209 protein-coding genes, 1 tRNA gene and 3 pseudogenes (2 of these 213 only partly in view) are annotated in these 230,686 nt (G+C 63.6%); 88 read left to right on the top strand and 125 right to left on the bottom strand.

Annotated elements, in window-relative coordinates; genetic code table 11:
* The 3 genes from hydA to WHT83_RS20145 all read right to left on the bottom strand — a co-directional run.
* On the bottom strand, positions 1–836 hold the 5' portion of the coding sequence (gene hydA / locus WHT83_RS20135; protein ID WP_406872195.1) for a dihydropyrimidinase. It extends 616 nt beyond the left edge of the window; the window shows 836 of its 1,452 coding nt (coding positions 1–836); the start codon lies at positions 834–836; its stop codon lies beyond the left edge, outside the window.
* A gap of 153 nt (positions 837–989) precedes the next feature.
* Positions 990–2,240 (bottom strand): Zn-dependent hydrolase, encoded by a 1,251-nt coding sequence (locus tag WHT83_RS20140; protein WP_406872196.1) that lies wholly within the window; start codon positions 2,238–2,240, stop codon positions 990–992.
* A gap of 170 nt (positions 2,241–2,410) precedes the next feature.
* A complete protein-coding gene (locus WHT83_RS20145) occupies positions 2,411–3,739 on the bottom strand; it encodes an aspartate aminotransferase family protein (RefSeq protein ID WP_108607582.1) in 1,329 nt (442 codons plus the stop codon).
* A 239-nt stretch (positions 3,740–3,978) separates the two neighbouring features.
* On the opposite strand from WHT83_RS20145, the gene WHT83_RS20150 reads away from it, so the two are divergent.
* Positions 3,979–4,611, top strand: coding sequence for a TetR family transcriptional regulator C-terminal domain-containing protein (locus WHT83_RS20150; RefSeq protein ID WP_183262328.1), 633 nt, complete (start codon positions 3,979–3,981; stop codon positions 4,609–4,611).
* A gap of 25 nt (positions 4,612–4,636) precedes the next feature.
* Here WHT83_RS20150 and WHT83_RS20155 read toward each other — a convergent pair whose 3' ends face one another.
* The 12 genes from WHT83_RS20155 to WHT83_RS20210 all read right to left on the bottom strand — a co-directional run bounded on the left by WHT83_RS20155 (position 4,637) and on the right by WHT83_RS20210 (position 22,873).
* On the bottom strand, positions 4,637–5,008 hold the full coding sequence (locus tag WHT83_RS20155; RefSeq protein ID WP_406872197.1) for a DoxX family protein: 372 nt from the start codon (positions 5,006–5,008) through the stop codon (positions 4,637–4,639).
* Positions 5,009–5,073: 65 nt separating this feature from the next.
* Positions 5,074–5,532, bottom strand: a complete 459-nt coding sequence (locus WHT83_RS20160) for a carboxymuconolactone decarboxylase family protein (protein ID WP_406872198.1) — start codon at positions 5,530–5,532, stop codon at positions 5,074–5,076.
* The gene (locus WHT83_RS20165; protein WP_406872199.1) at positions 5,529–6,062 is read right to left on the bottom strand and encodes an RrF2 family transcriptional regulator; all 534 of its coding nucleotides are present in this window, start codon (positions 6,060–6,062) and stop codon (positions 5,529–5,531) included. The genes WHT83_RS20160 and WHT83_RS20165 overlap by 4 nt, the downstream gene beginning before the upstream one ends.
* A 94-nt stretch (positions 6,063–6,156) precedes the next feature.
* The gene (locus tag WHT83_RS20170; protein ID WP_406872200.1) at positions 6,157–6,549 is read right to left on the bottom strand and encodes a nuclear transport factor 2 family protein; all 393 of its coding nucleotides are present in this window, start codon (positions 6,547–6,549) and stop codon (positions 6,157–6,159) included.
* A gap of 12 nt (positions 6,550–6,561) precedes the next feature.
* Positions 6,562–7,875, bottom strand: coding sequence for an NAD-dependent dihydropyrimidine dehydrogenase subunit PreA (preA, locus tag WHT83_RS20175; RefSeq protein WP_406872201.1), 1,314 nt, complete (start codon positions 7,873–7,875; stop codon positions 6,562–6,564).
* 11 nt (positions 7,876–7,886) lie between these two features.
* Entirely contained in the window at positions 7,887–9,239 is a 1,353-nt protein-coding gene (locus WHT83_RS20180) for an NAD(P)-dependent oxidoreductase (RefSeq protein ID WP_406872202.1), read from the bottom strand.
* Positions 9,240–10,364: 1,125 nt separating this feature from the next.
* A complete protein-coding gene (locus tag WHT83_RS20185) occupies positions 10,365–12,497 on the bottom strand; it encodes a dipeptide ABC transporter ATP-binding protein (protein ID WP_406872203.1) in 2,133 nt (710 codons plus the stop codon).
* A gap of 11 nt (positions 12,498–12,508) precedes the next feature.
* Positions 12,509–13,666, bottom strand: a complete 1,158-nt coding sequence (locus tag WHT83_RS20190; RefSeq protein ID WP_108607575.1) for an ABC transporter permease — start codon at positions 13,664–13,666, stop codon at positions 12,509–12,511.
* 12 nt (positions 13,667–13,678) lie between these two features.
* Positions 13,679–14,716: an ABC transporter permease gene (locus tag WHT83_RS20195; RefSeq protein ID WP_108607574.1), complete on the bottom strand. Its 1,038-nt coding sequence runs from the start codon at positions 14,714–14,716 to the stop codon at positions 13,679–13,681.
* Positions 14,717–14,834: 118 nt separating this feature from the next.
* Positions 14,835–16,490: an ABC transporter substrate-binding protein gene (locus WHT83_RS20200; protein WP_406872204.1), complete on the bottom strand. Its 1,656-nt coding sequence runs from the start codon at positions 16,488–16,490 to the stop codon at positions 14,835–14,837.
* Between the two features lie 267 nt (positions 16,491–16,757).
* Positions 16,758–20,933 (bottom strand): translocation/assembly module TamB domain-containing protein, encoded by a 4,176-nt coding sequence (locus tag WHT83_RS20205; RefSeq protein WP_406872205.1) that lies wholly within the window; start codon positions 20,931–20,933, stop codon positions 16,758–16,760.
* Positions 20,934–20,938: 5 nt separating this feature from the next.
* Positions 20,939–22,873: an autotransporter assembly complex protein TamA gene (locus tag WHT83_RS20210; RefSeq protein WP_406872206.1), complete on the bottom strand. Its 1,935-nt coding sequence runs from the start codon at positions 22,871–22,873 to the stop codon at positions 20,939–20,941.
* A 283-nt stretch (positions 22,874–23,156) separates the two neighbouring features.
* Between WHT83_RS20210 and WHT83_RS20215 the strand changes: the two genes are divergently transcribed.
* From WHT83_RS20215 to WHT83_RS20245, 7 genes are all read left to right on the top strand, one after another.
* Positions 23,157–28,628 carry an MG2 domain-containing protein gene (locus WHT83_RS20215; protein WP_406872207.1) on the top strand — a complete coding sequence of 1,824 codons (5,472 nt, stop codon included), beginning with the start codon at positions 23,157–23,159 and terminating at the stop codon, positions 28,626–28,628.
* A 167-nt stretch (positions 28,629–28,795) separates the two neighbouring features.
* Positions 28,796–30,895, top strand: a complete 2,100-nt coding sequence (gene pbpC, locus WHT83_RS20220) for a penicillin-binding protein 1C (RefSeq protein WP_406872208.1) — start codon at positions 28,796–28,798, stop codon at positions 30,893–30,895.
* Positions 30,896–30,900: 5 nt separating this feature from the next.
* Complete coding sequence (locus WHT83_RS20225; protein ID WP_406872209.1) at positions 30,901–31,293, top strand: hypothetical protein; 393 nt, start codon at positions 30,901–30,903, stop codon at positions 31,291–31,293.
* 218 nt (positions 31,294–31,511) lie between these two features.
* Complete coding sequence (locus WHT83_RS20230) at positions 31,512–32,540, top strand: sulfate ABC transporter substrate-binding protein (RefSeq protein WP_406872210.1); 1,029 nt, start codon at positions 31,512–31,514, stop codon at positions 32,538–32,540.
* An 18-nt stretch (positions 32,541–32,558) separates the two neighbouring features.
* Entirely contained in the window at positions 32,559–33,410 is an 852-nt protein-coding gene (gene cysT, locus WHT83_RS20235; RefSeq protein ID WP_108607566.1) for a sulfate ABC transporter permease subunit CysT, read from the top strand.
* Positions 33,403–34,287: a sulfate ABC transporter permease subunit CysW gene (gene cysW, locus WHT83_RS20240; protein ID WP_108607565.1), complete on the top strand. Its 885-nt coding sequence runs from the start codon at positions 33,403–33,405 to the stop codon at positions 34,285–34,287. Before cysT ends, cysW begins: the two co-directional genes overlap by 8 nt.
* Before the next feature lie 13 nt (positions 34,288–34,300).
* The gene (locus WHT83_RS20245; protein ID WP_108607564.1) at positions 34,301–35,347 is read left to right on the top strand and encodes a sulfate/molybdate ABC transporter ATP-binding protein; all 1,047 of its coding nucleotides are present in this window, start codon (positions 34,301–34,303) and stop codon (positions 35,345–35,347) included.
* 105 nt (positions 35,348–35,452) lie between these two features.
* Here the strand turns inward: WHT83_RS20245 and WHT83_RS20250 are convergent, their stop codons facing one another.
* From WHT83_RS20250 to WHT83_RS20260, 3 genes are all read right to left on the bottom strand, one after another.
* Entirely contained in the window at positions 35,453–35,932 is a 480-nt protein-coding gene (locus WHT83_RS20250; protein ID WP_108607563.1) for a pyridoxamine 5'-phosphate oxidase family protein, read from the bottom strand.
* Between the two features lie 57 nt (positions 35,933–35,989).
* A complete protein-coding gene (locus WHT83_RS20255; RefSeq protein ID WP_108607562.1) occupies positions 35,990–36,184 on the bottom strand; it encodes a hypothetical protein in 195 nt (64 codons plus the stop codon).
* Between the two features lie 204 nt (positions 36,185–36,388).
* The gene (locus tag WHT83_RS20260) at positions 36,389–36,682 is read right to left on the bottom strand and encodes a DUF1236 domain-containing protein (RefSeq protein WP_108607561.1); all 294 of its coding nucleotides are present in this window, start codon (positions 36,680–36,682) and stop codon (positions 36,389–36,391) included.
* 243 nt (positions 36,683–36,925) lie between these two features.
* Between WHT83_RS20260 and WHT83_RS20265 the strand changes: the two genes are divergently transcribed.
* Positions 36,926–37,099, top strand: a complete 174-nt coding sequence (locus WHT83_RS20265) for a hypothetical protein (protein ID WP_159091637.1) — start codon at positions 36,926–36,928, stop codon at positions 37,097–37,099.
* A 169-nt stretch (positions 37,100–37,268) separates the two neighbouring features.
* Here WHT83_RS20265 and WHT83_RS20270 read toward each other — a convergent pair whose 3' ends face one another.
* From WHT83_RS20270 to WHT83_RS20320, 11 genes are all read right to left on the bottom strand, one after another.
* Positions 37,269–38,363, bottom strand: coding sequence for an amino acid ABC transporter permease (locus WHT83_RS20270; RefSeq protein ID WP_406872211.1), 1,095 nt, complete (start codon positions 38,361–38,363; stop codon positions 37,269–37,271).
* Position 38,364: 1 nt separating this feature from the next.
* Complete coding sequence (locus tag WHT83_RS20275) at positions 38,365–39,513, bottom strand: amino acid ABC transporter permease (protein ID WP_183260255.1); 1,149 nt, start codon at positions 39,511–39,513, stop codon at positions 38,365–38,367.
* 68 nt (positions 39,514–39,581) lie between these two features.
* Positions 39,582–40,601, bottom strand: a complete 1,020-nt coding sequence (locus tag WHT83_RS20280; RefSeq protein WP_108607557.1) for an amino acid ABC transporter substrate-binding protein — start codon at positions 40,599–40,601, stop codon at positions 39,582–39,584.
* Positions 40,602–40,914: 313 nt separating this feature from the next.
* A complete protein-coding gene (locus tag WHT83_RS20285; RefSeq protein ID WP_406872212.1) occupies positions 40,915–41,385 on the bottom strand; it encodes a hypothetical protein in 471 nt (156 codons plus the stop codon).
* Between the two features lie 1,966 nt (positions 41,386–43,351).
* Positions 43,352–43,549, bottom strand: a complete 198-nt coding sequence (locus WHT83_RS20290; protein ID WP_183260246.1) for a hypothetical protein — start codon at positions 43,547–43,549, stop codon at positions 43,352–43,354.
* 221 nt (positions 43,550–43,770) lie between these two features.
* On the bottom strand, positions 43,771–44,040 hold the full coding sequence (locus WHT83_RS20295) for a hypothetical protein (RefSeq protein ID WP_183260244.1): 270 nt from the start codon (positions 44,038–44,040) through the stop codon (positions 43,771–43,773).
* 359 nt (positions 44,041–44,399) lie between these two features.
* Positions 44,400–44,645 carry a hypothetical protein gene (locus WHT83_RS20300; RefSeq protein WP_406872213.1) on the bottom strand — a complete coding sequence of 82 codons (246 nt, stop codon included), beginning with the start codon at positions 44,643–44,645 and terminating at the stop codon, positions 44,400–44,402.
* A 72-nt stretch (positions 44,646–44,717) separates the two neighbouring features.
* Positions 44,718–45,038, bottom strand: coding sequence for a hypothetical protein (locus WHT83_RS20305; RefSeq protein WP_183260240.1), 321 nt, complete (start codon positions 45,036–45,038; stop codon positions 44,718–44,720).
* Between the two features lie 160 nt (positions 45,039–45,198).
* Positions 45,199–46,371 (bottom strand): Gfo/Idh/MocA family protein, encoded by a 1,173-nt coding sequence (locus tag WHT83_RS20310; RefSeq protein ID WP_406872214.1) that lies wholly within the window; start codon positions 46,369–46,371, stop codon positions 45,199–45,201.
* Between the two features lie 140 nt (positions 46,372–46,511).
* Positions 46,512–47,570: a sugar phosphate isomerase/epimerase family protein gene (locus WHT83_RS20315; protein WP_406872215.1), complete on the bottom strand. Its 1,059-nt coding sequence runs from the start codon at positions 47,568–47,570 to the stop codon at positions 46,512–46,514.
* Positions 47,571–47,729: 159 nt separating this feature from the next.
* Positions 47,730–49,022, bottom strand: coding sequence for an amidase (locus tag WHT83_RS20320; RefSeq protein WP_406872216.1), 1,293 nt, complete (start codon positions 49,020–49,022; stop codon positions 47,730–47,732).
* A 125-nt stretch (positions 49,023–49,147) separates the two neighbouring features.
* Between WHT83_RS20320 and WHT83_RS20325 the strand changes: the two genes are divergently transcribed.
* Together WHT83_RS20325 and WHT83_RS20330 are read left to right on the top strand one after the other, a co-directional pair.
* A complete protein-coding gene (locus WHT83_RS20325; protein ID WP_406872217.1) occupies positions 49,148–50,251 on the top strand; it encodes an NADH:flavin oxidoreductase/NADH oxidase in 1,104 nt (367 codons plus the stop codon).
* 99 nt (positions 50,252–50,350) lie between these two features.
* Complete coding sequence (locus tag WHT83_RS20330; RefSeq protein WP_406872218.1) at positions 50,351–51,409, top strand: succinylglutamate desuccinylase/aspartoacylase family protein; 1,059 nt, start codon at positions 50,351–50,353, stop codon at positions 51,407–51,409.
* A 69-nt stretch (positions 51,410–51,478) separates the two neighbouring features.
* On the opposite strand, the gene WHT83_RS20335 is transcribed toward WHT83_RS20330, so the two are convergent.
* Positions 51,479–52,348, bottom strand: coding sequence for a LysR family transcriptional regulator (locus WHT83_RS20335; RefSeq protein ID WP_406872219.1), 870 nt, complete (start codon positions 52,346–52,348; stop codon positions 51,479–51,481).
* Positions 52,349–52,505: 157 nt separating this feature from the next.
* Here WHT83_RS20335 and WHT83_RS20340 point away from each other — a divergent pair, with 157 nt between their 5' ends.
* Complete coding sequence (locus WHT83_RS20340; protein WP_108607550.1) at positions 52,506–52,718, top strand: hypothetical protein; 213 nt, start codon at positions 52,506–52,508, stop codon at positions 52,716–52,718.
* Between the two features lie 106 nt (positions 52,719–52,824).
* Here the strand turns inward: WHT83_RS20340 and WHT83_RS20345 are convergent, their stop codons facing one another.
* From WHT83_RS20345 to WHT83_RS20355, 3 genes are all read right to left on the bottom strand, one after another.
* Entirely contained in the window at positions 52,825–54,213 is a 1,389-nt protein-coding gene (locus tag WHT83_RS20345) for an amidohydrolase family protein (protein WP_406872220.1), read from the bottom strand.
* Between the two features lie 281 nt (positions 54,214–54,494).
* The gene (locus tag WHT83_RS20350; RefSeq protein WP_108607548.1) at positions 54,495–55,112 is read right to left on the bottom strand and encodes a LysE family translocator; all 618 of its coding nucleotides are present in this window, start codon (positions 55,110–55,112) and stop codon (positions 54,495–54,497) included.
* A gap of 145 nt (positions 55,113–55,257) precedes the next feature.
* Positions 55,258–55,911, bottom strand: a complete 654-nt coding sequence (locus tag WHT83_RS20355) for a response regulator transcription factor (protein ID WP_108607547.1) — start codon at positions 55,909–55,911, stop codon at positions 55,258–55,260.
* Between the two features lie 121 nt (positions 55,912–56,032).
* Here WHT83_RS20355 and WHT83_RS20360 point away from each other — a divergent pair, with 121 nt between their 5' ends.
* Entirely contained in the window at positions 56,033–57,778 is a 1,746-nt protein-coding gene (locus WHT83_RS20360; protein WP_406872221.1) for an ATP-binding protein, read from the top strand.
* A gap of 70 nt (positions 57,779–57,848) precedes the next feature.
* Here WHT83_RS20360 and WHT83_RS20365 read toward each other — a convergent pair whose 3' ends face one another.
* Positions 57,849–59,549: an amidohydrolase family protein gene (locus WHT83_RS20365; protein ID WP_406872222.1), complete on the bottom strand. Its 1,701-nt coding sequence runs from the start codon at positions 59,547–59,549 to the stop codon at positions 57,849–57,851.
* A 120-nt stretch (positions 59,550–59,669) separates the two neighbouring features.
* On the bottom strand, positions 59,670–60,995 hold the full coding sequence (locus tag WHT83_RS20370; RefSeq protein WP_406872223.1) for an NAD(P)H-dependent oxidoreductase: 1,326 nt from the start codon (positions 60,993–60,995) through the stop codon (positions 59,670–59,672).
* Between the two features lie 321 nt (positions 60,996–61,316).
* Between WHT83_RS20370 and WHT83_RS20375 the strand changes: the two genes are divergently transcribed.
* The 3 genes from WHT83_RS20375 to WHT83_RS20385 all read left to right on the top strand — a co-directional run bounded on the left by WHT83_RS20375 (position 61,317) and on the right by WHT83_RS20385 (position 63,473).
* Positions 61,317–62,396 (top strand): WD40/YVTN/BNR-like repeat-containing protein, encoded by a 1,080-nt coding sequence (locus WHT83_RS20375; protein WP_406872224.1) that lies wholly within the window; start codon positions 61,317–61,319, stop codon positions 62,394–62,396.
* Between the two features lie 13 nt (positions 62,397–62,409).
* A complete protein-coding gene (locus WHT83_RS20380; protein WP_183260217.1) occupies positions 62,410–62,724 on the top strand; it encodes a MoaD/ThiS family protein in 315 nt (104 codons plus the stop codon).
* 101 nt (positions 62,725–62,825) lie between these two features.
* The gene (locus WHT83_RS20385) at positions 62,826–63,473 is read left to right on the top strand and encodes an SH3 domain-containing protein (RefSeq protein WP_108607541.1); all 648 of its coding nucleotides are present in this window, start codon (positions 62,826–62,828) and stop codon (positions 63,471–63,473) included.
* A 63-nt stretch (positions 63,474–63,536) separates the two neighbouring features.
* On the opposite strand, the gene WHT83_RS20390 is transcribed toward WHT83_RS20385, so the two are convergent.
* On the bottom strand, positions 63,537–63,818 hold the full coding sequence (locus WHT83_RS20390) for a hypothetical protein (RefSeq protein ID WP_406872225.1): 282 nt from the start codon (positions 63,816–63,818) through the stop codon (positions 63,537–63,539).
* Between the two features lie 862 nt (positions 63,819–64,680).
* Between WHT83_RS20390 and WHT83_RS20395 the strand changes: the two genes are divergently transcribed.
* Genes WHT83_RS20395 through WHT83_RS20405 form a run of 3 tightly spaced genes read left to right on the top strand, consistent with a single transcriptional unit; the run spans position 64,681 to position 68,466 of the window.
* Positions 64,681–65,427: a glycosyltransferase family 2 protein gene (locus tag WHT83_RS20395; protein ID WP_199914631.1), complete on the top strand. Its 747-nt coding sequence runs from the start codon at positions 64,681–64,683 to the stop codon at positions 65,425–65,427.
* 10 nt (positions 65,428–65,437) lie between these two features.
* Positions 65,438–66,382: a glycosyltransferase family 2 protein gene (locus WHT83_RS20400; protein ID WP_406872226.1), complete on the top strand. Its 945-nt coding sequence runs from the start codon at positions 65,438–65,440 to the stop codon at positions 66,380–66,382.
* Complete coding sequence (locus tag WHT83_RS20405) at positions 66,379–68,466, top strand: glycosyltransferase (RefSeq protein ID WP_406872227.1); 2,088 nt, start codon at positions 66,379–66,381, stop codon at positions 68,464–68,466. Before WHT83_RS20400 ends, WHT83_RS20405 begins: the two co-directional genes overlap by 4 nt.
* A 57-nt stretch (positions 68,467–68,523) precedes the next feature.
* On the opposite strand, the gene WHT83_RS20410 is transcribed toward WHT83_RS20405, so the two are convergent.
* The 9 genes from WHT83_RS20410 to WHT83_RS20450 form a co-directional block, all read right to left on the bottom strand.
* Entirely contained in the window at positions 68,524–71,196 is a 2,673-nt protein-coding gene (locus WHT83_RS20410; protein WP_406872228.1) for a molybdopterin-dependent oxidoreductase, read from the bottom strand.
* 2 nt (positions 71,197–71,198) lie between these two features.
* Positions 71,199–71,528, bottom strand: a complete 330-nt coding sequence (gene nirD / locus WHT83_RS20415; protein WP_108607535.1) for a nitrite reductase small subunit NirD — start codon at positions 71,526–71,528, stop codon at positions 71,199–71,201.
* A gap of 5 nt (positions 71,529–71,533) precedes the next feature.
* Positions 71,534–73,984 carry a nitrite reductase large subunit NirB gene (nirB, locus tag WHT83_RS20420; protein WP_406872229.1) on the bottom strand — a complete coding sequence of 817 codons (2,451 nt, stop codon included), beginning with the start codon at positions 73,982–73,984 and terminating at the stop codon, positions 71,534–71,536.
* 20 nt (positions 73,985–74,004) lie between these two features.
* Positions 74,005–75,297 carry a nitrate/nitrite transporter gene (locus WHT83_RS20425; RefSeq protein ID WP_406872230.1) on the bottom strand — a complete coding sequence of 431 codons (1,293 nt, stop codon included), beginning with the start codon at positions 75,295–75,297 and terminating at the stop codon, positions 74,005–74,007.
* A 338-nt stretch (positions 75,298–75,635) separates the two neighbouring features.
* Positions 75,636–76,874, bottom strand: coding sequence for a CmpA/NrtA family ABC transporter substrate-binding protein (locus tag WHT83_RS20430; protein WP_406872231.1), 1,239 nt, complete (start codon positions 76,872–76,874; stop codon positions 75,636–75,638).
* Positions 76,871–77,467, bottom strand: coding sequence for an ANTAR domain-containing response regulator (locus tag WHT83_RS20435; protein WP_108607531.1), 597 nt, complete (start codon positions 77,465–77,467; stop codon positions 76,871–76,873). Before WHT83_RS20435 ends, WHT83_RS20430 begins: the two co-directional genes overlap by 4 nt.
* Positions 77,468–77,530: 63 nt before the next feature.
* Entirely contained in the window at positions 77,531–78,223 is a 693-nt protein-coding gene (locus WHT83_RS20440) for a glutathione S-transferase family protein (protein ID WP_183260201.1), read from the bottom strand.
* A gap of 22 nt (positions 78,224–78,245) precedes the next feature.
* Positions 78,246–78,836 (bottom strand): VOC family protein, encoded by a 591-nt coding sequence (locus tag WHT83_RS20445; RefSeq protein ID WP_183260199.1) that lies wholly within the window; start codon positions 78,834–78,836, stop codon positions 78,246–78,248.
* Positions 78,837–79,003: 167 nt separating this feature from the next.
* Positions 79,004–79,285: a DUF2249 domain-containing protein gene (locus tag WHT83_RS20450; RefSeq protein ID WP_406872232.1), complete on the bottom strand. Its 282-nt coding sequence runs from the start codon at positions 79,283–79,285 to the stop codon at positions 79,004–79,006.
* Positions 79,286–79,497: 212 nt separating this feature from the next.
* Between WHT83_RS20450 and hemN the strand changes: the two genes are divergently transcribed.
* Positions 79,498–80,850: an oxygen-independent coproporphyrinogen III oxidase gene (hemN, locus tag WHT83_RS20455; protein WP_406872233.1), complete on the top strand. Its 1,353-nt coding sequence runs from the start codon at positions 79,498–79,500 to the stop codon at positions 80,848–80,850.
* A gap of 113 nt (positions 80,851–80,963) precedes the next feature.
* On the opposite strand, the gene WHT83_RS20460 is transcribed toward hemN, so the two are convergent.
* The 6 genes from WHT83_RS20460 to WHT83_RS20485 all read right to left on the bottom strand — a co-directional run bounded on the left by WHT83_RS20460 (position 80,964) and on the right by WHT83_RS20485 (position 86,580).
* A complete protein-coding gene (locus WHT83_RS20460; RefSeq protein WP_406872234.1) occupies positions 80,964–82,862 on the bottom strand; it encodes a nitric oxide reductase activation protein NorD in 1,899 nt (632 codons plus the stop codon).
* 8 nt (positions 82,863–82,870) lie between these two features.
* On the bottom strand, positions 82,871–83,683 hold the full coding sequence (locus WHT83_RS20465) for a CbbQ/NirQ/NorQ/GpvN family protein (protein ID WP_406874019.1): 813 nt from the start codon (positions 83,681–83,683) through the stop codon (positions 82,871–82,873).
* Between the two features lie 89 nt (positions 83,684–83,772).
* Positions 83,773–85,119, bottom strand: a complete 1,347-nt coding sequence (locus WHT83_RS20470; RefSeq protein ID WP_183260191.1) for a cbb3-type cytochrome c oxidase subunit I — start codon at positions 85,117–85,119, stop codon at positions 83,773–83,775.
* 18 nt (positions 85,120–85,137) lie between these two features.
* Positions 85,138–85,590, bottom strand: a complete 453-nt coding sequence (locus WHT83_RS20475) for a cytochrome c (RefSeq protein ID WP_055970023.1) — start codon at positions 85,588–85,590, stop codon at positions 85,138–85,140.
* Positions 85,591–85,750: 160 nt separating this feature from the next.
* The gene (locus WHT83_RS20480; RefSeq protein WP_406872235.1) at positions 85,751–86,023 is read right to left on the bottom strand and encodes a cytochrome C oxidase subunit IV family protein; all 273 of its coding nucleotides are present in this window, start codon (positions 86,021–86,023) and stop codon (positions 85,751–85,753) included.
* Between the two features lie 5 nt (positions 86,024–86,028).
* The gene (locus WHT83_RS20485; protein WP_406874020.1) at positions 86,029–86,580 is read right to left on the bottom strand and encodes a cytochrome c oxidase subunit 3; all 552 of its coding nucleotides are present in this window, start codon (positions 86,578–86,580) and stop codon (positions 86,029–86,031) included.
* Positions 86,581–86,690: 110 nt separating this feature from the next.
* Between WHT83_RS20485 and WHT83_RS20490 the strand changes: the two genes are divergently transcribed.
* The 4 genes from WHT83_RS20490 (at position 86,691) to WHT83_RS20505 (ending at position 89,587) form a co-directional block, all read left to right on the top strand.
* Complete coding sequence (locus WHT83_RS20490; protein ID WP_406872236.1) at positions 86,691–86,846, top strand: hypothetical protein; 156 nt, start codon at positions 86,691–86,693, stop codon at positions 86,844–86,846.
* 20 nt (positions 86,847–86,866) lie between these two features.
* Positions 86,867–87,316, top strand: a complete 450-nt coding sequence (locus tag WHT83_RS20495) for a hemerythrin domain-containing protein (RefSeq protein ID WP_406874021.1) — start codon at positions 86,867–86,869, stop codon at positions 87,314–87,316.
* 205 nt (positions 87,317–87,521) lie between these two features.
* Positions 87,522–88,640: a copper-containing nitrite reductase gene (nirK, locus tag WHT83_RS20500; protein ID WP_406872237.1), complete on the top strand. Its 1,119-nt coding sequence runs from the start codon at positions 87,522–87,524 to the stop codon at positions 88,638–88,640.
* Positions 88,641–88,714: 74 nt separating this feature from the next.
* Positions 88,715–89,587, top strand: coding sequence for an SUMF1/EgtB/PvdO family nonheme iron enzyme (locus WHT83_RS20505; protein ID WP_406872238.1), 873 nt, complete (start codon positions 88,715–88,717; stop codon positions 89,585–89,587).
* 77 nt (positions 89,588–89,664) lie between these two features.
* On the opposite strand, the gene WHT83_RS20510 is transcribed toward WHT83_RS20505, so the two are convergent.
* Positions 89,665–90,870, bottom strand: a complete 1,206-nt coding sequence (locus tag WHT83_RS20510) for an NnrS family protein (protein WP_406872239.1) — start codon at positions 90,868–90,870, stop codon at positions 89,665–89,667.
* 78 nt (positions 90,871–90,948) lie between these two features.
* On the bottom strand, positions 90,949–91,392 hold the full coding sequence (locus WHT83_RS20515) for a pseudoazurin (protein ID WP_406872240.1): 444 nt from the start codon (positions 91,390–91,392) through the stop codon (positions 90,949–90,951).
* Positions 91,393–91,538: 146 nt separating this feature from the next.
* On the opposite strand from WHT83_RS20515, the gene WHT83_RS20520 reads away from it, so the two are divergent.
* A complete protein-coding gene (locus tag WHT83_RS20520) occupies positions 91,539–92,243 on the top strand; it encodes a Crp/Fnr family transcriptional regulator (RefSeq protein WP_108607517.1) in 705 nt (234 codons plus the stop codon).
* 16 nt (positions 92,244–92,259) lie between these two features.
* On the opposite strand, the gene WHT83_RS20525 is transcribed toward WHT83_RS20520, so the two are convergent.
* From WHT83_RS20525 to napE, 7 genes are all read right to left on the bottom strand, one after another.
* Positions 92,260–92,460 (bottom strand): DUF1858 domain-containing protein, encoded by a 201-nt coding sequence (locus WHT83_RS20525; protein WP_108607516.1) that lies wholly within the window; start codon positions 92,458–92,460, stop codon positions 92,260–92,262.
* Between the two features lie 91 nt (positions 92,461–92,551).
* The gene (locus WHT83_RS20530) at positions 92,552–93,268 is read right to left on the bottom strand and encodes a cytochrome c3 family protein (protein ID WP_108607515.1); all 717 of its coding nucleotides are present in this window, start codon (positions 93,266–93,268) and stop codon (positions 92,552–92,554) included.
* Between the two features lie 4 nt (positions 93,269–93,272).
* Positions 93,273–93,749, bottom strand: a complete 477-nt coding sequence (locus tag WHT83_RS20535; protein ID WP_406872241.1) for a nitrate reductase cytochrome c-type subunit — start codon at positions 93,747–93,749, stop codon at positions 93,273–93,275.
* On the bottom strand, positions 93,746–96,250 hold the full coding sequence (gene napA / locus WHT83_RS20540; RefSeq protein ID WP_406872242.1) for a periplasmic nitrate reductase subunit alpha: 2,505 nt from the start codon (positions 96,248–96,250) through the stop codon (positions 93,746–93,748). Before napA ends, WHT83_RS20535 begins: the two co-directional genes overlap by 4 nt.
* Positions 96,247–96,513 carry a chaperone NapD gene (locus WHT83_RS20545; protein WP_183260163.1) on the bottom strand — a complete coding sequence of 89 codons (267 nt, stop codon included), beginning with the start codon at positions 96,511–96,513 and terminating at the stop codon, positions 96,247–96,249. The genes napA and WHT83_RS20545 overlap by 4 nt, the downstream gene beginning before the upstream one ends.
* A complete protein-coding gene (locus tag WHT83_RS20550; RefSeq protein ID WP_406872243.1) occupies positions 96,506–97,009 on the bottom strand; it encodes a ferredoxin-type protein NapF in 504 nt (167 codons plus the stop codon). The genes WHT83_RS20545 and WHT83_RS20550 overlap by 8 nt, the downstream gene beginning before the upstream one ends.
* A gap of 4 nt (positions 97,010–97,013) precedes the next feature.
* A complete protein-coding gene (napE, locus tag WHT83_RS20555; RefSeq protein ID WP_108607510.1) occupies positions 97,014–97,205 on the bottom strand; it encodes a periplasmic nitrate reductase, NapE protein in 192 nt (63 codons plus the stop codon).
* A gap of 305 nt (positions 97,206–97,510) precedes the next feature.
* On the opposite strand from napE, the gene WHT83_RS20560 reads away from it, so the two are divergent.
* The 15 genes from WHT83_RS20560 to WHT83_RS20630 all read left to right on the top strand — a co-directional run bounded on the left by WHT83_RS20560 (position 97,511) and on the right by WHT83_RS20630 (position 115,680).
* Positions 97,511–99,178 (top strand): flagellin, encoded by a 1,668-nt coding sequence (locus WHT83_RS20560; protein ID WP_406872244.1) that lies wholly within the window; start codon positions 97,511–97,513, stop codon positions 99,176–99,178.
* Positions 99,179–99,330: 152 nt separating this feature from the next.
* Positions 99,331–101,229 (top strand): sigma-54-dependent Fis family transcriptional regulator, encoded by a 1,899-nt coding sequence (locus WHT83_RS20565; RefSeq protein WP_406872245.1) that lies wholly within the window; start codon positions 99,331–99,333, stop codon positions 101,227–101,229.
* Between the two features lie 302 nt (positions 101,230–101,531).
* Positions 101,532–103,334: an NAD(P)/FAD-dependent oxidoreductase gene (locus tag WHT83_RS20570; protein WP_406872246.1), complete on the top strand. Its 1,803-nt coding sequence runs from the start codon at positions 101,532–101,534 to the stop codon at positions 103,332–103,334.
* 143 nt (positions 103,335–103,477) lie between these two features.
* Positions 103,478–104,443, top strand: a complete 966-nt coding sequence (locus tag WHT83_RS20575; RefSeq protein ID WP_406872247.1) for a helix-turn-helix domain-containing protein — start codon at positions 103,478–103,480, stop codon at positions 104,441–104,443.
* A 140-nt stretch (positions 104,444–104,583) separates the two neighbouring features.
* Entirely contained in the window at positions 104,584–106,101 is a 1,518-nt protein-coding gene (adh, locus tag WHT83_RS20580) for an aldehyde dehydrogenase (protein ID WP_406872248.1), read from the top strand.
* Positions 106,102–106,169: 68 nt separating this feature from the next.
* On the top strand, positions 106,170–106,523 hold the full coding sequence (locus tag WHT83_RS20585; protein ID WP_406872249.1) for a DUF779 domain-containing protein: 354 nt from the start codon (positions 106,170–106,172) through the stop codon (positions 106,521–106,523).
* 166 nt (positions 106,524–106,689) lie between these two features.
* Positions 106,690–107,574: a MurR/RpiR family transcriptional regulator gene (locus WHT83_RS20590; protein WP_108607503.1), complete on the top strand. Its 885-nt coding sequence runs from the start codon at positions 106,690–106,692 to the stop codon at positions 107,572–107,574.
* Positions 107,575–107,807: 233 nt separating this feature from the next.
* A complete protein-coding gene (locus WHT83_RS20595; protein WP_406872250.1) occupies positions 107,808–108,956 on the top strand; it encodes a mandelate racemase/muconate lactonizing enzyme family protein in 1,149 nt (382 codons plus the stop codon).
* A 10-nt stretch (positions 108,957–108,966) separates the two neighbouring features.
* On the top strand, positions 108,967–109,728 hold the full coding sequence (locus WHT83_RS20600; RefSeq protein ID WP_183260146.1) for a creatininase family protein: 762 nt from the start codon (positions 108,967–108,969) through the stop codon (positions 109,726–109,728).
* Between the two features lie 43 nt (positions 109,729–109,771).
* Positions 109,772–111,295 (top strand): ABC transporter substrate-binding protein, encoded by a 1,524-nt coding sequence (locus WHT83_RS20605; RefSeq protein WP_406874022.1) that lies wholly within the window; start codon positions 109,772–109,774, stop codon positions 111,293–111,295.
* A gap of 60 nt (positions 111,296–111,355) precedes the next feature.
* Positions 111,356–112,297: an ABC transporter permease gene (locus WHT83_RS20610; protein ID WP_183260142.1), complete on the top strand. Its 942-nt coding sequence runs from the start codon at positions 111,356–111,358 to the stop codon at positions 112,295–112,297.
* Positions 112,297–113,160 (top strand): ABC transporter permease, encoded by an 864-nt coding sequence (locus WHT83_RS20615; protein WP_318764115.1) that lies wholly within the window; start codon positions 112,297–112,299, stop codon positions 113,158–113,160. The genes WHT83_RS20610 and WHT83_RS20615 overlap by 1 nt, the downstream gene beginning before the upstream one ends.
* Before the next feature lies 1 nt (position 113,161).
* Entirely contained in the window at positions 113,162–114,211 is a 1,050-nt protein-coding gene (locus tag WHT83_RS20620) for an ABC transporter ATP-binding protein (RefSeq protein ID WP_406872251.1), read from the top strand.
* Positions 114,208–115,215 carry an ABC transporter ATP-binding protein gene (locus WHT83_RS20625; protein ID WP_406872252.1) on the top strand — a complete coding sequence of 336 codons (1,008 nt, stop codon included), beginning with the start codon at positions 114,208–114,210 and terminating at the stop codon, positions 115,213–115,215. The genes WHT83_RS20620 and WHT83_RS20625 overlap by 4 nt, the downstream gene beginning before the upstream one ends.
* 3 nt (positions 115,216–115,218) lie before the next feature.
* Positions 115,219–115,680 (top strand): RidA family protein, encoded by a 462-nt coding sequence (locus tag WHT83_RS20630; protein ID WP_108607498.1) that lies wholly within the window; start codon positions 115,219–115,221, stop codon positions 115,678–115,680.
* Between the two features lie 87 nt (positions 115,681–115,767).
* On the opposite strand, the gene WHT83_RS20635 is transcribed toward WHT83_RS20630, so the two are convergent.
* The 3 genes from WHT83_RS20635 to WHT83_RS20645 form a co-directional block, all read right to left on the bottom strand.
* Entirely contained in the window at positions 115,768–116,244 is a 477-nt protein-coding gene (locus WHT83_RS20635) for a nucleoside deaminase (RefSeq protein WP_406872253.1), read from the bottom strand.
* Positions 116,241–116,876: an ankyrin repeat domain-containing protein gene (locus tag WHT83_RS20640; RefSeq protein ID WP_406874023.1), complete on the bottom strand. Its 636-nt coding sequence runs from the start codon at positions 116,874–116,876 to the stop codon at positions 116,241–116,243. Before WHT83_RS20640 ends, WHT83_RS20635 begins: the two co-directional genes overlap by 4 nt.
* A 239-nt stretch (positions 116,877–117,115) precedes the next feature.
* Positions 117,116–118,540, bottom strand: a complete 1,425-nt coding sequence (locus tag WHT83_RS20645; RefSeq protein WP_406872254.1) for an MFS transporter — start codon at positions 118,538–118,540, stop codon at positions 117,116–117,118.
* A gap of 157 nt (positions 118,541–118,697) precedes the next feature.
* Here WHT83_RS20645 and WHT83_RS20650 point away from each other — a divergent pair, with 157 nt between their 5' ends.
* Positions 118,698–119,546, top strand: a complete 849-nt coding sequence (locus WHT83_RS20650; protein WP_406872255.1) for a LysR family transcriptional regulator — start codon at positions 118,698–118,700, stop codon at positions 119,544–119,546.
* Between the two features lie 101 nt (positions 119,547–119,647).
* Here WHT83_RS20650 and WHT83_RS20655 read toward each other — a convergent pair whose 3' ends face one another.
* From WHT83_RS20655 to WHT83_RS20690, 8 genes are all read right to left on the bottom strand, one after another.
* Positions 119,648–119,947, bottom strand: a complete 300-nt coding sequence (locus tag WHT83_RS20655) for a DUF982 domain-containing protein (RefSeq protein ID WP_406872256.1) — start codon at positions 119,945–119,947, stop codon at positions 119,648–119,650.
* 122 nt (positions 119,948–120,069) lie between these two features.
* Positions 120,070–120,318, bottom strand: a complete 249-nt coding sequence (locus WHT83_RS20660) for a DUF982 domain-containing protein (RefSeq protein WP_406872257.1) — start codon at positions 120,316–120,318, stop codon at positions 120,070–120,072.
* 95 nt (positions 120,319–120,413) lie between these two features.
* Complete coding sequence (locus WHT83_RS20665; protein WP_318764108.1) at positions 120,414–121,157, bottom strand: amino acid ABC transporter ATP-binding protein; 744 nt, start codon at positions 121,155–121,157, stop codon at positions 120,414–120,416.
* On the bottom strand, positions 121,154–122,275 hold the full coding sequence (locus tag WHT83_RS20670) for an amino acid ABC transporter permease (protein WP_108607490.1): 1,122 nt from the start codon (positions 122,273–122,275) through the stop codon (positions 121,154–121,156). The genes WHT83_RS20665 and WHT83_RS20670 overlap by 4 nt, the downstream gene beginning before the upstream one ends.
* 3 nt (positions 122,276–122,278) lie before the next feature.
* On the bottom strand, positions 122,279–123,499 hold the full coding sequence (locus tag WHT83_RS20675) for an amino acid ABC transporter permease (protein WP_406872258.1): 1,221 nt from the start codon (positions 123,497–123,499) through the stop codon (positions 122,279–122,281).
* Positions 123,500–123,507: 8 nt separating this feature from the next.
* Positions 123,508–124,533: an amino acid ABC transporter substrate-binding protein gene (locus WHT83_RS20680; RefSeq protein WP_108607488.1), complete on the bottom strand. Its 1,026-nt coding sequence runs from the start codon at positions 124,531–124,533 to the stop codon at positions 123,508–123,510.
* Between the two features lie 72 nt (positions 124,534–124,605).
* A complete protein-coding gene (gene metC, locus WHT83_RS20685; RefSeq protein WP_406872259.1) occupies positions 124,606–125,787 on the bottom strand; it encodes a cystathionine beta-lyase in 1,182 nt (393 codons plus the stop codon).
* A 149-nt stretch (positions 125,788–125,936) separates the two neighbouring features.
* On the bottom strand, positions 125,937–126,188 hold the full coding sequence (locus tag WHT83_RS20690) for a heavy-metal-associated domain-containing protein (RefSeq protein ID WP_108607486.1): 252 nt from the start codon (positions 126,186–126,188) through the stop codon (positions 125,937–125,939).
* Between the two features lie 476 nt (positions 126,189–126,664).
* Between WHT83_RS20690 and WHT83_RS20695 the strand changes: the two genes are divergently transcribed.
* The 9 genes from WHT83_RS20695 (at position 126,665) to WHT83_RS20735 (ending at position 136,060) form a co-directional block, all read left to right on the top strand.
* Positions 126,665–127,777 carry a M20 family metallopeptidase gene (locus WHT83_RS20695; protein ID WP_406872260.1) on the top strand — a complete coding sequence of 371 codons (1,113 nt, stop codon included), beginning with the start codon at positions 126,665–126,667 and terminating at the stop codon, positions 127,775–127,777.
* Positions 127,778–127,877: 100 nt separating this feature from the next.
* Positions 127,878–129,449, top strand: coding sequence for an ABC transporter substrate-binding protein (locus WHT83_RS20700; RefSeq protein WP_108607484.1), 1,572 nt, complete (start codon positions 127,878–127,880; stop codon positions 129,447–129,449).
* Positions 129,450–129,522: 73 nt separating this feature from the next.
* The gene (locus WHT83_RS20705) at positions 129,523–130,494 is read left to right on the top strand and encodes an ABC transporter permease (RefSeq protein ID WP_183260111.1); all 972 of its coding nucleotides are present in this window, start codon (positions 129,523–129,525) and stop codon (positions 130,492–130,494) included.
* A 23-nt stretch (positions 130,495–130,517) separates the two neighbouring features.
* Positions 130,518–131,330: an ABC transporter permease gene (locus WHT83_RS20710; protein ID WP_108609819.1), complete on the top strand. Its 813-nt coding sequence runs from the start codon at positions 130,518–130,520 to the stop codon at positions 131,328–131,330.
* A gap of 5 nt (positions 131,331–131,335) precedes the next feature.
* Positions 131,336–132,964, top strand: a complete 1,629-nt coding sequence (locus tag WHT83_RS20715) for a dipeptide ABC transporter ATP-binding protein (RefSeq protein WP_406872261.1) — start codon at positions 131,336–131,338, stop codon at positions 132,962–132,964.
* 1 nt (position 132,965) lies between these two features.
* Positions 132,966–133,253 carry a UxaA family hydrolase gene (locus WHT83_RS20720; protein WP_108607482.1) on the top strand — a complete coding sequence of 96 codons (288 nt, stop codon included), beginning with the start codon at positions 132,966–132,968 and terminating at the stop codon, positions 133,251–133,253.
* 18 nt (positions 133,254–133,271) lie between these two features.
* Positions 133,272–134,480 carry a UxaA family hydrolase gene (locus tag WHT83_RS20725; protein ID WP_108607481.1) on the top strand — a complete coding sequence of 403 codons (1,209 nt, stop codon included), beginning with the start codon at positions 133,272–133,274 and terminating at the stop codon, positions 134,478–134,480.
* Positions 134,477–135,289, top strand: a complete 813-nt coding sequence (locus WHT83_RS20730; protein ID WP_108607480.1) for a sugar phosphate isomerase/epimerase — start codon at positions 134,477–134,479, stop codon at positions 135,287–135,289. Before WHT83_RS20725 ends, WHT83_RS20730 begins: the two co-directional genes overlap by 4 nt.
* An 18-nt stretch (positions 135,290–135,307) precedes the next feature.
* The gene (locus WHT83_RS20735) at positions 135,308–136,060 is read left to right on the top strand and encodes a fumarylacetoacetate hydrolase family protein (protein WP_406872262.1); all 753 of its coding nucleotides are present in this window, start codon (positions 135,308–135,310) and stop codon (positions 136,058–136,060) included.
* A gap of 35 nt (positions 136,061–136,095) precedes the next feature.
* On the opposite strand, the gene WHT83_RS20740 is transcribed toward WHT83_RS20735, so the two are convergent.
* Positions 136,096–137,694 carry a PucR family transcriptional regulator gene (locus WHT83_RS20740; protein ID WP_406872263.1) on the bottom strand — a complete coding sequence of 533 codons (1,599 nt, stop codon included), beginning with the start codon at positions 137,692–137,694 and terminating at the stop codon, positions 136,096–136,098.
* A gap of 109 nt (positions 137,695–137,803) precedes the next feature.
* Between WHT83_RS20740 and uxuA the strand changes: the two genes are divergently transcribed.
* Positions 137,804–139,018, top strand: coding sequence for a mannonate dehydratase (gene uxuA / locus WHT83_RS20745; RefSeq protein WP_406872264.1), 1,215 nt, complete (start codon positions 137,804–137,806; stop codon positions 139,016–139,018).
* 249 nt (positions 139,019–139,267) lie between these two features.
* On the opposite strand, the gene WHT83_RS20750 is transcribed toward uxuA, so the two are convergent.
* The 11 genes from WHT83_RS20750 to WHT83_RS20800 form a co-directional block, all read right to left on the bottom strand.
* Positions 139,268–140,251 (bottom strand): PDR/VanB family oxidoreductase, encoded by a 984-nt coding sequence (locus tag WHT83_RS20750; protein WP_406872265.1) that lies wholly within the window; start codon positions 140,249–140,251, stop codon positions 139,268–139,270.
* Between the two features lie 10 nt (positions 140,252–140,261).
* Complete coding sequence (locus tag WHT83_RS20755) at positions 140,262–141,548, bottom strand: cytochrome P450 (RefSeq protein WP_406872266.1); 1,287 nt, start codon at positions 141,546–141,548, stop codon at positions 140,262–140,264.
* Positions 141,549–141,597: 49 nt separating this feature from the next.
* Entirely contained in the window at positions 141,598–143,025 is a 1,428-nt protein-coding gene (locus WHT83_RS20760; RefSeq protein ID WP_406874024.1) for an NAD-dependent succinate-semialdehyde dehydrogenase, read from the bottom strand.
* Positions 143,026–143,534: 509 nt separating this feature from the next.
* On the bottom strand, positions 143,535–144,341 hold the full coding sequence (locus WHT83_RS20765; protein WP_406872267.1) for an aspartate dehydrogenase: 807 nt from the start codon (positions 144,339–144,341) through the stop codon (positions 143,535–143,537).
* Positions 144,328–145,029 (bottom strand): ABC transporter ATP-binding protein, encoded by a 702-nt coding sequence (locus WHT83_RS20770; protein WP_406872268.1) that lies wholly within the window; start codon positions 145,027–145,029, stop codon positions 144,328–144,330. Before WHT83_RS20770 ends, WHT83_RS20765 begins: the two co-directional genes overlap by 14 nt.
* Complete coding sequence (locus tag WHT83_RS20775; protein WP_108607472.1) at positions 145,023–145,778, bottom strand: ABC transporter ATP-binding protein; 756 nt, start codon at positions 145,776–145,778, stop codon at positions 145,023–145,025. Before WHT83_RS20775 ends, WHT83_RS20770 begins: the two co-directional genes overlap by 7 nt.
* On the bottom strand, positions 145,775–146,761 hold the full coding sequence (locus tag WHT83_RS20780; RefSeq protein ID WP_406872269.1) for a branched-chain amino acid ABC transporter permease: 987 nt from the start codon (positions 146,759–146,761) through the stop codon (positions 145,775–145,777). The genes WHT83_RS20775 and WHT83_RS20780 overlap by 4 nt, the downstream gene beginning before the upstream one ends.
* A 2-nt stretch (positions 146,762–146,763) precedes the next feature.
* Positions 146,764–147,678, bottom strand: a complete 915-nt coding sequence (locus tag WHT83_RS20785; protein WP_108607470.1) for a branched-chain amino acid ABC transporter permease — start codon at positions 147,676–147,678, stop codon at positions 146,764–146,766.
* 84 nt (positions 147,679–147,762) lie between these two features.
* Entirely contained in the window at positions 147,763–148,926 is a 1,164-nt protein-coding gene (locus WHT83_RS20790) for an ABC transporter substrate-binding protein (protein ID WP_406872270.1), read from the bottom strand.
* 81 nt (positions 148,927–149,007) lie between these two features.
* A complete protein-coding gene (locus tag WHT83_RS20795) occupies positions 149,008–149,556 on the bottom strand; it encodes a 3-hydroxyanthranilate 3,4-dioxygenase (protein WP_108607468.1) in 549 nt (182 codons plus the stop codon).
* 19 nt (positions 149,557–149,575) lie between these two features.
* Positions 149,576–150,532, bottom strand: a complete 957-nt coding sequence (locus WHT83_RS20800) for a dihydrodipicolinate synthase family protein (protein ID WP_406872271.1) — start codon at positions 150,530–150,532, stop codon at positions 149,576–149,578.
* 222 nt (positions 150,533–150,754) lie between these two features.
* On the opposite strand from WHT83_RS20800, the gene WHT83_RS20805 reads away from it, so the two are divergent.
* Entirely contained in the window at positions 150,755–151,675 is a 921-nt protein-coding gene (locus tag WHT83_RS20805) for a LysR substrate-binding domain-containing protein (protein ID WP_406872272.1), read from the top strand.
* Positions 151,676–151,832: 157 nt separating this feature from the next.
* Here the strand turns inward: WHT83_RS20805 and WHT83_RS20810 are convergent, their stop codons facing one another.
* On the bottom strand, positions 151,833–152,186 hold the full coding sequence (locus WHT83_RS20810) for a DUF2200 domain-containing protein (protein WP_183260090.1): 354 nt from the start codon (positions 152,184–152,186) through the stop codon (positions 151,833–151,835).
* Between the two features lie 257 nt (positions 152,187–152,443).
* Between WHT83_RS20810 and greA the strand changes: the two genes are divergently transcribed.
* The 3 genes from greA to WHT83_RS20825 all read left to right on the top strand — a co-directional run bounded on the left by greA (position 152,444) and on the right by WHT83_RS20825 (position 155,707).
* Positions 152,444–152,926 (top strand): transcription elongation factor GreA, encoded by a 483-nt coding sequence (gene greA / locus WHT83_RS20815; protein WP_183262319.1) that lies wholly within the window; start codon positions 152,444–152,446, stop codon positions 152,924–152,926.
* Between the two features lie 352 nt (positions 152,927–153,278).
* Positions 153,279–154,337 carry a helix-turn-helix domain-containing protein gene (locus WHT83_RS20820; RefSeq protein WP_406872273.1) on the top strand — a complete coding sequence of 353 codons (1,059 nt, stop codon included), beginning with the start codon at positions 153,279–153,281 and terminating at the stop codon, positions 154,335–154,337.
* A 200-nt stretch (positions 154,338–154,537) separates the two neighbouring features.
* Positions 154,538–155,707, top strand: a complete 1,170-nt coding sequence (locus WHT83_RS20825; protein WP_406872274.1) for an MFS transporter — start codon at positions 154,538–154,540, stop codon at positions 155,705–155,707.
* On the opposite strand, the gene WHT83_RS20830 is transcribed toward WHT83_RS20825, so the two are convergent.
* The 10 genes from WHT83_RS20830 to WHT83_RS20875 form a co-directional block, all read right to left on the bottom strand.
* Positions 155,704–156,804: an AraC family transcriptional regulator gene (locus WHT83_RS20830; protein ID WP_318764091.1), complete on the bottom strand. Its 1,101-nt coding sequence runs from the start codon at positions 156,802–156,804 to the stop codon at positions 155,704–155,706. The two genes, WHT83_RS20825 and WHT83_RS20830, sit on opposite strands and share 4 nt — an antisense overlap.
* A gap of 225 nt (positions 156,805–157,029) precedes the next feature.
* Complete coding sequence (locus tag WHT83_RS20835; RefSeq protein WP_108607461.1) at positions 157,030–158,061, bottom strand: AI-2E family transporter; 1,032 nt, start codon at positions 158,059–158,061, stop codon at positions 157,030–157,032.
* Positions 158,062–158,136: 75 nt separating this feature from the next.
* A complete protein-coding gene (locus WHT83_RS20840; RefSeq protein ID WP_183260082.1) occupies positions 158,137–158,511 on the bottom strand; it encodes a Kazal-type serine protease inhibitor domain-containing protein in 375 nt (124 codons plus the stop codon).
* A 108-nt stretch (positions 158,512–158,619) separates the two neighbouring features.
* Positions 158,620–159,123 carry a DUF1269 domain-containing protein gene (locus tag WHT83_RS20845; protein WP_183260080.1) on the bottom strand — a complete coding sequence of 168 codons (504 nt, stop codon included), beginning with the start codon at positions 159,121–159,123 and terminating at the stop codon, positions 158,620–158,622.
* A 111-nt stretch (positions 159,124–159,234) separates the two neighbouring features.
* The gene (locus WHT83_RS20850; RefSeq protein ID WP_406872275.1) at positions 159,235–159,840 is read right to left on the bottom strand and encodes a hypothetical protein; all 606 of its coding nucleotides are present in this window, start codon (positions 159,838–159,840) and stop codon (positions 159,235–159,237) included.
* Positions 159,841–159,848: 8 nt separating this feature from the next.
* Positions 159,849–162,941, bottom strand: a complete 3,093-nt coding sequence (locus tag WHT83_RS20855; protein WP_406872276.1) for an efflux RND transporter permease subunit — start codon at positions 162,939–162,941, stop codon at positions 159,849–159,851.
* On the bottom strand, positions 162,938–164,038 hold the full coding sequence (locus WHT83_RS20860; protein ID WP_406872277.1) for an efflux RND transporter periplasmic adaptor subunit: 1,101 nt from the start codon (positions 164,036–164,038) through the stop codon (positions 162,938–162,940). Before WHT83_RS20860 ends, WHT83_RS20855 begins: the two co-directional genes overlap by 4 nt.
* 75 nt (positions 164,039–164,113) lie before the next feature.
* Complete coding sequence (arcA, locus tag WHT83_RS20865; protein WP_108607456.1) at positions 164,114–165,358, bottom strand: arginine deiminase; 1,245 nt, start codon at positions 165,356–165,358, stop codon at positions 164,114–164,116.
* A 19-nt stretch (positions 165,359–165,377) separates the two neighbouring features.
* On the bottom strand, positions 165,378–166,811 hold the full coding sequence (locus WHT83_RS20870; protein ID WP_406872278.1) for a basic amino acid/polyamine antiporter: 1,434 nt from the start codon (positions 166,809–166,811) through the stop codon (positions 165,378–165,380).
* Between the two features lie 320 nt (positions 166,812–167,131).
* Positions 167,132–168,562, bottom strand: coding sequence for a basic amino acid/polyamine antiporter (locus WHT83_RS20875; RefSeq protein ID WP_406872279.1), 1,431 nt, complete (start codon positions 168,560–168,562; stop codon positions 167,132–167,134).
* 214 nt (positions 168,563–168,776) lie between these two features.
* Here WHT83_RS20875 and WHT83_RS20880 point away from each other — a divergent pair, with 214 nt between their 5' ends.
* From WHT83_RS20880 to WHT83_RS20915, 8 genes are read left to right on the top strand one after another with little or no spacing between them, the layout of a single operon-like run.
* Positions 168,777–169,922, top strand: coding sequence for an alpha/beta hydrolase (locus WHT83_RS20880; protein ID WP_108607453.1), 1,146 nt, complete (start codon positions 168,777–168,779; stop codon positions 169,920–169,922).
* A 44-nt stretch (positions 169,923–169,966) separates the two neighbouring features.
* Entirely contained in the window at positions 169,967–170,437 is a 471-nt protein-coding gene (locus WHT83_RS20885) for a Na+/H+ antiporter subunit E (protein WP_406872280.1), read from the top strand.
* Position 170,438: 1 nt separating this feature from the next.
* The gene (locus tag WHT83_RS20890) at positions 170,439–170,690 is read left to right on the top strand and encodes a monovalent cation/H+ antiporter complex subunit F (RefSeq protein ID WP_245439860.1); all 252 of its coding nucleotides are present in this window, start codon (positions 170,439–170,441) and stop codon (positions 170,688–170,690) included.
* Between the two features lie 2 nt (positions 170,691–170,692).
* A complete protein-coding gene (locus tag WHT83_RS20895; protein ID WP_406872281.1) occupies positions 170,693–170,935 on the top strand; it encodes a hydrogenase subunit MbhD domain-containing protein in 243 nt (80 codons plus the stop codon).
* Positions 170,936–170,937: 2 nt separating this feature from the next.
* On the top strand, positions 170,938–171,279 hold the full coding sequence (gene mnhG / locus WHT83_RS20900; protein WP_318764085.1) for a monovalent cation/H(+) antiporter subunit G: 342 nt from the start codon (positions 170,938–170,940) through the stop codon (positions 171,277–171,279).
* Positions 171,276–171,965 carry a hydrogen gas-evolving membrane-bound hydrogenase subunit E gene (gene mbhE / locus WHT83_RS20905; protein ID WP_406872282.1) on the top strand — a complete coding sequence of 230 codons (690 nt, stop codon included), beginning with the start codon at positions 171,276–171,278 and terminating at the stop codon, positions 171,963–171,965. Before mnhG ends, mbhE begins: the two co-directional genes overlap by 4 nt.
* A gap of 15 nt (positions 171,966–171,980) precedes the next feature.
* Positions 171,981–172,349: a sodium:proton antiporter gene (locus tag WHT83_RS20910; protein ID WP_406872283.1), complete on the top strand. Its 369-nt coding sequence runs from the start codon at positions 171,981–171,983 to the stop codon at positions 172,347–172,349.
* Positions 172,343–175,438, top strand: a complete 3,096-nt coding sequence (locus WHT83_RS20915; RefSeq protein ID WP_406872284.1) for a complex I subunit 5 family protein — start codon at positions 172,343–172,345, stop codon at positions 175,436–175,438. The genes WHT83_RS20910 and WHT83_RS20915 overlap by 7 nt, the downstream gene beginning before the upstream one ends.
* Before the next feature lie 83 nt (positions 175,439–175,521).
* Here WHT83_RS20915 and WHT83_RS20920 read toward each other — a convergent pair whose 3' ends face one another.
* Together WHT83_RS20920 and WHT83_RS20925 are read right to left on the bottom strand one after the other, a co-directional pair.
* Positions 175,522–176,808 carry an alpha/beta hydrolase gene (locus WHT83_RS20920; protein WP_406872285.1) on the bottom strand — a complete coding sequence of 429 codons (1,287 nt, stop codon included), beginning with the start codon at positions 176,806–176,808 and terminating at the stop codon, positions 175,522–175,524.
* 22 nt (positions 176,809–176,830) lie between these two features.
* Positions 176,831–177,493, bottom strand: coding sequence for an esterase/lipase family protein (locus tag WHT83_RS20925; RefSeq protein WP_406872286.1), 663 nt, complete (start codon positions 177,491–177,493; stop codon positions 176,831–176,833).
* 786 nt (positions 177,494–178,279) lie between these two features.
* On the opposite strand from WHT83_RS20925, the gene WHT83_RS20930 reads away from it, so the two are divergent.
* Positions 178,280–178,579, top strand: a complete 300-nt coding sequence (locus WHT83_RS20930; protein WP_108607442.1) for a hypothetical protein — start codon at positions 178,280–178,282, stop codon at positions 178,577–178,579.
* Between the two features lie 77 nt (positions 178,580–178,656).
* Positions 178,657–179,853 carry a succinylglutamate desuccinylase/aspartoacylase family protein gene (locus tag WHT83_RS20935; RefSeq protein WP_406872287.1) on the top strand — a complete coding sequence of 399 codons (1,197 nt, stop codon included), beginning with the start codon at positions 178,657–178,659 and terminating at the stop codon, positions 179,851–179,853.
* Positions 179,854–180,129: 276 nt separating this feature from the next.
* Here WHT83_RS20935 and WHT83_RS20940 read toward each other — a convergent pair whose 3' ends face one another.
* The 5 genes from WHT83_RS20940 to WHT83_RS20960 form a co-directional block, all read right to left on the bottom strand.
* Positions 180,130–181,479: an ammonium transporter gene (locus tag WHT83_RS20940; RefSeq protein WP_406872288.1), complete on the bottom strand. Its 1,350-nt coding sequence runs from the start codon at positions 181,477–181,479 to the stop codon at positions 180,130–180,132.
* A gap of 793 nt (positions 181,480–182,272) precedes the next feature.
* Positions 182,273–183,061: a hypothetical protein gene (locus WHT83_RS20945; protein ID WP_406872289.1), complete on the bottom strand. Its 789-nt coding sequence runs from the start codon at positions 183,059–183,061 to the stop codon at positions 182,273–182,275.
* A 29-nt stretch (positions 183,062–183,090) separates the two neighbouring features.
* Positions 183,091–183,882: a hypothetical protein gene (locus WHT83_RS20950; protein WP_406872290.1), complete on the bottom strand. Its 792-nt coding sequence runs from the start codon at positions 183,880–183,882 to the stop codon at positions 183,091–183,093.
* 52 nt (positions 183,883–183,934) lie between these two features.
* Positions 183,935–184,318, bottom strand: a complete 384-nt coding sequence (locus WHT83_RS20955) for a hypothetical protein (protein WP_406872291.1) — start codon at positions 184,316–184,318, stop codon at positions 183,935–183,937.
* 567 nt (positions 184,319–184,885) lie between these two features.
* Positions 184,886–184,961, bottom strand: a tRNA-Ile gene (locus WHT83_RS20960).
* A gap of 134 nt (positions 184,962–185,095) precedes the next feature.
* Between WHT83_RS20960 and WHT83_RS20965 the strand changes: the two genes are divergently transcribed.
* Positions 185,096–185,815 carry an SIMPL domain-containing protein gene (locus tag WHT83_RS20965; protein ID WP_108607428.1) on the top strand — a complete coding sequence of 240 codons (720 nt, stop codon included), beginning with the start codon at positions 185,096–185,098 and terminating at the stop codon, positions 185,813–185,815.
* A 185-nt stretch (positions 185,816–186,000) separates the two neighbouring features.
* Here the strand turns inward: WHT83_RS20965 and WHT83_RS20970 are convergent, their stop codons facing one another.
* Together WHT83_RS20970 and WHT83_RS20975 are read right to left on the bottom strand one after the other, a co-directional pair.
* Positions 186,001–186,414 carry a hypothetical protein gene (locus tag WHT83_RS20970; RefSeq protein ID WP_183260051.1) on the bottom strand — a complete coding sequence of 138 codons (414 nt, stop codon included), beginning with the start codon at positions 186,412–186,414 and terminating at the stop codon, positions 186,001–186,003.
* 217 nt (positions 186,415–186,631) lie between these two features.
* The gene (locus WHT83_RS20975; protein WP_318764078.1) at positions 186,632–187,078 is read right to left on the bottom strand and encodes a YcgN family cysteine cluster protein; all 447 of its coding nucleotides are present in this window, start codon (positions 187,076–187,078) and stop codon (positions 186,632–186,634) included.
* Between the two features lie 206 nt (positions 187,079–187,284).
* Between WHT83_RS20975 and WHT83_RS20980 the strand changes: the two genes are divergently transcribed.
* From WHT83_RS20980 to WHT83_RS20995, 4 genes are all read left to right on the top strand, one after another.
* The gene (locus WHT83_RS20980) at positions 187,285–189,351 is read left to right on the top strand and encodes an OmpA family protein (RefSeq protein ID WP_406872292.1); all 2,067 of its coding nucleotides are present in this window, start codon (positions 187,285–187,287) and stop codon (positions 189,349–189,351) included.
* 342 nt (positions 189,352–189,693) lie between these two features.
* Positions 189,694–190,230 (top strand): TIGR00645 family protein, encoded by a 537-nt coding sequence (locus tag WHT83_RS20985; protein WP_108607425.1) that lies wholly within the window; start codon positions 189,694–189,696, stop codon positions 190,228–190,230.
* A gap of 127 nt (positions 190,231–190,357) precedes the next feature.
* Entirely contained in the window at positions 190,358–190,585 is a 228-nt protein-coding gene (locus tag WHT83_RS20990) for a hypothetical protein (RefSeq protein WP_318764075.1), read from the top strand.
* A 102-nt stretch (positions 190,586–190,687) separates the two neighbouring features.
* Positions 190,688–190,882, top strand: coding sequence for a hypothetical protein (locus WHT83_RS20995; protein WP_406874025.1), 195 nt, complete (start codon positions 190,688–190,690; stop codon positions 190,880–190,882).
* A gap of 115 nt (positions 190,883–190,997) precedes the next feature.
* On the opposite strand, the gene WHT83_RS21000 is transcribed toward WHT83_RS20995, so the two are convergent.
* Positions 190,998–191,492: a ferritin-like domain-containing protein gene (locus WHT83_RS21000; protein ID WP_108607423.1), complete on the bottom strand. Its 495-nt coding sequence runs from the start codon at positions 191,490–191,492 to the stop codon at positions 190,998–191,000.
* 200 nt (positions 191,493–191,692) lie between these two features.
* On the opposite strand from WHT83_RS21000, the gene WHT83_RS21005 reads away from it, so the two are divergent.
* From WHT83_RS21005 to WHT83_RS21030, 6 genes are all read left to right on the top strand, one after another.
* Complete coding sequence (locus WHT83_RS21005; protein WP_108607422.1) at positions 191,693–191,959, top strand: hypothetical protein; 267 nt, start codon at positions 191,693–191,695, stop codon at positions 191,957–191,959.
* 97 nt (positions 191,960–192,056) lie between these two features.
* Positions 192,057–192,362 carry a hypothetical protein gene (locus WHT83_RS21010; RefSeq protein WP_183260044.1) on the top strand — a complete coding sequence of 102 codons (306 nt, stop codon included), beginning with the start codon at positions 192,057–192,059 and terminating at the stop codon, positions 192,360–192,362.
* A gap of 100 nt (positions 192,363–192,462) precedes the next feature.
* A complete protein-coding gene (locus WHT83_RS21015) occupies positions 192,463–192,693 on the top strand; it encodes a hypothetical protein (RefSeq protein WP_108607420.1) in 231 nt (76 codons plus the stop codon).
* A gap of 95 nt (positions 192,694–192,788) precedes the next feature.
* Entirely contained in the window at positions 192,789–193,028 is a 240-nt protein-coding gene (locus tag WHT83_RS21020) for a YdcH family protein (RefSeq protein WP_406874026.1), read from the top strand.
* Positions 193,029–193,099: 71 nt separating this feature from the next.
* The gene (locus WHT83_RS21025; RefSeq protein ID WP_406872293.1) at positions 193,100–193,519 is read left to right on the top strand and encodes a universal stress protein; all 420 of its coding nucleotides are present in this window, start codon (positions 193,100–193,102) and stop codon (positions 193,517–193,519) included.
* A gap of 340 nt (positions 193,520–193,859) precedes the next feature.
* A complete protein-coding gene (locus tag WHT83_RS21030) occupies positions 193,860–195,755 on the top strand; it encodes an autotransporter outer membrane beta-barrel domain-containing protein (RefSeq protein ID WP_406872294.1) in 1,896 nt (631 codons plus the stop codon).
* Positions 195,756–195,811: 56 nt separating this feature from the next.
* Here the strand turns inward: WHT83_RS21030 and WHT83_RS21035 are convergent, their stop codons facing one another.
* The gene (locus WHT83_RS21035; RefSeq protein ID WP_406872295.1) at positions 195,812–196,237 is read right to left on the bottom strand and encodes a VOC family protein; all 426 of its coding nucleotides are present in this window, start codon (positions 196,235–196,237) and stop codon (positions 195,812–195,814) included.
* A gap of 69 nt (positions 196,238–196,306) precedes the next feature.
* On the opposite strand from WHT83_RS21035, the gene WHT83_RS21040 reads away from it, so the two are divergent.
* A complete protein-coding gene (locus WHT83_RS21040) occupies positions 196,307–196,909 on the top strand; it encodes a TetR/AcrR family transcriptional regulator (protein ID WP_108607417.1) in 603 nt (200 codons plus the stop codon).
* A gap of 58 nt (positions 196,910–196,967) precedes the next feature.
* Here WHT83_RS21040 and WHT83_RS21045 read toward each other — a convergent pair whose 3' ends face one another.
* The 4 genes and pseudogenes from WHT83_RS21045 to WHT83_RS21060 form a co-directional block, all read right to left on the bottom strand.
* Positions 196,968–197,258, bottom strand: a complete 291-nt coding sequence (locus WHT83_RS21045; RefSeq protein WP_108607416.1) for an HlyU family transcriptional regulator — start codon at positions 197,256–197,258, stop codon at positions 196,968–196,970.
* Between the two features lie 124 nt (positions 197,259–197,382).
* Entirely contained in the window at positions 197,383–197,676 is a 294-nt protein-coding gene (locus WHT83_RS21050) for a GYD domain-containing protein (protein WP_108607415.1), read from the bottom strand.
* A 155-nt stretch (positions 197,677–197,831) separates the two neighbouring features.
* Positions 197,832–198,309 (bottom strand): annotated as a pseudogene (locus tag WHT83_RS21055) (GNAT family N-acetyltransferase).
* A gap of 11 nt (positions 198,310–198,320) precedes the next feature.
* Positions 198,321–198,932 carry a LysE family translocator gene (locus WHT83_RS21060; RefSeq protein WP_406872296.1) on the bottom strand — a complete coding sequence of 204 codons (612 nt, stop codon included), beginning with the start codon at positions 198,930–198,932 and terminating at the stop codon, positions 198,321–198,323.
* A gap of 227 nt (positions 198,933–199,159) precedes the next feature.
* Here WHT83_RS21060 and WHT83_RS21065 point away from each other — a divergent pair, with 227 nt between their 5' ends.
* Together WHT83_RS21065 and WHT83_RS21070 are read left to right on the top strand one after the other, a co-directional pair.
* The gene (locus tag WHT83_RS21065; protein ID WP_108607413.1) at positions 199,160–199,423 is read left to right on the top strand and encodes a DUF2798 domain-containing protein; all 264 of its coding nucleotides are present in this window, start codon (positions 199,160–199,162) and stop codon (positions 199,421–199,423) included.
* 166 nt (positions 199,424–199,589) lie between these two features.
* On the top strand, positions 199,590–200,060 hold the full coding sequence (locus tag WHT83_RS21070) for a DUF305 domain-containing protein (RefSeq protein WP_406872297.1): 471 nt from the start codon (positions 199,590–199,592) through the stop codon (positions 200,058–200,060).
* A gap of 107 nt (positions 200,061–200,167) precedes the next feature.
* Here WHT83_RS21070 and WHT83_RS21075 read toward each other — a convergent pair whose 3' ends face one another.
* The 3 genes from WHT83_RS21075 to dnaG form a co-directional block, all read right to left on the bottom strand.
* Positions 200,168–201,457 carry a glycosyltransferase family 4 protein gene (locus WHT83_RS21075; RefSeq protein WP_406872298.1) on the bottom strand — a complete coding sequence of 430 codons (1,290 nt, stop codon included), beginning with the start codon at positions 201,455–201,457 and terminating at the stop codon, positions 200,168–200,170.
* A 72-nt stretch (positions 201,458–201,529) separates the two neighbouring features.
* Positions 201,530–203,551: an RNA polymerase sigma factor RpoD gene (gene rpoD / locus WHT83_RS21080; protein WP_108607411.1), complete on the bottom strand. Its 2,022-nt coding sequence runs from the start codon at positions 203,549–203,551 to the stop codon at positions 201,530–201,532.
* A gap of 325 nt (positions 203,552–203,876) precedes the next feature.
* Positions 203,877–205,820: a DNA primase gene (gene dnaG / locus WHT83_RS21085; protein WP_406872299.1), complete on the bottom strand. Its 1,944-nt coding sequence runs from the start codon at positions 205,818–205,820 to the stop codon at positions 203,877–203,879.
* A 313-nt stretch (positions 205,821–206,133) separates the two neighbouring features.
* On the opposite strand from dnaG, the gene WHT83_RS21090 reads away from it, so the two are divergent.
* The 3 genes from WHT83_RS21090 to WHT83_RS21100 all read left to right on the top strand — a co-directional run bounded on the left by WHT83_RS21090 (position 206,134) and on the right by WHT83_RS21100 (position 210,053).
* Positions 206,134–207,798 carry a Na/Pi cotransporter family protein gene (locus tag WHT83_RS21090; RefSeq protein WP_183260032.1) on the top strand — a complete coding sequence of 555 codons (1,665 nt, stop codon included), beginning with the start codon at positions 206,134–206,136 and terminating at the stop codon, positions 207,796–207,798.
* Between the two features lie 131 nt (positions 207,799–207,929).
* A complete protein-coding gene (locus WHT83_RS21095; RefSeq protein ID WP_406872300.1) occupies positions 207,930–209,093 on the top strand; it encodes an amidohydrolase in 1,164 nt (387 codons plus the stop codon).
* A 375-nt stretch (positions 209,094–209,468) separates the two neighbouring features.
* The gene (locus WHT83_RS21100; protein ID WP_406872301.1) at positions 209,469–210,053 is read left to right on the top strand and encodes a glyoxalase superfamily protein; all 585 of its coding nucleotides are present in this window, start codon (positions 209,469–209,471) and stop codon (positions 210,051–210,053) included.
* Positions 210,054–210,121: 68 nt separating this feature from the next.
* On the opposite strand, the gene WHT83_RS21105 is transcribed toward WHT83_RS21100, so the two are convergent.
* Positions 210,122–210,571 carry a GatB/YqeY domain-containing protein gene (locus WHT83_RS21105; RefSeq protein ID WP_108609809.1) on the bottom strand — a complete coding sequence of 150 codons (450 nt, stop codon included), beginning with the start codon at positions 210,569–210,571 and terminating at the stop codon, positions 210,122–210,124.
* A 289-nt stretch (positions 210,572–210,860) separates the two neighbouring features.
* Between WHT83_RS21105 and carA the strand changes: the two genes are divergently transcribed.
* Positions 210,861–212,063 carry a glutamine-hydrolyzing carbamoyl-phosphate synthase small subunit gene (carA, locus tag WHT83_RS21110; protein WP_406872302.1) on the top strand — a complete coding sequence of 401 codons (1,203 nt, stop codon included), beginning with the start codon at positions 210,861–210,863 and terminating at the stop codon, positions 212,061–212,063.
* A 320-nt stretch (positions 212,064–212,383) separates the two neighbouring features.
* Complete coding sequence (locus WHT83_RS21115; protein ID WP_406872303.1) at positions 212,384–212,668, top strand: hypothetical protein; 285 nt, start codon at positions 212,384–212,386, stop codon at positions 212,666–212,668.
* Positions 212,669–212,729: 61 nt separating this feature from the next.
* Here the strand turns inward: WHT83_RS21115 and WHT83_RS21120 are convergent.
* The 9 genes and pseudogenes from WHT83_RS21120 to WHT83_RS21160 all read right to left on the bottom strand — a co-directional run bounded on the left by WHT83_RS21120 (position 212,730) and on the right by WHT83_RS21160 (position 223,025).
* A pseudogene (locus WHT83_RS21120) lies at positions 212,730–213,981 on the bottom strand (TCR/Tet family MFS transporter).
* Positions 213,982–214,196: 215 nt separating this feature from the next.
* Positions 214,197–215,117: an aldo/keto reductase family oxidoreductase gene (locus WHT83_RS21125; RefSeq protein WP_406872304.1), complete on the bottom strand. Its 921-nt coding sequence runs from the start codon at positions 215,115–215,117 to the stop codon at positions 214,197–214,199.
* On the bottom strand, positions 215,117–216,022 hold the full coding sequence (locus WHT83_RS21130) for a neutral zinc metallopeptidase (protein ID WP_108607403.1): 906 nt from the start codon (positions 216,020–216,022) through the stop codon (positions 215,117–215,119). Before WHT83_RS21130 ends, WHT83_RS21125 begins: the two co-directional genes overlap by 1 nt.
* A 122-nt stretch (positions 216,023–216,144) precedes the next feature.
* Complete coding sequence (locus tag WHT83_RS21135; protein WP_108607402.1) at positions 216,145–216,333, bottom strand: hypothetical protein; 189 nt, start codon at positions 216,331–216,333, stop codon at positions 216,145–216,147.
* Positions 216,334–216,412: 79 nt separating this feature from the next.
* Positions 216,413–217,612, bottom strand: a complete 1,200-nt coding sequence (locus tag WHT83_RS21140; RefSeq protein WP_406872305.1) for a DUF418 domain-containing protein — start codon at positions 217,610–217,612, stop codon at positions 216,413–216,415.
* Between the two features lie 5 nt (positions 217,613–217,617).
* On the bottom strand, positions 217,618–218,244 hold the full coding sequence (locus WHT83_RS21145; RefSeq protein ID WP_406872306.1) for a TetR/AcrR family transcriptional regulator: 627 nt from the start codon (positions 218,242–218,244) through the stop codon (positions 217,618–217,620).
* Between the two features lie 103 nt (positions 218,245–218,347).
* A complete protein-coding gene (locus tag WHT83_RS21150) occupies positions 218,348–220,909 on the bottom strand; it encodes an AMP-binding protein (RefSeq protein ID WP_406872307.1) in 2,562 nt (853 codons plus the stop codon).
* 151 nt (positions 220,910–221,060) lie between these two features.
* A complete protein-coding gene (locus WHT83_RS21155; RefSeq protein WP_406872308.1) occupies positions 221,061–221,777 on the bottom strand; it encodes a methyltransferase domain-containing protein in 717 nt (238 codons plus the stop codon).
* A gap of 75 nt (positions 221,778–221,852) precedes the next feature.
* The gene (locus tag WHT83_RS21160; RefSeq protein ID WP_406872309.1) at positions 221,853–223,025 is read right to left on the bottom strand and encodes an MFS transporter; all 1,173 of its coding nucleotides are present in this window, start codon (positions 223,023–223,025) and stop codon (positions 221,853–221,855) included.
* A gap of 145 nt (positions 223,026–223,170) precedes the next feature.
* Between WHT83_RS21160 and WHT83_RS21165 the strand changes: the two genes are divergently transcribed.
* From WHT83_RS21165 to WHT83_RS21175, 3 genes are all read left to right on the top strand, one after another.
* On the top strand, positions 223,171–223,512 hold the full coding sequence (locus WHT83_RS21165) for a helix-turn-helix transcriptional regulator (protein ID WP_108609807.1): 342 nt from the start codon (positions 223,171–223,173) through the stop codon (positions 223,510–223,512).
* Positions 223,513–223,755: 243 nt separating this feature from the next.
* On the top strand, positions 223,756–227,241 hold the full coding sequence (gene carB / locus WHT83_RS21170) for a carbamoyl-phosphate synthase large subunit (protein ID WP_183260005.1): 3,486 nt from the start codon (positions 223,756–223,758) through the stop codon (positions 227,239–227,241).
* 353 nt (positions 227,242–227,594) lie between these two features.
* The gene (locus WHT83_RS21175) at positions 227,595–227,969 is read left to right on the top strand and encodes a hypothetical protein (protein ID WP_406872310.1); all 375 of its coding nucleotides are present in this window, start codon (positions 227,595–227,597) and stop codon (positions 227,967–227,969) included.
* A 296-nt stretch (positions 227,970–228,265) separates the two neighbouring features.
* Here WHT83_RS21175 and WHT83_RS21180 read toward each other — a convergent pair whose 3' ends face one another.
* Positions 228,266–228,775, bottom strand: a complete 510-nt coding sequence (locus WHT83_RS21180; protein WP_406872311.1) for a GrpB family protein — start codon at positions 228,773–228,775, stop codon at positions 228,266–228,268.
* Positions 228,776–229,102: 327 nt separating this feature from the next.
* On the opposite strand from WHT83_RS21180, the gene WHT83_RS21185 reads away from it, so the two are divergent.
* Entirely contained in the window at positions 229,103–229,468 is a 366-nt protein-coding gene (locus WHT83_RS21185) for a hypothetical protein (protein ID WP_245439763.1), read from the top strand.
* A gap of 19 nt (positions 229,469–229,487) precedes the next feature.
* Here the strand turns inward: WHT83_RS21185 and WHT83_RS21190 are convergent.
* Positions 229,488–230,686, bottom strand: a pseudogene (locus tag WHT83_RS21190) (branched-chain amino acid ABC transporter substrate-binding protein).
* On the bottom strand, positions 230,683–230,686 hold the final stretch of the coding sequence (locus WHT83_RS21195) for a type I restriction enzyme HsdR N-terminal domain-containing protein (RefSeq protein WP_159091629.1). It continues 782 nt past the right edge of the window; 4 of the gene's 786 nt are visible here — the last part of the coding sequence; its start codon lies beyond the right edge, outside the window; the stop codon is at positions 230,683–230,685. The pseudogene WHT83_RS21190 and the gene WHT83_RS21195 overlap by 4 nt, the downstream one beginning before the upstream one ends.

Below are 230,686 nucleotides of genomic sequence, written 5' to 3' on the forward strand. Positions count from 1 at the left end.
GCATGGTCCCAGTCCTTGTTGAAATATTCGGTCTCGTCGAGCACCAGATGCTGGATCAGCGGCTCGCCATAGACGCGCATGCCCTTCTGCCGGGCCCGGCGGATCGCCTCATGCGCCTGCTCGCAGGAGGTGTGCACGACATAGAGCGGGCTGCCCACCATGTCGGCGATCATGATGGCGCGGTTGGTCGCCTCGCCCTCCACTTCGGGCGGGCGCGAATAGGCATGCGCCTCGGGTCCGTTATTGCCCTCGGCCAGAAGCTTCGCCGACAGCTGGGCGACGACGTCGCCGTTCTCGGCATGCACCAGCGGCAGCGCGCCGAGCTCGGCGCAGCGCTTGAAAGACGAGTACATCTCGTCGTCGTCCACCATCAGCGCGCCCTTGTAGGCCATGAAGTGCTTGAACGAGGTGATGCCCTTGTCGACGACTTGGGCCATCTCGTTGAACACCTGCTCGCCCCACCAGGTGATCGCCATGTGGAAGGAGTAATCGGAACAGGCCTTCGACGTCTTGTTGTCCCACATCTGCAGCGCTTCGAGCAGCGACTGGCCGGGCGCCGGCAGGCAGAAATCGACGACCATTGTCGTGCCGCCGGAAAGCGCCGCACGTGTGCCGCTTTCGAAGTCGTCGGCCGAATAGGTGCCCATGAACGGCATTTCGAGATGGGTGTGCGGGTCGATGCCACCGGGCATGATGTAGCAGCCGGTGGCATCGAACTCGTGGTCGGCATGCAAGTTCTCGCCAATGGCGACGATCTTGCCATGCTGGATCAGCACGTCGGCCTTCCACGTCCGGTCGGCCGTGACGATGGTGCCGTTTCTGATGACTTTGGTCATTATGAAGTTCCCCTATTCGTGCCGCGCCTCTTTGCGAGCGTTTCGGCAAAGTTTCATATCATCTAAGGACGCCAACTCCGCGCAGGCCAAGCGCAAGCCACCCTTCCCCGATCGGAAAAAGGGCTGCCTGGGCAGCAATGTCGGTCCGAAGGCTCACTCCACGATCTCCGCCGTCTCGACCACGGCATGGAACAGCACGTCGCAGCCGGCGGCGGCCCATTCCGGATAGATTTCCTCGGCCTCGTTGTGGCTCAGGCCGTCGACGCATGGACAAAAGACCATCGCCGTCGGCGCCACGCGATTGATCCAGCAGGCGTCGTGGCCGGCACCCGAGACGATGTCGCGATGGCTGTAGCCGAGCCGGTCGGCGGCGTCGCGCACGGCCTTGACGCAATCCTTGTCAAAGGCGACGGGATCGAAATGGCCGACCTGCTCGATCTCGAACGAGATGTCGAGCGCCTCGCAGATGGTGGCGATGCCCTCGCGCACACGCGCATCCATCGTGTCCAGCACCTCCTTTTCCGGCGAGCGGATGTCGATGGTGAACACCGTGCGCCCGGCAATGATGTTGCGCGAGTTGGGATAGACCTCCATGTGGCCGACGGCACCGACGGCGTCTGGCTGGTAGTCCATCGCCACTTCATGCACCAGCTCGGTCACCCGCGCCATGCCGAGCCCGGCATTGCGGCGCTTGTACATCGGCGTCGAGCCGGTGTGCGCCTCCGTTCCGGTCAGCGTCACCTGCAGCCACTTCAGGCCCTGGCCGTGGGTGACGACGCCGATCTCGATCTCTTCGTCCTCAAGGATCGGCCCCTGCTCGATATGCAATTCGAAGAAGGCCTTCATCTTGCGCGCGCCGACCTTTTCCGCACCCTTCCAGCCGATGCGTTCCAGCTCGTCGCCGAAGCGCTTGCCGTGCGCATCCTGGCGCGCATAGGCCCAGTCCTGCTTGAGCACGCCGGCAAACACGCCGGAAGCGAGCATTGCCGGGGCAAAGCGGGTACCCTCTTCGTTGGTCCAGTTGGTCACCACGATCGGATGCTTGGTCTTGATGCCAAGGTCGTTGAGGCTGCGGATGACTTCGAGCCCGCCAAGCACGCCGAGCACGCCGTCGAACTTGCCGCCCGTCGGCTGGGTATCGAGGTGGCTGCCGACATAGACCGGCAGCGCCTCGGGGTCGGTGCCTTCGCGCCGGGCAAACATCGTGCCCATCTCGTCGATGCCCGTTTCAAGGCCGGCAGCGTCGCACCATTTCTTGAACAGGTGGCGGCCCTCGCCGTCCTCGTCGGTCAGCGTCTGGCGATTGTTGCCGCCGGCGATGCCGGGACCGATCTTCGCCATTTCCATCAGCGAATCCCACAAACGGTCTGAATTGATTCGCAGATTCTCGCCTGGGGCGGCCATGGCCAACGTCCTCTCATTCTCTTGTTCTGCCCGGAAACCCCAGCGGTTCCCGGCGCCGGATTTCCTTCGGTGGCTTTCGCCCGGAGCCCCATCCGTTGGACGGGACACCTTTTGTCTCTCGGAGCTGTCCCCGGAGAGCTGGACGCCCTCCGGGTTCAAGTTCCTGTCGATCAGTCGACCGCCCTCAGCACCTCGCGGACGTGATCGATCAATTCGTCGATCTGGCCCTTGGTGATGATCAGCGGCGGCGACAGCGCGATGATGTCGCCGGTGGTGCGGATCAGTGCGCCACGCTCGAACGCCTTGACGAAGGCCGAGAAGGCACGCTTTGTCGGCGCTCCGGCAATCGGCGATAGCTCGATCGCGCCGATCAGGCCGATGTTGCGGATGTCGATGACGTGCGGCTCGCCCTTCAGCGAGTGCAGCGCCTCTTCCCAATAGGAGGCAAGCTCGGCGCCACGGGTCAGCAGCCCCTCTTCCTTGTAGGTGTCGAGGGTGGCGAGTGCCGCAGCCGAAGCTATCGGATTGCCCGAATAGGTATAGCCGTGGAAGAACTCGATCATGTGCTCGGGGCCGGTCATGAAGGCGTCGTGGATTTCCTTCTTCACGAACACCGCACCCATCGGGATGACGCCGTTCGACACACCCTTGGCGGTGGTGATGATGTCGGGAATGACGCCGAAATAGTCTGCCGCAAACGGCGTGCCGAGACGGCCGAAACCGGTGATGACCTCGTCGAAGATCAAAAGGATGCCGTGCTTGGTGCAGATATCGCGCAGCTTCTGCAGATAGCCCTTCGGCGGGATCAGCACGCCGGTTGAGCCGGCGACCGGCTCGACGATGACGGCAGCGATGGTCGAGGCGTCATGCAGGGTGACGATGCGCTCGAGCTCGTCGGCCAGTTCCGCGCCATACTCCGGCTCGCCCTTGGTGAAGGCGTTCTTGGCCGGCAGGTGGGTGTGCGGCAGGTGGTCGACGCCGGAAAGCAGCGTGCCGAACATCTTGCGGTTGGTGACGATGCCGCCGACCGAGATGCCGCCGAAATTGACGCCGTGATAGCCGCGTTCGCGGCCAATGAGGCGGGTACGCGCGCCATCGCCCTTCACACGATGATAGGCCAGCGCCATCTTGAGCGCGGTCTCGACCGATTCCGACCCGGAATTGGTGAAGAAGACGTGGTCCATGCCCTCGGGCGCGATGTCGACGAGGCGGTTCGCCAGTTCGAAGACGATCGGATGGCCCATCTGGAAAGCCGGCGCATAGTCGAGCTCGGCGGCCTGTTTCTGGATCGCCTCGGTGATCTTGGGCCGGCAGTGGCCGGCATTGACGCACCACAGGCCTGCGGTGCCGTCGAGAATCTTGCGGCCGTCGCTGGCCGTGTAATGCATGTCCTTGGCCGCAACCATCATGCGTGGCGCCTGCTTGAACTGCCTGTTCGAAGTGAACGGCATCCAGAATGCGCTGAGATCATTGGGCGTAACTTTTAGCCTGTCCGACATGACCAAGCTTTCCTTTCTTCCCCTGTTTCGATACGGCCAACGCTTGGTCTTCGGTGCGTTTTTGTGTTACGCAATTTTTTGACCGATTGGACAAACGTTAGCACCGCCGCTTCGGCGGTCAAGGGATTACTACCGGAAATGCGGCTTCTGAGGCGCGCTCCACAGGTCGGCAAGAACTGGTCCAGCGGATTGGTCCAGATGCATCCCGTATGCACCCTCGAATGCGGGACATCATGACCATGGAAGGCTCGACACCGCGCGGCCGCACCCGCATCCAGAAGGAGAAGCGCGAGGTCATTCTCGAAGCAGCGCTCGAAGTATTCTCCACCAACGGTTTCCGCGGTTCGACCATCGACCAGATCGCCGAAGCGGCGGGCATGTCCAAGCCCAATTTGCTCTATTATTTCCGCCGCAAGGAAGACATCCACGAAACGCTGATGCACCGGCTGCTGGAAACCTGGCTGGCGCCGCTGAAGGAGCTCGACAACATCGGCGACCCGATGACCGAGCTCAGGAGCTACATCAGGCGCAAGCTCGAAATGGCGCGCGATTTTCCGCGCGAGAGCAGGCTCTTCGCCAATGAGATCCTGCAGGGCGCGCCGCGCATCATGGCGATGCTCGAAGGCGAGCTGAAAACACTGGTCGACGAAAAGGTCGAAGTCATCAAGGGCTGGATGCGATCGGGCAAGGTCGCCCAGGCCGATCCCTGGCACCTGATCTTCGCCATCTGGGCGACGACCCAGCACTATGCCGATTTCGACGTCCAGGTCCGCGCCGTCCTCGGCCCCGACCGTGGTGGCGAAGGACGCTTCGAAGATGCCGCCCGCTTCCTGGAACAGCTTTTTGTTGAAGGGCTTAGGCCGAAAGGCTGAATCAATTCGGCAACGGCACCAGCCCTTATTGGCCGGCCGCGATCACGAACAGAAAGCTGCCAGCCAAGGCAACGTTACCAACAACGCCATTGATGCGCGCGGCACGTTCCGGCCCGACATGATCCCAGAAATTGTGGAACATCAAGGTTCCGCCGATGAGGAAGGCAATCAAGGCAGCGGCCGCATACGGGGCTTGGAACCCTGCAATCAGCATCGATCCGGCAACGGTCTGGAGCACGATGCCGGCCCATAGCACGAGCCGCGCCTGCGGCACGCCACGCGCGCCCATCATGCCGGCCAAAAGCTTTGCATTGGCGATATTGCGCAGCCCGGCGAAAACGAAGGCGCCGCCTAGAAGCAGGCGGCCGAAAAAGGCCAGCATCGAAGGTTCAAGCATCAGTCTCTCCCAGGCGATCGCCCGTGGGCGACCGCCGCAAATCCGATTTCGGTCTGTTGTGATGGTCAGGCGGCCTTGGCTTCACCCACCGGGTGGACGGCATGGAACGAGACGCAAAGCCGGTTCCAGGTGTTGATCATGCCCAGCGCCACGGTGAGCTTGACTAGGTCCTCCTCGGAGAAATGCTGGCGAGCTTCGGCATAAAGATCAGCTGGCACGCCGGCGTCGGCGATGTTGGTGACCGTCTCGGTCCAGGCGAAGGCCATGCGCTCGCGCTCGGTATAGAGCGGCGATTCTTTCCAGGCCGCGACGAGCCAGAGGCGCTGCTCGGTCTCGCCGTCTGCCTTTGCCTCGCGGCTGTGCATGTCGACGCAATAGGAGCAGCCATTGATCTGTGACGCCCTGAGCTTGATCAGGTGCAGCAGGCTGTGCTCGAGCCCGCATTCGTTGACCGCCTTATTGAGCGCGACCAGATGCTTCGTCAGTTCGGGTGCAGCTGTATAGAAGTTCAGCCTGGGTTTCATGGCATCTTCCTTTCGTTGATGGTTCTTGCCTTGGAAATCTGCGGCCGCTGGTTCTGCGCCACGAAGGCGCAACTGGCGGCCACGACACGCGGATCGGCATCCGTTGTGAAATCGGCGACGATGTCGGAGAGCCGCGTCTCGGCGAGCGCGGTGCGATAGGCCCGCTCGGCCTTGAGCATGGCAACGTTGATGCCGCAGGGCTTCACATAGGCCGACGAGTCGAGCGAATACGCCCCCTTCTGCCTGATCTCGCCGCAGCGGAACGCAGGCTCCCTGCCCTCGATGGCGAGCACGATGTCGAGCAGCGTGATCTTGTCCGCCGAACGCGCCAGCCGGTAGCCGCCACTTGGCCCGGGTACCGATTCCAGGATCTTCGTGCCGGTCAGGGCCTTCAGGTGCTTGAGCAGATAGCTCGGCGAAAGCCCGAATGCCTCGGCCATCACATTGCCCGGCAGCGTGCCGTCGCCGTCGACGCCCGCCAGCAGCGCCGCACAATGGATCGCAGCCTCCACGCCGTCACCCAGCTTCATGATCGCCACTCCTAATCATGGATATATGATATCATGGATATTTTTTATCTACAATAAGAGAATGGACTGGAAGGCGAACATTGCCTTCGCGGGGCTACTCGAAGTCGGATGTATCTTGCTTTACCGCCGGTGTGGCGTGGCTGAGCACGCACTGCCAATTCGCCCCGCGCCGGACGAAGACGTCTGTGGTCCATTCGTCTGCAGCGAAGGCCTGGTCGCGGAAATGTCCGCTATTGACGACGCGCGCCGTGTAGATCGCGGTCGCGCCGTAGATCTCGACGCGTGGCTCGCTGGCGGCTCGCATCATGTCGTGGGTCAGGTCGCCCGAGGCAACCGAAGCGAGGAAATCCGTCTTGGATGTCGCGCCGTCGGGGCCGACGATCACCCACTCGTCGGCCATGAAGCGGCCAATGGCGGCGGCATCGTTGGCAACGATCGCCTCCGCCCAGGCAAGAGCGAGTTCTGCGATCTCGCTCCTGTCGTCCATGGCTTGTCGATCCTACTCCGCAGCCACCTTGGCCATCGGGTTGTTCGGATGCGTCGTCCAGTTGGCATAGTGCGGCGACACCGGCTTGCCGGTGCGCTTGTCCATGGCGCCGACCGCCAGCGGCTCCATGGTGATGCAGTTCTCGACCGGGCAGACGTTGACGCACAGGTTGCAGCCGACGCATTCCTCCTCGATCACCTCGAAGTGGCGCGCACCGTCGACCATGCTGGTGATCGCCTGGTGCGAGGTGTCCTCGCAAGCGATGTGGCAGCGGCCGCACTTGATGCAGGCGTCCTGGTCGATATGCGCCTTGGCGACGTAGTTGAGGTTGAGATACTGCCAGTCGGTGACGTTGGGCGTGGCGCGGCCGACGATGTCGTCGAGCGAGCGGTGGCCCTTCTCGTCCATCCAGTTTTCGAGACCGGCGATCATCTCCTGCACGATCTTGAAGCCGTAGGTCATGGCCGCGGTGCAGACCTGCACGTTGCCTGCACCGAGTGCCATGAATTCGGCCGCGTCGCGCCATGTGGTGATGCCGCCGATGCCCGAGATCGGCAGGCCCGCCGTTTCCGGGTCACGGGCGATCTCGGCCACCATGTTCATGGCGATCGGCTTGACCGCGGGGCCGCAATAACCGCCATGGCTGCCCTTGCCGTCGATTGTGGGCTCAGGCGCGAAACTGTCGAGGTTGACGCCGGTGATCGAGTTGATGGTGTTGATCAGCGACACCGCGTCGGTGCCGCCGGCATGAGCCGCCCGCGCCGGCTTGCGCACGTCGGTGATGTTGGGCGTGAGCTTGGTGATGACCGGCATGCGGGTGTTTTGCTTGCACCAGCGCACGACCATTTCGATGTATTCGGGCACCTGGCCGACGGCGGCACCCATGCCGCGTTCCGACATGCCGTGCGGGCAGCCGAAATTGAGCTCGATGCCGTCGGCGCCGGTTTCCTCGACCACCGGCAGGATCGCCTTCCAGGCCTCTTCGACGCAAGGCACCATCAGCGACACGACGATGGCCCGGTCGGGCCAGTCCATCTTGACCTGCTTGATCTCGCGCAGATTGGTCTGCAGGTCGCGGTCGGTGATCAGCTCGATGTTGTTGAGGCCGAGCAGGCGCCGGTCGGCACCCCAGATCGCGCCGTAGCGCGGGCCGTTGACGTTGACCACCGGCGGGCCTTCCTCGCCAAGCGTCTTCCACACGACGCCACCCCAGCCTGCTTTAAAGGCGCGGATGACATTGTAGGCCTTGTCGGTCGGCGGCGCCGAGGCGAGCCAGAACGGGTTGGGCGACTTGATGCCGACGAAATTGTTGCGAATGTCTGCCATCTTGTCCTCCCTCAGCCGATCAGGGCGCGGTTGATGGATTCAGCCGCGTCGCGCCCTTGCGCCACGGCCGAGACGGTCAGGTCGTCGCCTCCGGTAATGCAGTCGCCGCCGGCCCAGACCTTGGCGAGCGACGTGCGTCCCTCCCCGTCTACCTTGATGCGACCGCCTTCCATGGCGACCGAAGGGCCGCTGCCGTTGAGCGCCGAAGGCTCGAAGCTCTGGCCGATCGCCTTGAACACCTGGTCGGCGGCGAGCCTGACGATCTCGCCGGTCCCAGTGAGCTTGTCGCCCTTCATCGCAGTGTATTCGAGTTCGATGGCGACCACCTTGCCGCCGTCGGAGATGACCTTCTTCGGCTGCAGCCAATGCCGGATGACGACGCCGTTGGCGGCGGCGAGATCCTGCTCGAACGCCGAGGCGTTCATGTGCTCCTGGCCGCGGCGGTAGCAGATCGTCACCTCCTCGGCGCCGAGCAGCTTGGATTGCACGGCGGCGTCGATAGCCGTCATGCCGCCGCCGATGACGACGACGCGGCGCCCGACCGGCAGGCCGGCAAGGTCGCTCGACTGGCGCAGCACCGAGATGAAGTCGACCGCGTTGGAGACGCCCGAGGCATCCTCGCCTTCGGCACGCAGCGCGTTGACGCCGGCAAGACCGAGGCCGAGGAACACCGCGTCGTAGGAAGCGGTAAGGTCGGCGAGATGGTAGTCGCGCCCAAGCGCCTTGCCGTTTTCGGTGACGATGCCGCCAATCGATGTGACGTAGTCGACTTCGGCCTGGGCGAAATCGTCCGTGCTCTTGTAGGCGGCGATGCCGTATTCGTTGAGACCGCCGGCCTTGGGCCGCGCTTCGAGGATGGTCACCTCATGGCCATGGCGGGCGAGCCTGTGGGCAGCGGCGAGACCGGCCGGTCCGGCGCCTACGACGGCGACCTTCTTGCCGGTCGATGCGGCACGCTCATAGAACTGCTTGCCCTGCTCCATCGCCACGTCGGTGGCGTAGCGCTGCAGGCGGCCGATCTGTACCGGCTTGCCCTCGGCAACCTCACGGACGCAAACTTCTTCGCACAGCGTCTCGGTCGGGCAGACGCGGGCGCACATGCCGCCGAGGATGTTCTGGTCGAAGATGGTCTTGGCCGAACCGATCGGATTTCCGGTCGAGATCTGGCGGATGAACAGCGGGATGTCGATCGATGTGGGGCATGCCTGCATGCAAGGCGCGTCGTAGCAGAAGTAGCAACGATCGGACTCGACCAGCGCCTCGTGATGATCGAGCGGCGGGTGCAGATCGGAAAAATTGTCGGCGTATTGTGCAGGCGCAAGGCGGCCGCCGACGATGCCTTCCTTGAAAAGACCTTCTGCCATTCCAGTTCCCCAATTTCTTTTGGTTTTGAGGAAGCGTAGCACGTTCTATTTTTTTATCAATTGGTCAATTTTTTGCCTAAGCATTTGATTTTCCTCAAAAACAAGATGATTATTTTGGTCAGGATTTGGTGATTCTGAGGTGAGCCCTTCCGTTGCGAGAGGCAGGGCGGCAGCCAGGCCTTCTCCCCTTGTGGGAGAAGGTGCGCCGAAGGGGCGCATGAGGGGTGTTGGACGGAGTGGGACCTTTCAGGTTGGTCGCTATTCTGTGTGTCCTTCGGAATCCTCTCATTCCTTCCAACACCCCTCATCCGACCTCGCTTCGCTCGGCCACCACCCGGCCCTCCGCTATGACTCCGGGCGTTCGTCGTTGGAAAAGCCAAATCGTTGGCTTTTCCTGGCCTTCGGCCACCACTCCTCACCCCACAAGGGGAGAAGGCAAGTGCACGCCTTGCCACGCCCCGTTGCCGGTCTGGCCATTGTCATCCTTCGACAAGCTCAGGATGAGGTAGTTCGGGAAGCGGGGCGCGAGGCCGTGCCTTCCGATTGTAAGTTAGTGGCGCGACGTTCGCGCCCCGCCCGGTGTTCTTGCCCCGCTCAGTCGCCTCGGCTTTCACCGCCAGCCGCCGCAAGGCCCGGACTTGGGGGCTCATCACCCAGCAGGAGAACCGACCTCCTGCCAGCCCGGCACCGGCGCTTCCCCCCGCTGCCCGGTGCGCACCGGGGTCCCGTGGAAGATCGCGAGGATGAGGATACGGGAGGTGGAGAGGGGGTGGAAAAACGGGGACGGTCTATCCACGCGGATTGGTGACAGAGTTCCTGACAAGTGAGCTCGGTTATAGCCCTACCAAGCAAATCTTCGGCGTAGCGATCCTTCGCACCCCCCTCTGACCTGCCGGCCATCTCCCCCACAAGGAGGGAGATCACGCCGTCATCGGCGCCGCAGCTAATCGCCAACATCGCAAGGCTTAGCCTTGCGATGTTGCAGGACGAGCGCCGCCGGCGACGCGACTAATCTCCCTCCTTGTGGGGGAGATGGCCGGCAGGCCAGAGGTGGGTGCGAAGGATCGCGATCGGCAAAAATTCAGGAGCTACAACGTGGAAAACCTCTCCACGCCCCTCGCCCCATCACGCCTCCGGCGTAATGTCGTGCGCGCCAGGTGCAGCGCCCTTGCCCATGCTGATGACCGGCTCCATGGCATCGAAGACGCTTGGCGGCAGGTGGCATTTGATCTGGTGGCCATCGCCCAGCTCGCGCACCGGCGGCACCTGCGTTTCGCACAGATTGCCCGGCACCTGGCTCTTGTAGCGGCAGCGTGTCTGGAACGGGCAGCCCGACGGCGGGTTCATCGCCGAGGGAATGTCGCCTTCGAGCACGATGTGCTTTTTCACCACCGACGTATCGGCAATCGGGATCGCCGAGAGCAGTGCTTCCGTATAGGGGTGGTAGGGCGGCGAGAATATCTGGTCGGTGGTGCCCTGCTCGACGATGTGGCCGAGATACATGACCACCACGCGATCGGCGATGTAGCGCACCACGGACAGGTCGTGGCTAATGAACAGCATCGTCGTCTTCGACTTGCGCTGGATGTCCATCAAAAGCTCGGTGACTGCCGCCTGGACGGACACGTCGAGTGCCGACACCGGCTCGTCGGCCACCACTACCCTGGCCTCGCCGGCAAAGGCACGGGCAACGCCGATGCGCTGCTTCTGCCCGCCCGACAGCTGGCGCGGCATGCGCTCGGCGAAGGCGCGGGGAAGCTTGACGAGGTCCAGCAGCTCCAGCATGCGCTGCTTGCGGTCCGAGGCGGTCTTGCCGATCTTGAACTTTTCCAGCGTACGGACGATCTGCGATCCGACGGAATGGCTGGGGTTGAGTGTGTCGAACGGGTTCTGGAACACCATCTGGATCGCCGACACGGTGGCGACGTCGCGGTCCTCGATGCCTGTCGACTGGATTTCCTTGTTGCCGAGCAACACCTTGCCGGAACTTGCCGTCTCGAGGCCGAGCAGCACCTTGGCCAAGGTTGACTTGCCGCAGCCGCTCTCGCCGACGATGGCGACGGTCTCGGATTCGCGCGCCTCGAAGCTGATGGTCTCGTTGGCCTTGACCACCCTGCCCTCGCTCGAACCGAAGACTTCGCTGCCGCCGACACGGTAGTATTTCTTCAGGTCGTCGATCTTCAGCACCGGCGCGCCCGGCTTGACCGGCGCGTGCTTCTTTTCGGCACCTGGCGGCATGGCCGTCCAGTCGATCTCGTTGAAGCGCACGCAGCGGCTGAAATGGCCGGCATGGCCGGCTACCGGGATCATCGGGATTTCGTCGGCGTTGCACAGGCCCTCGACGAAGTGGTGGCAGCGCGGGCCGAAATTGCAGCCTTTGGGGCGCTGGTGCGGCAGCGGCAGCTGGCCGGGAATGGCGACAAGCGGCCGCGAATTCTTGTCGGCGCCGGGCAGCGGGATCGAGCGGAACAGCCCCTGCGTATAGGGGTGGCGCATGCGATCGAACACGTCCTTGATCGAGCCGGTCTCAACCGCCTCGCCCGAATACATCACCGTGATGCGGTCGCAGGTCTCGAGGATCAGCCCGAGATTGTGCGACACGAAGATCATCGAGGTGCCGAACTGCTTGCCGAGCCCCTTGACCAGTTGCACGATGCCGGCCTCGACGGTGACGTCGAGCGCGGTCGTCGGTTCGTCGAGCAAAAGCAGCGCCGGATTGGACAGCAGCGCCATGGCAATGACGATGCGCTGCTGCTGGCCGCCGGAGAGTTGGTGCGGGAAGGAGCGCATCATGCGCTCGGGGTCGGGCAGCTTGACGGAGCGGACCATTTCCAGTGCGCGTTGGTAAGCCTCTTCCTTCGACACCTTGTCGTGGATCATCGGCACTTCCATCAGCTGCTGGCCGACCTTCATCGCCGGATTCAGGCTGGCCATCGGCTCCTGGTAGATCATGGCGATCTTGTTGCCGCGGATGGAGCGCAGCTCCTCGTCGGACATGTCGCCCATGTCCTTGCCCTGGAACTTGATGCGGCCGCCGACGATCTTTCCGATATTGGACAGGTCGCGCATGATGCCGAGCGACACGGTCGACTTGCCGCAGCCGCTTTCGCCGACGATGCCCATCGCCTCGCCCGGCATGACGGTGCAGGAAAAATCCATCACCGCAGGGATTTCGCCGCGGCGGGTGAAGAACGAGATCGACAGGTTTTCGATCTCGATGATCGGTTCGGCGGCAGCGTTTCTGACGGTCTCGTTCATGACGCTCTCCCTCAGTCCTTCATCGATTGTTCGCGCAGCGCATCGGCAAGAAGGTTGAGGCCGAGCACGAAGGACATCAGCGCAATTGTCGGCGGCAGTGCCGGATGAATGAAGGAGCGCAACAGGCGGCTGGCATCCTTGATCGCCGTGCCCCAATCGGGACTTTCGGGCGCCAGGCCGAGGCCGAAATAGCCGAGCGTGCCGAGCAGGATGGTGGTGTAGCCGATGCGCAGGCAGGCATCGACGATCAGCGGCCCGCGAGCATTGGGCAGGATCTCCCACAGCATGATGTACCACGGCGTTTCGCCGCGGGTCTGGGCCGCCGCCACGTAGTCGCGCGTCTTGATGTCCATGGTGAGACCGCGGACGATGCGGAACACGCCGGGGCTGGAGGCGAAGACGACGGCGACGAAGATATTGAGCTGGTTGGGCTCGATCGAGACGATGCCGAACGGATCTGCGTTGAAGACGAGGCCGGCGTAGATCCAGCCGCCGAACAACAGCGTGATGCCGAGCAGGAGATAGATGCGGTCGGGCCGGTCCTTGAAGCGGGTGTAGAACAGCACCGAAAAGAAGATGATCGGGAACAGGAAGAACAGCCCGGCCAGCGCATAGGGGATGGGCGTGTCCATGATCCCAGGCGTGACCAGCAGGTAGAACAGCAGGATCACCGGGAAGGCCAGCACGAGGTTGGCGAGGAACGACAGGACGGAGTCGATGCGCCCGCCGTAATAGCCCGCCGGCAGGCCGAGCGTGATGCCGACCATCACCGCGAACATGGTGGCCGCAGGTGCGATGATCAGCACGATCTGGCTGCCATAGACCATGCGCGAAAAGACGTCGCGCGCCAGCTTGTCGCCGCCGAAGAGGTAGGTCAGCCCGGATGCCGGCTCGACAGCGCCGGGCAGCGCATCCTTCATGACCGGAATCTGGCTGAGCGGGTCGAACGGCGCGACCTGGGTCGCGAAGATCGCGGTGAACAGCCAGAAGAAGCAGATGAACAGGCCGGCGATGCCGACGCCGGAATCGTAGAGCTGGCCGTAGAGGCCGAGATTCTTGCGGAAATTGAAGCTGGCGGCCAGCACGATGGCCATCGCCAGCCACACCGGCCAGAAGCGGGCAAGCACGCCAAGGAAGATCTGGAAGGCGCCGATATATTCGATCTGCATGCGGCCGTCTCCCTACTGAACCCGGATGCGGGGATTGAGATAGGCGTAGCCTATGTCGGAGATGAGCTGGGTGATGAGCACGATGAACACCGACACCAGCGAGCAGCCGAGCAGGAGGTCGATGTCGTTGTTGCCGGCGGCCTCGAACAGCGTGAAGCCAAACCCCTGGTAGCGGAACATCACCTCGACGATGACCACGCCGGTGAGCAGCCACGGGAACTGCAGCATGATGACGGTGAACGGCGCGATCAGCGCGTTGCGCAGCGCATGCTTGACCACGACATTGCCGAAACTCAGGCCCTTGAGTCGGGCGGTACGGATATATTGCTGGGTCATGACCTCGACCATCGAGGCGCGGGTCATGCGGGCGATGTAGCCGATGCCGTAGATCGCCATCGTCATCACAGGCAGGGTGAAATTGTAGAAGGTGATGCCCTGCGAGGTGGCGCTCGCCGCCGAGCCGTTGAACCAGCCCAGCCATGAAGCGAAGATGACGGTGAAGATGACGCCGGACACATATTCGGGCGTCGCCGTGGTGGCGATCGAGGCCACCGACAGCGTGCGGTCGGTGCGCGATCCCTCACGCATGCCGGCGAAGATGCCGATCAACAGCGCGATCGGCACCATCGTCACCATCACCCAGAACATCAGGATGCCGGTGGCGCCGAGTGCCGGAAACAGCTTTGACGCGACTGTGGTCTTGAACTTGGTCGAGCAGCCGAAATCGCCTTGCAGCACGCCGGAGAATTGCGGCACCGAGGGCTCGTTGCAGAAGGAGAAGCGCGGCACGGCCTGGCCTGTTGCCGGGTCGATGTTCGGCTGCTTCGGCATCACGCCGAGCCATTGGCCGTAGCGGACGAAGAAGTTCTGCCGATAGCCGTTGCGCTGCAGCCAGCTTTCGAGCTGCTCGGTGGTGGAGCGCATCTCGGTCTGGCTGATCGCCAGCTTCTTCAGGTTGGGATCGAGGTTGATCAGGAAAAAGACGACGAGCGTCAGGCACAGCATCGTCAGCGCGATGGTGCCGAGGCGCCTGAGGATGAATGAAAGCACTGTCGCCCCCTGCCTGCTACTGGGTTGGGCTTCGTATCAGGTGGTCCCGACATCACCGGGACTGCCTGGCGAACAGTGGGAGGGACGGCGAACGTCCCCCCCTTCAACAGTGGACCGCTTAGGCCTCCTTGTCGAGCCAGACCTTGTAGAAGTCGTGCTCGTTGGTCGGATGCATGCCGTGGTTCTTCACATAGGCGGCGGAGTGGTTGAACAGCGACCGCCAATAGGGCTGGATCAGGATGCCCGAGTCCTGAAGGATCTGCTCGAGATCCTTCATCAGCACCTTGCGCTTGTCGACATCGGGCTGCGCCGTGGCTTCGGTCAGCTTCTTGTCGAAGTCCGGATTGGAGAATGCGCTTTCGTTCCAGGCTTCGCCGGACTTGTAGCCGAGCACCAGGATCTGCACGCCGAGCGGCCGCATGTTCCAGGTGGTCATGGAGAACGGATACTTGGTCCAGTCGTTCCAGAAGGTCGAGCCCGGCAGCACCGTGCGCTTGACCTTGATGCCGGCCTCGCGGATCTGCGCGGCAATGGCGTCGCCGGTGTTCTTGTGCCAGTCCTCGTCGGTGGTGATGAGGTCGTGCTCGAAGTCCGCGTGACCCGACTCTTCCATCAGCTTCTTGGCACCGGCGGCGTCGCGGGCCTTCTTCGGCAGCTCGACATATTCCGGATGGATCGGTGCAACGTGGTGATTTTCCGCCACCGTGCCCCGGCCGCCATAGCCAAGCTGCAGAATGGTGGCGTTGTCGACCGCCATCTGCATCGCGTTGCGAACCTTCTGGTTCTCGTATGGCTTGTTGTTGACGTTGAAGCGCGCAACGATGGTCGCGGCAGTCACGACTTCCGACTTCACCAGGCCAAGGCCGTCGAGAATGTCGACATAGTCGGCCACGGTTTCGTAGTTGGTGTCGACTTCGCCCGCTTCGAAGGCGTTGACGGCAGCGGACGGATCGGGACCGTAGTCGATGAACTCGACGCCGTCGAGATAGGCTTCGCCGCCCCACCACTTGCCGTTTTCACGCCGCTTCAGCACGGCCTTCGAACCGACGTCATAGGAGACCAGCTCGAAGGGCCCGGTGCCGATCGGATGGCTGACGAGGTTGGAGCCGTTCTTCTCGAAGTCACGGTGGACGATGATGCCCGGATAATCCGAGACGCCGGGAATGAAGGTGATGTCCGGCGCAGGGAACTTGATGGTGATCGTGTGGTCGTCGACCTTGGTGATCGCGCCTTCCTTGGCCTTCTTCGTCGCCGGATCGACAAGCGCACCCATGCGAGCGGCCATCGAGTTGCCTTCGGCGGCAGCGTCGCACCAGCGCAGCAGGTTGAACATGACGTCGTCGGCGTTGAACTCGTCGCCGTTGTTCCAGGTCGCGCCCTTGCGCACATTGAGTTTGTACTCGGTCGCGTCGTCGTTGATTTCCCAGCTTTCGAGCAGGGCCGGCTCGAAGGTGAAGGTGCGGGTGTACTTGACCAGCGGCTCGAGGAACTGGCGCGTCACGTTGGCCATTTCCGGCCAGTCATAGCTGCGCGGATCCTTCTGATCCTTCACGAACATGGAAACGCGGATGACACCACCCTTCTTGGGCTCCTGCGCCAGGGCCTCGGTCGGGGCGACCAGCCCCAGCATGCCATAGGCCATCGCCGTCGTGGCGCCGAAGGCACTCGCCAGTGCCAGAAACTCGCGGCGGTCCATCTCCCCGGACCCGGCGCTCTTCGCCAGCTCACGGATGTGGCCGGGAACAAGATCAGAGTTGCTCTTGTAGAATGTCATTTCCGTCTCCCATTGAATTGGCCTGTAACGTTACCATTTCGCATCCGTTTACCGTTGTCAAAACGGTTGGATGTCATCGTTCCCAAGGCCAAGTTTGCAATTTTGGGAGGGGGGCAGTTCGCGTGATAGCGACAGAGTTGGCGCAAAAATGCTAATGCGCGCCGGATTCATCCGAATCTTCGTCGTTGCTAATCTACCCATGTCCCGACAATCGACGACAGTGCCACGACACTGTGTCTATGATGTCAGAAGACGCGGTCGGCGATCTCAGTATTCGCGTTCGTAGAAGATGCCGCCCTTGGCCTCGCCGCCGTCGGTGGCCTGGCCCCGCAGCTTGACGCCACGGCCGATGTTGAGGTCGATGGTGGCCTTGCCGGAGCCAGGCTGGTCGCCCTTCTCGATCGAGAGATAGGTGCGGTCGTTCAGGTACTTGCCGACAGCGACCGATGTTCCGCCCTGTTCGTTGGTGCGGATGTCGAGATCGTCGACCCCGAGCGTGGCGCGCAGGCTTGAAAGCAGCGAAGTGGAGCCGCCGATGCCGGCCATCTGGGCCGCTGCGTCGGCGAGCTGGGCGATCTGCAGCGGCGACAGGTTCGACATCGAACGGCCGAAAATCAGCCGCGCCAGCACTTCGTCTTCCGGCAGCGCCGGCACCGAAGAGAAGGCGAATTTCGGATTGTTGGCCTCGCCCGTGATGCGGATGATGACGGTGGCATCGCCGGCGGTCGTCTCGGCGGCGAAGTTGATCGTCGGCACCAGCGAGCCGGAGAAGCCGACCGAGCCTTCGGTGAAGTTGAGCCGCTTGCCCAGGATGGAAAGCCGGCCGCGCCGCAGCTTGAATTCGCCGACGGCCTGCGGCGACGCCGACGAGCCGGTCAGCCGCAGCGAGCCGCCGAGTTCGGCGTCGAGGCCACGCCCCTGGACGAAGATCTGGTTGGGCGCATTGACCGTGACGTCGAGCGTCAGCGCGCCGCTTCCGCCGCTGGCCTTGGCCGGCGGGCGCATCGCCTCCTGCTGGGCGACGACGGCCTTCGGCGCGTTCTTGTGCTTGACGTCGACGGCGGTCAGCGCGCCGGGGAATTTTTCCGGGATGCTGATGACCGTGCGCGCCAGATTGATGGTGCCCGAAAGCACCGGCGCCAAGACCAGCGGCCCCTTGATGGCAATGTCGCCACCAAGATTGGCGGTGACGACGCGGCCATCAGTGTAGCGGCCATCGGTCAGCTTGATAGCGATGTCGGCAGGGAACCCCTGCGCCGCGTCGGTGCCGACCGTGCCGCTGGCGGTCAGTGCACCACCGGTCGACAGCGCACCGGTGAGCCGGTTGATGCGGGCGACGCCACCGCCGATGCCGACGTCGAGATTGATGTCGTTGATGGCGATACCCGATTGGGCGATCAGGAGACGCGCGCCGGACGAACGGACGCTGCCGCCGATGACCGGCGACGTGGCGGGGCCGCGCACCTGGACGTTGACGTCGGCCTGTCCGGTCAGTTGCATGCCCTGGGCCGCAAGCGTGCGGGTCAGGAACGAAAACGGCACCGGGCCAGCGAAATTGAGATCAAGCGCCACCGGCGCGTTGGTGACGACGGTGCCGCCACCCTTCAGCGCCAGGCCCGACCCATCGCCGATGGTGGACTGGAAGGTGAGCCTACCACCCGTAAACGTGCCGGTGGAGCCGATGTTCATGGCACCAAAGCCGGCGCCTGTGGTCTGCGACGTCGCAGCGCCCGCGACCTTGAGGTCGTAGCCGACGGTCGGGTTGGCGGCAGCGCCCGTCACCTTGACCGAACCCGAGATCGAACCGGCAGCCCCGAGGCCGGGCGAGAAGGAATTGGCGAGCGATGCCGGCACGTTGGCAAGCGCCGCATTGAGATTGAGCGCCGAACCGGCAGTGCCGGAGATCGTCGCCGTGCCGCCGCCCAGGTTCAGCGTTAGACGATCGAGAGTCGTCGTGCCGCCAGCGATCGCGACGGTGGTCGGCCGGGCGATGGCGGCGCGGATGCCACGCATGGTCGCCTCGCCCGAAGCAAGCTCGATGGTCGTCACACCGCCGCCGACCTTGAGGCGGCCGGCTGCCTTGGCCGGAATGTCGGCAACGGTGGCGCCGCCGGAGAAGCCGGTCCACTCGCCATCGCGCTTGAGATCGACATCGATGCCGGAAATGACTGTTTTGCCGGAGGTGACCGACTTGGCCTTGACCGTTCCGGAGATCGCCGGCGCCTTGAGATAGTTCAACACATCGGCGTTGACGGCGACGGCATTGGCGGCGAGGTCGCCGCGCTTGAGCTGTGCCGTGGTCAGCTCGACCTTGACCTGCGGGACATCGCCGCTGCGGGTGAAGTCGATACGGCCCCGGATGTCGCCTTCGGCCGTTTCGAGCGCGAGTGCGGCGAGCGGGCCAATGTCTGGCATGTCGATGTTGATGGTGCCGATCGGCACGAACCCTTTGTCGAGCACGAGATCGCCCGACAGCTTGTTCTGACCGAGCGAAAGCGACAGGCCCTTGATCTGGCTGGTGCCGTCGGCGGTGGCGAGCACGGCGCTGCCCGAAAGCTTCTGGCCGGCGACGTCGCCCGACAGGGCGACATTGGCAGCCGGATTGGCTGGATCGACCTTGCCGGTCGCCTTGAGGTTCAGCCCCGTGATTTCACGTGCTGCCGCCTCGATGCGGTCGCTGGTGACCGTCAGCGACACGTCGGGCGCGGTGCGCGCGCCCTTGGCCGTCAGCGCGAAATCGATGGCGCCCTTGGCGTCCTTCGACAACAGCGAGACGTCAGCGAAAGAGCCCTTGAGATCGGCGTCGATCTCGCTGCCCTGCACGCGGGCCGTGCCCTGTGCCTTGAGCGCGCCTGACGTGAGCTCGATGGCATTGGCAGCGAAGGCGCCCTCGGCATCGCGGCTGGCGGTGGCCGAGAACTGGGTCCGTTCGGCCAGCGCGATGCGGATGCCCGCCGGCAGCGCGCTGGAGACCACGTCGGCCTTGAGTCCGAGCTGGAGCGCAAGGTCGGCAAGATTGAGCTTGGCGTTCATCTCGCCATTGAGCGCATCGCTGCGGATGATGCCTTGATCCACCGCGATCTCGGTCTTGCTGACCGAACCGGCCATGTCGACCGACACCCGACCGGCGACCAGCGGCGCAAGCGTGGCCACGTCGGTCTTGAGCTCGGCCACGCCAAGCTTGATCGTAACAGGCCCGCTGCGGTTGGCGATGTCGAAGCCGTCGGAATGAGCAGAGGCGGCGATGTCGCGCAACTCGGTGTTGCCGGCGATGACCGAAAGCAGCGAGGCGCTGAAATCGACTGCCGGCACCTTGCCATCGCCCAGGGCGCGCAGGCTGGCGGCGTTGATGGCAACGGTGACAGGCTGGGCATCGCTGCCGAGGCTGAGCACGATCGGCCCTTCATTGGCCTTGACGTCGAGCGACAGGTCGGCAGCCCCTTCCGGATCGAGCGAACCGGCGGCGTTGGCGGTCAATGCGCTGCTGGCGACGGTGGCGCGCTCGATGTCGATGCCGCCGGTCGTGGTGCGTGTGCCGGCGACATCGAAGGTTGTGCTGCCGGCAAGCAGCGGCTTGAGGGTGGCGGGCAGGAAATCCTCGAATGCGCCGTCACCCTTGGCGGCGATGACATTGCCCTGGTCGGTGAGCTTGTGCGTACCGGAGATGCGGGTAACGACAGTGCCGTCGACGGCGAAGGTGCCGTTGCCGCTCCAGTCGGCCAGAGGCCCTTCGCCCGACACGACCAGGTCGACCGCCGGCTGGTTGGGCAGCTTCAGGATGTTGGCGATGATGCCGCCGGCAGGCTCGGCCGCGCGGACGTTCAGCGTCAGCCGGTTTTCATCGGGCGCAAAGGCGATGTCGGCATCGACCGACCCTTGCTTGCCGTCGCTGCGGGCGACGTTGAGCCTGGTCTCGATGCCGAGCGGCGAACCGCCGGCCTTGAGCATGCCCTTGGCTGCGAGCTCGGCAATGCCAGTGCCGGCGAGCACCTCGCCGAGCGCGATCTCGGGCAGGTCGATTTCCCTGATGTCGAGCGCCACCGGCAGCGACAGGCCGCCGCTGCTGCTCTTTGCCTGCTGGGTGCCCGGCTTGGGGAGGCGCGCCACCTCGATACGCTCGGCCGCAATGCGGTCGGCGCGGAAAGTGAAGGAGAGCAGCGCCAGCGGTGACCAGTCGACCGAGACGCCGCGCAGGGCGAGCCAAGCCCCTTCCCTGTCTTCGATGACGAGGTTGTCGAGGGTCAGGTTGCCCGACCAGATGCCGTTGAGCCCGCTCAGCTTGATCTTCTGGTCGTCGGTGGAGGCCACTGACGAGATCAGCCCGGCGAGGTTTTCGCGACCCTTGGCGGTCAGCGTGAAAACGGCCGCCGCACCGATGACCAGGGCCAGGACGACCAGAACCGCCATGGAAAGAAGACGCAGGATTTTCTTCAGCATAACCATCGTGGTCAGAACGCCTGGCCGACGCCGGCATAGATGCCGTAGCTCGGGTCGCCGGGACCGGGATTGAGCGGCACGGCCACGTCGACGCGCAGCGGGCCGAAAGGCGTGAGGTAGCGGACGCCGATGCCAGCGCCGACCTTCACGGTCGAGAAATCGGGGAACTGCCTGGTCGAGACGGTGCCTGCATCGATGAACGGCACGATGCCGATCTTGTCGTTGTAGGCGTAGCGCATCTCGATCGAGGTTTCGGCATAGGACAGCCCGCCGGTCGGCTTGCCGTCGGTGTGCGGGCCGATACCCTGATAGGCATAGCCGCGCACCGAACCGCCACCGCCGGCATAGAAGCGCCGGTCGGCAGGCACGTCCTCGACGCTGGCGCCGAGGATGGAACCCATGGCGACGCGGCCGGCGAGCACGAAGCGGTTGTCGGCGCCGAGCCCGTAATAGGCCGAGCCCTCGCCCTTGAGCTTGACGAACATGTTGCCGTTGAGCGCGTCGTAGGTCGGCTCGGCATAGGCGAGCGCACGGAAGCCGCGCGTCGGGTTCAGCTTGTCGTCGCGGTTGTCATAGACATATTGCAGCGGCAGGCTGACCAGGAGGTAGCGCTTGCCGTCGGGATTGAGCGCATCCTCGATGTCGGAATAGTCGACCGCCACCGAGCCGGAGACGGTCTGCTCCTTGGTCAGTTCGTAGGACAGGCCGACATTGCCGCCGATCGAGAAGCGGTCGTAGGCGTCGGGATGCTCGGACACCGCCTTGAGGTTGGCGAAGAACTTCGAGGCCGGCCCGATGACGCCCGGCTTTTCGAACATGATGCCGGCATTGTAGTTGAGGTCGCCGAGTTCGGTGGTGTCGCCGATGCGGCTGATCGAGCCGCCGATACGCAGCTTTTCGGCACGGCCGAACAGGTTGCGATGGCCCCAATAGCCCTCGATGCCCGCGCCCTCGGTGTTGGAGAAGGTGGCGCCGGCGCCGAAATAGCGCATCTTGCGTTCGCTGACGCGGACGTCGATGGGGATCTCGCCGGCCGGATCGAGCGCCAGCGCCTCGTTGATCGACACCGAGCTGAAGACTTCGAGCGCCAGCAGCCTGTTGCGCGCGTCGTCGATCTCCTTGGGTGAATACTGCCGCCCGCGTTCGAGACCGGTCATATAGACGGTGAAGTCGCGGTCGACGGCCTCGGTGCCTTCGACCGTGGTTTCGCCATAGCCGGCGATCGGCCCCGCTGCGACATCGAGGGTGACGTCGAGCGTGGTGGTGGCGTGGTCGGCGACGATGGTGCGGCCGACGACCTTGGCCAGCGGCCGGCCCTCTTCCTTGAGCGCGCGGACGATCCCGGCTTCCGCCTTGAGGATAGCGTCGGAATTGGCGTTGCCGCCGGCGATCAGCCCGAAATCGGCGCCGCGGATATTGGCCGCGTCGCCCTTGAGCACGACGTCGCCAAGCGTGAACATCGAGCCGGGCTGGATCGTCACCGTCACGGGGATCGGCTGCGGACCGTCGAACACGGCGTCGAGCTGCAGGTCGTCGAGCCGCTTGCCGGCGATGGTGATGTCGACGACCCCGTCATAACGCGCCTTGGAGAACAGGGCGGCGATCAGCCGCTCGCGGTCGTTGCGCGCCTTGGCGAGCAGGCCGAGCGAACCCGATACCGGCCGCTCTTCCTCGCCCTTGAGCGTAGAGGCGTTTTCGAGCGCCTTGGTGAGATCGTCGTCGCCGCCGACAACTTCGAAAGTGACGGCATAGTCGAGCGGGTCGACGACATCGGCGTCTTCTTCCTCGGCCGATCCCCAGAGCCTGATGCCGAAGATTTCGAAGGCCGCCGCCTTGTGCGTTTCGGCGGCAAGTATCGTGGTAGACAACAGCGCCGCCACACCCGCGCGCCAAAGCACGCGAGCGCCTGTTGGACTGTCGATTCCACGCATACGCCGCACAAACATCAAGCCAAGGTAACTCCCAATCCTAAAATTGGAATGAAGTTTCTGTGTTTTCGTAAAGCAGCCACAATCGATATGTCAGAATTGGTTGGGCGAATGAATGACAGCCGGGATAGGGATTCGGGTGTGTTCATCGGGGCGATCCGCATGGCCGGGCAATAACCATGCACAGCGTCCATGACAAGCAATTTAGCGCGCTGGGCCAAGCCCGGCGGCTTCCGTATTGACTGTGCGGCGGCAAGCCTGAACATGTCGCGTGAAGCGACGACGAGGGTGTTGGAGGGATATGACGATGCGTGCGGCGCGTGCTTTTCCGGTTTTCGTTCTGCTCTTTCTGGCCTGGACATTCGGAGCGCTGGCGGCCGAGCCGCGGCGCATCGTGACCACTGAAAACAGCGATTATTTCGGCTTCGACCTCAGGTCCGAGCAGAACGTGACGCTCGACCAGTGCGAGACGTCGTGCCTCGGTGATTCGTCGTGCCGCGCCTTCACCTACAACACCAAGGCGAAATGGTGCTTCCTCAAGTCCGACTTCGCCGTCGTCAAGCCGTTCACCGGCGCCATCGGGGGCAAGGTCGTTCCGGTCAATGGCGATCCCGACATCGGCGCACCGGCCGAACTGTCCTTCTTCCCGGCTTCGATGGCCGACGAGGCCCGCCAGTATCGCAACGCATTGACCGATGGCTCGGTGGCCATCGGCGAGGAAGGGCTCGCCGCGCTCTCCGCCGCCGGCGATAACGCCCTGCTGCAGGGCGATCCGCGCACCGCGATGCAGAAATTCCGCACAGCTGCCGCCATCCTGCCGGACGACGTCGCCATCTGGACCCGCCTCGCCCGTGCCGTGATCGGCGTCCAGCCGGCCAATGGCGACGAGACCGCCGCGCTGCAGCGCGACGCGACGTCGGCGGCCTACAACGCATATCTGTTGTCGCGCACCGCAAAAAGCCGCGCCGAAAACCTGTCGCTGCTGGCGCAGGGGCTGGACCGCCGCGACATGTTCCGCCCGTCGCTGCAGGCCTATGAGGCGAGCCTCGCGCTCGACAATTCGGCATCCGTGCGCGCCGCATACGAGGACCTGAAAGCGCGGAAAGGCTTCCGCGTCGTCGAGCACACGATCGATGCCGACACCACCTCGCCGCGCGTCTGCGCCCAGTTTTCCGAGGCGCTGGTCAAGACGGGCGTCGACTACGCGCCCTTCGTCACCATCGACGACGCTGCCCCCAAGGGCATCGAGGCCAAGGACAAGCAGATCTGCGTCGAGGGCCTCGAGCACGGCAAGCATTATCGCGTCAGCTTCCGCTCCGGCCTGCCGGCGGCGATCGGCGAAGTGCTCGAAGCACCCGTCGTGCTGTCCGTCTACGTCCAGGACCGGGCCCAGTCGGCCCGCTTCACCGGCGACAGCTTCGTGCTGCCCGCCTCCGCCCGCCGCGGCATCCCGGTCGTCTCGGTCAACATGGAAGCGGCCGACATGAAGCTCTACCGCGTCGGCGACCGCTCGCTGGCGCAGTTGCTGTCCGGCTACCAGTTCCTGCGCCAGCTCGACGGTTATGACCTGTCCAGCATCTCCGACCAGATGGGCGAGCCGGTCTGGGAAGGACAACTGGCGATCGTCAACGAACTCAACAAGGAAGTGACGACCTCCTTCCCGGTCGACGAGGCGCTGCCCGAGCGCAAGCCCGGCGTCTATGTGCTGACCGCCCAGCCGATCGACGACAAGAGCGACTCCTGGGCGTCCAAGGCGACCCAATGGTTCGTCGTTTCCGACATCGGCCTGTCGACTTATACCGGCCAGGACGGGCTCAACGTGTTCGCCCGCTCGCTCGGCTCGGCCAAGCCGATCGCCGACGCCGAACTGACGCTGCTTGCCCGCAACAACGAGATTCTCGGCACCGCCAAGACCGACGCCGAGGGCCGCGCCACCTTCAATCCGGGCCTCACCCGCGGCAATGGCGGCATGGCACCGGCGGTGCTGATGGCCAAGCAGGGTGACGCCGACTTCGTCTTCCTCGACATGACGCGCGCCGGCTTCGACCTGTCCGACCGCGGCGTCACCGGCCGCGCCGCACCCGGCGCGCTCGACGTCTACGCCTGGACCGAACGTGGCATATACCGCGTCGGCGAGACGGTGCATGCGGCGGCTTTGGCGCGCGACGATGCCGCCAAGGGCGTCGACAATTTGCCGCTGACCTTCATCTTCACCCGTCCCGACGGCGTCGAGGACCGGCGCATCGTCAGCCAGGGCGGCAAGTCGGGCGGCCACGCCGTCGACCTTGCGTTGTCCTCCGCCGCCATGCGCGGCACCTGGACGCTCGCCATCCACACCGACCCCAAGCAGCCGGCTGTTTCGAGCCAGATGTTCCTGGTCGAAGACTTCGTGCCCGACCGCATCGAGTTCACGCTGACCGCCGATCGCAGCGAGATCGCCGCAGGTGAAACCGCCGAGGCCACGATCGACGGCCGCTTCCTCTATGGCGCGCCGGCTGCGGGCCTGGCGCTCGAAGGCGAAGTGACGCTGTCGACCAAGCGCCAGTGGGACGCCTTCAAGGGCTTCTATTTCGGCCTTGCCGACGAGCAGGAAGGCGAAGCCACCCGCATTCCGCTGACCGACCTGCCCGTCGTCGGCGACGACGGCAAGGCGACGTTCCCGGTCAGCATCGACCAGTTGCCGTCGACGACCCGACTGGTCAACGCGGCGCTCACGGTGCGCATGCGCGAGACCGGCGGCCGTGCCGTCGAGGAAAAGCTCGACATCGGCATCCGCCCGCAGGCGACGATGATCGGCATCCGCCCCGACTTCTCGGGCGAGGAAGTGCCGCAGGGCGGCACCGCCAAGTTCAGCCTGATCGCCGCCGAACCCGGCGGCCAGCGCGCGGCACTCGCCGGCGCGCAGTGGTCGCTGGTCAAGGTCGAGCGTAACTACCAGTGGTACCGTTCGGGCAGTTCGTGGAACTACGAGCCGGTGACCTTCACCAAGTCGGTCGCGACAGGCCAGGTCGACCTCACCGCCGACGGCGAGGCTACGGTGTCGCTGCCCGTCGACTGGGGCCGCTACCGCCTCGAGGTCGAGACATCAGATCCGGCCGGCCCAGCGACCAGCTACGAGTTCGATGCCGGCTGGTATGTCTCGGCGACCTCGACCGAGACGCCCGATGGCCTCGAAGTCGCGCTCGACAAGGACAAATACGCCGCCGGCGAGGTTGCCAAGCTCCAGGTATCGCCGCGCTTTGCCGGCGAGCTCCTGGTCACCGTCGGCGCCGAAAAGCTGCTGAAGACCATTGCCGCGAGCATCCCCGAGGGCGGTGCTACCGTCGACATTCCCGTAGGCGAGGACTGGGGCGCCGGTGCCTATGTGACGGCCACGCTCTACCGTCCGGGCGAGGCGCAGGAATCGCGCATGCCGGCCCGTGCCATCGGCCTGAAATGGCTTTCGGTCGATCCCGCCGACAAGAAACTCGCCGTTGCGCTGACGCTTCCCGAAAAGACCGAGCCGCGCAAGACGCTGTCGATCCCGGTTGCGGTGACGGGGGCTGCGGCGGGCGACAAGGCCTATGTCACGGTCGCCGCCGTCGACGTCGGCATTCTCAACCTGACCAACTACAAGGCCCCTGACCCCGAGAACTGGTATTTCGGCCAGCGCATGCTGGGGCTCGAACTGCGCGACCTCTATGGCCGGCTGATCGACGGTTCGCTCGGCGCCATGGGCAAGCTGCGCACCGGTGGTGACGGCGCGGCCCTGACCTCGCAGGGTAGCCCGCCCAAGGAAAAGCTGGTCGCCTTCTTCTCCGGCATCGTCGAGCTCGATGCCGACGGCAAGGCGACCGTCGACTTCGACATCCCGCAGTTCAACGGCACGGTGCGCGTGATGAGCGTGGCGTGGACGAAGAACGCGGTCGGCCACGCCACCGGCGACGTGATCGTGCGCGATCCGATCGTGCTGACGGCCGGCATGCCGCGCTTCATGGCGCCGGGCGACTTCGCCGAGATGACGCTGGACATCGCCAACACCGATGCGCCGGCCGGCGAGTATGCGCTCACCGTCGAGACGACGGGCGACCTGTCCACCGGCAGTGCCGCCCTGCCCGAGAAGGTGACGCTGGAGCCGGGCAAGCGCCAGACGGTGAAGATCCCGCTGATGCCGGTGACGGCAGGCACTGCCGGCCTGACGATCCGGCTCGCCAATACGGAGGGGCTGACGGTCGAACAGGAGCTTTCCTTCCCCGTGCGGCCCGGCCAGTTGCCGGTGACCACGCGCATGGTGGTCGACCTTTCGCCCAACGCCTCGCTGCGCATCGACAGGGAGCTGCTGGCCGCAAGCCTGCTCGACGACGCCCATGTCAGCGTCGGCGTATCGCAGGCATCGGCCTTCGACGTGCCGTCGCTGCTGATGACGCTTGACCGCTATCCTTATGGCTGCGCCGAACAGACGACGAGCCGGGCACTGCCCCTGCTCTATGTCAGCGAGCTCAGCGCCGAGGCCGGCATGGCTGACGACCCGGAACTGCGCGAGCGCATCCAGGGCGCGATCTACCGTGTTCTCAATTACCAGTCCTCGTCGGGCAGCTTCGGCCTGTGGTCGCCCGGTTCCGGCGACCTCTGGCTCGACGCCTATGTTACCGACTTCCTGACCCGGGCGCGCGAGAAGAACTTCGACGTGCCCCAGGGAGCGATGATGCAGGCGCTCAACAACCTGCAGAACTCGATCGGCTACGACGTCGATGTCGAGGACCGCGGCTCGGAGATCGCCTACGCGCTCTACGTGCTGGCACGCAACAAGAAGGCCTCGGTCGGCGACCTGCGCTACTTCGCCGACACCAAGCTCGAAGCCTTCACCAGTCCGATGGCGGTGGCCCAGCTCGGCGCCAGCCTGGCACTCTATGGCGACGGCCAGCGCTCCGAGCAGACCTTCCAGTCCGCAATCCAGCTCGCCAAAGCAACAACCGAGCACAACTGGTACCGCTCGGACTATGGCTCGCGCCTGCGCGACGGCGCCGCCATGCTGGCGCTCGCCGCCGAAAGCAAGCCGGTACCCTCGGTGATCCCGGCGCTGGTCAAGATGGTGGCGGCCGACCGCGCCGCGGCCAAGTGGACCAGCACCCAGGACGACGCCTGGATGCTGCTGGCAGCGAGGGCGCTGAAGGCCGGCAATGACGCGATCTCGCTCGACGTCAACGGTGCCGCCCACAACGGCGCCTATTCCGAACGCGTCGACGGCGCCGACCTGCTGGTCAATCCGATCACCATCGCCAATACCGGCAAGGACCCGCTGCAGGCGGTGGTGACGACGGTCGCCGCCCCGGCACAGCCCCTGCCCGCCGGCGGCGACGGCTTTACGATCAGCCGCACCTACTACCGGCTCGACGGCAGCGAAGCCAATGTGACGGAGGTCCAGCAGAACGAGCGCTTCGTCGTCGTGCTCAAGGTCAGCGAGCTCAACGACTGGCCGTCGCGCGTGGTGGTGGCCGACATGCTGCCGGCAGGCTTCGAGATCGACAATCCGGGCCTGGTCAACAGCGCCAACCTTTCGAATTTCTCGTGGCTGGAGCAGACGCAGGCCGCACATCTCGAATTCCGCAACGACCGCTTTGTCGCCGCCATGGAAAGCGGCGAAGGTGCCGACCAGGAATTCACGCTTGCCTATGTCGTGCGCGCAGTGACGCCGGGCGTCTATGCCCACCCGGCGGCCAATGTCGAGGACATGTATCGCCCGCAATATTCGGCGCGTACGGCCACCGGCATGATGGAGGTGAAGGTGGAGTGATCCGCCTTCGGATGCCCATGTCTCGCGAAAACGGTCGCCCGAAGCGCCGCCCCTCACCCTTACCCTCTCCCCGTGAAGAACAGGGAGAGGGAGGCGTCGGCGCTGCGGCCGCCCTCCTTCTCCCCGTGCTTACGGGGAGAAGGTCCGGCAGGGGATAAGGGGCAGCTATGCGCCCGACGGGAAAAACACTGCGAAGACTGCTGCTCTCCGGCGCCACCCTCGCTAGCCTTGCCGCCCTCGCCGTCGGCGGCCTGTTCGCGCTCGACCGTGCGTTCCCGCCTCCATTGCCCGAAAAGCTCACCGTCTCGGCCGAAGTGCTCGACCGCGACGGCCAGCTTTTGCGCGCCTATGCGACGCCGTCGGGCCATTGGCGGCTGGGCGTCGGCCTCGACCAGGTCGATCCGCAGTTGGTCAAGATGCTGGTTGCCTATGAGGACAAGCGATTCTGGGATCATGAAGGCGTCGACCTGCTGGCGCTGGGGCGCGCAGCCCAGCAATTCGTCACCAACGGCCGCATCGTCTCCGGCGGCTCGACGCTGTCGATGCAACTGGCGCGGCTGATCGAGCCGCGCGAGCAACGCAGCCTTGCCTCGAAGCTGAAGCAACTCGCCCGCGCCATGCAGATCGAGCGGCGGCTATCGAAAAAGCAGATCCTCGAGCGTTACCTGACGCTCGCACCCTATGGCGGCAACCTTGAGGGCGTGCGTGCAGCCGCCCTCGCCTATTTCGGCAAGGAACCGAAGCGGCTCACGGTTTCGGAAGCAGCCCTTCTGGTCGCCCTGCCGCAACTGCCCGAGCGCCGCCGCCCCGACCGCAACCCCGACAACGCGCAGGCCGCGCGCGACCGTGTGCTCGGCCGCATGGTGACGGCGGGCCTGCTCGGCGAAAGCGAGGCCGCACGCGCCGCCCTCGACGACGTGACCGCCACGCGGCTGGCGCTGCCGGCACTGGCCCCGCATGCCGCCGATACCGCCTTGCGCAACCAGCCTGGCACCGACCGGCACCAGCTGACCTTGCGCAGAAGCGTCCAGGAAGGGCTCGAGGCCGTCGCACGCGAGGCGGCCGCCCGGCTCGGGCCACGCATCTCGGTGGCCATGGTGATGGCCGACGCCATGACCGGCGAAATCCTCGGCGAGGTCGGCTCGGCCAGCTTCCTCGACGCCTCACGTTCGGGCTGGATCGACATGACCCGCACCGTGCGCTCGCCCGGCTCGACGCTGAAGCCGTTCATCTATGGCCTCGCCTTCGAACAGGGACTGGTGGCGCAGGAGACGCTGATCGAGGACCGGCCCGCCGATTTCGCCGGCTACCGGCCCAAGAATTTCGACATGAGCTACCAGGGCGACGTTTCGGTGCGACAGGCACTGCAGCTGTCGCTCAACGTGCCGACGATCCGCCTGCTCGACGCGGTCGGGCCGCAGCGGCTGACTGCGCGCTTCCGCCAGGCCGGCATCACTCCGCAATTGCCGCCCAACGAAGTGCCTGGCCTGGCCATCGGCCTCGGCGGCGTCGGCGTGACGCTGCGCGACCTCGTCCAGCTTTACACCGGGCTCGCCAATGGCGGCCGCGCCAAGATTCTGCGCGATGGATCGGAGACGGCCACGCCCCCTCCGCTCGCCAACGGAACGGTGCTCGAGGAACAGGCGGCCTGGCAGATCGGCGACATTCTTTCCGGCGTGAGGCCGCCGGAGGGAGCCGCCAAGCGCGCCATCGCCTACAAGACCGGCACCTCCTATGGCTACCGCGACGCCTGGTCGATCGGCTATGACGGCCGCTACGTGCTCGGCGTCTGGGCGGGACGGCCGGATGCCGGTGCCGTGCCCGGCCTGTCGGGATATGTTTCGGCAGCACCCATCCTGTTCGAGGGCTTTGCCCGTTCCGGCCTGCCGGCGATGCCACTGCCGCGCCCGCCGGCGGGAACGCTGCGCACCGCCCGCGCCGACCTGCCGGTGACGCTCGAACGTTTCTCCACCTCAAGCGAGCTGCCGACAGTTGCGGCAGCGATTACCGAACCGGCGCCGCAGATCGTCTTTCCGCCCGACGGCGCCCGCGTCGAGCTGGGCGCTGCGACGGACGCCGCATCGCCGCTGGTGCTCAAGCTGCAGGGCGGCCGCGCGCCGTTCCGCTGGCTCGCCAACGGCAAGCCGCTGGCGGCCCTGGCGCGTCGCCGCGAGGCAACATGGCAACCCGACGGTACGGGCTATTCAACGCTGACAGTGATCGACGCGGCGGGCCGTGCGGCGAGCGTGCGGGTGTTTGTGGAGTAGATGATTTGATCTCTCGGCTGGACATGTTCGACGTGCTTATGGAGGTCGACCCGACATTCCAGCCGGTTTGGGACGCGTTTGCAGACAAATGGCGCGACCAAACCGAACTGCCACTTTACCTGGCCCTGGGAGATTTGGCGCGACACGTGATTGGCAAGCTGGAGGGCGGCCAGGTCCGTGAACTTCAGCATATATTCGCAGTCGTGGAACGTTGGCTCGCCGACGGCGATGAGCTCGTACGGGAGGCGACAACGATCGGGCTGCTGGAAGACCTCCAAAACCGGAACCTCCATAAGACCACATCGCCGGATCAACTGAAGCAGTGGCTGGGCCCGCGCAGCGCAGCGCAATGGATCGAGGTTGAAAGATTTTGGTCGGGGCAAATCGCCAAGGCCTGACTGCCCTTGCCTCCCCCGCCAACTCCCCTAGCTGTCATCGCTTGTGGCGAACGTTCATATCGCCCGGGCCGGTCAGGACTTTTTGAGCGAGCAAAAAAATTTCCGACGGCCCGGCAGCTCGCATGAAATTTGCCCATGCGGCGCGAAATTCGGAACATTCGCCGCATCTAATTTCTACCAGTTCGATAGAGTAGAACCATATTCGAACGGAGGCGGAAATGACCACTTCACGCAGAACGGTACTTCTCTCGGCGCTGCTGGCCGGCGCGGTTCAACTCGGCGGTCTGGGCTTTGCCCATGCCGATACCACGCTCCTCAACGTCTCCTATGACCCGACCCGCGAGCTCTACAAGGAGTACAACGAGGCCTTCGCCAAGCACTGGAAGGCGGAGAGCGGCGAGACCGTGACGATCCAGCAGTCGCATGGCGGCTCCGGCAAGCAGGCGCGCGCCGTGATCGACGGGCTCGACGCCGACGTGGTCACGCTGGCGCTGGAAAGCGACATCACCGCGATCGTCGAGAAATCGAAGAAGATCAATCCGGACTGGCGCTCGAAGCTGCCCAACAACGCCTCGCCCTACACCTCGACCATCATCTTCCTGGTCCGCAAGGGCAACCCCAAGGGCATCAACGACTGGGGCGACTTGGTCAAGGACGGCGTCCAGGTGATCACGCCGAACCCTAAGACCTCGGGCGGCGCACGCTGGAACTACCTCGCCGCCTGGGCCTGGGCCAACGGCCAGTTCGGCGGCGATGAAGCCAAGATCAAGGAATTCGTCTCCAACCTCTACGCCCATGTGCCGATCCTCGACACCGGCGCCCGCGGCTCGACCGTGACGTTCGCCGAGCGCGAACAGGGCGACGTGCTGCTGGCCTGGGAAAACGAGGCCTATCTGGCGCTCGACGAGTTCGGCGCCGAGAAGTTCGACATCGTCTTCCCGCCGCAATCGATCCTGGCCGAGCCCCCGGTGGCCGTGGTCGACGCCAATGTCGACGCCAAGGGCAGCCGCAAGGCCGCCGAGGCCTATTTGAACTACCTCTATTCGGCGGAAGGCCAGACCATCGCCGCCAAGCACCACTACCGGCCGTCCAAGCCCGAACTGGTGCCTGCCGCCGACCTGCAGAAGCAGGCCGAACTGAAGCTTGTCTCCATCGACGATCCGATTTTCGGCGGCTGGGCAAAGGCGCAGCCCTATCACTTCGGTGATGGTGGTATATTCGACCAGATCTACAAGCCGGCCCAGTAAGGCGAAGACCAGGACGACATGACATCAGCTCCCGCCAAGGCGGGGTGGCGGTTCAGACAGCCGAGCGTCATTCCGGGTTTCGGATTGACGCTCGGCTTCTCGCTTGCCTACCTCACGCTCATCATCCTGATCCCGCTTTCAGGCCTCGTCTGGCGTTCGGCCTCGCTCGGCTGGACCGATTTCTGGGCTATCGCCACCGACCGCCGCACCGTCAAGGCGCTTGAAATCAGCTTCGGCACGGCCTTCATCGCCGCCGCCGTCAATGTCGTCTTCGGCACCATCGTCGCCTGGGTGCTGGTGCGCTACCGCTTTCCCGGCCGCCGCGTCATCGACGCGATGGTCGATCTGCCCTTCGCGCTGCCGACGGCGGTGGCGGGCATCGCGCTGACGACGCTGTATTCGCCGAAAGGCTGGATGGGCAGCCTGCTGGCCCCGCTCGGCATCAAGGTCGCCTACACGCCGCTCGGCATCATCATAGCGCTGATCTTCATCGGCCTGCCCTTTGTCGTGCGCACGGTGCAGCCGATCATCGAGGAGATCGACAAGGAGGTCGAGGAAGCTGCCGCCACGCTCGGCGCCAACCGCTTCCAGACCATTTTCCGGGTGCTGTTCCCGGGGCTGGCGCCGGCCGTCATCACCGGCTTCGCGCTCGCCTTCGCGCGCGGCGTCGGCGAATACGGCTCGGTCATCTTCATCGCCGGCAACCTGCCCTACATCTCCGAGATCGCGCCGCTTTTGATCGTCATCCGGCTCGAGGAGTACGACTATGCCGCCGCGACCGCGATTGCCACGATCATGCTGGCACTGTCGTTCCTGATGCTGCTCATCATCAACCTCATCCAGTCGCGGACCCGCAAGCGCTATGGCTGATCCAGAGCTTTACCCCGCCGACGCCTATCACGAGCACGCCTCGCTGGCGGTGACCGAGCGGCCGCTGGCGCGCGCCGGACTGATGTTCGTCGCCTTCGCCTTCCTCGCCATCTTCCTGCTGCTGCCGCTGGTGGTGGTGTTCGAACAGGCGTTTTCGCGCGGCATCGGCGCGTTCCTCGAAGCCATCAACGAACACGACACCATCGCCGCGATCAAGCTGACGCTACTGGTCGCGGTCATCTCGGTGCCGCTCAACCTGGTGTTCGGTGTCGCCGCCGCATGGGCCATCGCCAAGTTCGAGTTCAAGGGCAAGGCTTTCCTGACCACCCTGATCGACCTGCCGTTTTCGGTGTCGCCGGTCATTTCAGGCCTGGTCTATGTCTTGCTGTTCGGCGCATCGAGCCTGCTTGGGCCCTGGCTCAAGATGCACGGCATCGTCATCCTTTTTGCCGTGCCCGGCATCGTGCTGGCGACCGTTTTCGTCACCTTCCCCTTCGTCGCCCGCGAACTGATCCCGCTGATGCAGGAACAGGGCACCGGCGACGAGGAGGCGGCACTTTCGCTCGGCGCCAATGGCTGGCAGACCTTCTGGCATGTCACCCTGCCCAACATCAAATGGGGCCTGCTCTACGGCGTGCTGCTGTGCAACGCGCGCGCCATGGGCGAGTTCGGCGCCGTGTCGGTGGTCTCGGGCCACATCAGGGGCATGACCAACACCATGCCGCTGCATGTCGAGATCCTTTACAACGAATACAATGCCGTCGGCGCCTTTGCCGTCGCGTCCGTGCTCGCCGGCCTGGCCCTGGTGACGCTTGTGCTCAAAACCCTTCTCGAGCTCCGCTACGGCGCCGAGATCGCCGCCACGCGCGGACACTGACAGAGGTCGACTGATGGAAGTTCGCGTTTCAAATGTGCGCAAGGAATTCGACCGGTTTCCGGCGCTGCGCGACGTCTCGCTCGACATCAAGTCGGGCGAGCTGATCGCGCTGCTCGGGCCCTCGGGCTCGGGCAAGACCACACTTCTGCGGCTGATCGCCGGGCTCGAACGGCCGACGCGCGGCACGATTTTCTTCGGAGACGAGGATGCCTCCAACAGGACCATCCAGGAGCGCAATGTCGGCTTCGTGTTCCAGCACTACGCGCTGTTCCGACACATGACGGTGGCCGACAACATCGGCTTCGGCCTCAAGGTACGGCCGTCGGCCAAGCGGCCGACCAGGGCGGAGATCCGCCGCCGCGCTTCCGAACTGCTCGACCTCGTCCAGCTTTCAGGCCTGGAAAAGCGCTACCCGGCACAGCTTTCGGGCGGGCAGCGCCAGCGCGTGGCGCTTGCCCGCGCCATGGCCATCGAGCCGCGCGTACTGCTGCTCGACGAGCCCTTCGGTGCGCTCGACGCGCAGGTGCGGCGCGAACTCAGGCGCTGGCTGCGCGAGATCCACGACGCCACCGGCCACACCACGATCTTCGTCACCCACGATCAGGAAGAGGCGCTCGAACTCGCCGACCGGGTAGTAGTGATGAGCCAGGGCCGCATCGAACAGATCGGCACCGCCGACGAGGTCTACGACACGCCGAATTCGCCCTTCGTCTACGGCTTCATCGGCGAGTCGAGCTCGCTGCCGGTCAAGATCGAGGACGGCCAGGTCTGGATCGCCGACCGGCCGATCGGGCTTGCCGCACCCGAACTTACCGATGGCGAGGCGACGCTCTACTTCCGCCCGCACGACATCGAGCTGCTCGACGAATGCAATGGCTGCATTGCCGGCACGGTGGCGGCGAGCCGGCGCGTTGCCGGCACCCGTCGGGTCGAACTGGAGATCGGCGGCGGCCGCGAACGCGTCGAGATAGAGCTGCCCGTCGGCCACCCCGCCGCCCAGAAAAGCCGGGTCGCGTTCCGGCCGAAGCGCTGGAAGGTGTTTCCGAAGGCGGTGGAGTAGCTGCGCAGGCGTATGGCCCCTGTCTCGGCGACCTCTGTGAGACGAGGCCCGCAACGCCGTCCCCGGGGCTCCTGTGGAACCAGCGGCTTGAGCGGGTCCTTCGCGTTACTTGAGGCTGACTTTTGCTACGCTATCCGCATAGTCCTGCTTGGGGTCGCCCAGGCCGAGGAACATCTTGACGCCGGCGACAAGGCTTGAGGCGTCAAGCCAAATCTGGGCGTCAGCCGGGTCGAAGCGTAGCAGACAGAGCTTGGGGTCATCCTTGCCCTTCTCGAACCAGGCTGCCACGAAGCGGTTCCACAGCCGGTCGATCGTATTGCGGTCGTTGTCGATCCTGATCGTCCCATGGATGGTTGCAAACAGGTCATGTTTCTTGGCGGCGTAGACGAGGGTTGCCTTCTTCGCGCCCGTCAGCTTTTCGGCAATCTCGGTATCCTTGGCAGTAAAGAAGTAGATGGTCTTGCGCTCGCCATCGAACTGCGCCGTCATGGGGCGCGGGTCAACTCCGGCGATGCCCACCATGACGGTCATGTCCGCGCGGATTGATTTCCAGAATTTTGCTTCAAACTCTTGCTTGTCGGTCATCGGGTCTCTCCGGTTCGCCAATTGGCCGGCGCTGTTGAGAAATTTCTGCCGAACTGTCTAAGCGCCTGCGGCGCGCTTTTTGAGCCGCCGGTCTCTCCTCGCCAGATGGGCGTCATGTCTCTGTCGCTCCGGAGAAGGCAGCAGCGGCAGGGGCTCTACGAGATCGAAACTGTCCGGCACGCTTTCGATGAACTCGCGGCCGATGCGGTAGGTGCAATATCCGAAAAACAGCAGTGCAAAGAGACGCAGCATACGACCTCCTTTTATGTTGCCTTCGCAACGCGAGGCGCAGACCTCGTTCCCACAAGAATGCGATCGGCTTCGAGAAAGGGCGCTGCGGACGGCTGCAAAAGGGCCCGTCTTGGGCCGATTATGGGCCATGCCTAGCGGCGGAAACGCGGCCTGGCAGAAGGCGCCCTGATACAGGAATCCTGCATCAAGGCGGCCGCCCGTCGGTCAGTCCATGATGTGCACGACCTTGCGGGTCTGCGGGTCGATAAGAACGGTACGGCCGTCCATTACGACATACTGATACTTGTTGTCGGCAAGTGCGCCCGGCTTGAGGATATCAGGAACGATAGCTCCTATTACCAGCTCAAAGTTGGACGGGCGTTCGACGACCACCGGATTGGTTTTCACATATTCCCGGACTACGATCTCCTGTTCGGGGGTCACGATCACAGTCTGGGCAGTCGCGAATGCGGTTCCTGCGAGCAGGATGGTGACGGCAAGTGTGTTTCGGAAAATCATCTCGATACCTCCTGAGTTGATGTGTAACAACCGGTATGGACCGAAACGGTTCCGTGCTTGGTGCGCGAAGTCTGGCCGCCAGCTACATTGACTGCCGATATCCCAGACGAGTAGCTCGCCTGCCTCATAGGCTGGAGGTTGCAGGTTCAAATCCCGCAACCAGTCCTCATGTCGCAGGTGCGCGATATGGCATTTCACATGCGAGCGGTTAGATTGCGGGGAAAGAAGAAAGGATCGAGCCCCATGATCGAAGTCGTCCGAAAAAGGCCTGTGTTGGCGTTCATCGCCGCTACAGCCTCGGCTGCAGTGATAGCAGCAGGTGCCACCATCGGGGTTCTTCAAACACTCACCATCCTAGCGACAATCGGCACAGCGTTGGTGATGGGCGCACTCGTCATCGGGTCGTTTGCCAGGTAGGCTTGCGCCGCCGGCGCGTCGACGTCGACATCTCTTCGCACTCGACCCGCAATCCGTCTCGGCTGACATGCTAGGGGGCCGGCAGCCTACCGCGGCGCCGGCGCGCCGCGTCGAGCTCGAAATCGGCGGCAGTCGCGAACGCGTCGAGATCGAGCTGCCGGTCGGCAAGTTACCGATACGACGTGTTGAAGTGCCGCTCAAGGAAACGGCTGTAGGCCCCCATCAGCGCGCTGAACAGGAAGTAGATGGCGGCCGCGAAGACATAACCTTCGAGCACGGCGATGCCTTGCCAGTCGGGGTCGCGCAGGGCCGTGCGGACTGTGTCGAGGAAGTCGAGCAGGCCGATGATGGTCACCAGCGTCGTGTCCTGGAAAAACGCGATGAACAGCCCGACCAGCGCCGGGATGACCTTCTTCAGCGCCTGCGGCAGCACGATCTTGAACATGACCTGCCAGTAATGCAGCCCAAGCGCGCGGCCGGCCTCGAACTGTCCCGATGGCACGTCCTGCAGGCCGCCGCGTACGATCTCGGCGATGTAGGCCGCGGCAAACAGGATGATCGCCACCTGCGCGCGCAACAGCTTGTCGATGGTGACGCCGTCCGGCATGAACAGCGGCAGCATGACGGCCGCCATGAACAGGATGCTGATCAGCGGCACGCCGCGCACGAGCTCGATGAAGCCGACGCCGAGCACGCGTATCGCCGGCAGGTGCGAGGCGCGCGCCAAGGCGAGGCCGATGCCGAGCGGCAGGGCGAAGGCCAGTCCGACGAAGGACAGCATGAACGACAGCGGCAGGCCGCCCCATTTCGACGTCGGCACCGCTGTCAGGCCGAAGACCCCACCGGCCATCAGGACGTAGAGCAGCGGCAGGATGCCGATTGCCCAAGCCAGCAACAGCCCCCTGCCCCAGACACGCGGGATCATCGACAAACCGCAACTGCCGAGGAACAGGCTGAGCGCGACGAGCGGGCGCCACTGCTCCTCGAACGGGTAGAAGCCGAACAACATGTAGCGCAGCTTGTCGGCGAGGAACGGCCAGCAGGCGCCGGAGCTTTGCTTGCAGGCATCGGCGCCGCCGTCGAAGACGGCATTGAGGAACAGCCAGCCGAGCGCGAACTTGGCCAGGAGCAGGATGACGCCGCCGCAGACCAGCGTGACCAGCGCATTGCCCGGCGTGCCGAAATAGGCGGTGCGCCACTGCGAGTGCCGCGCCGGGCGGGCGACATTTGCGATCGGTGCGGAAAGTGCTTGGGTGTCGGTCATGTCAGCGCGTCTTCAGCGCGACACGCGCATTGTACCAGTTCATGAACAGCGAAATCAGCACCGACAGGCCGAGATAGATGCCCATGAAGATGGCGATGGTCTCCATCGCCTGGCCGGTCTGGTTCATGATGGTGTTCGAAACCATCACCAAGTCGGGATAGCCGATGGCGATGGCGAGCGAGCTGTTCTTGAACACGGAGAGATAGGTGTTGGTCAAAGGCGGGACGATCACCCTGAGTGCCTGCGGCAGCACCACCAGCCTGAGCGTGCGCGAGCGCGGCAGGCCGAGCGCCTGGGCAGCTTCCCATTGACCCTTGCTGACGGCCTGGATGCCGGCGCGGACGATCTCGGCGACGCTGGCCGACAGGTTTAGCATCAGCCCGACCAGCAACGCCACGAACTCCGGGCGGATCTGCAAGCCGCCGGTGAGGCGGAAGCGGCCGGCCTCCGGCGCACTCCACGACAGCGAGACCTGGCCGCTGGCCCAGACAGCAAGCACCGGCAAGATGAGCAGGATGAGCGCGACGATCCAGCCGGCATTTGCCTGGCCGCTGGCGATGCGCCGGCGCCGGGCAACACTGCGCACGACGAGTGCTGCGGCGATGCCGAGACCAAGTGCGGAAAGCACGAGTTCAAAACCGCTGTGCCATTCGAGCGATGGCACAGCCAGGCCGCTGTTGGACAAAAAGAAGCCGGGAAACAGCTGGATGGCCTGGCGGACGGGGGGAAACACCAGGATGATCAGGAAGTACCACAGGAACAGGTAGAGCAGCAGCGGAACGTTGCGCAGCACCTCGACATAGGCAAGCATCAGCCGGCTGAGCAGGGGATTGGCCGACAGTCGGCCGATGCCGACGAAAACGCCGATGATGGTGCCGAAGAGTGCTGCGAGGAACGACACCTTGATGGTGTTGATCAGCCCGACGAGGATCGCGCGGGCAACCGTGTCGGTCGGACCGTAGGCGATCGAGGTCTCGCTGATGGCGATGCCGGCCTGCCTGGACAGGAAGCCAAAGCCGGTGGCGATGTCCTGCCTGGCGAGGTTCGCACTCGCGGTGCGGTACATCACCCAGGCGGCGAGCAGCACCGCTGAAATGGCGACGAATTGGTAGAAGGCCGCGCGAAACCGCGTGTCGTTCAAAAACAGCATGAGCGCGCCGATGTCGTGTGAACAGGGAAGAAGGTCCGCGCCGGGTAACGGCGCGGACCTTGCAATTCTTAGCGGACCGGCGGCGCGTAGAGCAGGCCTCCGGCATTCCACTGCGTATTGGGCCCGCGCGTCATGCCGAGCTTGGTCTTTTCGCCGAGATTGCGGTCGAAGACCTCGGCGTAGTTGCCGACGCTCTTGATGACGTTGTAGCCCCACTTGTTGTCGAGGCCGAGCATCTTGCCGAGCTCGTCGGCACCGCCCAGCATGCGCTGGACCTCGGGGTCCTCGCTCTTCAGCATCTCGTCGACATTGGCCTGGGTGATACCCTTCTCCTCGGCCGCCATCAGCATCCACACCGACCACGAAACGATGTCGCGCCAGTTGGAATCGTTCTGCCGCACGGCGGGCGCCAGCGGCTCCTTGGAGATGGTTTCCGGTAACAGCACGTAGTCGTCGGGGTTGTTGGCGACAGCGCGGATCGACGCAAGGTCGGAACGGTCGGACGAGATCGCCTCGCAGCGGCCGGAGTAGAAGGCGGCGCGGTTCTCGTCGGGGCTCTCGAAAACGACCAGCTCGAACTTGCCGCCGATGGTGCGGAAGAAGTCGGTCAGGTTCTGCGAGGTGGTGGTGCCCGGCAGGGTGCAGATCGCGGCGTCGGTCAGTTCCTTGGCGGAAGCTACGCCGAGCGACTTGGGCACCAGCAGGCCCTGGCCGTCATAGAACACGGTCGGGCCAAAATCGATGCCGAGCGACGTCTCTCGCGAAAAAGTCGCCGTCGTCTGGCGCGACAGCACGTCGATCTCGCCCGACTGCAGCGCCTGGAAGCGCGTGTTGATATTGGTCAGGACGAAGTCGACCTTGTCGGGATCGCCAAACACGGCAGCCGCGATCGAGCGGCAGATGTCGGCGTCAAAACCCTGCATGCGGCCCTTGTCGTCTGCGGCGGCGAAGCCAGGAGTGCTGAGCGATACGCCGCAGATCAGCTTGCCGCGCGCCTTGACAGTGTCGAGCGTGGCCGATTGCGCGGCGGTGGCACCGACCATCAGTGCGGCGGTTGCGGCGCACAGCGCCAGGAATTTACGTTTCATGCTTCCCTCCCTCGATTGGCGATCGCAGGCCGCCGGCACCATTCTTCCCCCGGTGCCAACGTCACCTCGATCTGTCGCGGGGCTATGTATGCATATATTGTGTACGATGTGGAAGATGAGTGTCGTACAAAATGTATACGATAGTTGGCGATGTGGAAAAGATCGCAGAGCCACATGTCAGGCTGACGGCCGATGGCACGTGTGGGGCTCAGCGCAGCCGACACCCCGTTGGAAGGGCAACCTGCAGTGGCACCGGCCCGCGCCGCAAGGCAATCGGAATTCAGACTGTTCACACGAGGGACTGCGACGGCGGTCAGCCGGTGCAGGCTTCGGCCAGTTTGCGCACATGCGCACCGTCGTTCTCGTTCGGCGTGTAGGTGCCCATTTCCTCGCCGCCGACAAGCATCGTGAACCCGCCGACGAGCAGCTTTCCCAGTGCCGGTTCCATGGTCGTCAACCCGTCGAAGACATAGCGGCCGTTGTAGGTCTTGCCGGTGGCATCGATGGAATGGGTTGCGTCGCCGTTGCGCAGTTCGAGCTTGGCGCTTCGCCCTTCGCTCATGTCGCCGGACTTCGGGTAGAACGCGACGACAACATCCGAATATCCGGCGGTGCAGTTCAGCGACACGTCGACATCACCGGACGCTGGATCGTAATAGGCGAGCGTCAGTGTGGGCGACAGGTCGTCGTGCAGGAACCATCCTTTCGGGATCACCGACTGTGCGACGGCCGCAGAGCTTGCGACAGCAAGCATCACAAGTGAGGAGAGTAGTACCGCCTTCATGCCCACGCCCCTCGTGTATCTGGACAAGTAACCAGACGCGGCGCTGGCTGACAAGCAGCAGCGTTTCTCATCTGAGCTTATCGAGCGGCACCCCAACATTAACGGGGCAGGAAATCAAACATGTCTCGCGAGCAATAGGTCGGGTTCTAGGTGCAAGCGTGGTACACCGAATGAGGCATCAATAGAGCGACAGAAGAAGGTGGTAGCCCGGCGATACCCCATTCGAATGCATCCTTAATATGCTGGGCGCGCCGCAGATGCCAAACCCCGGCACCTCCCTGAACTTCTGGATCAAAGGGCACCCGAGTGATCGGGCGGGGTGTCTCCTAGCCCCCCTACAAGAAGCTCATTATCTCTTGATCTCTTGGCAAGACGGTTGCAACCCAGAGCGGTACTCGCAGATGAAGACTTGCCGCGTCGATGTGTTGTAGAGGAAAGCAGCAGGACCAGTCGCCATTCCCCAGTCACCGGTTGCTGTCTGCGCTGTTTCCTGTGATGCGAGGAGCCCTCCGACTACCATCGCTGCAGATAGAACTATCACGTGCCACGTCTTCATCTGTTCCCCCGCTAGTTTGATGTGATCGGGAGATTATCTCTAAGAGATCACTTTTGTATCACCCAACTGGAGTAGTTTCGCGACGATTCTTTTGTCAGGGTGGAGCAGCCCGGTAGCTCGCTTGGCTCATAACCAAGGGAACGGCTGAGCGCGATTGCGGTAACCACCGCATCCCAGCCCATCAGTCGTGAACACTGTTGATTCGAGGAGCTATGTATTCGCTGTCAGGGACAGGCAACGGCCCGTCCGTCTTAACGGTGGCGGCCCATGTCTTAAAGCTGCCGTTGCCGCCACGACAGTTGATAGTGGCCTGTCCGACATAAGGGGCACCATATTCGCAACTGCCGTATGCGGCGATCGCTCCCTGCCCGGGAGCCTCGAAAGCCATCTCGTAAACTTCAAGAACCGATCGGTACCCCTGCCAAAGCCGTGCGGTGCTTTCCCTTGCACGGAAGATTAGCTTTCCTCTCCCGGTCGAGAATTGAAGCGTCACGACGCCGTCGGACGTCCTAGTTCGCGTTACCTCACCAGTACAATCCGACAGCAAGTTCTCGTTGGCAACAACCAGCCTTTTGCAGATGCCTTTGACCGTCCATTCGCCGCTCTGCCCTGAAGGGGGAGTTGCCCATGATGCTGCGACGGCGGGGGTGAACACTCCAATCGCAACAGTTACAGCCAACTTTATTCGCATGTTGTCATCCGGGGTGGAGAGCGAGCGGTCCAGTCCGTTCGTCGCGTTGGTCAGAGGCAACTGACCGGACCAGCAGCAGCAGCGCGAGCAGCCTGATAGCACGCTACAATGCCCACCACGACTATGAATAGGTGAGCGGCGATCTTGAGGTGTATTGTGTTACGAAAGCGCGCTGTGAAAACCGAAACCGTCAATATGCAAATCGAGTAAGCCGCCGCCGCCAGGTAGGCAAGGGTAACTGGTGGAAAGTAGGTCGGAATAACGGGCCAACAACTGGCGAACGTATAGGGACCAGTGTTTTGGGCAGCGAGAACAGCAAGCAGCACCCAAGCTGCAGCGTGAACAAGAAGTAGCGGGTAGTTCAATGCACGCAACAACCAGAAATCCCCTACTGAAAACAACCCAAGGTAATCAGACGTGGCGCTAACTGGCAAGCATCAGCGCTTCGTCGCCGGGGAATGATGCTAAGTGGGCTTTGCCTTATTGAGAGCAGTGGTCCTTTGTACGAATGAAGTGTACTGGTAGACGGCTTTGAGTAGTTCTTTGGCAAGTTCGATTGCGAGTTCTGACTCTTCCTTGCCGATCTTATCGTAGTCTTTCGCCTCGATATGGGCGGCATCAGGACGGACACGACCACCCGTAAGTGAGCCATGTAGCGTCTGGCTCGGCCGAGCAATCGGTGTGGGCGGCAAGGTTCACGCGCTTTCCCGCCGGCCTGGTCACTCTTCGTCTTCGTCATACCCCAGCAAGGTCATCAACTGGTCGACCATCAGTTCGGCCACTGAGCGGTTGATGGCAAGCTCGACTGCCCCGTCGTCGGTTTCAAGATTGAGCAGGGCCAGTAGCGGCTCTTCGTTGACCACTTGCGTATCGACCTGAAGCACGCGGTTGGGCGCTGTGTTGGTCAGTCGCGGCATTCATTTGTTCCTCGTGGTGCAAGCTGGGCCTGAGCTACAAGCCCAGGCCGCCTTAGAATGAAGTCCGCCGCCGCTAATACAAGAGCGGCGATGAAATTGAGAACTAGAGAGCGAAACGGTTTGGGCATAGGGGGGCTCCTTTTGGTGAGCCCTACACTTGAGATGGTTGAGCAGACGAATTCCCGGCCGAGCGGGTGATCCCCGGCCAATCTCAGCCGAGATCAGGACGGCGGAAGGACGTTGGCTGCAATCGACGCTTCGATAGCGTCAACTGAACTGGCAAATTGTGCGAATTCTGCCAATTCGAGCGTGTAGTATTGATACTCGCCTCCTGCGAAGCCAGCGAGCACTACATAGTGTTTCCCATGCCCATCGCGCTTCAGACGCAGCGACAAGGTCAGCCCACTTGAGATTGGTGTGTCCATCTGGTGGACAAGCGTCCCTGTGAAGGCCAGCTTCAGGGGGCGAAAAATAGTCGAAAACAGGCCCATCTCGGTTCTTACCCCCCTGGCGCGCGCATCGACCCGCACGTTACCGTCGCATCTTCATGCGTCTCGCAATCGCTCCACGCAGGTTTGAATCGCGCGCTCGAATTGGTTAAGGGGGAGCGAAAAGGCAGCCGTCGGCGCAATCTCTACCTCAAGCTCCCCGTCTTCGTTTGAGACGAGGAGAACAAACTGGTTGTCTACGTATAGTTCACAGACAAGCCGCTTGTGATGGCTCGCGCTGCTTAACATTGTTGTCCAACGATCTGACATCGGAATTGCCCAAACTGGGGTGGGAAGCGAGCGGTCCAGCCGGCCTGAGTATTTGGAAGCTAGTCTATAGTCGAGATTGTTCGTAACAATTACTATTGAATGGATTTTTGTCGATTTCTCAAAACTGCCCACGCCGCGACGACGACCCCGATCACGCCCATCATCAAGACGAACATGATGACCGCCTCATACTGCTCGTTCGGGTCGCTATTCGCCGTTGCAGCGGTAGACAAAAAAGCCACCACGGAAAGCGGGACTGCGATGATCGAGATGACTACAGCCATCGCTATCAACAAGTTGACAAACAGGTTGGTGAAGAACCGTCTAACACGCGCCATTCGCCCCTCCCGTTGAGGCGCGCATCCTCCTCCCACCGCTGTCGACACCTGTCGAGGTGATCGTAGCCCTGCTTATCTTCGACCAATTCGACGCACATCGACCACGCGACCATCGCGTTGTCGAATAGCGATCTCGAAGCGAGTGTTGCCGCGCCATGCCCGGTAGACAAAGAACCGGCCGCGGCAGTCGACACGGCGCACATCTCGGAAACCGCGATTGCGCAGCAGCCTTTCACCCTGGTTGCAGGATATCCCGCGGCCTCTGTTGAGATTGGTCCCAATGCTGATGTCGATGTTGACACTGGATTGGGCAATTGCCTCTGGAGGAAGCGCCACCGGTGAAGCGAGCAGGCCAACAGCAAGTCCTAGCGGCAGAAACCAAGATCTAAGCATTGCACTCTCCTGATTAGGGCATCAAGCGAAGGTAACCAGACGTAGCGCTAGCTGACAAGCAGCAGCGCTGATGGCCAAGCTCTTGGGCCCGCAACGGCAGACCAATCCAGACGGTCGACACTGAAAGGAATGCTGTCGAGCTACCCTCGCCCGCATCCCCTCACAGCTTCGTCCAGGCGGCGTTCTTCTTCGACGAGCGCACGCAGGCTTCGATGAAGGCGACGCCTTCGACGCCGTCCTGCACGGTCGGGTAGATCACGTCCCGGGCAGGCTTGCCGCCCTTCTTGCGCGCCGCGCGTATGGCCCGAGCCGCCTCCTGGTAGATGTTGGCAAAACCTTCGAGATAGCCTTCGGGATGGCCTGACGGCACGCGCGTCACCCGTGCCGCAGCAGGGCCTGCGCCGACGCCGCCGCGGGTGATCAGCTGCTTGGGCTGGCCGAAGGGCGTGTACCAGAGATAATTCGGGTCGGCCTGCACCCATTCGATGCCGCCCCTGGAGCCGTAGACGCGCAGCTTGAGCCCGTTCTCGTGGCCCGGCGCCACCTGGCTGGCCCAGATCATGCCCTTGGCGCCGCCCTTGAAGCGCAGCATGACGTTGACGTTGTCGTCGAGCAGCCGGCCGGGCACGAAGGCGTCGAGATCGGCGGAGAGCGAGTCCAGCTCGAGGCCGCTGACGAAGCGGGCGAGATTGTAGGCGTGGGTGCCGATGTCGCCGGTGGCACCGCCTGCGCCCGACTGTTTTGGATCGCCGCGCCACGACGCCTGCTTCTGGCCGGTTGCGGCAAGATCCTCGGTCAGCCAGTCCTGCGGATATTCGGCCTGGACGACGCGGATGTCGCCGAGCTGGCCCTTGGCGACCATCTCGCGCGCCTGCCGGATCATCGGATAGCCGGTGTAGTTGTGGGTGAGCACGAAGACCTTGCCGGTCTTCTCGACGAGTGCAGCCAGCTTCTTCGCCTCGGCGAGCGTCGCGGTCAGCGGCTTGTCGCAGATGACGTGGATGCCGGCTTCGAGGAACGCCTTGGCGGCAGGGAAATGGATGTTATTGGGCGTGACGATGGCCACCGCCTCGATGCCGTCCGGACGGCTAGCCTCGGCCTTGGCCATCTCGGCGTACGAGGTGTAGCTGCGCTCGGGATCGAGCCCGATTTCGGCAGCCGAAGCCTTGGCCCGCTCGGGGTTGGACGACAGCGCGCCCGCCACGAGCTGGAAATCACCGTCCATGCGCGCGGCGATGCGGTGCACGCCGCCGATGAAGGCGCCCTGCCCACCGCCGACCATGCCGTAGCGGATCGGGCCGCTGCCATTCCCGGATTTCGATGCACCGACCATGTCGTGTTCTCCCCTTGATATGTTGCCCCTCACCCGGCCTCCGCTTCGCTCGGCCGACCTCCCCCGAGGGAGAGGAGGTCTGAAGCGGCGCACTTGCCACTTCTCCCCGACAGGGAGAAGGTGGCCGCGGGACGTACGTCCTACTCGATCCCCATCATCGCCCGCAGCATCGCCCGATCGCTCGTTCCACCGGCAAAATCGTCGAAGGCCTTGTCGGTCACCCGGATGATGTGGCTTTCGATGAAAGGCGCGCCTTCGGCGGCACCGTCCTCGGGATGCTTGAGGCAGCATTCCCATTCGAGCACCGCCCAGCTGTCGTAGCCATATTGGGCGAGCTTCGAGAAGATGCCGGAGAAATCCACCTGGCCGTCGCCGAGCGAGCGGAAGCGGCCGGCACGGCCGAGCCAGCCCTGGTAGCCGGAATAGACGCCCTGGCGCCCCGTCGGGTTGAACTCGGCGTCCTTGACGTGAAATGCCTTGATGCGCTCGTGGTAGATGTCGATGAAGGCGAGATAGTCGAGCTGCTGCAGCAGGAAATGCGACGGATCGTAGTTGATGTTGCAGCGCTTGTGGCCGCCGACCGCGTCGAGGAACATCTCGAAGGTGGCGCCGTCGAAGGTATCCTCGCCCGGATGCAGCTCGAAGCAAAGGTCGACGCCGGCCTCGTCATAGGCGTCGAGGATCGGCGTCCAGCGCTTGCCCAGCTCGGAAAACGCCTCCTCGATCAGGCCCGCCGGCCGCTGCGGCCACGGATAAAGATAGGGAAAGGCAAGCGCGCCGGTGAACGAAACGCAGGCCTTGAGGCCGAGATTCTGCGAAGCCTTGGCACCAAGCTTCATCTGCTCGACCGCCCACTGCTGCCGCTCCTTCGGTTTGCCGTGCAAGGCCGCCGGCGCAAATCCGTCGAACTGCGCGTCATAGGCGGGGTGCACCGCCACCAGCTGCCCCTGGAGATGGGTCGACAGTTCGGTGATCTCGACGCCGGCCTCGGCGCAGACGCCCTTGATCTCGTCGCAATAGGTTTTCGACGTCGCCGCCTTTTCGAGATCGAACAGCCTGCTATCCGGCGTCGGGATCTGCACGCCCTTGTAGCCGAGCCCGCCGGCCCACGATGTAATCGATTTCAGTGAATTGAACGGCGCAGCATCGCCGGCGAACTGGGCGAGGAAGATCGCTGGTCCCTTCATTGTCGACGGCATCTCTCAAAACTCCTCGTCCGATTCCGGCACGCACTGGTGCAGCGCCAAGATGACCACTATTCGGGTCGGCTCCGCAAGAGCCAGCGGCAGGCCGTTTCACTGGTCCCCGGCGCGCCAGCGGATGAAAATGCCGTCGTCGGTGATCGGCATGGTCATCGCCTAGCTGTTCAGCAAAGTCTCGACTGCCAGCCCGGCAGAAAGCACGCGACCGTCGTGGCCGTTGCGGCCGACCAGCATCAGGCCGGATGGCAGGGCAGTGCCCGGCATCGGCAGCGACAGGGCGCAGAGGTCGAACTGGTTGGCGACCTGCGTGTTGCGCAGCAGGAGTCCCTCGATCCGGTCGCCATGGCGCTCGTCGGCCAGCATCTCGGCGATCGGCTGGGCGACGACAGGCGTGGTTGGCAGTACCATGAGGTCGACGACGGACAGCCGTGCGTCCATGGCGGCCACCAGTTCGGCGCGGCGGCGCATGGTCCTGATGTAGGCGACCGCCGGCACCTGCAGCGCTCGGCCGAGCCCGCCGCTGACATGCTGGTCGACAGCGACCTTGGCGCCCACCGACAGCCAGTCGGCATGGATCTCGGCGCCCTCGATGGCGGCGATCGAGGCCGTGCGCGTCGACTCGCGCAGGGCCAGCAGCAGGTCGTCAATGGCAAGGTCCTCGACCCGTGCGCCGGCTGCGGCAAGCCGCTTGAGCGACAGCTCGAAGGCGGCGGAAACGGTGCCGTCGCAATGCTCCATCAGCCGCCCGCGCGGCACGCCGATGCGCAGGCCCGACAGCGACAGCGGTGCAAGCGCGGAAAACTCCTTGCCCGCCATGACGGTATCGGCAGCGATGCAGGCCCCGACCGTCCTTGCCAGCGGCCCGAGCGAATCGAGCGACGGCGACAGCGGGAACGCGCCGTCGAGCGGAATGCGCCGCGCCGTCGGCTTGAAGCCGACGACGCCGTTGAGTGCGGCGGGAATGCGCACCGAACCGCCGGTATCCGAGCCGATCGATATGTCCGAGGAGCCTTCGGCGGCGGAAACGCCGGCGCCCGACGACGAACCGCCGGGGATCAGCGCCGGATCGGCGGCATTGCCCGGCGTGCCGTAATGCGGATTGATGCCGAGCGCGGTGAAGGCGAACTCGGTCATCGCCGTCTTGCCGATGATCACCGCCCCTGCCCGGCGCAGGCGCCTGACCACCAGCGCGTCCGCTTGCACAGGCGCAGCATCCCGGCGCATCAGCGAACCTGCCAACGTCGGCTCGCCGGCGACGTCGAGCAGGTCCTTGATCGAGACGATGGCGCCGTCAAGCGGGCCGAGCGACAGCCCTGCCCGGGCGCGCGCATCGGCGGCGTCGGCAGCCGCGCGCGCGGCCTCGGCATAAAGCTTCATGAAAACACGCTCGTCGCCGGCGCGGGCGGCAAGCCGCCCAAGGATCGCTTCAAGCCGGTCGCGTGTCGTCATTCGGTCACCCATTGCTGGCAAGCGCTATCGTCGCGGCGACTGATAACACGCGCTGGCCCCATGCAATACGGTTGTCGGAAATCGCCAACGCCTTACATTCGCACGGCTTGATAATCGGAGCCGCCATGACCGCCCATCTGTTCTCGCCGATCATCCTCGGCCAGCTCGAACTCCCCAACCGCATCGCCGTTGCCCCGATGTGCCAGTATTCGGCCGACGATGGTTCCGCCACGGACTGGCACCTGCAGCACTGGATGAACCTGGCGATGTCCGGCGCCGGCATGATCACCGTCGAGATGACCGACGTCGAGCGCCGCGGCCGCATCAGCCATGGCTGCATGGGGCTCTACTCCGATGCCAACGAGGCGGCGGCGAAGCGGACGCTGGACGCCGCCAGGCGCGTGGCAACGCCCGGTGCGAAATTCGGCGTGCAACTGGCCCATGCCGGACGCAAGGCCTCCAACCGCCGTCCATGGGAAGGCTCGGGCCCGCTGGCGCCAAACGAGGATGCCTGGCCGGTGGTCTCTGCCTCGGCGATTGCCTATGCCGACGGCTGGCAGGTGCCGCATGCGCTGAGCGAGGCCGAGATCGAGCAGACCGTCGGACATTTCGTCGAGGCAGCGAAGCGGACCGAGCGCGCCGGCTTCGACTTCATCGAGCTGCATTCGGCCCATGGCTACCTGCTGCACCAGTTCCTGTCGCCGCTGTCCAACCATCGCACCGACAAATGGGGCGGTTCGCTGGAAAACCGCATGCGCTTTGCCATCGAGATCGCCCGCCGCGTAGCCGATGCCGTACCCAACCTGATGCTGGGCGCGCGCATGTCGCTGACCGACTGGGTCGAGAGTGGCTTCACGCTCGACGAGGCGATCGAGGTGACCAAGGCCTACCGCGATGCGGGAATCGCCTATATCTGCTGCTCCAGCGGCGGCAACTCCCCGCACCAGAGCCTGCGCACCGGCCCCGGCTACCAGGTTCATCTCGCCGAAGCCGTGAAGCAGGCGACCGGCATTCCGGTGCGTGCGGTGGGGATGATCGACCAGCCGGCCCAGGCCGATGCGATCGTGCGCGAAGGCCGCGCCGACATGGTGGCGCTGGGTCGCGCATTGCTTGCCGATCCACGCTGGCCCTGGCGCGCGGCGGCGACACTTGGCCACGAGTTTCACGCCGCCCCGCAGCTCGCGCGCTCCGTGGCACTGATGAAGCAGTGGGGCGCGGCGACCGCTTAAGCTTACCCAAGGTCTGGCGTGGCGGACGCTTCCTGCTGGATCAGGACGGCGTCGCTGCGCGATGATCTATCGTTCGGACCAAGAGATTCGGGGACAAAAATGAAGAAGAGCGTCGAGACGATCCGTGGCGACAGCGAAGGCATCGCCTACGAAATGCCGGTCTACCGCATCTCAGGATCGTCGGCCGAGGCACCGTCGGCCTATATCCAGGCGGCACTCCATGGCGACGAACTGCCCGGCGTCGTTGCCATCGACGCGCTGATGCCGAAACTGCGCAAGGCAGCCGCCGAAGGACGCATACGCGGCAACCTGACCATCGTGCCGCGGGCCAACCCGATCGGCGCCAACCAGCTGCTGTTCCATGCCGCCCAGGGGCGCTTCGACCTCGGCACGCGCACCAACTACAACCGCGACTTTCCGCTGCTCGACAGGCCGGATGTGTCACTCCTGCCCGGCGACGACGTGCCGATGTCGGCCGACAAGCGCCTCAAGGCGCGGCTGCTCAAGCTTTCGGTCGGCCACGACATCGTGCTCGACCTGCATTGCGACGACGAAGGCGTCGCCTATCTCTACGTGCCCGAGGAGCTGTGGCCGGCGATGGCCGACTGTGCCGCCAACATGGGCGTCGATGCAGTCATCCTGTGGGGCGGCCAGTCGGGTTCGTCCTTCGACGAAGCGTCACTGCATCCCTACCTCAAGATGCCGCGCCGGCAAGCCAGGCTCGAAAGCCGGGTCGTCACCACGGTCGAATATCGCGGCACCTCCGACGTCTATCCCGGCATCGCCGAAGCCGATGGCGAAGGCCTTTACCGGCTCTTGGTGGCGCGCGGGGTGATCGAGGACACGTCGGTCGAAACCAGGAAGGCATTCGACGGCGTGGTGGCGCCGATCGAGCATATCGAGATGGTGCCGGCACCTTGCGCCGGCGCCATCCTCTACGACGTCAAGCCGGGCGACCGGGTCAAGGCGGGCACGCGCCTCGCCACCATCGTGCGCGCGCCCGGCGAGGACGGCGGCAGGGTGGAGGTGCTGGCGCCGCAGGACGGCTACATCCTGACCCGCCGCTCGCACCGCGCCACCCGCGCCGGCGACGACCTGGTCAAGCTGGTCGGCACGCGGCCGAGCAACGACGCCCGGTCAGGCGCGCTCGAGGCTTAGGCGAATTGCCCGGGAGCGCCGGCACCCATGCATGCTCCGGCCATGACATGAGTTCATCATTCCCCGGCGCTATCGCGCGGCCGCGCGGAGCCATTGCGTCAGACTCGCCAGCGCCCGCTCCTGGCTGCGGCTGAACTTGATGGACAGGTAGTAGCTCGACCCGGTCGGCATCGGCTCACCGTATACCCTTTGCAACGTTCCTTCGGCGATACCCCGTTCGCCAAGGAAGTCAGGAACCAGCGCCGCGCCAATGCCGGCTCGGGCCATATCGAACGCCAGCTGATAATGCGTGCACAGCCTCCAGCTCTCCTTCTGGAAGGTCGAAAGCTCGAGGCCGTTGTGACGACAGTAATCGATCCAATCGGCGCCTACCGCAGACGGCGAAACTTCGGTCGTAATCAAGGGGCACGGCCAGGGGCCCAGATCTGGGGGAGCGACGGCGATCAGGTGGTCCCGTTTGAGCAGAACGCTCCGATATCCGCGCTGCGAAGGCACGGACGTGATGAAAGCATCGGCCACCCTGTCGCTTAGCTCATCCTCCTCGCTGACCGTGATGAGTTGCAGATCGATGTCGGGGTACCGGGCGAAGAACTCGGGCAGCCGCTGGACCAGCCAGCCGCTGGCGAAGGTCCCATAGGCGGCAAGGCGCACCGTTCCATTGGCCGCTCCGACGACCTGCGCCGCCGAGCGCTCGATGAGATCGAAGGCACGGTCGAGTTCCAGCGCCAGGCGACGCCCCGCCTCGGTCAGCACGAGGCCGCGACCCTGCCGCTCCACCAGCCTCTCGCCAAGTTCTTCGCTCAGGCGCCGGATCTGGTGACTGACAGCACTTTGCGTCACGCCAAGCTCCTGGGCCGCATGGGAAACGGAAAGATGCCGTGCAACGGCTTCAAAGGACTGAAGCGCCCGCAGGTGGGGCATCGACCGCTTTTTCGTCATGACACATGAATTCCACTCAAGTGAGTAGACTGGAATTCATTATCTTCACCTATGTCAATGCTTTAGATCATTGTCCCACAGTCGATCGGCTTGCGCGGGAGACATAGCGATCCGACTTCGCATCTATTGCTGGACTGGAATTCCTGAAGTGACGCCAATGACCAAGCCCCTGCGCATCAACAGCCCGACGTTGGAACCGGAGGACGGGGAGTATCTGGCCCAATGCCAGTTCGCGCTCGAACCCTCGCTGGTCAAGCTCCTGAGCATTGCGGAAATGGCAGGATGGAACAGGACCCATGTCGTGATGGCGGCGCTGACACTCTGCGCGGAACTTGCCGAGCTGCCTGAAGGTCCTCAGGCTCTCCAGTGAATTGTCAGAGTCAGGCCCGGTCCCGACAGTTCCTCGCGGTCGCCGACAACACGTTGGCGACCGGCCAGATAGCGGGCTCGAACTGGTTCGCCCCCCTGACGAGCCATCAGTTCGGCAGGGTATCCTTGAAGATGCGGCCATCCTTCATGATGACCAGGAAACTCGTCTCGGGGTTAGCGACCAGCTGGAGATCCTCGAGCGGATTGCCGTCGACAAGGAGCAGATCGGCCAGCGCGCCTTCCTCCACCACGCCCAGCTTTCCGGGATAAGGGTTGCGCTTCCCGGAAAGTGTCAGCAGTTCGGCATTGGTCCCGGTCGCCATCACGAGGGCTTCGGCAGGTGTGTACCAGCGGATGAGCGAAGCAAGGATTGCGCCCTGCTGCCGCGCCAGATCGCGGGAGAACAATACGTCCGTCCCCCATGCCGTCTTGATCTTGTACTTCTTCGCCAGTTCGTATGTCCGGCCGATGCCCGGCCACACCTCTTCCGCCTTGGCCCGCTCGACCGAGCCTTCCCGAAGACCCAGCCTCATCATCTCCGGAAGCGGCTGCAAGCTCAGCCAGATATCCTTCTCGGCGATCAGCTTGGCGGTTTCCTCGTCCATGAGGAAGCCGTGTTCGATGCATTTCACGCCGGCCGCGATTGCCATTTTGATCGCGTCCGTCGTGAAGGCGTGCGCAATGACGTAAGTGCCCCAATTCTCGGCGATCTCGACCGCGGCCCGCAATTCGGGTTCGGTGAAGGTGGTGACATCGAGCGGGCTGAATGGCGAGGACACGCCGCCGCCGGCTGTTAGCTTGACGTGGGCGGCCCCTTGCATGAACTGCTCGCGGACACGCAAGCGCACCTCATCCGGGCTGTCCACGACTATGCTGCCGCCGTTTCTCTCCATGGGCGTGAACGGGCCGCCGATCGTCCGCGGCAGGTCGCTGAATTGCCGGAAGTCGCCATGTCCGCTGGTCACCGTGATCATGGCGCCGGATGGATAGATGCGCGGTCCCACGACGATTCCGCTGTCTATCGCGCGCTTGAGACCGAACACCGGACCGCCCACATCGCGCACCGTCGTGAAGCCACGCATCAACGTATGCGTTGCCTCGTCGCCTGCTGCGAGATTGGCGAAGCCGATGTCGCTCATTGCCTCTGCCGGAGTCGACGCGATCAGCATCGCATGCCAGTGCGCATCGATCAGGCCGGGCATCAGCACGCGGCCGCCGCCCGCTATCACCTTCGCGCCCGCCGCCTCGATAGGGGCGGTCGAGATGCGCTCGATGAGGTTGCCGTTGACCAGCACATTCGACGTCGGCGACAGCGTGCTTGCCTTGCCGTCGAATATCCTGACGTTTTCGAACAGGACGGTACCTGTCGGCGCGACGAGAGGCTCGGCCGGCGCCGCGACGGGGTAGTCATGCGCCAGACTGGCGCCACCAAGGCCGGCAAGGAGAGCGGGAACAAAGAGGAGGAAGCTCAGCAGGTAAGTTCGTATGCCCGTCATCTTGTGGATCCTCAACATCGGTTGCGGATGGGAAGAAGGAAGCGGCCCCTATCGATTGGCTCTTGTCAAACGACACTGCCAACTGAAGACAGTGCGCGCCCTTCATGGCTGTAATCTTGCCACGACTTTGGCATGGCGGCGCTGAACTATCCACCCACGGCGGCGGCTGGGCGCAATGATGGCTGGTCCTGGCCTACCGTGGTCCCGCATCGTCATGGGACAAGGCTCGCACAATGCGGCCCGCCCCTGCCGGTCTTCACAGGCGTGCCCTGCAAGCGTTGTCACTGGTGCTGGCTGACCAGCACCACGCCGAGCCCGATCAGGATCGAGCCGCAGGCCTTGGGAACCATCCACTCCGCCTTGCCTTTGCTGACCCGGCCAAGTGCCAGCGAGGCGATGCCGACGGCCGCCACGTCGGCCATCGAGAATACGAGATTGACGATCATGCCGAGGATCATGAACTGGAGCCACAGCGGCATGGTCGCCGCCGGATCGACGAATTGCGGCAGGAAGGTCAGGAAGAACAGCACGGTCTTCGGATTGAGCACCTCGACCACGATGCTGTCGCGCAGCGTGCTCGACCCTGCATCGCCATTGTCTTCCGAGGTCTTGTTCCAGCCGAGGAACATGGTGACACCGAGCCACACCAGATAGGCAGCGCCCGCAAGCTTGATGGCTTCGTAGACGACGGGCGCATGGGTGATGAGCGAGGCCAGACCGGCGGTCGCCGCCACGATGTGCACGTAGCAGCCGAGGTGAATGCCGAGCGCGGCCATCAGCCCGGCCTGGCGGCCATGCGCCAGGGTCTGCGCGGTCATGTAGAGGATCGCGGGGCCCGGCATGCAGGCGAAGGCAAGCGTTGCGACAGCGAACGGAACCAAAAGCTCCAGCGACAACATCACGGCTCCTCCCCCGACGATTTGGCCGCTGGGAGGAATAGGCGTGGCTCCGGCGCGAAAACATACGGCAGGTGCCGTATTTGGTTCGCCCGCGCTTTCGACCAATGTGGAGATGGTTAAGGCAATACTACCAGGACTGCCGGGTTCAGCCCGCGGGCAACCCCAGGCGAACCGCATAGGTGGTCAGTTCGGCGGCGCTATGGAGATCGAGTTTGCGCATCAGGTTTTCCCGGTGCTTGCGGGCGGTCAAGGGACTGATGCCCAACCGTTCGGCCACCTCGCGCGCGGTCATGCCATGCGCCACCAGCCCCAGGATCTGACGCTCGCGTCGCGTGAGCGGGATCGGCGACACGATTTCCTGCGTGGGCCCGCCGTTTCGGCTCGGCTCGCTGATCGCGAAGCGGACGGTTCGCGCCAGATATGTTCCGCCCTTCTTCACCGCCTCGATCGCCGCCCCCAGTTCCTCTGGATCGCCGTCCTTGGTCAGATAGGCGCTGGCGCCCGCCTCGATCGCGGCACGCACCGTCCGCGGCTCGATGTTTGCGGTCAGGACCAGGATCTTCATGCGAGGCGCCAAGGCGCTGATGTCGGAGATGAACTGTATGCCGGCCACGCCCGGCATGCCGAGATCGAGGATCAGCAGGTCCGCGCGCGCCTCCCGGACATGCCTCAACAAGGCCTCGCCATCTGCTGCCTCGGCAACGATGGAGACGTTGTCCATTGTTGAGATGAGCAGCTTGAGGCCCTCGCGGACAATGGCATGGTCGTCGGCGAGGATGGCGGTGAGTGGGCGATTCATGCGGCGACCATAACAGGCTTATCTGTCCGGTCGCCAACCTATGGGAAACAAGTTGCAGATAGATCAATCGTCACGGGTGCGACCGTTGGGTCAATATCCATCCGGAAGCCGGAGACATACGATGCAGGAAGCCAAGATACGCCATGCCCTCATCGAGCTTCTGTATCGCAATTCCTATGGCGTGGTCATCTCCAACATCGTCATTTCGCTGGCAGCCGTATACGTGCTCAGCAATGCCGTTTCCACGACTTGGCTGGCCACCTGGTTAGGTGCGCTGTATCTGCTTACCGCAACACGCGTCCTTGCGTCGCGCAGCTTCTTTCGGCGCAGGATGGATTCCGGCTCGCTCATGCCCTGGGCATGGCTCGCGGCAGGTTTTTCGTGGGTATCGGGGCTGCTATGGGGCGCGCTCGGTTGGGCCGGCTTCCTGCCCGAGGAACCGGCCGTGCTGTCCTTCACCGTCATCGTGCTGACTGGCCTCGTCTGTGGCACGGTGCCCTCGCTGTCGGCCTTCCCGCCGGCTCTCATCGGTTCGATCCTCGCAACCGTCATCCCCGTCGCCATTCGCTGCATCACCGCCGAAAGCGACTTCTCCGGCGCCTTCCTGTTTTTGCTCGCGTCGCTTGTGGCCATCAATTTCTACTATTGCCGCATCACCTATCGCATGTTGCGCGAAACCATCAGCCTGCGCCTGGAGAACGAAAGCCTGGTCGTGCACCTGGAGGAGGAGCGCGACCGCGCACAAACAGCCGATCGTGCCAAGACGCGTTTCCTCGCGGCGGCCAGCCACGACCTGCGCCAGCCGATCCATGCTTTGAGCCTGCTGGTCTCGACGCTCGCCATGCTGGGGCAGCGCGGCGACGTGCCTTCGGGCGACGCCCGCAACCTGGCAAGCCGGGCGAAGTCGGTCGTCGGCAACCTCAGCGGGCTGCTGAACGCATTGCTCGACATCTCCAAGCTCGACGCTGGCATTGTCACCGTCACCCCCGAGACGGTGCCGTTGCGCCAGCTTTTCCGCGACCTCCACGACGAATTTGCCGGGGAAGCGAAACAGCGCGGCCTCGCATGGCGCGTGGCCGACAGCAGCCTGAGGGTCGAAAGCGACCCGATGATGCTCAGGCGCATCCTCAACAACCTCGTGTCGAACGCGTTTCGCTACACCACGGAAGGCAGCGTCCTGCTCGGCTGCCGCAGGCGCGGCAGTCTTGTGGAAATACAGGTCCTGGACACAGGCCCGGGAATTCCCGGGGATCAGCAGACAATGGTCTTCGAGGAATTCGTGCAATTGCAGAACCCGGCCCGCGACAGGACGCAAGGCCTGGGCCTGGGGCTCGCGATCGTCCGCCGCACGGCCCAACTGCTGAAGCATCCGCTCAGGCTGGTCTCAACGCCGGGCCGCGGCTCCATGTTCTCGATCGCGGTTCCCAATATCCGCACGACGGCAGCACCTCGGCTGATCGAGGCAATGCCTCCTGCCGGCATTGCCGCCGGCATCATGGTCGTCGAGGACGAAGGCGACGTTCTCGACGCGATGGTGCAGCTGCTCAGCCTGGAAGGGCATCGGGTCTATGCCGGCCGCTCCGCCGCCGAAGCGCAAGGCGCCCATGCCAAGGCATTGGCCGCCGGCGAAGCTCCTGTCGACCTGATCGTCGCCGACTACCGCCTCGCGGACGGCGTCACCGGCTTCGATGCGATCCAGGCTCTTCGCGCCCATGTCGGACGCTCCGTCCCCGCCATCATCGTCACCGGCGATACCTCGCCGGCACGGCTCAAGGAGGTCAGCGCCAGCGGGGCTCGCATTCTCCACAAGCCGATCACCGGCGAGGACCTGCGGGAAGCGATCCTCGCCGCATGCCGGCGTGGCTAGTGGGTTGATCGAAAAAGGGGCTGGTCGCTACTCGACGCGCTCGGCCCCGCCGGAGGGCAGATCTTCCAGTTTACTGGTCGAATGCCGACAGCCAATCCGCATCGATCTTGCGGTTCAGGCAGTAGTCGCGCAGGCGGTTGCGCGTCTTGTCGGTCTTTCCGAGCCCGAGATAGCGCGCTGCGTTGCGCCAGTAGATGTTCTGCTGCTGCTCGGGCGTGTAACCAGCAGCTGTCAGCTGCGCGCCGAGCCGGGACATGTAGTTGTTGTTGTCCAGTTCCTTGGCGATCATCGTCCAATCCGTACCGTAGAGCAGATGCCGGACATCAGGGTCGTAACGTGACTGGAACTGCTTGAGATAACCCCTGATCTCGGAGCGCGTCCGGTCATCGAACTGCGGACTGGTCAGTTCGTAGAGGTAGCCGAGATCGGCAAAGAGATGTTCCCTGCCGTCCTCTGCTATCGTCTTACCGACGATGAACTCCCAGGCGTCCTTCCCAAAAGCGTCCTTGGAACATCTCTTTGGCGCCGGCTGGGTGCGCAATTCGTCGAAGCTGCCGAAATGAGCCAGATTGACGCGCAATTTCGGAAATTCACGCAATGCCTCTCGCCACCAGGACGGGCTGGCCCGATGGCCGTAGCCGCAAAGCGAGCCGAGGCTGTTTTCCGCATGCGCCATGATCGGCACGTCGTTCGATTCACACCATGCGTACAGCCTGCGAAGCGCGGTCTCCATCTCCATCCCTCTCGGCGCGCCCTTGGGAAACTTGATCTCTCCATTACCGAACGCCTGGAAACCCATTGGCGGGTAGAGCTTTACCCCGACAAAGCCGCAGTCGAGAATTGCCCGCTTGACCAGCTTCAGCGAGCCGCCGCCCTCGGCCTCACGCCATGGATCGAAACCGACGAAGCTGTGCATGTGCAGCTCGGTTGTACGCGCGATCTGGACCTGAAGCAGGTCCATGACCTCTATTTGCTCGGCGATGGATGACCGTGCACGGCTGTTTCCGAGCCAGTTCTCCATGTCGAGGAAGCTTGGCGTCACCAAGGAAACGCAACCCGACGGGGCAAAGACGCGAAGGTATTCGCGTGCAATGGCTTCCCGATCGTCTAGCAGCAAAAGCGCGAAATAGATGTAGCGCTGCATTTCGCTTGGCTGGCGCTGCAGGCCGTTGGCTAGCCCGATCGCGCCTACGCGGGACAACGCCCGGGATCGGCTGAACGCCTGCGGCCTGTCGGCATCCCTGGCCAACTGCTCCATCAGCGCCGGATAATCGGGTTCGACGTCAAGACCTTCGACACCCCTGCCGAAGGTTTCGATGCCTCTTGCCCGGCGGTCCATTTCCTGGATTGCGTCAGCAAGTATCTGGGTCTTGCGCTGCTGCACCACGGAAGCAGGCTCGAGCGGTGTCCCGGACCGCAACCGGGCAGCTTCGGTGGGCGCGTCCTTCGCGCCGCGGCTCAGGATATCGACCAGAAACGCGATCAGGCCATTGAAGAGCCCTTTCGTCTGGACGTCGGCCCGCGGTAAGAACTCATCGCGCAACTCGCCGAGCGCGACATATTCGACGAAGCCTCGCACCGGCACGTCCGAGGCATTGAAGAAGTGACAGTGGACGTCGATCACAGGATCGGCAGATGTCAGCGCACAGCGCCCGGGCTCGGGGCGCCAGCGCGCGCAGCCTGGAGTCACCGACAGCGCTGCGGCCGCACCGAGCAGCCACAGCAAGCCACGGCGATCCACGACCCTTGGCCTGTCGAATGATCCCGCCATGCCGAACCCGTCCCCACAAGTTCACCAAGGGGCATCCTGCGGCGACAACTGCAAAGAGTCGATACCGGTTGTGAACGGCGAACGACGGCAGGTATGGGAACGCCCGTCTCGCGCTTGCCGTCAGCCTTCGGCCCCGTACACCAGCCTGTCCTGCCTTGCGCGCAGCTCCGCGATCTTCGAGCCGGGGGCGACGGCAGCGTTGGCGGTGGTGATCAACTCGCCCTTCCTGATCGGCGCCGTCACGGTGCCACCCTGCAGCAGGCCGCATGGGATGGCCTTGGCCGTGCGGGCTTCCGGCGCGGTCATGATCCACGACCGGTAGCAATATTCGCCGATGGCATCGAGCTTGTCGCCCGGCTGCATGTCCTTCTTGGCCACGGCGCAGACGTCGGCGACCGGCTTCGACAGCGGCACCATGTCGGCCTTGCCGTGCAGCACGACGCGGGCACAGGTCAGCGGCACCTCGAGCGAAGTCAGGTGATAGGGACGATGGAAGGTGAAGTAAGGCCCCTCGCCGACCTTGAGGTCTTCCATGCGCTCGCGGATGCGCGGATGCGACATCTCGGCGATGACGAACACGCCGGGGGCGACGCCCTTGCCGATCGAATAGTCGACGACGCCGACCTTTGTCAGCACGCCGCCGTCCTTTTGCGGCACCAGCACCTTGTTGAGTTCGGGCAAAGTGGCCGAAGGTCCGTGCATGCCAGCCTTGTCGGGTACCAGGCCCGTGGCGTTGGCGATCGCCGCCATCTCGACCATCGTCTTCGAGCCGTCGACGAACTCGACCAGCATGCGCACGTTCATGTTGCGGCGCTTGGCCTCCTCGGCATAGTCGTCGGGGATGGCGTCGATGTTGAGCGGATTGTTCTTGCCCTTGCCGGCGGCGACGATGGTGTGGCCCATCGCCGAGACGAACTCGATCAGTTCCATGCAGGACGATGGTTCGTCGCCGGCGCCGAGTGAATAGGTGACGCCGAGCCTGGCTGCCTCGCTCTTGAGATAGGCGCCGATGGTGACGTCGGCCTCGACATTCATCATCACCAGGTGCTTGCCGTGCTCCATCGCGCGCAGGCCGATCTCGGCGCCAACTGCCGGAACGCCTGTCGCATCGATGACGACGTCGATCAGGCCGCTGTTGAGGATGAGGTCGGCATCGTTGGTCACGGCGATCTTGCCGCTTTCCATCGCATCGGCGAGTGCCGAGGTGCTCGTCGCCTCGCGCGCATGCCCGCTTTCCTGATAGGCGATCTCGGCCGCCTTGAACGCGCGCTCGGGGTGGAACTCGGAAATGGCGCCAACCGCGATGCCAGGCATATGCGCCACCTGCGACACGATATCGGTGCCCATTTCGCCGCAGCCGATCAGGCCGATGCGGATCGGCTTGCCCGACTTTTCGCGCTCGACGAGATCGCGCGTCAAGCCCACCGGAGCGACGTTGATGGTCATCTGATTGATCTCCCGAAGAAGCGAAGCATATGTATCTAACGCTCGACCGGTATTGAATTATGGCCGGGTGTCAACCTGAATGTCCCTGCCCGCCGCGCGATGGCCCAGAGCCGTTTGTCAGCAGATCGCTGACCGCAAGCTGTTCGGCCTGCGGCAATGCCGCTAAACTCCTCTCTTCCGCCTGATGGACGGGCAGCACCGGAGAGGAGCCGGTGCGCCGGCAAGCAAGCCACAGGCGGATGGGAACGCCATATATTCGAATGCGATAGCCGCCGATCCGGATTCAATTTCTGAGGTTCGCGCATCCGTAGGAGGAGAACGATGGCTGCAAAGGTCCTTGTCCTGCTGGGCACCAAGAAAGGCGCCTTCATCGCCGAAAGCGATGCCGAAAGGCGTTCGTGGAAGCTGCGCGGGCCGTTCTGCGAGACTTGGCCGATGAACCATGTCGTCGCCGACCCGAAGACCGGCACCATCTGGGGCGCGGGCGGCAACGAATGGTTCGGCCCCGCGGTGTGGAAATCGACCGACCTTGGCGAAACCTGGACGCATTCGAGCGACGGGCTCGCTTATGCCGAGGGCGAAGAGCCGATCAAGGCGGTGTGGAGCCTCGCCAAAGGCAATGGCAGCCTCTTTGCCGGCGTACAGCCCGCCGGCCTGTTCCGCAGCGACGACGGCGGCCAGAGCTGGAGCCACGTCGAAGGGCTCCAGAAGCACCCTTCCCGGCCGCACTGGAACCCCGGCGGCGCCGGCCTGATCCTGCATTCGCTGGTCATAGACCCCAACGATCACGACCGTATCTGGATCGGCATCTCGGCCGCCGGCGTGTTCTATACCGGCGACGGCGGCAAGAGCTGGGAGCCGCGCAATCTCGGCACCCGTGCCGACTTCATGCCAGAGGGCGAGAACTACCCCGAATTCGGCCAGTGCGTGCACAATCTGGTCATGGCGCCAGGTATGCCCGACCGGCTCTACCAGCAGAACCATTGCGGCATGTACCGTTCCGACGATGGCGGCAAGCGCTGGGTCAGCATCGAAAAGGGCCTGCCTTCGACCTTCGGCTTCCCGGCAGCGACCCACCCGCGCGATCCCGAAACGCTCTATCTGGTGCCGCTCAACGGCGATTCCGCCGGCCGCTATGTCCCCGACGCCAAGGCAGCCGTGTGGCGGACGCGCGACGCCGGCCGCGAGTGGCAGGCGATGCGCAACGGCCTGCCGCAGGAAAACGCCTATATCGGCGTGCTGCGCCAGGCGATGGCGACCGACCGGCTGGAACCGGCCGGCGTCTATTTCGGCACCAGTTCGGGCGCGCTGTTCGCCAGCGCCGACGAGGGCGAAAGCTGGGTGAACGTCACCCAGCACTTGCCCTCGATCCTGTCGGTGGAAACGCTTGTGGTGGACTGACGGGAAAAGGCAGATGCTCGGCGACGCCCCATCCCGCACCGGGAAACATCAGGCTGAAGCCGCGCCCATCGTGGTGCGGCTTCCCGGCGTGCTCGTCGACCTGTTCCCAGGTGCGCCGCGACGGGTGGAAATGACGGCCTCAACGGTCAAGGAGATGGTCGACCAACTCGACAAAAGCTGGCCTGGCATGCGCGACCGCATCTGCGACAGCCGCCCTGCCATCCGCAAGCATATGAACGTCTTCGTCGAAGGCGAGCGCGCGACGCTGAAGACGAAGCTCAGGCCCGGCGTCGAGGTATTCGTGCTCACCGCCATCAGCGGCGGCTGAGCCGGACTGCAGGCACTGCAGCGACGGCAGACTGCGCAGCCAGGCTTTCTTCCTGCAACCATTGCGCTAGGATCGCAGCAGATTCTCTTTCGGGGACCGAGATGATGCGACGTAGCAGTGTATTTCTGGCACTCATGCTGGCTTTTGCGCCGGCCCTCCCGCAGGTTGCGGCGGCGCAGGAGCGCGTGGAAACGCTGCGCATGCGCCCTGGCGCGACGCAGACGACGGTGCGCGGCATCGTCATCGGCCGCATCAGCGCCTCCTACAGGCTCGAGGCACGCGCCGGCCAGCGCATGAGCCTCGACCTCAATTCGCGCAACACCTTCCTCTATTTCAACGTGCTCGATCCGCGCGGCCGGACCATCGCCCGCGAGCAGACCCAATGGGACGGCCGGCTGCCGGCCTCCGGCGTCTATACGATCCAGATCTATCTCGTGCGCGCCGAAGCGCGGCGCAACCGCCCGGCACCGTTTTCGCTCGATGTCCGCGTTGCCGGACGCGGCGAAGCACCTGGCCCCGGTCCGGAGCCGTTGCCGGGACCGCGCTCCTGGCGCGTCGTCGGCGTAACGCCCGATGATGTGCTCAACATGCGCACGACGCCCTCGCCGCGCGGATTCGTCGTTGCCGAGATACCGTTCGACGCCGGCGGCCTGCGCAATCTCGGCTGCCAGGACGGCCAGAGCTGGTGCAAGGTGCGCTACCGCGGCCAGGAGGGCTGGGTCAACGGCCGCTTCCTGCGGCCGGAGTGACAAGCGAGATCTGCAACGCGTGCAAGCGGCCGGGACGGAAATTTCCGGCCGGCCGAAACGGAGTCAGCGTTCGGATGGGTTTGTCCCCGTTTCGCCAGGGTTTTCGCTTTCGACCTCGCCGGTGGTGATGGTTCCCACGACAATGGACTCGCCGATCGGCTCGCGACGCTGTCGCGTGTCGGCGACAACCTTGTCCATCTCCGCCTTGATTTCGGCAAGCAATGCCAGCGCCTGGGCCTCGCGGTGCTTCAGTTCCGGGCTCGGATCACCCGATTTGGCCTCGCCCGCAGCTCGCGCATTACGCGCGGATAGATAATCCTTGTAGGCGGCGTCCCACTTTTTCATCAGGACAACCCAGGCATCGACGGCGTCGTGTTTGCTGGGATCTGCAGGCTGGTGCGAACTAGGCAAATTGAACCCTCGAACAATCCGCATTACGCGGAATGGAAAGCGGCACTGCAATCATATGCCGTATTTGGACTAACCCCGCCGCATGTCATCTAACGACAACCTACCATGCGGACTGTCGAGCGTCATTCGCTAGCGCGCACTATATGCGCCGCGGCTACAATGAGCTGTGGAAAGTAGCTGCCGGGCCACACCACGCAGCACGACGCGGCCCTGGCGCACTCTTTTTGCCACCGATCACAATATTGCGACCAGCCGAGTGAACGTTCCCAAAAAATGCAACCAGCACGGGTTTTACGACGCATTCGAGCGGTCGGAACGCATTTTGCGAGGTATCGGCTGATAGAAACGTTATTAAAGCGATGCATAATATAAAAGTGACGAATTGCAACCCAACCGAACATAAGCGTAAATTTGGAACTTCGATCCGCATAAATCAATCTAGACCAAAGATAACCTCGCACAAAACATAAATCTAACACGCTCATACAAGTACGATATTTTAAGATGTATATTGATTTTCCTTCTATAGATACGAATATTAACCATGGTTTACAAAAGGTAAACAAATTGGTAAAGTTCAGTTGGCGAGTGGGGCTTACAAGCACTTGCGTCCAGATTTTCCACGGGAACAACCTGGTTGCGAAATTGTCGTTTTCACCAGGGTGCTATTCTGCGTCCGGTCTGTTTGGTTCGCGTAGTCGTCAGGTAATGCCGCCACCTTTGGGTTGGAGTAAGCGTTATGACGGCGGCAGCATTCCCGCAGCGACCTGCTATGGAAATCTTCAAGGCAGCAGGAATGCCTCTCGGCGGCACTGCACGGATCAGCGTGGTGGTCCCCGCCATGAACGAGGCAAAGAACTTGCCGCACGTTCTTCCTCACATTCCTGCCTGGGTCGACGAAGTCATCCTTGTGGATGGAAATTCCACTGACGACACCATCGCCGTTGCACGCGAACTGCTGCCTGACATCATTGTCCTGCAGCAGGAGAAGCGCGGCAAGGGTGCAGCGCTGTACACCGGCTTCAGCGCAGCCAAGGGCGACATCATCATCACTCTGGACGCCGACGGCTCCGCCGATCCCGGCGAAATCCCGGCCTTCGTCGGCGCCCTGCTTGCCGGCGCCGACTTCGTCAAGGGCTCGCGCTTCATGCAGGGTGGCGACACCACCGACATGGAATGGTATCGCAAGCTCGGCAACTGGGGCCTGCTCCGCCTTGTGCGCCTGCGCTTCGGCGGCAAGTTCACCGACCTCTGCTACGGCTATAACGCCTTCTGGCGCGACGTGCTGCCCTGCCTCAACCTCGAACAGGCGACCGGTTTCGAGATCGAGACCCAGATGAACGTGCAGGCGCTTCGCGCCGAGCTCAATGTATTCGAGGTCGCAAGCAAGGAATTCCCGCGCATCCACGGAACCAGCAACCTGCGCACCTTCCCCGATGGTTGGCGCGTGCTCAAGACGATTGTCAGGCTGGGCATCTCACCACTGCCCAAGGTGCCGGCGCGCCGCCGCGCAGCAGCCGGTCTGCAACAACCCAGCATCTAGGCGGGCGGTCATGGCGGCTTCGGGGGACAAGGTATCCGTCATCATTTGTGCCTATTCCGACGATCGCCGGGAGCAGCTTCACCGCGCCATCGCCTCCGTACTCGCCCAGCGCAGCAAGCCGACCGAGGTCATCGTGGTCATCGACCACAACACGCCGCTGTGGCTGGACGTGTTTGCCGCCTATCCGAGGCTGACCGTGATCGTCAATGAAGGCGCGCGCGGCCTTTCCGGCGCCCGTAACACCGGCCTCCGGCGCGCCAGCGGCGACATCCTGGCCTTCCTCGACGACGACGCCATTGCCGATCCCTATTGGCTGGCACGCATGCTGCCCCACTACGACAACCCCTCGGTCATTGGTGTCGGCGGCCGTGTGCTGCCGTTGTGGCAGGTCGACCGGCCGCGCTGGTTTCCCGAGGAATTCCAGTGGGTTGTCGGCTGCAGCTATCGCGGCCAGCCGGACCGGATCGAACCGGTGCGCAATCCCATCGGCTGCAACATGTCATTCCGCCGGAGCGTCTTCGACCTGACCGGCGGCTTTCGCGAAGGCATCGGCCGCACCGCCGCCGATGCTGCCGGCTGCGAGGAGACAGAGCTTTGCATCCGCGCCACGCAGGCCATGCCGGGCGCCCTCATCCTCTACGACCCCCAGATGAGCGTGCACCATCAGGTCACAGCCGAGCGCGCCGGCTGGCGCTACTTCCGCAAGCGTTGCCTCGCCGAGGGCCGCTCCAAGACCCAGGTCGTCAAGGCGGTGGGCGCCCAGGACGGGCTCGCCAGCGAGCATCGCTACGTCATGCGCGTGCTGCCCGCAGGAATCCTGCGCGCCCTGGGCGACAGCGTGCTCAAGCTTGACCCATGGGCACTGGCGCGGGCAGGCGGCATCGTTTTCGGATTGGGCTACACCGTCTGGGGGTATTTCGGCGCGCGGCTGAACCGGGCATGGAGGCAGGCATGAGCGAAGCGCAGTTCCGCCCGATCAAGGTCCTCGATATCGATGTCTGCCGGCCGATGAACGACGTGCAGATGCTCGAACCCATCAGCGGCGAGCGTTACGGCGGCGTGTTCTGCCTCGTCCGGCGGATGGGTCGCCCGGTCTCGACCATGGAGTTTGCCTTCGACGGCGACGTGCTGACCACTGTCGACCTGCGCGCGCGGATCGCCGAGCACAAGGCGGTCCAGAACAACGCGCTACAGCACGATGCGCCGCTCCCGAAGAAGGAAGGGCCGTTCGCCAGCGTCGTCATCGCCACCCGCAACCGCGCCGAAAGCCTGGCGCGCTGCCTGGATTCGCTGCTTCTCCAGACCTATGAGCCCTTCGACATCGTCGTCGTCGACAATGCACCGTCGGATCGCCAGACCGCCGACCTGATCGCCACGCGCTATGCCCGGGGCAAGGCGGTACGCTATGTCAGGGAGGACGTTCCCGGTCTCGGCCGCGCACACAATGCCGGCCTCGCCGACATCTCCTCCGAGCTTGCGCTGTTCACCGACGACGACGTCATCGTCGATCCCAACTGGGTGGCGGCGATGGCAGCGAATTTCGACCGCGCCGGCCGGGTCGGCTGCGTCACCGGCCTGATCCTGCCCGCGGAACTCGATACCCGGGCGCAGTTCTGGACGGAGCGGCACGGCGGCTTCGGCAAGGGTTTTGCGCGCAAGGTCTTCGACCTTGCCGGGAACCGGCCTTCCGGTTCGCTGTTTCCCTTCACCGCCGGCCAGTTCGGATCGGGCGCCAACATGGCGTTCCGGACCGAGGCGCTGCGCCAGATCGGCGGCTTCGATTCCGCCCTTGGCGCCGGCACCCTTGCCCGCGGCGGCGACGACCTCGCCTCATTCTACGCCGTCGTCCAGGCTGGCTTCCAGTTGGTCTATGAACCGCGCGCGCTTGTCTGGCATCATCATCGCCGCGGCGAGGACGGTATGCGCCGCCAGGCCTTCGGCTATGGCATGGGCCTCGGCGCCTACCTGACCAAGGTCGTCGTCGACGATCCGCCGGCAGCCTTGCAACTGGCGCGCGCCATGCCCGCGGGCATTGCCCACATGGCCGGGCCGACCTCGCCCAAGAACCAGCGCCTGCCGGGCGACTATCCCGGCACCCTAATCTGGCGCGAGCGCCTGGGCATCGCGGCCGGCGTTCCAAATTATCTGCGCAGCCGCTACGCCGCTTCGCGGCGCCCGACATCCGGTGTCACCCGTCCGGAAAACGGCCAAGACGTCTACGCCAAAGGAGGGTCGACCGCCATGCGCCCAACCGTGCCCATCCTGCTCTATCACAGCGTCGACACCGACTGCGCGCCGGCCTACCGGCGCTGGATGATGACGCCCGAGGAACTCGACCAGCACATGAAGGTTCTCGTCGAGGGCGGCTTCCGCCCGGTGACGATCTCGGCGCTAGCGACCATCTTCCGCGAGCACAGGCCCGTGCCGCCGCGCACCGTGGCCATCACCTTCGACGACGGCCTGTGCGATTTTCTCACCGGCGCCATGCCGGTACTCGAGCGATACGGCTTCGCCGCCACGCTCTATGTCGTCTCCGGCTTCGTCGGAAAGACCAGCGAATGGCTAGCCGCCTGTGGCGAGGGCGAGCGCCGCATGCTCGACTGGAACGAACTTCGCGGTCTCGCCTGCGAAGGCATCGAGATCGGCGCCCATACCGTCAACCACCCGCAGCTCGACGTCCTGTCGGCGGTCGAGGCCGCGCGCGAAATCCTCGACAGCAAGCTCGCCCTCGAACACGGGCTGAAGCGGCAGGTGCACAGCTTTGCCTATCCGCATGGCTATTCCAGCCGCACCACGCGCGCGCTGGTCCGCGGCGCGGGTTTCCAGTCGGCCTGCCGCGTGCGCCATGCCTTGACCTCGACGACAGAGGACCCGTTTACGCTGTCGCGCATCGTCATGACCAGCGAGGTCGGGCCGGCGGATTTGCGCCGCCTGCTGACCCAGCCGGTCCTGCCGGTCGCGCCGCCCGCCGACAGGCTGGCGGCCACCGGCTGGCGCATGTTCCGCCGGTTCCAGCATATTACCCATGCAAGCGGCTGACGCCCAAGGCCCTGGATTGTTGAGCGCCACTGACGCCGCGTGTCCGCCGCGCGAAGCTCACTCAGCGGCCTGAAGCCGGCCGGCATCGAGCATCGCCCGGATCTCCGAACGGCACGAACCGCAATTGGTGCCGGCTTTCAGCAGCTTGCCGATCTCGTCGACGCTTGTGCTGCCGCCGGAGATCGCGATGGCCAACTGGTTCACCCCGACATTGAAGCACGAGCAGACGATGCGGCCGACCGACGGCACCGGCACCGGCGCACGCCCCGACAGCAACGCGCGGCGGTCGAGCGGCGACAGCGGCTGGCACGAAGCGAGCAGCGACAGCAGCCAGTCCCGCCCCGGCAGGTGGCCGTGCGGCGCCACCAGCAGCGCCTCGGTGAGCCTGCCCTCGGCATCGGTCGCGGCGGCGCGGAATGTCGAGCTGCGCCTGTCGGTATATTCGAGCAGTTGGTCGGCCGGCACCACGTCGACCAAACGGCGAGCGAGCAGGATGCCCTGCTCCGGCGGCTCGGTGCCGGACAGTTCGTAGACCCAGCCACCCTGGACGGCTGCGCGGCTCCAGTGGACAAAACCTGTCGGCCTGAGGTCGCGGCGGGTCATCAGCACGCCGGCCCAGGCGACAGGCTCGCGCGAGATCCGCACCGGCACGTGCTTGAGCTCCGGCTGGCCCGAAAACGGGTCGGTGACAGACGCCGACAGTGATCCGGCCGAGGCATTGGCGGCAAAGCGGCCGCTCCAGTGCATCGGCAGGAAGGCTTCGCCCTTGCGCTGGCCGGCGTTGGTGATCGCCTTGGCCCGGCCGCCGCCATAGCGGCTTTCGATGCGGACGAGGTCGCCATCGGAGATCCCCAGCGCGACGGCGTCGGCAGCGTTCAGCTCGATCGCCGGTTCCGGCGCATTGGCCATCAGCCTGGGAACGCGGCCCGTGCGCGTCATTGTGTGCCACTGGTCGCGCAACCGGCCAGTGTTGAGGACAAGCGGGAAAGCGGCGTCGACCGGCAGTGCCGCGCCTTCCTGGCGGACCGGCACGAAACGGGCACGGCCGTCCGCGGTGGGGAACCTGCCGTCGCCGAGCAACCGTTGCACGCCGGCCGAAGCATCCGAGGGTAGCGGCCAATGCAGCGGCGCGAGCGCCTCGTATTCGGCGTCGGTGAGATCGGTGAGGCCGCCGATGTCGAACAGGCGCCCACCGTCGTTCTCGAAGGCGGAAAGCGCTGCATGCTCGCGAAAGATCGCGGCAGGGTTCGCATAATCGAAGGCGGCGGCAAACCCCATGCGCCGAGCGGTCTCGGCGACGATCCACCAGTCGGGACGGACCTCGCCGGGCATCGGCAGGAACGATTTCTGGCGCGATATGCGGCGCTCGGAATTGGTGACCATGCCGTCCTTCTCGCCCCAGGCTGCCGCTGGCAAAAGCACGTTAGCGAAATGGCTGGTATCGGTGCGGGTGACATCCGACACCACGACGAAGTCGCAGGACTTCAAGGCCGCGCGAACCTTGCCGGCATCCGGCATGCTGACGGCCGGGTTGGTGCCCATGATCCACAGCGCCTTGATGCGTCCGTCGCCTGCCGCCTCGAACATATCGACGGCCTTGAGGCCCGGCTTGCGGGCGATTGCGGGTGCATTCCAGAACCGGCCGACGCGGTCGGATGCGGACGGATCGTCGAAGCCCATATGCGCCGCCAGCTGGTTGGCGAGCCCGCCGACCTCGCGGCCGCCCATGGCGTTGGGCTGGCCGGTGACCGAAAACGGCCCCATGCCCGGCCTGCCGATACGGCCTGTGGCGAGATGGCAATTGATGATGGCGTTGACCTTGTCGGTGCCGTGTGCCGACTGGTTGACGCCCTGGCTATAGACGGTGATGGTTCGATCCGTCGCCGCGAACCAGTCGTAGAAAGCGGCGACCTCCGCCGGTGCAAGGTCGCAGCCCTCGGCGACGCGCTTCACCGAGGGCGCGTCGGCCGCTGCAAGACTGAGTGCCGCTTCGAAGCCCAACGTATGGGCGGTGACATAGGCCTGGTCGGCGGCGCCGGTATTCGCGAGATGCGCCAGCAGGCCGTTGAACAGCAGCACGTCGGTGCCAGGCTTGAGCTGCAGGTGCAGATCGCATTCCACAGCAGTGGCCGTGCGGCGCGGATCGATGACGACGATCCTCGTCCCGCGTTCGGCCCGCGCCGCGAGCAGGCGCTGGTAGAGGATCGGATGGCACCAGGCGGTGTTGGAACCGACCAGCACGACGAGATCGGCCTGTTCGAAATCCTCGTAGACGCCCGGCACGATGTCTTCGCCGAAGGCCCGCTTGTGGCCGGCGACGCTGGAGGCCATGCACAGGCGCGAATTGGTGTCGATATTGGCTGATCCGATAAACCCCTTCATCACCTTGTTGGCGACGTAATAGTCCTCGGTGAGCAATTGGCCCGAGACATAGAAGGCGACCGAATCCGGGCCGTGTTGCGCGATGGTCTCGGAGAACCGTTGGGCCACCAGATCGAGCGCTGCGCCCCAGGAGGCACGACGACCGGCGATCTCGGGATGGAGCACGCGCCCGTCGAGGCCCAGCGTTTCGCCGAGCGCCGACCCCTTGGAACAGAGCTTGCCGAAATTGGCGGGATGGCCGGGGTCGCCACGCACGGACGTTGTGCCGTCCGCGGCAACCCGCGCCTGCACGCCGCAACCCACCCCGCAATAGGGACAGGCGGTCCTCACCTCGCGTGCATCCGTCATGGTCAGGCAGCCTTCGAAGCCAGGACGTCGAGGGCAATGAACAGTCGCCCGTCCTCAACCTTGAGCGGGATGGTCCTGACCGAGCCTTCGTCGGCGCCTTGGGCCTTGCCAGTCTCCAGCGAAAACACCCAATTGTGCAGCGGGCAGGTCACCGACGCGCCGTGCACGATGCCCTGGCTCAGCGGCCCGCCCTTGTGCGGACAGTGGTCCTCGATGGCGAAGACCTGCTCTTCGGCGGTACGGAACACGCCGATCTTGCCCTGTGGCGTGTTCACGCAGCGCGCGCCGCGCAACGGTATGTCGGCCAACGTGCCGATCGCGATCCAATCCATCCCGCTCATTCCGCTGCCTCCGCAAAGCCGACGGACGCCATCGGCCGGAACTCGTGCTTGTCCTTGCCGGAGACCCGCTCCGACCATGGATCGACCTGGGCGAACTTCTGGCTGAAAACGAAACGCTCGTAGTAGGCCTGCCGCTTCTCGGCATCGTCGAGGACCTGGCGCTTGATCTCGGCCACCCCGACGCGCTTGGCCCATTTGTAGATGCGCTCGAGATAGCGGCCCTGCTCGCGATACATCTGTGTCAGCGCGACGATCACCTCGAGCGCCTCATCCTCGCTCTTCACCAGCCCGAGCACCTCGGTGCCCTTGATGTCGAGGCCGGCGGCACCGGCGAAGTGGATCTCGAAACCGCTGTCCACGCAGATCACGCCGACGTCCTTGCAGGTCGCCTCGGCGCAGTTGCGCGGGCAACCCGACACCGCCATCTTGAGCTTGGCCGGCGTCCACGAGCCCCACATGAACTTTTCGATGCGGATGCCGAGGCCGGTCGAGTCCTGCGTGCCGAACCGACACCAGTCCGAGCCGACACAGGTCTTCACCGTGCGCAGCCCCTTGGCATAGGCATGCCCCGAGACGAAGCCCGCCTTGCCGAGATCGGACCACACAGCCGGCAGGTCTTCCTTCCTGATGCCCAGCATGTCAATGCGCTGGCCACCGGTGACCTTGACGAGCGGGATCTCGAACTTGTCGACGACGTCGGCGATGGCGCGCAGCTCGTTCGCATTGGTCACCCCGCCCCACATGCGCGGCACCACCGAATAGGTGCCGTCCTTCTGGATGTTGGCGTGGACACGTTCGTTGATGAAGCGCGACTGGTAGTCGTCGGCATATTCGTCCGGCCAGTCGCAGACGAGGTAGTAATTGAGTGCCGGCCGGCACTTGGCGCAGCCGCAGGAGGTCTTCCACTGCAGCTCCTGCATCACTTCGGGGATGGTCTTCAGCCCCTTGGCCTTGATCAGCCTGCGCACGTCGTCATGGCCGAGGTCGGTGCACTTGCACATCGGCTGCACGGCGGCGGGGTTGTAGCTGTCGCCCAGCGTCAGCGTCATCAGTTGCTCGACCAGCCCGGTGCAGGAACCGCAGGAGGCGGACGCCTTGGTATGCGCCCGCACGTCGTCGAGCGAGGTCAGCCCCTTTTCCGCGATGGTGCCGGTGATCTTGCCCTTGCAGACGCCGTTGCAGCCGCAGATTTCCGCATCATCCGCCAGTGCCGCAACGGCCGCCATAGGGTCCAGCGGCGATCCTCCCTGATAGGCCTGGCCGAAGATCAGCGTATCGCGCATCTCCGAGATGTCGGTCTGCTTCTTCTTCAAGTCGTTGAACCAGGCGCCGTCGCCGGTCTCGCCGTAGAGCACCGTGCCGATGACGCGGTTGTCCCTAAGCACCAGCCGCTTGTAGATGCCGGCCGCGGCGTCGCGCAGCACGATCTCCTCACGGTCGTCGCCATCGGCGAAGTCGCCGAGCGAATAGAGGTCGATGCCGGTGACCTTGAGCTTGGTCGGCGTGTCGGAGTGGACGAAGCCGGCCGTTTGCTCGCCGGCGAGGTGGGCGGCTGCCACGCGTGCCATCTCGTAGAGCGGCGCGACAAGCCCGTAGACCTGGCCGCCTACCTCGGCGCATTCGCCGAGTGCCAGGATGTCGGGGTCCGAGGTCCGCATGCCGTGATCGACGACGATGCCGCGATTGGTGTCGATGCCTGCGTCCTTGGCGATCGCCGCATTGGGCCGGATGCCGACCGCCATCACCACCAGCGTCGCCGGGATGATGGTGCCGTCGGCAAGCTCGACGCCCTCGACCTTACCGTGGCCGACGATGGCCTTGGTGTTGGCCTTGGTCATGACCTTGATGCCGCGCGCCTCGACCGCCTTCTGTAACAGGTAGCCGGCGGCCGGATCGAGCTGGCGCTCCATCAGCGTCGGCATGACGTGCAGCACCGTCACATCCATGCCGCGCGATTGCAGGCCGGCGGCCGCTTCGAGGCCGAGCAGGCCGCCGCCGATGACGATGGCCTTGGCCCGCGACTGGGCGGCGAGCAGCATGGCGTTGACGTCGTCGAGGTCGCGGTAACTCAGCACGCCGGCCATGTCGTTGCCCGGCACCGGGATGATGAAGGGCACCGATCCGGTGGCGATGACGAGCCTGTCATAGGGCTCGGTGACGCCATGATCTGACGTGACGGTCTTGGCCGTGCGGTCGATGGCAACGATCCTGTGGCCCTTGTAGAGGGTGATGCCGTGCTTGATGTACCAGCCGTCGCCATGGATGATGATCTCTTCATAGCCCTTCTCGCCCGACAGGACCGGCGACAGCATGATGCGGTCGTAGTTCACGCGCGGCTCGGCGTTGAAGATGGTGACCTGGTAGCGGCCGGGTGCGGCCTCCAGCAGGTGCTCCAGCATGCGCCCGGGGGCCATGCCGTTGCCGATGATGACAAGTCTCTCGGTCATAACGGTGCTCCTTGGCGGTGTCACTGGGCGGCGAAGGTCAGCGGCTCGTCGACGCTGTCGCGCGACATCCTGCGGACCGACAGGTGCATCCAGACGAGCGAAGCGACGACGAGGGCGAACAACAGCATGAAGCAGCTCGACCAAAGGCCGGTGAGGTCGTTGAGCGCGCCGAAGGCGATGGGCAGGATGAAGCCGCCAAGGCCGCCGATCATGCCGACAAGGCCGCCGACTGCGCCGACATTCTCCGGATAATAGGCCGGGATGTGCTTATAGACGGCGGCCTTGCCCAGACTCATGAAGAAGCCGAGGACGAAGGCAACGACCATGAAAGCCACCGGCCCGACCTCGAAATGGAACGACATCGGCCCGCTGATACCATGCACGACATAGTCGGCCGTCGGCAGCGACAGGATCAGCGTGGCGATCGCCGAGACACCGAACGTCCAGTACATCACCGTGCGGGCGCCGATCCGGTCGGACAGCACGCCGCCATAGGCGCGGAAGATGCTGGCCGGGATGGAATAGGCGGCGCCGATCATGCCCGCAGTGACGATGTCGAAGCCGTAGACGCCGATCAGATAGCGCGGCAGCCACAGCGCCAGCGCGACGAAGGCGCCGAACGAGAAGAAATAATAGAGGCCGAAGCGCCAGACCTGGACATTCCTGAGCGGTGCGAATTCGTTCCAGAAGCTCTTTGGCTCTGCGCCATGGATGCGGCGCTGGCGGATGACCGGGTCGTCTTCGCTGGCGAACCAGAAGATGAAGGCCATGAAGCCGAGGCAAGCGGCCCAGATCAGCGCCACCTCCTGCCAGCCGCCGGCAAGCAGGACGAACGGCGCCAGGAACTTGGTGACGGCGGCGCCGACATTGCCGACGCCGAAGATGCCGAGCGCGGTGCCCTGCTTTCCCGCGGGAAAGAAGCGCGAGACATAGGCGACGCCGACGGCGAAGGAACCGCCGGCGAGGCCGACGCCAAGGGCTGCGATCAGCATCTGGCTGTAGGTCTGGGCAAAGGCGAGCAGGAAGGTGGCGATGGCCGCCGCCAGCATGGTGGAGGTGTAGACGAGGCGTCCGCCGAAACGGTCGGTCCAGACGCCGAGCACGATGCGCACCAGCGAGCCGGTCAGGATCGGGGTGCCGATGAGGAGGCCAAACTGGGTTTCGGAGAGGCCCAGCTCCTGCTTGATGCGCACACCGATGATCGAAAAGATTGTCCACACGGCAAAGCAGACGGTGAAAGCGAGGGTGGAGATAGTAAGCGCCCTGACCGGAGCATTGTCCTGGCTGGGCGCGGCTTGGAGGGTTGCGGTCATTGTCGGCTCCGTTGTGCGGCGTGGGAGGCGCCGCGCTTCTCTGGATCGCGAAAACAAAAAAGCTGCCGGCCAGGGTCGCGCGTCCGTACATCCGGGATCGCGGTCTTCTGGTCGGCAGCTTTGCCTGGGGCGCCCGCCATTGGACGCCGATATGTCTGGCCTTTCAGCCTCGTCTATTGCAACGCACAAACCGTGCCAGTTTGGCAGCGCGAGGCGTTTCCATTCATTTTCAGATGCTTACATGATCAACGTGATCTGAGCCGTCAATATGCCGGCGATCAAACGATGATCAACCGGCACCGACATCTGCCTGTTTTATGTGCAGTGCACAAAAATGATCAACCGCCGCCTGCCATTCGCTGAGCCGCGATATAGCCGTCGAGATCGTCGGGATCGAACAGGCCGCCGTCGAAGAAGCCGTCCGGGCCGAGCACTAGGCTGGCCCCGGCCGAGCCGACCGGGGTTGGCGCGGGCAGTGCCCCCTCGACCTTGGCGTTGGCGCCCGGCAAGGCCGCGCCCAGCGGCTTGAGCGCGGCGCGATAAAGGTCTGGCCGGTAGGTTTCGCGGGCGATCGCGGCATTCTCGGTCGAATGCCCGGCCTGCCCCCAACGCACCATCTGGCTATAGAACCACAATGCGTGGCTCTTCCACGGAAACGTCGCCGCCCTCGCCTGCGGCATGAAGAAGTCGTCGACCTCGACGGAACTGTCCGCCGACGTCCGGAGTTGGCCCGAGAGCGCCGGCAACATCCAGTCCGCCGGTCGTCCGACATAGACGGGAGCTGCCATGATGCCTGCCAGTTCGGTGTGATTGGCTGGCGAGGCACACCACTGCGCTGCGTGATGGATGGCGCGCAGCAATGCCGCCAGTGCATCGGAGTTGGCCTCGGCCCAGCGCGCATCTGCCCCCAGCACCTTTTCCGGGCTGGAACGCCAGATCTTGGCCTTCACCGTGGCAATGCGGCCATGGCCGAGCATGACGGCGGCGGTATTCCAGGGCTCGCCGGCGCAGTAGCCGTCGAGGGAGCCGGATCCCAGTGCATCAGCCATCAGCGGCGGCGGCAGGATCACGATCTCGATGTCGCGGTCGGGGTCGATGCCGCAGGCGGCCAGCCAGTAGCGCAGTTCGTAGTTGTGGCCCGAATGCGGGTGCACGACAGCGAAACGCAGCGGTGCGGCACCTGCGCGGACACGATCGGCAACGACGCCCCTGAGAGCGTCGCCGGCAGCGCGCGGCGAAAGATCGGCGCTGGTGCCATGCCCGACCATGTCGCGCCACAACGCATTCGAAACGGTAATGGCGTTGCCGCCGAGCCCCAGCGCCATAGGCACGACGGTGGTCGCGGCCAGCGGCGTCAGGCCGAGATTGCAGGCAATCGGCATCGGCGCCAGCATATGCGCCACCTGGAAATGCCCGACGGCGAGCCGGTCGCGGATATTGGCCCATGAGGTCTCGCGCAACAGGGTGAGCGCGATGCCCTCGGCTGCGGCAAAGCCCTTCTCCCTGGCCGCGACCAGAAGCGCGCTGTCGAGCAATGGCAGGAAGCCGGCTGAAATCTCGAAGCGGACGTCGGTCATGCGTCGTCTCCCAACAGCCCGGCAGCGGTCACAAGGCTCTGCGCAATCTCCGAAAGCTTGCGGTTCTGGTTCATCGCCGCCTTGCGCAGAAGCGCATAGGCCTCCGTCTCGGAGACCCCGCGCGACTTCATCAGGATGCCCTTGGCCCGGTCGACCACCTTGCGGTCCTCAAGTTCGCTGCGCGCTTCTTCCAGTTCCCGCGACAGGCGCGAGAAGGCGTTGAAGCGGCTGACGGCCATGTCGAGGATCGGCTTGACCCGCTCGCGCTTCAGGCCGTCGACGACATAGGCCGACACGCCTGCATCGACCGCCGCCTCGATCGAGGCGCTGTCGGAGCGGTCGACGAACATGGCGATCGGCCGCTTCACCGCGCGCGACAGCTGGAACATGTTCTCCAGCATGTCGCGGTTGGGATTTTCCAGGTCGATGACGATGACGTCGGGATTGATCTCGGCGATGCGCCGGGCGATGCCGGCGACATCGTGGACGAGCGTCACCTCGTCATGGCCGGCCTCGCGCAGCCCCGCCTCGATGATCGAGGCGCGGATGCGGTTTTCGTCAATGACGAGCACGGCGAGAGGTTTGGCGGCCATGCCCTATTTTGCGCGCCGCCGTTAATTGTGCAATGCGGCAATCGAGGTCTTGGAACTGCTGCGTCAGCTGGCCTGCGATCTCACATAGCCGATGTAGCCGCGCACGTCGGCCGCAGGCTCGGCATAGGCCTGGCCGAGCGCATCCTCCATCGCCGCGACATAGTCCTTCGCCCAGGCCGGCAGCGGATAGTCGATGACCGCCAGGAATTCCAGCGTCGCTGCGAACCGGATGTCGGCGATCGACGGCTTGTCGCCGCCGATGAATCTTTTGTCCTTGATGTAGAACGTGCGGAAGACATCGAGCGGTTCGGCGAGTGCCTCGACGGCCGCCTTGCGCGCCTTCTCCTTGGTGTCGGGATCGGCATCGCTGTGGCCGACCTCGCCCGGATATTGCGGAAAATTCAGCGCCGGATAGGTCGCCCGCGCGAGATACGGGTAGAACGTGCCTATCAGGTAGAACATGGCGCTGTCGATCATCGCCCGCTTTTCCGGGCTGCTCGGGTAAAGCCCCTCCAGCCCGTGCTTGTTGCTGAGATACTGCATGATCGCGCAGCTCTCCCAGAGCGCACCGTTCGGAAGCTCCGCCGTCTCGATCATCGGCGTCAGATGCGCGGGACAAATGGCCAGGTATTCAGGCGACCTGGTCTGGCCGAACACGTCGTTCTCGGCGAAGTCGAGGCCGGCGGCACGGACGAACACGCGCGCGGCCATGTTGTTGACGCTGGGCTTGATCACGTTGAGCTTGATGTCGGGCATGTCATCGCTCCCTGCTTGTGTGTCAGCTCTTGGTGTAGGGATCCTTCGGCGTCCGGTCGGACGACAGGGTCGCGCGGCTCCCCTCGACCAGCGCTTCGATAGCGTCGGCCAGGTGGATCTCGGCAATGTTGTAGTCGCCGCGGGCAACCCTCACCTTGTGCGCCTCCATGAGCACGTCGGCATGCGTGTGACCGTGGGGCGGCTCGAAACGATAGGAGGCGAGTTCGATCAGCAGGCCGAGCGGATCCTCAAAATAGATCGAATCCATGAAACCGCGATCCTTGACGCCGCTGTGCCTGATGCCGCGCTCGTCGAGACGGGCGACGGCCTGCAGGAAGGTCACGCGCGAGACCGCAAACGCGATGTGGTGGACGCAGCCGATGTCCGTCGGGGTCCGTTCCGGTGCCGGCTTGCGGTTCTCGTCGGTGAAGATGGTGATCAGGCGTCCGTCGCCGGGGTCGAAATAGAGGTGGCTTTCGCTGGCCCTGTCGAGATTGGGCTGTTCGAAGATGAAAGGCATGCCGAGCACGCCTTCCCAGAAATCGATCGACGTCTTCCTGTCGGCGCCGACCAGTGTGATGTGGTGAACGCCTTGAGACTGGAGCTTGCGCATTGCCATCCTCCGCCGGCAGCCGCGACACGCGACGGCGCCGACCGCGGATACTAGTTCAAAACCCGTCCCTGTGCCAGAAAACGCCCGCGCCCAAGTCCGAGCATTCTCCGATTATTTGCCAAAGCAGCGATGGCGTCAGGGCTAGCGGCTGGCCAGCCGGCTCTGGTTCAATGGCTGCCGCAGCAGCAATCGCAGCCTTGCCCGTCATTGCGGCCGATCTCGACGCGCCAGAGCTCGGGGCCCTGCTCCAGATACTCCCAGGTGAGTTCCGTCGGGAACGCCATTTCGAGCTGGTAATGCAGCGGGCGCGGGTCATGATCGCTGGCCAGCACGAACGTTGCGCCAGGCGCCAGCGCATCCACCATGGCGAATATCCGGGGATGGCGTTCCATCCGGGGAATGGTCCTGACATCGATCACGGGGATGCTTCCGGCTTCGGCGATTGCCATGTCGTTCTGTCCTCCGGCCCGCAACAGGAAATGCCGGGAGAAGCGGCCGCCCTGCCCCCGGATGCGGGAAACCCTAGAGCGGAAGGCGAAGGCCGAGATTGCCGAAACGCAAACAATTCGGGGAAATGGCCCCAGCTTGGCATTTCGCAAAGAGACCAGGCAGCCGGCGGCCTAGATCAGTCGGAAGCAACAGCGACAGAACTGGAAAAGCCATGACCGCAACCATACTGGAGAAATATGGCGAGACCCGCCTGCCCCGCTACACGAGCTACCCCACCGCGCCGCGCTTCTCGCCGGCCATCGGCACGGGCGCCTATGGCGACTGGCTGCAACAGTTGCCAGGCAACGACCCGGTGTCGCTCTACCTGCACATCCCGTTCTGCCGCTCGATGTGCTGGTACTGCGGCTGCCACACCACCATCACCAGGCAGGACCGGCCGATCCTGGATTACCTTGCCGTGCTGCACGACGAGATCCGCATGGTGGCGGCGCGCATCCCGCACCGGCTGCCGGTCGGAGAAGTGCATTTCGGCGGCGGTACGCCGACCATCGTCTCGCCGGCCGAGTTCCTGGCGCTGGCGGCGCTGCTGCGCGAACACTACGATTTCTCCGACACGACCGGCATCGCCGTCGAGATCGACCCGCGCCGCCTGACGGCCGAAATGGCGCTGGCGCTCGGCGCGGCGGGCGTCACCCGCGCCAGCTTGGGCGTCCAGAGCTTCGATCCCGTGGTGCAGAAGGCGATCAACCGCATCCAGACCCAGAAGCAGACGGCGGAAGCCACCGACAACCTGCGCCGCGCCGGCGTCAGCGGCATCAATTTCGACCTGATCTACGGCCTGCCGCACCAGACGGTGCAGTCCTGCATCGACACCGCCAATGCAGCGATGGCCATGCTGCCCGACCGTTTTGCGGTGTTCGGCTATGCGCATATCCCTTCCTTCAAGAAGCACCAGCGCATGATCGACGAGGCCGCCCTGCCCGACGGTGCCGCCCGCAACGCCCAGGCAGAAGCCATTGCCGAGACGCTAACCGCCGCAGGGTACCGGCAGATCGGCCTCGACCATTTCGCCCTGCCGGGCGACGATCTCGTCCAGGTACAGGAAGCGGGCAAGCTGAGGCGCAATTTCCAGGGCTACACGACGGACAACTGCCAAACGCTGATCGGCTTCGGTGCGTCGGCGATCGGCCGCATGAAGGACGGCTATGTGCAGAATGAAGTAGCGCCAGGCCTCTATGCCCAGCACATCGCTTCGGGACAGCTCGCGACCGCCAAGGGATATCGCCTGACAGCAGAAGACCGGTTGCGGGCCGAGATCATCGAACGGCTGATGTGCGATTTCAGCGCCGACGTCGGCGCGATCTGCAGGACGCATGGCGTTGACCCATCGGCGCTGCTTGCCGGCAATGGCAGGCTCAACGAACTGGCCGCCGACGGGGTGGTGACGATTGCCGATGGCGTGGTGCGCGTCAGCCGGGAGCACCGCTTCGTCATCCGTGCGGTCGCCGCAGCCTTCGACGCCTATATCGACCAGTCGAACCGGACCCACAGCAAGGCGGCTTAGGTCAGCGTTCTGCCGCTACTGAACTGTCTCTGAAAGGTCGCATCCCTTCACCCCCCACGCAAAAAGGCCCGGCTCTGGCGCGCCGGGCCTTTCGCCATCGCGGCCTTGTCCCCCTAGCCTGCAAGGCTGCGATAGATGGCGGGAAGTGCGGCCGGCAGCTTGGCGATGTTGCCGACCATGGCGTAGCCGTTCTGGCCGAACAGCGCCGGCACGTAGGATTTCGCCTCGCGGTCGACAGTCACGCCGAAGACGCCAAGCCCGCTGCGGCGGGCCTCGATGACGGCGCGGCGGCTGTCTTCCAGCGCGAAACGGCCCTCATAGTGGTCGAGGTCGTTGGGCTTGCCGTCGGTCAGCACCAGAAGCAGCTTCTTGCGATTGGGCTGCTTTGCCAGCTCCGCCGTGGCGTGCCGGATGGCCGCCCCGATCCTGGTGTAATAGCCCGGCTTAAGGGCCGCGATACGCGCCTCGATGGTTGAGCTCATCGACTCGTCGAAGGCCTTGACCACCTCGATGCGAACCCAGTCGCGCCGCCGCGACGTGAAGGTGAGGATCGAGTGGTTGTCGCCGCAGGCGGCGAGGCCGTTGGCAAGGATCAGCAGCGCTTCCTTCTCGACGTCGAGAACCCGGCGATTGTCGAACCAGGCGTCGGTCGAGAGCGACACGTCGACCAGGATGGTGACCGCAAGATCGTGTACCTGGGGCCGGCTCATCAGGTGGATGCGGTCGCTGCCCTGGCCGCCGGCGGCGAGATCGCAACGGGCTCGCACCACGGCATCGAGGTCGAGGTCGACGCCGTCGAGTTGGGCGCGCAGGACCTCATGGCGCGGCCTCAGCACCTCGAACTGGCGGCGCACGCGGCGGATGAGGCGCCGGGTTTCGAGATCGGGCTCGCCGGCCATCCCGGTTTCCGCAGCAGGCGCAGCCAGAACCCGGCAGTGATCGGGGAGATAGGTGCCGGTCCGGAAATCCCATTCAGGATAGGTACGTTCCGCAGTCAACGGGGTGCGGTCCAGCGCTTCCGGCGGCAGGTCGAGGTCGAAGCGGAAGCGCGACGCGGGGCGTCCCTTGCGCTCGCCGAGCGTCATGTCGTCGAGGTCCTCGGCGGCCTTGGCATCGTCGTCGCTGTCGTCGGAGGGCCGGTCGACATTGACCATCTCGGCCATGGCGAGGATCTTCTCGAAGCGGTTGAGGATGAACGGGCTGCGGTCGTCCTTGCGCGCCTCCTGGTTCTCGCGCACCGCGACCTGGCGCTCGATCTCGACACCGCCGGCATCGCGGCCGCCTGTCGCGGGCTCGTCCTCGTCGCGGCGGGGCGAGGTCTCCGGCCGAAGCAGCGCGTCGGGCCACAAGGGTACGGGCAGCATCGGCAGGTATCCCGCCGGAGCGCGGTGCGGGAAGATCGCCGGCAGGGTATCGTCGGGCAGGCCGGCTTGCTGCCTGAGCAGGCTGGTCACGCGCCCTTCGATCTGCGCCTCGACCGAGGGCATCGGGGCGCGATGGCGCGCGGCAAGCGTGGCCGCCGCCAGGCGCCGATAGCGGCGCCCGAGCCCCGGGAAGATTTCCGTGACGCTGGCAACCGTCGCCTCCGCGCGCCGCAAGGCTTCGAGGTCGCGCAGCAGCGGATCGGCCCCGACGATGGGATCGAGCGGCATCAGGGCCATATAGGCAGAAAGCCAGACATAGAGATCGCGGTTGAGCCCCTTGTCGGGGAACAGGTCGATCACTGCCGGCAGCATCAGCGACGAGCCGTCGCGCGCCGGCTGGGCGAGCTTTTCCTCGCCGAGCCCCATGCGCTGGCGCCAGCCGAGGCGATGGCCCGAGGTCCTGCCGCGCACGGCAGCGATCTGGACGGCACCCTCGCCGCCGAATCCGCGAAAGCAGACGGCAAGCACCGGCTGCATGGCGGCCAGATGCACCGCATGTTCGGGATGGCGCGGCCAGGTCTGGACGTGGCCGATCAGGCGATGCCAGGCGCGGCCGACCGTCTCTTCCAGCTCGAGGAAATCAAGCATGGCCGGCCTCAGCGGATCAAGGAATCGGCAAGCTCGACCATTGCCGCCTTGACGTCGGGCTCGTCGGTCAGCGGTTCGATCATCGCGGCAAGCACCGCTTCGCGCGCCGGCACGCCGGCGTCGATGAGCGTGGCGCAATAGACGAGCAGGCGAGTCGATGCGCCCTCCTCCAGGTCGTGGCCCTTGAGCGCGCGGATGCGCCGGGCGAGTTCGACCAGCGGCGCCACCTGGCCTTCGGCCAACCCGCTTTCCGCCGACACCACCGCGATCTCCTCCGCCTTGGGCAGGAAGTCGAACTCGATGGCGACGAAACGCTGGCGGGTGCTTGGCTTCAGGCTTTTCAGCAGGTTCTGGTAGCCAGGATTGTAGGAGACGACGAGCATGAAGCTCGCCGGCGCGACCAGCTGCTCGCCGGTGCGTTCGAGCGGCAGGATGCGGCGGTCGTCGGTCAAAGGGTGCAGCACCACGGCAACATCCTTGCGCGCCTCGACGATCTCGTCGAGGTAGCAGATGCCGCCCTCGCGCACGGCGCGGGTCAGCGGCCCGTCGACCCAGACGGTATCGCCGCCCATCAAGAGGTAACGGCCGGTGAGGTCGGCGGCGGCAAGGTCGTCATGGCAGGAGACCGTCGACAGCGGCAGGCCGAGCTTCGCCGCCATATGGCTGACGAAGCGCGTCTTGCCGCATCCGGTCGGGCCCTTGAGCAACAGCGGCAGCCGCCGCGCCCAGGCGCGCTCGAACAGGCTGCATTCGTTGCCGGAGGGGCTGTAATAGGCGGGGCTGTCGGCGGCGGGGCGGACATTCGGCAACTTGGCCGTCATGGGGGCAATGGTCATCGGGGGAACTCCGTGGGAAGCGGTCGCAGGTGCGGGATGTCCGGCCCCGGACGAACCGGGGCCGGAGGACGGTGTCATTCGGCGGGTTGCAGGGAGCGGGCGGGCTTCTCGCTGCGTTGGCGTCCGGGCACCAGCACGGCCCACATGAACATCAGCGCCGAGACGACCACGACGACGCCCGAGCCAAGACGCACCCAGTAGAACAGGGCGAGCTGGTCCTGCACGTCCATGTAGCTCTCGCCCAGAACGCGCTGGAGATGCACCTGGACGACACCGGCGAAGGTCAGCGCGAAGGTCATCACCGACATCGCCGTGACCATCATCCAGAAGCTGGTGATGTTCAGCCACTGATTGTAGGGCGCGCGACCTTTGATCTCGGGAATGGCATAAGCCATCATGGCGAGATTGAGCATCACATAGGCGCCGAAGAAGGCGAGATGCCCATGCGCCGCCGTCACCTGTGTGCCGTGGGTGTAGTAGTTCACCGACGACAGCGTGTGCAGGAAGCCCCAGACACCGGCGCCGAAGAAGGCCATGACCGAGCAGCCGATGGACCACAGCAGCGCTGCCTTGTTGGGGTGGTTGCGGCCGGCCTTCCAGGTCATGTGGAAGGTGAACAGCACCATGGAGAAGAACGGCGCCACTTCGAGCGTCGAGAACAGCGAGCCAATCCACTGCCAGTAGCCGGGCGCGCCGATCCAGTAATAGTGGTGGCCGGTGCCGAGGATGCCCGAGAACAGGGCGAGGCCGACGATGACGTAGAGCCACTTCTCCACGACCTCGCGGTCGACGCCGTTGAGCTTGATCATCAGGAAGGCGAGCACCGACGCCATGATCAATTCCCACACACCCTCGACCCAAAGATGGATGACGTACCACCAGTACATCTTGTCGAGCGCGAGGTTTGACGGGTTGTAGAACGAGAACAGGAAGAAGATCGCCAGCGCCCAGAGCCCGAACAGCAGGATGTTGGTGACGGCGGTCTTGCGCCCCTTCAGCGCCGTCATGGTGATGTTGAACAGGAACATCAGCACGACGACGACGATGCCCACCTTGATGACGAAGGGCTGCTCGAGGAATTCGCGGCCCTCGTGGATCCGGAACAGGTAGCCGACCACGGCGATGCCCGCGGCGATGAAGAACATCCAGAACTGGAGGATCGCCAGCTTCGGGCTGTAGAGCTCGGTCTCGGTTTCCTCGGGCAATAGGTAATAAGTTGCGCCCATGAAACCCATCAGCAGCCAAACCACCAGCGCATTGGTGTGGATCATGCGGATGATGTTGAACGGCAACAGCTCCGACAGGGTGTTGGGCACGACATAGACGAGGCCGGCCAGCACACCGAAGGCGACCTGGGCCAGGAACAGGACCAGGGCGCCGTAGAAATAGGTCATCGCGACCTTTTGCGTTTCGTATTTCATGTCTCTCTCCTAGGCGCCTCAGCCTGCCTCGTTCGGGGGCCACTTCTGGGTGTTGATGCGGCTGGTCCATTCGAGGAAATCGGCGAGATCGTTCAGTTCCTCGTCGTTGAGGTTGAACTGCGGCATCTGGCGCCGGCCCTCGATCCCCGACGGCTGCGCCGCCATCCAGGCCTTGAGCGTTTCGCGCGCGCCCTCGGGGTCGCTCTCGCCGCCGTAGCGCTTCCAGACATTGCCGAGTTCGGGCGCGAAATAGGCGCCCTCGCCGAGGATGGTGTGGCAGTTGATGCAGGAGTTCTTCTCCCAGACATGCTTGCCGCGCGCGACGGAGTCCGTCAGCGTCTTCTCGTCCGTGGAGGTCGTGCGGATGTAGAAATGGCTGTGGGCCGTCAGCCCGACGAAGATTGCGAAAAAGAAGATCGACCCGCCGTAGAAGACGTTTCGAGCCCCCGTTTTTGTGAGGCGTTCTGCCATCACGTGATCCTTTCCAGACAGAGGCCGCGCCAGCGGTTCGGCCCGATCGTTTTCCCTCCCGACAGGCACAGCCCGGCGGTCTCCGGGTTACCCGGACCGGAACCTTCTATGGGTTTGGGGAAGAGCTTCTTTGCGTTTTGGCAAACAAGTCGCCCGCGGCTCAGCCGGCCGACATCGCGACAGCGATCGCCTTGGCCGCGCCGCCCAGCGCAAGCACCAGGCACCAGCCCAGCAGCGCACGCGACATCGCCGCCTGGCCGCGCAGGCCCATGAAATCCAGGATGACGAGGCGGGCCTTGAGCATGGCGAGGCCGAGAACGAATGCGGCCCCGGCCGCCGCGCCGCCAAATCGGACGGCCAGCACGCTCGCCCCGGTCAGGGCGAGAAGGACAAGCCAGGAGCGGGCAAGCCGCGGGGAAGAGCCGTCCGCCATGCCGCTCACGGGAGATAGACGAGCGGGAACATGACGATCCAGATCAGATCGAAGACATGCCACAGCGTGGTGATGAGGATGACGTTGGCACGGCTGGTCCGCCAGCTGACCAGCAACAGCACCAGCGCGCCGAAGGCGACGTGCAGCAGGTGGAAGCCCGTCAGCAGGAAGTAGAGCTCGAAGAACACGCCATAGGCTTCATCTCCGGCATGGCCGATCTCGCCGCTGTATTCGAACAGCTTGATGGCAACGAACAGCAAGCCGAACAGTGCAGCCAAGACAAGCGCGCCCCTGACCTGTCCGCGCGTCGCCCCAGGCCGCGCCGCGCGCGCCGCCTGCCAGCCGCTGGTGAGCAGCACGGCCGTGTTCAGCGCGGCGAGCGGCGTGTTGAGGTGCAAGCGCGCGGCGGCGAACTGGTCCGCCTGCACGATGCCGGCGACCATGAAGGCAGCAAGCAGGATGCCGAAGGCGGCGAGCTCGCTCCACACCAGGATCCAGAGCAGGAAATCGCCGGCATCCGGCGCTTCGTCTTCCTGCACATGCGTCGAAACAGTCATGTCCATGCTGCTTCTTAGGCACGCGGCGGCAGGGCTTCTTTGCGTTTGCGCAAGGTGACGGGCGCGAAAATCTGCGACATCGACATCAGCATTGACCAATGGAGACCGCGATGAGCAACGCCCAATTCGGCCTTTCGGTCGCCACGCCGATCATCGTCGGCTTCGCGCTGCTGCTTTATCGCATGGGCGTCCTGCAGCGCACGGGCGCCGCTTCCGCGGTGCTCGCATCGGTCGCCATCGCGGCGGTGCTGTTCTTCAACCAGTAGGCGTTGCAGGGCCGGTGGCGATGAACGATCCCAATTCGACGGCTGGTTTCACCGAGTTGAACGGGCTTTATCGCGCGACACTGCAAATCTGCGACAGGCTAGAAGCCGTCGCCGATTCCCTTCCCCGTCCCGACCGCAGGCTCTGCCGGCAGATTGCCGCCGAGCTCAAGCCGGCCATCGCGGCGGCAAACAGGCTGGAGGAGGAAATCCTCTTCCCCGCCGCCCTTGGTCGCCTGCCGGCTGTCGGCACCGGGGCGACGATCGAGCGGCTGCGCCGGGAACATGCACAGGACCATGCTGCCGCCGATGAAATCGTCCGGATCCTCGTCACCCTTTCGCGCGGCGGCGGCAAGCGCTCCTGGGATGCGATCGGCTACATGCTGCGCGCCTATTTCCTGGCCGTTCGCCGCCATGTGGCATGCGAGCAGAACCTGCTCGCCGCAATTCGGACGCCCCCCTGCCCCAACTGACGCGGCATCCCACGCGGGACGCTACCCTGGCCGCCCGGCCAAGCATTGCGGCGGCGCTGTAGTGCCGACCCGCCATTTTCCGCAAGGGCAGACCAAGTTGCGGCACTGCAACAATTGTTTGCGCTGCAACAAAGATCGCTTGCCGCAAGCCGCCTATCCTCCTGACCGTAATAACAGGCAACGCCAATCACGAAGGAGAACTGAAATGTTGACGCGACGCGAAGCACTCTTGGGAACGGCCACAGGTGCGGCAGCGGCCGCGCTCCTGGGCTCGGTCATCGCAACCCCGGCGCTGGCACAGGCAAAGGTGGCCGACATTGCCGGCCTGCCGCGTGTCAGGGTCGACCTGGTCGCCCCGCCCTTCGCCCACCCTCACGACCAGATCGCCAAGGGCGGCCCGAAGGTCATCGAATACCGGATGACCATCAAGGAACTGCCGATGGTGATCGACGACGAGGGCACCACGCTCCAGGCGATGACCTACGAAGGCTCCATGCCCGGCCCGTTGATGATCGTCCACGAGGGCGACTATGTCGAACTGACGCTGGTCAATCCCGAAACCAACGAGATGCCGCACAACATCGACTTCCATGCCGCCACTGGCGCGCTGGGCGGTGGTGCGCTGACCCACGTCAACCCGGGCGAACAGGCGGTGCTGCGCTGGAAGGCGACCCGCACCGGCACCTTTGTCTACCACTGCGCGCCGACGGGCATGATTCCCTGGCACGTCGTCTCCGGCATGAGCGGCGCCGTCATGGTCCTGCCGCGCGACGGGCTGAAGGACGGGGCCGGAAAGCCGCTGATATACGACCGTATCTTCTACGTCGGCGAGCACGACCTCTATGTGCCGCGCGACGAGAACGGCAAGTACAAGAAGTACGAGAGCCTCGGCGACAGCTATGACGAGACGCTGAAGGTGATGCGCGGCCTGATCCCGACCCACGTCGTCTTCAACGGCAAGGTCGGTTCGCTGACCGGCGACAACGCGCTGAAGGCCAAGGTCGGTGAAACGGTGCTGTTCGTCCACGCCCAGGCCAACCGGGACAGCCGGCCCCACCTGATCGGCGGCCACGGCGACCATGTCTGGGAAGAAGGCAAGTTCGTCAACGCCCCGGCCAAGGACCTGGAGACCTGGTTCATCCGCGGCGGATCTGCGGGCGCGGCGCTCTACACCTTCCTGCAGCCGGGCATCTACGCCTACGTCAACCACAACCTGATCGAGGCGGCCGAACTCGGCGCAACCGCCCACGTGATGGTCGAGGGTGAATGGGACGACGACCTGATGAAGCAGGTGCAGGCACCCGGTCCGATCCCGACCAACTGACCGGCAGGCTCCTTTCACTGTCCAACTCGGCCCGCCGGCATGCCTGCGGGCCGTTTTTTTTAAGGATGAGATCGATGAAACCCGGCTTTCTCCTGACCACAGCGCTCGTGATCCCCGCCATCGCGCTGGCCGTCTACCTGATCCGTGATCCAGCCGGGCCCGCCGCCCCGCCGGCAATGGCCTCGCCACAGACGGTCGCCATTGCCCCCGGGCGGCTGGCCTACAGGCTGCCCGGCGAGTTCCAGACCGCCGAGCGCCCGGTCGATGCGCCGGAGGATCGCGTCCGCTTCCGCCGTTCCTTCGACATCATGGCCTACCAGGTCAGCGCTGCCGGCTATGCCCTCTGCGTCGCCGATGGCGCATGTGATCAGGCGGATGGCGCCTTCCAGCGCGCTGAAAACCTGCCCGCGACCGGCGTAAGCTTCCGCGATGCCAACGCCTATGCCCAGTGGCTGTCGCACAAGACGGGAGAAGGCTGGCGGCTACCGACCGACGAGGAGTGGGCGTTCGCGGCAGCCGAACGTTTCAGCGACGAGAGTATCGACCCCAACGGCGGCAGCGACGCCATCGCCCGCTGGCTGGCGCGCTACCGCAGCGAATCCGAGGCGGCCAGGGGACGTGATCCCGAGCCCAAGCCGCAGGGCCATTTCGGCGCCAATTCCAACGGCCTCCACGATGTCGGCGGCAATGTCTGGGAGTGGACGACGACCTGCTACCGCCGGGTGGCGCTCGACAAGAACGGGCGCGTCGACACCAGAACAGACAATTGCGGCGTGCGGGTCGTCGCCGGCAAGCATCGCGGCTACATGTCGTTCTTCATCCGCGACGGCAAGAGCGGCGGCTGTGCGGCAGGCCTGCCGCCCGACAACCTCGGCATCCGCCTCGTCAGGGAGCGTCCGTCGATGCTGTCTGCGTTCAAGGCGCTCTGGCGCGGCGCCACCGGCTAGGCAATTCCAAAAAGAAGGGCCCGGACCTCCGATGGAGATCCGGGCCTTTTTCGTTTCGGCAGTTCAGGCCAACCTTGTCACGAGGGTGCCGGGTTGGCTTGCCGCGCGCGCAGCTTGGGACGCAGCAGCATGCCGCCATAGACTGCCGCATAGCCCAGGAAAGCGAGCGTCCAGGCAGCGGCAGAGACATGCAGCAGCGGTGCCATGCCTGGCAGGAAAGCGTAGGCGATCCTGAGGATTGCCGACACGACGACTGCAACGAAGACCATGCAGGTGGCGTTGCCGGCATGCAGCGCGTGTCCCGTATGCCCAAGCGTGGCCCGCGACATCACCGCAAGCGTCATCGCGCCGATTGCGCCGGTGCCGAAGGCATGCAGGCCTGCGGGCGGTGCCACGACTTCGGGCAGGAGGACCGCAAGCGCTGCCAGCACGAACCCGACCGGCACGAAGGCATAAGCCACGTGCAGGATGACCACGAGCGGATCGCGCCAGGTGCGCTCGCCGGCCCAGCGACTGAGCCTTGCCACGTTGAGCGCCCCTGCCGCGAGCAGTGCTGCGCCGCTCGCCAGATGATCCGGGAAGCAGGTCCAGGCCAGAAGCGCGGCTGCAGAGCCCAAGATCGTAACGGCATCGAAGCGGTTGAACGGCACCGGCAACCGCCCCGGAGCCTGGCGCACCAGCCAGTTGCGGGTGAAGCTCGGGATGATGCGGCCGCCGATGATCATGATCAGCACCACGGTCGCGCCGATGCCGAGCCGCCGGGCGATGTCGGCCTCGCCGTTGAAATGCACTTCGAGATGGTAGGCGACATTGCCGGCAAACAGGACGCCGACCGGCACAAGCACCTTGAGATTGCGCCAGTTGCGGCCGGCGATGATCTCGACGGCGGCTGCCACGGCGACCGCCAGCAGGAACGAACTGTCGATCGCGGCGGCGGCGAGCCAACCGATGTCGGACGAGAAGAACACTGCGAAGCGGCCGGCCAGCCAGATCGCCACCAGTGCCGCCAGCGGCAGCCCCTGCACCGGCAACCGCCCTGTCCAGTTGGGAATGGCGGTGAGCAGGAACCCGGTGACGATGGCCGCGACATAGCCGAAGATCATTTCGTGGATATGCCAGTCGACCGGGGTGAAGACGCTCGCCGTCTCCAGCCGCCCGTAGAGCATCGGCAACCACGCCAGGATGGTCAGGCCCGCATAGAGCGAGCCGAGCAGGAAGAACGGCCGGAAGCCGTAGGAAAGCACGGCGGGATAGTTTCCCGGCCGAACGCGTGGAATAGCCATGACAGCCCCTCCAACGGGAAATGCCGGGTGGAACCGTTCCACCCGGCTGGCTTAGAGACAGATTTGAATGCCCCGCACTCAGTTGCCTGCGGGCACCTGCGCCAGAAGCGCTTCGAACGACTTCTTGGCCTTGCCCATCTGCTTGACGGCCTTGGCCTGCTCAAGATTGGTCGGCTTGCCAACCATGATCAGTGCCACCATGCCCATGCCGTAGTGCGGCGTGCACTTGACGCCGTAGACGCCTTCCTTGTCGAGGGTGACGGAAATCTTCTCATTCATCTTGCCCTTGAAGGGCGTCGCCCCCTCCGGGATCATGCCCTTGATGCTTTCGGCGTCGTGAGACTTGTCGGTCGGCACGAAGGTGACGGTATCGCCGGGTGCGGCGACGACGAAATCGGGCTGGAACACCATCGCGCCCTTTTCGCCCTTGTTGAGCATCTGGATCTCGATTTCGGCGGCCTGCGCGACACCGGCCAGAAGCATGGCTGCGAACGCGGCTGCGGTGGCAATGGCGTATTTCATGATCTTTTCTTTCCTTTCACGACGGCTCCAGCCGTTGGGCCTTGCCTATGTCGTTTTTGCCGGGGACACTTTGATCCAGCGCAAACCGCAGCGAGATGATCTGTGGTTTCGGAGAGCAGGATCGGGCACTCGCAGGAGCAACTGAAATGAGCCGTCTTGACCGCTCGCTAATCGCCGGCTTGCCCGTCTTCCAGGGCATGACCCCGGCGGATCTCGACCGTGTCCTCCAGCAGGCGCGTTCGCTGCGCATCGCCAAGGACCAGACGGTCTTCGAGCAGGAAGGTGACGCGCACTCCTTCTTCCTCCTGCTCGACGGCCACGTTCGCGTCGTCAAGACGACGCCCGACGGCCAGCAGGTCATCGTGCGCTACATCAGCCCGGGTGAGCTGATGGGCATCGCCCATGCGCTGGGACGCACCACATACCCCGCCAGCGCCGTTGCCGCCGTCGACTGCGTCGTGCTCGCCTGGCCGGGCAATCTGTGGCCGGACCTGGCAGGGTCTTTTCCGAGCTTTGCCACGGGCACCTACAAGACTGTCGGCACCCGGCTCCAGGAGGCCCAGGCCCGCGTCGTCGAGCTGGCCACCGAGCAGGTCGAGCAGCGCGTCGCCCACGCGCTGTTGCGGCTGGTCAAGCAGACGGGACGCAAGACCGAGGAAGGCATCCTCATCGACTTCCCGATTTCACGCCAGGACATCGCCGAGATGACGGGCACGACGCTGCACACCGTCAGCCGGCTGCTCACCGCCTGGGAGGAAAAGGGGCTGGTCAAAAGCGGACGCCAGAAGGTCACCGTGGTCGAGCCGCACCGGCTGTTCGCACTGGCCGAAGGGCGCGCCGACAAGGGCTGACGGGCAGTCTGCGTCCTCACTTCATCGCGCTCGTCAGGTCGCGAACCAGCACGTCCTCGTCGAGGTGATGCTCCCGCGCGGCATCTGCAACGGTGTGGAACGAGGCGATCGGGCAACCGACGCAAATCAGGCCGTGGCCGAGCATCACGCGTATGGTTCCCGGCCATTGGCGCATGATCGCATCCATGCTCATGTCGTCGTTGAAACGTGGCTTCATTGTCGCTCGCCGCTTGTGAAGCCACGACAATGGACGTTTCCGGCCTCGCGATCATTGCGCGCGGACAAACAGAACGCGGATTGCGCCGGCCTCAGTCCAGCGCCATGGCCTCCATGGGCAAGCCGGCATGGGAAGCCTTGACGTAGCGGTCGAGGGCATCGACGGCCGAGGATTGCGGCAGCTGGTTGCCCTGCAGTTCCGGCGGCACCTGCCAGCCGGGTGCGATGCCCTTCATGTTGGGCAGTTCGTGGGCGATGCCCTTGTGGCAGTCGATGCAGGTCGCCTTGCCGGAAAGCAGGTAGCGCGTGTGGATTTCGGCGGCGCGCTGGGTCTGGCGCGTCAGGTCCATCGCCACCGACGAGTGGCAGTTGCGGCATTCGAGGCTGTCATTGGCCTTCAGCCGCGCCCATTCGTGCTGGGCAAGCTCCAGTCGCTTGTCCAGGAACTTGCGCCGGGTGTCGATCGTCCCGAAAATCTTGCCCCAGACCTCCTTCGAGGCCTGCATCTTGCGGGCGATCTTGTCGGTCCATTGGTGCGGCACATGACAATCCGGACAGGACGCACGCACGCCTGACCGGTTGGCGAAGTGGATCGTATGGGTCAGTTCCTGGTAGACGTTGTCGCGCATCTCGTGACACGAAGTGCAGAATTTCTCCGTGTTGGTGACCTCCAGCGCGGTGTTGAACGCGCCCCAGAACATGACGCCGCCGACAAAGCCGCCGAGCGTCAGGAAGCCGAGGCTCAGCGTGCCGGCCGGTGTACTGACGATCTGCCACGCCCATAGCAGCCACTCTTTCAATCGTTGCATGGGCCTACTCGCTGCCGGCGGGCTTGAAGCCCAGTTCGCTCATGTCCTTGAAACGGTTCTCGACCAGTGGCCGCACATCCGCCTGCGGCACGTGGCACTCTGTGCAGAAATAGCGCCGCGGCGAGACGTCGGCCAACATCTGGCCTTCGCGCGTCATGTAGTGGGTGACGCTGATCATCGGCGCGCCCGAACTCTGGGTGAACTCGCGCTTGTGGCAGGACAGGCAGCGGTTGGTGTTGACCGAGAGCTGATAGCCCTCGATCGAATGCGGGATGACCGGCGGCTGCTCGGGATAAGCGCGCATCTTGCGAACGTCGTCGGTCACCCATTTGGGAACCGGCGCCGCCGGGATCGTCTCCATCGGCGACGGTGGCCCCGTCAGTTCGGGGGACTTGTCGGCAGCCATCTGGGCCAGCGCCGCCGTGCCCGCGCAGAACAGCGTGACGAAGACAAGCGCAGGGACTCTGCGCCGCAAGCTCATGCGACCGGAACGATCTTGACTGCGCATTTCTTGAAATCCGTCTGCTTGGAGATGGGATCGGTGGCGTCGAGCGTGACCTTGTTGATGAGCTGGCTGGCGTCGAACCACGGCACGAAGATCACCCCGCTCGGCATCCGGTTGCGCCCGCGCGTCTCGATGCGCGAGCGGATTTCGCCGCGCCGCGAGATCACCCGCACTTCGGCACCCTGGTTGATGCCGCGCTTGCGCGCGTCGTCGGCATTCATGAAGCAGCGCGCGCCGGGGAACGCCTTGTAGAGCTCGGGCACGCGCAGCGTCATCGAGCCGGAGTGCCAGTGCTCGAGCACGCGCCCGGTGACCAGCCAGATGTCGAACTCCTCGTCCGGCGATTCCGCCGGCGGCTCGTAGGGCACGGCAAGGATCACCGCCCTGCCGTCGGGGCGGCCGTAGAACTTGACCCCCTCGCCCGGCTTCACATAAGGGTCGAGGCCCTCCCGGTAGCGCCAGCGCGTTTCCTTGCCGTCGACCACCGGCCAGCGCAGTCCGCGCACCTCGTGATAGGTGTCATAGGGCGCAAGGTCGTGGCCGTGACCGCGGCCGAAGGTGGCATATTCCTCGAACAGGCCCTTCTGGATGTAGAAGCCGAACTCAGTGGCCTCGTTGTTGGCGTAGTCCGGGTTGATCTCGCTGCGCGGGAACTTGTCGACATTGCCGTTGCCGAACAGCACGTCGAACAGCGTCTTGCCGCGATAGGCTGGATTGGCGTCGAGGATTTCCTTCGGCCAGACCTCGTCGGTGGTGAAATGCTTCGAGAACTCGGCCAGTTGCCAAAGGTCCGAGCGCGCCTCGCCCGGAGCCTGCACCAGTTGGTGCCAGACATGGGTGCGGCGCTCGGCATTGCCGTAGGCGCCCTCTTTCTCCACCCACATGGCGGCCGGCAGGATGATGTCGGCCGACATTGTGGTCACGGTCGGGTAAGCGTCGGAGACGACGATGAAATTGTCCGGGTTGCGATAGCCGGGATAGGCCTCATTGCTGCTGTTGGGCGAAGCCTGGATGTTGTTGTTGACCTGCACCCAGTAGAAATTGAGCTTGCCGTCCTTGAGCATCCGGTCCTGCTCGACCGCGTGGAAGCCCGGCTTGTCGGGCAAGAGACCGGGCGGCAGCTTCCAGATTTCCTCGGCATGCTTGCGGTGCTCGGGATTGGTGACCACCATGTCGGCCGGCAAGCGATGGGCGAAGGTACCGACCTCGCGCGCCGTGCCGCAGGCCGAGGGCTGGCCGGTCAGCGAGAACGGGCTGTTGCCCGGCTCGGAGATTTTGCCTGTCAGCAGATGCAGGTTGTAGACCATCTGGTTGGCCCAGACCCCGCGCACATGCTGGTTGAAGCCCATCGTCCACAGCGACATCACCTTGCGGCCGGGATCGGCGTAGAGTTCGGCAAGCTCTTCGAGAAATCCCTTCTCGACGCCGGTCAGTTCGGCGACCTTGTCCAGCGTGTATTCCGAAACCAACTGCTTGAATGCCTCGAAGTCGGTCGGCTCCATGTTTGCGGCATTGGCCGCGCCCTTGGCGGCAACCTCGCGCGGATCTTCCGGCCTCAGGCCGTAACCGATGTCGGTCTCGCCGCGCATAAAGACGGTGTGCTTGCTGACGAAGTCCTCGTTGACCCGTCCTGTCGTGATGATGTGGTTGGCAATGTAGTTGAGGATGGCGAGGTCGGTTCCGGGCTTGAACACGACAGGAATGTCTGCAAGGTCCATGCTGCGATGGGTGAAGGTCGACAGCACCGCCACCTTGACGTGCTCATGTCCCAATCGCCGGTCGGCCAGACGCGTCCACAGGATCGGATGCATCTCGGCCATGTTCGAGCCCCACAGCACGAAGGCGTCGGCAGCCTCGAAATCGTCGTAGCAGCCCATCGGCTCGTCCATGCCGAAGGTGCGCATGAAGGCGTAGGCGGCGGACGCCATGCAGTGGCGGGCGTTGGGATCGAGATTGTTGGAGCGGAAGCCGGCGCGCATCAGCTTGGTCGCGGCGTAACCTTCGAAGATGGTCCACTGGCCGGAGCCGAACATGCCTAGTGCCGTTGGTCCCTTCTCCTTGAGCACCGCCTTGACCCGCTCGGCCATCAGGCCGAAGGCCTCGTCCCAGCTCACCGGCTCGAATTCGCCGTCCTTGTCGTAGACGCCGTTGCGCTTGCGCATGAGCGGCGTCGTCAGTCGGTCGGCGCCATACATGATCTTGGACAGGAAATAGCCCTTCACGCAGTTGAGGCCGCGGTTGACCTCGGCTTGGGTGTCGCCATGGCTGGCGACCACCTGGCCGTCCTTGACGCCGACCATGACGCCGCAGCCGGTGCCGCAGAAGCGGCACGGCGCCTTCGACCACTTGATCTCCAGCGAGCCGACCCCGCCGGGGATGGGCTGCGCCAACGCCGGCAGTGCAATGCCTGCCGTTGCAGCCGCAACGGCAGCCGCCTGCGCCTTCAGGAGCTCGCGTCGGTTCAATTCTGCGGTCATGGTGCCGAGCCCTCCAGTTCCTCGATATGTTCAAAGACCATGTTGGCCGCGACCACGCCGTCGAGGGCGCCAAGCGCTGTGAGCTGCGCGCCCAGCTCGCCGGCGCTTTTGCCTTCCATCACGACCACGATGCGGTTGTTTTCCTGCGCCCTGATTTCCGGGCCGCCCATGGCGACGATCGCATCGGCCACTTCGGCCAGCCGCCCGGGCATGACGGCGATCACCGCGCTCGATATGTGGTGGTAGCGTCTTTCGTCAGCCATCGACGGCCTCCGGCATGCGTGACGCGACCGCAATCGCCTGCGACGGGCATAGCCCAATACAGGCACCGCAGCCGGTGCAGGCACTCTCGTTCAACTCCGGCACGAATGGTCCGCCGATGCGCGGCCGAAATGCAATCGCCGCTTCCGGGCAGGCGTCGCGGCAAGTCATGCAGGACACCCCGCTGCGGGCCAGGCAGGCGTCTGAAATGGCCACGACATGTGCAAAGGCGGGCGGCGCAGCGCGGTCGAAAACGGGTTCCGGGCAAACCGTGGCGCAGTCGCCGCAAAGCAGGCACTCGCCGGCCTGGAAATCCAGCGACGGCTTGCCTTCGACCAGCGCGATGATGGCGCTCGGGCAGGCTTCGACGCAGGCACCGCAACCGGTGCAGGAGGAAAGCCCATCTTCAAGGGTGCCCGGAGGCGGGATTCTTCGCACCGGCTGTTCGTCGCGGCCGGTCAGGAACGACCTGCGGCTGATGCTGCCCGGCGCCGCCATCGGCTCAACCTCCCGGAGGCCCGGGCGGCCCGAAGATGATCTGCCACATCCAGACCATGAAGCCGTAGCCGCCGACGACGCCCACGGCGACGATGGGCCAGATTCCGAAGGCCAGAACGAGGAACGCCAAGAGCTCTTTGCGGCGCGTGGAAACACCAGGCCGAACGGTGCCGGAGTTTCCTTGGTCCTGGGTCATGATCCCCTCATGTGCCTTGGACAGGAAAGTGCATTCGCGACGGGAAGGTTACTCCAACAGATCATCTTTGCAACTCTGCCGGCAGGCGATTCTGCTTGTACGAAGCAGCGATGGGGTCGCAGCAGGCGCCGCCATGACCTGGGCGGCGGTGCAATGCGAAGGCGCGCCGCCAGGAGCGACGGCGGGCAAATTCCATCAAGACATCGGCCGTCGTTTACGATTTATTAACTATACCATATCCATTTGTTGACGAAATAAACTTTGCATCTACTCGAAAATACTATTTCATAACTTTGCAGATCAGCATGACAAGCATATTGACGAATTCCTCTTCAATGACCGCCCTGCAGGCATTGAAGGCCGCAAGCTCGAGCCTTGAGGCGACGCAAGGCCAGGTCAGCACCGGCCTTCGCATTTCGGAGGCGTCGCACAATGCAGCCTACTGGTCGATCGCCACCACTATGCGCTCCGACAACATGGCGCTGTCGACAGTTTCCGACGCCCTTGGCCTGGGGATCGCGCGGGCCGACATTGCCTACACCGCGCTCGATTCAACCGTAGGACTACTTTCGGATTTCAGCGCCAAGGTCATCCTCGCCAAGGATCAACCGGACAACCGGGCCAAGATACAGACCGAGTTGGAAAACCTGAAACAGCAGATCGCAAGTATCGCAACCTCCGCCAATTTCAACGGAGCGAACTGGCTGAACACCGAACATCCCGGCAATCTGGCCGAACTCTCGGACTACAAGACGGCAATCGTGTCTTCGTTCGTCAGGTCACCGGAAGGCCATGCTTCGATCGGCAAGACTGACGTGAACCTCCTCCGCACGAGCCTGTTCAATGTCGGTGGCGGCGGTGCGCTGCAGGCGGATCCCAGGAGCCTGGGAGACATCGGCGGATTGCGCGGCCAGAGCCTGAACACCAATGGGGCCATGGGCTTCCAGGACTTCGGCTTCACCGGTGCTGTCGCCATTGGCGACACCGAGGCGATACGCTTTACCTTGACGCTGGACGAAGGCCTCCATGCGGCCGGGCAGACTTTCGATGTCGTGATCGACAAGGCGCTGGTCAGCGCCGAACTCGGAACCACCGATGGCCAGATCAACACCATCGCCGAGATGCAGAGAGTACTCGAGGCGGCGCTCAACGACGCCGGTGCGCCCGCTGTCGTCAGTATCGCAGGGAGCAGGTTCGCAATCCGGAGCGAGGAATTGACGGGAGAGTCGGGTTCAAGCGTCTCAGTGGCGCTGACCGAGACCATCGGCGGACAGGCTGCGGGTCTGGAAAATCCGCTGGCTGGAAACATCCGCGACAGTTACGCGACAACAGGCCTTCTCTTCGCCGCCCCCTTCCGCGTCCACAACGATGTGGAATTCAGCTTCGAGATCGAAGTCAGCGGCAACACGCCGGTCAGGATCACCATCGACCGTGCCATGGTCGACGCGGCTCTCGGAACCACCGACGGCATCGTGGCCGATCCCGACCAGCTTGCTGTCCTGCTCGACCACGCACTCGACGGCCAGGGCATCAACGTCGTCGCAACCAGCAACTTTGTAAGATTGCTCATCGACGACACGGTGCATCCGAACGCCGGCGCGCGATCCACGATCGCCTTGAGTGATGTCGCCGACAATGTCGGGATATTGCCTGACTTCGACCTGATGGACGTCGACGTCTCCGCTCCGTCGGCAAATCTGGACAATTACATCTCCGGTCTCGACGGCATGCTGAAGAAGGTCATGACCGCTGCCAGCGAACTGGGCGCCCTGAAAAAGAGCCTGAACCTGCAGGCCGATTTCGCAAGAAGCCTTTCGGATTCGCTCAGTCGCGGGGTCGGTCAGCTCGTCGATGCGAACATGGACAAGGCGTCGACCAGGCTCACCGCGCTGCAGACCCAGCAGCAATTGGCGATCCAGTCGCTGCAGATCGCCAACGCCAACCCCCAATCGATCCTGCAGCTCTTCCGATAACGTGCCGCCTGCCCCGGCATCGCGGCTCTCCGCCCGCGTCACCGCACCCCCTCGGTCTTTAGTCTCCTTTACAATGCCCTGAGGCCATGCAGTCATGTGGCATCAGGAGGAAATGGGAGGGCGGTGCGTTGGGAGGCGCGCCGCAATTGCCGATGTTTTCGCATTCCGACCATATTCGCGAGATCGAAAGCGTCAGCCTCGGTGCTTCGACCGGGCGCGACGAGCAGGTGGTCAAGTCGTGGCTGCGCTGCATCGAGCAGCATCGTCTCGACCCGACCCAGGCGTGCGAAGCCTATATCCTGCCCGACGGTGAACTGCGCGAGCATCGCCAGCAGTCGGAAGAGCTGATCGCCATCGCCCGCTCCGGCCTCGAAAACCTGTTCCGGCAGGTCGCCGGCCAGAACTACGTACTGCTGCTGTCCGACCGCAAGGGCGTGACCGTCGAGTTTCTCGGCGACCCGCTGTTCGACAACAACCTGCGCAAGGCCGGCCTCTACCTCGGCTCGGAATGGTCGGAAGCACGCGCCGGGACCTGTGCCGTCGGCGCCTGCCTGGAGGCGGGCGAGGCCCTGACCATCCACCAGACCGACCATTTCGACAACACCCATACGCCTTTGTCCTGCACGGCGGCACCCGTCTACGACATCCGCGGCGACCTTGCCGCAGTGCTCGACATTTCGCTGCTGAGTTCGCCGATCCGCAAGACCAGCCAGAATCTGGCGCTGCATCTGGTAGCTGCCACCGTGCGCCGCATCGAACTCGCCAATTTGATGGCCCAGACCCGCGACGAATGGGTGCTGCGCTTTGCCCGGTCGCCAGAATTCCTCGATGTCGATCCGGAAGCGGCGATTTCCATCGACGGCGCGGGACGCATCATCGGCATGACCCATGGCGGCGCCAAGATCCTGGCGCGTTCGGTCGGGCTCGACTGGCGCCAGCCGGACGGCCTGATCGGCCAGCCGATCGCACGCTTCTTCGACATGGAGATCGACGACCTGCCGGATCTCACCCGGCGGCGGCCGACGCAGGACCGCCTGGTCTTCGCCCGCGACGGCAACGCGCTGTTTGCCCACGCCATCGAACCGCACCACAAGGTCCAGGCGCCAACAATTGCGCGCGACCAGATCCCGGTTTCGCTGCGCGGCCTAAGCGGCGGCGATCCGCAAATGGCGGCACTCCAGGCCAAGGCGGCGAAGCTCGCCGGCAGGCCGCTGCCCATCCTGCTCCAGGGCGAAACCGGCACCGGCAAGGAATATCTCGCCAAGGCCATCCACGACGGCGCAGCCGCCAAGGGCAAGTTCGTCGCCATCAACTGCGCCGCCATCCCCGAGCAACTGATCGAAAGCGAGCTGTTCGGCCATTTGCCGGGCGCCTTCACCGGCGCCTCGGCCAAGGGCCGCAAGGGGCTGATCGAAGAGGCGGACGGCGGCACGCTGTTCCTCGACGAGATCGGCGATATGCCGCTTCCGCTGCAAAGCCGCTTCCTGCGCGTGCTGGCCGAAAGGGAGGTGCTTCCCGTCGGTGCTTCGCGGCCGAAGCCGGTCAATCTCAGGGTCATCTCGGCATCTCACCGCGACCTTGGTTCGCTCGTGCAGGAAGGGCGTTTCCGCGAGGACCTCTACTATCGCCTGAACGCCGCGACGCTTTCCATCCCGCCGCTGCGTGAGCGCCGCGACTTCGACTGGCTGCTCGACACGGTCATCGCCCGCCATCGCCTGGACGGCGAAACGCTGACAATGGCGCCCGCGGCACTGCTCGCCCTGCGCGCCCATGGCTGGCCGGGCAACATCCGCGAACTCGACAACGTCATCGCGGTTGCGGCAGCGCTCTGCCAGGACGGCGTGATCGAGCTTTGCGATCTGCCCGAGACCCTGGTGGCGGCGACCGAGGTGACCGACCGCCTGGACAATGCGGACTCCGGCCCGGCCGCACTGCAGGCGATGCTTGCCGCATGCAACTGGAACGTCTCCGAAACCGCCCGCCGCATGGGCCTCGACCGTTCCACCATCCACCGCCAGATCAAGCGCTACGGGCTGACCGCGCTCCACTGAGCTGTTGCAGCGCCTGCTGCAACAGCTGTGGCGTGCGCCAGGCGCGCTGCGACAGGTGTTGCCCCACCTCCCCCCGGAAATACCGGGCTTTCCCGCCATCCGCGACTTGGCACGGCACTTGCTGTGCATGGAGCGACTGGAATCGGAGGAACGCCATGTCGAACAGTTCGGGCATCCACGCCCTGCTGTCCCCTTCGGGAACACTTGCGAGATCCTGATCTCGCCAGTCCCCGCCCCGGGATCGCGCGACGCCAAGCGCCGCTCCCCAGCAAACAATCATCGGCAATTCGGAGGAAGGCAAAATGCTCGACGACAGCCCCCAGACCAAGATCGACAGTATTCTCGGCAAGCTGGAAAAGGCCCTTGCAAGCGGCGACATCGACGCCGCCGTGAACCTGTTCCAGGCGGACTGCTACTGGCGCGACCTCGTGACGTTCACCTGGAACCTCAAGACCATGGAGGGCCACGACCAGGTCCGTGACATGCTGAAGAGCCAGCTCGCTTCGATCAAGCCGGGCCGGTTCCGCCAGGATGAGAAGGAACTGGCCAGCCAGAATGACGGCATCACCGACGGCTGGTTCGAGTTCGAGACTGCGATGGCGCGCGGCTATGGCCACATCAGGCTGAAGAACGGCCTGATATGGACGCTGCTGACCACCATGAGCGAGTTGAAGGGCCACGAGGAACCCAAGGGCCTGCTGCGCCCGATGGGGGCCGAGCATGGCAGCGACGCCGGCCGCCGGACGTGGAAGGAAAAGCGCGAGGCCGAAGCCGCCGAACTCGGCTTCACCACCCAGCCCTACACCGTCATCATCGGCGGCGGCCAGGGCGGCATCGCGCTCGGCGCCCGGCTGCGGCAGCTCGGCGTGCCGACCATCATCATCGAGAAGAACGAGCGGCCCGGCGACAGCTGGCGCAAGCGCTACAAGTCGCTCTGCCTGCACGATCCGGTCTGGTACGACCACCTGCCCTACATCCCATTCCCGGAGAACTGGCCGGTCTTTGCGCCGAAGGACAAGATCGGCGATTGGCTGGAAATGTACACCAAGGTCATGGAGCTCAACTACTGGAGCTCGACCACCTGCAAGTCCGCCGACTATGACGAGGCTGCCGGGGAATGGACCGTCGTGGTCGAACGCGACGGCCAGGAGATCGCGCTGAAGCCGAAACAGCTGGTGCTGGCCACCGGCATGTCCGGCAAGGCCAACGTCCCGAAATTCAAGGGCCAGGACGTCTTCAAGGGCGAGCAGCAGCATTCCTCGCAGCACCCCGGGCCCGACGCCTACAAGGGCAAGAAGGTCGTGGTCGTCGGCTCCAACAATTCCGCGCACGACATCTGCGCAGCCCTTTGGGAAGGCGGCGCCGACGTCACCATGCTGCAGCGCTCCTCCACCCACATCGTCAAGTCGGACTCGCTGATGGAGATCGGGCTCGGCGACCTCTATTCGGAGCGCGCCGTCGCTTCGGGCATGACGACGCGCAAGGCCGACCTGATCTTCGCCTCCCTGCCCTATCGCATCATGCACGAGTTCCAGGTGCCGATTTACGACAAGATCCGGGAGAAGGACGCAGCCTTCTACCAGCGGCTGGAAGATGCCGGCTTCATGCTCGACTTCGGCGACGACGAGTCCGGGCTGTTCATGAAATATCTCCGGCGCGGCTCCGGCTACTACATCGACGTCGGCGCCTGCGAACTGGTGGCCGACGGCCGGATCAAGCTGGTCAGCGGCGTCGGCGTCGAGAAACTGACGGAAACCTCGATCGTTCTCGAAGACGGGCGCGAACTGGAGGCCGACCTCATCGTCTATGCCACCGGCTACGGCTCGATGAACGGCTGGGCGGCCGACCTGATCAGCCAGGACGTCGCCGACAAGGTGGGCAAGTGCTGGGGACTCGGCTCCAGCACGACCAAGGACCCCGGCCCCTGGGAGGGCGAGCAGCGCAACATGTGGAAGCCGACCCAGCAGGAAGCGCTGTGGTTCCACGGCGGCAACCTGCACCAGTCCAGGCACTACTCGCAGTATCTCTCCCTGCAGATCAAGGCGCGCCAGGAAGGGATCGCCACTGAGGTCTACGGGCTGCAGGACGTCCATCACAAGTCCTGACGTCAAGAACGCTGCAGGCCGGCGAGCTTCTACGCTCCCGGCCTGCATGCCTGTCTGGGTCTAACGACTAATTGACCGGAGCGCGGAAGCAGGCAACGACTAGACGCAGCAAGGAAGGGTGCAGACCACCGTCGGAGGAGAGGATGAGAGGCACCGCAATCGTCGAGCATGCCGACAAGGTCCAGGCGGCACTGAAGTCGAGCGACGCTGCGCGCTCGGCGCTTGTCGCTTCGTGGCAACGTTCGTCGCAGCACCGTCTCGACCCGACCCACCGAAACCCGCCAGAACGGCTGACCGAGGCCGAGCTGTCGCTGGCCCGGCAGCGCATCGAGCCGCTGATATCAGCAGCCCAGGCCAGCCTCGACCGGCTTTATCTTGCCGTCGGCGGGGTCGGCTGCTGCGTGCTCCTGGCCGACCGCAACGGTATCCCGGTCGAGCGCCGCGGCGCCGTCGCCGATGACGAGACCTTCCATGACTGGGGTCTGTGGACGGGCACGGTCTGGAGCGAGGAAAGCGAGGGCACCAACGCCATCGGCACCAGCCTTGTTGAGCAGCGGCCGCTGACCATCCATCGCGGCCAGCATTTCCTGTCGCGCAACACGGCACTTTCCTGCACGACGGCCCCGATCTACGACCATCAGGGCAATGTTGCCGCGGCCCTCGACGTATCGTCCTGCCGGGCCGACCTGACCGAAGGTTTCGTCAACCTGATCGCCCTTGCCGTCGGCGACGCCGCGCGTCGCATCGAGGCCGACAATTTCCGCCTCGCCTTCCCTCATGCCCGCATCATCCTGACGCCTGAGGTCGAGCGCAGTCCCGGCGGCATGATTGCCGTCGATGCCGACGACCTGGTCGTCGGCGCGACGAGACAGGCGCGCCTGACCTACGGCATCACGAGGGAGCGGCTCGAGCGGCGGCTTCCGGTCGCCGACATTGTCGGTGGCAGCATGCGGGCCGCCGAAGACCTCGACGAAGCCGAACGCGCCGCCCTTCAGCGGGCGCTTGCCCGCGCCGACGGCAACGTCTCCGCCGCAGCCCTGAAGCTCGGCATTTCGCGCGCCACCCTGCACCGCAAGCTCAATCGCCTCGGCATCCGCCGCGCGCATTGACCTTGCTGCCCGGAACTGTCGCAGTTCTGCGACAGTTGGCACCGGCGATCTCCCCTGCCCCGGCTGACACGGCCCGGATATTCTCCGACGCTGCTCCCGACGCGCTGCATCCCGCAGCGTTGCTTCTCGGGAGGAAGTTCATGAACAAGGTCGAGTTTTCGCGCACCGCCAAGGTGCCCTTCGCCAAGCGCTACGACAACTACATCGGCGGCCAGTGGGTCGCGCCGAAATCCGGCCGCTATTTCGAGAACATCTCGCCGGTCACCGGCCGGCCGCTCGGCGATATCGCCCGCTCCGACGCCGCCGACATCGAGGCAGCGCTCGATGCCGCCCACAAGGCCAAGGACGCCTGGGGCAGGACCAGCCCGGCCGCCCGCGCGCTGATCCTCAACCGCATCGCCGACCGCATGGAAGAAAACCTCGACCTGCTGGCGCTCGCCGAGACCTGGGACAACGGCAAGCCGATCCGCGAGACGACTGCCGCCGACGTACCGCTGGCCATCGACCATTTCCGCTACTTCGCCGGTGTCCTGCGCAGCCAGGAAGGCAGCCTGTCGCAGATCGACGACGACACCGTCGCCTACCATTTCCACGAGCCGCTCGGCGTCGTCGGCCAGATCATCCCGTGGAACTTCCCGCTGCTGATGGCCTGCTGGAAGCTGGCGCCGGCAATTGCCGCCGGCAATTGCGTGGTGCTGAAGCCGGCCGAACAGACCCCCGCCTCCATCATGCTGTGGGCCGACCTGATCGGCGACCTGTTGCCCGACGGCGTATTGAACATCGTCAACGGCTTCGGTCTCGAAGCCGGCAAGCCGCTGGCATCGAGCCCGCGCATCGCCAAGATCGCCTTTACCGGCGAGACGACGACGGGCCGGCTGATCATGCAATATGCCAGCCAGAACCTGATCCCGGTGACGCTTGAGCTCGGCGGCAAGTCGCCCAACATCTTCTTCCAGGACGTGACGTCGGAGGACGACGACTTCTTCGACAAGGCGATCGAAGGCTTCGTCATGTTCGCACTCAACCAGGGCGAGGTCTGCACCTGCCCGAGCCGCGCGCTGGTGCATGAGAAGATCTATGACCGGTTCATGGAGCGCGCGTTGAAGCGCGTCGAGGCGATCGTCCAGGGCGACCCGCTTGACCCGGCGACGATGATCGGCGCGCAAGCATCGTCCGAGCAGTTGGAGAAGATCCTGTCCTACATGGACATCGGCCGCCAGGAAGGCGCCGAGCTGCTGACCGGCGGCGAGCGCGCGCATCTGCCGGGCGACCTTGCCGGCGGCTACTACGTCAAGCCGACCGTGTTCAAGGGCCATAACAAGATGCGCATCTTCCAGGAGGAGATCTTCGGCCCGGTGGTGTCGGTCACCACCTTCAAGGACGACGACGACGCGCTGTCGATCGCCAACGACACGCTCTACGGCCTTGGTGCCGGCATCTGGAGCCGCGACGCCAACCGGCTCTACCGCTTCGGCCGCGCCATCCAGGCCGGCCGTGTGTGGACCAACTGCTACCACGCCTATCCGGCGCACGCGGCCTTCGGCGGCTACAAGCAGTCGGGCATCGGCCGCGAGACGCACAAGATGATGCTCGACCACTACCAGCAGACCAAGAACATGCTGGTCAGCTACAGCCCGAAGAAACTCGGCTTCTTTTGATCGCCTCCCAGGGCGCGGCACGGCAGAAATGCCGCGCCGTCTGCGCCTGAAGTGCGGGAGTTCCTGCGATGCCTGAAAAGATGTCCCTCGACAAGGTCTCCGCCACGCCTGAGGCAATCGCCCTGCTGGTCAAAATCATCGCCGACCACGGCCCGGTGCTGTTTCACCAGTCCGGCGGCTGCTGCGACGGCTCCTCGCCGATGTGTTATCCGCTCAGCGATTTCATCGTTGGCGACAACGACGTGCTGCTCGGAACGGTCGGCGAGACCCCCGTCTACATCGGTGCCTCGCAGTTCGAAGTCTGGAAACACACCGACCTGATCATCGACGTCGTTGCCGGTCGCGGCGGCATGTTCTCGCTCGACAATGGCCGCGAGAAGCGCTTCCTGACGCGTTCAACGGTCTGCACTCCGAAAGCGTGAGTACGGGCGGCTCGGCGCGCGTCCCTAGCCGCTCGCCCCCCGCGACCGCGGCTGTCGGGCCCGGCAAGCCGCTTCCCGACCGCTCCCTGTTCGGCCTGATGGTTGTTCCAAGAGCCGCTTATGGTAACGATGAGACAAACAGACTCGTCAAATCGATGAAGGCCATATGGGAAATCAAGCCAACCTGATCGACCGGCTCCGCATCGAAAACGATGACATGAACCCGGCCGACCGCGCGATCGCCAACGCAATTCTCGACGACATCGAAGCGGCGACGCGGCTGCCGATCAAGGAACTTGCGGCCAGGGCAAAGGTCAGCGAACCGACCATCATCCGTTTCACCCGGCGCATCGGCTGCGACGGCTTCACCGATTTCAAGATCAGGCTGGCGCAGGATTATGCGGTCGGCCGCATGTACATCGTCGGCGAGCGCAATTGGGCGGCGGAAACGGGCCCCGACGTCGCCGAAAACGTCTACGAGGCGACGATCCAGGCCCTCGCCGTGGCCTTCTCGCAGCGCGACCCGGCTGCGCTGGAGCAGGCATCGGAACTGCTCCACAAGGCGCGCCGCATCTTCTGCTTCGGCGTCGGCGGCAGTTCGGCAAACGTCGCACGCGAAGCGGAAAACCGGCTGTTTCGCCTGGACCTGGCAGTTTCGGCGACCGCCGACCCCTACAAGCAACGCATCATCGCCTCGACCGTGGAAGCCGACGACGTGCTTTTCATCTTCTCGGTCACCGGCAAGCCGCTCTCGCTGATCGACAGCGCCAAACTCGCCACCTCACTCAATGCCAAGGTGGTCACCGTCACCCATCCCGGCAGCCCCCTGGCCAGCCACGCCACCGTCAACGTGCCCCTCGTCGCCTTCGACGAGGAGAAATTCTTCTACATGCCGAACCGTGGACGCTACGGGCAATTGTTCGTGCTCGACTGCATCTCGACGCTGATCGGTGCACGCCGCCGCAGCACGGTCGGCAAGAAGCTGTGGCGGGCGCGTTCAACGCTCGTCGCACTGCACGGCAGCACCGACAACCAGCCCATCGGCGACTAATCGGTCGGCCTGCACCGCAATTCCGGACACCGCAGCGAGAGCCGCAGCATCTCGGCGTGAGATAGTTTTATTCAGCAAAGACAAATAGATAACGAGCTTTCCGCATCCCACGGATGGCGGACGTTCCCGCGCTTTGCACAGGGTGTGAAATTTTACTCCGCATGCGTTGACATGTGAGTAATAAAACTACATCCTTCGATGAAACAACACCTCAGCCCATCCGAAAGCCGACCATGCCGATAGCCGACAAAACCATTGTTTCCTTCCGCTTCGACGAGGTCATCGTGCCGGCGCACAAGGGTGTCATCAACTCGGACAGCCTGGCAAAGCCGCTTCACATGCTGCCCGTCGGCGGCAAGGCGGCCTGGAGCATGCAGTTCGACGAACTGCCCAAGCTTGTCCTGCGCATGACGCTGGCCGACGGCACCGTCGGCCTCGGCGAGTTCTACCGCGACCACGAATGGCCGCGCATCGAGGCGATCTGCGCCAACCTGCTCGGCCAGTCGATCATGGACCTGCCGCTGCAGGACCTGCCGCTGCCGCTGTGCCGCGAATATGACGGCTTCGAATGCGCGATCTGGGACGCCTATGCCAAGTCGCTCGACGTGCCGATGCACCGCCTGCTGGGCGGCGCCATCCGCGACCGCGTGCCTGTCAGCGCATGGTCGAGCCACCGCACGCAGGAAGAAGTCGGCCCCTGGGTCAAGCGCTACCACGAGCAGGGCTACAAGGTCATCAAGTTCAAGTGCGACCTCGAAGACGACGTCGCCGGCTGGTGCGCCGAGATCAAGCAGCACGCGCCGGGCATGAAGGTCATCTTCGATCCCAACCAGCGCTGGGAGAACGCCGGCAACGCCCGCCGCATCATCCGCGAGCTCGAAGCCGTCGGCAACGTGCTTCTGCTTGAGGACCCGCTGCCGCGCTGGATGCAGCTCGACTTCGCCGAACTGCGCCGCTTCTCCTCGATCCCGATCGTGCTGCACGTTTCGTTGCCCTACGTCTTCCAGGGCCAGCGGCCGCACGACGCCATCAACGCCATCGCCCACAATGCCGTCGACGGCTTCAACTTCAACGGCGGCCTCGCCAAGTTCCAGGTGCTCGATCACATCGCCGCAACCGCCGGCCTCTATTGCTGGCACGGATCGGAAATCGATCTCGGCATCCTCGAGGCGATGTATGTCCACCAGTCGGCGGCGGCGAAGAGCTGTGTGTGGCCGGGCGACATCTTCGGCCGCATGATCCGTACGCATGACCTGCTGGAAACCCCGCTCGCCTTCGAGCCGCCCCATGTCGGCATTCCGGCCGACGGTCCGGGACTTGGCGTGAAGCTCGACGAGGCCGCCCTCGCCCGCTTCCGCACCTCCGAACGCACGATCGCCTGAGGGACAGCAGATGCGCTGGGAAAAGCTCACCACCAACGAGTTTGCCGGGCTGGACCGCTCCATTCCGGTCATCATCAACGTCGCCGCCATCGAGCAGCACGGCCCGCATCTGGCGATCGACACCGACGTCGCCATCGGCGGCCACTTCCTCGACCGGCTCGAACAGCGCATGGGCGACAAGGTGCTCATCCTGCCGCAGGTCAAGGTGTGCTGCTCCGAGCACCACATGGACTTTGCCGGCACGCTGACCGTGCGCCACGAGACTTTCCTCGCTTATGTCGGCGACATCCTGGAAAGCGTCGTGCGCCATGGCTTCACCAATCTCGTCATCTTCAACAGCCATGGCGGCAACCAGGCCGTCGGGCAGGTGTTGCTCGAGAGCTTCGGTTCGAGCCATCGCGAGTGCACCATCGCCATGCTCACCTGGTGGCGGCTGGTAGCGCCTGAACTTGAAGCGATCCGCGAGAGCGGCTTTGCCGGCGTCAACCACGCCTGCGAATTCGAGACGTCACTGATGCTGCTCGCCGCCCCCGAAAACGTGCGGCGCGAGCTGATCGGCGACATGTCCTATGTCGAGACCTACGACTGGGCCAACGCCGACATGATCCGGGCAAGCCGTGGAGCGCTCTTCCGCACCATGCATCAGATGTCCGGCGGAACCGGCGTGGTCGGTGATCCGTCCACGGCGAGCGCCCGCAAAGGCGAACTGATCACCGACGCGGTCGTGACCGAACTGGAGCGCGTGGTGAGGTCGCTGACCAAGGCGAATTGAGAATTACCGGCAACTTTTAATTGGATATAGGGAGGGAACCATGCTGAAGAAATTGACTATCGCAGGGCTGGCAAGCGTAAGCATGCTTGTTGCGACACAAGGCTTTGCACAGGAACGCGGCGGCGTCGTCAACGTCGCGACGATCGGCGAACTCACCACGCTCGATCCGATGACCGCAACGGGCGACCTGCTCGGCATGGTCACCCAGCACTTCTTCGAGACGCTCTACACCTTCGACAAGGACTGGAACGTCGCGCCGCTGCTGGCCGAGGCGCTGCCCGAGGTGTCGGCCGACGGCAAGGTCCACACCATCAAGCTGCGCCAGGGCATCGTCTTCCACGACGGCTCGGCGATGACCGCCGAGGACGTGGTCGCATCGCTCAAGCGCTGGCTCGAGGTTGCCTCGCGCGGCAAGCTGGTCGCCGCCAATGTCGACAAGCTCGAAGCCGTCGACGACTACACCGTCCAGGTCACGCTCAAGCAGCCTTTCGCGCCGCTGACCGCACTGCTGGCCTTCAACAATTCGGCCGCCGTGGTGCTGCCGTCGGAGAAGATCGCCGAGACGCTCGCCGAATATGTCGGCACCGGTCCCTACATGATCAAGGAGCGCAAGGCCGACCAGTATCTCCAGCTCGTCCGCTTCGACGGCTACAAGGCCCGCGAAGGCGAGCCCGACGGCTTCGGCGGCGCCCGCAAGCAGTATCTCGACGAGATCCGCTTCGTGCCGGTGCCGGACGCCAATACCCGCGTCGAAGGTGCTATCGCCGGTCAATACGACTATGCCGACCTGTTGCCGGTCGAGGCGTTCGACCGCCTGAATGGTCAGCAGAAGACCGAGCCGCTGGTGCTCAAGTCCTTCGGCTGGCCGATGTTCATCATGAACAACAAGGAAGGCATGATGACCAAGCCCGGCCTGCGCAAGGCCGTGCAGGCAGCCCTCAACGCCGAGGACATGATGGCAGCCGCGTTCGGCAAGCCCGAGTTCTTCGCCCTTGACGGCGCGCTCTACCCCGACGGTTACCAGTGGCGTTCGGACGCCGGCATCGAAGGCTACAACCAGGCCGATCCCGAAAAGGCCAAGACGCTTGCCACCGAAGCCGGTTACGACGGCAAGCCCGTCCGCATTCTGACCAGCCGCCAGTACGAGTTCCACTACAAGATGGCGCAGGTCGCGGCCGAATACCTCAAGGCCGCTGGCCTTGCGGTGCAGCTCGACGTCGTCGACTGGGCGACGCTGGTGCAACGCCGTGCCGAGCCCGCACTGTGGGACATCTTCATCACCCACAGCCCGTTCCTGCCGGATCCGGCGCTGATCGCACCGCTGCCTTCGTCCTATCCGGGCTGGTGGGCCAGCGAGGCCAAGGACAAGCTCGTCGTCGCCCTCAACACCGAGATGGACCCGCAGAAGCGCGTCGCGATCTTCGCCGACATCCAGAAGCTCATCTATGAAGAGGCCCCCTTCTACAAGGTCGGCGACTTCAACGCGCTGTCTGCGAAGTCGCCGAAGCTCGCGGGCTTCACGCCGTCGGCCTGGCCGTACTTCTGGAACGCCTATATCGCCAAGTAACAAGAACAATCTCCGCCGGCGCGGCCAAGGTCGCGCCGGCGGGCCAATGGGAGCCGATCGATGACACGATACGTCCTGCAACGCCTGTTCGGCATGCTGACCGTGATGTTCACGGTCGTCACGATCGTCTTCGTCATCGTCCGCGTCGCGCCCGGCGATCCGGCCGCGGTCATGCTCGGCCCGGACGCAACGCCTGCCGATATCGAGGTGCTCAGGGTGCGCCTCGGCCTCGACCAGCCGCTGCCCATACAATATGTCTACTTCCTCGCCCAGCTCGCCCGCGGCGACCTCGGCCATTCGATCTTCCTCGACATGCCCGTCGCCAGCGCCCTGCTCGATCGCGCCGAGCCGACTTTCTTCCTCACCATCTTCGCGATCCTGATCGCCAGCGCCATAGCGCTGCCCGTCGGCATCATGTCGGCCTACAAGCGTGGCAGCTTCTTCGACCAGGCGGTGACCACGCTCACCATGCTCGCCGCCAGCATCCCGAGCTTCTGGCTCGGGTTGATCCTGATCCAGGTCTTCGCCGTCCGCTTCGGCTGGTTCCCGGTCGCCGGCTATGGCGGCCCCGATGCCTCGTTCCTGACGCGCATGAGCCACCTCGTACTGCCGGCAGTCGCGCTCGGTGTCGTCTCGTCGGCGCTGATCACCCGCTTTACCCGCGCCTCGATGCTGGACGTTCTCAATGACGACTACGTCCGCACGGCCCGCTCCAAGGGCATGGGCGAATTCCGGGTGATCATGAAGCACGCCTTCAAGAACGCGCTGATCCCGGTGCTGACCGTCATCGGCCTGACCGCCGCCCTGCTGGTTTCCGGCGCCGTCGTCACCGAGACCGTGTTCAGCCTGCCTGGTGTCGGCAACCTGGTGGTGTCGGCCGTGCTGCGGCGCGACTATCCCGTCATCCAGGGCGCCCTGCTCGTCATCGCAGCGATCTACGTGCTGATCAATTTCGGCATCGACCTGCTCTACCTCATGATCGATCCCCGGGTACGTTACTGATGGCCGCCGCATCCGCCTCCAGCGTGGACACCCCACGCATCTCGACGCTCATCCTGCAGCGCAAGACGCTTGCGATCGGCCTTGCCATCATCGTGGCGATCACCCTGCTTGCCGTTCTCGCGCCGCTGATCGCGCCCTATTCGCCAAGCAAGCTGTCCATCGTCAACCGGCTCAAGCCGCCGAGCTCGACATGGTTCTTCGGCACCGACGAGTTCGGCCGCGATGTCTTCAGCCGCACCATCTATGCCGGGCAGCTTTCGCTGCTCGTCGGCGCGGCAGCCACTGCACTTGCCGCGACCGTCGGCATCACGCTCGGCCTGGTCGCCGGCTTCTTCCGCAAGGCGGACGGGATCGTCTCGCGTATCATCGATGCGATGATGGCCTTCCCCGACATCCTGCTGGCGATCGCCCTTGTCGCAGCACTCGGGCCGTCGCTGGCAACCGTCATCATCGCGCTCGGCGTGGTCTATGCCCCGCGCCTTGCGCGCGTCGTACGAGCCTCGACGCTTGTGATCCGCGAACTCCCTTATGTCGAGGCCGCACGCGCCCTTGGTGTGCCGACGTGGCGCATCATGACGCGACATGTCCTGCGCAACCTCGTCTCGCCGATCCTGGTGCAGGCGACCTTCATCTTCGCCTATGCGATGCTGGCCGAGGCCGGCCTGTCCTTCCTCGGCGTCGGCGTAAGCCCGGAAATCCCGACCTGGGGCACGATGATCGCGGCCGGCCGCCAATATGTCGGCCAGGCCGACTGGATGACGATCTTCCCCGGCTTCGCCATCATCCTCACCGTGCTTTCGCTTCAACTTGTCGGCGACGGCCTGCGCGACCTGCTCGATCCGCGCCTGCGCAAGGATCTCTGACATGGCCATGTTCACACCCAACGCAGACAATCATCCAGACGCGCTCGCCGACGACATCGTGCTGCGGGCCGAAGACCTGCGCACGCACTTCATCATGGGCACACGCACCGCCAAGTCGGTCGACGGCGTCACCCTCACCGTCCGTCGTGGCCAGACGCTCGCCGTCGTCGGCGAGTCCGGCTCGGGCAAGTCGGTGACCAGCCTGTCGATCATGCGCCTGCTGTCGCATCCCGGCCGCATCGTCGGCGGCCGCCTGCTCTACCGCATGCGCGACGGCGGCGTCGTCGATCTCGCCACGCTGAGCGACAAGCGGATGCGGGCGATCCGCGGCAAGGAGATCGCCATGATCTTCCAGGAGCCGATGACGAGCCTGAACCCGCTCTACACCGTTGGCGACCAGATCATTGAGATGATCCGCCTGCACGAGCCGATCAGCCGCCACGAGGCGCGCATTCGCGCCCGGCGGATGCTCGAACTTGTCGAGATCCCGGCGCCCGACAAGCGCCTCGACCAGTACCCGCACGAAATGTCCGGCGGCATGCGCCAGCGGGTGATGATCGCCCTGGCACTCGCCTGCAATCCTGCCCTGCTCATCGCCGACGAGCCGACCACCGCGCTCGACGTCACAATCCAGGCGCAGATCCTCGACCTGATGCGCCGGCTGCAGCGCGAGATCGGCATGAGCATCCTGTTCGTCACCCACAATCTCGGCGTCGTCGCCGAGATCGCCCATGAGGTGGCGGTCATGTATGCCGGCCGCGTCGTCGAGCAGGCGCCGGTGCACGACCTGTTCGCCAGGCCGCGCCATCCCTACACCAAGGGCCTGCTCGCCTGCATCCCCGACGCCAAGCGCGACCGCGCCGAGGACGGCACGCGCAAGATGCTCAACCCGATCCCCGGCAGCGTGCCGAGCGTACTGGCGCTGCCGGCCGGCTGCGCATACGCCCCGCGCTGCCCGCTTGCCGAGGCGCACTGCGAATCGGTCCCGCCGGACCTGCTCAACGCCTCGCCCGAACACCTGACCCGCTGCTGGAGGCACGAACTTCTGTGACCGACACGACGCAAACGACGCAAGCGCCTGACGATGCCGACATCCTGCTGTCGGTGCGCGGGCTCAGCAAGCAGTTCTTGACCGGCAGCGGCCCGGTGAAGGCGGTCGAAGACATCTCCTTCGATGTCCGGCGCGGCCAGATCGTCGGCATCGTCGGCGAATCCGGCTCGGGCAAGACCACTGCCGGGCGCTGCCTGCTGCGGCTGGTCGAGCCCTCGTCGGGCGAAGCCATCTTCGACGGCGTCGACCTGTTCAGCCTGCCGGAGAAGGCCCTGCGCGCCTACCGGCGTCGCCTGCAGATCATCTTCCAGGATCCCTATTCGAGCCTCAACCCGCGCATGCGGGTCCGCGACATCATCGGCGAAGCGATCGACACGCACGGCCTCGCCAAAGGCGCCGCTCGCCAGGCCCGGATCGAGGAACTGCTGACTCGTGTCGGCCTGTCCCCAGAGCATGCAAGCCGCTATCCCAACGAGTTTTCCGGCGGCCAGCGCCAGCGCGTCGGTATCGCCCGCGCGCTCGCGGTCGAGCCGGAACTGATCATCGCCGACGAGCCGGTATCGGCGCTCGACGTTTCGGTGCAGGCGCAGGTGCTGAACCTGATCCAGGAGCTTCAGCGCGAACTCGGCCTGACCATGATCTTCATCTCCCATGACCTGACGGTGGTGGAGTATCTCTGCGACGAGATCGTCGTGCTCTATCTCGGCCGCATCATGGAACAGGGACCGGCGCGCTCCGTCTATGCCAAGCCCGGTCATCCCTATACGCGGGCGCTGCTGGCAACCGCACCGGTGCCCGATCCCAACGTCAGGCGCGAGCGGGTCATCCTGCAGGGCGACATCCCAAGTCCGCTCGACCCGCCATCCGGCTGCGTCTTCCGCACGCGCTGCCCGCATGCGATAGCAGCCTGCGCCGAAACCGTCCCGACACGCGAGACGGTCGGCCCCGGCCACAGCGTCGCCTGCATCCGCCAGGCGGAACTTGCAGAAACATACCAGGACTGATCGATGACCCCTTATGACAGGCTTGCCGCGCTCGGGTTGACCCTGCCGCCGCCGCCCTCTCCCATTGCCACTTATGTCCCGTTCGTTCGCGAAGGCGACATTCTTTACCTCTCCGGCCAAGGGCCGAAGCACGCCGACGGCACATTGCGGACGGGCAAAGTCGGCGCCGAGATCGGCATCGAACAGGCCTATGACGATGCCCGCCTGACGGGCCTCAACCTGCTCTCCATCCTCCACGCGGCAACAGGCGACCTGTCCAGGGTTCGCCGGGTCATCAAGCTGCTCGGCATGGTCAACGCGACTCCAGACTTCGCTGCGCACCCAAAGGTCATCAACGGCTGTTCGGATCTGCTGCTCGAGGTGTTCGGCGAGCGTGGCCGCCATGCTCGCTCCGCCGTCGGGTTTGGCTCGTTGCCCGACAACATCACCGTCGAGATCGAGGCCATCGTCGCCATCGAAGCGTAGCCCCGCGGCGCGTGTCTTCGGTGATGATGCGGCGGACGTCGATGAAGGCGCCATCAGTGCGACACTGATGGCGGCGCCGGCAACCGCCTACGACTTCGACCCGGCGCCAGCCTGCCAGACTTGATAGAGATTGCGCCCGTCACCGGCCTTCGGAGGACAGTGCCTGATCGAAACCCCGGATTGCTGGTCGAGCGGCTTCGACAGCTCGGCAGCATATGCGGCGGTCGACAGGCCGAAGGCTTCGGCGTCTTCATTCGAATAGGCGAACGCGATGTCCTTGATGCCGGACATGCGCATCGCGGCCAGGCACATCGGACAGGGTTGCCCGCTTGCATAGACGGACAAGCCGTCGAGCCGTGGCGATCCAAGTGCCTTGCCCGCGGCGCGCAGGGCCAGAAGCTCGGCATGCGCCGTCGGGTCGTTGTCGGCCAGCATGCGGTTCACCGCGCGGGCGGCGATCTCGCCGTCCTTGACGACAACAGCGCCAAACGGCCGCCCGCCCTGCTCGACATTGTCGAATGCCAGGGCGATCGCCTCGCCAAGGAAGCTGTCGATTTCGCTCATTTGGCTCCGGCCCTTTCAAGCAGTTCGACCATGGCGTCATAGCCGCTGGAGCGCGCATGGCTGAGCGGCGTCACACCATCCTTGTCGGCGAGGTTGACGTCGGCACCGGCGTCGACCAGCAGCTTGACGATGTCGACATGGCGTTGCCCGCCGTCGCCAAGGATGATGGCTTCCAGCAGCGCGGTCCAGCCGAGATTGTTGACGTGGTCGACGTCGGTGCCCGCCTCGATCAGCGTGCGCACCGTATCGACATGTCCCCGTTCGGAGGCTGGAATGATCGCCGTTCCGCCATAGCGGTTGGTGCTCTTGAGGTCGGCCCCATGCTGCAGCGTCAGCTTCAGGATCTCGAGATGTCCGCGCGCGCCCGCATAGAGGTAGGGGCTGTCATTGATGTTGTCCTTGAGGTTGACGTCGGCGCCGGCCTCGATCAGCGCCTTGGCGGCGCTTACCTTGTTGCCATGCGTCGCGACCAGCAGTGCGCTGCGCCCATCCTTGTCGCGGGCATCGATATCGGCACCGTTCGACAGAAGCTGCCCGATGGCCGCAACATCGTCGCTGGCCGCCGCCGCATGCAATTGAAACTCGGTCATGTTCTCTCCTGAAGCAGACGAGGGAATGGAATTGAACAACATGAACAACAGGGCGAGCAGGCTATACGCCGCACTCCAACCCGCGCGAAATCTTAAATCCGCCATGCGACTTCCTTCTTCTTTCATTTGCGTTGCAGACTATCGCTGCATTCTTTCTGACCCCGCAAACGAGGGCGGCCTCCGACCTTGCAGTCATGATCTTCTCTATATGGCGCAGCCACCAGCATTCTGAAATTAAATGTTTGGATAATTTGCAGTGATTTGCTGAATGCGCACCCCTTTCAGGAGGATGCTCGATCCTGCAGTGTCTTGAGCGGTTCGAGACCCATGGCGGGCCGGTAGCGCAGCCGCACGAAGCTGGCGCCGCTGCCCAGTAATGCAAATGCTGCGCCCAGCCACAGGGCGATGACCGCTCCGTGTGCGCCGAACAGATTGAAGAGTGCGGCCACGATTGCGACACCGCATGCCTGGCCCAGATTGCCGATGACGCTGGACATGCCGCCAGCGCCGCCGCTGCGTTCGGGTGGCACGGACGTGATCATGGTGCGCATGTTGGGCGATTGGAAAAAGCCGAAGCCTGCGCCACAGACAGCCATGCGCCAGGCGACATCCAGTGCATCCGGCTCGGGCGGCATCGCTGCCAGCAGGAGCATGCCCAGGCTCAGCACGGCGAGGCCGACGCCGCCCAGCAAGCCGGCGGGAATGCGGTCGGACAAGCGGCCGGCCAGCGGGGCCGAAAATGCAAGCAAGGCGGGCCATGGCGTGATCAGGAAGCCTGTCTCGACCTGCGTATAGCCGAGCAGTTGGAAGAGGAACGGCAAGGATACGAACGCCAGCGCCTGGGTGATCATGGTGAAGAAGGAGGCGACGGACGACAGGGCGAAGATCGGTTTTCGCAGCAGGTCGATGGCCAAGATCGGTGCCGGGCGGTTGGCCTGACGTTTCAAGAGAACCGCGAGGCTGGTAATGGCGATCGTGGCGTTGGTCGCCACAGTTCCCCACGACGCCCCCTGTGCGGCCGTGTTCAGCGCAAACACCGACGTTGCCAGGAACAGCGCGCACAAGGCTGCCGCCCAGCCGTCGAAACGCCGGGCGCTGCGGATCGTCGGCGGCAGCGCATACAACCCCATCACGATGCCGATCAGGCCAAGCGGCACCTTCATCAGGAACAGCCAGTGCCAACTGGTCAGGCTGAGAACGGCAGAGGCGACCGACGGCCCTGCCGCGAACGAAAGCCCCACCACCAGGGCATTCAGGCCCATGCCGCGCCCCAGCAGGGCGTGCGGATAGATGAAGCGCATCATCGCCACCCCGGTGCCCAGGATGCCGGCAGCACTCACGCCCTGGACGACGCGCCCCGCCACCAGCCATTCGAGCGAGGGCGCAAGGCCGCAGACCAGCGAGGCCAGCGTGAACAGCACCAGCCCCCCCATCGAGATGCGCCGGAGACCGACGATTTCGCCAAGTGCCGCGGCGGGCAGCAGCGAAGCGACCATCGCCAGTTGGTAGGCGCCGACGATCCAGATCGATTGGGCCTCGGTCGTGTTCAGGTCGCGAGCGATCGTCGGCAGGGCCGTATTGGCGATGGCCGTATCGAGGTTGGCCATGCATACGTTCAGCAGCACGGCGCAGGTTGCGATGGTGCGTTGCCGGCCGTGAAGGCCATCGCCGGGGGCCGAAAGCTGCTTTTGCCTGAATGCCTGCACGGAAAAACCTGTAACGGCGCGGCCTCTTGGGCCACTGCGCGAAAGCGATGAGAGCAATGGAGCGAGCCGTGAAGGCTCGTCCTTGCCTAGCGCCTTGGTATTTCATGCGCAAATGGGATATATGAATGATAATCATTCACGATGATAATGAACTGATATGCTGGATCCTCGGCTGCTGCGCGCCTTTGTGACCATCGCCGACACGGGAAGCTTCACGCTTGCCGCCGACCGCCTGCACATGACGCAATCGACGATCAGCCAGCAACTGGCCCGGCTCGAGGATGCTGTGGGCCGGGAGCTGATCGATCGGGCTGCGCGGCCGGTCAGGACCACAGCATCCGGCGAACGCCTGATCGGGCACGCGCGGCGCATCCTGTTGCTCCAGGGTGAAGCCGAACTCCTGCTTGCAGACACGGCCGGAACCGCATCGATCCGCATCGGCTTGCCCGACGACATAGCGACGGGCACCATGACGAACGCATTCGCAGAGTTTGCAAAAAGGCACCGCGAAGTACGCCTCGATGTCACCGCGGGCCTCAGCCTCGACCTGACGAAGCGCTATCGCGGCGGAGAATTCGACATCGTCGTGGTCAAGGAAGCTACGCCAAGCGCCGATCATCGCGCCGCATTCCCAGAGGCCATCGCCTGGTTTGAAAGCGCCGACGCAAATCCCAATTGGCCCGAACCCTTGCCGCTCGTCACCTTTCCGCCGGGCGGGCTGTATCGCGATGCGATGTTCGAGCGGATCGACCGCGAACGCCTGCGTTGGTACGTCGCGTTCACGAGCAGCAGCCTGAGCAGCGTCCTGTCAGCCGTGGAAGCCGGTCTCGGCCTCTCCTTGCTTCCGGTCGGCACCACGACGGGCCGCCGGGTCCGCCAGTCCGCCGCCTTCGGCTCCGAACCGTCGATGGTCGTGTCGCTGTATTCCTGGGAGGGAGGCGGCATCGTCGCGGAACTTGCCCGGGACATGACCGCCATCTTGCACGGGCGCTTTGCCGCTCGCTGAACGGTTCGCTATGCCGTGACAGCAGAGCCCGGGCATCCACAATTGCTGAGGCCGGGTACGCCGGTTTACGGCCTGCGGAACCTGTCCTGGACGTTGCCGATCTAGATCGGCATGCGGCCACGCTTTGGCGTGATCATCCACGGCTCGACAGACACCGGGCCGGCCTCGCGAATGCGCACCGAACGGGCAAATCCGGCAAACGCGTTGCGCGCGCCGTCGACGGTCAGCCGGCCCTCGCGCGCTGCCTGGCATGCGCGGACGGCTGTGTTGTGGATCGGGCCGCGCCGGTTTTCCGGCCACTTCGTCAGGAATTCGAGCGCATCGGTGATACAGGCGATTTCGCGGATGGTTTGATCCTCGTCCTTGACGAAGATCGGACGGGAAAAGGCTTTTGCGATCATCACTTCCTCCTCGGTCCTCGACCGTCTTCTCGAGCAAGCGCACATTGCCGCGATGGCCGCGACAAGCTGACAAAGAAATGGCGACTGTAGCCTTTCCCGTCAAGAATGGAGGCAGGCCCAATTCAGCCCTTCGGCGGTTCGTCGGCCAGTATTCCTGCCTCAGTGCAAAACGTCTCGAACGCGTCTCTTGCTTCCTCGACCGGGATGGAGCCGTTGATGGCGGCCTGCATGGCGTTCTCGGCCAGGTAGAAGAACGGATTGCGCTTGTCATGCGGCCACGCCTCGAGAAATTCGGCCGCATCGGGAACCGAGACAACCTCGCGCAGCGAGAAGTCTCCGTTCTTGATCCAGACATTCGGCATGAAATCCATGAACATCAACGCGGCTGTGGCGGGACGGTTGCATGGCAGGCCTCTTGCTACAGTCCAGATCCCCGCAAAGACCGGTCCCGTCAGCCGCCAGGTCGTCAACGGTTGACGATGTCGCCGAGGAACGCCTTGGCGCGATCGGTGCACGGGCAATCGAAGAATTCGTCAGGCGCACCGGTCTCGACGATGCTTCCCTTGTCCATGAAGATCACGCGCCCGGCGACCCGACGGGCAAACCCCATCTCGTGCGTCACGACCACCATGGTGGTGCCGGACCTGGCGAGGTCGATCATCACGTCCAGCACCTCTTTCACGGATTCCGGGTCGAGCGCCGATGTCGGTTCGTCGAACAGCAGGACATGGGGCTGCATGGCGAGCGCGCGGGCGATGGCGACGCGTTGTTGCTGGCCTCCGGAAAGGGCGGAAGAAAGCTTGCCGGCATGTTCGGCAACGCCAACGCGTTCGAGAAGATGCATGGCATGATCTTCGGATTCCCGACGCCTCCTGCCACGAACGATCCGGGGCGCCAGCGTGACATTGTCCAGCACCGTCAGATGCGGAAACAGATTGAAATGCTGGAACACCATGCCGACGTCGCGGCGCAGACGGCGCAATTCACGGGCCTTGTAGCCGACAGCGACGCCGCCGATCGCGACCTCGCCTTGCTGCCATTCCTCAAGCCCGTTGAGACACCTGAGCAGCGTCGATTTTCCGGAGCCCGAGGGACCGCAGAGGACGGTGCAGGTGCCGCCTGCGATATCCAGGGAAATGTCGCGAAGAGCACGCCACGAACCGTACCATTTGGACAACGAACGCACCGCTATGGTGGCATTGACGCTCATTGCGGTTTCCTTTCGCCGCTTGGCGCGCGGGAGTGGGCGCGCTCGGAATCACGTTCCAGCCGGGCGCTTACCTGCGACAGCCCAAAACACAGCGACCAGAACACGAGGCCGACAAACACATAGCCTTCGGTGGCGAGACCCAGCCAGTTCGGATCCGACAGGGCCGCCGTGACGATGTTGAGCAGGTCGAACAGACCCACGACCATGACATAGGTCGTGTCCTTGAGAAGCGAGATTGCCGAATTGACAATGCCAGGCAGTACAGCGCGCAGGGCCTGGGGCATGATGATGTAGCCCTGGGTCGCCCAGAAGCCGAAGCCGAGCGCGTTAGCCGCTTCGCTCTGGCCGCGCCCGACGGCCTGCAGGCCGCCCCGCGCGACTTCGGCGAGATAGGCGGCGGAATAGAGCGTGATGCCGGTCATGGCGAGCGTCAGGCGCGGAAACTCGACGCCCGGTGGCAGAAACAGCGGCAGCATGATCACCGACATGAACAGGATGGCGATGAGCGGCATGCCGCGCCAGAACTCGATGAAGCCGGTGGCGAGCAGGCGCACCGCGGGAAGTTGCGAAGTTCGTCCCAGCGCCAGAAGTATCGCGATCGGGAACGAGAACACGAAGGCGCCGATGCCGACCACCATCGTCAGCAGCAGGCCGCCCCATTTGTCCGAGGCAACCGGCTGGAGGCCCAGCACGCCACCGGAAAGCATCACGAAGGCAGCGACCGGATAGAGGCAGAATCCCCCGATCAGGACCTTGCGCCGACCCTTGAAGTCGGGCGCCATCGCAAGTGCCAGCAGCAGCGGCGGGGCAAGCAGCACGATCCAGGCCCGCCAGCGTTCTGCCTCGGGATAGAAGCCGAAGGCGAACTGCGGAAGCCGGTTGACGATGAAGGCCCAGCAAGCGCCGTCCGGGCTGCATTCGGCCCGGCTTGAGGCGACCCATGTGGCCTCGACGAAGGCCCAGTCGACGATCCGCCCGCCCAGCGTCCAGGCGAGGTAGGCCAGGCCGAGACTGACCGCCGTGCCGAAGGGATTGGCGACGACGACCGCAAGCAGTCGACGTGCGGCCGTCACCGGCGATTGCGAAACCGGGGAGCGAACAAGCGAAGACGTGGCCATTGATCAGCGCTCCACCAGCTTGACGCGACGTGCATAGGCGCTCGTCGCCAGCGCGACGGAGGCGCTGAGAGTGAGATAGACGAAAGCTGTGATGAGGACGATCTCAACGGCCCGGCCGGTCTGGTTGAGCGACGTGCCGAGGAAGACGTTCACCAGATCGGGGAAACCCACCACGGTGGCAAGCGCCGACGCCTTGATGAGGTGGGTATACTGGTTGGCCAGCGGCGGTATCATGACCCGCAGCGCCTGGGGGACAATGACCAGCCGCAGGATCAGCTTCGACGACAGGCCAAGTGCCAGTGCCGCCTCCTTCTGTCCCCGTCCGACCGACTGCACGCCCGCCCGGACGATCTCGGCGATGAAGGCGGCGTTGTAGATGATAAGCGCTGCAACCAGTGATACGAACTCCGGCATCAACTTGAGCCCGCCGCGGTAGTCGAAGCCGGCGAGCATGGGGATCTGCCAATCGAGGGTAGAGATCGCGGCGGCATTGGCGACAAGGCCGCCGGCGACGAGCGCCAGACCGAAGCGCGGCGGGGTCTCGCCGCGCGCCCGGGCGCGCCGCCGGACCACGCATCCCACGACGATCGCAGCCAGGCCCGCCATGACGGCCGCCGTCAGGATCGCGGCGGCACCGCCGGCGACCGGCGCCGGCAGGTAGAGACCGCGGTTGCTGAGGAAGGCGACGTCGCCAAATCCGATCGCCTCCCGCACGGTTGGCAGCGAACGCAGGATTACCGTCTGCCAAAGCAGCAGATGCAGCAGAAGAGGCACGTTCCGCACGACCTCGACATAGCCCCTGGCGACAAGGCGCACGGGGGTGCTGGGGGAGACCCTCGCAAGCCCGATGATGAATCCCAGGATGGTGGTGGCGACGATGGAGATCGCCGCGACCAGCAGGGAGTTCAGCAGACCGGCGAGGAACACCCGGCCGTAGGTGGAAGTCGGCTCGACCGCAATCAGGCTGAACGCCATCTTGAAGCCGGCTTCCTGCCAGAGGAAATCGAAGCCCGAGGCCAGGCCGCGGGCTTGAAGGTTGGCAACGGTGTTGCGGACCAAGAGGACCGCCAGGGTGGCGACGAGCAACAGCACCGCCGCCTGCTGCAGGATCGCCTTGCGTCGCGCCCACCGCTGCCTCGGGCCGAGTTGGGGACGCGCATCGGCATCGCTGCCGTCCGCGCCGCTCCACAGGCCTGAAGCCATGTCCTGGTCCGAGGCAGCCATGGGTGACCTCAGCGCACTGGGGGAGCGTAAAGGAGACCCCCGTTGGACCACAATTCGTTCTGGCCGCGCGCCAGCTTGACGGGGCTGCCATTGCCGAGGTTTCGGTCGAAGATCTCGCCGTAGTTGCCGACGGAGGAGATCACCTTCACCACCCAGTCGTTGGCCAGGCCGAGCTTGGCACCGAAATCGCCGGTCTTGCCGAGCATGCGCTGTATCTCGGGGTTCTCGGATGAAGCGGCCATCTCCGCTACGTTGGCTGACGTGATGCCCTTTTCCTCGGCGGCGATCAGGGTGAACAGGGTCCAACTGGCAATGTCGCGGAATGCCGGGTCGTCCTGCTGGACGATTGGGCCCAGCGGCTCCTTGGAGATGATCTCTTCCAGGATCACATAGTCGTCGGGAGCGCCAAGTCCGAGGCGGCTTGCGGCCAGTCCACCACGCTCGTTGGTGTAGGCGTCGCAGCGCCCGGCCTCGAGATTGGCGAGGTTCTGCTCGCGGCTGTTGGCAACGATCGGCGTGTATTCGAGGCCGTTCGACCTGAAATAATCGGACAGGTTGAGCTCTGACGTGGTGCCGGCAGAGACGCAGACCGAGGCGCCGCCGAGTTCTGCGAGCTTGCTGACGCCGAGGCTCTTTTTCACCAGGAAACCCTGGCCGTCATACATATAGACGCCGGCATAGTCGAACTTCATTTCCGTGTCGCGCGAGTAGGTCCAGGCCGCCGCGCGCGCCAGCATGTCGACGCTGCCCGATTGCAGGGCGGCGAACGCGTTCTTGAATTCCAGCGGTGCGAACTTGACCTTGGTGGCATCGCCGAACATCGCCGCAGCGACCGCGCGGCAATAGTCGATCTCAAGGCCGGCCCACTTGCCCGACGCGTCGAGCGTGCTCAGCCCGATGGTCGTGCCGGTGCTGGTGCCGCAAACGAGCTCACCGCGCGACTTGATCGCATTGACCCTGTCGCCTTCGCCGGCGAGAGCCGGCGTGGCCAGGATGCCCAGTCCGACGAGTCCCCAAAACGCATGTCTTTTCATGACAGTTCTCCTCCTCCCAGTGATCTTATTTTCGCGTCTGTTTCCCGGAGCGCAGCGCGCCCAGAGCCTTGGTCATTCGGCTGCCGCCTCCCGGAGGAAGCCGTAGCGGTCGAGCCCGAGTTCGATGTCCTCCAACAGGTCGTCGGGATGCTCGAGGCCGATGCTGAAGCGAACGAGCGGCCCCTCTTCGCGCCAGGGCGATACTGTGCGGGCGCCTTCGAGTTGCACGGGCGCGACCAGGCTGTGGAGGCCGCCCCAACTCGCGCCGATACGGAACAGGCGCAATTGTTCGATGAAGGTCGACAGATGGCGATCGTCACGCGGCTGCAGAACCGCGGAAAAGACGCCGCTCGCGCCTCGGAAGTCACGCTGCCAGATCGCATGCCCCGGATCGCCAGGCAGCGGTGGATAGAGCACGCGAGCAACGCTGGGATGTTCGGCAATGCGCTCGGCGATCTTCAAGGCGGCAGTACTTTGGCGCTCCAGCCGGGCGGCTAGCGTGCCCAGGCCGCGCAGCGCCAGGAAGCAATCGTCGGGTGAAACGCCCAGCCCGAGGAAGCGGCTGGCGTCCTTGATGCGCCGGTACAACTCCTCCGAGGCGACCGTGGCGCTGCCCAGCAGCAGGTCCGAGTGGCCGCCGATATGTTTCGACAGTGCCTGCACCGCAATGTCGGCGCCATGGTGCAGCGCCTTGAAACCCAGCGGCGAGGCCCAGGTGCCGTCGGCGGCGACAAGCGCGCCGTGGGCATGGGCGGCCTTGGCTATCGCCGGGAGATCCTGGACCTCCATCGTAAACGAGGCCGGCAATTCCACCCACACCAGCTTGGAGTTCGGGCGCATCAGGGCGGTGATGCCGGCGCCGATCAGCGGATCATAGAACGTTGCGTCGACCCCGAGACCCGACATGAACTTTTCGGCTGACGAACGCGACGGTCCATAGACGGCGTCCGGCAAGAGAACATGATCGCCGGCGCGAAGCAGCGCCAGATTGGTGACCATGATCGCCGCCATGCCCGACGGCACGATGAGGCTGCGGGCGCCGCCTTCGAGCGCGGCGATCTGGGTCGCCAGGTTTCTGGAGGCCGGGTGGCCATAAAGCCCATAGGAATAGCCGTCGTAGAACTGCGTGTGGCGGGCGAGGAAACTCTCAACCGTCGGGAACACGATGGTCGAGCCGCGGTGGACCGCTGGCGTCAACGCGTTGAAGGGCTGTTCGTCGACAGCGGTGTGAAGGAGACGGGTTTCGTCGCGCATTTTGGCCTCTTGCCGGAGTTCATTCCATGGGCCCGCTGCTGCGCTTGCACATCTCGCAGGGCAGCCGAAAACGTTCGCCGCACGCCTGTGGCGCGCGGACGTCCCCGTGTGTCAGTGGTCGGGTGCCGGGCAGCCCGGCACCGAATAGATCAGTGAGCGAGGCGCTCGGGCTGGTAGCCGGCTGTCTGGATGGCCTTTTCGGCAATCGCTGCATCGCCGGCGACTGTCACCTGCTTGCTTGCAAGATCGATCGAAAACGCAGCACCCGGCAAGGTGTGCTCGAGCGCCTTCTTGATCATGCCGGCGCAATGACCGCAGGTCATGTCGTCGACCTTGAAGGTCACGCCTTTGACCGAAGCGTCCGCCGCGACGTCGTCGTGATGCTGATGATTAGAGCACATGTAATTCTCCCCCCGAGTTACTCTCGCCGTGAATTGGACCTTGCACCCTTCCAGCACTGGAAGGTCAAGCGGCGTTTTCGATGAAAAGATCAGGGGCCTGCAAGACGTCAATTGACTGCGTCAACCTGGCCCCGGGAGGACGACAAGACCCTTTCGTACCCCCTGTTGCTTCAGCCCGCCCTCGGGCTATTTCCCAATTTTCGCTCGGAGGCTACTGGCGGCGATGCCAAGTGCGACCAGTCAAACCCCTCGACCTAATTCCGATCTTGTTATGTACATTTCCACACTTAAGAACATTTTCAATGTATAAAAGCACAATGGACAGCATATGACGAGAGTGACTACGCTGTTTGTTATCCAACGAGGTAACAAACGTGCTTCAATCCCGTCCAGAACCTGCCAGACAAGACAGTTCGCTTTCGACTATCCAGTCTGGCATCCTGTCGGATGACGATTGCATATCTCTCCTGCAGTGGATGTTGCAGCACAACACGACGGCATTGCAGGGCCGTGAACAAGGCTTTGTGGCCGAGCTGGACAGTTACCTTGCCGAGCGTGGCGTCGCATCGACAACGATCCAGGGGGATGACGGACGCGCCAATCTGGTCACGAGCCTCGACAGCGGCCGTGCAGGCCCGCACCTGGTCTTTTGCGGGCATTGCGACACCGTGCCCCTCGGCGACCGCGAATGGAAAAAGTCGCCATTCGGAGGGACGGTCGCGGGTGGCCGCATCTATGGGCGCGGCAGTGCGGACATGAAGGGCGGCCTTGCCGCCCTCATCGCCAGCTTCCTCGACATGCACGCCCGTGATGACTGGTCGGGCCGGCTTTCGCTGGCCGTGACCTATGGCGAGGAAACCGGCTCCGAAGGCGCGAGGCTGATGGCCAGCGACGGCAGCCTCGCCCCGTTCGACGCCATGATCATTGCCGAACCGACCTCCAACCGTGCGGTGCGCAGCCACAAGGGCGCGCTGTGGCTGAGCTTCGCGGCAACCGGGCGTACGAGCCATGGCTCGATGCCGCAGATGGGTCTCAATGCGCTGGAAATGGTGGTCCGGTTCCGGCAAAGGCTGCTCGAACTCGACGCTCTCGCCGCATCCGACCCGCTTCTGGGCCGGCCGACCATCTGCCTCACCCGCCTGCAGGGCGGCACGCAGGTCAACGTCATCCCCGACCGCGCGGTCGCCGAATTCGACATGCGCACCCTTCCGGGGCAGAGCCACGACGACATCCTCGCGGCGATACGAACGATCGCGCGTGAAATCGAAACCGAATACGAGGGCGGAAGGATCGTCGTCGAGACGATCAACTCCCTGCCGGCGCTCGACACTCCAGCCGGCAGTGCGATCGTTCGCACGGCTCTGGACATCAGGCATGAACTGGGCGCGCCTGCCGGCGAAGCTGGTGGCGCCAGCTACTTCACCGACGGCTCGGTTCTGCAATCTCTCGGCGCCGACATCCTGATACTGGGCCCCGGCGACCCCGGAGAGGCGCACCAGACGGACGAGAGCCTCGACCTTTCGGATTTTCTGGCCTCCCGCCGCATCTACACGGGAATGGCCCGCCGCTTTCTGCGCTCGCCCGAATAGCGGGGGAGACGTCCCGCGCCGATCCTGAGCGTCAGGGCCGGCGCCCAACATCCAAGTTCCCGCCAAGAGGGACCAACGATTTTTTCCAGGAGGAGTTTCAATGTCACTCGATCGTCGTCAATTCCTGCAGATTTCCGCTGCCACCGTCAGCGCCGGGGTGCTCAGCGGCATTCCCCTCATGGCCCAGGCGCAAGCCAAGGGCGGCGTGCTCAATGTGGTGGTCCAGCCCGAGCCGCCCGGCATCATGATCGGCATCTATCAGAACGTGCCCTCGCAGATGGTCGGCGGCAACATCTTCGAAGGTCTGCTGCGTTTCGACGCCGACCTGAAACCGCACCCGCTGCTGGCCGAAAGCTGGGAAGAAGCAGCCGATGGCATGTTCTATTCCTTCAAGCTGAAGGAAAATGTGCTGTGGCACGACGGCAAGCCCTTCACCTCGGAAGACGTGGTCTTCAGCGTCGACAAGATGCTGCGCGAGACCCATCCGCGCGTCCGTAATTTCCTCAAGGCAGTGGAGAGCATCACCGCAGACGGGCCCTACAAGGTGGACTTCAAGATGAAGACCCCCTTCGCGCCCTTCATCCAGTCCTTCGAGGTCGGCTCGATGCCGATGCTTCCGAAGCATCTTTACGAAGGCACGGACTACAACACCAATCCGGTCAACAACGCTCCCATCGGAACCGGTCCGCTCAAGTTCGGTGAATGGCAGAGGGGCTCGTACCTCAAGCTGGTCGCCAACGAGACCTATCACGAGGAAGGCGTGCCGACGATCGACGCGGTCTACTTCCACGTCATCCCCGATGGCGCCAGCCGCGCGACCGCCTATGAAACCGGCAAGGTGGACGTGCTGCCGGGCGGCGCTGTCGAATATTTCGACGTCCAGCGTCTCGCCGAACTGCCGAACTCGGAACTGACGACCAAGGGCTGGGAATTCCAGGGGTCGCAATGCTTCTTGTGGCTCAACAACGGGTCCAAGTGGATCCAGGACAAGCGCGTCCGTCAGGCGATCATGTATGCGCTCGACCGCGAGAACATGCGCGACATCGCCTTCTTCGGCTACGCCAAGGTCGCACCGAGCCCGTGGAACAGCTCGACCAGGTTCTATTCGGAAAACATCAAGCAGTACCCGCGCGATGTCGAGAAGGCCAAGGCACTGCTCGCCGAAGCCGGATATGACGGCAGCCCGATCCGCCTGCTGCCCCTGCCCTATGGCGAAACCTGGCAGCGGCTTGCGGAAATCGCGCGCGAGAACCTCATCGAGGCCGGCATCCAGGTGGAGCTCACCGCCACCGACGTCGCCGGCTGGAACCAGCGCCTGGGCGAGAAGGACTACGACATCGCCTTCTCGTACATGTCGCAGTATGGCGACCCGGCGCTGGGTGTCGCACGTCTCTACACGACATCCAACATCATCGAGGGTTCGCCCTGGAACAACGTTTCGGCCTTCTCCAACCCCGAACTCGACAAGCTGTTCGACGCGGGTGCGGTCGAGATCGACCCGGAAAAGCGCGCGAAGATCTACCAGGACGCCCAGGCCCTTATCGCCGAGGAAGTCCCGCTCGCCTGGCTGTTCGAGATGATCTGGCCGACGATCCACCGCTCGAACATCAAGAACCTGATCTCGTCGGCGGTCGGCCTCAACGATAGCCTCGGGCGCGCCCGGGTCGAATAGGACGCGCAAACAGCGTCAGTTGGCAGCCCGGCATTCCCGGGCTGCCATGAGGTTTTGTTCAGGGGCGAAGAGTGTGAACCGTCTGAAATTTCTGTTGGGGCGCATCGTGCAGGGCGTGGTTGCGCTCTTTGTCATTGCCACCCTGAATTTCCTGTTGATCCGCGCCGCGCCGGGCGATCCCGTCGCCGTGATGGCGGGCGAAGCGGGCGCGGTCGACAAGCGGTTCCTGGACGCATTGCGCATCCAGTACGGGCTCGATCAGCCGCTTCTCGTGCAGTGGTGGACCTACATCTCGCGCATTGGCACGCTCGACCTCGGCTTTTCCTACCGCCAGCAGGAAACGGTTGCGCAACTGATTGCCGACCGGCTGCCTGCAACGCTGTTGCTGACGGTATGCGCCTTCGTGTTTTCGCTGGTTGTCGGGGTGGGGCTGGGCGTGCTCGCCAGCCGCCGGCCCGGCGGCTGGGTGGACCGGGCGATCGGCTTTGCCGCGCTGATCTTCTACGCCGCGCCCATGTACTGGCTGGCATTGATGGCGGTTCTGGTCTTTTCGATTCAGCTCGGCTGGCTGCCCGCATTCGGCTACAGCTCCGTCGGCGCCAACCTTACCGGCATGGCCGCAGCACTGGATGTCGCCAAGCATCTCATCCTGCCGACGCTGGCCCTCTCCTTCTTCTACATCGCCGTCTACACCCGCATGACCCGCGCCAACATGATGGCAATGGCGCAGATGGCCTTCGTCAAGACCGCACGCGCAAAAGGTGCCGGCGAAACGCGGATCCAGTTCCGCCACGTCTTGCGCAACGCGCTTTTGCCGGTGGTGACGCTTGCCGGGCTGCAGGCCGGCAACATGGTCGGTGGCGCGATCATGACCGAAACCGTCTTCGCCTGGCCCGGCATCGGCAGGCTGATGTTCGATGCACTGCTGCAACGCGACTACAACCTGCTGCTCGGCGCCTTCCTGGTCGCGGCGGCGCTGGCCATCGTCTTCAACATCATCACGGACCTCATCTACACCGTGATCGATCCGAGGATTGCACTGTGATCGCGAACTCCGTCCTTCGCCGCATGTTCACCCGCACGGAAGTGTGGATCGGCCTGATCGTCATCTTCGGCATCATCGCCATATCTTTGCTGGCGCCGCTGCTGTTTCCGCGTGGACCCTGGGCAATGGGCGGACGCCCCTTCCTGCCGCCGATGACCGACATGCGCTTTCCCTTCGGAACCGACACCACCGGCCGCGACATTCTCGCGGGCCTGGTGTGGGGCGGCCGGGTCTCGCTGCTGATCGGGCTGGTTTCGACGGTTGTCTCGGTCTTCATTGGTGTCGTCATAGGCGCAATCGCCGGCTATGGCGGCGGCCACGTCGACAGCGCGCTGATGCGCTTCACCGAGATATTCCAGGTCGTGCCAAGCTTCGCGCTGGCGCTGGTTCTTGTCGCCGTCCTGCAACCTTCCGTGGGCTCCATCGTCATGGCGATCGGCATCGTCTCCTGGCCGCCGGTCGCGCGGCTCGTGCGGGCGGAGTTCCTGTCGCTGCGAAGCCGCGATTTCGTCCTGGCGGCCAAGCTTCAGGGCCAAAGCGCGCTCGCCATCATGTTCCGGCAGATCCTGCCCAACGTGGCCTCTCCCATCATCGTCATGGGCTCTCTGATGGTGGCGACCGCCATCCTGCTGGAGTCGAGCCTCAGCTTCCTCGGCCTTGGCGATCCCAACCAGATGAGCTGGGGCTTCATGATCGGCGCCTCGCGCACGGTTCTGCGCCAGGCATGGTGGATGGCAACCTTCCCGGGGCTTGCCATCGCCATAACCGTGCTGGCGCTGAACGTATTGGGCGAAGCGCTCAATGACGCTCTCAACATCCATTCGCGCAACAGGTGATGGCCATGTCGACCGACGCCACTCCATTGCTCAGGGTCCAGGGGCTCGACATCTCGCTGCCCAAGGGCTCGGATCGCCAGCTCGCGGTCTCGGGCGCATCCTTCGACCTCATGCCGGGCCGCACGGTCTGCATCGTGGGTGAGTCCGGCTCCGGCAAATCCACCGTTGCCGATGCCATCATGGGTCTGCTGCCACGTCCGTATCTGGAGGCGAAAGCCGGATCGATCCATTTCGGCGAGCTCGATCTTCTCAAACTCGACGAGGCGGGAATGCGCGCCTTGCGCGGCCGCGAGATCGGCATGGTCTTCCAGGAGCCGATGGCCGCCTTGAACCCGCTGATGAAGATCGGGGCACAGCTGGAAGAAGTGCTGGAAGTCCATTTGTCCCTGCCAGCCGCCGAACGTCGCCGCCGTGCCCTTGCCGCCTTGAGTGACGTTGGACTGCCGCGGGTGGAGGAGCTCTATGAGAGCTACCCTTTCCGTCTCTCGGGCGGGCAGCGCCAGCGCGTGGTGATTGCCTGCGCGATGATGCTCGAGCCGCGCCTGCTGATCTGCGACGAACCGACCACCGCGCTGGATGTCACAACCCAGGCGCAGATCCTCAAGCTGATCGCTTCGCTGCGCGAGCGGCGCGGAACGGGCGTGCTCTTCATCACCCATGATTTCGGCGTGGTCTCCGAGATCGCCGACGACGTCATCGTCATGCGCAATGGCGTCATCGAGGAACAGGGTCCGGCGCGCGAGGTGCTGAGCAACCCCGCCTCCGCCTACACCCGCCAGCTCATCGAGGCCATTCCCACCGGAACGGCGGCGCCTCGCCCAGAGAATGCGGCCAGGCCGCTGCTTGAGGCCAAGGACCTCCAGCGGACCTACTTCCTGTCGTCGGGGCTGTTCAAGGCGCAACGCAAGCTGGAAGCCCTGAAGGGTGTCAGCTTCACGCTCGAACGGGGCTCGACGCTCGGGATCGTCGGCGAATCCGGCTCCGGCAAATCCACGCTGGGACGATGCGTGGTCGGGCTGGAAGCCCCCGACGGCGGCAGCCTCGTCTTTGCCGACGAGGAGCTGAACCGGCACCGCGCGATGAAGGGCCATCGTGGCGGACGTGTGCAGATGATCTTCCAGGACCCCTTCTCGTCGCTCAATCCGAAGATGAGCATCGGGCAATCGATAGCCATCGGTCCCATGACGCAGGGCGTTGCACGCGACGCAGCCTGGCGCCGTGCCCGCGAACTGCTGGAACTGGTCGGCATCAAGCCAGATGCGGCCAACCGCTATCCGCATGAATTTTCCGGCGGACAACGCCAGCGCGTCGGGATCGCCAGGGCGCTGGCGATGGACCCGGTCCTCATCGTCGCGGACGAACCCGTGTCGGCGCTCGATGTGTCGGTTCAGGCGCAGGTGCTCGACCTGTTCGAGGAGCTTCAGAAGAAACTCGATTTCGCCATGCTCTTCATCACCCACGACCTCAGGGTCGCAGCGCGTATGTGCGATCGCATCGCGGTGATGCAGCACGGCCAGATCGTCGAGACCGGAACGGGATCGCAGGTACTGTCCTCACCGTGTCACGACTACACCAAGCAGCTTCTGGCCGCGATCCCGACCCTTTTCAACGAAGCTTCAATGGAGATGTCCTGAGATGCCCGTAACGGCAATTCTTATCCGCGCGCAGGATCATGTCGCGACGCTGACCGGGCCAGTCGCGGCCGGCGATGCAGTCCTGATCACCGGACAGGGGAAAACCCGCGAGATCATCGCGCGCAACGACATGCCGGCGGGCCACAAGCTCGCAATCCGGCCGATCCAGGAACACGAGCAAATCCTGAAATACGGTGAGGTCATCGGCGAAGCGACCGCGGACATAGCCGAGGGCGGTCATGTTCACACGCACAACTGCTGGGGCGTCAAGGCCCGGCGCCATTCATAGGCTGAAAGGAGCGCTGTCATGAAGTTCCAAGGCTATCGTCGGCCAGACGGCCGCATCGGCATCCGAAACCATGTGCTGGTCATCCCCACAGTGGCCTGCGTCAACCGTGTCGCGATGGACATTTCCAACCGCACCGGTGCCGCGACATTCATGCATCCCTATGGCTGCACCTTCGACGCAGAAGAGAACCGCACCACCGAAGAGGCCTTCATCGGCCATGGCGTGCACCCGAATGTCGGTGCGGTGCTGGTGGTGAGCCTCGGCTGCGAAACCGCATCCGGCTCGAAAGTGTTCGATGCCATCAAGGCATCGGGGCGACCGGTCGAGCGGCTGGTCGTCCAGAAAGCCGGCGGCTCGCGCACGACCTCCGACGCCGGGGTAGAGATCGTGGAACGCATGACGGCCGAGCTGGCGGTACAGCCGACGGACGAAGGCGATCTATCCGAACTCATCATTGCCCTCGAATGTGGCTCTTCGGATGCCTTCTCCGGGCTCACGGCCAACCCAGCCGTGGGCGAGGCCGCCGACATCATCGTCGACGCAGGCGGAACGGTCATCCTGTCGGAGCTCACCGAAATGGTCGGCGCCGAAAGCGTCCTTTATCGCCGCGGCAAGACGCCCGAGGTGCGCGACGAACTCATGCGCCGCATCAAGGCCTACGAGATCGAGCTGTCGATGAGCACCGAGGACGACAGCGGCGTGTTCATCTCGCCCGGAAACATCGAGGGAGGGCTGACGACGATCGAGGAAAAGTCGCTCGGCTGCATCTACAAGGCCGGCACCCGCCCGATCACCGAGGTCGTCGACTACGGCCAGCAACCTCACGAGAAGGGCGTCATCATCATGGACACGCCCGGCTACGACATTTCGTCGGTGACCGGCAAGATCATCGGTGGCGCCCACATGGTGCTCTTCACCACTGGAAAGGGCACGCCTTCGGGTTCGGCCATCGCCCCCGTTCTGAAGGTAAGCTCCAACAACCGCGTCTTCCGCGAGATGCCCGACGACATCGACATCAGCGCAGGCGACATTCTGGAGGGCACGAAATCGCTGCGCCAGGTCGGGGAGGAACTGGTCGATCTCGTGATGCGCACCGCGCGCGGCGAAAAAGGCAAGGCCGAATATTTCCACATACAGGAGTTCGCCATCCCCAATGTCAGCGTGCTGCGCAAGGAAGTGATCCATGCGGAGATGGTCAAGCGCAACGACCTGAGTTTCATGCAATGAAGCTCGCTTACATGTACGCCACTCCGGAAGTGGCGCCGGCACGGGTCACCGCGATACAGGGCGACGCTTCGGCCTGTTTCGCCCGAATCCGCGAACTAGGTTATGACGGCGTCGAGCTCCTCGTGCGCGATCCCCGCGCCCTCGATCATGGCCTGATCGAGCGTCAGCTTGCAGATGCGGGCCTCGCCATGCCGGCCATATGCACGGGTGAAGTCTACGGCGAGGACAAGCTCTCCCTTGCCGACCCCGATCCGGCACGCCGGGCCGAGACGCTGGAGCGAATGATCGCGGCCATGGACCTGGCGGCACGCTTCGGTGCCATGGTCAATGTCGGGCGCATGCGCGGTCGCTATCTCGACGGGATCGCGCGCGGCCAGACCGAAGCGTGGGTCATCGAGGGGATGCAGGCGGCCGCGGACGCGCGCCCCGATACGTCCATCGTTCTGGAGCCCGTCAACCATCAATATGCAAACTTCCTGATGGGCACGGCCGAAGCCGTGCGTTTCGTGCGAGGCCTTGAGCGGGCGAACATCGGCCTGATGCTCGATCTGGCCCACATCACCATCCAAGGGGAAGTGCATCGCGACAGCCTTCGGAAGGCTGGCGACCTGTTCTGGCACTACCATGTCTGCGACAGCGAGCGCCGGGCCGTCGGCCATGGCGACTGGGATATCGCCGCCGCCCTGAACGACCTCGACGCGATCGGCTACGACGGCTGGATCACCGCCGAGCATTTCCAGGTTCCCGACGCCGAGACGGCGATGGCGCAGTCCATCCGCTGGCTGAATGGACATTACGACAAGCACTGACCCACACAGGACATAGTTATGAAGATCGTACGCTTTGCCCATAACAGCGCCGAGCATTGGGGCCTGCTCGACAACGATGGGGTGCGCACCCTGCCCGACGGTCCTTTCGGCGAGATTGTGCCGTCGGCGGATGCCCTGCCGCTTGCCGCGGTCAAGCTTCTTGCTCCGGTGAAGCCGGGAAAACTGGTCTGCGTCGGGCTCAACTACGTCCTGCACGCCCGTGAATCCGGCCTGCCGCTGCCCGACGAACCGATGCTGTTCATGTGCTCGCCGCAGGCGATCATCGGCCCCGGCGAGGCTATCGTTCTGGACAGCCACGAGCAGCGCGTCGAGTTCGAGGCCGAGCTTGCCATTGTCATCAAGAAACGCGCGCGCAACGTTCCGGCAGCCGAGGCTGCATCGGTCGTTTTGGGCTACACCTGCGCCAACGACGTTTCGAACCGCAATCTCCAGCTCAAGGACAAGCAGTTCACGCGGGCCAAATCGTTCGACACCTACAAGCCCATGGGACCATGGATCGAAACGGATCTGAACCCTGATGCCCAGAGCATCCGTCTCCTCCAGAACGGGGTAGTCCGGCAGGACTCGACCACGGCAGACATGATTTTCCCGACGTCCTTCATCATCGAGTTCGTCAGCTCGATCATGACACTGGAGCCGGGCGACGTCATCATCACCGGAACCCCTTCGGGAGTGAGCCCGATGCAGTCTGGCGACCGGATCGAGGTCGCGATCTCGGGCATCGGAACTCTGGAAAACATCGTCCAATGAGCACAGCGCGGAGGGCTGGCAGGAAGGTTTCTGCTTCAGCCCTCTGCGTTCGTCAGCATGGGAAGAAGCTGCAGTGCCGCGTAAAGGCGAAGCCGCGTATCGGTCCTGAAATCGGTCAGCCCGAGCACCGAGCGGCATCGCTCCAGCCTCTGGCGAACCGTGTTGACATGGAGGCCCAGAAGCTCGGCGGTGCGAGGCATGCTTTCATCCTCCCGCAGCCATACCTTCATCGTTTCCATGAGCGTCGCCCCCTGCTCGCCCATGGCCAGCAGCGGTTCGAGAAGTCGCAGGAAGCCAGGGCGGCTTTCCTCGATGACGGAGGGATGCGCGAGCAGCCGCAGCAGCAGCATGTCCTCATGCCGGCTGATGCGATTGAAGCCGTTCAGCCTGATGCCGAAAGTCATTGCTTCCCTGGCCTCACGCCGCAGGACAGCTACCTCGGACAGGTCCGCCGGTCCCGACTGGCCAAGACCATAGAGAAGGCCACCGGCGTGTTCGAGTTGCCGCTCGAAAACCTGATGCAGTTCGCGCAGCACGGCTTCGCTGGAACGGGGATCGGCTCCTGGCACCGGCACGGCAATGACGTACTCGCTGCCATCTTCTTCCTCGAGCAACAACGCCTTGTGGCGCCGCGAAAACTGGCGCAGGCGCAGCCTGAACAGTGCGCCATCGAGCGTATCGGCATCAAAAATGCGGGCAACCACCGCATGCCATCCATTTGCCGGAGGCAGAGCCTTGGCAATGAGAACATTCCTGGCTTCGCGCGAAAGCATCGGATCAAGGAGATCGCCGAGCAGTTTCGCATTGCTCGCAAGATTGGCGCGCGTGCCGGCGTTGGCGTCCACCAGCGTCAGCAGGAGGTGGACGGAGAGGCGCAAGCACTCGAGGTCGGGCTCGGAAGCGCTCAGTTCGCGCTCGACGACAGCCACCATGCCGCCGCCGTTCGCCCCCATTCCCGAACGCGCCACCACGACCTTCGTGCCAGCGACCGTCATGCGCAGAGGTACGTCGTCCGGCTGGGCGCCCGTCGCCGCACCCTCTATGAGGGCTTCCGCCAGCATTTCAGCCTCCGCCGCCGTGACCCCCCGACTTTCGATCTGCAAGCCCGCTTCATTTTCAAGGGCAAGGACCACCGGCAGATTGATGAAGCCGGCCACCAGTTCGAACAGCTCGCGCAGCGAGCCAATGCCCGTCCGATGCTGCGAAAAGGCGCGGTAGATGGCGCTGAGATAAGCCGCTTCCTTGCCCTGTTGCTGACCGCCATGGGAAAATACCCTGCCGATCAGATCGCTCCACGCCAGCGGTCCCGGCAGGGAAATGATCGGAAATCCAAGCTCCTCGGCGCGGCGGTAAGCGTTGTCGGGAAATTCGCGCAGGTACCTCGTCAGCTTGACGCCAAGACCCGCGGCATTGCGCGCTGCGAGCTGTTCGATCAGGACAACCAGCGCATCCGGGCTTTGCTGGACCGGATAGGTGCTGGTCACGACGAATTCGTGCGGCTTTACCCAGTTCACCGCATCAGGAGCGTCGATGACGGTGACCGACCGGACATCGACGGCCAGGGAGCCTGTGCCAGCTATGACCGTGTGGCCGGAGAGGATTTCCCAATCCAGTATTTCGCGCAGGCTCAGCATGGAGCCTCGGCAGGGATTGCTTCGGGCGTGCGCGCCATGGTGCAACTTTTTCTTTCAGCGGTCCAAAAATTCATTTCAGTAAGGGAGGAAACAACTCGATGCGCGCAACATGGCGGTGGTTCGGTCCACAGGATCCGATGACGATCGACTGGATACGCCAGTCGGGTGCGACCAGCTACGCCAGTCGGGTGCGACCAGCATCGAAGCGAGCCTGTCCCACCTGCCACCTGGATGCCTGTGGGAGGCAGATGCTATCGACGAGTTGAAGAGACTTGTCCAGACCGCTCCCGCCGGGCACACACCGCTGGAATGGGATACGCTCGGCGGCATCGCCATTCACGACGACATCAAGCTGGGCCGCCAGAGCAGCGCGAGGCTGACCGCAAATTTCCAGGAAACGGTGCGGCGGCTGGCGCAAGCGGGCGTACGCCGTATCAACTTCACCGTGATGCCGCTGCTCGATTGGGTTCGGACCGGGCTGGACGCAAGGCTTGAAAGCGGCGCCGAGGCGTTGGGCTTCGATGCTGTCGATTTTGCGGTGTTCGACATCCATCTGCTGAAGCGGCCCGGCGCCGAGGAAGAGATCGATCCGGAACTCGCCGCGGCGGCCCGCCGGCGCCATCTCGAAACACCAGCGCAACGGTGGCAGGAGTTGCTGACCATGCTTACGCGCGGCCTGCCAGGCGGTCCCGGGCAATATGGCAGCGGCGAGTTCCATTCATTGCTCGATGCCTATCAAAAGGTGGGAACCGAAGCCTATCGGCAAAACCTGATCGAGTTCCTCGGCGAGGTGGCGCGCACGTGCGAGGCGGAGGGAGCGGTGTTCGCCATCCATCCCGACGATCCGCCGATTCCATTGTGCGGCCTGCCGCGCATCGCCAGCACCCTGGAAGATCTTGCGAGAATCTTCGATGGCGTGTCGTCGCCGCGCGCCGGCATGATCTTCTGCTCGGGTTCTCTCGCCAGCAGGCGCGACAATGTACTGACGGATTTCATCGACAGGTTCGGTCAGCGCATCTTTTATGCCCATCCCCGGCGCATACGTTTCCGTGACGAATTCGGAAGCTTCACCGAGGCTGAGCATCTGGGCGGCACAGGCGCGTTCGACCTCCACGATGTTCTCACGCTTCTGATGGCGGAAGAGGCACGCAGGCGCAGGCAAGGCATTGCCGACTGGGAGATCCCCTACCGCGCAGACCACGCCTGTCGGATCCTCTACGATAAGGAAAGAGCGGACTTCGTACCGGGATACACGCCTATCGGACTGGTCAAGGCAATGGCAGAATTGCGTGGGATGATCCATGCGATTGGAAAGAGCTCCTGAAGAACGTCTTCAGGTTCGCTGGAATGTGGAAGCCGGAGTCTAAGGCGATCGGCTTCCGATGGCTCACTCGCCAGAGGTGCACCAGGGCCGAGAATTAGTCTCGGTTAACTGCGCTCGACAAAACCGGCATCAGGCCCAACAGCCTCCATCACCGCTTCGATCGCCGCCCCGAACTTTGTAAGTTAGAAGTTGTTGCGATCCACCCCCAGAATGTCATTGCTGCGAGATCGTCCCTACCCTCGCCAATGTTTAGACATCAAGCACCAGCCGAGGCGACTTCGAGCCCGAGCAGCAGATTGCTATTCCCTCGTTCGCAGCCAATTCGGCATTGGTCTGGAAACTGTCCTTGTGGTCAGGCTCCCCTTCCAGCACCCGCGTGTAACAGGTGCCGCACACACCTGCCTCGCAGGACATTTCGATCTCGACGCCAGCCTCGCGCAGGGCCTCCGAAATGCGCTGGCCAACCGAGACCTGAACCTCAATGCCGCTACGCTGCGCCACGACTGTAAAGGCCTCAGAGACCAAAGGAGCGGCGGTAAAGCGCTCAAGATGGATCTGGTGCCCTTCCCATCCAGCGAACGCCGCCATCTTCACTACATGATCGATGAAACCTCCAGGACCGCAGACATAGAGATGCGAGCCCGGCTGCACTCCCTTGAGAACATCCATGGCGGCGAACCGCTGCGCTTCGGGTCCCGTATCGATATGAAGGACCACCCGATCGCCGAATGGTCCGTCCAACAGTTCACGGGCAAAAGCGGTGCACGTTTCGCTCCGCACACAATAATGCATGGTGAAGGGTACGCGATCTTCGGCAAGCTTCTGTGCCATCGACATGATCGGCGTCACACCAACACCGCCAGCGAGCAACAGAACCTCGCTGGCATCCGGGTTGAGCGGAAAATGGTTTCGCGGTGGTGAGACCTCGATTTCCAGCCCCGGCAAGAAGGAACCGTGGATCGTTTCCGACCCCCCACGGGACTCGCGTTCGCGCAAGATTCCTATCCGGTACCGATGCCGCTCGGAAGGATTGTTCAGAAGCGAATATTGCCGCGTAGTTGTTGGGCTGATCCGCACGTCGACATGCGCGCCAGCCTCGAACGGCGCAAGATCGCCACCGCTTGCAGCCACCAGTTCCAGGGAGATGATCCGTTCCGATTCCTTGACCCGGCCGGCGATGCGGACGCGCTGCCATTCGGGATCGGCGCGCTGCATAATATTATCCTCGATCATGCCAACTACCTCACACCGCAACTTCAGCCGGATAGATTGTCAGCGGCAGACGATCGTATCCGCGCAGTGTGTTGTTCATCGAGATCACTGGTTCGCCGACCTCAAACCTCGCGATGCGGTCGAGCATGGCGTTCAGCAGCGAGGTGATTTCCAGCTTGGCCAAGTGCATGCCGGCGCAAGTGTGAATGCCGAAGCCGAACGCCACATGGTCGCCGTTCCTGCGCGTGATGTCGAACCTGTCCGGATCCTGCCATTTCCGCTCGTCGCGGTTGGCCGAGGCATAGAGCACCAGAAGCCGTGCGCCTTCCGGAACGACGATTTCGTCGAACGTCGATTCGGCGCGAACATAGCGGCTAAACAGCCGGATTGGAGCCTCCATCCGCAGTGCCTCGTTAATGGCACCTGGCAACAATGACCGATCGTTTCTAAGAAGCTGCCACTGATCCGGATTGTCGCCCAGGTGGCGCAGCAGATGGCCGGTGGCAAAGATTGTCGTGTCCAGGCTCGGGCCGATGTATTCCCGCATCATGCCGGGGCATTGTTGTGCCGGAATCTCGCCCCGCGCCGCAGCTTGGTAGATCCGATCGGCCCAGCCGTCGGCCTTGAGCTTCCCCGGTACGGCATCGTTGATACAGAACTGATGCAGTTCGCGAATCTGGGGCAACGCCTCCGAACCAAGTTCGTTCATGGGCCCCATAGCGTTGAAGGTCGCCGCCGCCCAACGCAGCATCGACTTCTTGCCCTCTTCTGGAAGGCCAACCATTTCTGAGACGATGGTCAGCGGCAGTACTTGCGCCACATCGACCATACCGTCCACCGTGCGCCGTTTGCACAGATCGTCGACCAGATTACGCGCGGTGGCCTCGATCTGCTCTTTGATCCCCGCCAGCGCCCGCGGCGTCAGCGGCGCGCCTGTGACGCGGCGAATTTCGTCATGCAACGGGGGATCGCTGGTCAGCGAATTGGCGCGGCCGGGACCGGAGGTCGCTTCGTTCACCGCAGGGTCCATCGCCACGCCCTTCGAAGTGGTGAAGGTGCGGTAGTCGCCCAGCACACGCTTAACCCCCTCATATCGGGTGATGCACCAGACTTGGTGCTTGGCCAGCCAAACCGCCGGTCCAAGGTCCCGCAGCATACGATAGACCGGATAAGGATCCTTCATGACCTCGGTCGTGAACAGATCCACGTCGCTTTCTGGTCGGTCGATCATTTTATTCTCCCTGTCGCGCCGGTTCTCGGCGTACTCCACCTGTCCGGCCTCGTTGCGGCCCTCAATCAGTAGGCAGCGCGGCTCCATAACTTCTTCCAATTAATCCGCGCTAAAGGGCCCGTGCCTTGCACGCCAATCAAAGGATCCGGCACGAGACGTTCTTGACCACCGTATAATGATGCAGTCCCTCGGTACCGCCCTCCCGCCCGAGGCCGCTTTCCTTGACCCCCCCGAAGGGCGTCTCGGCCACCGAAGCCTCAAGCGTGTTGATCGAAATATTGCCGGCCTCGAGCCCACTCATCAGCCTGTCGGCATTTGCGACCGAATTGGTGAAGCCGTAGGCGGCAAGCCCGAAGGGCAGGCTGTTCGCCTTGTCGATGGCCTCGTCGATCGACACAACCGGATTGATCACTGCCAGCGGGCCAAAGGGTTCTTCACGCATCACCCGAGCATCGTCGGGCAAGTCGGCGAGTGCCGTCGGTGGGAAGAAATATCCATTGTTCTTGAGGCGGCTACCGCCGAAGAGCAAGCGTGCGCCGAGCGACTGCGCGTCCGCCACCAGTTCTTCCAGCGCAGCGATGCGGCGGTTGTTTGCCACCGGACCCATCGTGGTCTCGGGATCCAGCCCATTGCCAACACGTACCTTGGCAGCGGTTTCGGTGAAGGCGGTGACGAAGCGATCATAAAGCGCCTCATGCACAAAGAACCGCGTCGGCGACGTGCAAACCTGACCAGCGTTGCGATATTTTCGACTGGCGGAAGCAATGCCGGCAGCGACCGGATCGGCATCCTCGCAGACGACTACCGGAGCATGGCCGCCCAGTTCCATCAGCGCGGGTTTCATGTAGCGCGCCGCCAACTCGGTGAGATGCTTGCCGACCGGCGTCGAGCCAGTAAACGCGATGGCACGGATTTCGGGACGCGGAATCAGAAACTCCGATATCCGCGACGGGATGCCATAGACCAGGTTCAGAACGCCGGCAGGAAGTCCTGCATCGACAAACGCTCTGGCGATATGCGTGGCGCCGGTCGGCGTCTCTTCCGAGGACTTCAGAATGATCGAGCAGCCCGCTGCCAACGCCCCGGCAATCTTGCGCGCCGGCTGGCTCATCGGGAAATTCCAGGGCGCAAAACCTGCTACCGGGCCGATTGGCTCGTGCAGCACGATGTAGCGGATGCCAGGCGCACTCGGGATTACCCTGCCGTAGAAGCGTACCGCTTCGCCGGCGTCCCATTCGAAGAATTCACAGCCGCGGATTACCTCAAGCCGTGCTTCGTTGAGGGTCTTGCCGTTCTCCAGGGTAATCGAGAGGGCGATCTCTTCGATCCGCTCGCGCATCAGCGCCGCAGCCTTCAGCATGATGCGGGCGCGCTCGGCCGGCGAGGTGCGGGACCAGACACGGAAGCCTTCGGCAGCGGCGTTTACCGCGGCTTCGAGATCGGAGGTCTCGGCCACAGCGACCGTGCCGATCATTTGCTCGTCGGCGGGGTTGATGATGGGAAGCGTTTCTTTGGTCTTGCGCCACTCGCCGCCGATGAAGAGACGGACATCGGAAATCTGCATGAAAATAGTCCCTAATGTACTCGACGGCTTTCGAAATCGATGAACCCGAGCCATGGATGCTTCAGTTCGTGCAGAATAGTCGCCCTTTCCCACTCATGAGACAATTCTCAAGACTCATATAAATCTATGTCATTTTTCACATGAATTGGTTGTGGCGAACCGGGATGGGAGATGCATTGCATCACGCCCTTCTTTCCCATGCGCCTTACGGAACAGCGCCAGCCTAAGACCTGCACGCGGGTAACAGGCGGTGCGATGAGGCACGTTCGATCGGCAAGGTGCGTGCCGCTTTCAGCCGCCCCTGAGGAGCCAATGTCGGGCAGAGCGCAGGGGGCGGCGCCAGTAGGTGGGGGTATCGCGCACAGGCCACATCACGGCCGTCGCCAGCTCATGATCTTGCCGTGAGCGGCGCTAGGTGATGGGCGCGCTGCGGTCCGCATTCATGGACTTGGAAAGCACGGCCATGTCTCGGTGACCGGATCCGCAGCAGGCCCCATATCAAGGTGTGGTCAGATCAGCAGCGGCAGCACCCGGTTCTCGATCAGCCTCACCAGGTTCAGCGCGGTCATCTCCGAGGATTTCGGGTTGGTCGCCAGCGGGCGGTTTTCCAGTCGGATTTCCATCCGCCCGAAATCGCCTTCAGCGTGTATCTCATGTGTGTTGAAAAGCGCGGTCGGATCAGCAACAAGCGAGACCCGTGTCCGGTCGAGACCTATCCCCGCCAGCGAGGTGATCACCGCCACGTTCGCATTCTGTGGAAAGGCATCGGCCGCTGCCCGTGCAGTGTCCGCATAGAACACCGTCGGTTCGGTTAGCGCCTCAAGGTCGCAGCGGTTCTCGGCTATGGTGCCGGCCCATGCTCGCGCCGGTTTGATGATCCGGTGTTCTACCGAGGCAAGGCCCAGCCGCGCAGCCGCAGCCAGCGCATCGATCCCGCCCAAGGCGCCCGGCGGCACCAGAAGCTTTGCATCACGAGTCTGGGCCAGTTTTGTCAGCTCGGCCAGCACGCGATCATCGACAAAGGCCGAGGTCGAGGAAATGGCGAAATCCATCCCGGCCTCAAGCACCACGCGACCCCAGGGCAGGACGCTGTCACGCCCCGCGACCTCGACGGCGAGTTTCGCTTTGACACCCGCCAGCTCCGCAGGATGGGAAATCAAAGCCGCTTCCTTGGGCAGGTCCCGACGACTGCGGCTCGCATCACGCACCGCCACGGCAACGATGCGAACCGGGCTCCGTCGCTCGGCCAGGAGCGCTGCCACCCGGGCACCGATCGCGCCCCATCCGATGAGGCAGATATCCTCAGACACCGACATAGGAATGCACCTTGTCATGGTCGCGCGCGAGATCGGTGCCGGTGCCGGACCAGACGACGTGGCCTTTTTCTATGATGTAATGCCGGTCCGCGAGTTTCTTCAGCACTGCCAAGTTCTTGTCGATCAACAGGATTGACTGGCCAAGCGCGCGCAATCGGGTGATGCAGTTCCAGATCTCCAGCCGGATCACCGGGGCCAACCCCTCGGTCGCCTCGTCGAGGATGAGAAGATGCGGATTGGTCATCAGCGCGCGCCCAACCGCCAACATCTGCTGTTCGCCGCCAGAGAGCGTCCCTGCAATCTGGCTCGTCCGCTCCCGCAGACGAGGGAAAAGTCCATAGACTTTCTCGAGAGTCCAAGGGTCCGAACGCCCCGAGCGGTTGGCAGCGGTCGCGACCAGATTCTCGCGCACGGTGAGCGTCGGGAACACCTGCCTTCCTTCGGGCACGAGGCCAACGCCAAGCCGCGCCACCCGCTCCGGGGAAAATCCGGTAGTCTCGTGACCCCCGATCTCGATCCGTCCGCCCGCAGGCGGAACAAGGCCCATGATAGCGCGGATCGTGGTGGTCTTGCCCATCCCGTTGCGGCCCATCAATGTGACGAGTTCGCCTTCATTGACCTCGAAGCTTACATCGAACAGCACCTGGCCATGGTCATAGGCAGCCTGGAGCCCCTGCACCTTCAACACAGTTCGTCCTCCAACCCCAGATAGGCGTCCCGCACTTCATCGCTGGCACGGATATCGTCGGCGGTCCCGGTCAGGATCACCCGCCCATAGACCAGGACCGAGATACGGTCGGCCAGCGCATAGACCGCTTCCATGTCGTGCTCGATCAGGAGCATGGAGACCTTGCCGCGGAGACCTCGCAGGGTCTCGATCATCTGCTGGCTTTCCAAACGGCCGAGCCCCGCCATCGGCTCATCGAGAAGCAGGAGCTTCGGCCGGCCAGCAAGCGCCATCATTAGCTCGAGCTGCTTGCGTTCGCCGCTCGAAAGGTTGCCCGCCACCACATCGCGACGCGGCTCGAGGCGGCTGGCAGCTAGAAGTTCATCCACTTCGGTCAGGATGGAAACACGCCCTCGCGCGGTATCGAGGATGCGAAAGTTGTTTCCCTGCCTCGCTTGCACCGCCAGGCTGATGTTTTGCTGCACGGTGAAATCGTTCAGCAGGTTCGTGATCTGGAATGTCCGCGCAAGGCCGCGCTTCATCCGCTCCGCGGCGGGACACGCGGTAATGTCTTCGCCCAGAAGCGTTATCCGCCCCTCGTTGGGGATCAGCTCGCCACAGAGGAGGTTGATCAGCGTGGACTTGCCGGCCCCGTTGGGGCCGATCAAGGCATGGATATGCCCGGTCGCCACGTTCAACGACACATGATCTGTCGCGGTCAGACCTGCGAAGCGTTTCACCAGATCGTCGATTGCCAGGATGGTGTTCATCTTGGCTCCGTCCGAAGCTTACGGGCAATGGAGTCGAACAGGCCCTTGGCGCCACCCCTGGTGCCAAGCACGATCCCCAGCAGGATCAGACCCATGGCAAGCTGCCAGTGCTCAGTCCAGGCAGCGAGGTAGGTTTGCAGGATCAGGAAGGCCGCCGCCCCCAAGATTGGGCCGAAGAAAGTGCCGACACCGCCGAGGATGACCATGATCAGCAGTTCGCCGGACTTGGTCCAATGGAGCGTGTCCGGGCTGGCAAAGCGCATGAACACCGCCATCAAAGCTCCGGCGAGGCCTGCGCCCATTCCGGCCAGGACGAAGCCGTAAAGCTTGTAGCGATAGGAACTGATGCCCATCGCGGTCATCCGTCGTTCGTTTTGCCTTATGCCCGACAGGACCGTGCCGAACGAGGAATGCACGACCCGCCAAAGAAATGCGAAGAACAACACCATCACGACAAGGATGACGTAATACATCGCTGTCTTGTCGCGCAGGCTCAGCGCGAAGAGATCATTGGCGCCCCGCACGATGACACCGTCCTCGCCGCCATAGGTCTTGAGCGAGACGAAAAAGAAATAGAGCATCTGCGCAAACGCCAGCGTGATCATGATGAATTGCACGCCCCTGGTGCGCAGGGCCAGCGAGCCAATGACCAGCGCCGCGAACCCAGCCACGAGGACCGCTGTCGGCAGCGTTATCAAAAGCTGGTTGGAACCGGGGATGAAGCCCCAGAGCGGCACGCCCTCCGCATGGTGGAAATACAGGATGCCAACCACGTAATTGCCAATACCGAAGAAGGCCGCATGGCCAAACGAAACCATCCCGCCATAGCCGAGGATGAAGTTCAGGCTGGCTGCTGCAATCGCATAGATCATGATGCGCGACGTCAGGCCGACCAGCGCCAGCTGGCCCGTCGCCTCTGCCACCAAGGGCAGGACGGACAGGCACACGATCGCCGCTGCGATGAAGATAAGATGTTGCCGCATGCTCAGCCGCCTGCCTGAAACAGGCCCTGGGGCCGGAACAGAAGCACGATACCCATCATCAGATAAATTCCCATGGATGCGATGCCGACTCCCAGAGCGTCAGCCTCCGGACCGGCCATGATCTCGCGCAACACTCCGGGGAGGAATGCACGCAGACATGTGTCGACGATGCCGAGCAGGATGCCGGCCACGAAGGCGCCCTTGATCGAACCAACGCCGCCGATGACCACCACGACAAAGGTTGCCAGCAGGATCTGCTCGCCCATGCCGACCTGGACCGCCAGCACCGGACTGGTCATGAAACCCGCCAGTCCCGCGAGCAGCGCGCCAAGGCCGAAGATCATCGTGTAGAGCAGCCGGATATCAACACCGAGCGCGCGGACCATGTCGCGATTGGTCGAGCCGGCGCGCACGAGCATGCCGATGCGCGTGCGGTTGATCAGGAAATACAGGCCCAGGGCCACGCCAAGGCCGGCTGCGATGATCAAAAGACGGAAGGGCGGATAAACCAGGCCGGGCAGCAGCTCGATCGGCGTTGCGATCGAGGCGGGAAGCTCGACGAACATCGGCTCACGGCCGAAAAGCAGGACGGTGAGCTCGTTGAAGATCAGGATCAGCGCAAACGTCGCTAGCACCTGATCCAGGTGGTCGCGCGCATACAGCCGTCGCATGACACCCAGTTCAATCGCAAAACCGGCCAGCATGGCGCCGGCCAGCGCCGCAGGCAGGCCCAGCCAGAAGCTTCCTGTCTGGCTGGCCACCCAGGCCCCCACAAACGCACCCACCATGTAAAGCGAGCCATGGGCGAGGTTGATCAGGCCCATGATGCCGAAGATCAGGGTCAGACCGGCAGCCAGCAGGAACAGTGTGATGCCGTAAAGCAAACCGTTCAGAAGCTGTTCGAGAATGAGTGTCATATCGGCAAGCCCTGCGCTGGGTAATGCGATCCGTGGATGCGCGGCTTGCGCACCCAGTTCGACCGGTTCGGTGGCTGGTGCAGGTCAGAGCTTGCAAGCGGCCGAATAGCTGTCGCCAATATCTTCAGCCAATTTCTTGCGGGTCACCGTGGTCGCCACGCCATTCTCGCCTTTGACCACTTCCAGAAGGTGCCAGTCCTGCACCGGATGCTGGTTGGGGCCGAACGCGAAATCGCCCCGGACAGAGACGAAATCTGCCTTTCTCAGCGCCGTGCGGACCGCATCGATATTGTCGACGCCGCCGGTTGCCTTGAGAGCGGAGGCGATCAGCTTCGCGGTGTCATAACCCTGTGATGCGTAAGTGGTCAGCGGACGGTCGGGATAGGCTGCCTTCCAGCCCGAAACGAAGGCCTTGTTCGCCTCGTTGTCCAGGTCCTCGGCCCAATGGCTGGTAGCGACCTGGCCGATCACCGCGTCACCAAGGGCTTTCAGCATTACGCCATCGGCGTTGGCCTCCGAAAGCACCATAGGGAATTTGCCCAGAAGACCGGCCTGCTGGTATTGGCGCACGAAGGCGATGCCGAGCCCGCCCGGATGGAACTGATAGACCACGTCGGGTGCCGCGGCGCGGATCTGCGCCATTTCAGCCGAGTAGTCCGTCTGCTCCAGCTGGGTGTAGATCTCGCCGATGATTTCGCCGTTGAATGTGCGCTTGAAACCTTCGAGCGCGTCCTTGCCGGCCTGGTAGTTCGGCGCCAGCAGGAAGGCGCGTTTGTAGCCGAGATCCTTGGCCGCTATGCCGGACACTTCGTGCAGCGTGTCGTTCTGCCACGAGACGACGAAGTAGTTCTCATTGCACTCCTTGCCGGCGAGACCCGAAGGGCCGGCATTGGCGCTGATATAGAGGGCGCCATTGTCGACGATGTCCGGCACGGTCGCGCCGGCGATGTTCGAGAAGATGATGCCGGACAGCAGCTTGACGCCCTGCTCGTTCATGAATTTTTCGGCAATTTGGCGGCCATTCGCCGGCTTGGCTGCGTCATCCTCGACGATAAGATCGACCGGCACGCCGCCGAGCTTGCCGCCTTCCTCGTTGATGGCAAGCTGCATGCCGTCGCGGACGTCCTTGCCGAGATAGCCACCCGGGCCGGAAAGTGTGGTGATGACGCCGATCTTCACCGGCTCTTGGGCCAGGGCCGAGGTTGCAAGGCCCACGAAGAGGCTGAATGCGAGAGTGGTCTTCTTCACGATGCGAGGTCCCCTGTTGCTTGTTATTGTCGGTCTTTTGCCTATCAGCCCCGATTGAAACGGTGCTGTCGGAGGTCATAGTCAGAGCTGGACCCAGCCTGCGGGCGGCTCCTTGCCCGGATGCACCGCCCCGCAGTTCGGGCATGTGCGCAACGCCTTGTGGTTGTAGAAGTTGGCGTAGATCGGCGGCAGGTCATCGACGATCGATTCCAGATCGACCTCGGCGCGATGCACGAGATGCGTGCACTCGAAGCAGTACCATTCCACGGCATCCAGCGCGCCTTCAGGACGGGAGGGCTCGATCACGAGGCCGATGGAGCCTTCCTGCGGGCGCTGCGGGGAGTGGCGGACATGGGGCGGCAGGAGGAAAATATCGCCTTCGCGGATCGGCACGTCGTAGAATTCGCCGGTCGAGGTATCGTGCAGCTTGAGAAGCATGTCGCCCTTCAGCTGATAGAAGAACTCCTCGACCGGATCGTCGTGATAGTCGGTGCGCTTGTTTGGCCCGCCGACAATGGTCACCATCAGGTCGGCATTCTTCCATATCTGCTGATTGCCGACCGGCGGCTTCAGCAAATGCTTGTGCTCGTCGATCCATTTCTGCAGATTAAAGGCGCTCAGTTTGCTCATCTCATCCTCTCCTGGTGGTTCAGGCAAGTTTCAGTCCGCAGGCCTCGAAAGCCTCGCGGGTTTGGCGCTTCTGTCCTTCGGTCAATTCGAGGAGCGGCTGCCGCACCGGACCACCGGCCTGGCCCAAAAGTTCCTGCCAATATTTTTGATGGGAATGCAGCTTCTCTGCCGGACGGGTCCGTCGGATCGCATCGCGAACGGGCTGAAGACTGGCGCTGACTGCGCGCGCCTCTTCCGCCTTGCCGGCAAAGGCCAGATCGGTGTAGTCGCGCATCCGCCGATCTGCCTTGGTCTGCAGCGTGTAGGGCGGCGATGAGCAGAGATAAAGCTGCCAGTTCAGTTCGAGGATATTGTCGAGCCACTCCTCCTCGGAGGCTGTCGACACAAGGATACGATCGCCGGCAAGCGCGGTCAGATTCTTGTACATGTCTCGCGGCACCGAATATTTGATCGCTACGACCGTTTCGATATCGGCAAGGCGATTACACAGTTCCGGGCTCATCAGGTAGCCGCTGTCGGGATGCGACCAGAGCGCTATGCCGATGTCCACTTTCGACGCGATGGTTTCATAGTAGCGGGTTAGCGTTTCGTCCTGTGCCTTCAGGAAATGCAACACCGGAGCATGAACGACGATGTAGTCGGCGCCGCAGGCTTGCGCGTGCTTTGCAAGGTCGATCACCACGTCCATGTTTTGATCCGAGCAGGACATGATGGTCTGCGCCTTGTCGCCAACCATCTCGACGGACAGATCGAACATGCGCTTGCGCTCGTCGATGGACATAGAGAAGAACTCGCCCTGCTTGCCGGCGATGAACAGCCCATCGATGCCAAGATCGTTTATCCAGTGATCTACATTGCGGCGGTAGAGGTCCTCGTGGATCGAGCCGTCAGCATGGAACGGTGTGTTGGCGGCAGCCCAGACGCCGCGCATTGTGGCGCGGGAATGGGCCTTGGCATCCTTGCGGGTGTATTTCATATGCGTTCCTCATCGTCGTCCGGCACCGGACGGTAGCGTGCTTGTCTAGGAAGAGTGGGCCCGTTCTGGCGCGGCAAACTTGGCTCAGGCAGTGCTCATGGCCGCCCAAAAACATCTCCTCCCCTCAATCACTGCCGTGACAAATCCTGTGACATCGGGCCCCATTTTTTTTCATGTGTGAAGGCGAACATTCGGTATATATTCATGAAGGATAGGACATAAGTGAGTTTGCCGATGCGCCCGACTTTGCGTCAAATCAGATCCTTCAAGGCTGTGGTCGAGTTGGGAAATTTCTCCCGCGCGGCCGAGAGTATGCAGACCTCTCAAGCCAATCTCTCGCATACGATCCGCGATCTCGAATTGGTGCTAGGTGCAAGGCTTTTCGACCGCACGACCCGGCGGGTCGATATGACCGACGCCGGGCGTGCCTTCGCAACCGGTGCCCTTGCCGGCCTGAACGAAATCGATCGCGCAGCCGAATATGTGCGCGACCTCAGCAGCCTGAAGCGCGGCCTCGTGCGAATTGCCGCGCCACCGCTTATCGCCGGCACGATCCTGCCGCGGGTTCTACGCGAGGTTGCGGCTGCACATTCCGAGCTGGTCCTGCGCATCGAGGATGTCAGCACTGACATCATTGTCGAGCAGGTAAGAAGCGGCCGCTGCGATCTCGGTGTCGGCACTTTCTCGCCGGGCGAAGCGGGGCTCGACTCTCAGCCGGGGCTGCAGGATAGCCTGATGGTTTTCTGCACCCCCGATGACGAATTCGCCGGACGCCAGCAGATTCGCTGGGCCGAGCTTCGAGATCACCAGATCATCACACTGACGCGTGAGAGCAGCATTCGATTGCTGACCGAGTTCGGCTTCGAGTCGGCCGGGCTGCCGCTGCGGCCCCAACTGGAAGTGCACCAGATAAATACGGCTCTTTCGCTGGCCGAAAACGGTGCCGGGATAGCGATCCTGCCTGCTTATTCGCTGGCGGCGCTGAAGGGCCGCAGCATCGTAGCGCGTCCCTTGGTCGAACCGGCCATCGTACGCGAGGTGCGGCTTGTCACCGCCCGCGACCGCGCCCCCTCAGCCGCCACAATCGCCACCCGAAACATCCTGCGCCGTGTACTGCGCGAGATGGTACCCGAGGTGGTTTGAACGGCTGTCAGCACGGCTCGGTGCGAATCCGGAAAGCTCCCGGTATCGACGCCCATTCTGCTGCCTGGTTTGCATTTGGCAGGCCTATCGCATCCGCCATGCAACGGCCAGAAACCTGAGACAATCTCAAATGGACGGAGATTGACGGCTCTCTAGTTCAATTTCTTCGCAGGATCTTGTCCATCATTTTTCCCTGCGCCAGCTCATCAATCAGTTTATCCAGATAGCGAATTTCTCGCATGGTTGGCTCCTCGATATCCTCCACGCGGACACCGCAAATAACGCCCTTGATCAAGGCTCGCGACGGATTGATTTTGGGGGCCTCTGCGAAGAATGTTTCAAAATCAGTCTGTTTTTCCAGTTGAGCCTTTAGATCTTTCTGATCATAGCCCGTAAGCCAAGAGATGACGTGATCAACCTCTGCTTTTGTACGTCCCTTTTTCTCTGCTTTCGCGACGTAGAGAGGATAGATGCTTGCGAAGGCGGTCGTATAGATCCGGTGCTTTGCCATGAGTGTCTACTCCTGAGCTCCTTGCCGAGTTAAGCTGGAGTTGGCCGATTTGGCCAGCCACTCCGGGAGAAGGCGAGCCGAGCGGTCGCTGATCGCATTTCGATCCCTATATCGACCTCTGTAGTCCGGCTATCCACCAGCCTCACCTCTCTTGGCTGCTCCACTTTGGGCCGAGACCAGCCGTCAAATTGTGGGAGCTTTATTGCCGGCTCTAGGTTATCCGATTGCTGAGGGTGTTCGAAGGGGAGTCCCGACCAATGAGCGTAGCATTTGCCAAGGAGGAAAGCGCCGAGGCAGCATCGGAAACCATCCTGCCGGCTCGCCCCATCTCCGACCGGATCAACCTCGTCACCGAGGCGGGTCTCAAGATGCTGCAAGATGAATTGGCGCGCGCCCAGCAGGCTCTCGACGCAGCCAACGTGCTGGAAGATGTCAACGAGCGGCGAAGGCAGTCGGCGGTTCCGCTTCGAGACATGCGCTATTATGCCGAGCGCGTCCGAACGGCCCAGCTCATGCCGATGCCTGCATCCAATGAAGTGGTCGCCTTCGGTCACACCGTTACGTTCGAGCGTGATGACGGCCGCACCCAGACCTTCCGCATCGTCGGTGAGGATGAAGCCAACCCGTCTGAAGCTTCAATATCGCATGGCTCGCCGGTTGCCATCGCGCTGATTGGCAAAACCGTTGGCGATGTTGTGCAGCTAGGGCAGCGCGAACTCGAAATCCTGTCGATTTCTTAGCTGGATAGCGAGGTACGACGCACGACCGAATTGCCGGCATCTTTTATTGCCTCGTCATGGTCATCCACTTTGCATCGCTGGCTGCACCGACGTGACCCAAACGTGAGCGATGTTCGAACCCGGAACCGGCAGTGCGTTTGCCGAGATGGGGAGCCTCGAACGCACTGCCGGCAGACACCTGGAATTAGGAACGCGCGGCGCACCGGGAGGCGGAGCCGCCCGCGACCGTCATTTCCTTCCGCTTGGGCGTGCGTAGTCCGGCTTGATCTCGCCATCGATCGCCGCGAAGAGATCGCCGTCCTATTGCCGACCGGCCTGCGCTCAGTCATTCTCCACCTCAAGTTGCGACCGCTTGTTCGACCCGCATCTTGGAGACTTCATGAACGAAGCAGGACTGCTTGCCACGCTGAAATTCGATACGCGCGAGTTGCCGGTCGAGCACCAGTTTGAGGCATGGCGCTCCTTCCATGCTTCGGTGATCGACGTCTCCATAAGTCCAGAAGCGCGGCAGGGTTTCATCTTCGAGCAGCAAATCTGGGACCTGGGCAAGCTCGCCTTCACCACGTCGTACATGCCTGGTCCCAAAGTGCCGCGCAGATGGCATCATCTGGGCAAGGATCCACTCGACCACTGGTGCCTCGTGCTGCCGGAAAGCGCAATGCATGCCGCGCAGGATCAAAACGTCCCTCGCCGCCAGGTCCATTTCCGCTCGCTTGGTCGCCCTTATGATGGCGCAGCAGCAGATTCGAGCGTGTCTACCGTCTACATCCCGCGCGACCTGCTGCGGCCTCTGGCAGGCGTACTCGACAAGCACCCAGGGAGTGTCAGCCCGGACGGTCTGGGCGGGCTGCTCGCCGACTTCCTGATCTCATTCGAACGCCGGCTGCCACACATACCGGGACATGAGGTGCCCAAGGCCATCGAGGCGATGCGCGCGATGATCTCAGCCTGCCTGGCGCCGACAGCTGACCGTGTCGCCGAAGCTCACGGCCATATCGCGGCAACGATGCTCGAGCGTGCCCGCCAGATGATCCACAACGAGCTTCAAGCTCCCGATCTCGGGCCGGACAAGCTGTGCCGGCAACTCGGCCTCTCGCGTTCAAAACTCTACGTCCTTTTTGAGCCGCTGCACGGAGTGGCGCGCTACATCCAGCGCCAGCGGCTGTTGGCAGCCTACAAGGAGCTGTCTGACCCCAATTCGATGACGAGTATCGCTCGGATCGCCGAGAGGCTGTGTTTCGCAGACGCTGCGACATTCAGTCGGTCCTTTCGAAGCGAAATGGGCTGTGCCCCAAGCGAAGTCAGGGCGGCAGCGGCTGTCGGACTGCCCTTGTCGCCGAAACGGCTGCCGCTCAAGTTGCTCAACCAGGTGGTGAGCCTCGGCGAAATTCTGCAGTATCTGCAGGTGTAGACCTGATCTGCAGGTGAAGGCATAGCTGCGTCCGGTCGCCCTGGACTTAACGTGACGGCTCTTACCGGACACATTGCGTATCGATGGAATTTCTGAACAGCAATCAACAAGTTCGCCACCTCGCCGTCTGTACTAATGCGCAGATGGATGGCAGCCTCGCCAAAGATGTCGGATGCTCATGACATCATTGTTGAGGGTGAATGCCTGCTGGCCTGCGTTTTTCGCTGCTGTATGCCGCGCTGTTCTTTGAACTCGGCATCAACTTGCCATTCTTTCCGGTGTGGCTGCGTTCGCAGCACCTCGATGATGGCCGCATCGGCATCATATTGGCCATGCCGCTCCTGGCGCGCGTTCTTGCCAACCCGGTGGTCACGGCTGTCGCCGACCGGCAGGAGCGCCTGAGTGGCGCGCTTCTGATATGTGCCGCGGCGGTTGCGATCGGCACGCCCCTGCTCGGGGCAACAAGCACCTTCCTGCCGATCCTGCTGCTCGTCGCAGCGATCGGCCTCGCGCAGGGTCCGCTCATCGCCTTGGCCGACGCCGTCACGCTGCGCGCCACGCGCACGACAGTGCCGGCCGTTGACTACGGACGCGTCAGGCTGTGGGGTTCGATCGCGTTCGCCATGGCCAACATTTCCGGTGGCGTGCTGCTCTTGTGGTTCGAGCCGGATATGATCATATGGCTGCTCACCGCCTCGGCCTTGCTGACGACCCTGACCGCCTTGACCGTCGCAAGGCTGCCGTCGACGCGCCACAGCGAGCGCCACGCCTTTCGACCAAGCGGCAGCGCCGGCCCCCTTATCGTCCTCGTCGTGATTGGAGCGGCCTGTGTTCAGGCAAGCCACGGGCTGATCTACGCCTTCGGAACGCTGCACTGGCACTTTACAGGCATCGGCAAGGGCATGACAGGAATGCTCTGGGCCTTGGGGGTAGTTTCGGAGATCGCCGTGTTTGCAATCGCCGGGCGTCTCGTCGGCAATGCCAGAGCTGCGATGTTCCTGCTATTGTTGGGGTCTGCGGTCGCGACCGGTCGCTGGCTGTGCATGGCATTCGACCCCAACGTCGAACTGCTTGCCGTTTTCCAGCTTACCCATGGCTTCACCTTCGGCGCCACACATGTGGGAAGCATCGTGGTGCTGGCCCAGTTGGCTGCGCCCGCGATGCAGGCGCAGGTCCAGGGATGGCTTGCCGGCGCGTGGGCCGGCCTGATGGCGCTGCTGACCGCGCTTTGCGGTCAGGTCTATGCCGGCTGGGGCGAGCGGACCTACCTTCTCATGGCTGGCGTGGCAGCGACCGGCATGGTGCTGATCGCGGTTGCCGCGCTTTCCGTCGGGCGCAGCCGGCGCCAGCTGCAAGCTCTCGAAACCTAACTCTGCAGGCGCCTGAGAAGATGGCCGAGCCGCTCGACCGGTTCGAGGGAGGCCAGGTCGGCGACCGGTCTCGCCGGTATGGCGCCCAGGCCGCGTGTCCTGACTTCGCTCGGGCTGTAGCCGAACTCACGCCGAAAGGCCCGGCTGAATTCCGCGCCATCGTTGAACCCGCGCTGCTCGGCGATCTCGAAGATGCGCCGAGTCTCTGTCGGGTCGGCAAGCTTCGAATGAGCATCGACCAGGCGCCGGTGCAGGATGTAGCGCATCACACCACCGCTGGGCTCAAACAGGCGATAGAGCCTGGTGCGCGAAATGCCGAGCGCACGGCACAGCATGTCATTGTCAAGGTTCGGGTTGTAGAGATTGGCATTGATGTATTGCCGCGCCCGCTCCAGCAGCATGTTCGAAACCGGTGCCCTCGCCTCGTCGAGATGATCGGGTGAAGGCGCGATGCAGGCCAGGATCATGGCGCGCGTCGCTGCTGCCACGCCGGGGAGGTCGGCAACCGTCAACGTCGGCAGGCGTTTGGCAAGGCCGACGATGTAATCGGCGAGCAAGCAGCCCATGCCGCCACCGAGGGTCGAGAACTCCGCCAGGCTCAAGGCGCCGGAATGCTCCTGGAAGAAATCCCTCGGGATGAGCAGCATCAGCATGTGGCTGTCGGTGACATGCCCGTCGAAAGGCTGCCCCAGGGAATGGAGCTGTACCGCGCCGACGCCGCCGTCAAAGGCCCGGCTGCCGGCGACGGTGCTTGCCGCCCCATCGAGGAACAGCGTCATCATCCAGTGATCGAGCGTGTCCCGGCGCACATGATTGGGCAAGCTGGCGAAGTTCAGCGCCCCGGTGCTGATCGAGGTGAAGGCGAGGCAGCCGAGGTCCCAGATCACCTGCCTGCCATCGATCACCTCGGGCGAGTTGCCGGTTGGCGTGAGGTCGAGCATCGTCGCAAAGTTATGCCGCCAGGCGTCGAACTGGTCGGCCCGCGCCACATCATCGGTCGAAAATTCGAAATGAGGAATAGGCCCGTCGTGCTGACCGGCCGAGGCGAGAAAACCATCCTGGTTCTCCGGCGCAAAGCTTCTACCAGCAGCAACCATGCCAACCCCCTCGTTGGGACGCGCATCTCGTCCCGGTGGCGTTTTCAGGAGCCGTCAGCGCTGGCTTGAGACTTAGGTCCCTGCTCAAGCTGGCCTAGGAGACACCTGCACTCATGATCCTTCGCGTGCACATATCATAGCGCGCGCGAAGGTTTGTTCAACGAGGCCGAAACATGACGGTTAATGCCGATGGTTGGCCGGTAGGCTGCGACAGGGACGGCCGTCTCAATCCTTGCGCTCGACCTGCGCCTCCAGCTTCTCTGTCTTGCCCGACGCAAGGAGTGCTGCGATCCAGCGGGACGATGGTGCCTGGGCGCAATAGACGATGAAGGCGATCAGGATCGGCACGCCGATGAAGGCGCCCGAGATGCCCCACATGAAGCTCCAGAAGAACACGGCGAAGATGACCGCGAAGGGTGATATCGCCAGCGAAGCCCCCGTGAGGATCGGTTCGAGATAGCTGCCGATCATGAACTGGATCAGGTTGAGACCGATGAACACTACGAAGGCCATCTGCCACGACTCGAACTGCGCGATCGCGAACAGGGTCGGAAACATGGTCGCGAAGAACGGTCCGAGAAACGGAATGTAGTTGAGCGCGAAGGCAATGGCGCCCCAAGCCGCCGCGAGCTCCAGCCCGGCCACCAGTGCAAAGCCCCAGACCACGAGGCCTGTCAGCACGCTGGCGAAGGTGCGCACCGCCATGAAGCGGCGCAGCTTGATGCCGATCTCGCGATTGGCGGCGCGAATGCGGGCGCCATATGGCTGGGCGGCGGGAGATTCCAGGCGCCGGTTGAAGTCCTCGACCTCGAGCAGTCCAAGCATCACCAGCACGAAGACCAGCAACGCCAGCCCGGCAAAGCTGTTCAGGCGGCCGGCAATGCCCTGGGTGAAACCAACCAGCCAGTTGACGTCGAAGCGGTCGGCGAGCGGCCCAGCAACAGCCACGCCGCGCTCTTCCAGCCATTCGGTCCAGTCGACGTAGATCGCCTGGAACCTGCTGGCATTGACGAACAGCCATTGGCCGAGCCGACCGAAGCCCCAGACCACGGACGAGCCGACGGCGACAACGATCGCGATCGTAGTTGAAAGCGTGATGAACAGTGCCAGCAGCCGTGGCAGGAACCGCTGAAGCGCGGCCTGGATCGGCCAGACCAGGGCTATGATGAACAGCGACACCACGAGCGGAACGAAGATCGCATCTCCCACCCGCAGCAGTGCGAGCACCAGGATGCCGGTGGCAAGATATGCGTTCATGCTGCCGTTGCCCCGCCCCTGCTGCCCATTTCCCGACTTCAACTGCCTCGATCGGATCATCTGGATGCACTGTCGTCAACGGCAGCGGCCTTCATGCACGACCCGGAAATTGTCGGCGCGCGCCAGGCAGCTGTTGGAGAAGGTGCGCCACCTTGCGCCGCTGACGGCGCAGACCGGCAGATAGATCGCCGGGCAGGCAGTCTGCTGCTGCTCGGGCCTGCGGCACTGGCCGTTATGGATCACGCGGAAGCCGTCGGCGCGAGCCATGCAGGAATTGGAGAAGGTACGGGTGCGGTCGCCGCGCTGTCCGCATACGGGCGCATATTCGAATGTGCATGCCTGCGGACGCGACGGGCCAGGACCGGGGCCCGGCGACTGGGGAACGCAGGCCGTCAGCATGCCCAGAGCCATGAGCAGCAATGCGGCAGGATTTGCAAACAGGCGGTTCATGATGGCCAACTCCCCTGTGTCAAACAATCAAACAACCGGTTCCGCGCAGCGTGGCGGCGGATGCAACGGGCCTAGCTGCGGCCCGCTGCGATGTCCAGGCTAAGACCCTCAGCTAGCCGGCGCGGCAGATGCCTTCTGCAGGGCGTCGCGCAGGGCCTGTTCCTTGGTTTCGTCGAGAGAGGTCTTGAGCACCACGCCGCCGAAGCCCGCGATCTCTTTCAGCACCTTGTCGGCGGTCATTTCCTTGACCAGCACAAACAGCGCGCCATTGCCGGGCTGCAGGCTGCCCGAAAGCTCCTTCATGAAGGCGTCGTTGATGCCGAAATCGCTCATCGCACCGCCAAGCGCGCCAGACGCGGCACCAACGGCGACACCGAGCAGCGGGTTGAGGAACAGCACGCCGACGAGCAGGCCCCAGAAGCTGCCTGAGACGGCGCCGGCGGCCGTGGTGTTGACCAGTTGGTTCAGCTTGATCTTGCCGGCATCGTTCTTGGTTGCGATGACCGCGTCGCTGAGCGTGATGAGATATTGTTTCTGCAGCTCGAAAAGGCGCTCGCGCACTTCTTCGGCCTTGGCTTCGGTCGGGTACACGATGACGATCAGGTCAGACATGGTAACTCCTTTTGCTTCAAGATCGGACGATGCGAAGCGTGTTGCACAGCAGCATAGCCTGCGGGCAAGAGCCGGGGATTAGCGGTGCGTCCCAACGCTTTGCATTGCGTTTCATTTTGAGCGCCTCGACTTAAGGTCAAGACCCTCGCCGCCCGCCTTGTCGTAGAAACTGACGCTCACGCGGGCATCGGCCAGGCGCCGGTAGAGTCTCTTTTTTTGGGCTATCGGCCACCAGTCGTAGAGAAATATCTCGAGCGGGCGCCACAGCGCCACCCAGCCGACGATGATGAGACCTTCCTCGACGAAGTGCCCGATGCGGCCATAGGATGTGAGGGCGACAAACACCTGGCCCAACAGCAGGCAAAAGCCAAGCACGCCAAGCCCGATCAGCAACGCCCGTCGGCCGATGCGGAACTCATCGGACAGTTCGCGCGCCACGACGCCGGCGCGGTAGCCGAAATAGTTGGACAATGACGCGTCGAGGCCACGAACCTCGGCACTGTCGGCTACCGCCGCAGGCAGGTGGATCCTGATTTCCAGCGGCCGGTCGGCGGGCAGCTCACTTGCCCAGCCGCAAATGTACTCGTCCGCGTCTCGCGCCAGATCCCGTTCCCTGAACGGAAACGGGTCCATCGTCTCGAACAGTTGCGACGCGTCCTCGAGGCGGATTTCAATGGCACCGCCCTGCCCGTCCGCCGGAAAGTCATCGGTCTCCATGCGAATGCTCAGGCTGGCACACTGGCAGGCTGGGCCGTTGCCTGCGGTGCAGGCGATGCCGGCTGTTCCTCCGGAATGCGGAACCAATGCACGTAGAGAGCAGGCAGGAAGATCAGCGTCAGCACGGCGGCCACCACCAGACCGCCGATGACGGTGAAGGCCAGCGGCGCCCAGAACGGATCGCGGATGATCGGCAACATGCCGAGAATGGTCGAACCCGCGGTCAGGAACACCGGACGAACGCGCTCGGCCGTGACGTCGATGACGCTCTGCCAGCACATCCCGCTGCTCTCCAACCGGTTGTCCATCTGGTCTATGAGCACCACCGAGTTTCGCGTGATCATGCCGATCAGGGCGATCATGCCGAGCACGGCGATAAAGCCGACAGGAATGTTGGTGATCAGCATCACCAGCACGACGCCGATCAAGCCAAGCGGCACCACGCTGATGACGAGCAGCAGCTTCTGGATGCTCTGGAGCTGGAACATCAGGATGATGACCATGACGATCGCCATCAGCGGGATCATCTCCAGCACCGATCCCATGCCGGTCTCGGCGCCTTCGACCGAGCCGCCGACCTCGATCCGGTAATTCGGATTGTCGTGGCGCAGCTTGTCGATCGCAACAGAGGCCTGGTCGACGACGCTGTCGGCCATCACGCCTTCCGCTACGTCGGCCTGCACTGTGATCGTGGTTTCGCGGTCGCGCCGCCAGATGATCGGCTGGGTGGTGCGGTATTCGATGTTGGCGATGCTGGCCAGCGGGATCGTCTGGTTCGGTCCTACCGGGATCTGCAGCGAGCGCAGCGTTTCGACATTCGCACGCTCGTCAGCCGCGGCGCGGGCAACGACGTTAACCAGGTAGATGGAGTCGCGGACCTGCGTGATCGGCAGGCCTGATGCCGTGGCAAACAGCGTCTGGCTGATGGCGGCCGAGTTCAGGCCGACGAGGCGCGCCCGATCCTGGTCGACTTCGATCACCACCTTCCGGATCGGCTCGTTCCAGTCGAGATTGGGCGTGATGACGCCGCTGACATTGCCGACGGCGTCGGCGACCTTCCAGGCGAGGCTGCGGACACCGGCGACATCGGAGCCGATGACGCGATACTGGACCGGCCAGCCCACGGGCGGCCCCATCTCCAGTGGCGAGACACGGGCGATGATGTCGGGGAACTGCTGGTCGAGTTCGCTTTGCAGCCTTGCCTGCAGGCCGTCGCGCGCCTCGACGCTCTTGGCGATCACCACCGCCTGGGCACGGAACGGCGCCGGCGCCTGGATGTCCATGGGCAGGTAGAAGCGGATGGCATCCGAGCCGACATAGAAGCTCCAGCTGACGACGTCGCTGTCGGTGGCGAGCAGCTTTTCGACCCTGTCCACCTCGGCCGAAGTCGCCTGAAGCGACGCACTTTGCGGCAGCACCAGTTGCAGCATCAGTTCCGGACGATCGGAAGGCGGGAAGAACTGCCGCTTCATCAGCGGCGCAGCAAGCAGCGCCACGACGAACAGCGCGACCGTGCCGGCGACGACAATGTAGCGCATGCGGATGCAGGCAAGGAGTAGCTTCTTGAAGCCTCGCGCCAGACCGCCCTCGCCCCTGTTTCCCGACTTTGCGCCCGACTTCAGCACCGCCAGACCGACGATCGGCGTCAGCAGTACCGCGATCAACCAGGAGACGATGAGCGCAACGGCAATGACCACGAACAGCGAACGCGCATATTCGCCCGATACGCTGCGGGCGAGCCCGACGGGGATGAAGCCGGCGATGGTGACAAGCGTGCCGGCAAGCATCGGAAATGCCGTCGAGGTATAGGCATATGACGCGGCTTTTACGCGGTCGTAGCCTTCGTCGAGCTTGGCCATCATCATTTCGACCGCGACCATGGCGTCGTCGATCATCAGCGTCAGCGCGATGATGAGCGCACCCAGGGACACGCGTTGCAGGGCGATACCGCTGATCTCCATGGCCAGGAAGGTCATGCACAGGACGAGCGGGATCGAGACCGCAACGGCGATGCCGGCGCGGAAGCCAAGCGCCAGGAAGCTGACGCCGAGCACGATGATGACGGCCTGGGTCAGCGAGACGGTGAAGCCCCTGATGGCGCTGGTGACGACCTCCGGCTGGCTCGCGACATGGACGAGGTCGATGCCGAGCGGCAGGTCGTGCTCGAAGCGGGTCATCACCTGCTTGATGTTGCGGCCGAGTTCGAGAATGTCGCCGCCTGAGGCCATGGAAACGGCAACGCCGATGGCGGGCTTGCCCTTGACGCGGAACATCGGCTGGGGCGGATCGACCGTGCCGCGCGTGACGGTTGCGATGTCGCCCAGCCGCACGAAACCCGAGGAGGTCGGGATGTTGATCTCACGGATGTCGTTTTCGTCGCGAAGGTCGCCCGACACTTCGAGGATGGTGCGGTCGGTTGCCGATGTCATGGTGCCTGCCGGCATCACGGCATTCTGCGCCTGGATGGTGCTCATCACCGTTGCCGGGCTGATGCTCAGGCTTGCCAGGCGCTGGGTCGAGAACTCGATGTAGATGGTCTCGTCCTGCGTGCCGAGCATCTCGACCTTGCCGATATTGTGGACACGCAGCAGCCGGCTGCGCGCCTCATAGGCCCAGTCGCGCAGCTCGCGATCGCTGAAGTCGGTCGACTGCAGCGCATAGATGATGCCGAAGGTGTCGCCGAACTCGTCGTTGAAGAAGGGGCCGCGCACGCCAGCCGGCAAGGTGGCCTGGATGTCGCCGACCTTCTTGCGGACCTGGTACCAGATGTCGGCGACCTCATCCGGCGCGGTCAGATCCTCGAGCGAGACATAGATGATCGACTGGCCAGCACTGGTCAGGCTGCGCAGCGTGTCGAGCCGCGGCACTTCCTGCAGCGTCCGTTCCAGCCTGTCGGTTACCTGGTCGACCGTCTGCTCGATGGTGCCGCCCGGCCAGACGGCGTGAACCAGCATAGTCTTGACGGTGAAGTCGGGATCTTCGCTGCGCCCGAGGTTCAGGAATGAAAATGCCCCGGCGATGGCGCCAAGCACCATCAGGAAGACGATGAGCCCCTGCCGCTTGATGGCCCATTCCGAGAGGTTGAAGCCGCCCTCGTTCATTTGGCAGCCCCGAGCAGGCGCACTGACATGTCAGGGCGAAGCTGCTGCACGCCGGCCACCACGACATTGTCGCCGTCCTGCAAGCCTTTGGCGACGAGGAAGTCACTCGTTTCGAAGCGATGGACCTCTATCGACACCAGCTTCGTGGTATTCGTCTTGGGATCCACCACCCAGACGGCCGGCTGGCTGCCCTGGTTGAACAGGGCCGTCATCGGCAGCCTGGCAACCGGGTTACCGGCAACCTGCACGGTGCCGCGCACGGCACTGCCGAAGCGGAAGTCGTCAGGCACCGTCTCCAGCCCGACCCGGACCGTGAAGTTGCGGGTCACCGGATTGGCGACCGGAGAAATCTCGCGGACGGCGCCGATTGCCTTGCTGTTTGGATTGCTGAGCAGGCGCGCCTCGACGCGGACATCGCGGCTGGCCGACTGGATGGTCGCCTCCGGCACCTGGAAGACCGCGTCCTTGTCGACGAGTTGCGCGACACGCACGATCATCTGCCCGCCACCGACAACCTGGCCGACATCGCCGCCCACCGCGGTGACCACGCCGGCGGCGTTGGACTTCAGCACGCGGTTGTCGAGATTGTTCTGGGCGACGCGCACGGCGGCCTGCGCGGCGTCGACGCCTGCCCGCGCGGCGTTTGCCTGGGCGGTCGCCGCATCAAGTGCTGCGCGGCTGATGGTGCGCGGATAAAGCTGCTCCTGCCGCCTGCGCGTCTGGTCGGCATTGTCGAAATTCGATTGCGCCGCAAACAGATTGGCCTCGGCCTTGCGCACGGCATCCTGGGCGTCTTCGGTGTCCAGCCGCGCCAGAACGGCGCCGACCTCGACGCGGTCGCCGACATCCACGTCGCGCTCCCTGATCTCGCCGCCCTGCCGAAAACCGAAATTGGTTTCGGTGCGCGGCTGCACGTCGCCGACGAGCGAGCCGAACGTGTCCTCGGCACTGAAGGAAACGGCAACCGTCTTGACCGGACGCGGTGGCAGTTCGACTGCCTCCTCCGCCCGCTGGCAGCCGGCGACAAGCAGCGAGGTTGTGGCTACAGCGGCTAGCCCAAGGAGGCGCCTGCTGGTGGAAGACGGACGTGATGCCATTTCGGGTTCCTCATCGACCCAAAACCAGCGCACGGCTTTCGCCGAACGCTGGAGGGACAAGCACAGACGATGACGTCAGTAGTCGACTGCGTCGCGGATGATCGGGCAGGTCATGCAGTGACCGCCGCCACGGCCCCGGCCAAGCTCGGCGCCGGTGATGGTGATGACCTCGATGCCTTCCTTGCGCAGCAGCGTGTTGGTGTAGGTGTTGCGGTCGTAGGCGAAGACGACGCCGGGCGAAGCGCAGACGAGGTTGGCGCCGCTGTCCCACTGGGTGCGCTCGCGCATGTAGTCGTTGCCGCCGGTCTCGACGACGCGCATCTTCTTGAGGCCGAGCGAGTCGCGCACCGTCTCGACGAAGCTGCCCTTGTCCTTGTGCAGTTCGACGCCGCCATTGCCGTCGGGGCGATAGGAGAAGGCGGCGATGCCGTTGACGATGTCGGGATAGAGCAGCACGCAATCGCGGTCTGCGAAGGTGAAGACGGTGTCGAGATGCATCGCCGCGCGCAGCTTGGGCATCGCCGCAACGATGACACGCTCGGCGGCTCCCTTCTCGAACAGGGCAGCGGCAACCTGGCTGATCGCCTGGCGCGAGGTGCGCTCGCTCATGCCGATGAGCACGTTGCCCTTGCCGATCGGCATGACGTCGCCGCCTTCGAGCGTTGCAAGTCCCCAATCCTTGGTCGGGTCGCCCCACCAGACATTGACCTTGCCGGCGAAGTCGGGGTGGAACTTGTAGATGGCGGTGGTGAGGATCGTCTCCTCGTGGCGAGCCGGCCAGTAGAGCGAGTTGAGCGTCACGCCGCCATAGATCCAGCACGTGGTGTCGCGGGTATAGAGCGTGTTGGGCAGCGGCGGCAGGAGATATTCGTTGACGCCTGCCGCGTCGCGGATCAGCACCAGCTGTTCGCCGCCGACGGCCTCGGGGAACTCATGGGTCGAGAGGCCGCCGATCAGGGTTTCGGCAAGCTCGCGATCAGTGAGCCCTTCGAGATAGGAGCGGACTTCGTCGAGCAGGCCAAGGCCGATCTGGTTCGGCGACACCTGATGGTCGAGGATCCACTTCTTGGCCTCGGGATTGGCAACCGTTTCGGCCAGCAGGTTGTGCATCTCGACCACCTCGACGCCGCGGTCGCGCATCTTGGTCATGAAGTCGAAGTGGTCGCGCTTTGCGTTGTCGACCCAAAGCACGTCGTCGAAGAGAAGATCGTCGCAATTGGAGGGCGTCAGGCGCTGGTGGGCTCGGCCGGGCGCACACACCATGACCTTGCGAAGCTGGCCAACTTCCGAATGAACGCCGAGGGGAGTGCCGTTTGTCATGACGTTTCTGCCTTTCTGTTCAATGTGTGATGGTGCCGGTCAGCAGACCGTAGACGCCGACCAGTCCGGCAATCAGGGTGACAGCGAACACGATGAGCTCGGTTGGGGTGAACAACTGCAGTTTCTGTTCGCGGCGTGCCCAGAAGTAGAGGATCGTACCCGGCACGAAGAGGACGGCGACGAGCAGGACGTATTTCAGTCCGGCGGCGACGAACATGAAGATGGTGTAGATCGCCGCTATCCAGGCGATGACCTGATCCCGCCCACGTTCGCCCTGGGATGTTTCGTAGCCTTCTCCGCTGCGCGCAATCAGGATGCCGTAGCCGGCGACCAAAAGGTAAGGCAGCAGCGCCGTGACGCTCGTCATGTCGAGCATGAAGTTGAAGGCGTCGCGGGACCAGTAGGTGGAGATCACGAACAGCGACACGACGATGTTCGTGAGCCACAAGGCATTGGCCGGCACCCGATTGCCGTTCTGGGCGGCGAAGAGCTTCGGCATGTCGTTGGACTTGGCGGCGGCAAAGAGCACTTCGGCGCAGATCAGCGACCAGGCGAGGTAGGCGCCCAGCACCGACACCAGGACACCAATGGAGATGAAGACGGCGCCCCAATGTCCGACAACGGCCTCGAGAACGCTCGCCATCGAAGGCTGCTGAACGGCCGCGATCCCCGATTGCGGCATCGCTGCGTAGGGCAGCAAGGTCACTGCCACCATCAGGCCGGTGACGCCGACGAAGCCCAGGATCGTTGCCCTGCCGACGTCGGAGCGTTCCTTGGCGAAGCGCGAATAGACGCTCGCGCCTTCGATGCCGAGGAAGACGAACACGGTGATCAGCATGGTGTCGCGCACCTGAGCGATCAGCGTCTTGGCCGGCATGTCGGCGCCGCCGAAGAAATTCTCGGAGAACTGGGTGTAGTTGAAGGCGACGACCAGCGCGAGGATGAAAACCAGGATCGGCACGATCTTGGCAATCGTGACGATGGTGTTGATGAACGTGGCCTGCTCGACGCCGCGCAGGATCATGAAATGGAATGCCCAGATGCCGATCAGCGACACGATGATTGCGGTGGCGCTGCTGCCGTCGCCGAACATGCCAGGGAAGAACCGCCCCAGCGTCGAACCGATCAGAACCCAGTAGAAGACGTTGCCGAGGCAGCTGCCGAGCCAATAGCCGAAGGCCGACAGGAACCCCATGTAGTTGCCGAAGCCCGCCTTGGCATAGGCGAACACGCCGGAGTCGATGTCCGGTTTCTTCTCGGCCAGCGCCTGGAACACCCGCGCCAGCATGTACATGCCGGTTCCCGCGATTGCCCATGCGATGATGGCGCCGAACGGACCTGTCGCTGCACCGAAGCGGCCGGGCAGATTGAAGATGCCCGCACCGACCATCGATCCCACGACCATGGACGTAAGTGCAAACAGCGACAGCTTCTGATTATCGCTTGAAGCCATGGTCCCCTCTCCTGGCAGCGAACCCATGTCCGCGATCGAGATGCGAAAGAAATTCAGGATCAACTATAGGATTGCAGGGGTGGGGCTGTGATCAGCATGGAATCCCATGTCTATGCTCCGCGTCCCAAAGTTGTGCAGCGCAAAGGATCAGGAACCGAGGCCGCCATCCGGAAAAGATCGCGCCAATCAAGCAGATGCTCGAATACCGTACAGTTGCTTCTGAGAATGCGCTGCAGGTCGCGGCCATGCCGGGCGTCTTGCGCCTGCGGCGTTGCAACTACCAAGCGACGGGCATGCGCAGGGACTGCTGTCGGCCTTGGCTAAACAACGATGAGACCTGTGGCGATGCCGTAGATCGCAGCCGCCGCGCCGACAGCCGCAACTACGAACATCACCGTCTCCACAGGCGTGAACACCCTGCGCCCCTGCTCCATGCGCGCCATGAAGAAGAGGATCGTGCCGGGCCCGTAGATGGCAGCCGAGAGCAGCAAGTGCTTGGCGCCCGCCGCATAGATGAGGAAGGCCGTGTAGACCAAGGCGATCGCAGCAACGGCGAACTCGCCACGCCGCGCGGCCGGGTCTTTTTCGTAGCTCTCGCCGGTCCAGGCCAGCTTGAAGCCGTAGGCGGCGACCAGAAAATACGGAATGAGGATCATCGAACTGGTCAGTTCGAGCGCCAGCCGGAAGGCATACTGGGCAAAGAGCGTAAGGATCAGGAAGGTCTGGACGACCGCATTGGTGAGCCACAGCGCGTTCGACGGCACGCCATTCTTGTTCTCATGCGCGAGGAAGCGCGGCATGGTTTCGTTGCGGGATGCAGTGAACAGGATTTCGGCCGCCAGCAGCACCCAGGACAGGTAGGCGCCGGCAACCGAAATCAGCAGGCCGACGCTGACGAACTTGGCGCCCCATGGCCCCACCACCGCCTCCAGCACGCCAGCCATCGACGGGTTACGCAAGGCTGCCAGATCGGGGCGCAGCATGACGCCGTAGGACAGGATCGTTACCAGCACGAGCAGGCAAAGCACCCCAAGGAAGCCGAGCAGCGTCGCCACGCCGACGTCGCGGCGGTTGCGGGCGTAGCGCGAGTAGACGCTCGCGCCCTCGATGCCGACGAAGACGAATACCGTCACCAGCATCGTGCCCCGGACCTGGCTTGCGACGCTGCGGAGGCTGACGTCCTCGCCGCCCCAGAAGTTGGCGGCGAAGATGTCGGCGCTGAAGCCGTAGATGACGAAGACGATGAACAGGAAGATCGGGATGATCTTGGCAAAGGTGACGATGGTGTTGATCGCCGCCGCTTCCTTGACGCCGCGCAGGATCAGCGAGTGCACGGTCCACAGCAGCATCGACGAGATGACGATGGCCGTGATGGTGTTGCCGTCGCCGAACACCGGAAAGAACAGCCCCAGCGTCGACTTGATCAGCACGAAATAGGACACGTTGCCGAGAAGGGCCGCCGACCAGTAGCCGAGAGCGGAGAGAAAGCCGAGATAGTTGCCGAAGCCGGCCTTGGCATAGGCGTAGATGCCGGCATCGAGGTCGGGCTTGCGGCGCGACAGCGTCTGGAACACGAAAGCCAGCATCAGCATGCCGACGCCGGCGATGGTCCAGGCGATCAGGGCACCGAACGGCCCGGTCTCGCGACCGAAGGCCTGCGGCAGCGAAAAGATGCCGGCGCCGACCATCGAGCCGACGACCATCGCCATCAGCGTCCAGACCGAGAATTTCTGCTGAGTGGCTGAGTTCATCGAATCGTGTCGTCACCAATTTTTTTGGCCAGCGGCAGCCCCGACAAGTCCTTCCGCCATGACGGCAATCTAGCCCGAGCCCGGCGGCCATGTGATTGGCATGGAATCCCGAGGATATGCTTGGCGTCCCAATCCTTGGCCTCGGCCTGCTTCGCCGGTTGCCGCCACGCGGATTTGCTGCTTCTGATCGCGCGTAAGCTTGCTGGATCGAGGCATGTCGGCGAAGCGTCTGTTTTCCGTTCTGTTGATGGCAGTGCTGCTCGCCGGCTGCGGTGGCCCACGCGCCGTGCTTGGCCTTGGCGTGACGACCGACCAGGCCGCGTCCGCAGCGGTTGTGCCCGTCTACGTCGCCACCACACGCGCCCGATCCGACAACCTGTCGCTGCCCTATTCGGCCCAACGCTCGCAGACGCTCAATTTCGCAAAATTCGACGTCGGCATCCCCAGGAACCACGTCGCCGGCGACGTCGAAAAGACCGGCCGGACGCCTGATCCGGCCAGGCATTTCGTGGCCCAGAGCTACCAGCAGATCGCCAGCCGCAAACAGTTCGTCGCCCAGCTCGATGCCGCCCTGGCCCAGCGCCCGCCGCAAGAGCGCGAAATCTTCATCTTCGTGCACGGCTACAACAACAACTTCGCCGACAGCGTCTTCCGGGCCGCGCAGATCGCCCATGACTACAATGTCCGCGCGGTCACGCTGCATTATGCCTGGCCCTCGGGCGGTGCCTTGCCGCTCTATGTCTACGACCGCGACAGCACCGTGGTCGGCCGCGGCGGACTGGCGGAAACGATCGAGATCGCGGCGCAGACCAAGGCAAACCGGGTGATACTCGTCGGCCATTCGATGGGCGCCTATGTGGTCATGGAAGCGCTGCGAGAGCTGGCGCAGACCGGCCGCCGGCAAGCCCTCAAGCGCCTCGGCGGCGTGGTGCTGGCAGCGCCCGACATCGACATCGACGCCTTCCAGAGCCAGGTCCGCGACATTGGCGAACTGCCGATGCCCTTCGCCATCGTGGTATCACGTCGCGACCGGGCGCTCAGCATTTCCCGGCGCATCGCCGGCGGCCACCCGCGCGTCGGCAGCGGCTCCGACATTGCGCTGCTGCAGCAGAAACACATCACCGTGCTTGACGCGTCCGAGGTCGATGGCGGCTCGCACAACATTTTCGCCAGTTCGCCGACGCTGATCGCCTTTGCCGGGCAGAGTGGACTTTTGCGTCGCCTGATCGAAGGCGACGACGCCAGCGCCGGCGAGACGCTGCTGGCCGACGGTGGCTCGGCCATCGAAGGTGCCGCAGCACTCGTCATCTATCTGCCCAGCCGCATCCTCGGCGGCGTAGCACTTGCGGGTCGCCTATGAACGAACAGGCCCCGACCGATGGGAAAGGAATCAGTGGCCTACCGGTGCTTTGGCTGCTGCTCTTCATCCTCTGGCTTATCGTCAACGCCTCGCTGGCAACGCCAATCCTCATCACCGGCGCCGTCATTTCCTTTGCCATCGCCTTGATTTTCGCGCGCCGCAGCAATGTCTGGCACATCGCTGTCACGCCGCGCAGCGCCTGGCACTTCCTTGCCTATACCAGCGTCTTCTTCACCGAGCTGGTGAAGGCCAATCTCAACATGCTGCGCTATGTCTATTCGCCGCGCATCGACATCCACCCCGGCATCGTCAGGGTCCGCATTCGCTTGAAGTCGCCGATCGGTAGGCTGGCGCTGTCCAACTCGATCGCGCTGACACCCGGTTCGCTGGTCATGGACGTCAGGGGCGAGACGATGTTCGTCCACTGGCTCGACGTGAAGAGGACCGACCCGGACCAGGCAACCGAAATGATCGTGGCTCCGTTCGAAAAGCACCTGGAGGCGGTGTTTGGCTGACATGCTGCTTCAGATTGCCGGCGTGCTGATCTTCTTTGCCATCGTCTTCGGCGTGGCAAGGCTGGTGATCGGCCGCACCGCAATCGACCGTGTCGTCGCCATCGACATGCTGACCGTGGTGTCGATCGCGCTGATCGCGCTCTACGCACATCTGTCAGGCCGTTTCGTCTATATCGACGTCGCCCTCGTCTACGGCCTGCTCAGCTTCCTCGCCGTACTCGCCATCGCCCGCTTCCTCGAAAAGGGGCCGTGACGATGCTCGAACTGCTCGTCATCCTGATCTGCGGCAGCATCCTGGTCAGCAGCGTGCTGGCCGTCTGGCTCGACAACCTGATGGCAGCAATGGTGAGCGCCGGGCTGGCGAGCCTGTTTGCCGCAGTCTCCTATGTGCTTCTCGCCGCCCCCGATGTCGCCATGGCGGAAGCCGCAATCGGCTCAGGCCTGTCGACGCTCATCTTCCTCTATGCGATCCGCCGCACCGGCGGCGGCAGGGAGTGACCATGGAGCTGACCGGCAGCATCCTGGTGCTAACAGGCGCCTTCTTCCTGTTCTCAGCCGGGCTTGGCCTGCTGCGCATGCCCGACACCTTCACCCGCATCCAGGCCGGCACCAAGGCCTCGACACTGGGCAACATTCTGGTGCTCGCCGGGCTCGGCTTCTATCACCCGGACTGGGCGCTCAAGCTGCTGGTCGTTGCCTATTTCGTGCTGATGACCAACCCGCTCTCGTCGCATGCGCTGTCGCGAGCGGCGCACGCCATCCGCACGCCGATGGCGCCGTCGACCATGGTCGATGCGCTGCGCGAGGAAGGCGACCGGCAAGGCAACGGGGACGCGTCATGAAGGCGGCCTTTTCCCTGCTCGCAGTGCTTTTGTTCGGGGCGGTCTTCGCCGGCATCGTCGGCGGCTATGCCGAACGCGAAAGCGTGTCCGCGCTCGCGGAACAGTATCTGGCCTTGGTGCCGCGCGAGCTCGGAGCGCCCAATGTCGTCACAGGCATCCTGATCACCTATCGCGGCTTCGACACGCTCGGCGAAGTGGCGGTGCTGTTCATGGTCGCCGCCGGCGTCGGCGTGCTGTTGGGCGGCAAGGATACCGCGACGGCTTCAGAACCCGGTAGGGAGCCGCGTCGCCCGAGCGAACTCGTCGGCAACGGCGCCGAGATTATCCTGCCGCTGATCTTCCTGTTCGGCGCCTATGTCATCAAGAACGGCCACCTCTCGGCCGGCGGCGGCTTCCAGGGCGGTGCGGTGGTCGCCTCCGGAACCATGCTTCTGATGCTCGCCTTGCCGGCAACGAAGCTCAATCACGGCTTCCTCAGCGTGACGGAATCGCTTGCCGGCGTCGTCTATGTCGGCATCGGCATCCTCGGGCTGGTGTTTGCCGCCGGCTTCCTCGACAGCCACATCCTGCCTTTGGGTGAATTCGGCACGCTGATCAGCGCCGGCGCCATTCCGGTCATTTCGGCGCTGCTGGGCGTCAAGGTCGGCGCCGAACTGAGCGTCATCATCGACCGTTTTCGCAACTGAACGCAGGAAGACGCCATGGGCCTGCCTGTCTCCACGCTTCTCATGACCACCGGCTTCCTGCTGGTGCTGATAGGCATGTGGGGCATCCTGCGCCACCGCAACATCCTGCGCATCATCATCGGCTTCAGCCTGTTCGACACCGGGCTGCACATCGTCATGGTGGCGACCGGCTACATCACCGGCGGCACGGCGCCGATCATCGACACCGCACTTGGGATCGAGCAGGCGACCACGCGGGCGGTCGATCCAGTACCTTCGGCCCTGGTCGTGACCGCCATCGTCATCGGCTTTTCGGTCACCGCCATCATGCTGGCCTTCGCCATCCGCATCCACGACGCCAGGAAGACACTGTCCATCGACGCGCTGACGGAGTCCAAATGGTAGAGGCGCTGTTCCAGCCGCTGAACATCTTCCTGCTCGGCCTCGGCGGCGGCTTCCTCATTCCCCTGCTCTACCGCATCGCCAAGCCGTTGCCGGCACTGGCCTTCATCACAGCCCTCTGCGGCATCGCCGCCGTCTCCGGCGTCAATTTCTGGGCACTGCGCAACGGCCAGCCAGCCATCGAGGTTTATACCGCAGGTGCTACGCCGCCGATCTCCATCAACCTGCGCTTCGGCGCATGGGAGGGCTTCTTCACCTTCTGCGTCAACATCGCAGCGCTGCTCGGCGCCTGGCAGCTGTGGCCACGGCTGCGCGATAGTTACGCAGCACTGCTGCTCTACCTGATCCTCGTCATGGGCATCAACGGCATGGTGATGACCCGCGACCTGTTCAATCTGTTCGTATTCCTGGAGATCGTGTCGATCGCGACCTATGGTCTGCTCGGGCTCGAGCGCGGCCCGGCAGCGCTCGCCGCAAGCTTCAAATACATCATGGCGACCGTACTCGCCTCGTCGTTCCTGCTGCTCGGTTCCGTGCTGCTCTACCATGTCACTGGCACGCTCAACATCGACGAGCTGATCGAACGCCGCGAACTCATCGCCGGGCCGATCGGCGCCACGGCGCTGATCTTCATCCTGGCTTGCCTGATCCTCGAACTGAAGCCGTTCCCGGCCAATGGCTGGGGCCTCGACGTCTACGAGACGGCACCCGCAGGCATTGCCGCGCTGGTATCGGTTGGCGTTTCGGCCGGCGTGTTCTTTGCGCTGCTCAAGCTCCTGCCACTGTTCGAAAACCACCTCTCGCTGATCGCCATCGCCGGCGGCGCAACCTTCCTGTTCTCCAACCTCGTCGGGCTCAAGCAGACCAACGTGCAGCGCATGCTGGGCTACTCCTCCATCGCCCAGATGGGGCTGATGATGCTGGCGCTGGCCTTGCTGCAGAAGCAGGGTGCCGCCGCCTCCATGCCGCTGGTCATCGGCGGCCTGTTCTCCAACCATCTCTTCGCCAAGGCCGGGCTGTTCTGGCTCGCCGGTGCGGTGCAGAGAACGGAAGTCGCAGGCTGGTCGACTATCGCAGGGCGGCCTTTTGTGCTGCTCGTCTTTGCACTTCTGCTTGTCGCCATTGCCGGCCTGCCGCCCTTCCCCGGCTTCTGGGCCAAGTGGGAGCTGGTCATGCAGCTTTCCGGCGCCCAGCTCTATGTCTGGATCGCCCTGATCCTGCTCGGCTCGCTGCTGGAGGCCGCCTATATGTTCGGCTGGTTCAAGCAGGCGACGCGGGCCATGCCCGGCGATCTGCCGGTATCCTTCGCGGCGCGTGACCTGCTGCCGGCCGCAGGCGGTGCAGTGCTGCTGGCCATCGGCAGCTATCATGCGGCCCAACTCGCCGGTGCCGCCTCGCTCTGGCTGTTTTCGCCGCTCATCATCGGCATCGTGCTTTACGCGCTCGACTGGCTGCCGGGGCGCGTCAAATGCTGCCTGATGCTGCTGGCCGTGCTCGGCGTGGGCAACTGGCTGATATCTGAAACAACAGGCATGTCAGGGCTTTTTGCTACAGTGCTCTTGGGCGGCGGCCTGGTGGTGGCCTCGGCCGCGCTCTACAGGCAAGATTCCCGCCCCGGCTATTATCCGCTGATGGCGGTGCTCTTGCTTTCAATCGCTACGATGATGCGGGCGCAAACCAGCCTGGAGTTTTTCTTCTCCTGGGAACTGATCACGTTGTCGTCCTACTTCATGATCGCGCAGGGCAGGCATGCCCATCCCCATGCCCTGCCCTTCCTGTTGTTCTCGCTGTCTTCAGCCTTTTGCCTGCTCGCCGGCTTTGCGCTCGCCGATGCGGCCAACGGCACCTCGCTGCTGCAGGCGTTCCGGACAGGCGGGACGGACGCTGCTTCCGCCTTTGCGCTGCTGGCGCTCGGCTTTCTCATCAAGGCCGGTGCGATCGGCTTCCATGTCTGGCTGCCCGGCGCCTATGCCGAGGCCGACGACGACCTCTCGGCAATGCTGTCGTCGGTGGTCAGCAAGGTCGCCATCTTCGGTCTGTTCATGGTCACCTATCTCGCCATCCGCTCGCAGGTCGGGCTGGAGCTTGCCCATCTCATGGGCTGGATTGGCATGCTGACGACGGTGATCGGCGCGGCCCTCGCCTTCAGGCAGGACGACGTCAAGCGGCTGCTCGCCTATTCGAGCATGAGCCAGCTCGGCTACATCATCACGGCAATCGCGCTCATGAGCCATCTCGGCTGGGTGACGGCACTTTACCTCGTCGCCAACCATCTGATGGTCAAGGGCATCCTGTTCCTGGCTGTCGCAGGCGTGATCCTGCGTTGCGACACACGCCGGCTCGAAGAGCTCGGCGGCCTGGCCCGCCGGATGCCCGTGACCTTTGTCGTTGCGGTCGTTGCCCTCGTGTCGATGTCGGGCCTGCCCCCGCTCGCCGGCTTCGGCGGCAAATGGCTTTTGCTCAGCGCCATGGTCGAGAAGGGCTGGTACGGGCTGGCGGCAGCAGGCATCCTGGCGACGCTCATCGGCCTGCTCTACATGTTCCGCCTCGCCCACGCGTTGTTTCTCGCGCCGCCGCAGGCTGCCGCCGTCCACGTCCGCGAAGCTCCGATGCAGCTTCTCCTGCCCCAAATCGTGCTTGTCGGGGCGATCCTCGTCCTGTCTTTCCAGCCCAAGCTGTTCATGGACCCGGTTTCGACTGCCATCGACCCCTATTTCGCCTCAACACTGGTCTGGGAGGGCATGTCGCTCGAGACGATCTACGGCTACTGGAACCCGGTTCCCGTCATGGCCGCCTCGATTGCCGGCGCCGGCGTTCTATTCCTGATCGGATGGACCGTTTACCGCCTCGACCAGGGCCGCACTGCGGCCAAGGGTATCGCCGAATTCTATCGCTACTACATCAAGATCTCGCAACCCTGGTCGGCGCCGCTGGCAACGAGGGCCTGGGAGAGTATCGCACGCCTTGGCACTGTCTCAGCCGAAGCAACGCGCAGGGTCTACACTGGCGACGGCCAGATGTATGTTCTCGTGGCACTCTTTTACGTGCTGTTTCTGCTGTCGGCCAATTTCATTGCTGGACATGCGGGCTAACTCGATTCCAGCAAGGCACGAGTGAGCTCCCGTCCAGAATTGCGTCAGCAACGCAAACAAGCGTTATTGTGGCTCATACCGGGTCAGCCGCCGGTTCCGGGGGAGATTTTTCCTTGCTGACGTAGCCGCGACACGACATGGGCAAGTTGATCGGGATAATCTGGCGTGAAGGTCCAGTAGTGAACCCCGGAGGCAGCTGCCGCGTCCATCAGGCCGCGCTCGCCGGGAGCCAGGTCATACAGCAGCGTGATAAGCACGTCGCTGCTGACCCACGGATCGTCATACCAGAATGTATGCGAGGTTCGGGACAGGCCGGGAATGTTTTCCGGCCTCACCCGAAGCAGTTCGAGGCCGTCGGCTCGTGCGCTTTGCAGAAGCCAGTTCGTGTCATCCGCATCAAGTTCTTCCATATCAGGCCTGCCTGCGCGCGATGCACGGTTTATTACCTGCGATAGCCTGAGCGCGCTGTCGTTGAGATTGGCCGAAACAGTGACGCGTTCGGCCACGTCCGCGTAATCGCGCATGTCGGCCACGAAACGTCGAAAATCGGCGTCCGGGGCGGCGTGATAAACCTCGCCGATACGCACCGGTTCGGCGTCCGGCTGCTTTGCCTTGCGCCCCGCCAATGCCAGGGCGTCGCTCCCGACCGTGCCGCCGGCGCTGTAGGTCAACACGTCGACCTTGTCAGCAATGGTGTGCTGCGACAGGAGTTCGACCAGCTTGGCAAGCTGGGGAGCCGCGCCAAAAGCGGTCACCATATCTCTCGGGTATCTCAGGAAATTTTCGGCCGTCGGCCAGGCGAATAGAACAACCACGGAGGTCCGGCCTGTGAAATGGCGGAGCTGCGCTGCCTGTCCCGCCGCACGTTCAACGGTGGTGTTGGCACCGTGGACATAGACAATGACATCGCGATCCTGGCTGGCGGCCAACGCTTGGTCGATCTTGTCGAACCAGGCCATCGCTGCGGGTGAAGGCGGCTGATCCGGCTCAATCGCCGCCTGCTCATTCAGATTGCTGAGATGGAGGAATGGCCGCCGGTCGTCGCTTGCACCGGTCGACCAGGCATAGATCCTGTCCCAGGTTGTACCTTCCTCGCCGATTCTGACCGTCGCCTCCCCGAGCTGCAGATCCCTGCCCGGGACGACTGCATAGAGGCGATCGTTGCGCGGTCCGACGGGAAGCCGGTTGGTAGCGTAGAAAAGGGCGATCTCCGGGTCTGACTTGTGCTCCGGATTGGTGGTGAAGGGACTTGAAAGGCCGCCGAGGAAAACGATCGGGGTAGGCATAAGGCGCATGGGCGGCTGGTAAAAGGATATGGCTATGGTCGCTCCGGCGACGACAAGGCAGAAGATTACGAGATAGCGGAACATCAATCCCTCTCAGCCGGAGTGGTCAGTTCCTCAACAAGCGCCGAAACAGCTCGCGCATGGTCAGGTGGTGGTCGAAATGTCCATCGCGCAGGAAGTTCAGAACCTGCGCGATGACCAATGGATTGTTCATCATGAATGTATGGGACGTCGGCAATACGATATGGTCGGCCATCCCTTCAAGCTTGGTGCTCTCGACCGAAACCTTGCCGTCATTGGGGCCGCTGAACAATTGGGAGAACGCGGGATTGGTCGATCTGTCGCCGGCAATGATGCCGAGATTGAAATCCGCCGGCCCGAGAGTGTTGGGAATGCTACCCGGATTGGTGCCAAGTTGCCGGCCTGCCGGTCCGGTGAGCATCTGTAAGATTGCGAGATCGCCGAATGCGTCGATGATCTCGGAGCCGCCATTTGGCGGACCCAGCATGACCACGCGGCCGAGATTTCCAGGTCTATGCTGCTGCAGCCAGGCCCGGACCAGGATTCCGCCGAGCGAATGCGTCACGAAATGGATGTTCCCAGGCTTCCCGCATCTGGCCACCGACTTGTCGACATGCGCGATCAGCTTTTCGACGGGAGCATTCAGGGACGGATAGCCATCATTCACCACCTTGAAGTCATTGGCCTCCAGGGCCTCCTCGATCAGAAGCAGAGATGGGGCCGAACGCCCAAGGCCATGAAGCAGCACCACGCAATCCTGCGCCGACGCACCAGACCAAAACAGAGACAACATCAATGCAAGCAAACAGCGCATGACCGTAAACAGAACCGTTTGCGGAAGTTGACAGGCCGCCGATCCTCTAGGTGGTCGACAAAGCGTCTACCGGCAAGGTGCGAGATAAGTTACCGGCCTGCCGTAGCGGTCGACCATCGGTCGTCCACGGCTGTCGACTCGCTGGAAACGGCACTGGCCCGGAGCGGTCCCGGCGCCAATCATGGCACCCGCCACGCCCCCGATTGCGGCACCCGCGACCGTTGCCCCGGTATTGCCGCCGATCGCCTGGCCAACCAGTGCCCCGCCTGTTGCGCCAATAGCGGCTCCGCCGAGTACACGTTCCTGGGGCGTATTGCACGCGCTCGTAGCCAGCGCGATCACAAGGAGAACCGCAACCTCACTCAATGTTCGTATCATCGATCGATTCCTCCACAACCGTGCACCATGCCGATTGCATGGCACCGACGACAATGCTGCCATTGCTTTAGTCGATTGAAACGTCGAAGTGATTGGCTGAGCGTCCCAATGCTATGCTCTGCGCCTCAATCGTAGCCTTTCGCGCGGTCTGCTGCCTCGCTGAAACGATCGAGTCGACTTTGCTCCATTTGGTGGGCGCCCATGGACGACGAAGGTTGGCGCAGAGTCCAGATACTATGCCTCACGTCCCAAAGACGCTGGCAGGCAAGGACAGCTTGTTGACAACAGGTTGGTGGAGGAACTGACATCGGGCAGATGTCGTTTGTGTAATCGAGGTTCGTCATGAAACGTTTGCTGGCTCTGGGTCTTGCGATCGGCCTTGCAATGCCGCTGGCGGCACCCACTCCCGCTCAGGCGGTAACCGTCAACATCACAATTGGAACCAGCCTGAATCACGGCCGGGCCATTTCTTGCAGCCAAGGCCAAAGGCTACTTCAGAACAGAGGCTTCCGCGATGTCCGACGCATAGACTGCCGCGGCAGGATTTTCATCTACCATGCCCGGCGTGGCAACAGCAGGTTTGAGATCGCGCTGAGCTCACGCACCGGGCGTGTGGTGGATGTTCGACGCATTCGCAGGTGATCCATTCCACGTTGCTGTCAGAAATCCTGGATGCGGGCCCTGCGCGCTGGTCTTGTGATGAAACACGGAGGCTTCCCATGACAATTGGCAATGACCAGAGTGTCGATCGTCGCGGCTTCATGATCGGATCCGTCGCAACCGTTGGTGCGGCAGCCGCACTCGTGACCGGAACTGCCCAAGCGCAATCTGGATCGACATCTGCCGGCTTGTCGGCCGCTGATGGAAAAGGCACCGTTTTCACGGGTGATACCATCAGCGGAAAACCGGTCATCAGTTCGCTCGATGTCGCCGACCTCGAGCCAGGCAAGAAGCACAGCTTCTATTTCCAAGGCGTGCAAATGCCGACGGGACAGCACTGGTATGTCTCGGTCATCGTAGCCAAGGGAAGTGCTTCCGGAAAAAGGCTTGGGCTGATCAGCGGGGTGCATGGCGATGAAATGAGCCCCGTCCACACAGTGCAGACAGTGATGAATGGATTGGATCCGACCTCGATGTCGGGGACAGTGATCGCGGTATTCGATGTCTCTCGTCCAGCCCTCGAGGGAATGGCTCGGAGATGGCCGAGCTCCGGACGCGGTATCGACCTGGTCGACATCAATCGCCAGTTCCCTGGCGACGAGAACGCCCCCGACGCACCGTCGCGACATGCCGGGCTGCTGTTCAACAGGCTGCTGCGGTCAAATCTCGACTACGCAATCGACTTCCATACAGCAGCTACCGGCATGGACATGACCGCATTTCATCTCGCGCGGATGGATTTGCCCGAGGTCCGCGCCATGGCGGAGTTGTACCCGATCGACCAGATCTTCGACAATGCTGCAGAGCCCGGTCTCTTGGCCAACGCCCTCATCGATGCCGGCATTCCTGCATTCACTCCGGAGATCGGTCGCCCCCGGATCCTCGACCACGACATGATTGCACTGTTTGTTGAGGGGACGACGAACGTCCTCAAACATCATGGCATCGTATCGGGACCGATTGGCAGGACGAGCAAGGACTCCAATGTCTTTGTCGCGGACGGGATGTTGCCTATCATTGCAACGCATGGCGGCTTTGTTGAGCTGTTGGTTGGCCTCAACGAAGCTGTTCAGGCCGGACAAAAACTTGCTGTCCAGCGAAACACATTCGGTGAAATCGTTGCCGAGTACAACGCTCCCCGGAGCGGTGAGGTTGGCGCGAGGCGTACCGACGCAACCGCTGAGCCAGGGACTCCAATCGTGTTCATGATCTTCGATAGCGCAAGCCCAGTCGGCGGCGATACACTGGTTGAATGAGCACAGCCAATTGGCGGTTTGTGCACCGGCGCCCCTTGCAGCGCCAAACAGTCCGCCAGGATACTTCCATTCCAAAAAGGCCCTCGATCTGGTGCGCGGGCAGCGAGCGCGAATACACTAAAATGACAATCTAGCTGGCGCACCTTCCAAGACAGGAACCGGGCGGCCAATGCCTTCCACCGGCCACCTGCGGCATACCCGGTGGAACATGGGTTCCTGTCCGGGATGATGCTGCGCGCCAGTGCCGCGACGTGAGCCGCGGCACCGGCGCTTCGCTCAGCTCTTGCTTTCGTTCTCGAGGCCCCAGAACAGCTTGTCCAGCCCTTCCGCCTGCGCATCCTCCGGCACCCGCAGCCCGGTCGTGGCCTTGAGCACCACCGACAGGATCAGCCCGGTCAGTATCCCGGCGCCAAGGCAGAGCGCGAAGCCCGCAAGTTGCATCAGCACGCTGATTTGACCGTGCTGGAACGCATACGCGCCTTCGGTGACGCCGAAGTAGCCGCCCCTCGGCGTGCCCGACTTGACCAGCCCGACCATGATGAGCGCATAGAAGCCCGCGCCGATAAACAGCGGGAAGAGCTTGTGCTCGTCGATCTGACGCTTCGATGTGAAGTTGTAGACGATCCAGGCTGCAATCGGCGCCCCGAGCGAGACCAGGAACATCTGCCAGGGCAGGTAGACGTCGAAGCCTGGCGCGCCCGAAACGTACCCGGCAAGCGGGCCGAGCAGCAGATAGATGTAGTTCTTCGTACGGTAGGAGATGATTGCGCCGGTGATGGCGCCACCCGCCCAGGAGATGCCGTAGTTGTTGAAGGCAATGCCCACGCTGGTGTTGGCCATGGTCACCGAAACCGCATAGGTCTCGGGGTCGAAAAAGAACAGGCAGGACAGAATGACCATCGGCAGGCCTGCGAAGATCGTGATCAGGCCGGTTGCGGCGAGCCCGATCGAAGGTGCCTTGTAGGACGGCACTTTCGGGTGAGGCGCAAACATGCCCGGGCGCTTACCCAGTTGCGGCACCAGGACCATCGCGATGCCCGTCGGGAAGATATAGACGAACCCGATGCCGAAGAAGTCGTGAAAGCCGGCGTTCGTCAGCGGGCCGACCGACCCCCAGACCGCCCAACTCAAGACCGAGGAGACCACGGTGGCCACGACGCAGGTGATGTAGAAGGCGGAAGCCTTCATGCGCTCCGACACCGCGAAATGGAGCAGGACGTTCACGATGCCTGCGAAACAGGCAAGGAAGAAGATGAAGATCTGGAACGTATTGAGCCCGGGCCAGACCGCCGGATCGACAGTTTGTGCGTGCGCGTTCGACAGCGCCCCGAAGAACCACCAATCCTTGAGCGAATCCATCATGGTTCCGCCAGCCATGATGTAGTACTGCCCCGCCCAGAAGCCGAAGCCGATGATGAAATAGGTCGCAAACCCGATGAAGAAGCCCACCATCTTCTCGATCGTGGAATTGTAGAGATTGGCGCTTCGCGTGGTACCCGCATCGATCATCAGAAGACCTGCGACCACGGTCAGCGCCCCCACCGTACCTGAAGCGTAGACCAGATTCTGGACAAGCTGGGTGAGCGTCACCTGTCCCGCAAAAAATGCTGTTGTCGTTCCTTCCATATATTCATCCCCTCTGATGCCGGCTGCCCCTGTCTCCGGCTTTTATTTGTGGCTTTCCTCGCCTCAACTAGGTGGAGGCTTGGACGTTACCCAAGGGCAAGTGGGTCGGACTACTTTGTTTTGGGGCGAAGATTAAATCAAGAGAGTGAAACTATTTTCCTGCCAGGGAAAATCGTCAGGCGATGAAAAAACACCTGGTATCAAAGGATGAGGTTGCACAAACCGGATCCGGCTCCGGCCATTTCGCCTCGCCACAGCCCTGACCCTTTGAACCGCCAGTGCACGCTACGGCGATGCGGCGCATGGTGCGTTACGATCACCGTTTTGCCGTCGAACGACCTGGACAGCTCTTGTTCAAGGAAAGCGCGGTTTCTCCGACGCAGTTGTAGCGCACGGTCGGCCGTGAAAGCTTCGCGAGACGGGAGCTTGCCGACGGCGATCCACGGCTGCGCGAGCTGCTTGCTGCGACGCTTGGTAGGATGGCCGCTGGGAATTTGCGGCAGCTTCTTGCGAAGCGCGGTCGCGGGTCAACGATGAAGATGGGCGATCTTCCTCAGGCAAAGGGGCTGCCGGCGGACAATGCGGCTTATCGTGTACTGGTTGAAGGATGCTTTGGAGCGGGATGCGGATTGGCTGCATGATCTCGATGACGACGGCATCCCGAAGTTACTGTCTGCATGCGAGACTGACGAGCAGCTGCTCGACTCGGCAGCCGAGGACCAGGGTGTGCATTGGCTGCGGTTGCCGAGGTAGTGACTGACCGTAGGCTCTTCCTGGCGACTCTGGTCGTCAACTAGAATTTGCCTTTTTCAGCCATATTTACCTTCCTTCTCTGGTACCATTGAGCCCATTCCTCAATGTACCCACAAAATTCTTCTGCAAATCTTTCTTTTATACATGCATTATATGCGTTTTTATACAGAGCTTGGTACTTAACCAGACGTTCCATTTTGACTTTGTCTGAATAATATTCAGGATTTCCTTTAATCTCTACTTCTTTTTCCAATAATACAGACATGAACTCGGCTAAAAAGCGCCCACCATCGTACTCGTCGGAATCGCCATAGTATTTTTTCAGGAACTTCGAAAAATTATGAGAATCAAGTGGTGATTTTGAAACATTAATTTTGGCATCAGTGACGCTCTGGCAAAGAAAAGCCTTGAGACCACTCTTTTTGGCTTCAGATTTATTTTCTACTTCATCAATGTAAAAAATTAATGAGTTATATTCTAAAAATACCCCAATACCTTTGTCGGGATACGACACACCTTTTACTTCACATGGTATATTCTGATATTCTTGGTCATTATACTTTTTAATATAAGAGGCCCATTTCCGAGCCTCCTTATGATTCTTCCTATATATATACTTTAGAGTGAGCGAAGACAGCTGTCTTATGCAATCATTGTCTTCATAAGCAAGCCGAGCGCAGTATGTCAGAACGTTGTCTTCGTTCATATCCGTTTTAGCAGTGCTCACACTTTTCATGCCCTGATACGGCGTGACTATTTTCACATCTGCATACGCTCCCGCCGACGTAAAAAGTACTGCGGTTGTGAGCAAAATTTTGAAAAGGCGCATCGTTAGTCCTCTCCCTCCAGGCACTTCCGTCAGCCTTTCGGCAACAGGCACAGCTCTTCATGCTTTGTGATGCCGCTCATATTGCAAACGATGTATCGGACACCGAATCCTGGTCGCTTCGAAGAAGAGACGCTCGCAACAGAAGACCCCACTTTGATAGTGTCAGACGTTCCCCAGCGTCCGGACTTGTATCCGTCGCATTTTTGCCGTTCGCCCTTGTCGTAGTAACAAGTCAGCACTTGAACAGGGAATCCGCACTTATTGGTCAGCCGCGTCATATCCCAACTGACTCCCGATCCCGTCCGTCGGATGTCTACACAGCTGAGATCGGCGTACGGTGCGCGACCGTCAGACTTTTTGGCTTTCTTGGATGGTGAATCGGCCCACGGATCGAGACTTGAATCCACAGCCGCCTTGGTCTCGAGCTTTTTTGTTTTCTGGTAGCGTTCAGCCTTAGCTTTTCTCTGACGGGCGATTTCGTCGAATGCATTCGGCTTCCTTGGAAGACTATCGCTTTCGTCGGGGGCCGAAGGGGTCTCTAGGCCCTGAAGCAGGAGGCCAATCCCGGCGCCCAGGAGCCCGATAGCAGCGGCATCGTTTGAACCACTGCCGCCCGCACAATTATATTCAACGCGATGTCTTTTTCCGTTAGAATCCATCACGTAATCAACGCTTTGGCAGTTTGCATGGGCGTTACCCAACCCGAACGGACTTAAACACGCGGCTATCACTAGCGCCGTCACAAAAGTCGCCGACTTCCCCAGTCGGGTCATGGGTTCAGTACGAGCGGGAATAGCAATCACTCTCGCCATTAATGTCATCGATTCTGCCCCAATTGACGTAGAAGGTATTTGACAGCATGCCCGATGAGACTCATGTCGGCCTCCTCCAATTGGAGGGGCCGTTGCGGATGCCGTGTTTTGCATGGAATTTGTAATAGGCGTGCTTCTCAAAAACGTCCCGTGGCGTGAATTGGTGGTCCTGAACGGCCCCGTTCCTCTTCAGGAACGGAAGGCCGCGCAAGCGCCACTCATTGATGTGCCAGCCGCCGTCGAAATAGTCCTCGAACGCGCGAGCCATCGAGTCCGTGTATACGACCAGATGGCGATTACGCTCCGAGAGCGGAATGATGTTTGCGCCGCAAGATCCGGTAGCATCCGAAATCCCAGTGATGACATCCTTCCAAAGCGATGGATCGAAAGCCGCCTCGATCGTCCGATCGAGCGCTCGGTCCAGTTTGACCAGGTCGACACTCATCTCAGAAGGCCCCGCTCCCGCTGGCAATGCAGGGCCTTGTTGTCGCTCACACCGGGCACCGATGAAAGGTTTTTGCTATCTGAGGTGGCTCCCCTGACGGGAGTACAATGTCAGGAAATGGCAGTTGCACGGTCGAGAACGAAGGAATTCCAAAACGACAGAATGGCGTTGATCTACTCCAATTGGAGATGGTGTGGCGGTCGTTTCTCTATGATGGACGAGGATCGATAGAAACGCTCTAGGGGACCATGCTGGGATCGGCGACGACAAAGGAAATTCTGATAAGCTTTGCCGGGACGTTACTGTACGTCGGCGGCGCTTTGGCCGCCTCAGACCAAGGTCTGCGACCCGTCGATATCGACAGGTCCTCAGAAACGTTCCAGATCACGAATGTACCGAAAACACTTGACCAAGGTCATTCTGGAATCTGCTACGCGATGGCTGCAAGCACACTCATCGATGCACAAACCTGCATCGACAAGAAGTTTTCAGAGTGTAAGAACTTGTCCGACAGTCTCAGTGTTGCGCGGAGCGAAAATCGCCCTTAAAAATCAAAGGCTTAGGCAATGGTGGGCCCGGAGGGACTCGAACCCCCAACCAAGCGGTTATGAGCCGCCGGCTCTAACCATTGAGCTACAGGCCCCACGCGGGCTGGATAGTAAGTTTTGCGCGCTGGCACAAGCCATCTTCGCGCATCTGTTGCGCGCTGCCGCAATCCACCCATAATCCGCCCCTATTCGACACTCTCGAAGGGCTCAGGACAACGGAGATTATATTATGAATCGCAAATACATGGCGCTCGCTCTTGCAGCGGCACTCGCAGTTCCCGCCGCCGCCGCCCGCGCCGACAACCAGCCGCCGCCGCGCATCATTGTGACCGGCGAAGGCGAAGCTTCGGTCGCGCCCGATCTTGCCCTGCTTTCCCTGTCGGTGATGCGCGAGGCCAAGACGGCGCGCGAGGCGCTCGACGCCAACAACGACGCCATGGCCGCCGTCATCGCCGCAATGAAGGCCGCCGGCATCGCCGAACGCGACCTGCAGACCGCCGGTATCCAGATCCAGCCGCGCTACAACTACACCAACAAGCCCGACGGATCGCAGGAAGCCGAACTCGTCGCCTACCAGGTCACCAACACGCTGTCGGTGCGCATCCGCGACATCACCAAGACCGGCGAGATCCTCGACAAGGCGGTGTCGCTGGGCGTCAACCAGGGCGGCGGCATCAACTTCACCAACGAAAAGCCCGACACGGTGATCACCGAGGCGCGCAAGCTTGCGGTCGCCGACGCCATCGCCAAGGCCAAGGTCCTGGCCGAAGCCGCCGGCGTCAGCCTCGGCAAGGTGATCGAGATCGCCGACCAGTCCTTCGCGCCGCCGCCGATGCCGCTGCAGCAGGCCAAGTCGTTCGACCGCGCGGCGGCGGGTTCGGTTCCCGTCGAAGCCGGCGAAAACGCCTACCGCGTGCAGGTCAACGTCACCTTCGAACTGAAGAACTGACACAGATACTCAAGGGCTGCCGTGGCGGCAGCGGCAGCCCTTGGTCTTTCCGGTTTTCCCGGAGTTCTCAGTGCAGGCAATGAAAAACCCCGGAGGCCAGGCCTCCGGGGTTTTGTTTGGAGCCACGCCCTTTCTTGCGAAAAGGGGCTCCCGCTACTCCGATCGGGCAACGCCCGATCTCATTGTTACCAGCGAACCACCGGGCAGTTCGGGGCCCGGGCGAAGCTGATCGCGACGCGCTCGCCATACTTGCGGCCGCTGACGGTGATGGTGCGGCGGTTGACGTCGACGACGCGGGCGCGGCGCAGGCCCATGCGGTCGGCCTTGTCGAGCGCACGGTCGGGCGTGCAGCGGCGATCCCAGCGGCCGTGATCGGGGCGACCGCCCCAGCGGCCATCATTGCGGTCCCAGCGGCCGTCGTTGCGGTTGTCCCAGCGGCCATTGTCACGGTAGCCGTCCTGGACATAGATGCCGACGCGCGGCTCGCCCTGGCCGAGGTTCAGGTAGAGGCCGTCTGCCTGCGCGGTAGCGGGAATGGCGGCCAGCGTGCTGAAGCCGATAAGGGCCGAAAGGGCGGCAGTCTTGATCTTGTCGAACATGGTCTTCTCCTTGAACTCCGTGGCGTCAAGCCGTCTTTGCCTGAGCGATGGCTGTAGATTGCACCGTCCAAGCTGAACCGATTTCGAACCGTGCATTCATTTTCGGTTCATCTGGCAAGCTGCTGATTCCGTTAGATAATATGATGCGATCACGCGTTTGTGAGTCGCCGCGCGACCGCGAAATAGCCTGCCGAAATGGTCGGGAATATGGCGAGCCTTACGGCTCTTCTTCGAGAACGTGCTCGAAATAGTCTTCCGGTTCGGCCAGATCGTCCTCGGAGGCCGTGAGCCTGCCGCGCACCGAGATGCCGGCCTCGTGCACGGTTTCGCTGCTGCCCGAAACCAGATGATGCCACCAGTAGAGGTCCTGCCCCTCGGCAACGAGCCGATAGGCGCAGGTGCTGGGCAGCCAGGCGATGGTGCGCACGTTGTCAGGCGTCAGCCCGACGCAATCCGGCACGCGCGCGAGGCGGTTGGCATAGTCGGAGCAGCGGCAGGTGGAGCCGTCGAACAGCCGGCAGCCGACGCTGGTCCAGTAGATCTCGCCCGTGTCCTCGTCCTCGAGCTTGGACAGGCAGCATTTGCCGCAGCCGTCGCACAGCTCCTCCCACTGGGTGGGGCTCATCGCCTCCAGCGGCGTCGTTTTCCAGTAAGGCTCGTCCATGGCAGGCATTTGGCGCGCATCGCCGGCCGCGTCAAGCACGCAGCCATTGCATTCATCGCCAGTTCAGCGAAGCCACGATATTGCCTTGTTGCCGTCGGGCAAATGCCCCGAAACCATGCGACTGCCGGGCGGAGCGGAACCATTCAGGGTTCCATCTGTTTGGGCCGGGACGGGACCCAAAGTTCACTTCGAGGAGATTTCCAACGATGAAACGCCAACCACGGATTCTCGCAGGCACGGCAATCGGCCTGTTCATGGCATCCGCGCCGTTGGGCGCCTTGCCGCTGCCGAATGGCGCGCTGTCTGATGCGGGCTCATCGCTGCCGCTCATCCGCGTGCAGTCGGACTGCCAGGAAGGCGAAACGGCCGAAGCCTGCGCGGCGCGCCAGGGCGCCCAGCAGGCCCCGGCCGAAGAGCCGGCCCCCGAACCGGAGCCGGCACCGCAGCCTGAGCCCCAGCCAGAACCTCAGCCACAGGCCGAACCCGCGCCGGAGCCGCAGGCCGAACAACCGGCACCACAGGCCGAAGAGCCGACACCCGAGCCCCGCCGCAAGAAGCGCGAGGCACCGGCGGAAGAACCCGCGCCTCAGCAGGAGGTCGCACCGCAGGCAGAGCCGGAGCCGCAGGCGGAAGAGCCCGCCCCCAGGCGCAAGAAGCGTGAGCCCGCCGCCGAACAGCAGCAGCAGGAACAGCCTGCCGCCGAGCCGGAGGCAGCGCCGCAGCCCGAACCGCAGGCGGAAGAGCAAGCGCCCAAGCGCAAGCCGAAGGAGCAGGCCCCGGCTGCAGAGGAACCAGCACAGACACCCGAAGTCACTCCCCCGCCGGAAGCACAGCCCGAGCAAAAGCCGGAGGCCGAGCAGCCGGCGGAGAAGCCTGCCGAGCCGACACCAGAGCAGGCCCCCACTCCCGAAACGCCTGCACCTTCAGGCGAAGCTCCGGCCCAGGGCGAGCAACCTGCGGCAGAGCAACCTCAGCAGCCCGCAACGGGCGAGCAACCAGCTGCCGGTGAGCAGCCGGCTACCGGCGAACAGCCTGCAACGGGTGAGCAGCCGCAACAGCCGGCCCAGCAAGGCGAAGCACCTGCAAACCAACCGCCGGTGAACCCGAACGAGGCGCCGCTGCTCGACAGCCAGAAGGAAACGCCGCCCGCACAGGCCGGCGGCCAGCAGCCGGCAGCCGAAGGCCAGCCTGCGCAGCCCGCCCAGGAAGGCCAGCCAGCGCCCGAAGGCCAGGCCGGTGGACAGACCGTCCAGCCGCAGCCGGTACCGGTCGATCCCGGCCCGCCGCCTGTCGACGACAAGGCCGCGACCGAACAGGCCCAGCCGGTCGAGATCCAGGCCGTCACCGCCGAGAAGGGTACCCGCATCGAGCGCATGCCCGAGGTCGACCTGCGCCGCAGGCCGCGTCCTGAAGGCACCGAAGTGCTGCGCGAAATCGGCGACCGGGTGATCATCCAGATCAACAACCAGGTCATCGTCGAGAGCAACGACCGGCCGCGCATGACGCGTGACGCCCAGGAGGTGTACTACGAGGAACTGCCGCGCGGCCGCACCCGGGAGGTGATCGTCCGTGAGAACGGCAACCAGATCATCACCATCCGCAACCGCTACGGCGACGTCGTGCAGCGCTCGCGCATCACGCCCGACGGCCGCGAATATGTGCTGAGCTATGTCGACGACCAGTATTACGGCGAGATGGACGAATGGCGCGATCCAGGCCTCGACCTGCCGCCGCTGCAGCTCCACATCCCGCGCAACGAATATATCCTCGATGCGCAGTATGTCGAAGATGACGACGCCTATTACGACTTCCTCGAGCAGCCGCCGGTGGAGCGCGTCAAGCGCCTCTATTCGGTCGACGAGGTCAAGCGTTCGGCCCGCGTGCGCGACATCGCCCGCCGTGTCGACCTCGACACGCTGAGCTTCGAATTCGGTTCGGCCTCGATCCCCGAGGCCGAGATTGCCAAGCTCGAAGGCGTCGCCAACGCGATGGAGAAGATGCTGAAGAAGAACCCGGCCGAAACCTTCCTCATCGAAGGCCACACCGATGCCGTCGGTTCCGACGTCGCCAACCTGGCGCTGTCCGACCGCCGCGCCGAAGCCGTGGCCGACGCGCTGACCAATGTCTTCGGCATCGCGCCGGAGAACCTGTCGACGCAAGGCTATGGCGAGCGCTATCTCAAGGTGAAGTCGCAGCAGCCGGAGCGCGAAAACCGCCGCGTCGCCATCCGCCGCATCACCCCGCTGGTGGCCCCCATCGCCAGCGCCAACTAGCATACGCGGCATCCCAAAAGGCCCGGCCCGCACCTCGCGGGTCGGGCTTTTTTCTGCCCGTTTGACTGGCCGGATGGCGCCCGGTACCGGGCATCCTGCCGACGTCCAGACGCCGCATTGCCCGGTAACAATCACGCGATGACCCGGCTTTCGCCATTGATTCGCTGGATTTTGATGCCACTTTGACGGTGACGTGGTTCCCTGCCCCGTCTCATCTCCGACGTTTCAGGAGAACAGGCCCGGCCGAATTCCCCCTCCAGCGGCCGGGCCTTGTTTTATCCCAAAACCTGTTGCATTCGTCGGCACCGCCTCGATTTCCAATCTCAAAATTTCGGACGTCTCATGAAACGCCTCGAACACGCCGTCGAATCCATCATTCTCGCCTCGCGCTGGCTGCTCGTGGTGTTCTATCTGGGCCTCGCTGTGGCGCTCGCCATCTACGCGCTGTCCTTCGCCAAGAAGCTCTACGGGTTTGTCATGACGGTCATGGTGCTCGACGAGACCGACACCATCCTGAAGGTGCTCGGCCTGATCGACGCAGCACTCGTTGCCTCGCTGGTGGTGATGGTCATCATCTCCGGCTACGAGAACTTCGTCAGCCGCTTCGACAACCATGACGGCGAGGTCCACTGGCTCGGCACCATCGACATCAGCTCGCTCAAGATCAAGGTCGCCTCGACCATCGTCGCGATCTCGTCGATCCACCTGCTCCAGGTCTTCCTCAACAACCAGCAATACACCTCCGACCAGCTGATGTGGCTGACCCTCATCCACCTGACCTTCGTGCTGTCGGCGCTGCTGCTGGCCTACATCGATCGTCTTACCGGGCTTGCCAAGGGCGCCAAGAAAGCGGCTACGGAAGACGGCCCTAGCCTCTGAGCCGGACGGGATCATCTCACCGGCGCGGATTCATCATCTCAGCCGCGCCGGCCAACCCGCTGGATTGATTCAGCCTTCGGCGGCCCGGACGTCGCTCGACCGGAACGGCTGGAGGCAGGAGGCCACTTTGCGCATTCTAGGATACGTCCTGGCCGCCGCGGGCCTGCTGATCTGTGCGGCCACCTTCGGCATGTGGGTCTGGCTCAACGCCTACGGCTGCGGCACCGGCTGCAACGACTTCCGGCTGCGCTGGGAAGACAGCGAGGCGCTGTCCTATTTCATTCCGCCGTTCATTCTCGGCTGCGCCGTAGCGGTGCTGGGTGCGGCAACGATCGCCATGAACTGGAAAAGATAGGGGCGAACGAAGCGTAGCGGACTGCCGGTCTCCCGCCAGTGCTGCTTGTCGCTCAGCCCCATTTCTGGTTTCCTGGTGGTTCACTCGGGGAAGATCGACAGCGTGTTTTCAGCCTACGTCGACGAGATCATCATGGCCTGCGCCGGTGTCTGGATGGCGGCCATTGGGTTCGGATACATTGAGCTTTCCGTTCCGCCCCATCAAGCGTGGCTGGGCAACCTCGTAAAACACTTCAAGTGGATGGGCCCGCTACTGCTTGGTATTGCAGCCGTGCTCGCTGTCGTTTCCCCGACCTAGTTGCCCCATGGCCGAGGCATGATGGTTCAGGCGCCAGGCAGCCCGCCACTCCCTGCCGACGCCGCACGGGCCCCTGCCCTCGTCCGCCGTAGTTCCTGCCACTCCCGCGTAAGCGTTATGCCGCTTTCGCGGTCGCCGATGTCTTGTTGATCGCCGTCACCGCGAGGTTTGTCAGCTTGTTGTTCGTCGCCTTCTCCTGGTCGAGGATTTCGCTCAGGAGCGTGTGAGCCTCGTCATAACCAAGGTCCTTGGCCCATTCACGCAGGGATCCATACCGGGCAATCTCGTAGTGCTCGACGGCTTGGCACGCTGCCAGAAGACCGGCATCCAGTGCGGTGCCAGATGCCTCTTCCATCAGCCCATCGGTCTCCTTGATCAGGCCTTCGATCGCATCGCATTTTTCGCCCGAAGCCTTCTTGCCGATGGATTTGAAGACCAGCTCCAGTTTCTTGATCTGGCCCTTGGTCTCTTCGAGATGATCCTCGGCAGCCTTCTTCAGCTTGGCGTCCTTGGCCGCCTTGGCCACCTTCGGAAGGGCCTTGGTGATGGCGTTCTCGGCGTAATACATATCCTCGAGTGTATGCTCGAAAATCTCAGCCAGCGTTTTCATTTGGGATTGCTCCTTGCCGGAATTGGCAAGGGAGGGAATGGATCACAGGCAAGAAGGTTCCTCCCAAAACAGCAAGAACTCCCCCTCGACCTGCTGGCACCGTGTCGTGCCTCCACGACGGCGGACCGACCACGCTCCCCGCGCAGCGAAGGAACTTTACGCCCCACTCCATGTTGTCCTGCAGCAGCAGGAGACAATCGATGCAGAACGACTATGAAACCGGCGCACGCAGGCCAGTCGCACGGAAAGGCCCGGATCCCAGCGATGCCTTTTCGCAGCAGGCTGCCGAAAACAAGCAGCCGGCCGACCGATACGGCAACACGGAGCCCGTTGGCGAGACCAACGAAAAGGCGCGCCATTCAGATGGCCAGAACGCGCCGGGCACCAGCACGCATATCCTTGAACGACCAGGCGGCAGCGAGCAGCCTGGCTACAGGATGAAGCGGGCCCGCTTTTGGCAGTCTTGACCCCGCCCAGCCCGACTTGCATCCGTCAACATCACCCATCAACCGGATCGGATTCGGCGTTCAGGCGTTGCTGCTTCGTTGAAAGGAGCCAATCGCCATGAACGTCGCCAACCTGCAACTCGAAGGCCTGATCATGGCCATCGCAGCGATCAATCACGTCCTCGTCCGCAAGGGTGTGCTGACGGTCGAGGAAATCGACATCGCCTTGCGCAAAGCCGAAGCAAGCGAGACTGCAGAAGATCGATCCGAGGGAATGTCGTCGTCAAATCGCGATGCCATCAACTTCCCGATCAGGGTGCTGGAACTTGCCAATCAATGCCAGCCGGAAGCGGATATTCCCTCATTCTCCAAGCTGGCACGAATGATCGGCCAGATGAAGGAACCCTACAACGACCAGAGGTGACAACATCGCAGTCCTTCCACCGCGGGTGCGAGCTTAACGCAACGCGGATCGATATGGGGCCAATGCGCGTTGATATGTGCTTCCCAGGAGCGGTTGCACGATGAAAGACGTCAGGTCTATCGATTGGACCGAACCGGCCACCTTCTACGAGAGCCGGCTGGGTCCGGGGATGCTGTTCGATCACCTTTCACAGGCAGTGCGGCACGCGGTCAACGTTCCCTTGCGCAGGCAGCACGACACCGCAAGGATCGTCACGCGCTCAGGGTCGCAGTACGGCTGGCAAGAGATCAACGTCCTTCACCATCATTTGCGGGCCATCGACAGGAGCTGAGTTGCGCCGCCCTGCCCCTTTGGAAGTTGACCCAGATCAAGTTCAACGCCTCCGCCTGGCATTATAGTTGCCTCGACAATTCGCAAGGAGATGAAATGTCGAACACACCGCACACCCTGGGTGAAGAATTTCCCGGCCAGCTGGATGCCATTCACGCCCTGAAAGCTCAGGACGTCGCTTTCGCTCGCATCCTCGAAGAATATGACGATGTGAACGACCAGATCCACAAGGCTGAAACCCACATCGAACCGGTGAGCCAGGAACACGAGGCGACGTTGCGAAAGCGCCGGCTGATGCTCAAGGACGCGATCGCAGGCGCTGTCGCAGCAAGCTGAAGGACTGCCCCCCGCAGCCGCCGGCCGCGGGACCCGATCAATACGACGATGATCAAGCAGTGGAGGTAGATTTGTACACGCATATCCTCATAACCACCGATGGTTCCGAACTTGCGCAGAAGGGCGTCGACCACGGGCTGACGCTGGCAAAGAATCTTGGCAGCAAGGTCACGGTCATCACCGTCACCGAGCCCTATCCATTGAACAGTCCTGCCACGATGGCTTCGTGGAGCGATGCCCAGCAAAAGCATGCCGATGCAGCGCTGAGCCTCGCTAAAGAAGCGGCCTCCCGGACCGGCGTCAGCGTGGAGCCTGTCCAGGCATTCGGCGAGTCGCCCGCCGAAGCGATCGTCGAGACCGCCACGGAGCGTGGCTGCAATCTCATCGTCATGGCCTCCCATGGCCGGCGCGGCGTGAGCAGGCTTCTGCTCGGCAGCCAGACGGCAGAGGTTGTCCATTACTCCAAGGTCCCGGTCCTGGTCGTGAGATAGGCAGGCTGCTGCACTGCTCGACCCCCAGAGGCGCCGAAAGGCGCCTCTTTGCTTTTCAGGCCCCTCTTTCGCCCACCGCCTCCGGCGAATGCTGCGCCGGGAGTTTCCCGTTCTGCGAGCCTAAAGACGGCGACCGGCAAGATCGCCCATAGGTGTATGCAAAAAATTCTCATCAATCCATGATTGCATAGATTATCTGGTGATTTTTTTCTGGAAAAATAGAGATTAACTATAATATAGTAAGATTCGAAGTGATTATACTTCTCTTGTGGCGGCACGAATTCTGAAAGGTGCTTTCACATGACCAAATCATCTGATTGACGATTTTTCGAGGAAATTCATGAAACTATTGGGAGCTTCGCTCGGCGCCTCGGTCTCGGTAGCGGCAATCGCGCTGGGCATAGCACCGGCTGGAGCCGGCCAAAGCACGATCGACTTCGAAATTTGCACTTTCGAAAACTGTGAAGGATGGTCAGGTGCCTACGCCGGAGTGGGTTTCGACAACGCATATCGGGGAACCGGTTACGCCGGCGCAGTCAAGCAAACCTCTTCAGCCGATGTCGACAACGCTTACGCACATTGGGGCGTGATCTACGGCGCGGCAACGAACGACTACTACATTAACACCGTCACCGCCTATGGTTCTGAATTCAACGGGCTGGACGCCTCGCGCCAGACCCAGTCCTATACCGGCGTGCCGGGGCTTCCCGCCAACTCGGTTCGCTGGTTCGACAGCTTCACCAACAATACCGGCGACACGATTACCGCCAACATCGTCTTCAGCGGCACTCTCGCCGCCGGCGACGACATGTACGTTCATGCCACGGAATCAGGTTATGTGGTGACCGGCCAGTTCGAGCCTGGCAACGAGTCCTTGAGCCCGGTCATCGCCCATCTCTACGGCAACAACGACTACGCCTTCAATCAGGCCGCAGCGTACTACGCCAACCACGACGACAGCCCCTACATCGTGTTCCCGGTAACCGTCGCCGCGGGTCAGACCGTGTCGATCATGAACGTCAACCTGCTCTTCGGCGAGATAGGGCGCAATATCGACTCCGACGGCGCGCTGTATGCCGCCGACGTCGCACTTGCCATCCAGCAGTCGGAACTCTTCATCAACAGCCCGATCTTTGCCGGCCTGACCGCCGCCCAGGTCCAGAGCCTGCTCAACTGGACCGTCAAGGACACTGGCCTCGTCGCGGCTGGCGGCCCTGTCGCCTTGTCCCAACGCCTGCACGAAGCCTACGATCTCATGCTTGCCCGCGGCACCGGTTCGACAGGCGGCCAGGCCACGGCACAACTCGCCACCGGCGCACTGCAATATGCCGAGGAAGGCAAAGCCGGTTCGGACGGAGCCGCGGCACTTGCCCGCTCGATCGGCGATGCCGGCGGCAATGTAGCGCTTGCCGGCTTCGACGGCAGCCGCAGCTTCCTCTTCGGCGGCTACACCACCGGCTCGCAGGATTTCACCGCGGGACAGCTCGACTTCTCGGGCTATGTCACAGGCCTCGGCATCGAGCACGCCATCTCGCCCGATCTGCTTATCGGGCTCGCCGGCGGCTATGCAAGCGGCGACGGCGACATCGAAGGCGTCTACGCCAACCTCGAAAACCGCCAGTTCACCGCCTCGCCCTATGTCCGCTGGCATGCGCCGACCGGCACCGTCTTCGACGGCCGGCTTTCCGCCTCGACCGAGCGCTGGGAATATGCCCGCACAGCGGGTGCAGGAACGGCCTCTCCTGAGATCGACGGCTACAGCCTGGGTGCGCATCTGCGCGCTTCGCATGACGTCGAGCTGAACGTGGCCAGGATCACGCCCTTTGCCAGCCTCACCTACCTGCGCACCCACGTCGATTCCTATTCCGAGACGGGTGCCGGCGCGGGCAACCTCGTCGTCCAGTCCTATGATGTCGATCGCCTCGAGGCCCTCGCCGGTATCGGCGCATCCCGCAGTTGGCAGCTCGAAACCGGCACATCCCTGCGTGGTTTCGGCAGCGTTGGCATCGGCGGCGCCTTCCTCGGCAATGACGAGACGGTCTTGACCCGCTACACGACTGCGGCAACCGCCTTCCTCAGCCAGGCAGAGACGGGGGAAGGCACCTTCGGCCGCGTCGAGGCTGGCCTTGCTGCCGATTTCACCAACAGGCTCAGTCTTACGTCGAGCTATGCCGGATCGTTCGGTGCCGATCGCGACCAGCACACCTTCAACCTCGGCCTCGCTGGCAAGCTCTGACCTCACCTTTGCCTGAATGCTGGAGGCGCCTCGCGGCGCCTCCGTTTTGGTTTGCCTCAGGCGTCAGCCCTATCCGGCACGTACATCGCCAGGAACTCGGGGCTCGGCGGGATCGGCGTGATGACGTCGATCAGCACGCCATTGGGATCCCTGGTGATGAAGTGGCGTTGTCCGAAGTCTTCGTCGCGCAGCGAGCGCAGGATCGGCAGCCCTTCCGCGACGAGCCGCGCGTGCACGGCATCGACATCCTTGACCTCGAAATTGATCAGCAGGCCGGCGACCCGCCCGCGCCCCTCCTCGGGGATCGTCTCGTGGTCGCCCTGGACGATGGCGAGATCGACGCCCTTGTCTTCCGTCGACCGCAGATGGACATACCAGCCAGCGTCAAACTCATACGCGAAGCGGAAGTGCTTGATGTAGAAAGCGGCGGTGCCGGCGACATCGCCGGTCATTAGCACGGGATAGTAGCTCGTCGTTTTCATGGCTTTCCTTCTCTCCTCAATCAACATACAGTCTGCATGTAAATGTGAACTAACATACAGGCTGCATGCATGCAAGAGAAAACCGAGCGCCGCTCCAACCGCGACCGCACCGAGGCGACACGCGCCCTCCTGATCGAGGCGGCACGCCGGTTGTTTGCCGAAAAATCCTACGCCGAGACCAGCACACCGGAGATCGTCGCCGCCGCGGGCGTCACGCGCGGCGCCCTCTACCACCACTTTGCCGACAAGCAGGAGCTGTTCCGCGCCGTGGCCGAGCAGGAGGCGGCATCGGTCGCCGCCGAAATCGAGGATGCTGCACCGCAAGCCATGGGCGCCCGCGAAGCTTTGCTCACCGGCAGCAAGGCCTATATCGAAGCCATGCGCTCGCCCGGCAGGACGCGGCTGTTGTTGCTCGACGGCCCCGCTGTGCTCGGCCGCGCCGGCATGGACGAGATCGACAACCGCCACGGCAACCGCACCTTGCGCGAGGGCCTCGCCGCCACGATGCGGGCCGGCGCCATGCGCAAGCTGCCGCTGGCTGCGCTGACCGGCCTGCTTGCCGCCGCCTTCGACCGAGCAGCCTTGGCGATCGATGCCGGCGCCCCACCCGAAGACGAGATTGCCGTCATCTCGGCGGTCATTGACGGGCTGATGCTACGCGAGCGACCCTGAAAAGCAAAAGCCCGGCACAAGGGCCGGGCCATGATCTGCGAGGCAATCGCCGCCAGCCTCAGCCGAACATGCGCTCGCCCTGTTCGTCGACCAGCTGCCGACCCTTGGTCAGCGACACTTCGACGGCATCGTCGAGTGCCGCGAAGCGGTCGGCGCGGATGAACTTGTGCTCCTTGACCGTACCGCCGATTTCCTTGGAAACCACGCCACAGGTCTGGAACTGGCCGCCTTCCTTGTAGGGCATCGCTTTGATCGAAAAGCCCTTGTATTCGATCTCCTTGGCAACGGCCGCAGCGGCGGGCTCGGCCGCACCGCCACCACCGCCAAAAAGCCTCTTCAGAAACGACATGCTTGTTCTTCCCGTTGTTTTTCCGAAGCTTAGACGCTTGTCTTGAATCAGTCGAGGCGTTTCGAACCGGTGGCAGCCAGGGCACACGCACCGCACGTGCGCCCTGCCTCTTCACTGCCGGTCGCTAGCCGAGCGAAGCGATGATTTCGCGATAGGCAAGTTCCGGGAATGCCTTCAGCGTGCGTGTCCTGACGTTGCCGCCCTGTCCAAGGATCAGCGCGAAGCGCGCCACCACCGCGTCGTCCGGCGCCTCGGCCACCGCCACCATGTCGCATTCGCCCATGGTCAGGTAGAACTGCTTGAACGAGCCGCCCATGTCGCCGAGCAGCTTTTTGGCCGCGTCGAGCCGCTTGGGCGAGTTGCGCACCTCGCGCACGCCCTGGTCAGTCCAATTGAGCAGCATGATATATGTCGTCATGGCACACCTCCCTCCGGTGCCACGGAGCACGGCTCAAATAGCCGGGGCGGGCATCCGGGTCGTCGCCCTCAATGCATCCACGCGCGGGAGTATCCTCCCCCTCCGTATCAGGTGCAAGTTCGTGCTGTGCTGGGGCGGCAGCGGGCCTCTGGCGCTCAGCCGCTGTGGCCTGGGCTGGCGAGGCGCTTTTCCATGAACACGCTGAGCGGGTCCTCGCCGTAGTCGCCGAACGGCCCTCGACGCTCAAACCCGGTGCGCTCGTAGAGCGCCAGTGCCTCGTGATTGGCGATACCGGTCTCGAGCCGCAGCAAGGTAAGGCCGACCGCCCTGGCACGAGCCTCGAGTTCGGCCAGGATCGCCTTGGAAAGCCCTTTGCCCCCTGGCTGCCGGTATCACCCACATGCGTTTGAGTTCGGCCCAACCGTCCGCCATGGCGAGTGCGCCGGTGCCGACGGCGGTCCCCTGATCGTCGCGCGCGACGACAAAATGCACATTGTCGGCCCTGAGGGCTTCGAGCGGCAGGAAGTGGTTGCTTTCGGCCGGATAGAGCGACGCGCCATAGGCGTCGCCGTCTTCCAGCAGCGCGATGACCCCCGGCGTGGCCGGATCTTCGCGGCCGATGCTGAACTGCATCACGTGGCCCTTCAGCGTTCGGTCAGCGCCAGCTTGGCGCCGAGCATGACGAAGGCCGCGGCAAAGCTTCGCCGCATCCAGGTCATGACCCGCGGGCTGCCTGTTACCTTGTCGCGCATGGCGGCGGCGCACAGGCCGTAGATGGCGAAGATGACGAACGTCGCCAGCATGAAGACACCGGACAATTCGAGCATCCGCCCGAGCACGTTCGGCTCGTTGGGTGCAATGAACTGCGGCAGGAAGGCGACGAAGAAGATCGACAGCTTCGGGTTGAGCAGATTGACCAGGATGCCGTCGATCAGCACCTGCCATGTGCTGCGCGGATCGGCGTTGGCTTCGATCTTGAGCGCGCCATGTTCGCGCAGGCTATGCCATGCCATGTAGAGCAGATAGGCGACGCCGGCATATTTGACGATCTCGAACAGCAGCGCGCTGGTGTGCAGCAGCGCGGCAATGCCGGTCAGCGCCGCGATCAGATGTGGCACGATGCCGAGCGTGCAGGCAAAAGCGGCTAGCACGCTTGCCTTGCCGCCGCGCGAGAGGCCGGCAGCGAGCGTGTAGACAACACCCGAGCCGGGCGAAGCGACGATGATCAGCGTGGTCAGCAGGAATTCGATCGACACGGCAACCTCCCAGGTCGCCAGGACCATAATTGAACAGGCGCGCCTGCGGAAGCCACCCGATTTCGCAACCATTGCCTTTTGTGCCCAGGCCCATTAGGAACGGGCCGCTGCGCCAAACGCACGCCGTAAGCGTCTCACGTCAAGCAACGCATTCAACCGGCCCGACCGGGAGGAATGCCATGTCTTGCGCTCTCGTGATTGATGCCGATTTCAGGAAATACTCTCCCATGACCTTACGTTCGAAGCCGCGCGGCAAGCTGCCGGCGCGTTATGCCGCCTTTGCCATGCCGCTGGTTCTGTCGGTGGTGATGACCTTTGTGGTCTCGGCCATCTCGACGCTGAAGAGCCTCGGCCCGACGCCCGCCTTCCTCGCCACCTGGCCGTCGGCTTGGGCGCTGTCCTGGCTGGTGGCGTTTCCCACCCTGCTCTTGGTGCTGCCGCTCGTCCGCCGCATCGTCGCACTGGTCGTCGAGTCTCCCAGGGCGTCGTGACTACTATGGGTGGCGCCAGGCGCCACCCAGTTCCTGCCGTTGCGCGGGTCAAAACCCGGCAGAGGCATGCCGTACAAGCCGCCACTCTGTCCGCAACGTGCAAACAATCGGAACTTTTGTGCAACCAGTTGGTTTGGCTTGGTGAAAGCAAACCAAGGATGATGCCATGAACAGTCAACATCATTCCATGCAGAACTACCTTCGTCTTCTGGCGATGGCCGTTCTATCCTACATCGCCATGTTTGCGCTGATGTATGCCATGGTGAACACGTTTGCCGATGTATTTGCAAACCTGAACCAGTTCTACATGGCAGCACTGATGGTGTTCCCGATGATTCTGATCGAGCTCCTGCTCATGCGCGCCATGTATCCCAACCGCGCGATGAACATGGCGATCGTCGCCTTCAGCCTTCTGGCGTTCGCCGCGTCGTGGTTCATGATCCGGGAACAGACGGGGGTTGGCGACGTGCAGTTCCTGAAATCGATGATCCCGCATCACTCCGGCGCGGTGCTGATGTGCGAAAACGCCACCCTCGGCGACGCGGAGATCTCCGCGCTGTGCGCCGATATCGTGCCCGGCCAGCAGGCCGAGATCGACAAGATGAAAGAGATCTTGCAGCGTCTGGAAGGCGCATGATCCTGCCTCGGCCAAGGCTGCGGCCGCGATCCCGCCAATGCAGGGAAGGTCACCCATGATCCGGGTTCGGTCAGCGTCCTAGGACCCCGGCAAACGGCCTGTCCCGATCAGCCGGCCACGTGCATCGGCTGGCAGTCGGGGCTCTGGATCGCCGCCAGCATGTCCTCGGCGACATGTCGCCAGCTCCGCAGGCTGGGCCTTGCCTCGGCAATGCGCTGTTGCAGGCTGCGACGATAGTCCTGGTCGGTGGCCAGCCGTTCCAGCAGGCCGGCCAGTTCCCCCGGCGAATCCGGGTCGAAATAGACAGCGAGGTCACCACCAACCTCCGGCAGGCTGGACGATGGCGACGCCAGTGCGGGCGTGCCCAGCCAGAGCGACTCCCCCAGCGGCAGGCCCCAGCCTTCGAGTTTGCTCGGCATCAGGGTGGCCAGCGCGTTCTGGTACAGCCTGATGAGGTCCGCCTGCGACGGGCTGTCGACCATCAGCACATGCGGCGCCACCATCGCATTCAGGCCGCTCTTGAGGCCGGCGACCGTCCTGCGACGGTTGGCGCCGGCGATCACCATCAGCGGCGGTGTCTTGCCTTGCTCCACCAGCAGCCGCTGTGCGGCGAGAACGACATCCAGGTTCTTGCGCCCGAGCGTGATGCCCACGCCCAGCACATAGGGCCGCGCCGGCAGCTCGAGCTTCGGCTTCTCGCCGTCCGCGCGGCATTCATGCGCCAGGGGAACCACCGAGACCCCGGGAAGCGGCGGCAACAGTCCCTCCTTCACCTTCGCCTGCAGGTCCCTCGCAGTGAACTGCGAGTTGGCGATGATATGGCTGGCGTGGCGGATCACCTTGTTGTTGTCGGCATGGAAATTGAGCTGGAATGCATCCGGCTTGTCACCAAAATCGTGCAACGGGATGCAATCGTGCAGCAGCGGGTAAAACCGCGTCTCGGAACGGGTCCGGACCAGGCAATCGATCATGTCGACCAGGAGCTTCGGCCGCCCCGCCGACACCAGATATCCATCATTGAGCGCAATCGGCTTCAAATGCGACCGGAGCGCGCGCAGTTTTGAACGGTTGACCGCTCTCAGGAATGCGCTGAACGTGGTCGCAAACATGCGGTTCGGCAGGCTGCGGCCCGCCTTCGGTCCACGCAGCCGGAAAGGAACCGCGCCTTCAGGAAAGCCGAGATCGACGACGCCGTTATAGGACGCCTTGCCGAAATGCGGTTTGACCTCGAAGAAGTCGCGCGCGGTCTCATCGTACACGACAAATACCACGCCTTTGTCGAGGAGATGAAGCTCATAGCCGATCTCCGCCACCACCCTGGCGATGCCATAGAATTTGAGCCTGCCCCGGCTCAGCAGATAAAGTTCGCTCAGATCGTAATAGACAGGTGAACTCAAACAGGCTGACCCGATTTTGAACGGTGGAAAGCAAAATGGCCGTCCTGGGGACGGCCATTTTTTGATTTGATGTCAGCTGTCGAGGAAGCTGCGCAGCTTACGGCTGCGGCTCGGATGCTTGAGCTTGCGCAGCGCCTTGGCCTCGATCTGGCGGATGCGTTCGCGGGTGACCGAGAACTGCTGGCCAACCTCTTCGAGCGTGTGGTCGGTGTTCATGCCGATGCCGAAGCGCATGCGCAGCACGCGCTCCTCGCGCGGGGTGAGCGAGGCGAGCACGCGCGTGGTCGTCTCGCGCAGGTTCGCCTGGATTGCCGCATCGATCGGCAGGATCGCCATCTTGTCTTCGATGAAATCGCCGAGGTGCGAATCCTCCTCGTCGCCGACCGGCGTTTCGAGGCTGATCGGCTCCTTGGCGATCTTCAGCACCTTGCGCACCTTCTCGAGCGGCATGGCGAGCTTTTCGGCCAGTTCTTCCGGCGTCGGCTCGCGGCCGATCTCGTGCAGCATCTGGCGCGAGGTCCGCACGATCTTGTTGATCGTCTCGATCATGTGCACCGGGATGCGGATGGTGCGGGCCTGGTCGGCGATCGAACGCGTGATCGCCTGCCTGATCCACCATGTCGCATAGGTCGAGAACTTGTAGCCACGGCGGTACTCGAACTTGTCGACCGCCTTCATCAGGCCGATGTTGCCTTCCTGGATCAGGTCGAGGAACTGCAGGCCGCGGTTGGTGTACTTCTTGGCGATCGAGATGACGAGACGGAGGTTGGCTTCCACCATCTCCTTCTTGGCCATCGCCGCTTCGCGCTCGCCCTTCTGCACCTGGTTGACGATCTTGCGGAATTCCAGAATCGAGATCGCTGTTTCTGTGGCGAGGTTCTGGATTTCGGCGCGCAGGTCGCGGATCGCGTCCTTCTCGTTCTTGGTGAACTCCTTCCAGCCACGGCTGGACAGGTTCGAGATCGAGCGGATCCAGTTCGGATCGAGTTCCGAACCCTGATATTCGCGCAGGAATTCCTCGCGGCGCACACCGTAGCTTTCGGCCAGGCGCAGCAGCTTGCCCTCGTTCTGCACCAGCCGCTTGTTGATGTCGTAGAGCTGCTCGACAAGCGCCTCGATGCGCGCATTGTTGAGCGACAGCGACTTCACCGCCTTGACGAGTTGGTCCTTCAGTTCCTTGAGACGACGGTCCTGGCTCGGCGACAGGGTGCCGGCGGCAGCAAGACGGTTTTCGACCTGCTGGTCCTGCAGCTTGCGCAGCTTCTTGTAGGTGTCGGCGATGACGTCGAGGGTTTCCATGACCTGCGGACGCAGTTCCGCTTCCATGGCCGCCAGCGACAGGCTTGCCTCGTCGTCTTCTTCCTCATCCTCTTCGCCGCGGGTGTCGCCACCCACGTTGGTGACGTCGTCTTCCTCGTCGCGGCCGCCGCGGCGCGACTTTTCGTCGGCCTTCGGCTTGGCGTCCTCGTCGACACGCTCGACGATCGGCGCCTGCTTGGCCTCGGGGCCTGCATAGGTCGCTTCGAGATCGATGATCTCGCGCAGCAGGATCTTGGCTTCGTTGAGTTCGTCGCGCCAGATGATGATGGCCTGGAAGGTCAGCGGGCTTTCGCACAGGCCCGCGATCATCGTCTCGCGGCCGGCCTCAATGCGCTTGGCGATCGCGATCTCGCCCTCGCGCGACAGAAGCTCCACCGAGCCCATCTCGCGCAGATACATTCGCACGGGGTCGTCGGTGCGGTCGGTCGGCTCTTTCTTGGTCGTCGTCGCGGCAACAGCCGTACCGGTCTGTTCGGCAAGCTCGTTGGCATCTTCCTCGGCATCGCCTTCGGCGGCCTCGGCTTCTTCGCCCTGCTCGTCGTCCTCGACCACGTTGATGCCCATGTCGGACAGCATCGCCATCGTGTCTTCGATCTGTTCGGAGGTCACTTCCTCCGAAGGCAGCACCGCGTTGAGCTCGTCCATGGTGACATAGCCGCGCTTCTTCGCGACCTTGATCATCTTCTTGACAGCGTCATCGGAAAGGTCGAGCAAAGGGCCGTCAGTTGCGCCTTCGCGTTCGGTCTCGACCTCTTCCTTTTCTTTTGTCGCCATTCTTTGCTTTCTCCAGGCGGCCCGTCAGCCGCTTAAACTCTCGGACAGTGCAAATCAGATGGCTTCATCCAACCTGCGCCTGAACTGCCAGTAGCTGCACCTGTGTTAAGTCCAGATTAACCCTGATATCTGTGGCGGAATATCTTCCTGTCCAGTGACAAGCGCCCCAATCCGCATTCTACAGGCCGTCGACACGACTGGCGGTCTGGCCGCCGGTTAACTTTTCGAATCGACCTGATTCCGTCATTCCGGCGGAAGGTCAAGCGCCTGTCGCATGATTCGCGACAAAAAAGCGAATCAAATGCGGGATTATCGCAATCTCGCTCTAGTTCCGCCCGCCTCGGCCCGAGGACACCCCGAAGCCTTCGATAAGCGCCTCGGTGGCTTGCACGTCGTGAAACTGCGCCTGGATCTCCACCAGATGCCGATAATTCTCGTCGGTCGGATCGGTAGCCAGCGCCGCCTCGGCCTGTTTCAGTTCCTTATGTAAGGTGCGGGCGCTGCGGTGCAAGTGCAGCGCCTGGGCGAAGGCGTCGCGGGCATCTTCGATCGCCGCATCCTCGAGTGCCGTCCACTGCCGCGTCCGCCGCGCCAGCGCCACCGCCCGCTCCCACATCTCCGCGCAGCCGACCCGCCCGATAGCCGCCACCACCGCCTCGCGCGTGTTGGCTTCGCCATGCGCCATGGCATCGATCAGCACCGCATGCAGTTGCCTCAGTTCGCCGTGGCTGAGATCGAGCTTTTCGACATGGTCGAAATTCTCGTCGATCAGCGCGGGATGGTTGACCAGCGCCACCACCAGGGCCGCCTCGCGCAACGGCATGATGCCTCCCGCCCGCTTGACCATCGCCGAGCGCGCCAGGCTTTCTGACACGGCAAACCGGCCGGCCGCCGCGCCCGCGCCGCCCTTGTTCCACTGGCCACGCTCGCCGCCCTTGCCGAACGAACCCTTGCCGCGCTCGCCCTGGCCTTGCTGCCTGCCGCGCTGGTTGCCGAAGAAACTCAGTACCCGTTCGCGCATCTCCTGCTGGTAGTGGTAGCGGACGCTTTCGTCCTTGATCCTGCCGGTCAGCTCGCGCAGCGTCTTTTCAAGCTCGGCGCGGCGCTCGGGCGTATCGAACACGCCGCCCGAAGTCTCGCGCATCCAGACCAGTTCGGACAACGGTCGCGCGGCGGTAAGTACCGTTCGAAACGCCTCCGGTCCCTCCCCCTTGACTAGGTCGTCGGGGTCCTTGCCCTCGGGCAGCAACGCAAAGCGCGCGGTATGGCCGGGCGCCACCAACGGCAGCACCATGTCGGCGGCGCGATAGGCGGCCTTGAGCCCGGCCTTGTCGCCGTCGAAGCACAGCACCGGCTCGCCCGACATGCGCCACAACAGTTCGAGCTGATTTTCGGTCAACGCCGTGCCGAGCGGCGCCACCGCATTGTCGAAGCCGGCCTGGGCCAGCGCGATCACGTCCATGTAGCCTTCGACGGCGATGACCGCCCCGCCCTTCTGTAGCGCCTTGCGGGCGCGAGCGAAGTTGTAGAGCACGTTGCCCTTGTGGAAGAGCTCGGTCTCCGGCGAGTTCAGATACTTGGCAGAGACCTCCGCCGACATGGCGCGGCCGCCAAAGGCGATGATGCGTCCGCGCGAATCGGGAATCGGGAACATGATGCGGTCGCGGAAGCGGTCGTAGGAGACCGGCACGTCCTCGAACACGGTCAGTCCGCAGGCCTCCATCTGTACTTTTTCGATGCCTTTCGAAGCCAGGAATTCCTTCAGCGCATTTCGGCTATCAGGCGCAAAACCGAGCCTGAAAGTCTGTTGCGTCGCCGGCGTCAGTCCGCGGTCGCGCAGATAGGCCCGCGCCCTTGCCCCGTCCGCACTCTGCAGCCGGTCCTCGAAGAATTTCGTCGCCAGCTCCATGACGTCGGTCAGACTGGCGCGTTCCTTCTCGCGCCGCTCCTCATGCGCGTCGCGCGCCGGCATCGGCACGCCGGCCATCTCGGCGATCCGCTCGACCGCCTCCGGGAAGGTCATGCCGTCGAGGTCGGTCAGGAAACGGAAATGGTCGCCCGACACACCGCAGCCGAAGCAGTGGTAGCGGCCCTTGCGGTCCTCGCAGTGGAACGACGGTGACTTCTCGCCGTGGAACGGGCAACACGCCCAGAAATCGCCGCGCGGCGCGTTGGTCTTCTTGCGATCCCAGGTCACGCGCAGGCCCACCACGGCCGAAATCGGCACGCGGTCGCGTATCTCGCTCAAGAATCCGTCGGAAAAGCGCATCGGGCCCTGCTTGTTTGAAACTGATATAGGCGCTCGCTCCGTCGGACACGACTCCTATTCGCCGGCATGCCCGCTGTTCACAGGCCAATCGCAGCGACCATCCCGATAGCGTGCACGGAATGTCGCACGGGAACCCGAGGCTCCGCCGGACGTATCTCATATATGAGCAACTCAGATATCTTGCGAGCAGTGCACACGCGTGCAATATGGACGAAAAATATTATCCGGCTAATCTAATCGACATGGTCAAGACAGTGATTCGCATGCGCGTCCTGCCCTTCGCAGCCGCCCTAGACTTCAGCCGGTGCCGCCGATGAGCGGCTCCGTCGTCCTGCTCCACCTCGCCGGCGCGATAGCCTTGCTGCTGTTCGCCACGCGCATGGTGCGCACCGGCGTCGAACGCGCCTATGGCGACGTCCTACGCCACAAGCTGCGCAACACCATGCGCAACCCTATCCTGGCGGTATTAGCCGGCACGGCGCTCGCCATCGCCTTCCAGAGTTCCACCGCGGTCACCCTGCTCGTCGGCTCCTTTGCCGGGGCCGGCATCGTCAGCGGCATCGCCGGCCAGCTTGCCGTGCGCGGCGCTGAGATCGGCTCGGCACTGGTCATCAAGATCCTGACCTTCGACCTGTCGCTGCTGGTGCCGATCTGCCTCGCCGCCGGCACCACCATGTTCCTGGCCACCGACCGCCGCAGCTGGCAGCAGACCGGCCGCATCCTCGTCGGCATCGGCCTTCTCGTGCTCTCGCTCGAAATGGTCGGCCAGGCCTCCGAGCCGCTGCGCGAAAGCAGGCTCTTGCCCGTCATCGTCGACTATTTCGCCGGCGATCCCATCACCGCCTACCTGCTGGCCGCCGTCGTCACCTGGCTGTTCCATTCCTCGATCGCCGCCGTGCTCCTGATCGTAACGCTTGCCGGCCGCGGCTTCGTGCCGCCCGAACTCGGCATCGTGCTGGTGCTCGGCGTCAATCTCGGCAGCTCGATCATCGCCCCCCTGCTCACCCGCAACGCCGAACCCGGCGTCCGTGTCGTCCCCATCGGCAATCTTCTGATGCGCGGCGCAGGCTCGCTCGTCATGCTGGTTGCCTTCCTCTGGGCCAAGCCGTCGGTCGCCTTCCTCGGCGCGACCGTGCCCGACCAGATCATCAACGCCCATATCCTGTTCAACTGCATCATCCTGGTCGCCGGTATCCCGCTCGCCAAGCTGGTCTACAGCGCCTCGGAAAAGATCGTCGCGCTGGGCACCAAGGCCGACCCGGCCAAGGACATGGCGCTTGCCGAACTCAGCGCGCTCAACGAGGCAGCGCTCGATACGCCGTCCCAGGCGCTGGCCAACGCCACGCGCGAAGTGGTCCGCGTCTGCGAAACCGTCGAGATCATGCTCCAGCGCATCATCGAGCTCTACGAGAAGCCCGAGGCCGACAAGATCGCAGCCCTTGCATCCCTCGACGATCGGGTCGACCGCAAGCATGCAGCGATCAAGCTCTACCTCGCCAAGGCCACCATCCGGCCGATGACCGAGGACGAGGCGCTGCGCTGCCAGGAACTGCTCGGCGCCTGCGTCAAGCTCGAGCAGGTCGGCGACATCATCGTCCGCAACATGCTCGCCCATGTGCAGAAGAAGCTCGACCGCGGCCTCGAATTCACGCCCGAGGGATGGCGCGAACTGACCGCGTTCCACGCATCGGTGATGGCCAATGCGCGCCTTGCCTTCAACGTGCTGGTGTCGCGCGACGCCAACACCGCCCGCCAGCTCGTGCTCGAGAAGGACAGGCTGCGCGACGTCGAGAAACAGACCAGCCAAAGCCATTTCCTGCGCCTGCGCGACGGCACCATTAAGAGCGTCGAGACGAGTTCGATCCACCTCGACACCATCCGCGACCTCAAGCAGATCAACTCGCTGCTCGCCTCGATGGCCTATCCGGTGCTCGAAGAGCAGGGCCTGCTCAGAGGCTCGCGCCTCAAGGCGAGTTGAGCGGTTCTTCCTTCTCCCCTTGTGGGAGAAGGTAACGCCCGCCACGCCTCACACCCTGGCCCCACCAACTGCCCTTGCCTGCCACCGCCAATCCGGCGACGCTGCGCCCTCCAATCCAGGGGATCAGCACAATGGCCGCGCTCGACCAGAAAACCCTCATCGCCGAGATGACCGCATGGCGGCGCGACCTGCATGCCCATCCCGAATTCGGCTTCGAGGAGAAGCGCACCAGCGCCTTTGTCGCCCGAAAGCTCAGGGAATTCGGCATCGACGAGGTCGTCGAAGGTATCGGCGGCACCGGCGTCGTCGGTACGCTGCGCCGCGGAACCGGCAATCGAGCCATAGCGCTCAGGGCCGACATGGACGCCTTGCGCATCACCGAGCAGGCCAGCCACGGCCACGCCTCGCAAAATCCCGGCGTCATGCATGCCTGCGGCCATGACGGCCACACGGCGATGCTGTTGGGCGCAGCCAAGCTGCTTGCCGGCGACGGCGGCTTCGACGGCACCGTGCGCTTCGTCTTCCAGCCGGCGGAGGAATGGGGCAAGGGCGCGCTCGCCATGCTCGACGACGGCCTGATGAGCCGCTTCCCCTTCGACGAGATTTTTGGGCTGCACAACATGCCCGGCCTGCCGGTCGGCCATTTCGAGACCCGACCCGGGCCGATCATGTCGGCGGAGGACAATTTCGAGATCGTGCTGCGCGGCCTCGGTGGCCACGCCGCCCGCCCGCATGGCGGCCGCGAGGTGCTCGTCGCCGCCTGCGCGCTGGTCGCCAATCTGCAGACCATCGTCTCGCGCCGGCTGAGCCCGGCCGACATCTCGGTCGTCTCGGTCACCGAACTCATCACCGACGGCACCCGCAACGCCCTGCCCGGCTTTGCCCGCGTGCTCGGCGACGCCCGCAGCTTTCGCCCGGAGGTCAGCGCCGAAATCGAACGGCAGATGCGCATCATCGCCGAAGGCACGGCGCTGACCTACAATTGCAGCGCAGAGGTGGCCTACACCAGGGAGTTCGTACCGCTGATCAACGACGCCGATGCCACCGAGGCGGCGATCGCGGCAGCCCGCACCGTCTTTGAAACCGGCGCGGTCAACGGCCACGGCGAGATCGTCACTGCTTCCGAGGATTTCGCCCGCTTCCTCGATCATGTGCCCGGCTGTTTCGTTTGCATCGGCAACGGCGAAGGCTCGGCGCCGCTGCACAACCCGTCCTTCGACTTCAACGACGACGCCCTGATCCACGGTGCGCGCTTCCACGCCGCCATCGTGCGCCAGCGCCTGCCGCAGGCATGACCCTCACATTCTCCCCTTGTGGGAGAAGGTGCCCCGAAGGGGCGGATGAGGAGTGTTGGAAGAAACGAGAGGAAGTAGAAGGGAACTCCGGGGGCGGAGACGCAGCACTTCGTCCAGCACCCCTCATCCGTCTCGGCGCTGCGCGCCGAGCCACCTTCTCCCGCAAGGGGAGAAGGCCAGGGCGCGCCGGCATCCTTGACGACATCGACCTTGCCCGAATCGGATTTGTTGGCGACACTCAAGCTGGCCGTGCAGCCTGCCGCTCGCTCCTTCCGGATTGGTGAATGCACCTCACCCTTGGTTTGACCCTCTTGGGTGGCCGTCGGCAATGCGAGCACTGACGTTGTTTGTCACCCCTTCCAAGGGAACCAATCCATGCCGACGCTTGATCGCGTAAAGTCCATGGCCAAGGAACTGCGCAGCAGCCTGGCCGCACAAAACATCCACCTCTCGCACAGCGCCTGTCTCGAGATCGTCGCGCACCAATTCGGTTTTTACGACTGGAACATGCTCAAGGCGCACTGCGACACCAAGTCCGAATTCCACGTCTCGATCGTGGTCGAGCACGGCTGCGAGGAAGAAGCGGCCGCGTTCTACCAGCGGGCTTTCGGCGCCGTTCGTGGCGGTGCCTACATGTTCGAGGGCGAGCCGATCTCCATAGACCTTCACATCGGGGATACGGCAATGCAAGTCGGAGGAGCCAACCCCCGCAGGGAACTGGAGCCGCACCGAGGCGGCCCCTTTTATCCCAAGGCCAAGGGCGCGGTCAGTACGGTCTTCATACTTGACGTCGCCAACGCTGAGATCGCCCTGCAAAGAGCGGTCAATGCGGGGGCGACCCTACGGGGAGAGCTGGATGTAGCGACCGACGGCCGACGCGGCGCCACGGTGATCGATCCGTTCGGCCATATCTGGGCGCTCCAGGACAGGACGCCCCTCAGGCTTCGCCGCGCCGCCTGAGCTCCCAAGAACAACGCCCCGACTGCATGGCAGCCGGGGCGTTGTTCAAAACCCAATCGGGGCAAAGCCTACTGCAGCAGGTTCTTGACGATGCCGCTCGCCTTGCCGAAGTCCATCTGGCCGGGATAGCGCTCCTTGAGCGCATTCATGCAGCGCCCCATGTCGCGCAGGCCGTCGGCACCGACCTCGGCGATCACCTTCTGCGCCGCGTCGCGCACCGCCCCCTCCTCCATCTGCTTGGGCAGGAAGTCGGTGATGATGGTGATTTCGTCGCGCTCCTGCGCGGCGAGCTCCAGCCGTGAGCCTTCCTCGAAGGCCTTGGCCGATTCCTGCCGCTGCTTGACCATCTTGGTCAGGATCTGCAGGATTTCCTCGTCCGACACCGGGTCCTTGCCGGCGCCGCGATGGGCGATGTCGCGGTCCTGGATTGCGGCCTGGATCAGCCGCAGCGTCGAGGTGCGGCGCTTGTCGCCGGCTTTCAATGCAGTCTTCAGCGCCTCGGCGAGCATCTCGCGCATGGCCATTACTCCTGAACGTGTCGCAAACAATAGCGCCGACCTGCCACAGTGGCAAACCGAATGACAATGGCCAACTTCCTGTTTTTATTAGGAAAAATAATTAGCCGCGAATCCCGGACCGGTCATTGACCACCCGCCGGCCTTCGCTTATTGTCCGCGCCTTGCAAGGACTAGTTTGTTTTGTGCACGGGGCCCGCCTGACGGTGGTCGTCCGTGCTTTTCGCTGCGCGATATGGCCTCTCCCGAGCCATTTTTCAAGTCGCGGCGCCCGTTACGCAGGAGCATCGCCATGGCCTCAGAGACCGCCCCCTGGGCAACCGAAGTGCCGACCGCCGTTCTGGTTCTGGCCGACGGCACGGTCATTACGGGCCGAGGCCTCGGCGCCACAGGCGCTGCCGTCGCCGAAGTCTGCTTCAACACCGCACTGACAGGCTACCAGGAGGTTCTCACCGACCCCTCCTATGCCAGCCAGATCGTCACCTTCACCTTTCCCCATATCGGCAACATCGGCACCAATGACGAGGACGTCGAGGACCTCAACCCGGCGGCGCGCTTCGGCGCTGTCGGCGCGGTATTCAAGGCCGATGTCACCAACCCGTCGAGCTATCGTGCCGCCGGTCACCTCGACCAGTGGCTGAAGCGCCGCGGCATCGTTGCCATGTCCGGCGTAGACACCCGCGCGCTGACCGCGCTGATCCGCGAAAAAGGCATGCCCAATGCCGTGATCGCGCATGCGCCCGACGGCAAGTTCGACATCGACAACCTCAAGGCCCAGGCCCGTGCCTGGTCCGGCCTCGTCGGCCTCGACCTCGCCAAGGAGGTCACATCGGGCCAGTCGTCGTCCTGGACCGAGACGCCCTGGGTCTGGAACGAGGGTTATGGCGAGCGCAACGAAGCCACCATGCACGTCGTCGCCATCGACTACGGCGTCAAGCGCAACATCCTGCGCCTGCTCGCCGGCCTCGGCGCCAAGGTCACGGTGGTTCCCGCCAAGACCTCGGCCGAAGACATCCTGGCGATGAAGCCGGATGGCATCTTCCTGTCCAACGGCCCCGGCGATCCCGCCGCGACAGGCGAATATTCGGTGCCCGTCATCAAGGACCTGCTCAAGACCGAACTGCCGGTCTTCGGCATCTGCCTCGGCCACCAGATGCTGGCCCTTGCCCTCGGCGGCAAGACCGCAAAGATGCATCAGGGCCACCACGGCGCCAACCATCCGGTCAAGGACCACACCACCGGCAAGGTCGAGATCGTCTCGATGAACCACGGCTTTGCGGTCGACGCCGGGTCGCTGCCGCAAGGCGTGGAAGAAACCCACGTCTCGCTGTTCGACGGCTCCAACTGCGGCATCGCACTCACCGGCCGGCCGGTGTTTTCGGTCCAGCACCATCCCGAGGCCTCGCCCGGCCCGCAGGATTCGCACTACCTCTTCCGCCGCTTCGCCAACCTGATCCGCGAACGCCAGGGCGAGCCCGCTGTCGCCGAGCGCTGATCGCTGCATCTGAAACGGGAAAGGCCGCCTTGGGGCGGCCTTTTTTGTTGCCCGAGCAACTCGACCCGCCACAAGAGCTGCGACGCGCTGGCAGTGCTTCGCCACGCCCAGCTTTCGGTCAAGCTCGCGCCCAGTTTCGCTCGGCAGCGCAACGATGCCGAGCCTGAGATCGACAAGTAGAGACCGTTCACAAAGAGGCAATATTGTCAGTTCGCGTCTTCAGTACTTGGCGAACAACTTCGACAAGTACGTCGTCCTCTTTGAGGCTGGCACGCTTCGTGCATGACGACTACGACTGAACTGAAGAAACGGGGGTAGTCATGGCATATGTGATAGATCTCAATACGCGTGAACAGCTAGAACAACGCAAGGAAGGCCGCCGCCGCACGCTTAAGGGAGCCAAGCTCTCGTTTTACGGCGGCTATTGCTCCTTAGAGGGGATTGTTCGCAACCAGTCCCAATATGGCGCAAGGTTGGATTTTGACGACACAACAGGTGTCCCGCCAGAGTTCAATCTGGCAATTGCCGGTGAGGCGGCGAAACGAACGGCGCGTGTGTGCTGGTATTCACCGACATCGGTGGGTGTGCGCTTCATGGAACAATAGTGGTGGCTTCCTGCTGGCCTGACGGCCAATCGGGCCTCGCCTGACTTGGCGAGACGCCCGGCTATGAGGTTGTCGTCACGGCCGCTTGCTCGGTCGTGGCCGGCCTTTCGACCTTGAGCAAGAACACCAACAGCGACAGCGACAGGAAAACCCCACCCAGCACATAGGGCGCGCCGGCGAATGAAACCGGGGCGTTCGGCCCGGTGAACCATGCGAAGATCCCGGTATAGAGCAGCGGCGTGATGATGCTGGTGATCGAAAACAGGCTGGTCATCGCACCTTGCAACTCGCCTTGCGCCGATGGCGGCACCTTGGCGGCCGCGAGGCTGCGCAGCGGCGGGTCGGCCAGCGCCTCGAGGCAGGTCGCCACGATCACCGCATAGACCAGCCAGCCCTCCCAGGCGGCGGCATAGCCGAAGGCGGCGACCGTCGTGAACGCCAGGCCCACCGCCGGCCGTGCGCCACTCGCCGAGCAGCGGTATGGCGCGCGGCAGCACCAGCGCCATGACCAGCGCACCGCCGATGCCGAACACGCCGAGCGAGAAGCCGATCTGCTGCTCGCTCCAGCCGTAGCGGTAGCTGCCGACGAACGACCACACCGCCGGATACATCATGTGGCCCAGCGTCATCAGGAAGAACACCATGCCGATCCAGCCGATGCCCTTGTAGTTGCGCATCTGCTTCAGCGCCCCGAGTGGGTTGGCGCGCTTGAGCTCGAACTTGCGGCGGTTTTCTTTGGTCAGCGTCTCCGGCAGGAAGAAGTAGGCGACGACGAAATTGAGGAAGGCAAGGCCGGCGGCAAAGAAGAACGGCACGCGCGGTCCGAACCCGCCCAGCAGGCCGCCGAGCACCGGCCCGATCACGAAACCGACGCCGAAGGCGATGCCGAGCAGGCCGAAATTCTTCGCCCTGTTCTCGTCGTTCGAGACGTCGGCGATGAAGGCCGAGGCCGTCGAATAGCTGGCGCCGCTGATGCCGGCCAGCACGCGGCCGATGAACAGCATCGAATACGACCAGGCGATGGCGCAGATCAGATTGTCGATGGCGAAGGTCAGCACCGAGGCAAGCAAAATCGGCCGGCGGCCGAAACGATCGCTCAGATTGCCCATCAGCGGCGCAAACAGGAACTGCATCGCCGCATAGACGAAGAACAGCCAGCCGCCTTCGATGGCAGCGGCGCTGACGCCGACGCCGGTCAATTCCTGCAGGAAGGCCGGCAGCACCGGCATGATGATGCCGAAGCCGATGACGTCGAGCAGCAGCGTCGTAAAGACGAGCGCAAGGCCCCTTCTGGCGGTCTTTTCATCAACCATGTCGAACCCACCTGGCATGTCGTCGCGCATCGGCGATGCGCTGATGCGTGGCTTCAAGCTGTCGCAGCATGTCTTAATACGGCTGCGCCGAAGGCAGCAGCCGGCATCGAACCGCCGGGGGCAGTGCGGAACGTCGCTTATATCAGCGGCAACGATCAGGAACAATACGTGAACACATCAAAAAGTCTGATGCGTCTTGGGGCACGGACGGAACGTTACGGGACCGCCCTGCCCTCGCTCGCTTCGAGGATCGAAAACCATTGCTGGCGGTCGAGCGTGACCTCGAGCGCGCGCACGAGCTGCGCCAGCCGCTCCGGCTTCATCGTGCCGAGCACGGGAACGAGCCGCGCCGGATGGCGCAGCAGCCAGGCGATGGCGACGGTCGCAACATCATGGGCGCCGGTCTCGGCCGCCACCAGGCTCAGCGCCGCCCGCACCTTGTGCTCGCGCTGGCCATCGCCGGTAAACAGCGACCCGCCACCGAGCGGCGACCAGATCATCGGTGCATAGCGCAGCCTTTGCGCGTGGTCGAAACGGCCGTCCGTCAGCGCCGAGGTCTCGAGCACCGAATGCTCGATCTGGTTGGTCACAAGCGGGAACGGCAGCCGCGACGCCAGAAGGTCGAACTGCGCCACCGTGAAATTCGAGACGCCGACGGCGCGCACCTTGCCCGCCTTCACCACCCGCTCCAGCCCCGCCGCCGTCTCGTCGGCATCCATCAGCGGGTCGGGCCGGTGGATCAGCAGCAGGTCGAGATAATCAGTGCCGAGGTTTTTCAGCGACCGGTCGACCGACGCCGCGACATGGGCAGCACCGGTGTCATAGTGCTTCAGCCGGTTTGCCGGCCGCTGCGGCGATTTCAGCATGATGCCGCATTTGCTGATCAGCTCGATGCTGTCGCGCCGACCCTTCCAGCGCGCAAGCCCGGCGCCGAAGGCCTCCTCGACCTCGTAGCCGCCATAGATGTCGGCGTGATCGAAGCTGGTCAGGCCGAGATCGGTCGCCGTATCGATGAGCCGGGCGACTGACTCGGCGTCCGGCTTCGCTCCACCATCGAGCAAGCGCCAGGCGCCGAACACCAGCCGCGACAGCGACGGGCCGCCCGGCACCAGTTCGATGCGCTTGTCCGAAGCCATCAGATCGGATTGTTGAACGTATCGCAGGACGACAGCTTGCCGCTCTTGAAGCCGGCGGCAAACCAGCGCTGGCGCTGGTCGGAGGTGCCGTGGTTGAAGCTTTCCGGCACGACATAGCCCTGCATGCGCTTCTGCAACGTGTCGTCGCCGATCTGCTGCGCGGCGTTGAGCGCCTCCTGGATGTCGCCCTCTTCGAGCAGCCCCTTCTGGGCGGTGTAGTGGCCCCAGACGCCGGCGAAGCAGTCGGCCTGCAGCTCGACGCGCATCGACATCTGGTTGGCGTCGGCCTCGCTCATGCGCTGCCGCATCTGGTTGAACTTGGGCAGGATGCCAGTCAGGTTCTGCACGTGGTGGCCGACCTCGTGGGCAATGACATAGGCCTGGGCGAAATCGCCGGCGGCGCCGAACTGCTTGGCCAACTGGTTGAAGAAAGACGTATCGAGATAAACCTTCTTGTCGCCGGGGCAATAGAATGGCCCCGAGGCCGAAGAGGCGTAGCCGCAGGCCGACGAGACCTGGCCCGAAAACAGCAGCAGCTTGGGCTCCTCGTATTTCAGCCCCTCGGCTTGGAAGATGCCGTTCCAGGTGTCTTCGGTCTCGGCCAGCACGGTCGAGACGAACTGGGTCATCTCGTCGTTTGCCGGCGCGCCGCCTTCGGTCACCTGGCCGCCGCCCGGCGAGCCGTCGCCGCCGGCCAGGATCTGCATCGGGTCGATGCCGCAGGCGCGCAGCGCAAAGAACAGCACGACGAGAATGATGATGCCGGAAAGTCCACCGCCGCCGCCGATGCGCGGTCCGATCGGCAGGCGTCCGCTGCCGCGGCCGAAGCCACCGCCCAGCCCGCCGCCGCCCTGGCCGCGCGCATCCTGGACATTGTCACTCTGGCGACGGCCTCTCCAACGCATGGGCATATCCCTCAATGTTCGTCGTCGCGGGCTTGGCTCCGCTCAGGGAGACAATTAGCCCAACGCTTGATTCAAGTCACAGGGTTTTTGGTTGTGCCACCCGGGCGCGCAACCGCTGGCGGTCAGCTCTTCTGCTTGGTGCCGGCGCTCTTGCCGTCCGAGCTTTTCGAGCGCTCCTCGAAGCGCTTCTCGCCCTTCTTGAAGTCCTGGCCGGTCTTGGCCTCGACCTTGCGCTCTTCCCTGGCCGCTGCTTGGCGCAGGCCCTTGGCGGCTGCCTTGCCCTTCGGCGTCGGGGCTTGTGTGATGGCCATTGTCGCTTCCTCCCGGGCGCCGGTCCTAGCTGGCGCTCAGGCTAACGCAGGCGGGCCGCGCTTGTTCCCGCCGGGTTCGTCATTGCCGGACGGGCGCCGCGTCCCTGCGCCATCGCGGCCAGGCCGCGACGGTCACCGCGCGCAGCAGCCATTCCAGCGGGCCATAGGCGAAACGGCCCATCCACCAGCGGCTGAGCGCCAGCTGCCCGGCGAAGATCGCCACGGCGATCAGTTGCGCGCCCAGCGGCGGCACCTCCCCCATCAGCCTGAGGCCATAGGCATAAAACAGCACCGAACAGACCAGCGACTGGAACAGGTAATTGGACAAGGCCATGCGCCCGGCCGGCGCCAGCATTTCTGGCAAGCGCCTGAACCGCTGGAAGGCCAGCATCGCCAGCGCCACATAGGCCCCGGTCAGCAGCGGTGCGGTCAGCAGGCCGACAGCCAGCCCGGGCAGTTCCCAGCCGGTGCCGATCCCGTAGACCGAGGTCCAGCCGTAGAAAGCCGCGCCGGCGAGGCCGACGGTCATGCCGGCAGCGAGCAGGCGGCGCAGCAACGGCTGATAGTCGTCGAGCTGCACGAACAGCTGACGCTTGCCGGCGACGAGGCCGACCAGGAACATCGCCAGCGCGCATGGCCCCTGCATCAGACCGATCACCACCCAGACATTGCTCAGTTCGGCAAGGTGCTGGGCGATGACGCTGCCCGGCGTACCAAGATAGGCCGACTTTGTCGCCTCGCCTTCGGCCAGCACCGCCGCTGCATCCAGCGACATCGAGTCCAGTGCCGCCAGTGCGCCGAGCGCTGCCCAGCCCAATGCCGTGACGACGACCAGCCAGAAGGCGAGCCGAAGCGCGGTCTTCTCCTCGATGTTGCGCAGCACGAGCAGCACCATGCCCAGCACCGCATAGGTCGTCAGGATGTCGCCGTGGAACAGCAGCACCGCATGCGCCAGCCCGATCGCCCACAACCCGGCTTGCCGCCGTAGCAGGCGTGGCACGAAGGCCTCGCCGGCGCGCTCCGCCGAGGCCATCTGCAGCGTGAAGCTGTAGCCGAACAGGAACGAGAACAGCAGGTAGAACTTGGTTTCGAACAGGAAGGCGACGACGAACCGCACCGCCTGGTCGAGCGGCGCGGCAAATGCCGGATCGGCAACGCCGAGCCCGTAGTAAGGCGAGGAAAATGCCGTGATGTTGACCACCAATATGCCCAACAGCGCAAAGCCGCGCAGCGCATCGACATTGGTGATCCGCTCTTGTTGAACCGATTTCGCAGTCATTGCTCTCATGCCCCTGCCGTCATGGTCGATACATCCGCCCGCGGCCGCAGGAACCGCCCGAGCAGGACGCGCATCGTTGCGTGCTGGTTCTTGGGCTTGAACTCGCCATCGACCGCGACGCGGCTGAAGATGCCGTCGATCAGCGCCGCCACCCAGGTCGCCGCATCGGCCATGTCGAGCGTGGCATCGACCTGTCCGCGCGCCGCAGCCACAGCCAGCAGGCCTTGCAGCGCCGAGCGCAATTCGCGGTCATTGCGGCCCACGCGCATGGCGATCGCCGGGTCCCGCCCCGCTTCGGCGGCGATCTCCAGCGCCAGAGACGAGAACTCGGCATCGGCAGCCAATTCCAGCACCAGGTCCATGAAATCGAGCAGCGCGGCATGGAGGTCGTCGCGCGCACCCAACGTCTGGAAGAATGCCGCCGTCTCCTCGCCTTCCTGGTCGACGATCGCGCCGATGATCTCCTGCTTGTTGGGGAAATAGTGGAACAGATTGCCCGGGCTCATGCCGACCGCCGCGCAGATCTCGGCGGTGCTGGTCTGGTGAAAGCCCTTCCTGGCGAAACACGTCCTTGCCGCATCGAGGATCGCCTGCCGCCTGGCGGCGTGCTTTTCAGGATCGACCTTCCGCATCGGTTCACTCGCTTCATTAATTAATAGACTAGTCGATCTATTAATTGCCAAGCCCCGTGCAGTCAACCGGGTGCGGCGGCAGCAGGATGCGGAAAGGGAAAAGCTACTCCGCCGGCGCGGCGTGTGCCCCCAGCGGAGCATCGGCCCGCGGGCTGCGTCGGTCCGCCAGCCAGGCGGCGAGCGCCTTTTGGGCATGGAATGCCGCGATCCCCGTCAGGATGCCGATTGCCACGCTCAGCGCGGTCGCCACCGGCCACGAGATCAGCGGCTTGACGTGTGGCGCCAACAGCTCCGGCAGCAGGCGATGGAACAGGTAGATGTGATAGCCCGCAGCAGCCACTGGCAGGGCGACGGCGGCGAGTTGCTTCGGCACGGCCACGCGCGGCATGTAGAGCAGCACGGTCACGCAGGCCAGTTGCAGCATGAACTTGACCCAGGACCCGGTCCAGTTGCCGCCCCAATACGCCATGACGGGAAACGCCAGCGTCGCAGCCGCCAGCACCAGCAGGCGCTGCCGCGCTGTTCGGGCGTGGAACACGCACCAGCCGAAGGCAGCGAGATAGAACACGTCCGACACGGTGAAGATCTGCACCGCCCCGACCGCCCAGACCTTGGGCGCCAGGAACTTGATCGCCACCGCCACGACGAGCGCCGCCATGCCGACGCCGAAGGGATTCTTGGCCACCCGCCGTCGCACAGCCGGCAGCGAGAACAGCCCGGCGACGATCAGCATGACCTGCGCGTAGGCCTCCACGAACCAGTAGAGATGGGGCAGTATGTGCTTGGGATCGAAAATGCCAAGATTGCCGACCAGGAAGACCGACGGCCACAGCACCTCGCCGCGCGCGATCGAATATGCGGCGACGATCGGCGCATAGACGGCCAGGTTTGCGGCCAGCGTCCTGAGCAGCCGCGTCGTCTCCCCGCGCATCAGGGCTGCGCCATGGAAACGCGCCAGCCCGTAGCCGACCAGCATCACCAGCGCCGCAGCCCCACCGGGGATGGGCCACAACGTGGCATGGTGGAGCACGACGAGCAGGATCGCCATTGCCCGCATCAGGAGATCGGAATCGACCACGCGCAAACCGCTGGTCTGGCGCCCGAGCCTTGCCAGCGTGCCCACAGGCATCTTCTCCCAGCCCTCGGGGATACGTCCCAGCTTGCGCTCGAGCGTCAGCGACAGCTGCACGAACAACAGCGAGTCGCCGCCCAGCGCCTCGAAGCTGTCGGCCGGCGTCACCTTGCGCGGATAGAAGGCCCGGCTGAACGCCTCGACAATGCCGGGGTCGGTTTTCCCCGCCTGTCGTGCGCGCTGCGCCACCGCCGGATAGTCGACCTTGCCCGATGCCAGCCGCGGCAGGGCTTCGACCGCCACCGCCTCGACATGCAGCGGCGTCAGGCCGCTCGCCGCGATCATCAGCTTGCAGACGTCCTCGGGCGCCTCGCCGGAAGAATAGGCCGCCACCAGCCGCCGGTCACAGCCCGTCACAGCCGCCACGATGCCACGCTGTGCCAGCGCATGCTCCACCGCCTCGTGGCTGATCCTGAGGCCGGCGATCTTCGACATGCGCTTGAGCCGCCCGACGACGCGGAAGAAGCCGTTCTCACAGCGTTCGGCGACATCGCCGGTGCGCAATTCTTCCAGTTCCGCGCCTTGTGCCAGATCGGCCCGGCTCTCGGCATAGCCCATCATCACGTTCGGGCCGCGATAGACGAGTTCGCCCGCAGCACCCGATCCCTCGATCCGCGAGCCATCGTCGCCGACCAGCATCAGTTCGCCGCCCGGAATGGCAACGCCGATGCTGTCGAGGTTCGCCGCAAGCGCCTCCGGCGGCACATAAGCGATGCGGGCAGTCGCTTCCGTCTGGCCGTACATCAGAAAAAGGCGGCGGCCGTCTTGCTCGAGCTTGCGCCGAAAAGTGTCGCCAAGCCCGGCGGGAATGCGCCCGCCCGCCACTGTCATGAAACGCAGCGACGGTAGTTCCTCGGGCTGGAACCCGGTCTTTTCCATCAGTTCGTAGGAATAGGGCACGCCGCTGATGTTGGTCACCTCGGCGGCGTGCAGATCGTCGGCAAATCCCTTGTCCGCCACGCCCTTGGCCGAGACGAACACGCTGGCACCGACAGCCAGGTGCGAGTTGAGCACCGACAGGCCATAGGAATAGTGGAACGGCAGGAGCAGCGCCGCCCGGTCGTCCGCCTTCAGCCCCAGATAAGAAGCGATGGCGTCGGCATTGCTGTCGATGTTCTTGCGCGACAGCCTGACGAAGCGGCTCTTGCCGGTGCTGCCCGACGTCGCCAGCAGCACGGCGAGGTCCCCGTGCAATGCCTCTCCTGCCCCCTCATGCTCGACCACGCGCCAGCGCCCGTCGAACAGCCGCACGCTCGCGTCGGGGCGGAAGTCTTCTTCGAAGTCGGCAAAGGCCCTGGCATCACCCGGCGCCAGCAGCGCCACGGCATGGTCCCCGGCGCGTGCCGCGAGATAGGCTGTGATGGCGTGTTCGGAGTTCGCCGCCTCGATGGCCACCAGTTTCCGGCCGTTGCCGAAACTTGCGGCCATCTCGGCTGCGCAGCGTGCCAGCTCGGCATAGCTGATGGCGGGGCGACCCGGGAAAATCAGGGCGGCACGGTCGCCATGCGTCGCCAGTTTCTGCAGGAATTCCATTCTTCGCTCGCCCCGCCGCTTCTGATGCAGCCACCTGAACGCGCGAGCCGATAGCCTTATTCCTGATAATTTGCATCAAGAAAATACGAGACCTCTAATATGTGCCGGCTGACCGCCCTTAACGGACCGGTGTCAGGCGACCGTTGCGACCTCAGGCCAGGATGCGCGCCTTAAGCCACAGGAACAGCGGGATGCGCGACCACTGGCGCAATTGGTCTGTATCCGCTGTGTCGGGAGTGGGCTCACGCAGCGCCGTGATTGCCAGTCCCGCAGCCTCGAACGCTGCCATGTAGTTTTCGAGCGGCTGCGACCAGCCGGCAAACTGCATCGTCAGGCCGTCACGCTGCTCTTCGCCCTCGAAATACTCGCGGCCGTAATAGCTGCCGTCGATGAGGAACGGCGCGTCCGCCTCACGCCCGGCAAAGCGGCCGCGGTCGCGGAACGGGTGAACCAGCGACACGAACAGCGTCCCGCCCGGCTTCAAGACGCGGCGGATTTCGCGCGCCGCCGCCGGCACGTCCTGGACGTCCATCAGCACGTTGTAGGCCATCACCAGGTCGAACGAGCCGTCCTCGAAAGGCAGGTCGCCGACACCGGCGACACGATAGTCGTCGGCCGACTTGGCCTCACGGGCCGCTTCCACCATGGCGGCGACCGCATCGGTCGCAGTCACATGGTAGCCGAGCGCCTTGAGTTCGCGGGACACGCGGCCCTCGCCGCAACCGACCTCCAGCGCGCGGCCAGATCCCTTGCCGATGAAATCCACGAGCCCTTTGCGATAGGCCCAGAAGGCGTCATGGCCGGGCGCACGGGCCCACGCGATCCATTGCTCGGCCACGCCGGTCCAGTATCTCTCGTCCTGTTTCATCGCTGCCTCACTCGCTTAGAAGGCAGCGCTTATGCCATCCAAGACGGCGAGCACCGATGGCCACCGGCGCGCAAATCACCGTGCCACCGCTAGCCGAGCCGAACGGCGCGACAGTGCCAGCACGGCCAGCGCCACCAGCGGGAAGGCCGCCGCGACAAGACCGAGATCCGAAGGCGTGGCGAATTCCAGCACCCGCCCGCCGATGACGGTGCCGAAGGCGATGCCGAAATAGAGCGCCGAAGCGTTGAGCGACAGCGTCAGATGCGCGAGCTCGGGTGCGAAACCGACGATGCGGCTCGCCTGCGCCGGCGGGAAGGCCCAGCCGATGATACCCCACGGCACCATCAGGCCGATCAGCACCGGCCCGGCGATGTGATGCGGCAACAGCTTCAGCGTCAGCGCGATCGCCAGGCAGAAGCCCGACGACATCAAGAGCGACAGCACCACCATGCGCGTCGCCCCGATCCGGTCGGCGAGGTAGCCGCTCGACAAATTACCGATGACCGCACCCGCGCCGAAGGCCAGCAGCATGCCCGGCAGGGCGATGGCCGGCAGCCCCGCCCCCTCCAGCGCCAGCGGCGCGATATAGGAAATGACGGTGAAACCACCAGCGAGATAAAGCAGCGTCACCAGCAACGACGGCAGGATGCCCGGCCTCGCGATGGCCGTGAAGCGCTCGCCGAGCGTCAGCTTGATGCCGCGCGATCCCCTGGGCAGCCGCACCCACAGGATCGCCGCACAGGATATGCTGAGCAGCGCAATTGCCAGGAACGTGCCGCGCCAGCCCCACATCGTGGCGATCAGCGAGCCCACCGGCGCGCCGAGCGCCACCGCAAACGTCGTGCCGCCGACGACGACGGCAATGGCGCGCGCCCGATGTTCGGGCCCGGCCAGCGACACCGCGGTCGCCTGCGCGGTGGCCGCATAGAGCCCGGCCGCCATGCCCATCACGATCTGCGCCACCAGCAGCCCGCCGAAGGACGAACTCGTCGCCGCAATGATGTTGCCGGCGACGAACACCAGCATCGTTGCCGCCAGCACGCGGCGGCGGTCGATCTCGCCTGCCAGCGCCGACAGGACGGGAGCGCCGACGGCATAGGCAAGCGAAAACGCCATGATCAGGTAACCTGCGAAGGGCACCGAGACATGGGCGTCGCCGGCGATCGCCGGCAGCAGGCTGGAGAACACGAAGCCGACGGTGCTCATCGCAAACGAACCGACCGCCAGCCAGATAAGGCGCTTGTCCATGACGCTGTCCTTAGTTCAAAATATGTTGAACTATTGAACTTGTCGCTGCGTCAAGTCAATCTGCTTCGAACGCGCTCCTGCCATCGTGGTGTCGGCAGGCCGCGCAAACCTTGAACCGACCGGACAGCGCCGCTACCTTCGAACCATGTCATTGCCGCACCCCAATCCCGACCAGATCAGCCTCGCCAACGTGCTTGCCGTGCTCGGCGACCAGACCCGGCTCGCCATCGTCGGCTATCTCGCCCGCAACGAAGGCGTGGCGATGAGCTGCGGCCAGTTCCTCGATTTCGGCTCCAAGACCAATCTCAGCTACCACCTCGCCAAGCTGCGCGAGGCCGGTATCACCCGCACCGAGGTTTCCGGCACCAGCCGGCTGATCTCGCTGCGCCGCGACGACCTCGACAGCCGCTTCCCCGGCCTGCTCGATTCGATCGTCACCGCCGCCCGCGGCCTGCCCCAGTTGGAGCGGCTCAGGGAAGATAGCTGAACCTCCAAAGTTCGAAGCGGACACGCACCGGCCGCACCTCGAAGCGCCCTCGCACGACGAACCGCGCGCACCGGAGTCATTCTTGCCTGTCTACAAAGGCTTAAATGCTATTTTCGGGGTTCCCCCCTCCCCGTCCTTCCCCTATAAGGCGCGCCTAGCCTGATACTTGAATCTCACTTGCGCACCGGCCCGGGCATTGCCCCGTCCCGGTTCTTCGCGCAGGCCTACTGACGGACGCACGCCATGCCAAGACGCACCGACATCAAGTCCATCCTGATCATTGGTGCCGGTCCCATCGTCATCGGCCAGGCCTGCGAGTTCGACTACTCCGGCACCCAGGCCTGCAAGGCGCTGAAGGAGGAGGGCTACCGCGTCATCCTGGTCAACTCCAACCCGGCCACCATCATGACCGACCCGGAGCTGGCCGACGCCACCTACATCGAGCCGATCACGCCTGAAGTGGTCGCCAAGATCATCGCCAAGGAGCGCCCCGACGCGCTGCTGCCGACCATGGGCGGCCAGACCGCGCTCAACACCGCGCTTTCGCTGCGCCGCATGGGCGTGCTCGAACGCTACAATGTCGAGATGATCGGCGCCGACGCGCACGCCATCGACAAGGCCGAGGACCGCTCGCTGTTCCGCGAGGCCATGGCCAAGATCGGCCTGGAGACGCCGAAGTCGATGCTGGCCAACGCCTCCGACGTCAAGGACGCCGACCGCAAGAAGCACGAGGCCGAGCGCGCCGCCCTCAAGCTCGAGGCCCCGGCCGATCTCGACGCCGCGCTCGACGCGCTCGAAACCCAGTGGAACCTCGGCGAAGGCGACCGCAAGCAGCGCTACATCAACCATGGCATGGCGATCGGCGCCCAAGCGCTCGACCATGTCGGCCTGCCCGCCATCATCCGCCCGTCCTTCACCATGGGCGGCACCGGCGGCGGCATCGCCTTCAACCGCCAGGAATTCTTCGACATCGTCCAGTCCGGCCTCGACGCCTCCCCCACCACCGAAGTCCTCATCGAGGAATCGGTGCTCGGCTGGAAGGAATACGAGATGGAGGTCGTGCGCGACCGCGCCGACAACTGCATCATCATCTGCTCGATCGAAAACATCGACCCGATGGGCGTGCACACCGGCGATTCGATCACCGTAGCCCCCGCGCTGACCTTGACCGACAAGGAATACCAGATCATGCGCAACGCCTCGATCGCGGTGCTGCGCGAGATCGGCGTCGAGACCGGCGGCTCCAACGTCCAGTTCGCCGTCAACCCGGCCGACGGCCGCCTCGTCGTCATCGAGATGAACCCGCGCGTCTCGCGCTCCTCGGCACTTGCCTCCAAGGCCACCGGCTTCCCGATCGCCAAGATCGCCGCAAAACTTGCCGTCGGCTACACGCTCGACGAGCTCGAGAACGACATCACCGGCGGCGCGACCCCTGCCTCGTTCGAGCCGTCGATCGACTACGTCGTCACCAAGATCCCGCGCTTCGCCTTCGAAAAGTTCCCCGGCGCCTCGCCCGTGCTCACCACCGCCATGAAGTCGGTCGGCGAGGTCATGGCCATCGGCCGCACCTTCCAGGAATCGCTGCAGAAGGCCCTGCGTGGACTGGAAACGGGCCTCACCGGCCTCGACGAGATCGAGATCCCCGGCATCGGCACCGACGGCGACGACCGCAACGCCATCCGCGCCGCCCTCGGCACGCCCACCCCCGACCGCCTGCGCATGGTCGCCCAGGCCATCCGCATGGGCACCTCGCTCGAAGACGTGCACGCCATGTGCAAGATCGACCCGTGGTTCCTCGAGCAGATCGCCGGCATCATCGCCATGGAGGCCCGCGTGCGCGAGCACGGCCTGCCCGAAGATGCCGACAACCTGCGCATGCTGAAGTCGATGGGCTTCTCCGACGCCCGCCTCGCCTCGCTTACGAAGAGCGAGCCCGAAGCCGTTCATAAGACTCGCCAAAAGCTCGGCGTCCACCCGGTCTACAAGCGCATCGACACCTGTGCTGCCGAGTTCGCCTCGCCCACCGCCTACATGTATTCGACCTATGAGGTGCCCTTTGCCGGCAGCCTCGCCGACGAGGCCCAGGTCTCGTCCGCCAAGAAGGTCGTCATCCTCGGCGGCGGCCCCAACCGCATCGGCCAGGGCATCGAGTTCGACTATTGCTGCGTCCACGCCGCCTACGCGCTGCGCGAGGCCGGCTACGAATCGATCATGATCAACTGCAACCCCGAGACCGTGTCGACCGACTACGACACCTCCGACCGGCTTTATTTCGAGCCGCTGACGGCCGAGGACGTGCTCGAAATCCTGCGCGTCGAACAGGCCGCCGGCACGCTGCACGGCGTCATCGTCCAGTTCGGCGGCCAGACCCCGCTCAAGCTTGCCGACGCGCTCGAAAAGGCCGGCATCCCGATCCTCGGCACCTCGCCCGACATGATCGACCTCGCCGAGGACCGCGACCGCTTCCAGAAGCTGCTTAAAAAGCTCGACCTGACCCAGCCCAAGAACGGCATCGCCTACTCCGTCGAGCAGGCCCGCACCGTTGCCGGCGAACTCGGCTTCCCGCTGGTCGTGCGCCCGTCCTACGTGCTCGGCGGCCGCGCCATGCAGATCATCCACAATGAGGGCATGCTGCAGTCCTACCTGCTCGACACCGTGCCGGGCCTGGTGCCCGAGGACATCAAGCAGAAGTACCCCAACGACAAGACCGGCCAGATCAACACCCTGCTCGGCAAGAACCCGCTTTTGTTCGACACCTATCTCTCGGGCGCCATCGAGGTCGACGTCGACTGCCTCTGCGACGGCAAGGACACCTTCGTCTCCGGCATCATGGAGCACATCGAGGAAGCCGGCATCCACTCGGGCGACAGCGCCTGCTCGCTGCCGGTGCACTCGCTCTCCACCGAACTCGTCGACGAGCTCGAGCGCCAGACCTCGGCCATGGCGCGTGCGCTCAATGTCGGCGGCCTGATGAACGTCCAATATGCCATCAAGGATGGCGTGATCTACGTGCTTGAGGTCAACCCGCGCGCCAGCCGCACCGTGCCCTTCGTGGCAAAAACCGTCGGCAAGCCTATCGCCAAGATCGCCGCCCGCATCATGTCGGGCGAGAGCCTCGACGACGCCTTCGCCCACTACGGCGCCAAGCCCGATGCGCGCAATCCCGGCCACATCGCGGTCAAGGAAGCGGTGTTCCCGTTTGCCCGCTTCCCCGGCGTCGACATCCTGCTCGGACCGGAAATGAAGTCGACCGGCGAGGTCATGGGCCTCGACCGCGACTATGCGCTCGCCTTCGCCAAGGCCCAGCTCGGCGCCGGCGTCGACCTGCCGCGCTCGGGCACGCTGTTCGTCTCGGTCCGCGACGAGGACAAGGCCGGCATCCTCGGCGCCGTCCAGCGCCTGTCCGGCCTCGGCTTCAAGGTTCTCGCCACCTCCGGCACCGCGCGTTTCCTCAATGAAAACGGCGTCCCGGCCGAAAAGATCAACAAGGTGCTCGAAGGCCGTCCGCACATCGAGGACGCCATCCGCAACCGCCAGATCCAGATCGTCTTCAACACCACAGATGGCCAGAAGGCGGTGTCGGACTCGAAGTCGATCCGCCGCGCCACACTGATGCAGAAGGTGCCCTACTACACCACGCTTTCGGGCGCCGCGGCCGTCGCCGAAGCCATCGCCGCGCTCAAGGCCGGCTCGCTCGAGGTGCGTCCGCTGCAGGACTACTTCAAGTAACCGCGCTACACCAAAACTGCTGATCTCCCCCCTTGTGGGGGGTGAGATGCGGTCCGCATGGCGGAAGAAAAGCCAATTGCTTGGCTTTTCTAGCATCGAACGCCGGCAGGCCAGAGGGGGATGCGAAGGAACACGACACCTCAAGCAAACCGCCACTTCTGCCCGGCTCGCCCCCGCATTGCGGTGCGAAGCCAAGCCCCGAGGCCTTATGGCGCGGCCTGACGCGAGCTGCGTAACAAGCATCTATTGCAATGCCGGCTTGCTTCGGCCCCCTGCACTATTTCTTCACCTCCACCTTTTCACCCGCATAGATTGCAGATAACTCTTCAAGATCGGGTGGGGAGTATTTGAGAATGAAGCTGAACACTATGCGGCTGGCACTGGCATCGGTGCTGGCGGGACTGCTGGTTGCAGCCATGCCGGGCACGGCGATGGCCAAGGACAAGGGTTCGCTGGCCGGCGAGGCAGGCAACAAGCGCTATCCGCTGCAGTTCGGCCAGACGACGGGCCCCTGCAAGAAGGTCTATGACGACTACGTCAAGGCGCCTGGGCATTCTGCCTACGCGCAGACCCACAGGGGCGGCACCGAGGCCTTCTTCTGCGGCCCCGCCTACAACGCGCCGTCGCAGAAGGCCGCCGAAGAACAGGCGCTGGCCAACTGCAACTCGGTCGGCAAGAAATACAAGGTCAAGACCACGGGCAAGTGCGCCATCTACGCCTCGAAGTGAACTGGCGCTTCTCACAGCGCCGATAAGTTCACTGCCCTTGCCCTCCATCACATGGGCCGAATAGCGCGATTAGACCTCCCTCCCCCTTGTGGGGAGGGATTGAGGGTGGGGGTATTCCGCGAGCGCAGCGGATCACCGCGCCTATTTGCGGCATTCGGTAGCAAAAACCACCAGACCTATGATGGCATCGCGACTACCTTGGTTCCGGTGAAAACGGAGCCTCGGACCATCGAAAACCAACAGAAAGGCAGAGCATTGCAAGAGGCAAGCGCATCTTCTGCTGTCAACCAAAGTCATCAAACGTATCCCAGCGCTATCTCTACTATCCCCTGAACAAACTGGCTTTTTTCTGAGGTGTAACGATCTCCATCATATGAAAACTGTGCAGCAAGCCGCCTCTTCAAGAATGAATACTCCTTCGCAGCATCATCGTGGTGGCGGAGGTATTCGCGAAACACCAACCGGCGTTCATGAGTGCGATTTCCCTCGGGACAAAGATAGACTCGAAGTTGAGGGGCCGAGCTTTTCAACAAGAACGCCCAAACCTCATCGTCGTACCGATTTCCCCGAGGCTCATATCCCGCATTGACCAAGCCCGCGCTGCCACGGGGAATTGCTGACAAACTCGACAATGTGACGTCGATATCAATGATAGGCTTGGCGGGGATGCCTGGAATCGCAGTACTTCCAACGTGGTCAATAGCCACAACGCTGGAGCCGAGCGTTGCTCTTAACACCGCTTCAGCATCGGAAAAGTGCTTCGCCCAATTCGGATCATAAGGAACGAGTTCGACCAAAGTTGGCATCGGCATCATCCTCAGACGCGGAAAGCACAACGCTAACTTATTGATGCCCTACAAGTCACCCGCTGTCCGAACAGGATGACCGCTTGTAGAGATATCCGGACAAAGCCACTGAAGACACGTGCTGGGCTCGCAGTTAAACCTGGCAAACGTCTTGATACGTCCTTACGGACGCGATTTTCTCAATCAATTCAATTAGATACGTTGCTTTTTGTGATCTTTGCGACCTAGTGCCCCCTATTTGCGTATAGAGGCAGTTGCCACCACGCGCCCCACTCTCCCCATCCCACTCCCATCCGGCTACCCTGCCCCAAACGCAGGAATCGCCGCATGCCCATCGCCTATGACCCGTTCGACGACATCCGCCGCGAGGCATCGGGCACAAGCCTGATCCCACCGCAGGTGGTGGCCGACAACGCCGCCAAGGGCCTTGCGCTGAGGAAAAAGTTCGGCCGCGGCGGCACCGAGATCGGCGTCGGCCGCGCCGAGGAACTGGTCGCCCGCGCCGAGCTTTCGCCCCACACCATCAAGCGCATGGTCAGCTACTTCGCCCGCCACGAGGTCGACAAGCGCGGCAAGAACTACGGCAACGAGCAGAACCCCTCAGCCGGCTACGTCGCCTGGCTGCTCTGGGGCGGCGATGAAGGGCGGGCGTGGGCGCTGGAGATGAAGGGGCGGATCGCCGCCGCCCCCTGACGCACAGGCGCTGCAGGAACTACTTCTGCATCACAGGAGAGTAACTGCCGTCAGCCTTCCACACGTACCAGGCGACATCTGGCTCCCGGCGATCGCCCTTGGCATCGAAAGTCAGCGGCCCCAGCACCGTCGGGATCGGCGATCCCGAGCGGACGGCCTTGGCAACGGCCTTCGGGTCACTCTTGCCTGCAATTTCAATGCCCTTCGCTACCACCTGCACGGCGGCATAGGCTTTCAGCGTATAGGCTTCCGGCTCGAAACCTTTCGCCCTGAATCGCGCGACGACGGCTTGCGCATCCGCGTGATCCCGGTCTTCCAGCGAGAACGCAAACATTGTCCCTTCGACGCCTGGACCTGCCGCCTTGGGAAAATCGGCAGAGAAGATGCCATCTCCGGCGATGAACTGGGGCTTGAAACCGGCCTCGCTGGATTGGCGCACAAGCGTTGCCATCTCATCGGCAAGGCCACCGAAGAAGACCACGTCGATTTTTTTTGCTTCATGCTCGCAATCTGCCGCGACATGTCCTTCTGCCCGATCTTGATCTTGGACATCAGTTTCTCCGGCTGCCCGGCCGCCTTCAGCGCGGCCTTTGCCTTGAAGGCAAGGCCGTCGCCGTATGGAGTACCGTCGCTCAGAATGGCGGCATTCTTGCCGGCAAACGCCGTTGCGATGTACTCCCCGGCCAGACGGCCCTGAACGTCGTCCCTGCCGGCCGTCCGGTGCGTGTTCCAGAGATTCTTGCCCTTGCCGCCGCCGTCGGTGAAGTATGGATTGGTGGACGCCGGAGTGATCATGAAGACGCCCATCTTGGCGTACACTTCCGAAGCAGGGATCGAGGCCCCGGAATTGAAATGGCCGACCACGAACCGCACGCCGGACTTGGCAAGGTTCCTGGCCACCGCTTGCGCGGTCGCACCATCTCCCTTGTCGTCGACGACATCGATTTCGAGCTTTTGACCGCCGACCCCCCCATTGGCGTTGATATCTTCGATCGCCAGTTCCGCTCCTCTATGAATCTGTTCGCCCATCGGGGCGAACGGGCCTGACATTGGGGCGGCAACGGCAATCCTGAGTGCAGCTTTTTCCTCTGCAAAAGCAGAAGACAGGCCGCACAGCAGCAATACCACGAGCGCCAAAAGTGACCGACCCGCGTAGCTAACGTCGTTCATCACCAGCTCCCTATCCATCACATCCGATGCCGGCGAAGTTAATTTCAT

The sequence above is a fragment of the Aminobacter sp. P9b genome (assembly GCF_045345995.1).
GTDB classification, from domain to species: Bacteria; Pseudomonadota; Alphaproteobacteria; order Rhizobiales; family Rhizobiaceae; genus Aminobacter; species Aminobacter niigataensis.

Coding starts and splice junctions, on each gene's coding strand:
- WHT83_RS20140 (WP_406872196.1), bottom strand. CDS start 2,240: ATGGCCGCCCCAGGCGAGAATCTGCGAATCAATTCAGACCGTTTGTGG.
- WHT83_RS20145 (WP_108607582.1), bottom strand. CDS start 3,739: ATGTCGGACAGGCTAAAAGTTACGCCCAATGATCTCAGCGCATTCTGG.
- WHT83_RS20150 (WP_183262328.1), top strand. CDS start 3,979: ATGGAAGGCTCGACACCGCGCGGCCGCACCCGCATCCAGAAGGAGAAG.
- WHT83_RS20155 (WP_406872197.1), bottom strand. CDS start 5,008: ATGCTTGAACCTTCGATGCTGGCCTTTTTCGGCCGCCTGCTTCTAGGC.
- WHT83_RS20160 (WP_406872198.1), bottom strand. CDS start 5,532: ATGAAACCCAGGCTGAACTTCTATACAGCTGCACCCGAACTGACGAAG.
- WHT83_RS20165 (WP_406872199.1), bottom strand. CDS start 6,062: ATGAAGCTGGGTGACGGCGTGGAGGCTGCGATCCATTGTGCGGCGCTG.
- WHT83_RS20170 (WP_406872200.1), bottom strand. CDS start 6,549: ATGGACGACAGGAGCGAGATCGCAGAACTCGCTCTTGCCTGGGCGGAG.
- preA (WP_406872201.1), bottom strand. CDS start 7,875: ATGGCAGACATTCGCAACAATTTCGTCGGCATCAAGTCGCCCAACCCG.
- WHT83_RS20180 (WP_406872202.1), bottom strand. CDS start 9,239: ATGGCAGAAGGTCTTTTCAAGGAAGGCATCGTCGGCGGCCGCCTTGCG.
- WHT83_RS20185 (WP_406872203.1), bottom strand. CDS start 12,497: ATGAACGAGACCGTCAGAAACGCTGCCGCCGAACCGATCATCGAGATC.
- WHT83_RS20190 (WP_108607575.1), bottom strand. CDS start 13,666: ATGCAGATCGAATATATCGGCGCCTTCCAGATCTTCCTTGGCGTGCTT.
- WHT83_RS20200 (WP_406872204.1), bottom strand. CDS start 16,490: ATGACATTCTACAAGAGCAACTCTGATCTTGTTCCCGGCCACATCCGT.
- WHT83_RS20205 (WP_406872205.1), bottom strand. CDS start 20,933: ATGGTTATGCTGAAGAAAATCCTGCGTCTTCTTTCCATGGCGGTTCTG.
- WHT83_RS20210 (WP_406872206.1), bottom strand. CDS start 22,873: ATGTTTGTGCGGCGTATGCGTGGAATCGACAGTCCAACAGGCGCTCGC.
- WHT83_RS20215 (WP_406872207.1), top strand. CDS start 23,157: ATGACGATGCGTGCGGCGCGTGCTTTTCCGGTTTTCGTTCTGCTCTTT.
- pbpC (WP_406872208.1), top strand. CDS start 28,796: ATGCGCCCGACGGGAAAAACACTGCGAAGACTGCTGCTCTCCGGCGCC.
- WHT83_RS20230 (WP_406872210.1), top strand. CDS start 31,512: ATGACCACTTCACGCAGAACGGTACTTCTCTCGGCGCTGCTGGCCGGC.
- cysT (WP_108607566.1), top strand. CDS start 32,559: ATGACATCAGCTCCCGCCAAGGCGGGGTGGCGGTTCAGACAGCCGAGC.
- cysW (WP_108607565.1), top strand. CDS start 33,403: ATGGCTGATCCAGAGCTTTACCCCGCCGACGCCTATCACGAGCACGCC.
- WHT83_RS20245 (WP_108607564.1), top strand. CDS start 34,301: ATGGAAGTTCGCGTTTCAAATGTGCGCAAGGAATTCGACCGGTTTCCG.
- WHT83_RS20250 (WP_108607563.1), bottom strand. CDS start 35,932: ATGACCGACAAGCAAGAGTTTGAAGCAAAATTCTGGAAATCAATCCGC.
- WHT83_RS20255 (WP_108607562.1), bottom strand. CDS start 36,184: ATGCTGCGTCTCTTTGCACTGCTGTTTTTCGGATATTGCACCTACCGC.
- WHT83_RS20260 (WP_108607561.1), bottom strand. CDS start 36,682: ATGATTTTCCGAAACACACTTGCCGTCACCATCCTGCTCGCAGGAACC.
- WHT83_RS20265 (WP_159091637.1), top strand. CDS start 36,926: ATGATCGAAGTCGTCCGAAAAAGGCCTGTGTTGGCGTTCATCGCCGCT.
- WHT83_RS20270 (WP_406872211.1), bottom strand. CDS start 38,363: ATGACCGACACCCAAGCACTTTCCGCACCGATCGCAAATGTCGCCCGC.
- WHT83_RS20275 (WP_183260255.1), bottom strand. CDS start 39,513: ATGCTGTTTTTGAACGACACGCGGTTTCGCGCGGCCTTCTACCAATTC.
- WHT83_RS20280 (WP_108607557.1), bottom strand. CDS start 40,601: ATGAAACGTAAATTCCTGGCGCTGTGCGCCGCAACCGCCGCACTGATG.
- WHT83_RS20285 (WP_406872212.1), bottom strand. CDS start 41,385: ATGAAGGCGGTACTACTCTCCTCACTTGTGATGCTTGCTGTCGCAAGC.
- WHT83_RS20290 (WP_183260246.1), bottom strand. CDS start 43,549: ATGCCGCGACTGACCAACACAGCGCCCAACCGCGTGCTTCAGGTCGAT.
- WHT83_RS20295 (WP_183260244.1), bottom strand. CDS start 44,040: ATGGGCCTGTTTTCGACTATTTTTCGCCCCCTGAAGCTGGCCTTCACA.
- WHT83_RS20300 (WP_406872213.1), bottom strand. CDS start 44,645: ATGGCGCGTGTTAGACGGTTCTTCACCAACCTGTTTGTCAACTTGTTG.
- WHT83_RS20305 (WP_183260240.1), bottom strand. CDS start 45,038: ATGCTTAGATCTTGGTTTCTGCCGCTAGGACTTGCTGTTGGCCTGCTC.
- WHT83_RS20310 (WP_406872214.1), bottom strand. CDS start 46,371: ATGGTCGGTGCATCGAAATCCGGGAATGGCAGCGGCCCGATCCGCTAC.
- WHT83_RS20315 (WP_406872215.1), bottom strand. CDS start 47,570: ATGCCGTCGACAATGAAGGGACCAGCGATCTTCCTCGCCCAGTTCGCC.
- WHT83_RS20320 (WP_406872216.1), bottom strand. CDS start 49,022: ATGACGACACGCGACCGGCTTGAAGCGATCCTTGGGCGGCTTGCCGCC.
- WHT83_RS20325 (WP_406872217.1), top strand. CDS start 49,148: ATGACCGCCCATCTGTTCTCGCCGATCATCCTCGGCCAGCTCGAACTC.
- WHT83_RS20330 (WP_406872218.1), top strand. CDS start 50,351: ATGAAGAAGAGCGTCGAGACGATCCGTGGCGACAGCGAAGGCATCGCC.
- WHT83_RS20335 (WP_406872219.1), bottom strand. CDS start 52,348: ATGACGAAAAAGCGGTCGATGCCCCACCTGCGGGCGCTTCAGTCCTTT.
- WHT83_RS20340 (WP_108607550.1), top strand. CDS start 52,506: ATGACCAAGCCCCTGCGCATCAACAGCCCGACGTTGGAACCGGAGGAC.
- WHT83_RS20345 (WP_406872220.1), bottom strand. CDS start 54,213: ATGACGGGCATACGAACTTACCTGCTGAGCTTCCTCCTCTTTGTTCCC.
- WHT83_RS20350 (WP_108607548.1), bottom strand. CDS start 55,112: ATGTTGTCGCTGGAGCTTTTGGTTCCGTTCGCTGTCGCAACGCTTGCC.
- WHT83_RS20355 (WP_108607547.1), bottom strand. CDS start 55,911: ATGAATCGCCCACTCACCGCCATCCTCGCCGACGACCATGCCATTGTC.
- WHT83_RS20360 (WP_406872221.1), top strand. CDS start 56,033: ATGCAGGAAGCCAAGATACGCCATGCCCTCATCGAGCTTCTGTATCGC.
- WHT83_RS20365 (WP_406872222.1), bottom strand. CDS start 59,549: ATGGCGGGATCATTCGACAGGCCAAGGGTCGTGGATCGCCGTGGCTTG.
- WHT83_RS20370 (WP_406872223.1), bottom strand. CDS start 60,995: ATGACCATCAACGTCGCTCCGGTGGGCTTGACGCGCGATCTCGTCGAG.
- WHT83_RS20375 (WP_406872224.1), top strand. CDS start 61,317: ATGGCTGCAAAGGTCCTTGTCCTGCTGGGCACCAAGAAAGGCGCCTTC.
- WHT83_RS20380 (WP_183260217.1), top strand. CDS start 62,410: ATGCTCGGCGACGCCCCATCCCGCACCGGGAAACATCAGGCTGAAGCC.
- WHT83_RS20385 (WP_108607541.1), top strand. CDS start 62,826: ATGATGCGACGTAGCAGTGTATTTCTGGCACTCATGCTGGCTTTTGCG.
- WHT83_RS20390 (WP_406872225.1), bottom strand. CDS start 63,818: ATGAAAAAGTGGGACGCCGCCTACAAGGATTATCTATCCGCGCGTAAT.
- WHT83_RS20395 (WP_199914631.1), top strand. CDS start 64,681: ATGCCTCTCGGCGGCACTGCACGGATCAGCGTGGTGGTCCCCGCCATG.
- WHT83_RS20400 (WP_406872226.1), top strand. CDS start 65,438: ATGGCGGCTTCGGGGGACAAGGTATCCGTCATCATTTGTGCCTATTCC.
- WHT83_RS20405 (WP_406872227.1), top strand. CDS start 66,379: ATGAGCGAAGCGCAGTTCCGCCCGATCAAGGTCCTCGATATCGATGTC.
- WHT83_RS20410 (WP_406872228.1), bottom strand. CDS start 71,196: ATGACGGATGCACGCGAGGTGAGGACCGCCTGTCCCTATTGCGGGGTG.
- nirD (WP_108607535.1), bottom strand. CDS start 71,528: ATGGATTGGATCGCGATCGGCACGTTGGCCGACATACCGTTGCGCGGC.
- nirB (WP_406872229.1), bottom strand. CDS start 73,984: ATGACCGAGAGACTTGTCATCATCGGCAACGGCATGGCCCCCGGGCGC.
- WHT83_RS20425 (WP_406872230.1), bottom strand. CDS start 75,297: ATGACCGCAACCCTCCAAGCCGCGCCCAGCCAGGACAATGCTCCGGTC.
- WHT83_RS20430 (WP_406872231.1), bottom strand. CDS start 76,874: ATGACCGACGTCCGCTTCGAGATTTCAGCCGGCTTCCTGCCATTGCTC.
- WHT83_RS20435 (WP_108607531.1), bottom strand. CDS start 77,467: ATGGCCGCCAAACCTCTCGCCGTGCTCGTCATTGACGAAAACCGCATC.
- WHT83_RS20440 (WP_183260201.1), bottom strand. CDS start 78,223: ATGCCCGACATCAAGCTCAACGTGATCAAGCCCAGCGTCAACAACATG.
- WHT83_RS20445 (WP_183260199.1), bottom strand. CDS start 78,836: ATGCGCAAGCTCCAGTCTCAAGGCGTTCACCACATCACACTGGTCGGC.
- WHT83_RS20450 (WP_406872232.1), bottom strand. CDS start 79,285: ATGGCAATCGCCGAAGCCGGAAGCATCCCCGTGATCGATGTCAGGACC.
- hemN (WP_406872233.1), top strand. CDS start 79,498: ATGACCGCAACCATACTGGAGAAATATGGCGAGACCCGCCTGCCCCGC.
- WHT83_RS20460 (WP_406872234.1), bottom strand. CDS start 82,862: ATGCTTGATTTCCTCGAGCTGGAAGAGACGGTCGGCCGCGCCTGGCAT.
- WHT83_RS20465 (WP_406874019.1), bottom strand. CDS start 83,683: ATGACGGCCAAGTTGCCGAATGTCCGCCCCGCCGCCGACAGCCCCGCC.
- WHT83_RS20470 (WP_183260191.1), bottom strand. CDS start 85,119: ATGAAATACGAAACGCAAAAGGTCGCGATGACCTATTTCTACGGCGCC.
- WHT83_RS20475 (WP_055970023.1), bottom strand. CDS start 85,590: ATGGCAGAACGCCTCACAAAAACGGGGGCTCGAAACGTCTTCTACGGC.
- WHT83_RS20480 (WP_406872235.1), bottom strand. CDS start 86,023: ATGGCGGACGGCTCTTCCCCGCGGCTTGCCCGCTCCTGGCTTGTCCTT.
- WHT83_RS20485 (WP_406874020.1), bottom strand. CDS start 86,580: ATGACTGTTTCGACGCATGTGCAGGAAGACGAAGCGCCGGATGCCGGC.
- WHT83_RS20490 (WP_406872236.1), top strand. CDS start 86,691: ATGAGCAACGCCCAATTCGGCCTTTCGGTCGCCACGCCGATCATCGTC.
- WHT83_RS20495 (WP_406874021.1), top strand. CDS start 86,867: ATGAACGATCCCAATTCGACGGCTGGTTTCACCGAGTTGAACGGGCTT.
- nirK (WP_406872237.1), top strand. CDS start 87,522: ATGTTGACGCGACGCGAAGCACTCTTGGGAACGGCCACAGGTGCGGCA.
- WHT83_RS20505 (WP_406872238.1), top strand. CDS start 88,715: ATGAAACCCGGCTTTCTCCTGACCACAGCGCTCGTGATCCCCGCCATC.
- WHT83_RS20510 (WP_406872239.1), bottom strand. CDS start 90,870: ATGGCTATTCCACGCGTTCGGCCGGGAAACTATCCCGCCGTGCTTTCC.
- WHT83_RS20515 (WP_406872240.1), bottom strand. CDS start 91,392: ATGAAATACGCCATTGCCACCGCAGCCGCGTTCGCAGCCATGCTTCTG.
- WHT83_RS20520 (WP_108607517.1), top strand. CDS start 91,539: ATGAGCCGTCTTGACCGCTCGCTAATCGCCGGCTTGCCCGTCTTCCAG.
- WHT83_RS20525 (WP_108607516.1), bottom strand. CDS start 92,460: ATGAAGCCACGTTTCAACGACGACATGAGCATGGATGCGATCATGCGC.
- WHT83_RS20530 (WP_108607515.1), bottom strand. CDS start 93,268: ATGCAACGATTGAAAGAGTGGCTGCTATGGGCGTGGCAGATCGTCAGT.
- WHT83_RS20535 (WP_406872241.1), bottom strand. CDS start 93,749: ATGAGCTTGCGGCGCAGAGTCCCTGCGCTTGTCTTCGTCACGCTGTTC.
- napA (WP_406872242.1), bottom strand. CDS start 96,250: ATGACCGCAGAATTGAACCGACGCGAGCTCCTGAAGGCGCAGGCGGCT.
- WHT83_RS20545 (WP_183260163.1), bottom strand. CDS start 96,513: ATGGCTGACGAAAGACGCTACCACCACATATCGAGCGCGGTGATCGCC.
- WHT83_RS20550 (WP_406872243.1), bottom strand. CDS start 97,009: ATGGCGGCGCCGGGCAGCATCAGCCGCAGGTCGTTCCTGACCGGCCGC.
- napE (WP_108607510.1), bottom strand. CDS start 97,205: ATGACCCAGGACCAAGGAAACTCCGGCACCGTTCGGCCTGGTGTTTCC.
- WHT83_RS20560 (WP_406872244.1), top strand. CDS start 97,511: ATGACAAGCATATTGACGAATTCCTCTTCAATGACCGCCCTGCAGGCA.
- WHT83_RS20565 (WP_406872245.1), top strand. CDS start 99,331: ATGTTTTCGCATTCCGACCATATTCGCGAGATCGAAAGCGTCAGCCTC.
- WHT83_RS20570 (WP_406872246.1), top strand. CDS start 101,532: ATGCTCGACGACAGCCCCCAGACCAAGATCGACAGTATTCTCGGCAAG.
- WHT83_RS20575 (WP_406872247.1), top strand. CDS start 103,478: ATGAGAGGCACCGCAATCGTCGAGCATGCCGACAAGGTCCAGGCGGCA.
- adh (WP_406872248.1), top strand. CDS start 104,584: ATGAACAAGGTCGAGTTTTCGCGCACCGCCAAGGTGCCCTTCGCCAAG.
- WHT83_RS20585 (WP_406872249.1), top strand. CDS start 106,170: ATGCCTGAAAAGATGTCCCTCGACAAGGTCTCCGCCACGCCTGAGGCA.
- WHT83_RS20590 (WP_108607503.1), top strand. CDS start 106,690: ATGGGAAATCAAGCCAACCTGATCGACCGGCTCCGCATCGAAAACGAT.
- WHT83_RS20595 (WP_406872250.1), top strand. CDS start 107,808: ATGCCGATAGCCGACAAAACCATTGTTTCCTTCCGCTTCGACGAGGTC.
- WHT83_RS20600 (WP_183260146.1), top strand. CDS start 108,967: ATGCGCTGGGAAAAGCTCACCACCAACGAGTTTGCCGGGCTGGACCGC.
- WHT83_RS20610 (WP_183260142.1), top strand. CDS start 111,356: ATGACACGATACGTCCTGCAACGCCTGTTCGGCATGCTGACCGTGATG.
- WHT83_RS20615 (WP_318764115.1), top strand. CDS start 112,297: ATGGCCGCCGCATCCGCCTCCAGCGTGGACACCCCACGCATCTCGACG.
- WHT83_RS20620 (WP_406872251.1), top strand. CDS start 113,162: ATGGCCATGTTCACACCCAACGCAGACAATCATCCAGACGCGCTCGCC.
- WHT83_RS20630 (WP_108607498.1), top strand. CDS start 115,219: ATGACCCCTTATGACAGGCTTGCCGCGCTCGGGTTGACCCTGCCGCCG.
- WHT83_RS20635 (WP_406872253.1), bottom strand. CDS start 116,244: ATGAGCGAAATCGACAGCTTCCTTGGCGAGGCGATCGCCCTGGCATTC.
- WHT83_RS20640 (WP_406874023.1), bottom strand. CDS start 116,876: ATGTTGTTCAATTCCATTCCCTCGTCTGCTTCAGGAGAGAACATGACC.
- WHT83_RS20650 (WP_406872255.1), top strand. CDS start 118,698: ATGCTGGATCCTCGGCTGCTGCGCGCCTTTGTGACCATCGCCGACACG.
- WHT83_RS20655 (WP_406872256.1), bottom strand. CDS start 119,947: ATGATCGCAAAAGCCTTTTCCCGTCCGATCTTCGTCAAGGACGAGGAT.
- WHT83_RS20660 (WP_406872257.1), bottom strand. CDS start 120,318: ATGGATTTCATGCCGAATGTCTGGATCAAGAACGGAGACTTCTCGCTG.
- WHT83_RS20665 (WP_318764108.1), bottom strand. CDS start 121,157: ATGAGCGTCAATGCCACCATAGCGGTGCGTTCGTTGTCCAAATGGTAC.
- WHT83_RS20670 (WP_108607490.1), bottom strand. CDS start 122,275: ATGGCCACGTCTTCGCTTGTTCGCTCCCCGGTTTCGCAATCGCCGGTG.
- WHT83_RS20675 (WP_406872258.1), bottom strand. CDS start 123,499: ATGGCTGCCTCGGACCAGGACATGGCTTCAGGCCTGTGGAGCGGCGCG.
- WHT83_RS20680 (WP_108607488.1), bottom strand. CDS start 124,533: ATGAAAAGACATGCGTTTTGGGGACTCGTCGGACTGGGCATCCTGGCC.
- metC (WP_406872259.1), bottom strand. CDS start 125,787: ATGCGCGACGAAACCCGTCTCCTTCACACCGCTGTCGACGAACAGCCC.
- WHT83_RS20690 (WP_108607486.1), bottom strand. CDS start 126,188: ATGTGCTCTAATCATCAGCATCACGACGACGTCGCGGCGGACGCTTCG.
- WHT83_RS20695 (WP_406872260.1), top strand. CDS start 126,665: ATGTTGCAGCACAACACGACGGCATTGCAGGGCCGTGAACAAGGCTTT.
- WHT83_RS20700 (WP_108607484.1), top strand. CDS start 127,878: ATGTCACTCGATCGTCGTCAATTCCTGCAGATTTCCGCTGCCACCGTC.
- WHT83_RS20710 (WP_108609819.1), top strand. CDS start 130,518: ATGTTCACCCGCACGGAAGTGTGGATCGGCCTGATCGTCATCTTCGGC.
- WHT83_RS20715 (WP_406872261.1), top strand. CDS start 131,336: ATGTCGACCGACGCCACTCCATTGCTCAGGGTCCAGGGGCTCGACATC.
- WHT83_RS20720 (WP_108607482.1), top strand. CDS start 132,966: ATGCCCGTAACGGCAATTCTTATCCGCGCGCAGGATCATGTCGCGACG.
- WHT83_RS20725 (WP_108607481.1), top strand. CDS start 133,272: ATGAAGTTCCAAGGCTATCGTCGGCCAGACGGCCGCATCGGCATCCGA.
- WHT83_RS20730 (WP_108607480.1), top strand. CDS start 134,477: ATGAAGCTCGCTTACATGTACGCCACTCCGGAAGTGGCGCCGGCACGG.
- WHT83_RS20735 (WP_406872262.1), top strand. CDS start 135,308: ATGAAGATCGTACGCTTTGCCCATAACAGCGCCGAGCATTGGGGCCTG.
- WHT83_RS20740 (WP_406872263.1), bottom strand. CDS start 137,694: ATGCTGAGCCTGCGCGAAATACTGGATTGGGAAATCCTCTCCGGCCAC.
- uxuA (WP_406872264.1), top strand. CDS start 137,804: ATGGCGGTGGTTCGGTCCACAGGATCCGATGACGATCGACTGGATACG.
- WHT83_RS20750 (WP_406872265.1), bottom strand. CDS start 140,251: ATGATCGAGGATAATATTATGCAGCGCGCCGATCCCGAATGGCAGCGC.
- WHT83_RS20755 (WP_406872266.1), bottom strand. CDS start 141,548: ATGGAGCCGCGCTGCCTACTGATTGAGGGCCGCAACGAGGCCGGACAG.
- WHT83_RS20760 (WP_406874024.1), bottom strand. CDS start 143,025: ATGCAGATTTCCGATGTCCGTCTCTTCATCGGCGGCGAGTGGCGCAAG.
- WHT83_RS20765 (WP_406872267.1), bottom strand. CDS start 144,341: ATGTCGGTGTCTGAGGATATCTGCCTCATCGGATGGGGCGCGATCGGT.
- WHT83_RS20775 (WP_108607472.1), bottom strand. CDS start 145,778: ATGAACACCATCCTGGCAATCGACGATCTGGTGAAACGCTTCGCAGGT.
- WHT83_RS20780 (WP_406872269.1), bottom strand. CDS start 146,761: ATGCGGCAACATCTTATCTTCATCGCAGCGGCGATCGTGTGCCTGTCC.
- WHT83_RS20785 (WP_108607470.1), bottom strand. CDS start 147,678: ATGACACTCATTCTCGAACAGCTTCTGAACGGTTTGCTTTACGGCATC.
- WHT83_RS20795 (WP_108607468.1), bottom strand. CDS start 149,556: ATGAGCAAACTGAGCGCCTTTAATCTGCAGAAATGGATCGACGAGCAC.
- WHT83_RS20800 (WP_406872271.1), bottom strand. CDS start 150,532: ATGAAATACACCCGCAAGGATGCCAAGGCCCATTCCCGCGCCACAATG.
- WHT83_RS20810 (WP_183260090.1), bottom strand. CDS start 152,186: ATGGCAAAGCACCGGATCTATACGACCGCCTTCGCAAGCATCTATCCT.
- greA (WP_183262319.1), top strand. CDS start 152,444: ATGAGCGTAGCATTTGCCAAGGAGGAAAGCGCCGAGGCAGCATCGGAA.
- WHT83_RS20825 (WP_406872274.1), top strand. CDS start 154,538: ATGCCTGCTGGCCTGCGTTTTTCGCTGCTGTATGCCGCGCTGTTCTTT.
- WHT83_RS20830 (WP_318764091.1), bottom strand. CDS start 156,804: ATGGTTGCTGCTGGTAGAAGCTTTGCGCCGGAGAACCAGGATGGTTTT.
- WHT83_RS20835 (WP_108607461.1), bottom strand. CDS start 158,061: ATGAACGCATATCTTGCCACCGGCATCCTGGTGCTCGCACTGCTGCGG.
- WHT83_RS20840 (WP_183260082.1), bottom strand. CDS start 158,511: ATGAACCGCCTGTTTGCAAATCCTGCCGCATTGCTGCTCATGGCTCTG.
- WHT83_RS20845 (WP_183260080.1), bottom strand. CDS start 159,123: ATGTCTGACCTGATCGTCATCGTGTACCCGACCGAAGCCAAGGCCGAA.
- WHT83_RS20850 (WP_406872275.1), bottom strand. CDS start 159,840: ATGGAGACCGATGACTTTCCGGCGGACGGGCAGGGCGGTGCCATTGAA.
- WHT83_RS20855 (WP_406872276.1), bottom strand. CDS start 162,941: ATGAACGAGGGCGGCTTCAACCTCTCGGAATGGGCCATCAAGCGGCAG.
- WHT83_RS20860 (WP_406872277.1), bottom strand. CDS start 164,038: ATGGCATCACGTCCGTCTTCCACCAGCAGGCGCCTCCTTGGGCTAGCC.
- arcA (WP_108607456.1), bottom strand. CDS start 165,358: ATGACAAACGGCACTCCCCTCGGCGTTCATTCGGAAGTTGGCCAGCTT.
- WHT83_RS20870 (WP_406872278.1), bottom strand. CDS start 166,811: ATGGCTTCAAGCGATAATCAGAAGCTGTCGCTGTTTGCACTTACGTCC.
- WHT83_RS20875 (WP_406872279.1), bottom strand. CDS start 168,562: ATGAACTCAGCCACTCAGCAGAAATTCTCGGTCTGGACGCTGATGGCG.
- WHT83_RS20880 (WP_108607453.1), top strand. CDS start 168,777: ATGTCGGCGAAGCGTCTGTTTTCCGTTCTGTTGATGGCAGTGCTGCTC.
- WHT83_RS20890 (WP_245439860.1), top strand. CDS start 170,439: ATGCTGCTTCAGATTGCCGGCGTGCTGATCTTCTTTGCCATCGTCTTC.
- WHT83_RS20895 (WP_406872281.1), top strand. CDS start 170,693: ATGCTCGAACTGCTCGTCATCCTGATCTGCGGCAGCATCCTGGTCAGC.
- mnhG (WP_318764085.1), top strand. CDS start 170,938: ATGGAGCTGACCGGCAGCATCCTGGTGCTAACAGGCGCCTTCTTCCTG.
- mbhE (WP_406872282.1), top strand. CDS start 171,276: ATGAAGGCGGCCTTTTCCCTGCTCGCAGTGCTTTTGTTCGGGGCGGTC.
- WHT83_RS20910 (WP_406872283.1), top strand. CDS start 171,981: ATGGGCCTGCCTGTCTCCACGCTTCTCATGACCACCGGCTTCCTGCTG.
- WHT83_RS20915 (WP_406872284.1), top strand. CDS start 172,343: ATGGTAGAGGCGCTGTTCCAGCCGCTGAACATCTTCCTGCTCGGCCTC.
- WHT83_RS20920 (WP_406872285.1), bottom strand. CDS start 176,808: ATGTTCCGCTATCTCGTAATCTTCTGCCTTGTCGTCGCCGGAGCGACC.
- WHT83_RS20930 (WP_108607442.1), top strand. CDS start 178,280: ATGAAACGTTTGCTGGCTCTGGGTCTTGCGATCGGCCTTGCAATGCCG.
- WHT83_RS20935 (WP_406872287.1), top strand. CDS start 178,657: ATGACAATTGGCAATGACCAGAGTGTCGATCGTCGCGGCTTCATGATC.
- WHT83_RS20940 (WP_406872288.1), bottom strand. CDS start 181,479: ATGGAAGGAACGACAACAGCATTTTTTGCGGGACAGGTGACGCTCACC.
- WHT83_RS20945 (WP_406872289.1), bottom strand. CDS start 183,061: ATGCGCCTTTTCAAAATTTTGCTCACAACCGCAGTACTTTTTACGTCG.
- WHT83_RS20950 (WP_406872290.1), bottom strand. CDS start 183,882: ATGACATTAATGGCGAGAGTGATTGCTATTCCCGCTCGTACTGAACCC.
- WHT83_RS20955 (WP_406872291.1), bottom strand. CDS start 184,318: ATGAGTGTCGACCTGGTCAAACTGGACCGAGCGCTCGATCGGACGATC.
- WHT83_RS20965 (WP_108607428.1), top strand. CDS start 185,096: ATGAATCGCAAATACATGGCGCTCGCTCTTGCAGCGGCACTCGCAGTT.
- WHT83_RS20970 (WP_183260051.1), bottom strand. CDS start 186,414: ATGTTCGACAAGATCAAGACTGCCGCCCTTTCGGCCCTTATCGGCTTC.
- WHT83_RS20975 (WP_318764078.1), bottom strand. CDS start 187,078: ATGGACGAGCCTTACTGGAAAACGACGCCGCTGGAGGCGATGAGCCCC.
- WHT83_RS20980 (WP_406872292.1), top strand. CDS start 187,285: ATGAAACGCCAACCACGGATTCTCGCAGGCACGGCAATCGGCCTGTTC.
- WHT83_RS20985 (WP_108607425.1), top strand. CDS start 189,694: ATGAAACGCCTCGAACACGCCGTCGAATCCATCATTCTCGCCTCGCGC.
- WHT83_RS21000 (WP_108607423.1), bottom strand. CDS start 191,492: ATGAAAACGCTGGCTGAGATTTTCGAGCATACACTCGAGGATATGTAT.
- WHT83_RS21005 (WP_108607422.1), top strand. CDS start 191,693: ATGCAGAACGACTATGAAACCGGCGCACGCAGGCCAGTCGCACGGAAA.
- WHT83_RS21010 (WP_183260044.1), top strand. CDS start 192,057: ATGAACGTCGCCAACCTGCAACTCGAAGGCCTGATCATGGCCATCGCA.
- WHT83_RS21015 (WP_108607420.1), top strand. CDS start 192,463: ATGAAAGACGTCAGGTCTATCGATTGGACCGAACCGGCCACCTTCTAC.
- WHT83_RS21020 (WP_406874026.1), top strand. CDS start 192,789: ATGTCGAACACACCGCACACCCTGGGTGAAGAATTTCCCGGCCAGCTG.
- WHT83_RS21030 (WP_406872294.1), top strand. CDS start 193,860: ATGAAACTATTGGGAGCTTCGCTCGGCGCCTCGGTCTCGGTAGCGGCA.
- WHT83_RS21035 (WP_406872295.1), bottom strand. CDS start 196,237: ATGAAAACGACGAGCTACTATCCCGTGCTAATGACCGGCGATGTCGCC.
- WHT83_RS21040 (WP_108607417.1), top strand. CDS start 196,307: ATGCAAGAGAAAACCGAGCGCCGCTCCAACCGCGACCGCACCGAGGCG.
- WHT83_RS21045 (WP_108607416.1), bottom strand. CDS start 197,258: ATGTCGTTTCTGAAGAGGCTTTTTGGCGGTGGTGGCGGTGCGGCCGAG.
- WHT83_RS21050 (WP_108607415.1), bottom strand. CDS start 197,676: ATGACGACATATATCATGCTGCTCAATTGGACTGACCAGGGCGTGCGC.
- WHT83_RS21065 (WP_108607413.1), top strand. CDS start 199,160: ATGACCTTACGTTCGAAGCCGCGCGGCAAGCTGCCGGCGCGTTATGCC.
- WHT83_RS21070 (WP_406872297.1), top strand. CDS start 199,590: ATGAACAGTCAACATCATTCCATGCAGAACTACCTTCGTCTTCTGGCG.
- rpoD (WP_108607411.1), bottom strand. CDS start 203,551: ATGGCGACAAAAGAAAAGGAAGAGGTCGAGACCGAACGCGAAGGCGCA.
- dnaG (WP_406872299.1), bottom strand. CDS start 205,820: ATGCGCTTTTCCGACGGATTCTTGAGCGAGATACGCGACCGCGTGCCG.
- WHT83_RS21090 (WP_183260032.1), top strand. CDS start 206,134: ATGAGCGGCTCCGTCGTCCTGCTCCACCTCGCCGGCGCGATAGCCTTG.
- WHT83_RS21095 (WP_406872300.1), top strand. CDS start 207,930: ATGGCCGCGCTCGACCAGAAAACCCTCATCGCCGAGATGACCGCATGG.
- WHT83_RS21100 (WP_406872301.1), top strand. CDS start 209,469: ATGCCGACGCTTGATCGCGTAAAGTCCATGGCCAAGGAACTGCGCAGC.
- WHT83_RS21105 (WP_108609809.1), bottom strand. CDS start 210,571: ATGCGCGAGATGCTCGCCGAGGCGCTGAAGACTGCATTGAAAGCCGGC.
- carA (WP_406872302.1), top strand. CDS start 210,861: ATGGCCTCAGAGACCGCCCCCTGGGCAACCGAAGTGCCGACCGCCGTT.
- WHT83_RS21115 (WP_406872303.1), top strand. CDS start 212,384: ATGGCATATGTGATAGATCTCAATACGCGTGAACAGCTAGAACAACGC.
- WHT83_RS21125 (WP_406872304.1), bottom strand. CDS start 215,117: ATGGCTTCGGACAAGCGCATCGAACTGGTGCCGGGCGGCCCGTCGCTG.
- WHT83_RS21130 (WP_108607403.1), bottom strand. CDS start 216,022: ATGCGTTGGAGAGGCCGTCGCCAGAGTGACAATGTCCAGGATGCGCGC.
- WHT83_RS21135 (WP_108607402.1), bottom strand. CDS start 216,333: ATGGCCATCACACAAGCCCCGACGCCGAAGGGCAAGGCAGCCGCCAAG.
- WHT83_RS21140 (WP_406872305.1), bottom strand. CDS start 217,612: ATGACTGCGAAATCGGTTCAACAAGAGCGGATCACCAATGTCGATGCG.
- WHT83_RS21145 (WP_406872306.1), bottom strand. CDS start 218,244: ATGCGGAAGGTCGATCCTGAAAAGCACGCCGCCAGGCGGCAGGCGATC.
- WHT83_RS21150 (WP_406872307.1), bottom strand. CDS start 220,909: ATGGAATTCCTGCAGAAACTGGCGACGCATGGCGACCGTGCCGCCCTG.
- WHT83_RS21155 (WP_406872308.1), bottom strand. CDS start 221,777: ATGAAACAGGACGAGAGATACTGGACCGGCGTGGCCGAGCAATGGATC.
- WHT83_RS21160 (WP_406872309.1), bottom strand. CDS start 223,025: ATGGACAAGCGCCTTATCTGGCTGGCGGTCGGTTCGTTTGCGATGAGC.
- WHT83_RS21165 (WP_108609807.1), top strand. CDS start 223,171: ATGTCATTGCCGCACCCCAATCCCGACCAGATCAGCCTCGCCAACGTG.
- carB (WP_183260005.1), top strand. CDS start 223,756: ATGCCAAGACGCACCGACATCAAGTCCATCCTGATCATTGGTGCCGGT.
- WHT83_RS21175 (WP_406872310.1), top strand. CDS start 227,595: ATGAAGCTGAACACTATGCGGCTGGCACTGGCATCGGTGCTGGCGGGA.
- WHT83_RS21180 (WP_406872311.1), bottom strand. CDS start 228,775: ATGCCAACTTTGGTCGAACTCGTTCCTTATGATCCGAATTGGGCGAAG.
- WHT83_RS21185 (WP_245439763.1), top strand. CDS start 229,103: ATGCCCATCGCCTATGACCCGTTCGACGACATCCGCCGCGAGGCATCG.